Source organism: Pseudonocardia wallangbongensis, from assembly GCF_054486945.1.
The window spans coordinates 229051-402022 of the sequence record NZ_JBRERS010000007.1 but is presented as its reverse complement, the minus strand read 5'-3'; the positions used below and the strand labels follow the sequence as shown (position 1 = coordinate 402022).

Annotated in this window: 139 protein-coding genes and 1 tRNA gene (1 of these 140 cut by a window edge); 70 read left to right on the top strand and 70 right to left on the bottom strand. The window is 73.4% G+C overall.

The features are described 5' to 3' along the window. Positions 1 to 592: 592 nt before the first annotated feature. The 3 genes from ACU436_RS26400 to ACU436_RS26390 form a co-directional block, all read right to left on the bottom strand. Positions 593 to 793: a hypothetical protein gene (locus ACU436_RS26400; protein ID WP_459029629.1), complete on the bottom strand. Its 201-nt coding sequence runs from the start codon at positions 791 to 793 to the stop codon at positions 593 to 595. A gap of 118 nt (positions 794 to 911) precedes the next feature. Continuing rightward, positions 912 to 2129, bottom strand: a complete 1218-nt coding sequence (locus tag ACU436_RS26395) for an acetyl-CoA C-acetyltransferase (protein WP_459029628.1) — start codon at positions 2127 to 2129, stop codon at positions 912 to 914. A 44-nt stretch (positions 2130 to 2173) separates the two neighbouring features. Then, the gene (locus ACU436_RS26390; RefSeq protein WP_459029627.1) at positions 2174 to 2626 is read right to left on the bottom strand and encodes a MaoC family dehydratase; all 453 of its coding nucleotides are present in this window, start codon (positions 2624 to 2626) and stop codon (positions 2174 to 2176) included. A 180-nt stretch (positions 2627 to 2806) separates the two neighbouring features. On the opposite strand from ACU436_RS26390, the gene ACU436_RS26385 reads away from it, so the two are divergent. After that, entirely contained in the window at positions 2807 to 4138 is a 1332-nt protein-coding gene (locus ACU436_RS26385; RefSeq protein WP_459029626.1) for an MFS transporter, read from the top strand. Here the strand turns inward: ACU436_RS26385 and ACU436_RS26380 are convergent. Further along, entirely contained in the window at positions 4087 to 4512 is a 426-nt protein-coding gene (locus ACU436_RS26380) for a hypothetical protein (RefSeq protein WP_459029625.1), read from the bottom strand. The two genes, ACU436_RS26385 and ACU436_RS26380, sit on opposite strands and share 52 nt — an antisense overlap. Further along, complete coding sequence (locus ACU436_RS26375) at positions 4509 to 5450, bottom strand: ferritin family protein (RefSeq protein ID WP_459029624.1); 942 nt, start codon at positions 5448 to 5450, stop codon at positions 4509 to 4511. The genes ACU436_RS26380 and ACU436_RS26375 overlap by 4 nt, the downstream gene beginning before the upstream one ends. 119 nt (positions 5451 to 5569) lie before the next feature. Between ACU436_RS26375 and surE the strand changes: the two genes are divergently transcribed. Further along, on the top strand, positions 5570 to 6367 hold the full coding sequence (gene surE, locus ACU436_RS26370) for a 5'/3'-nucleotidase SurE (RefSeq protein WP_459029623.1): 798 nt from the start codon (positions 5570 to 5572) through the stop codon (positions 6365 to 6367). A 137-nt stretch (positions 6368 to 6504) separates the two neighbouring features. Here surE and ACU436_RS26365 read toward each other — a convergent pair whose 3' ends face one another. Genes ACU436_RS26365 through ACU436_RS26345 form a run of 5 tightly spaced genes read right to left on the bottom strand, consistent with a single transcriptional unit; the run spans position 6505 to position 13133 of the window. Further along, a complete protein-coding gene (locus ACU436_RS26365; RefSeq protein WP_459029622.1) occupies positions 6505 to 6894 on the bottom strand; it encodes a hypothetical protein in 390 nt (129 codons plus the stop codon). 32 nt (positions 6895 to 6926) lie between these two features. Next, a complete protein-coding gene (locus ACU436_RS26360) occupies positions 6927 to 8375 on the bottom strand; it encodes a fused MFS/spermidine synthase (protein WP_459029621.1) in 1449 nt (482 codons plus the stop codon). A 49-nt stretch (positions 8376 to 8424) separates the two neighbouring features. After that, positions 8425 to 9573: an acyl-CoA dehydrogenase family protein gene (locus tag ACU436_RS26355; RefSeq protein WP_459029620.1), complete on the bottom strand. Its 1149-nt coding sequence runs from the start codon at positions 9571 to 9573 to the stop codon at positions 8425 to 8427. After that, positions 9573 to 11552 carry an acetyl/propionyl/methylcrotonyl-CoA carboxylase subunit alpha gene (locus ACU436_RS26350; RefSeq protein ID WP_459029619.1) on the bottom strand — a complete coding sequence of 660 codons (1980 nt, stop codon included), beginning with the start codon at positions 11550 to 11552 and terminating at the stop codon, positions 9573 to 9575. The genes ACU436_RS26355 and ACU436_RS26350 overlap by 1 nt, the downstream gene beginning before the upstream one ends. 36 nt (positions 11553 to 11588) lie before the next feature. After that, a complete protein-coding gene (locus tag ACU436_RS26345) occupies positions 11589 to 13133 on the bottom strand; it encodes a carboxyl transferase domain-containing protein (protein WP_459029618.1) in 1545 nt (514 codons plus the stop codon). A gap of 130 nt (positions 13134 to 13263) precedes the next feature. Here ACU436_RS26345 and ACU436_RS26340 point away from each other — a divergent pair, with 130 nt between their 5' ends. Then, positions 13264 to 13791 carry a three-helix bundle dimerization domain-containing protein gene (locus ACU436_RS26340; protein ID WP_459029617.1) on the top strand — a complete coding sequence of 176 codons (528 nt, stop codon included), beginning with the start codon at positions 13264 to 13266 and terminating at the stop codon, positions 13789 to 13791. A gap of 30 nt (positions 13792 to 13821) precedes the next feature. Here ACU436_RS26340 and ACU436_RS26335 read toward each other — a convergent pair whose 3' ends face one another. Continuing rightward, on the bottom strand, positions 13822 to 14253 hold the full coding sequence (locus ACU436_RS26335) for a hypothetical protein (RefSeq protein ID WP_459029616.1): 432 nt from the start codon (positions 14251 to 14253) through the stop codon (positions 13822 to 13824). Between the two features lie 87 nt (positions 14254 to 14340). Here ACU436_RS26335 and ACU436_RS26330 point away from each other — a divergent pair, with 87 nt between their 5' ends. Both ACU436_RS26330 and ACU436_RS26325 read left to right on the top strand, forming a co-directional pair. Further along, positions 14341 to 15591, top strand: a complete 1251-nt coding sequence (locus ACU436_RS26330; RefSeq protein ID WP_459029615.1) for an MFS transporter — start codon at positions 14341 to 14343, stop codon at positions 15589 to 15591. A gap of 48 nt (positions 15592 to 15639) precedes the next feature. After that, a complete protein-coding gene (locus ACU436_RS26325) occupies positions 15640 to 16314 on the top strand; it encodes a response regulator transcription factor (RefSeq protein WP_459029614.1) in 675 nt (224 codons plus the stop codon). Here the strand turns inward: ACU436_RS26325 and ACU436_RS26320 are convergent. Further along, on the bottom strand, positions 16290 to 18224 hold the full coding sequence (locus ACU436_RS26320) for a sensor histidine kinase (protein WP_459029613.1): 1935 nt from the start codon (positions 18222 to 18224) through the stop codon (positions 16290 to 16292). The two genes, ACU436_RS26325 and ACU436_RS26320, sit on opposite strands and share 25 nt — an antisense overlap. 85 nt (positions 18225 to 18309) lie before the next feature. On the opposite strand from ACU436_RS26320, the gene ACU436_RS26315 reads away from it, so the two are divergent. From ACU436_RS26315 to ACU436_RS26290, 6 genes are all read left to right on the top strand, one after another. After that, complete coding sequence (locus tag ACU436_RS26315) at positions 18310 to 18885, top strand: SACE_7040 family transcriptional regulator (RefSeq protein WP_459029612.1); 576 nt, start codon at positions 18310 to 18312, stop codon at positions 18883 to 18885. A 277-nt stretch (positions 18886 to 19162) separates the two neighbouring features. Then, on the top strand, positions 19163 to 20380 hold the full coding sequence (locus ACU436_RS26310; protein WP_459029611.1) for an NRAMP family divalent metal transporter: 1218 nt from the start codon (positions 19163 to 19165) through the stop codon (positions 20378 to 20380). Then, entirely contained in the window at positions 20377 to 21147 is a 771-nt protein-coding gene (locus tag ACU436_RS26305) for a LamB/YcsF family protein (protein WP_459029610.1), read from the top strand. Before ACU436_RS26310 ends, ACU436_RS26305 begins: the two co-directional genes overlap by 4 nt. Next, positions 21144 to 21749, top strand: coding sequence for a 5-oxoprolinase subunit B family protein (locus tag ACU436_RS26300; RefSeq protein ID WP_459029609.1), 606 nt, complete (start codon positions 21144 to 21146; stop codon positions 21747 to 21749). The genes ACU436_RS26305 and ACU436_RS26300 overlap by 4 nt, the downstream gene beginning before the upstream one ends. Next, the gene (locus ACU436_RS26295; RefSeq protein ID WP_459029608.1) at positions 21746 to 22624 is read left to right on the top strand and encodes a 5-oxoprolinase subunit C family protein; all 879 of its coding nucleotides are present in this window, start codon (positions 21746 to 21748) and stop codon (positions 22622 to 22624) included. The genes ACU436_RS26300 and ACU436_RS26295 overlap by 4 nt, the downstream gene beginning before the upstream one ends. Then, positions 22621 to 23403, top strand: a complete 783-nt coding sequence (locus ACU436_RS26290) for a putative hydro-lyase (RefSeq protein WP_459029607.1) — start codon at positions 22621 to 22623, stop codon at positions 23401 to 23403. Before ACU436_RS26295 ends, ACU436_RS26290 begins: the two co-directional genes overlap by 4 nt. 104 nt (positions 23404 to 23507) lie before the next feature. Here ACU436_RS26290 and ACU436_RS26285 read toward each other — a convergent pair whose 3' ends face one another. From ACU436_RS26285 to ACU436_RS26265, 5 genes are all read right to left on the bottom strand, one after another. Continuing rightward, positions 23508 to 24398, bottom strand: coding sequence for a DMT family transporter (locus ACU436_RS26285; RefSeq protein WP_459029606.1), 891 nt, complete (start codon positions 24396 to 24398; stop codon positions 23508 to 23510). Positions 24399 to 24490: 92 nt separating this feature from the next. Further along, positions 24491 to 26056: an adenylate/guanylate cyclase domain-containing protein gene (locus ACU436_RS26280; protein WP_459029605.1), complete on the bottom strand. Its 1566-nt coding sequence runs from the start codon at positions 26054 to 26056 to the stop codon at positions 24491 to 24493. 59 nt (positions 26057 to 26115) lie between these two features. Then, positions 26116 to 26940: a MaoC/PaaZ C-terminal domain-containing protein gene (locus ACU436_RS26275; protein ID WP_459029604.1), complete on the bottom strand. Its 825-nt coding sequence runs from the start codon at positions 26938 to 26940 to the stop codon at positions 26116 to 26118. Continuing rightward, positions 26940 to 28265: a 3-oxoacyl-ACP reductase gene (locus ACU436_RS26270; RefSeq protein ID WP_459029603.1), complete on the bottom strand. Its 1326-nt coding sequence runs from the start codon at positions 28263 to 28265 to the stop codon at positions 26940 to 26942. Before ACU436_RS26270 ends, ACU436_RS26275 begins: the two co-directional genes overlap by 1 nt. Beyond that, entirely contained in the window at positions 28262 to 29551 is a 1290-nt protein-coding gene (locus ACU436_RS26265; protein ID WP_459029602.1) for an acetyl-CoA C-acetyltransferase, read from the bottom strand. The genes ACU436_RS26270 and ACU436_RS26265 overlap by 4 nt, the downstream gene beginning before the upstream one ends. Positions 29552 to 29607: 56 nt before the next feature. Between ACU436_RS26265 and ACU436_RS26260 the strand changes: the two genes are divergently transcribed. Continuing rightward, positions 29608 to 30237, top strand: a complete 630-nt coding sequence (locus ACU436_RS26260; RefSeq protein ID WP_459029601.1) for a TetR family transcriptional regulator — start codon at positions 29608 to 29610, stop codon at positions 30235 to 30237. Next, positions 30234 to 32177, top strand: a complete 1944-nt coding sequence (locus ACU436_RS26255) for an acyl-CoA dehydrogenase family protein (RefSeq protein WP_459029600.1) — start codon at positions 30234 to 30236, stop codon at positions 32175 to 32177. The genes ACU436_RS26260 and ACU436_RS26255 overlap by 4 nt, the downstream gene beginning before the upstream one ends. Before the next feature lie 199 nt (positions 32178 to 32376). Here ACU436_RS26255 and ACU436_RS26250 read toward each other — a convergent pair whose 3' ends face one another. Then, a complete protein-coding gene (locus ACU436_RS26250) occupies positions 32377 to 33981 on the bottom strand; it encodes an acyl-CoA synthetase (protein ID WP_459029599.1) in 1605 nt (534 codons plus the stop codon). Positions 33982 to 34053: 72 nt separating this feature from the next. On the opposite strand from ACU436_RS26250, the gene ACU436_RS26245 reads away from it, so the two are divergent. Then, positions 34054 to 35292: an amidase gene (locus ACU436_RS26245; protein WP_459029598.1), complete on the top strand. Its 1239-nt coding sequence runs from the start codon at positions 34054 to 34056 to the stop codon at positions 35290 to 35292. Here the strand turns inward: ACU436_RS26245 and ACU436_RS26240 are convergent. Beyond that, positions 35278 to 36174 (bottom strand): MOSC domain-containing protein, encoded by an 897-nt coding sequence (locus ACU436_RS26240; protein WP_459029597.1) that lies wholly within the window; start codon positions 36172 to 36174, stop codon positions 35278 to 35280. The two genes, ACU436_RS26245 and ACU436_RS26240, sit on opposite strands and share 15 nt — an antisense overlap. A 21-nt stretch (positions 36175 to 36195) precedes the next feature. After that, the gene (gene map / locus ACU436_RS26235) at positions 36196 to 36978 is read right to left on the bottom strand and encodes a type I methionyl aminopeptidase (protein ID WP_459029596.1); all 783 of its coding nucleotides are present in this window, start codon (positions 36976 to 36978) and stop codon (positions 36196 to 36198) included. A 33-nt stretch (positions 36979 to 37011) separates the two neighbouring features. Here map and ACU436_RS26230 point away from each other — a divergent pair, with 33 nt between their 5' ends. Both ACU436_RS26230 and ACU436_RS26225 read left to right on the top strand, forming a co-directional pair. Beyond that, complete coding sequence (locus ACU436_RS26230) at positions 37012 to 37266, top strand: helix-turn-helix domain-containing protein (RefSeq protein WP_459029595.1); 255 nt, start codon at positions 37012 to 37014, stop codon at positions 37264 to 37266. A 46-nt stretch (positions 37267 to 37312) separates the two neighbouring features. Continuing rightward, positions 37313 to 38305 (top strand): zinc-binding dehydrogenase, encoded by a 993-nt coding sequence (locus ACU436_RS26225; RefSeq protein ID WP_459029594.1) that lies wholly within the window; start codon positions 37313 to 37315, stop codon positions 38303 to 38305. Positions 38306 to 38408: 103 nt separating this feature from the next. Here ACU436_RS26225 and ACU436_RS26220 read toward each other — a convergent pair whose 3' ends face one another. After that, a complete protein-coding gene (locus tag ACU436_RS26220; RefSeq protein ID WP_459029593.1) occupies positions 38409 to 39572 on the bottom strand; it encodes a pyridoxal phosphate-dependent aminotransferase in 1164 nt (387 codons plus the stop codon). Positions 39573 to 39615: 43 nt separating this feature from the next. On the opposite strand from ACU436_RS26220, the gene ACU436_RS26215 reads away from it, so the two are divergent. Beyond that, positions 39616 to 40038 (top strand): pyridoxamine 5'-phosphate oxidase family protein, encoded by a 423-nt coding sequence (locus ACU436_RS26215; protein WP_459029592.1) that lies wholly within the window; start codon positions 39616 to 39618, stop codon positions 40036 to 40038. A 3-nt stretch (positions 40039 to 40041) separates the two neighbouring features. Here ACU436_RS26215 and ACU436_RS26210 read toward each other — a convergent pair whose 3' ends face one another. Then, a complete protein-coding gene (locus ACU436_RS26210; RefSeq protein WP_459029591.1) occupies positions 40042 to 41034 on the bottom strand; it encodes an alanine racemase in 993 nt (330 codons plus the stop codon). Positions 41035 to 41261: 227 nt separating this feature from the next. Between ACU436_RS26210 and ACU436_RS26205 the strand changes: the two genes are divergently transcribed. Continuing rightward, positions 41262 to 42515, top strand: coding sequence for a multidrug effflux MFS transporter (locus ACU436_RS26205; protein WP_459029590.1), 1254 nt, complete (start codon positions 41262 to 41264; stop codon positions 42513 to 42515). Between the two features lie 16 nt (positions 42516 to 42531). On the opposite strand, the gene yczE is transcribed toward ACU436_RS26205, so the two are convergent. Beyond that, entirely contained in the window at positions 42532 to 43155 is a 624-nt protein-coding gene (yczE, locus tag ACU436_RS26200; protein ID WP_459029589.1) for a membrane protein YczE, read from the bottom strand. A 99-nt stretch (positions 43156 to 43254) separates the two neighbouring features. Here yczE and ACU436_RS26195 point away from each other — a divergent pair, with 99 nt between their 5' ends. Continuing rightward, positions 43255 to 45156 (top strand): TPM domain-containing protein, encoded by a 1902-nt coding sequence (locus ACU436_RS26195; protein WP_459029588.1) that lies wholly within the window; start codon positions 43255 to 43257, stop codon positions 45154 to 45156. 6 nt (positions 45157 to 45162) lie between these two features. Here ACU436_RS26195 and ACU436_RS26190 read toward each other — a convergent pair whose 3' ends face one another. Then, entirely contained in the window at positions 45163 to 73464 is a 28302-nt protein-coding gene (locus ACU436_RS26190) for a rhomboid family intramembrane serine protease (protein ID WP_459029587.1), read from the bottom strand. A 152-nt stretch (positions 73465 to 73616) separates the two neighbouring features. Next, positions 73617 to 73943, bottom strand: coding sequence for a hypothetical protein (locus tag ACU436_RS26185; RefSeq protein ID WP_459029586.1), 327 nt, complete (start codon positions 73941 to 73943; stop codon positions 73617 to 73619). 4 nt (positions 73944 to 73947) lie between these two features. On the opposite strand from ACU436_RS26185, the gene ACU436_RS26180 reads away from it, so the two are divergent. Continuing rightward, complete coding sequence (locus tag ACU436_RS26180) at positions 73948 to 74715, top strand: hypothetical protein (protein ID WP_459029585.1); 768 nt, start codon at positions 73948 to 73950, stop codon at positions 74713 to 74715. 1 nt (position 74716) lies between these two features. Here ACU436_RS26180 and ACU436_RS26175 read toward each other — a convergent pair whose 3' ends face one another. After that, the gene (locus ACU436_RS26175; protein ID WP_459029584.1) at positions 74717 to 77008 is read right to left on the bottom strand and encodes a beta-xylosidase/alpha-l-arabinosidase; all 2292 of its coding nucleotides are present in this window, start codon (positions 77006 to 77008) and stop codon (positions 74717 to 74719) included. Positions 77009 to 77141: 133 nt separating this feature from the next. Here ACU436_RS26175 and ACU436_RS26170 point away from each other — a divergent pair, with 133 nt between their 5' ends. The 3 genes from ACU436_RS26170 to ACU436_RS26160 all read left to right on the top strand — a co-directional run bounded on the left by ACU436_RS26170 (position 77142) and on the right by ACU436_RS26160 (position 80192). Next, positions 77142 to 78152 carry a LacI family DNA-binding transcriptional regulator gene (locus ACU436_RS26170; RefSeq protein ID WP_459029583.1) on the top strand — a complete coding sequence of 337 codons (1011 nt, stop codon included), beginning with the start codon at positions 77142 to 77144 and terminating at the stop codon, positions 78150 to 78152. A gap of 43 nt (positions 78153 to 78195) precedes the next feature. After that, positions 78196 to 79452 carry an MFS transporter gene (locus ACU436_RS26165; protein WP_459029582.1) on the top strand — a complete coding sequence of 419 codons (1257 nt, stop codon included), beginning with the start codon at positions 78196 to 78198 and terminating at the stop codon, positions 79450 to 79452. A gap of 86 nt (positions 79453 to 79538) precedes the next feature. Then, on the top strand, positions 79539 to 80192 hold the full coding sequence (locus tag ACU436_RS26160) for a response regulator (protein ID WP_459029581.1): 654 nt from the start codon (positions 79539 to 79541) through the stop codon (positions 80190 to 80192). On the opposite strand, the gene ACU436_RS26155 is transcribed toward ACU436_RS26160, so the two are convergent. Together ACU436_RS26155 and ACU436_RS26150 are read right to left on the bottom strand one after the other, a co-directional pair. Continuing rightward, positions 80170 to 81915 (bottom strand): sensor histidine kinase, encoded by a 1746-nt coding sequence (locus ACU436_RS26155; protein WP_459029580.1) that lies wholly within the window; start codon positions 81913 to 81915, stop codon positions 80170 to 80172. The two genes, ACU436_RS26160 and ACU436_RS26155, sit on opposite strands and share 23 nt — an antisense overlap. 30 nt (positions 81916 to 81945) lie before the next feature. Beyond that, positions 81946 to 82302 carry a response regulator gene (locus ACU436_RS26150; RefSeq protein ID WP_459029579.1) on the bottom strand — a complete coding sequence of 119 codons (357 nt, stop codon included), beginning with the start codon at positions 82300 to 82302 and terminating at the stop codon, positions 81946 to 81948. A gap of 162 nt (positions 82303 to 82464) precedes the next feature. Here ACU436_RS26150 and ACU436_RS26145 point away from each other — a divergent pair, with 162 nt between their 5' ends. The 3 genes from ACU436_RS26145 (at position 82465) to ACU436_RS26135 (ending at position 83503) form a co-directional block, all read left to right on the top strand. Further along, entirely contained in the window at positions 82465 to 82767 is a 303-nt protein-coding gene (locus ACU436_RS26145) for a hypothetical protein (protein WP_459029578.1), read from the top strand. A gap of 248 nt (positions 82768 to 83015) precedes the next feature. Further along, positions 83016 to 83270 (top strand): hypothetical protein, encoded by a 255-nt coding sequence (locus ACU436_RS26140; RefSeq protein ID WP_459029577.1) that lies wholly within the window; start codon positions 83016 to 83018, stop codon positions 83268 to 83270. Then, complete coding sequence (locus ACU436_RS26135; RefSeq protein WP_459029576.1) at positions 83267 to 83503, top strand: hypothetical protein; 237 nt, start codon at positions 83267 to 83269, stop codon at positions 83501 to 83503. The genes ACU436_RS26140 and ACU436_RS26135 overlap by 4 nt, the downstream gene beginning before the upstream one ends. Positions 83504 to 83511: 8 nt before the next feature. Here the strand turns inward: ACU436_RS26135 and ACU436_RS26130 are convergent, their stop codons facing one another. From ACU436_RS26130 to ACU436_RS26120, 3 genes are read right to left on the bottom strand one after another with little or no spacing between them, the layout of a single operon-like run. Beyond that, entirely contained in the window at positions 83512 to 84510 is a 999-nt protein-coding gene (locus ACU436_RS26130) for a Gfo/Idh/MocA family protein (protein WP_459029575.1), read from the bottom strand. Between the two features lie 60 nt (positions 84511 to 84570). Then, positions 84571 to 85509, bottom strand: a complete 939-nt coding sequence (locus ACU436_RS26125; protein ID WP_459029574.1) for a LysR family transcriptional regulator — start codon at positions 85507 to 85509, stop codon at positions 84571 to 84573. Between the two features lie 4 nt (positions 85510 to 85513). Continuing rightward, positions 85514 to 86359 (bottom strand): nitroreductase/quinone reductase family protein, encoded by an 846-nt coding sequence (locus ACU436_RS26120; protein WP_459029573.1) that lies wholly within the window; start codon positions 86357 to 86359, stop codon positions 85514 to 85516. Between the two features lie 179 nt (positions 86360 to 86538). Between ACU436_RS26120 and ACU436_RS26115 the strand changes: the two genes are divergently transcribed. Beyond that, the gene (locus ACU436_RS26115) at positions 86539 to 86919 is read left to right on the top strand and encodes a VOC family protein (RefSeq protein WP_459029572.1); all 381 of its coding nucleotides are present in this window, start codon (positions 86539 to 86541) and stop codon (positions 86917 to 86919) included. On the opposite strand, the gene ACU436_RS26110 is transcribed toward ACU436_RS26115, so the two are convergent. Continuing rightward, the gene (locus tag ACU436_RS26110; protein WP_459029571.1) at positions 86898 to 88064 is read right to left on the bottom strand and encodes an MFS transporter; all 1167 of its coding nucleotides are present in this window, start codon (positions 88062 to 88064) and stop codon (positions 86898 to 86900) included. The genes ACU436_RS26115 and ACU436_RS26110 overlap by 22 nt on opposite strands. A gap of 73 nt (positions 88065 to 88137) precedes the next feature. Next, the gene (locus ACU436_RS26105; RefSeq protein WP_459029570.1) at positions 88138 to 88734 is read right to left on the bottom strand and encodes a TetR/AcrR family transcriptional regulator; all 597 of its coding nucleotides are present in this window, start codon (positions 88732 to 88734) and stop codon (positions 88138 to 88140) included. Between the two features lie 133 nt (positions 88735 to 88867). Here ACU436_RS26105 and ACU436_RS26100 point away from each other — a divergent pair, with 133 nt between their 5' ends. Then, complete coding sequence (locus ACU436_RS26100; RefSeq protein ID WP_459029569.1) at positions 88868 to 91345, top strand: ATP-binding protein; 2478 nt, start codon at positions 88868 to 88870, stop codon at positions 91343 to 91345. Here the strand turns inward: ACU436_RS26100 and ACU436_RS26095 are convergent. Together ACU436_RS26095 and ACU436_RS26090 are read right to left on the bottom strand one after the other, a co-directional pair. Next, positions 91327 to 91824 (bottom strand): hypothetical protein, encoded by a 498-nt coding sequence (locus ACU436_RS26095; RefSeq protein ID WP_459029568.1) that lies wholly within the window; start codon positions 91822 to 91824, stop codon positions 91327 to 91329. The two genes, ACU436_RS26100 and ACU436_RS26095, sit on opposite strands and share 19 nt — an antisense overlap. A 60-nt stretch (positions 91825 to 91884) precedes the next feature. Further along, positions 91885 to 97719: a hypothetical protein gene (locus tag ACU436_RS26090; RefSeq protein ID WP_459029567.1), complete on the bottom strand. Its 5835-nt coding sequence runs from the start codon at positions 97717 to 97719 to the stop codon at positions 91885 to 91887. Between ACU436_RS26090 and ACU436_RS26085 the strand changes: the two genes are divergently transcribed. The 4 genes from ACU436_RS26085 (at position 97709) to ACU436_RS26070 (ending at position 104372) form a co-directional block, all read left to right on the top strand. Then, positions 97709 to 98053: a hypothetical protein gene (locus ACU436_RS26085; RefSeq protein WP_459029566.1), complete on the top strand. Its 345-nt coding sequence runs from the start codon at positions 97709 to 97711 to the stop codon at positions 98051 to 98053. The genes ACU436_RS26090 and ACU436_RS26085 overlap by 11 nt on opposite strands. 33 nt (positions 98054 to 98086) lie before the next feature. Further along, the gene (locus ACU436_RS26080) at positions 98087 to 100264 is read left to right on the top strand and encodes a hypothetical protein (protein WP_459029565.1); all 2178 of its coding nucleotides are present in this window, start codon (positions 98087 to 98089) and stop codon (positions 100262 to 100264) included. Then, entirely contained in the window at positions 100222 to 102441 is a 2220-nt protein-coding gene (locus ACU436_RS26075; RefSeq protein WP_459029564.1) for a hypothetical protein, read from the top strand. Before ACU436_RS26080 ends, ACU436_RS26075 begins: the two co-directional genes overlap by 43 nt. A 449-nt stretch (positions 102442 to 102890) precedes the next feature. Next, positions 102891 to 104372 (top strand): carboxylesterase/lipase family protein, encoded by a 1482-nt coding sequence (locus ACU436_RS26070; protein ID WP_459029563.1) that lies wholly within the window; start codon positions 102891 to 102893, stop codon positions 104370 to 104372. 5 nt (positions 104373 to 104377) lie between these two features. Here the strand turns inward: ACU436_RS26070 and ppdK are convergent, their stop codons facing one another. The 5 genes from ppdK to ACU436_RS26045 form a co-directional block, all read right to left on the bottom strand. After that, positions 104378 to 107065, bottom strand: coding sequence for a pyruvate, phosphate dikinase (gene ppdK / locus ACU436_RS26065; RefSeq protein WP_459029562.1), 2688 nt, complete (start codon positions 107063 to 107065; stop codon positions 104378 to 104380). A gap of 334 nt (positions 107066 to 107399) precedes the next feature. Then, positions 107400 to 107630, bottom strand: a complete 231-nt coding sequence (locus ACU436_RS26060; protein WP_459029561.1) for a hypothetical protein — start codon at positions 107628 to 107630, stop codon at positions 107400 to 107402. Positions 107631 to 108561: 931 nt separating this feature from the next. Continuing rightward, entirely contained in the window at positions 108562 to 108945 is a 384-nt protein-coding gene (locus ACU436_RS26055; protein WP_459029560.1) for an MmcQ/YjbR family DNA-binding protein, read from the bottom strand. A gap of 48 nt (positions 108946 to 108993) precedes the next feature. After that, positions 108994 to 109284, bottom strand: a complete 291-nt coding sequence (locus tag ACU436_RS26050) for a hypothetical protein (RefSeq protein ID WP_459029559.1) — start codon at positions 109282 to 109284, stop codon at positions 108994 to 108996. A 122-nt stretch (positions 109285 to 109406) separates the two neighbouring features. Continuing rightward, the gene (locus ACU436_RS26045) at positions 109407 to 109838 is read right to left on the bottom strand and encodes a DUF6194 family protein (protein ID WP_459029558.1); all 432 of its coding nucleotides are present in this window, start codon (positions 109836 to 109838) and stop codon (positions 109407 to 109409) included. Between the two features lie 142 nt (positions 109839 to 109980). Here ACU436_RS26045 and ACU436_RS26040 point away from each other — a divergent pair, with 142 nt between their 5' ends. Together ACU436_RS26040 and ACU436_RS26035 are read left to right on the top strand one after the other, a co-directional pair. Then, the gene (locus tag ACU436_RS26040) at positions 109981 to 110190 is read left to right on the top strand and encodes a hypothetical protein (RefSeq protein WP_459029557.1); all 210 of its coding nucleotides are present in this window, start codon (positions 109981 to 109983) and stop codon (positions 110188 to 110190) included. Between the two features lie 199 nt (positions 110191 to 110389). Continuing rightward, positions 110390 to 110611, top strand: coding sequence for a twitching motility protein PilT (locus tag ACU436_RS26035; protein ID WP_459029646.1), 222 nt, complete (start codon positions 110390 to 110392; stop codon positions 110609 to 110611). 125 nt (positions 110612 to 110736) lie between these two features. On the opposite strand, the gene ACU436_RS26030 is transcribed toward ACU436_RS26035, so the two are convergent. After that, positions 110737 to 110813, bottom strand: a tRNA-Thr gene (locus ACU436_RS26030). A 117-nt stretch (positions 110814 to 110930) separates the two neighbouring features. Between ACU436_RS26030 and ACU436_RS26025 the strand changes: the two genes are divergently transcribed. Continuing rightward, positions 110931 to 111626 carry a class I SAM-dependent methyltransferase gene (locus tag ACU436_RS26025; RefSeq protein WP_459029556.1) on the top strand — a complete coding sequence of 232 codons (696 nt, stop codon included), beginning with the start codon at positions 110931 to 110933 and terminating at the stop codon, positions 111624 to 111626. A 125-nt stretch (positions 111627 to 111751) separates the two neighbouring features. On the opposite strand, the gene ACU436_RS26020 is transcribed toward ACU436_RS26025, so the two are convergent. The 6 genes from ACU436_RS26020 to ACU436_RS25995 form a co-directional block, all read right to left on the bottom strand. Next, positions 111752 to 111949 carry a hypothetical protein gene (locus tag ACU436_RS26020; RefSeq protein ID WP_459029555.1) on the bottom strand — a complete coding sequence of 66 codons (198 nt, stop codon included), beginning with the start codon at positions 111947 to 111949 and terminating at the stop codon, positions 111752 to 111754. A 95-nt stretch (positions 111950 to 112044) separates the two neighbouring features. Beyond that, a complete protein-coding gene (locus ACU436_RS26015; RefSeq protein ID WP_459029554.1) occupies positions 112045 to 114807 on the bottom strand; it encodes an ATP-binding protein in 2763 nt (920 codons plus the stop codon). Positions 114808 to 114839: 32 nt separating this feature from the next. Continuing rightward, positions 114840 to 115991, bottom strand: a complete 1152-nt coding sequence (locus ACU436_RS26010) for a DNA polymerase III subunit delta' (RefSeq protein ID WP_459029553.1) — start codon at positions 115989 to 115991, stop codon at positions 114840 to 114842. A 73-nt stretch (positions 115992 to 116064) separates the two neighbouring features. Next, positions 116065 to 118038 carry a bifunctional MFS transporter/dTMP kinase gene (locus ACU436_RS26005; RefSeq protein WP_459029552.1) on the bottom strand — a complete coding sequence of 658 codons (1974 nt, stop codon included), beginning with the start codon at positions 118036 to 118038 and terminating at the stop codon, positions 116065 to 116067. Positions 118039 to 118206: 168 nt separating this feature from the next. Further along, the gene (locus ACU436_RS26000) at positions 118207 to 118491 is read right to left on the bottom strand and encodes a hypothetical protein (RefSeq protein WP_459029551.1); all 285 of its coding nucleotides are present in this window, start codon (positions 118489 to 118491) and stop codon (positions 118207 to 118209) included. 425 nt (positions 118492 to 118916) lie between these two features. Further along, positions 118917 to 121280, bottom strand: a complete 2364-nt coding sequence (locus ACU436_RS25995; RefSeq protein ID WP_459029550.1) for a transglycosylase domain-containing protein — start codon at positions 121278 to 121280, stop codon at positions 118917 to 118919. A gap of 150 nt (positions 121281 to 121430) precedes the next feature. Between ACU436_RS25995 and ACU436_RS25990 the strand changes: the two genes are divergently transcribed. Further along, entirely contained in the window at positions 121431 to 121793 is a 363-nt protein-coding gene (locus ACU436_RS25990; RefSeq protein WP_459029549.1) for a WhiB family transcriptional regulator, read from the top strand. Positions 121794 to 121818: 25 nt separating this feature from the next. Here the strand turns inward: ACU436_RS25990 and ACU436_RS25985 are convergent, their stop codons facing one another. Both ACU436_RS25985 and ACU436_RS25980 read right to left on the bottom strand, forming a co-directional pair. Further along, positions 121819 to 122931 (bottom strand): ArsA family ATPase, encoded by a 1113-nt coding sequence (locus ACU436_RS25985; protein WP_459029645.1) that lies wholly within the window; start codon positions 122929 to 122931, stop codon positions 121819 to 121821. Positions 122932 to 123043: 112 nt separating this feature from the next. After that, entirely contained in the window at positions 123044 to 124048 is a 1005-nt protein-coding gene (locus ACU436_RS25980) for an ArsA-related P-loop ATPase (RefSeq protein ID WP_459029548.1), read from the bottom strand. A 72-nt stretch (positions 124049 to 124120) separates the two neighbouring features. Here ACU436_RS25980 and ACU436_RS25975 point away from each other — a divergent pair, with 72 nt between their 5' ends. From ACU436_RS25975 to ACU436_RS25960, 4 genes are all read left to right on the top strand, one after another. Next, positions 124121 to 124300 (top strand): DUF4177 domain-containing protein, encoded by a 180-nt coding sequence (locus ACU436_RS25975; RefSeq protein ID WP_459029547.1) that lies wholly within the window; start codon positions 124121 to 124123, stop codon positions 124298 to 124300. Between the two features lie 4 nt (positions 124301 to 124304). Next, positions 124305 to 124769: a RidA family protein gene (locus ACU436_RS25970; protein WP_459029546.1), complete on the top strand. Its 465-nt coding sequence runs from the start codon at positions 124305 to 124307 to the stop codon at positions 124767 to 124769. A 73-nt stretch (positions 124770 to 124842) separates the two neighbouring features. Then, entirely contained in the window at positions 124843 to 125412 is a 570-nt protein-coding gene (locus tag ACU436_RS25965; protein ID WP_459029545.1) for a hypothetical protein, read from the top strand. A 32-nt stretch (positions 125413 to 125444) separates the two neighbouring features. Then, positions 125445 to 127484, top strand: coding sequence for a hypothetical protein (locus ACU436_RS25960; protein ID WP_459029544.1), 2040 nt, complete (start codon positions 125445 to 125447; stop codon positions 127482 to 127484). 17 nt (positions 127485 to 127501) lie between these two features. Here ACU436_RS25960 and ACU436_RS25955 read toward each other — a convergent pair whose 3' ends face one another. Then, a complete protein-coding gene (locus ACU436_RS25955) occupies positions 127502 to 128392 on the bottom strand; it encodes a Gfo/Idh/MocA family protein (protein ID WP_459029543.1) in 891 nt (296 codons plus the stop codon). Positions 128393 to 128430: 38 nt separating this feature from the next. Between ACU436_RS25955 and ACU436_RS25950 the strand changes: the two genes are divergently transcribed. Next, complete coding sequence (locus tag ACU436_RS25950) at positions 128431 to 129309, top strand: NUDIX hydrolase (protein ID WP_459029542.1); 879 nt, start codon at positions 128431 to 128433, stop codon at positions 129307 to 129309. Beyond that, entirely contained in the window at positions 129306 to 130091 is a 786-nt protein-coding gene (locus ACU436_RS25945; protein ID WP_459029541.1) for an MBL fold metallo-hydrolase, read from the top strand. Before ACU436_RS25950 ends, ACU436_RS25945 begins: the two co-directional genes overlap by 4 nt. Before the next feature lie 61 nt (positions 130092 to 130152). Here ACU436_RS25945 and ACU436_RS25940 read toward each other — a convergent pair whose 3' ends face one another. From ACU436_RS25940 to ACU436_RS25930, 3 genes are all read right to left on the bottom strand, one after another. Further along, a complete protein-coding gene (locus ACU436_RS25940) occupies positions 130153 to 131385 on the bottom strand; it encodes an MFS transporter (protein WP_459029540.1) in 1233 nt (410 codons plus the stop codon). A gap of 106 nt (positions 131386 to 131491) precedes the next feature. Beyond that, entirely contained in the window at positions 131492 to 132166 is a 675-nt protein-coding gene (locus ACU436_RS25935) for a Crp/Fnr family transcriptional regulator (RefSeq protein ID WP_459029539.1), read from the bottom strand. Positions 132167 to 132314: 148 nt separating this feature from the next. Then, positions 132315 to 132566: a hypothetical protein gene (locus ACU436_RS25930; RefSeq protein WP_345605726.1), complete on the bottom strand. Its 252-nt coding sequence runs from the start codon at positions 132564 to 132566 to the stop codon at positions 132315 to 132317. A gap of 279 nt (positions 132567 to 132845) precedes the next feature. Here ACU436_RS25930 and nth point away from each other — a divergent pair, with 279 nt between their 5' ends. The 4 genes from nth (at position 132846) to ACU436_RS25910 (ending at position 136274) form a co-directional block, all read left to right on the top strand. After that, entirely contained in the window at positions 132846 to 133577 is a 732-nt protein-coding gene (gene nth / locus ACU436_RS25925) for an endonuclease III (protein ID WP_459029644.1), read from the top strand. Beyond that, complete coding sequence (locus tag ACU436_RS25920) at positions 133574 to 134215, top strand: TlpA family protein disulfide reductase (protein WP_459029538.1); 642 nt, start codon at positions 133574 to 133576, stop codon at positions 134213 to 134215. Before nth ends, ACU436_RS25920 begins: the two co-directional genes overlap by 4 nt. 150 nt (positions 134216 to 134365) lie before the next feature. After that, complete coding sequence (locus ACU436_RS25915) at positions 134366 to 135061, top strand: NUDIX hydrolase (protein ID WP_459029537.1); 696 nt, start codon at positions 134366 to 134368, stop codon at positions 135059 to 135061. A 16-nt stretch (positions 135062 to 135077) separates the two neighbouring features. Beyond that, positions 135078 to 136274: a MarP family serine protease gene (locus ACU436_RS25910; RefSeq protein ID WP_459029536.1), complete on the top strand. Its 1197-nt coding sequence runs from the start codon at positions 135078 to 135080 to the stop codon at positions 136272 to 136274. Positions 136275 to 136652: 378 nt separating this feature from the next. Here the strand turns inward: ACU436_RS25910 and ACU436_RS25905 are convergent, their stop codons facing one another. Beyond that, positions 136653 to 137933 (bottom strand): adenylosuccinate synthase, encoded by a 1281-nt coding sequence (locus ACU436_RS25905; protein WP_459029535.1) that lies wholly within the window; start codon positions 137931 to 137933, stop codon positions 136653 to 136655. A 181-nt stretch (positions 137934 to 138114) separates the two neighbouring features. Between ACU436_RS25905 and ACU436_RS25900 the strand changes: the two genes are divergently transcribed. The 6 genes from ACU436_RS25900 (at position 138115) to urtE (ending at position 143519) form a co-directional block, all read left to right on the top strand. After that, positions 138115 to 138726 (top strand): hypothetical protein, encoded by a 612-nt coding sequence (locus ACU436_RS25900; protein ID WP_459029534.1) that lies wholly within the window; start codon positions 138115 to 138117, stop codon positions 138724 to 138726. Positions 138727 to 138838: 112 nt separating this feature from the next. Next, complete coding sequence (urtA, locus tag ACU436_RS25895; protein ID WP_459029533.1) at positions 138839 to 140098, top strand: urea ABC transporter substrate-binding protein; 1260 nt, start codon at positions 138839 to 138841, stop codon at positions 140096 to 140098. Position 140099: 1 nt separating this feature from the next. Next, on the top strand, positions 140100 to 140984 hold the full coding sequence (gene urtB / locus ACU436_RS25890; protein WP_459029532.1) for an urea ABC transporter permease subunit UrtB: 885 nt from the start codon (positions 140100 to 140102) through the stop codon (positions 140982 to 140984). Continuing rightward, entirely contained in the window at positions 140981 to 142054 is a 1074-nt protein-coding gene (gene urtC / locus ACU436_RS25885; RefSeq protein WP_459029531.1) for an urea ABC transporter permease subunit UrtC, read from the top strand. Before urtB ends, urtC begins: the two co-directional genes overlap by 4 nt. Continuing rightward, positions 142054 to 142827, top strand: coding sequence for an urea ABC transporter ATP-binding protein UrtD (gene urtD, locus ACU436_RS25880; RefSeq protein WP_459029530.1), 774 nt, complete (start codon positions 142054 to 142056; stop codon positions 142825 to 142827). The genes urtC and urtD overlap by 1 nt, the downstream gene beginning before the upstream one ends. Further along, the gene (urtE, locus tag ACU436_RS25875) at positions 142827 to 143519 is read left to right on the top strand and encodes an urea ABC transporter ATP-binding subunit UrtE (RefSeq protein WP_459029529.1); all 693 of its coding nucleotides are present in this window, start codon (positions 142827 to 142829) and stop codon (positions 143517 to 143519) included. The genes urtD and urtE overlap by 1 nt, the downstream gene beginning before the upstream one ends. 6 nt (positions 143520 to 143525) lie before the next feature. Here the strand turns inward: urtE and ACU436_RS25870 are convergent, their stop codons facing one another. The 3 genes from ACU436_RS25870 to ACU436_RS25860 are packed head-to-tail and all read right to left on the bottom strand — an operon-like array spanning position 143526 to position 144928. After that, positions 143526 to 143957, bottom strand: a complete 432-nt coding sequence (locus tag ACU436_RS25870) for a PIN domain-containing protein (protein WP_459029528.1) — start codon at positions 143955 to 143957, stop codon at positions 143526 to 143528. After that, positions 143954 to 144163, bottom strand: a complete 210-nt coding sequence (locus ACU436_RS25865) for a type II toxin-antitoxin system VapB family antitoxin (RefSeq protein WP_459029527.1) — start codon at positions 144161 to 144163, stop codon at positions 143954 to 143956. Before ACU436_RS25865 ends, ACU436_RS25870 begins: the two co-directional genes overlap by 4 nt. 54 nt (positions 144164 to 144217) lie before the next feature. Continuing rightward, positions 144218 to 144928 carry a hypothetical protein gene (locus ACU436_RS25860; protein WP_459029526.1) on the bottom strand — a complete coding sequence of 237 codons (711 nt, stop codon included), beginning with the start codon at positions 144926 to 144928 and terminating at the stop codon, positions 144218 to 144220. Positions 144929 to 145057: 129 nt separating this feature from the next. On the opposite strand from ACU436_RS25860, the gene ACU436_RS25855 reads away from it, so the two are divergent. From ACU436_RS25855 to ACU436_RS25820, 8 genes are all read left to right on the top strand, one after another. Then, positions 145058 to 145360, top strand: a complete 303-nt coding sequence (locus tag ACU436_RS25855; protein WP_459029525.1) for an urease subunit gamma — start codon at positions 145058 to 145060, stop codon at positions 145358 to 145360. After that, on the top strand, positions 145360 to 145686 hold the full coding sequence (locus ACU436_RS25850) for an urease subunit beta (protein ID WP_459029524.1): 327 nt from the start codon (positions 145360 to 145362) through the stop codon (positions 145684 to 145686). The genes ACU436_RS25855 and ACU436_RS25850 overlap by 1 nt, the downstream gene beginning before the upstream one ends. Then, positions 145683 to 147398 (top strand): urease subunit alpha, encoded by a 1716-nt coding sequence (locus tag ACU436_RS25845; protein WP_459029523.1) that lies wholly within the window; start codon positions 145683 to 145685, stop codon positions 147396 to 147398. The genes ACU436_RS25850 and ACU436_RS25845 overlap by 4 nt, the downstream gene beginning before the upstream one ends. Next, positions 147398 to 148063 (top strand): urease accessory protein UreF, encoded by a 666-nt coding sequence (locus ACU436_RS25840; protein ID WP_459029522.1) that lies wholly within the window; start codon positions 147398 to 147400, stop codon positions 148061 to 148063. Before ACU436_RS25845 ends, ACU436_RS25840 begins: the two co-directional genes overlap by 1 nt. Then, positions 148053 to 148754 carry an urease accessory protein UreG gene (gene ureG, locus ACU436_RS25835; protein WP_459029521.1) on the top strand — a complete coding sequence of 234 codons (702 nt, stop codon included), beginning with the start codon at positions 148053 to 148055 and terminating at the stop codon, positions 148752 to 148754. Before ACU436_RS25840 ends, ureG begins: the two co-directional genes overlap by 11 nt. Beyond that, positions 148754 to 149512 carry an urease accessory protein UreD gene (locus ACU436_RS25830; protein WP_459029520.1) on the top strand — a complete coding sequence of 253 codons (759 nt, stop codon included), beginning with the start codon at positions 148754 to 148756 and terminating at the stop codon, positions 149510 to 149512. Before ureG ends, ACU436_RS25830 begins: the two co-directional genes overlap by 1 nt. A 4-nt stretch (positions 149513 to 149516) precedes the next feature. Continuing rightward, on the top strand, positions 149517 to 150239 hold the full coding sequence (locus ACU436_RS25825) for a GntR family transcriptional regulator (protein ID WP_459029519.1): 723 nt from the start codon (positions 149517 to 149519) through the stop codon (positions 150237 to 150239). Between the two features lie 155 nt (positions 150240 to 150394). Beyond that, entirely contained in the window at positions 150395 to 151849 is a 1455-nt protein-coding gene (locus ACU436_RS25820; protein ID WP_459029518.1) for an NCS1 family nucleobase:cation symporter-1, read from the top strand. Here the strand turns inward: ACU436_RS25820 and ACU436_RS25815 are convergent. The 4 genes from ACU436_RS25815 to fbaA form a co-directional block, all read right to left on the bottom strand. Further along, positions 151828 to 152490: a lysophospholipid acyltransferase family protein gene (locus ACU436_RS25815; protein ID WP_459029517.1), complete on the bottom strand. Its 663-nt coding sequence runs from the start codon at positions 152488 to 152490 to the stop codon at positions 151828 to 151830. The genes ACU436_RS25820 and ACU436_RS25815 overlap by 22 nt on opposite strands. Positions 152491 to 152599: 109 nt before the next feature. After that, on the bottom strand, positions 152600 to 153688 hold the full coding sequence (locus ACU436_RS25810; RefSeq protein ID WP_459029516.1) for an FUSC family protein: 1089 nt from the start codon (positions 153686 to 153688) through the stop codon (positions 152600 to 152602). A 15-nt stretch (positions 153689 to 153703) separates the two neighbouring features. After that, positions 153704 to 154117 (bottom strand): DUF3151 domain-containing protein, encoded by a 414-nt coding sequence (locus tag ACU436_RS25805; RefSeq protein ID WP_459029515.1) that lies wholly within the window; start codon positions 154115 to 154117, stop codon positions 153704 to 153706. After that, positions 154114 to 155145, bottom strand: a complete 1032-nt coding sequence (fbaA, locus tag ACU436_RS25800) for a class II fructose-bisphosphate aldolase (protein ID WP_459029514.1) — start codon at positions 155143 to 155145, stop codon at positions 154114 to 154116. Before fbaA ends, ACU436_RS25805 begins: the two co-directional genes overlap by 4 nt. Positions 155146 to 155249: 104 nt before the next feature. Between fbaA and ACU436_RS25795 the strand changes: the two genes are divergently transcribed. The 4 genes from ACU436_RS25795 to ACU436_RS25780 are packed head-to-tail and all read left to right on the top strand — an operon-like array spanning position 155250 to position 157486. Next, positions 155250 to 155828: a SigE family RNA polymerase sigma factor gene (locus tag ACU436_RS25795; RefSeq protein ID WP_459029513.1), complete on the top strand. Its 579-nt coding sequence runs from the start codon at positions 155250 to 155252 to the stop codon at positions 155826 to 155828. 23 nt (positions 155829 to 155851) lie between these two features. Continuing rightward, a complete protein-coding gene (locus ACU436_RS25790; RefSeq protein WP_459029512.1) occupies positions 155852 to 156079 on the top strand; it encodes a hypothetical protein in 228 nt (75 codons plus the stop codon). Between the two features lie 18 nt (positions 156080 to 156097). Beyond that, on the top strand, positions 156098 to 156739 hold the full coding sequence (locus tag ACU436_RS25785) for a DedA family protein (protein ID WP_459029511.1): 642 nt from the start codon (positions 156098 to 156100) through the stop codon (positions 156737 to 156739). 51 nt (positions 156740 to 156790) lie between these two features. Then, positions 156791 to 157486 (top strand): DedA family protein, encoded by a 696-nt coding sequence (locus tag ACU436_RS25780; protein ID WP_459029510.1) that lies wholly within the window; start codon positions 156791 to 156793, stop codon positions 157484 to 157486. Positions 157487 to 157505: 19 nt separating this feature from the next. On the opposite strand, the gene ACU436_RS25775 is transcribed toward ACU436_RS25780, so the two are convergent. Further along, positions 157506 to 158570, bottom strand: coding sequence for a glycoside hydrolase family 76 protein (locus ACU436_RS25775; protein WP_459029509.1), 1065 nt, complete (start codon positions 158568 to 158570; stop codon positions 157506 to 157508). 78 nt (positions 158571 to 158648) lie between these two features. Between ACU436_RS25775 and ACU436_RS25770 the strand changes: the two genes are divergently transcribed. Both ACU436_RS25770 and ACU436_RS25765 read left to right on the top strand, forming a co-directional pair. Next, positions 158649 to 159620 (top strand): GlxA family transcriptional regulator, encoded by a 972-nt coding sequence (locus ACU436_RS25770; RefSeq protein WP_459029508.1) that lies wholly within the window; start codon positions 158649 to 158651, stop codon positions 159618 to 159620. Positions 159621 to 159633: 13 nt separating this feature from the next. Beyond that, positions 159634 to 160272, top strand: coding sequence for a DJ-1/PfpI family protein (locus ACU436_RS25765; protein ID WP_459029507.1), 639 nt, complete (start codon positions 159634 to 159636; stop codon positions 160270 to 160272). Between the two features lie 761 nt (positions 160273 to 161033). Here the strand turns inward: ACU436_RS25765 and ACU436_RS25760 are convergent. After that, the gene (locus tag ACU436_RS25760; RefSeq protein ID WP_459029506.1) at positions 161034 to 161462 is read right to left on the bottom strand and encodes an NUDIX domain-containing protein; all 429 of its coding nucleotides are present in this window, start codon (positions 161460 to 161462) and stop codon (positions 161034 to 161036) included. Next, positions 161462 to 162154, bottom strand: a complete 693-nt coding sequence (locus ACU436_RS25755; RefSeq protein ID WP_459029505.1) for an HAD family hydrolase — start codon at positions 162152 to 162154, stop codon at positions 161462 to 161464. Before ACU436_RS25755 ends, ACU436_RS25760 begins: the two co-directional genes overlap by 1 nt. Before the next feature lie 72 nt (positions 162155 to 162226). Here ACU436_RS25755 and ACU436_RS25750 point away from each other — a divergent pair, with 72 nt between their 5' ends. Beyond that, entirely contained in the window at positions 162227 to 162634 is a 408-nt protein-coding gene (locus ACU436_RS25750; protein WP_459029504.1) for a DUF4262 domain-containing protein, read from the top strand. 15 nt (positions 162635 to 162649) lie between these two features. On the opposite strand, the gene ACU436_RS25745 is transcribed toward ACU436_RS25750, so the two are convergent. Then, complete coding sequence (locus tag ACU436_RS25745; RefSeq protein WP_459029503.1) at positions 162650 to 163318, bottom strand: TrmH family RNA methyltransferase; 669 nt, start codon at positions 163316 to 163318, stop codon at positions 162650 to 162652. A 36-nt stretch (positions 163319 to 163354) separates the two neighbouring features. Further along, positions 163355 to 164164 carry an NAD(P)H-binding protein gene (locus ACU436_RS25740; protein ID WP_459029502.1) on the bottom strand — a complete coding sequence of 270 codons (810 nt, stop codon included), beginning with the start codon at positions 164162 to 164164 and terminating at the stop codon, positions 163355 to 163357. A 559-nt stretch (positions 164165 to 164723) separates the two neighbouring features. Here ACU436_RS25740 and ACU436_RS25735 point away from each other — a divergent pair. The 3 genes from ACU436_RS25735 to ACU436_RS25725 all read left to right on the top strand — a co-directional run bounded on the left by ACU436_RS25735 (position 164724) and on the right by ACU436_RS25725 (position 168298). Then, entirely contained in the window at positions 164724 to 166073 is a 1350-nt protein-coding gene (locus tag ACU436_RS25735; RefSeq protein ID WP_459029501.1) for a ferredoxin reductase family protein, read from the top strand. 47 nt (positions 166074 to 166120) lie between these two features. Further along, positions 166121 to 167152 (top strand): DUF4142 domain-containing protein, encoded by a 1032-nt coding sequence (locus tag ACU436_RS25730; RefSeq protein WP_459029500.1) that lies wholly within the window; start codon positions 166121 to 166123, stop codon positions 167150 to 167152. Between the two features lie 147 nt (positions 167153 to 167299). Next, entirely contained in the window at positions 167300 to 168298 is a 999-nt protein-coding gene (locus ACU436_RS25725; protein WP_459029499.1) for a hypothetical protein, read from the top strand. Between the two features lie 10 nt (positions 168299 to 168308). Here the strand turns inward: ACU436_RS25725 and pyrE are convergent, their stop codons facing one another. The 4 genes from pyrE to clpB all read right to left on the bottom strand — a co-directional run. Then, complete coding sequence (pyrE, locus tag ACU436_RS25720; RefSeq protein WP_459029498.1) at positions 168309 to 168878, bottom strand: orotate phosphoribosyltransferase; 570 nt, start codon at positions 168876 to 168878, stop codon at positions 168309 to 168311. After that, positions 168875 to 169645 carry an SDR family NAD(P)-dependent oxidoreductase gene (locus ACU436_RS25715; protein ID WP_459029497.1) on the bottom strand — a complete coding sequence of 257 codons (771 nt, stop codon included), beginning with the start codon at positions 169643 to 169645 and terminating at the stop codon, positions 168875 to 168877. The genes pyrE and ACU436_RS25715 overlap by 4 nt, the downstream gene beginning before the upstream one ends. Before the next feature lie 22 nt (positions 169646 to 169667). Next, complete coding sequence (locus tag ACU436_RS25710; RefSeq protein ID WP_459029496.1) at positions 169668 to 170324, bottom strand: type III secretion system chaperone family protein; 657 nt, start codon at positions 170322 to 170324, stop codon at positions 169668 to 169670. Positions 170325 to 170427: 103 nt separating this feature from the next. After that, on the bottom strand, positions 170428 to 172972 hold the 3' portion of the coding sequence (clpB, locus tag ACU436_RS25705; RefSeq protein ID WP_459029495.1) for an ATP-dependent chaperone ClpB. It continues 71 nt past the right edge of the window; 2545 of the gene's 2616 nt are visible here — the last part of the coding sequence; its start codon lies off the right edge, out of view; the stop codon is at positions 170428 to 170430.

Sequence of the window (172972 nt, the reverse complement as noted above, 5' to 3'; positions counted from 1 at the left end):
CCCTCGCCGCCGGCGTCCAGTGGTTGATCACCGGGGAGATATCTGGCCGCCAGCGGGGAGAACGCTGGCCGTCACCGGGGCGGTAAATGGCCGCCTACGGGGAGTTTGGACTGGCCGCTGTCACTCACCTGGGCGAGCGGGTCGGGTGGGCGGAACGACCGAACCCGTGGTCGCGTGGACGGCCGTCCCCGACACGGGGGCCCGCCCTCCCTCGACGAGACCGTCACTGCCGAGTGCCCACGCCACTGTCCGGTGGTCCCGATCCTCGATCGCAGGATGACCACACGCAGTCGACATGCACCCAACGAGAGCGCTCCTACGCAGGTCCGGGAGGCACGACGCGCATCTCGCAGAGCGCCCACGGACTCGGTGGTTCCGGGCTCGGCCCCGATCGGTACCGCAGCGCGCAACGCGCCACCGGCCCACGCGACCACCCGAGGCGAACCCACGACAGCGGCCCGGGGCCCGCCGCGGTGCATCTCCGACCGGCCAACTCGAGGGCACCCGAGAACCGCGCCAACCCCACCCACTCGCGGCCCCTACACGGCAACCGGGCCGTGCCCCGACCCGGTGAAGGATCGTGGACACCCCACTAGCCCGCGAGGGCGCGCCACCCCAGCGATGTGATCCGGGCCGGGCCGGGCGACCGGTCCGGGTCCGGCGGGTTGATCAGTCCGGCCGCGACCAGCCGACCCCCGGCCGCCGAGTCGGCGCAGGCGAGCCCGTCGATGAGGAGCTCGGGCTGCCAACCACCGCCGAGACGGCAACGGCCCGCGGCGACCGCGCGTAGCACGGCCCGATCCCGCCCGCTCAACGTCGCAGTTACCGCGCCCGCCATCTCCTCGACCCCTCTCGCGACGATCTCCTACGAGAGCTGTCGTACCCGGCGAGAGAGGTGTTTCACATCACGCTCAGGCCGCCACCCGTTCGAAGATCGCGGCGAGCCCCTGGCCGCCCCCGATGCACATGGTCTCGAGGCCGTAGCGGGAACCGCGCCGCTCCATCTCCCGCGTGAGCGTGGCGAGGATCCGGCCGCCGGTGGCACCGACGGGGTGGCCGAGCGAGATCCCGGAACCGTTGACGTTGACCCGCTCGAAGTCCTCCGGCACGAGCTTCCACTCGCGCGTGCAGGCGAGCACCTGCGCCGCGAAGGCCTCGTTGAGCTCGATCAGGTCCATGTCGGCGAGCGTCAGCCCCGCGGTGTCGAGGGCCTTCGCCACGGCCGGCACCGGCCCGATGCCCATCGTGGCGGGCGGCACGCCGCCGAGACCCCACGAGACGAGCCTGGCCAGCGGCCGCAGCCCCAGCTCGGCGGCCTTCTCCGGGCTGGTGACGACGCAGATGGCGGCGCCGTCGTTCTGGCCGCTGGCGTTGCCCGCCGTGACCGTGGCGTCCGCGTCGTCGCGGCCAAGCACGGGGCGCAGCCCGGCGAGCTTCTCGACCGTCGAGTCGGGGCGGATGTGCTCGTCGGCGTCGACGACCGTGTCGCCCTTCCGGCCCTTCACGGTGACCGGGACGATCTCGTCGGCGAAGCGGCCCTCGTCGCGGGCGGCAGCGGCACGCCGGTGCGAGCGCACGGCGAACTCGTCCTGCTCCTCGCGCGGGATCGAGTACTCCCGGCGCAGGTTCTCGGCCGTCTCCAGCATCCCGCCGGGCACCGGGAAGTTGATCCCGCCCGCCGTGACGCGACCGCGGGCGAGCGCGTCGTGCAGCATCACCCCGGGCCCGCCCTTGACTCCCCAGCGCATCCCGGTGGAGTAGAACGGCGCGCTCGACATCGACTCGGCACCGCCGGCGAGCACCAGCTCCGACACCCCGGACTGCACCTGCATCGCCGCGTACAGCACCGCCTGCAGGCCCGAGCCGCAGCGCCGGTCGATCTGCAGACCGTTCACGGTCACGGGCAGCCCGGCGTCCAGCGCGGCGACGCGGCCGATGGCCGGCGCGTCCATCGTGGGGTAGCAGTGGCCGAGCACGACGTCGTCGACCGCGTCCGGCGGCAGGGCGGTGCGCTCCACCAGTGCGCGGATCACCGTGGCGGCGAGCTCGTGTGCCGGCACGTCCCGCAGCCCACCGCCGAACCCGCCCACCGGCGTCCGCAACGGTTCGCAGATCACCGCTTCTCGCATCGAGCCCTCCTCAGAGTTGCTGCGTTGTCAGACGTGCAGCGTTGTCAGACGTACTGCCGGGTCAGCCACTCGGCGACGAGCGCGGGTCGCTCCGACCCCTCGATCTCGACCGTCACCTTCGTGGTCATCTGGACTCCGCCCGACACGTCGGTGACCTCGACCAGTTCGACGGCGGCCCGCACCTTGCTGCCGACCGGCACGGGCGAGGTGAACCGCACCCGGTTCAGCCCGTAGTTGACGCCCATCTTCGTGCCCTCGACGCGGTAGGCCTGCTTCACGAGGTGCGGCAGCAGCGAGAGCGTGAGGAAGCCGTGGGCGATGGTGCCGCCGAACGGTCCCGCCTTGGCCCGCTCCTCGTCGACGTGGATCCACTGGTGGTCGAGGGTCGCGTCGGCGAACGTGTCGATCTGCGACTGGTCGACCGTGACCCAGTCGCTCACTCCGAGCTGGGAGCCCGCCGCCGCGCGCAGCTCGTCGACCCCGCTGAAGACGCGCATCCACCCGCTCCGATCGTCTGCGAACCTGCGGGCCCAGCCTGCCACACGGAACCGGCGGAACCGGTGCGTGAGATGCAGCACGGGGAGGCCGCCCCTTGACACGCTCGGCTCCCGCCGCCGATTCTGGGATCTCGTTCTAGAGCCTGGCTCGGTCCGAACGCTGCGACGAGGAGGTCGCGAATGAGCCCCCGGTACGTGCGCCTGCTCGACGAGTACCCGACCGGCGGGCGGCGGCTACGGATACTGGCGATGGCCGTGCTGGCAAGCCTGATCTGCTCCTACGAGGCCCAGATCGCGCCCGTGGTCCCGCTGCTGCTCGAGGACCTGGACATGACCCTCGCGACGTACGGGGCGATCTCGGCGGTCGCGGCGCTCGCCGGGGCGGTGGCCGGGATCGTCGGCGGGCGGCTCACCGACAAGGTCGGGCGGGTCCGGCTCCTGATCCCGCTCATGATGCTCACCGGGCTCTGCTGCTTCGCGATGGCGCTGATCACCTCGCCCGGCCAGCTGCTCGTCGCCCGGGTCGTGCTGTCGTTCATCGACGGGGTCGCGATCGCCAGCACCGCCCCGCTCGTGCGCGACTTCTCCCCGCGGATGGGCCGCGCCCAGGCGTTCGGGTTCTGGACCTGGGGGCCGGTGGGGGCCAACTTCCTCGCCGCCGCGATCGCCGGGCTCACGCTGCCGCTGTTCGACGACGCCTGGCAGTCCCAGTTCGTGATCATGGGGTGCATCTCGCTCGTGCTGTCGATCGTGATCGCGGCCAACATCGCCGAGCTGTCGCCGCGGCTGCGGGCCAAGATCGTGCAGACCGAGCGCACAGCGCTCACCGTCGTCGACGCCGAGCGGCCCGCGCTCGCCCGCACCCTGCTCGCGCACCGCACGACGTGGGCCCACGTCGTCGGGATCGCGTTCTGGCTCGTGCTCTACCTGACGCTCACCCTCTACGGGCAGACGATGCTGGTGCAGACGTTCGACATGAGCACGGCCCAGGCGTCGGCGGTCATGACGGTGTTCTGGATCCTCGACCTCGCGGCCCTCGTGCTGGCCGGGCGGCTGTCGGACCGGCTGCAGCTGCGCCGCCCGTTCGCGCTCGGCGGCACGCTCGTGGGGCTCGTGGTCCTGGTGTTCTTCGTGTCCCTGCTGGGCCGCCCGTCCGTCTCGCTACCGGTCCTGATGGTCACCGGAATGGTGCTCGGCGGCGTGCTCGGCGCCGCCTACTCGCCGTGGATGGCGAACTTCTCCGAGGACGCGGAGGACATCGACCCGCGCCTCCAGGGCACGGCGTGGGGCCTCTTCTCGTTCCTGGTCAAGGGCATGGCCGTGGTGGTGCTCCTGGTCGCGCCGCACGTGGTGGCCGCCGCCGGCTGGCAGGCCTGGATGGCCGGAACGGCCGGCTGCATGGCGCTGTTCGGCGTGGCGATCTGCTTCTTCGGCGGGCCGTGGCGGCGTGGATCCTCGCCCTACCCCGCCCGGACCCGGCCGATCGCGGCGAGCGACTCCACCACGAAGTAGACGATCCGGAAGAACCCCAGCACGTCGCCGCGTTCCAACCGGATCCGCCGGTACATCACCAGCCGCCCGGCGTCCGCGCCGCCCACGAGCTCCTGCCAGACCGCGAGCGGGGCGCTGAGCACGTACGTGGCGGCGTGCGCCGCGTCCGCCCCGGCGGCCGCCGCCCGCGTGCACCTGCCCCGTTCCCACTCCAGCAGCAGGCACCCGGGCAGGTCGGGGGCCACGAGCGCCCACGTCCCGTCGTGCCGGGCCCGCGCGTCGTCGATCCACTCCCAGTACGAGGGCAGCTTGCCCGCGCGCACCTCGTCGGACGGGCCGCGGTCGACGGCCTCGCGCGCCGCATCCGCCCACTCCGGCGAGAACAGCGCCGTCATCCGCCCGCCACCTCGGGTTCGATCTGCTGGATCCGCTCCCGCAGGTCGGGTGGCAGGTCGATGCCGACGTCCGACAGCTTCATCGACAGCTGCCTGATCATCAGCCGCCGTACCTCCTCCGGGCTCCAGCCGAGCGCCTCGAGTGCCAGCCGCCGGCTGACGGCGCCGTTCATGGCGAGGATCGTGCGCAGCGTCTCGTGGATCTCGCGCAGCAGCGGCGGGTCGGCGCGTACCGCGTCGCGCAGGAACCGCATCCCGGCCTGGACGTGGCGGGCCTCGTCCCGGCAGGTGGCGGTGAACCCGGCGTAGTAGGCCGGCAGGAGGCCGCGCTCCCGGCAGTAGGTGAGCGTGATCTTCATGACCGACAGCGCGAGCACGCCTTCGATCCACAGGAAGTACGTGGTGCCGTAGCGCACCCGCGCGGCGGGGTCCTCCGGGTCGCGGCGCAGCTCGTCGGCCTGGTAGGCGAGGAGGCCGAACGGGCCCACGAACGTCTCCGAGACGTGCGGGAACGACGCGTCGAGCACCTCCTGCACCGTCTCGCCGGGCAGCCCGACGACCTCTCGGTAGAAGCGGTCGAAGAAGATGGTGTGCCGGGCCTCGTCCTCGATCTGGCTCGACATGTAGATCTTCGACTCTTCGCTGCCGCCGAGCATGAACACCGGCAGCTCCACCTCTACCTGCCGCTCACCGTGGTGGAAGCCGGAGGAGATGGCGACGAACGCGGTGCGCTCCTCCTGCGACATCCGGGTGTTCCAGTCCTGGACGTCCCGGCCGAAGTCGAGCTCGTAGACGTCCCAGCGCTGCCGCAGGTAGCGCCGGTACAGGTCGAGGTAGCCGGGGAGCTTCTTGAGGTCGGCGTGCACGTAGTCGAGCACGTCGTCGATGTCCACGTCGACGATCTCGGCGAGACTGGATGTCGCGACGGCGTCCGTCATCAGCACCTCCCAGTGGGTGTGACGTGGATCCTAGAACGGGATTCAGGGAACGAGAACCGTGCGCGTGAGCGTCATCGCGCAGCCGTCCGGCGGCCACCTGCCTCGCCTACGGTGGATGAGTGGCCTCCTCCCGACGTCTCCGCGCCCTGATCACCAACGACGACGGCATCGACTCACCCGGCCTGCGGGCATTGGCCACCGGGGCACGGGACGCCGGGTTCGATGTGGTGGTCGCGGCCCCGCACGTCGACGCGAGCGGGGTGGGCGGTTCGGTGCTGGCCGTCCGGGACGGGCGGCGCGTGCGGGTGCACCGCCGGGAGCTGCAAGACCTGCCGGGCATCCCGGCGTTCGCCGTCGAGGGCCACCCCGCCTTCATCGTCCACTCGGCGGGCCGGGGCTGGCTGGACCCGGAGCCGGACGTGGTGCTCTCCGGCATCAACATCGGCGCCAACCTCGGGCACGCGGTGCTGCACTCCGGCACGATCGGGGCCGCGCTCGCGGCGGGACTGCACGGGTGGCGAGGCCTCGCCGTCTCCCTCGGCACCCCGCTCATCGAGCCCGAGCAGCCGCACTGGGAGTCCGCGCTGAAGCTCCTGCCCGACGTGCTCGACGTGCTGCTCGGCGCACCGGACGCCACCGTGCTCTCGCTCAACGTGCCGGACCTGCCCGTCGCCGAGCTCGGCGAGCTGCGCGAGGCGCGGCTCGCGCACTGGGGCACGGTCCGGGTGCGCGTCGACCACGTCAGCGACGAGGACGGCGGCCTGCTGCACACCCACGAGGCCGAGCTGGCCGCGGAGCCCGAGCCGGACACCGACACGGCCCTGCTCGCCGCCGGACACCCGACCCTGACGGAGCTGCAGTCCGTGACCGACCGCCCCGGCCTGCTCGCCGAAGGCGCGCAGAGACGGGCCGGCTAGCGAGTCCGCGGTGGGCACCAGGGGCACTTCGCACATCCTGCATGGGCTTCGCATAGGGCGGGCCTTGTGCGAAGTCGGTGCTGGGTGTGCGAAGTCGGCCGGCTTCTCACATCGTGGGAGCCGCCGCGGAACGCGCGCTAGTGCTCGTCGCCGCCCGTCAGCGCGTGTTCCAGGCGGTCGGCCGTCTCGACCACCAGCCGGAACGGGCGGTCGAAGCCGTCGAGCGCGGTGTCGCCGAACGGGATCGAGTGCCGGAACAGCACCACGCCGTCGACGGCGACCGCCCCGCCCGCCACGCACTCGCCCGCGAGCTCCAGCATCCGGGCGAGGTCCAGGTCGGCCACGCGCCCGATCGGCGACGTGATCTGCGCCCACGGGTGGTCGTCCTCCCCGGTGACCAGCCGCACCGCCACCAGCTGCGTGCGGTCACCCTTCGTGGGCAAGCGGAACCACAGCTCGCCGTCGGCCTGCCGCATGATCTCGTAGCGCACCCGTACGAACGCCACGAGGTCGTCCCACTCAGCCACCCCGCCACCTCCTCGCGCGAACAGTAGCGAGGTCAACTGATCAGCTGGTCGACCGGTGCCCGGTCGTCGGTGAGCACGGCGGCGTCCCCCGCGAACCGGAGGGCGGCGCCGGCGTCGAGCACCGACGCCGGCTCGCCGCGCACGGCGGCGCGCTCGGCCAGCGTGGCGGCGTCGATCGGGCGGTCCGAGGCCACGACGACCGCGTTGCCCCCGCCGCCGGGAGCAAGCTGCTCGGGCCGCGCCAGCAGCGCGACGTAGGGGAACTTGTGGGCGACCGTGGCCACCTCGGCCGCGAGCAGCCGCCAGGGATCGCGGTCGATCACGTTGAGCACGTAGACGCCGTCGTGGCGCAGCACGCGGTGGACGTCGGCGACGAACTCGGCGGTGGCCAGGTGCCACGGCACCGAGCGGGAGCCGAACGCGTCCCCGACCACGACGTCCGCCGACGCGTCCGGCAACGCGGCGAGCAGGTTGCGCGCGTCCCCGATGCGGACGTCGACGCCGGGGAGCGCGGCCACGCCCAGCTCGCGGCGGCCGAGCTCGACGACACCCTCGTCCACCTCCAGGACGGTGGAGGCCGAGCCGGGACGGGTGGCGCCGAGCCAGCGGGGCATCGTGAACCCGCCGCCGCCGATGTGGACGGCGTCGAGGGGGACGCCCGGGGCGAACGCCGTGTCGATCGCGTCGGCGAAGCGCCGGGTGTAGGCGAACCGCAGGTACGCGGGATCGGCCAGGTTCACCGCGGAGTGGTCCAGATCGTCGAGCACCAGCACGCGGACGCCCGGGTCGGCCGGGTCGGCGCGGACGCTCGCGCAGTAGTAGACGGTGTCGACGTCGCACCGGCCGGGCACCGCCACCACGGCCGTGGCCAGCACGGCGGCCGCGACCGCCGTGCCCGCGACCGCCCTGCGCGCGGGGACGACGGCCGTGAGCACGGCGAGCAGCAGGCACGCGGCGGCCGTGACCAGCAGGATCATCGCCACCGGCAGCAACGCCACGAGCACGAACCCGGTGAGGAACACCCCGGCGAGCGACCCGACGGTGCCCGCGGCCGACAGCCCGCCGATCACCGCGCCGGAGCCCTCGACCTGCGCGATCCGGGCGCGGGTGACCGCGGGCGTCACCATCGCGAGCGCGGTGACCGACACCAGCGTGGACACCGCCACGAGCACGACCGCGGCCAGCGGGCCGGGGCCGAGCGCCGGGCCGAGCACGCGGACCATGGGCCGGACCGCGAGCACCCCGAGCCCGCCCACCGCGAGCGCACCCGCGGCCACCCGGCGCGGCGGGAGCACGTCGGCCCACCGCCCACCGAGCGACGCCCCCGCGGCGATCCCGGCCAGCGCCACACCGATCACGGCCGACGTCGACTCGAGCGTCAGCCCCACGTACGGCGCCACCAGCCGCGTCGCCAGCGTCTCGACGACCAGGATCGCGGCACCACTCACGAGTACGACGATCCGGGCGAACAGGGCGTTCACCCCACCATCCTCGCTCCCGGCGGCCCTGTGATCGACCCCGGGGGGTCTGCTACAGGCCGAGATGCCGGGCGATCAGCATGCGCTGGACCTCGCTCGTGCCCTCGCCGATCTCGAGGATCTTGGCGTCGCGGTAGAACCGGCCCACCGGGTACTCGTTCATGAAGCCGTAGCCGCCGAAGACCTGGGTGGCGTCGCGGGCGTTGTCCATCGCCGCGTTCGACGCCACGAGCTTGGCGATCGCCGCCTCCTTCTTGAAGGGCTCGCCGCGCAGCATCTTCGCCGCGGCCGCGTAGTAGGCGAGGCGCGCCGTGTGGGCGCGGGCCTCCATGTCGGCGATCTTGAACTGGATGGCCTGGTAGCTGCCGATCGGCGAGCCGAACGCCTCGCGCTCGCGGGCGTAGCGCACGGACTCGTCGACGCAGCCCTGGGCGAGCCCGACCGACAGCGCCGCGATCGCGACCCGGCCCTCGTCGAGGATCGACAGGAACTGGGCGTAGCCGCGGCCGCGGCCGCCCAGGAGGTTCTCCGCCGGCACCCGGCAGTCGTCGAAGAACAGCTCGCGGGTGTCGGAGGCGGACCAGCCGACCTTCGAGTACTTCTGCGACGCCCGGAACCCGGGCGTGTCGGCGGGCACGACGATCGCCGAGATCTCCTTGCGCCCGTCCTCCCCGACCCCGGTGATCGCGGTGACGGTGACCAGAGAGGTTATGTCGGTGCCGGCGTTGGTGATGAACGCCTTGGAGCCGTTGATCACCCATTGGTCGCCGTCGAGCCGGGCGGTGGTGCGCGTGGCGCCCGCGTCGGAACCGCCGCCGGGCTCGGTGAGGCCGAACGCGCCCAGCTTCGTGCCCGCCGCGAGCTCCGGCAGCCACCGCCGCTTCTGCTCGGCCGTGCCGAAGCGGTGGAGCGGCATGGCACCGAGCGAGACACCCGCCTCGAGCGTGATCGCCACCGACGAGTCGACGCGCGCGAGCTCCTCCAGGGCGAGGCAGAGCGCGAAGTAGTCGCCGCCCATCCCGCCGTGCTCCTCGCCGATCGGCAGGCCGAACAGGCCCATCGCGCCCATCCGCGCCACCAGCTGGTACGGGAACTCGCCGCGTTCGTAGAGCTCGCCGATGACGGGGGCGACCTCCTTGCGGGCGAAGTCCTCGACGGTGGCGCGCAGCGCCTCGTGCTCCTCGCTCAGCTCGAGGTCCATCAGTCCACCTCCGGTTCCACGACCAGCAGTACGACGTCCTTGGCGACGGTGTCGCCCGGCCGGGCACGCAGCTCGCGGACCACCCCGGCGACGGGGGAGGTGAGCACGTGCTCCATCTTCATCGCCTCCACGACGACCAGCCGCGCGCCGGCCTCGACCGGCTGCCCGTCCGCGACCTCGACGGCGGTGACGGTGCCGGGCATCGGCGAGAGCACCGGCCCGCCCGCTCCGGCCTCGGCGGACGCTGCCGCGTCGAGCGGGGCCTGCTCGCGGATGCCCCACGCCCGCCCGTCCCGGCCGAGCCACAGGGTCTCGCGGTCGAGTGCGCAGGCGTACCGGCGGGTGATCCCGTCGAGCGTCACGACCAGCGCACCCGCGTCCCGCCACGCCGCGCACGACCCGGGCTCGCCGTCGCCGACCGCCACCTCGGCCGCCGCGGCCCGCCCCCGGATGCGCACCGCGACCGGGTCGTGTCCCGCGACCGACATCCGCCACGTCGTCCACGCCGGCTCGCCGACCCGCCATCCGCCCGGCACGTCGAACGGGTCCGCCACCGGCCCCACCGGCTCGAGGTCCAGCAAGGCGTGCGCGGCGGCCGCGACGAGCACGTCGGCGGGCAGGTCGGCGGCCGACCAGCCGTCGATCCTGCGCCCGACGAGACCGGTGTCCAGGCGGCCTGCCCGTACGTCCGGGTCGGCGAGCAGGGCGCGCAGGAACCCGATGTTGGTGTCGAGCCCGAGCAGCACGGTGTCGCGCAGCGCGGCGTCGAGCCGGCGCAGCGCCTCGGCGCGGTCGTCGCCGTGCGCGATCACCTTGGCGAGCATCGGGTCGTAGTCGCTGCCCACCACGCTGCCCGCCGCGATCCCGGAGTCGACGCGGATCCCCTCGCCGGACGGCTCGCGCAGGGCGAGGACCCGCCCGCCCGTGGGCAGGAACCCGGAGGCGGGGTCCTCGGCGTAGATCCGCGCTTCCACCGCGTGCCCGACCGGCCGGATGCGCACGGGCCAGGGCCGCGCCTCGCCGGCCGCGATGCGCAGCTGCGCCTCGACGAGGTCGAGGCCGTAGACCTCCTCGGTGACCGGGTGCTCGACCTGCAGCCGGGTGTTCATCTCCATGAAGTAGAAGCGGTCCGGGTCGTCCGAGCCGACTATGAACTCCACCGTGCCCGCGCCGGTGTAGCCCACCGCGCGCGCCGCCTCGACCGCGGCGGCGCCCATCGCCTCCCGCTGCTCGCCGGTGAGCAGCGCCGACGGCGCCTCCTCCACGATCTTCTGGTGCCGCCGCTGCAGGCTGCACTCGCGCTCGCCGAGGTGCACCGCGTCGCCGTGCGCGTCGGCGAGCACCTGGATCTCGATGTGCCGGGGCGTCGCCACCAGGCGCTCGACGAGCAGCGTGTCGTCGCCGAACGACCCCCGCGCTTCTCGTCGCGCCGACACGATCGCCTCGCGCAGGTCGTCGGGCCGGTGCACCTCGCGCATGCCCTTGCCGCCACCGCCGGCGCTCGGCTTGAGCAGAACCGGGTAGCCGATCTCCTCGACGGCGGCCGCGAGCTCGTCGTCGGTGAGCCCGGCCCCGTCCGACCCGGGGACGACCGGCACGCCGGCCTTGGCCACGGTGGCCTTCGCCGCGATCTTGTCGCCCATCGCCTCGATCGCCGACGCGGGCGGCCCGACGAAGACGATCCCGGCGTCGACGCAGGCCGCGGCGAACGCCGTGTTCTCCGAGAGGAACCCGTAGCCGGGGTGGATCGCCTGTGCCCCGGTCGCGGCAGCGGCGTCCAGCACGGCGGGGATGGAGAGGTAGCTCCGCGCTGCCGGCGCGGGCCCGATCCGAACGGCGATGTCGGCGAGCCCGACGTGCGGCGCGGACGAGTCGGCGTCGGAGTAGACGGCGACGGACCGGATGCCCATACGCCGCAGCGTTCGCAGCACGCGAACGGCGATCTCACCGCGGTTGGCGACGAGCACGGTGTCGAACACGCGCGTCTCCTCCTTCGTCGGGGTTGACCGGGTTCCCTACATGCGGAAGACGCCGAAGCCGGGCGCTTCCAGCGGCGCGTTCGCCGCCGTACTCAAGGCGAGGCCCAGCACCGTCCTCGTGTCCTTCGGGTCGATCACGCCGTCGTCCCAGAGCCGGGCCGTGGAGTAGTACGGGTTGCCCTGGTGCTCGTACTGGGCGCGGACGGCGTCGGCGTCCACCCCGGAGCCGACGGTCGCGAGCACCGTGGCCGCCTGCTCCCCACCCATCACGGAGATCCGCGCGTTCGGCCACATGAACAGGAACCGCGGCGAGTAGGCGCGCCCGCACATCGAGTAGTTCCCGGCGCCGAACGACCCGCCGATGATCACGGTGAGCTTCGGGACGCGGGTGGTGGCCACCGCGGTGACCATCTTCGCGCCGTGCTTGGCGATCCCACCGGCCTCGTACTCGCGCCCGACCATGAAGCCGGAGATGTTCTGCAGGAACACCAGCGGCACGCCGCGCTGGTCGCACAGCTCGATGAAGTGCGCACCCTTCTGCGCCGACTCGGAGAACAGGATGCCGTTGTTCGCGACGATCCCGACCGGGTGGCCGTGGATGCGCGCGAAGCCGGTGACGAGCGTGGTGCCGTACTCGGCCTTGAACTCGTGCAGCCGCGATCCGTCGACGATCCGGGCGATCACCTCGCGCACGTCGTAGGGCGTGCGCGAGTCGGTGGGCACGACCTCGTACAGCTCGTCGGGGTCGGCGAGCGGCTCCTCGGCCGGGGAGACGTCCCACGGCCGGGGCGCGCGCGGGCCGAGCGTGCCGACGATCGAGCGCACGATCGACAGGGCGTGCGCGTCGTCGTCGGCGAGGTGGTCGGTGACCCCGGAGACACGGGCGTGCAGGTCGCCCCCGCCCAGCTCCTCCGCCGTGACGACCTCGCCGGTGGCCGCCTTCACCAGCGGCGGGCCGCCGAGGAAGATCGTGCCCTGGTTGCGCACGATCACGGCCTCGTCGCTCATCGCCGGCACGTAGGCGCCGCCCGCCGTGCACGAGCCGAGCACCGCCGCGATCTGCGGGATGCCGCGCGCGGACATCTGCGCCTGGTTGTAGAAGATGCGGCCGAAGTGCTCGCGGTCGGGGAACACGGAGTCCTGCTCCGGGAGGTAGGCGCCGCCGGAGTCCACCAGGTAGATGCACGGCAGCCGGTTGTGCAGGGCCACCTCCTGCGCGCGCAGGTGCTTCTTGACCGTCATCGGGTAGTAGGTGCCGCCCTTGACCGTGGCGTCGTTGGCGACGACCACGACCTCCCGCCCCGCCACCCGGCCGACACCGGTGATCAGGCCTGCCCCCGGGGCCTCGTCGCCGTACATGCCGTTCGCGGCGAGCGGGGACAGCTCGAGGAACGGGCTCGACGGGTCCACCAGCGCATCGACCCGGTCGCGGGGCAGCAGCTTGCCGCGCTCCACGTGCCGCGTGCGCGCACGCTCCGAGCCGCCGAGCGCGGCCGTGGCGAGGCGGGCCTTCAGGTCGGCCACGAGATCGGGGTGGGACGCGGCACCTCGCGGCGTGGTGCCGGACGTGGCGACGGGCATCGGACCTCCTCCGTCGGAGCCCTCGCGATGTTAACGGTCATTAACCTAGATCGCCAGCGCGCCGGCCCGAGCGGGGCGATAGCCTCCGATCGGTTGATCACCGACCCGCACCGACCGGAGGATCCCGCCCGTGACCCCGCCGACCGGATCCGCTCCCGAGCGATCGAACTCCTCGTCCCGCTGGGCGCAGCCCGTCCCGCGCCGGACCGACGAGAACCTCAAGCACGTCCACCGCAAGATCGACCGGAACCTGAAGTCCGGCGCGCCCCTCGTCGACAACGGCCCGCTGCTCGATCCGGAGTCCCGGCAGCCGCGGCTCCCGGGTGCGCCCAGCCTGCTGGCCGGGCTGGGCCGGCTCACCGCATCCGGCCCGGCAGCGAAGGCCCCCGCAGCGCCACGCGACGGCGACGAGGACGAGGACGACTTCCTGGCCAGGGCGAACGCCGAGCGCCTCGCGAAGCAGTGGGAGGACGTCACCGCGCGGCTCCTGCGCGACCTCGCGCCGAACGGCGGCGCCGACGCGGACCGGGTGCTGCACCACATCGCCGAGCAGCGCGAGGGGCTCGACTCGGCGACGGTCCGCGACTACCTGCCGGTCCTCGTCGACAAGGCCGTCCGGCGCCTCCTGGACCCGGAGGAGACGGGCAGCCGGGGCTGACCGGCGCAGGCACCACGGGGCCGTTGGACGTCAGACCGTGCTGTCCGCCGGGGCGGCGACGGCGAGCCGCGCGCTGATCTCCTCGAGGAACTTCCCGGTCGCCGTGGCGATGATGCCCAGGCAGCGCAGGAAATGCGCGTGAGCATCGGCCGGGTCGCTCACGAGCAGCTCGACCGACGCGCTCACGTTGTCCTGCGCCGGGTTGAGGTACACCTTCGCGACCTTGGTGGCCCGCGACGCGGTGGACGCCGCGAGCGCCGCCTCTTCGACCTCGGTCTCGTTCGAGAGCGGGAAGAAGTTCGGAAACAGCAGGTGGAAGTAGTGCTCGTCCGGCGTCTCCATGATGAAGTGGTGCCGGCCCTCGTACCGGAAGTGGATGTCGCCCTCGTCGTCCACCTTCGGCCGAAAGCCCTGCTCAGCGAGGAACTCGACGTGCAGATCCCGAATCTCGTCCCAGCCCACGTTAACCTCTCGTTCACCCGATCGGCTTAGTCCCGGATGATCATAGGATCGGTTGCCGAGATGACCTCCCGCTGGTAGGCCATGCAGATGACCGCCACCGATGGCCGCTGGTACGGGTCGATGTCGCCACCTGAGCGACGGACGTTCTGGTCCTGCTTCGGCGGCTGGGCGACCGACGCGATGGACGTCCAGATCTACAGCCTCCTGATCCCGGTGCTGCTCTCGGTCGGGATGCTGGCCTCCAACGCACAGGCCGGGCTGATCGGCACCGTCACGCTGATGTGCTCCGCGGTCGGCGGCTGGGCGGCGGGCGTGCTGGCCGACCGGTACGGCCGGGCGCTGATGCTGCAGGTCGCGGTGGCCTGGTTCTCGGTGTTCACGCTCCTCTGCGGGTTCGCCCAGGACTTCACGCAACTGCTGATCTTCCGCGGGCTGATGGGGTTCGGGTTCGGCGGCGAGTGGGCGGTCGGGGCGATCCTCATCGGCGAGACCGTCCGGGCGCAGTACCGGGGGCGGGCGGTCGGAACGGTGCAGAGCGGCTGGGCCGTCGGCTGGGGCGTCGCCGTCGGGCTGTTCGTGCTGACGCAGTCGCTGTTCCCTCCCGAGACGGCGTGGCGCGTGCTGTTCGTGCTCGGTGTGCTGCCGGCGCTGGGCGTGTTCTGGATCCGGCGCCACGTGCCGGAGCCCGACCTGTTCGTCCGGCAGGCCGACCGGCGGGCCGGGCGCCCGTCCTTCCTCGGGATCTTCCGCCCAGACCTGCTGCGGACCACGGTGGTGTGCGCGCTGCTGTGCACCGGCGCGCAAGGCGGCTACTACTCGCTCACGACGTTCCTCCCGCAGTTCCTGCACAGCGCCCGCGGTCTGAACGTCCTCGGCATCGGCGGCACCCTGCTGCTGGTGATCGTCGGTGCGTTCGCCGGGTACCTGTTCGGCGCGTGGCTCACCGACCGCATGGGCCGCCGGCCTGCCCTCGTCGTGTGCGCCGTGGCCGCGTTCGTGATCGTCCTGCCGTTCACGCTCCTGGACCTGCCCACCCCGGTGTTCACGGCCCTCGCGCTGCCACTCGGCTTCGTGTCCGCGGCGTACTTCAGCGGGCTCGGCGCGTTGCTCACCGAGCAGTACCCCACCGAGCTGCGCGGGTCCGGCCAGGGCTTCTGCTACAACTTCGGCCGCGGCATCGGCGCACTCTTCCCGTTGCTCGTCGGGCTGCTGGCCGACGCGATCTCGATCGGCGTGGCGATCGCCGTGTTCGCCGGGATCGCCTACCTGGTGATGGTGTTCTGCGCGCTCCTGCTGCCGGAGACCCGCGGCGCCGAGCTCACCGGTACCGCCGCCTGAACCGACGACCCCACCCGGGCGATACGGGCGGCCCGATAACGTCTGCCTGTGCGCGTACTGCTGGTCGAGGACGAGGTACCACTCGCGGAGATGGTGCGGCGCGGGCTCGCAGCCGAGGGGCACTCGGTGGAGGTCGTGCACGACGGCGTGTCGGGGCTCGCGGCGGCGAGCACCGGCCAGCACGACGTCGTGGTCCTCGACATCATGCTGCCCGGCCTGTCCGGGTACCGGATCCTGCAGCGGCTGCGCGCCGCCGAGGTGTGGACGCCGGTGCTCATGCTCACCGCCAAGGACGGCGAGTACGACGAGGCCGACGCGTTCGACCTCGGCGCCGACGACTACCTCGTCAAACCGTTCTCGTTCGTCGTGCTCCTCGCCCGGCTGCGGGCCTTGCTGCGGCGGGCCGGCGACGCCCGGCCCACGGTGCTCACCGTCGGCGACCTGAAGCTCGACCCGGCCCGGCACCGGGTGCACCGCGGGGACGTCGAGATCACGCTCACCCCGCGCGAGTTCGGTGTGCTCGAGCACCTGATGCGGCACGGGGGCGAGGTCGTCACCAAGACCGACATCCTGCGTGCCGTGTGGGACGCCCACTACGAGGGCGAGGTCAACGTCGTCGAGGTGTACGTCGGCTACCTGCGCCGCAAGATCGACGCCCCGTTCGGCACCAGCAGCATCGAGACGTTGCGCGGCGTCGGCTACCGCATGGCGGAGCCGGGCTGAGGCCGTGGCGCGGGGATCCGGCCGGGCCGGGACGCCGGCTTCGGCTCGTCATCCGGCGCCGCTCCCCGCGCGGGCCCGGTGCCGTTGGTCCGCTCACGGGCCCGCCCGTCCTGCGGGACCACCGGGATGCCACCCGGGGCCGTGACCGGGTCGCGCCGGGCGTCCTCGTCGCGCACCGGGCGCTGCGTGGCGTCGAGCGGGCGCGTGGGGTGCGGCCGCGGCGTCGGGCGTGGGGCCTGCCCCTCCCTCCAGGCGGCCTCGCCGGTCCAGGCGGCGTCACCCGTCCACGTGGGGTCCGGGGCCGGCATGGGGTCGGCGAACCACGCGTTGGCCGAAGCGGTCCGCTTCGTCGGAGGCGGGGGCAGCGGCGGGGGCGGGGGCGAGGGCGGGGGCGGCACCGGAGCGGACGGCGGAACCGGGGCCGCCACGGCGGGCGTCTTCGGCGCTGCAGTCTCGACGGGAGACGCCTCGTCGGGCTGCACCTCCGGGGCGGCGGCGGCCGGGATCCGGACCCGGAACAGCGCGCCGCCTGCCGGGCCGTCGGCGACCTCGACGGCGCCCCCGTGCGCGGCAACCACCTCCGCGACGATCGCCAGCCCCAGCCCGGAGCCGCCGTCGGCGCGCGCACGGGCGTCGTCCAGGCGGACGAACCGTTCGAAGACCCGGGCCCGGTCGGCATGGGGCACGCCCGGCCCGTCGTCGGAGACCTCGAGAACGGCCGTGTCCCCGTCGCGCGCCACGGTGACGAGAACGCGGGAACGGGCATGCCTGCGGGCGTTGTCGACCAGGTTGCGCACGACCCGCGCCAGCTGGCCGCGATCGCCGACGACCCGCACGGGAACCGCCCGCACCTCGGCGATCACCGTCCCGTCGGCCGGGCGGCCCCGTTCGAGCTCGGCGACCTCGTCGAGGTCCACCTCCTCGCGCCGCGGCTGCAACCCGCGCTCGTCGGCCCTCGCGAGCAGGATCAGCCCCTCGACCAGCCTGTTCAGCCGGGCGGTCTCACCTCGCAGGGCGGTGACCGTGCTGCGGTCGACGGTGCCGTTCTGCATGAGCTCGAGGCCGGTGGCGATCGTGGCGAGCGGGCTGCGCAGCTCATGGCTGGCGTCGGCAACGAACCGCCGCTGCACACCTTGGGCGTCCTGCAGCCTCGCGAGCATGCCGTTCATGGTCTCGGCGAGCCGGCCCACCTCGTCCCGGGCGGCGGGAACCGGCACCCGCTGCTCGAGGTCCTTCTCCGTCATCGCCGCCACCTGCCCGCGCATCGCCTCGACGGGGCGCAGCGCACGGCCGGAGAACAGGTAGGTGGTGACCCCGGCGACCACGATGAGCAGCGGCACCCCCCAGACCAGGAAGGACAGCAGGGTGTTGGTGGCGGCCTCGACGACGGTGAGCGGCGCCGCGTACAGCAGGATCACGTCCCGGCCGGCCGACTCCGTGGCGGTGGCCACGAGCACCGTGTCCACGACGCTGCCGTCGACCTTGCGCACGGGCACGTTCGACTGGACGACGGTCTCGCCGTCGCCCGGCCGGATGTCCGAGATCAGGACGTCCCGGCCGACCGCGTCGGTGCCGGCCTCGATGGTCCACGTCGGCTGGTCGTCGTCGTCACCGTCTCCGCCGTAGGCGACCCGCACCTGAGCGAGGTCGGACTGGCGGATGAGGGCGTCGATGGCCTCGCGGGCGTTCTCGTTGGCCTCGCTCCGCCAGTTGCCCTCGAGCCGGGCGGCGATCACCTGGGTCTGGGCCTTGGCGTCCGCCTGCACCTGCTGGCGCAGCGACTGCTGCACGAGCAGCACCAACGCGACACCGGCGACCACCAGCGCGAGCGCGACCACGACGGCCGCGGACAGTGCGGACACCGCCCGCACGCCCATGCGTGCGCGCAGCCATCCCAGCGGCCGTGGCATCCGTACAGCGTAACGAGCCCCGCTGTGGCCCGGCTGAGATCGCCGACCCTGTTAGCGGGCGTTAACCCGTGGTTAGCTACCGCGCATGGCCACGCCCGCCGCGACGCCCGCCGGCACCCGGCGGGAGCAGATCCTCGCGGTGGCCGCACAGCTCTTCGCCCGGCACGGGTTCCACGGCGTCAGCATCGCCGACCTGGGCGCCGCGGTCGGCGTCAGCGGGCCCGCCCTCTACCGGCACTTCCCGGGCAAGGAGGCGCTGCTCGCGGAGCTCCTCGTCGGGATCAGCGAGCACCTGCTGGCGGGCGGGCAGGAGCGGGCCGCACAGACGTCGGACCCGCACGAGCTGCTCGCCGCGCTCGTCGAGTTCCAGGCCGACTTCGCCCAGCGTGAACCCGAGCTGATCGTCGTGCAGGACCGCGACCTCGCGAACCTGCCCCGCCCCGACCGGAGGAAGGTGCGCCGGCTGCAGCGCACCTACGTCGAGGTCTGGGTGGACGCGCTGCGGCGGGCACACCCGAACCTGCCGGTGGACGCCGCCCGCACCGCGGCGCACGGGACGTTCGGCCTGCTCAACTCCACCCCCCACGCCGGTCGCACGCCGGAGGCCGCGGCGATGCTGCGGCGGATGGCGATGGCCGCCCTGCGCGACCTCGGCCACTAGAAAGGCGGGCCGTCGACCGAGGAGGGGGGATCGGTCGACGGCCCTGACCGCGCACCGGGCCCGGGTGGGCACACCCGTACCGCGTGTTCAGCGCGGTCGCGGACAGTGTCCGCCCGCTCCCGGTGCGATGTACAGGTGCGGTTGGCCGAGGTCCGCGGCACATGGCCGTTACAAGAAGTTGTCCTTGAAGTATTGCAGTATCGTTGAACGATCCTTACGCTCCCTTGCAACCAGCGGCGGTGTGCCGCGGGTCACCCATCTCTGGAGGGAGCGGGCGATGAGCGATACAAAGGCAGTAGCCGCCATGAGCTCGGGGACGCGCCGCAGCGCGGTGCTCGGCGCGATGTTCCTGATGGCCACGAGCGCCATCGGCCCCGGCTTCATCACCCAGACCGCGACCTTCACGGCGCAGCTCGGCGCGGCGTTCGCGTTCGCGATCCTGGCGTCGATCCTGGTGGACATCGCGGTCCAGCTGAACGTGTGGCGGGTGATCGGCGTTTCCGGTCAGCGCGGGCACGATCTCGGCAACAAGATCGCGCCGGGCATCGGGTACGTCCTGGCGGCGCTCGTCGTCATCGGCGGGCTGGTGTTCAACATCGGCAACGTCGGCGGCACCGGGCTCGGCACGGACGCCATGCTCGGGGTCGATCCCCGCATCGGTGGGGCGATCTCCGCGGTGATCGCCATCGCCATCTTCCTCAGCAAGAAGGCCGGCGTCGCGCTGGACCGGATCGTCGTCGTGCTGGGCGGGCTGATGATCCTCATGACGACCTACGTCGCGATCGTCTCGCAGCCGCCGGTCGGCGAGGCCCTGCGCAGCTTCGTGCTCCCCGACACCGTGAACTTCCTGGTGATCACGACCCTCATCGGGGGCACCGTCGGCGGGTACATCACCTACGCGGGCGCGCACCGGCTGCTCGACTCCGGCATGACCGGCCCCGAGCACGCCACCGAGATCGCCAAGACCTCGGTCATCGGCATCCTCGTCACCGCCGTCATGCGCGTGGTGCTCTTCCTCGCGGTGCTCGGCGTCGTCGCCGGCGGCGTGGCGTTGGCCAAGGACGACCCGGGCGGCAGCGCGTTCCAGGCGGCTGCGGGTGAGGTCGGCCTCCGGCTCTTCGGCATCATCCTGTGGGCCGCGGCCCTCACCTCCGTCATCGGCGCCGCCTACACCTCGGTGTCGTTCCTGACCCGCCCCACGACCACCGACCGCACCCGCAACCTGCTCACGGTCGGCTTCATCGCCCTCTCCGCCGTGATCTTCCTTGTGATCGGCACCGCACCGGCCACACTGCTGGTGTTCGCGGGCGCGTTCAACGGGCTGATCCTGCCGATCGGCTTCACGGTCGTGCTCTGGGTGGCGTGGCGGCGCCGGGACCTCCTGGGCGGCTACAAGTACCCGGCCTGGCTGCTCGGCATCGGCGTCCTCGCCTGGTTGCTCACCCTCTACATGGGCTACGCGGCACTGTCCGGACTCGGCAAGCTGTTCGCATGAGCACGCTGGATCTGAACTCGGACGTCGGAGAGTCGTTCGGCCGATGGGAGCTCGGTGACGACGCGTCGATGCTGGCGCTCGTCACCTCCGCCAACGTCGCCTGCGGCTTCCACGCGGGCGACCCGACGACCCTCCGTCGGACCTGCGCCCTGGCCGCGGAACGCGGGGTCGCGGTCGGGGCGCAGGTCGGGTACCGCGACCTGGCCGGGTTCGGGAGGCGGTTCATCGACGTCGCCCCGGACGAGCTGGCCGACGACGTGGTGTACCAGATCGGGGCGCTCGACGGGATCTGCCGGGCGGCCGGCACGCGCGTGAAGTACGTGAAGCCGCACGGGGCGCTCTACAACACGATCGTGCACCACGAGGCGCAGGCGGCCGCGGTGGTGGCCGCGGTGCGCGCCTACGACCCGCGGCTCCCGGTGCTCGGGCTGCCCGGCTCGGTGTTCCTCGCCGCCGCGGAGGACGCGGGCCTCCGCGCGGTGCGCGAGTTCTTCGTCGACCGCGGTTACACGCCGCAGGCCACGCTGGTGCCCCGCTCCCAGCCGGGTGCCCTGCTGCACGATCCCCAGGAGGTGACCGCCCGCCTGCTGCGGATGGTCACCGACGGCAAGGTCACCGCGGTCGACGGCACCGATGTGCACGTGGACGCCGAGTCGGCGTGCGTGCACGGGGACTCCCCGGGCGCGGTCGCGATGGCCGAGGCGGTACGCGCCGGGCTGGAGGCTGCGGGCGTCGCACCGCGTCCGTTCGTGGAGGGGTCGGGGTGAGGTTGCTCCCGTGCGGGGACAGCGGGCTGCTCGTCGAGGTCGACGGGCTGCCCGAGGTCCTCGCCCTCGCCGACGCCGTGCGTGCGGCGCCGCCGGCCGGCGTTCTGGACGTCGTGTCGGCGGCCCGCACGGTGCTGCTCAGCGTCGAGCCGGGCACCGACCTCACCGAGGTGCGGCGTGCGGTGCTGGACCTCGACATCGAGCCCGGTGCGGCGCCGCCGGAAGGGGAGCGCGTGGAGATCGGCGTCGTCTACGACGGACCCGACCTCGACGAGGTCGGCGAGCTCACCGGGCTCGGCACCGACGGCGTGGTGGAAGCACACACCGGCACGCCGTGGCGGGCCGCCTTCGGCGGGTTCGCCCCCGGGTTCGCGTACCTGGTGGGCGGCGACCCACGGCTCGAGGTGGCCCGGCGCCGCGAGTCGCGCACCTCGGTACCGGCCGGGGCGGTCGGGCTGGCCGGTGAGTTCAGCGGTGTCTACCCCCGTTCGTCGCCCGGTGGCTGGCAGTTGATCGGCCACACCGAGGCGGAGCTGTGGAACATCGACCGCGGTGCGCTAGTAACGCCAGGGTGCACGGTCGTGTTCAAGGCGGTCGGATGACCCGCAAGCTGGAGGTTGCCGCCACCGGCGCGCTGGCGCTGGTGGAGGACCTCGGCCGACCCGGCCTCGCCGCCACCGGGGTCGGTCGCTCGGGTGCGGCGGACCGCAGGGCGTTGCAGCTGGCCAACCGGCTCGTCGCGAACCCCGAGGGCGCGGCCGGCATCGAGGTCGTGTTCGGCGGGCTCGCCGTGCGGGCCCACGGCCTGCTCACGGTGGCGCTGTCCGGGGCCCCCGCACCCGCCGACGTCGACGGCACGCCGGTCGGGCACCACTCCCTGGTCGTGCTGCGGCCCGGCCAGGTGCTGCGGCTCGGCGTGCCGCCCACCGGACTGCGCACGTACCTCGCGGTGCGGGGCGGCATCGCGGTGGAGCCGGTGCTCGGGTCACGCAGCACCGACATCCTCTCCGGGCTCGGGCCGGAGAAGCTCACGCCGGGGACGATGCTGCCGATCGGTACCGAGCCCGACGAGTTGCCACTGATCGACGTCGCGCCGGTGGGCGTGCCCCCGGGCGACGAGGTGGTGCTCAGGGCCGTCCCCGGTCCCCGCGCCGAGTTCTTCACCGACGTCCGCGGGCTGGCCCGCACCGCCTGGACGGCCTCCAGCCGCAGCGACCGGGTGGGTATGCGCCTCGACGGCGACCCCCTGGAACGCGCCGGCTCGGGCGAGCTACCCAGCGAGGGCATCATCCGCGGCTCGGTGCAGGTGCCGCCCGGCGGCGAGCCGGTGCTGTTCCTCTCCGACCACCCCGTGACCGGCGGCTACCCGGTTGCCGCCGTCGTCCTGGACGCCGACGTCGACCGGGCCGCCCAGGTGCGCCCCGGCCAGCGCGTGCGGTTCGTCCTCGTCCCGCCTCCGTGGGAGGAGAACCCATGAGTCGCTCCGAGATCCCCTCCGCCGCACGCGCCAAGTTCCGCGCCGGCCTGGTCACGCCCACCGCCGGCTGGTGCGACGGCTACACCCAGGCCAACCTGATCGCGGTGCCGCAGGAGATCGCGTGGGACTTCCTGCTGTTCGCCCAGCGCAACCCGCAGCCCTGTCCCGTGCTGGACGTCCTGGAGGTGGGGTCGGTCTCGGGCCCGCTGCTGGCCGGCGACATCCGCACCGACATCCCCCGCTACCGCGTCTACGTCGACGGCGAGCTGGTCGAGGAACCCACCGACGTCCTCGACCGGTGGCGCGATGACCTCGTCGGCTTCCTCATCGGCTGCAGCTTCACGTTCGAGCGCGCGCTCGGCGCGGCCGGCGTGCCGGTGCGGCACGTCGAGCAGGGCGTCAACGTGCCGATGTACCGGACGTCGGTGCGCTGCCGGCCGGCCGGATCCATCGGCGGGCCGCTGGTCGTGTCGATGCGGCCGGTGCCGCGGGCGCTCGTCGAGACGGCCGTGCGGGTCACCGCGGCGTACCCCGCGGTGCACGGCGCGCCCGTGCACGTCGGCGATCCGCGCGAGCTCGGCATCCGTGACATCGGCGCCCCCGACTACGGCGACCCGGTGGTCTTCGAGCCCGGCGACGTGCCCGTGTTCTGGGGCTGCGGGGTCACGCCGCAGGCCGCGGTCGTCGAGTCCAAGCCGCCGCTCGCGATCTCGCACGCCCCCGGGTACATGCTGATCACGGATGTCGAGGACGAGGACTACCGCATCCGCCTCGGGTGACGGGAGCTGACCTGGTCGGGGTGGAAGTCCACGAGCCACATGGTCGCGATGGTCGACGCCGACGGGCTGGCGACCGACATCGCGGAGTTCTTCGCGAAGCTCCGCTAACGCCGCCGGGACAGCCCGACGCCGACGAGGCAGACCGCGCCGCCGACGATCGCGAGGAGCGGGGGCGCCTCGCCGAGGAGGGCGGCGGACATGAGGATCGTGATCGGCGGCACCAGGTAGGTGCTCACGCCGAGCCGCCCGGCGTCCATCCGCGCGAGCGCATAGGCCCACGTGCTGAACGCGAGAGCGGTGGGCACGGCGCCGAGGTAGACGAGGCCGGCCGTGGCCGCGCCCGGTGCGGCGGCCAGGTCCGTGACCAGGCCCGGCGCGAACGGGAGCGCGGCGGCCGCGCCGATCGTGCAGGCCAGCCACGTGACCTGCAGCCCGGGCAGCCTGCGCAGCGCGAGCTTCTGCGAGAGCACGCCGATCGCGTACGTGACCGCCGCGACGAGGCTGAGCGCCACCCCGAGCAGGTCGGACCCCGACGCGTTCGAGGTGGCCGCGCCGACCAGGACCGCCCCGCCGAACGCGACGAGCGCACCGATCACCAGCCACCGCGGGAAGCCCTCGCCGAGCAGCAGCCCGGCGAACAGCGCGATGAGGATCGGCCCGACGTTCACCAGCATCGCGGTGGTGCCGGCGTCGATGCGCTGCTCGGCCGCGTTGAGGGCGAGGTTGTAGATCCCGAACCACGCGACCCCGCAGAGGACGACCAGCGCCCACTCCCGGCGCGTCGGCCACACCCAGCGCCGCGTGACCAGCAGGCCCGCGCCGAGCGCGAGCGACCCGACCAGCAACCGGCCGAGGGTCAGCGGACCGGGCTCGTAGTGCACCGCGACGGCGCGGATCCCCACGAACGCCGATGCCCACGCGAGCACCGTGAACCCGACGGCCACCGGCGCGCCCCAGCGGCGGCGGGAGGCGAGGGCGACGGCACGGGAGCTCACGAGGCCGACGCTAGTTCCGCGTCCCGCCCCCGACACGCGGTTTTCGGCCGTAGAGCCGGAAGGTCCCCGAAGCGATCTTCATCCGGGCCTGGTCACCTCGGCGCCGTCGACGGAGCGGCGGCCGTGGCCGACCCGTCGCGCTCCGGGCGGGCGTGCTCCTCCGGGACGGCGAGGCGGGTGGCAGCGGTGCGGCCGCGGAGCACGGTGGCGTCGCCGATCTCCCACCGCGCGGCCTCCTGGCCGGCGGCCATCGCCACGGCGTCGGCAGCGGCCAGCACCCGGCCGGGAACGGTCTTGGCCAGCTCGGTGAGCCGCGCGGCCTCGTTCACCGGGTCCCCGATCACGGTGTACTCGTAGCGCCGCACGTCGCCGACGTTGCCCGCCACGGCGTCGCCCGCCGAGATCCCGATGCCGGCGGTGACGTCGGACAGCTCCCCGGCGAGGCGGGTCGCCAGCACGCGGCCGGCCGCCAGCGCGCACCCGGCCGGGTCGGTCCCGTCCACCGGCGCCCCGAAGACCGCGAGCGCGGCGTCGCCCTCGAACTTGTTGATCCAGCCGTCGTGCTCCTCGACCACCTCGACGACGACCGCGAAGAAGCGGTTGAGCAGGGCGACGACCTCCTCGGGAGGCCGCTCGGCGGTGAGGGAGGTCGACCCGACCAGGTCCACGAACAGCACACCGACGGACCGGACCTCACCACCGAGGCGGACCTCGCCCGCGGCAGCCGCCGCCCGGGCCACGTCGCGGCCGACGTGCCGGCCGAACAGGTCGTGGATCCGCTCCCGCTCACGCAGGCCGGCGACCATCGTGTTGAAGCCGGCCTGGAGCTGCCCGAGCTCCGTGCCGTCGTAGACGGTGACGGTCGTCTCGAGCTCGCCGTGCTGCACCTTCCGCATCCCGAGCCGCGCCGCGTTCACCGGATCGGCGAGGGCCCGGGCCGCCCCGACCGTCACGAGCAGGCCCGCACCCAGCGCGATCCCACCGAGCGCGAGCATGATCACCGCGAGCCGGGTGGCCGGTATGTCGCCGTGCGCGAGCGCCGAGACGGCCATCGCCATCAACCCCACCACCGGTACAGCGGTGCCGAGCGCCCAGAACAGCAGCGACCGCACGACGATCCCGGGCGTTCCGCGCCGCGGCTGCGGCGGCTGCGCGGCCAGCACCTCGGCCGCCGTGCCTCGCAGGATCCGCTCGCTGAGCAGGTACGCCAGCGCGCACGTCGTGATGCCGCCGAGCACGATCGTCTCGCCCACCGACGCGGCGAGCCGCAGCGAGTACGGCAGGTTGAGCAGCAAGAACACGGCGGCGGCGAGCGCCCACAGCACCCCCTGCACGGTGACGAGCCGCAGCGGCCCGTACAGCACCATGCGCCGCTCCCGGCGCTGCTCGGCGTCCGTCTCACCGGGGCGCAGCCGGAACCGGCCTCGACCCCACAGCAACCCGATGGGCACCGCCAGAACCATGTAGACGCCGAACGCGACGACGTTCAGCGTGCGGACCCGGCCCGGGTCGACGAGGGGACCCTCCGGCAGCACCCACGCCGCCAGCGCGAACACCACGATCGCGCCGCCGAGGTTCGCGAACACGACGACGACGGCGAGTGCGGTCCGGGCGGGCCAGTCGATGACCCACCGCCGACCCCGCCCGCTGCGCGCCATGAACAACGAGTCTAGGAGCGCCCTCCTAGCCGATCGGAGGAACCGCCTGCCCGGACGGATCAGGGGGCCGGCGTGATGCGACCCGTCAGGTGCGGGCCCTTGCGGCCTCGGACCTCCACCCGCCACCCGTCGCCGTCCGCGACGGTGCGGAGCTCCACGGTCGAGGGGAGCAGCAGCGGCCTGCCGAACACCGCGTCGTAGGTGAGCGCGTTCGGGAGCCGGCCCTGGAGCGCGGCGACGGCGCGGGCCGCCGTCCACATCCCGTGGGCGATCGCGCGCGGGAACCCGAACGCCTTCGCCGTCCACGGGTGCAGGTGGATGGGGTTCACGTCCCCGCTCACCCGCGCGTACCGCCGGCCGGTGCCGGCGTCGACGCGCCAGGTCGCGACGGGGGCGGCGTCCTCGATCCCGGGCGGCTCCGCCGGTTCGGGTGCGCCCTCCGGTGCGGTGGCGCCGCGGGCGAGGTAGGTGCTGCGGCCCTCCCACACCACCTCACCCGCGGCGTCGGCCTCGGCGACGAGGTCGACCTGAGCCCCCTTCGGGTGCGCCCGCAGCCCGTCGGCGTGCACGCGCAGCGCGAGCGGCTCGGCCGCGTCGACGGCCCGGTGCACGGTGATCGCGTTGCGGACGTGGACGAGGCCGGGCAGCGGGAGCGGGAACGACCGCCGCGCCATCAGCTCCACCTGCAGGCCGAATGCCAGCACGTGCGGGTACGTCGGCGGCAGCGCGTCGCCGACGGGGAAGCCGCACGCACGGGCGTACTCCGCGAGGTGGTTGCGGTCGACGGAGACGTCCCTGCTCAGGGCGGTGTCGGGCAGCTCGTGCCCACGCGGGCCGATAGCGCCGATCGCGGCCTTGACGTACAGGGTGCCGAGGCCTGCCATCAGGCCCCCAGCATGTTCTGGCCGTCGACGCGCACCACCTGGCCGGTGACGCCGGCCGACGCGGCCTGGCCGAGCCAGCCCACCGCTTCGGCGACGTCGACGGGCAGCCCGCCCTGCCGGAGGCTGTTGACCCGCCGGCCGGCCTCCCGGGTGCCGAGCGGCATCCTCGCCGTCATCGCGGTCTCGATGAAACCCGGCGCGATCGCGTTGATCGTGGCACCCCGGCCGGCGAAGCGCGGGGCGAGCGCGCGAACCATGCCGATCACGCCCGCCTTGCTCGCCGCGTAGTTCGTCTGCCCGCGGTTGCCGGCGATCCCGCTCATCGAGGAGATGCAGACGATCCGCGCGCTGTCGCCGAGCAGGTCGCCACCGGCCAGCAGCGCCTCGTTGATCGCCAGCTGCGAGCGCAGGTTCACCGCGAGGACGGCGTTCCAGCGGTCGGCGTCCATGTTGGCGAGCAGCTTGTCGCGGGTGATGCCGGCGTTGTGCACCACCACGTCGACGCGACCGTGCCGCTCCCGCAGGTGTGCGAGCAGCCGTTCGGGCGCGTCGGGCGCGGTGATGTCGAGCTGGAGCGCGGTGCCGCCGGTGCGGTTGGCGACCCGGGCGAGCGCATCGCCCGCCGCCGGGACGTCGACGGCCACGATCGTGGCGCCGTCGCGGTGGAGGGTGTCGGCGACGGCCTCGCCGATGCCGCGTGCCGCGCCCGTGACCACGGCGACCCGACCGGCGAGCGGCCGCGCCGGGTCGCCCGGCTCGGCCGGCCCGACCGGCGCGGCGATCCGCACGACCTGCCCGGACACGAACGCCGACCGGGCGGACAGGAAGAACCGCAGTGACGAGGCGAGCGCACCGGCACCGGCGTCGGGCGCCACGGCGAGCAGGTTGGCCGTGGCCCCGGCCCGCACCTCCTTGCCCGCCGAGCGGACCAGCCCCTCGAACGCCTGCGCCACGGCCGCGGCCTCCACGTCCTCGGCCGGCGCGACCGGACCGAGGAGCAGCAGCCGCCCGGACGGGGCGAGCCGTCGCACCGCCGGCGTCAGGATCTGCTGGGCGGCGGCGAGGTCGTCGAGGGTGCGGGCGCCGGTTGCGTCGAGGACGGCCGCGGCGACCTTCCCGTCCTCGCCCACCTCGGCCACACCGGCGTCGGCGAGCACCGCGCGGACGCCGTCGGCCGCCCCGCCCCCGCCGACGGCCGCGACGAGCGCGGGCCCGTCGAGCAGCGGCTGACCCGGTGCGTAGCGGCGCAGCAGCGGGATCCGCGGCACCCCCAGCCGCTGGACGAGCCGGTACTGCGAGAGGTCCCGCAGCGTGTCGTTCGTCATCGGGCCGCCTCCAGGATCGCGACGACGCCCTGGCCGCCTGCCGCGCAGATGCTGATCAGGCCGCGCGCCGGGGCGCCCTTCTCGTGCAGGAGCTTGGCGAGGGTCCCGACGATCCGCCCGCCCGTGGCCGCGAAGGGGTGGCCGGTGGCGAGCGAGGAGCCCGCGACGTTCAGCTTCGACTTCTCGATCGACCCCAGCGGGGCGTCCAGGCCGAGCCGCTCCTTCGCGAACGCCGGGTCCTCCCACATCGTGAGGGTGGCGAGCACGGTGGACGCGAACGCCTCGTGGATCTCGTAGAAGTCGAAGTCCTGCAGCGTGAGGCCGTTGCGCTCCAGCAGCCGCGGCACCGCGTACACCGGCGCCGTGAGCAACCCGTCGTGGCCGTGCACGAAGTCCACGGCCGCGGTCTCGGCGTCGACCACGTGCGCGAGGACCGGCAGCCGGTGCTCGGCGGCCCACTCGTCGGTGCCGAGCAGCACGGCGGAGGCCCCGTCGGTGAGCGGGGTGGAGTTCCCCGCCGTCATCGTCGCCCCCTCGCCCTTGCCGAACACCGGCTTCAGCTTCGCGAGCTTCTCCACCGAGGTGTCGGCGCGGAGGTTCTGGTCGCGGGTGAGCCCGAGGAACGGGGTGACCAGGTCGTCGAAGAATCCGCGGTCGTACGCGGCTGCGAGGTTGCGGTGGCTCGCGACGGTGAGCTCGTCCTGCTCCGCGCGCTCCACGTGCCACTCGACCGCGGTCCGGGCCGCGTGCTCGCCCATGGACAGCCCGGTGCGCGGCTCGGCGTTGCGCGGGATCTCGGGCACGACCTGGTCCGGCCGGAGCCCGCGGAGCGCGGCGATGCGCGCCCCGAGGGTCTTCGCGCCGTTCAGCGCCATCAGTACGCGGCGCAGGTCGTCGTTGAGGGCGACGGGCGCATCGCTCGCGGTGTCGACCCCCGCCGCGATCCCGCTGTCCACCTGGCCGAGTGCGATCTTGTTGGCGACGAGGACCACGGTCTCCAGGCCGGTGCCGCAGGCCTGCTGGACGTCGTAGGCGGGCGTGTACGCCGAGAGCGTGCTGCCGAGCACCGCCTCCCGGGTGAGGTCGCGGTCTCGGCTGTGCTTGAGCACCGCACCCCCGGCCACCTCGCCGAGGCGCTGCCCGGCGAGGCCGAAGCGGGCGGCGAGGCCGTCGAGGGTGGCGGTGAGCATGTCGAGGTTCGACGCACGGGCGTACGCGCCGTTCGCGCGCGCGAACGGGATGCGGTTGCCGCCGATGACGGCGGCCTTCCTCCGGGTCTCCGGCATTTCGGTCTCCTACCCACGAGTAGCCGGTACCCAAAGTACCCGGTACCGTGAGTTCCGTGCAGCGGGTACGGGATCGGCGCGCCAGCCGGTGGGACGCCCACCGGCGCACGCGGCGCGCCGAGCTCACCGACGCCGCGATCGCCGCGATCCGCGAGCACGGCGCCGGCGCCGGGATGGACGACGTCGCCGCGGCCGCACGCACGAGCAAGACCGCCGTCTACCGGCACTTCGCCGACCGCACCCAGCTCTACGTCGCGGTCTGCGAGCGGGTGGCGGACGTACTGCTCGGGCAGGTGCGCTCGGCGATGGACGGCGCCGCGGGCCCACGCACGAAGACCGCCGCCGCCATCGCCGTGTACCTGCGGCTGATCGAGCACGACCCGCAGGTGTACCGGTTCGTGGTGCACCGCCCGCTGGCCGACGCCGACCTCGTCGCCGATCTCGTCTCGCTGATCGGTGACCAGGTGGCGGACGTGATCGCCGAGCAGCTGACCGCGGTGGGCGCCGATCCGGCCCCCGCCGTGCCGTGGGGCCACGGCGTGGTCGGGATGGTCCGTTCGGCGGCGGACAACTGGATCGCCCGCCCGGCGGGAATGAGCAGGGAACAGCTGGCCGATCACCTCACCGCCCTCGCCTGGGTGGGCCTTTCCGGGATGGTCGCCCGCACCGAGGAGGAGACGCCATGACGGTCGACCGGCACGCGCTGCAGCGCGTCCTCGACGGGAGGTGGGTACAGGTCCGCGACGAGATCCGCGCCCAGATGGACGAGCTCGCGTTCAACCCGGACCCGGACCTCTCCACCGAGGAGTACCGAGCGCTCACCACCGAGAACCTGCACCTGCTCGCGGGCACGGGACGGAGCCGGCAGGGCTTCGATCCCGCCTACGGGGGCGGCGGCGACGTCGGCGGCGTGGTCACCGCGTTCGCGATGCTCGGATACGGCGACCTGTCGCTACTGGTCAAGGCCGGCGTGCAGTGGGGCCTGTTCGGCGGCGCCGTGCAGGTGCTCGGCACTTCACGTCACCATGACAGGTACCTGGAGCAGATCATGGACGGTGAGCTGCTCGGCTGCTTCGCGATGACCGAGACCGGCCACGGCTCCGACGTGCAGCACCTGCGCACCACCGCGACCTTCGACCCGGCCACGGGCGAGTTCGTGATCCACACGCCGGACCCGGGCGCACGCAAGGACTACATCGGCAACGCCGCCCGGGACGGGCGCATGGCCGTGGTCTTCGCGCAGCTGGTCACGGGCGGCCAGTCGTACGGCGTGCACGCGCTGCTGGTCCCGATCCGGGACGAGGGCGGCGCGGCGCTGCCGGGCGTCACCATCGGCGACTGCGGCCGGAAAGCAGGTCTCAACGGCGTCGACAACGGGCGGCTGACGTTCGACCACGTGCGCGTGCCGCGCGAGGCGCTGCTCAACCGGTTCGGCGACGTCGCCGACGACGGCACCTACACCAGCTCGATCGCGAACGAGACGCGCCGCTTCTTCACGATGCTGGGCACGCTCGTCCGCGGCCGGATCAGCGTGGCGGGCGGCGCCGTCACCGCCACGCAGAAGGCACTGGCGCTCGCGATCCGATACGGCGCCACCCGCCGGCAGTTCGCCGACCCGGCCACCGGCGAGGAGGTCGTCGTCCTCGACTACCTCGTGCACCAGCGCAAGCTGCTGCCCGCGCTCGCCACGACGTACGCGCTGCACTTCGCGCAGAGCGACCTGGTGTCGGACATGCACGACCTGCAGACCCCGGGCGCCGACGGCGACGAGCGGCGCCAGCGCGAGCTGGAGACGCGGGCCGCCGGGATCAAGGCCGTCGGCACCTGGCACGCCACCGCGACGATCCAGACCTGCCGGGAGGCATGCGGCGGAGCGGGCTACCTCGCCGCGAACCTGCTGCCGACGCTCAAGGCCGACACGGACGTGTTCACCACGTTCGAGGGCGACAACACGGTGCTGCTGCAGCTGGTCGCGAAGACGCTGCTGTCCGACTACGCCCGGCACCTCGGCCGGCTCGACCTGGCCGGCAAGGCCCGCTTCGCCGCCGACCTGGTGGGCGGCATGGTCGCCGAGCGCACCGGCGTGCGGGCGCTGGTGCGCCGCGGCGACGTCCGGGACCGCGACTACCAGCGGTGGCTGCTCGTCGAGCGCGAGCAGCACCTGCTGGCGAACGCGGCGCAGCGCATGCGCAAGGCCCTCGCGCCGGGCGCCGACCAGTTCGGGATCTTCAACGGCGCGCAGGACCACCTGCTCGTCGCGGCCCGCGCCCACGTCGACCGCATCGTGTTCGACGCCTTCGCCGCCGCCGTCGACGCGACCACCGACGCCGGTGTGCGCGCGCTGCTCGCGGACGTGCTCCGGCTCTACGCGCTGTCGGTGATCGAGGGCGACCGCGCGTTCTTCATCGAGCACTCCTACCTGACCCCGGGCCGGGCCAAGGCCGTCACCCAGGCGGTCAACGGGCTCTGCGGGCGGCTGCGGCCGCACGCCCGCACCCTCGTCGACGGCTTCGGGATCCCGGAGCCGTGGCTGGCGTGCCCGCTGCTGGACGGAGAGGCCGAGGCCGGAGCACCCGCGCAGGTGCTCCCCGAGGACGAGCCGACCGGCCTAGCGTCGGTGGGCTGAGGCCCGCTCGGCGCGCGCCTGCTGCACGTCGGGGATGTGGGTGTCGATCCACTCCAGCAGCCCGGCGAGGTGCGGTGGAGTCCGCGCTGCGGTAGCGAGACGAGTGGCGCCGTGGCGCCGTGGGGCCGCGTTATGGAGCCATAACGCGATCTGTAGGCCGTGAGAACAGCATTGTGGCTCCATAGTGCTGATGGGGCTGTTAGGGGTTCTCGGCCAGCGCCGCGTGCTGCGCCCGCAGCTCGCGCTTGAGGATCTTTCCGCTCGGGTTCTTGGGCAGCGCGTCGGCGAACACCACGTACTTCGGGCACTTGTATCCGGCCAGGTGCTGCCGGGCGTGCGCCAGGACGGTGTCCGCCGTCAGGCCCACATCCGGCTTCGGGACGACGACCGCGGTGACCGCCTCGATCCAGCGCGGGTGCCCGATCCCGAACACGGCGACCTCGGCGACCCCGTCGAGAAGGTAGATCGCCTCCTCGACCTCGCGGCTGGCCACGTTCTCCCCGCCAGTCTTGATCATGTCCTTCTTGCGGTCGACCACCGAGAGGTAGCCGTCCTCGTCCATGATCCCGAGGTCGCCGGAGTGGAACCAGCCGCCGCGGAACGCCTCGGCGGTCTTCTCCTCGTCGGCGTAGTAGCCCAGCGCGGCGTGCGGGCTGCGGTGCACGATCTCGCCGATCCCGCCGGGCGGCACCGGCTCGCCCAGCTCGTCGACCAGCATCGTCTCCACGTTGACGGCGGCCCGGCCCGCGGAACCGGCCTTCGGCAACTGCTCGTGCGGGCGCAGGATCGTGGCGAGCGGGGCCATCTCGGTCTGGCCGTAGAAGTTCCAGAACCGGACCTCGGGCAGCCTGCGCTGCAGCTCCTTGAGCACCTCCACGGGCATCGCGGACGCGCCGTAGTAGCCCTTGCGCAGGCTCGAAAGGTCCCGCGTGTCGAAGTCGGGGTGGCGCAGCAGGGAGATCCACACGGTGGGCGGGCAGAACAGCTTCGTGGCCCGCTCGGCCTCGATCGTGGCGAGCAACGCCGCCGGGTCCGGCCCGGGCAGGATCACGCTGGTGGCGCCCAGGTAGACGTCCACGGAGAAGAAGCAGTCCAGCTGGGCGCAGTGGTACATCGGCAGCGAGTGCACCTCGACGTCGTCGGTGCCCATCCCGCCGTCGATCGTGCACGAGACGTACTGGGCGATGAGCGACCGGCTCGACAGCATCACGCCCTTCGGCCGCGACTCGGTGCCCGAGGTGTACATCAGGCGGAGCGGGTCGTCGTCGGCGACGGCCACCTCCGGGTCGTGCTCCGGCCCGGCGGCCCACCAGGCCGCGACGTCCTCCCAGCCCCCGGCCGCCCCGCCGATGCGGCCCCGCACGCCGTCGGTCAGGCCCGCCTCCGCGAGCGCCGCCGCCGCGGTCTCGGTGAGGACGTCCTGCGCCACGATCCCGGTGGCCCCGGAGTGGCCGAGGATGAAGGCGATCTCCGACGGGCCGAGCATGAAGTTCACCGGCACCAGCACCACGCCCAGCTTCGCCGTGGCGAAGGCGATCACCGCGTACTCCCAGCAGTTGCGCGACAGCAGCGCCAGCCGGTCGCCCTTCGCCACCCCGCGGGCGGCGAGCGCGTTGGCGACCCGGTTGGCCGCGGCGTCGAACTCCGCGTACGTGAAGCGCCGCTCGCCGGACACGACCGCGACCTTGTCCGGGTACCGCAACGCGGTGCGCCGCAGCAGGTCACCGACCCCGTGCTGGCGGGCGCGGGCGATGGCGGCGGCGGTGTCGGCCGTGAAGGCGGCGTCCGGCGTGTCGGGGGGCATGTCCGGATTTTGCCGGACCCGGCCCCGACCACGCACCTGTCCGATCGCCGGCGCACGTTCTACGGTCGGGACGTGCCCACCATCGTCGAACGGATCGCGCACGCCGACACCGACCTGCACGCCTTCGTCGACGAGCCCGGCCGCGCCGAGCGGGTCGCCGCCGACGTCGCCGAGATCGCCCGCCGCTGGCCGGACCCCGAGCACCGGCCCCCGCTCCACGGAGTCCCGCTCGGCGTGAAGGACGTGTACCGCGTCGACGGGTTGCCCACCCGGGCCGGCTCCACGCTGCCCGTGGAGGTCCTCGCCGGGCCCGAGGCCACCGCGGTCACCCGGCTGCGCGCGGCCGGAGCAGTGGTGGCCGGCAAGACCGTCACCACCGAGTTCGCCTACTTCGCTCCCGGGCCGACCCGCAACCCGCACCACCCCGAGCACACGCCGGGCGGGTCGAGCAGCGGGTCGGCGGCCGCCGTGGCCGCCGGGCTGGTGCCGCTCGCGCTGGGCACGCAGACCGTCGGCTCCGTCATCCGGCCGGCGGCCTACTGCGGGTGCATCGGCTTCAAGCTGTCCTACGGCCGCGTGCCCTGCGACGGCGTGATCCCGAACGCGCCGACGTTCGACACCGTCGGGTTGTTCGCCGCCGACCTGTCCCACGCCAGGGCCGCTGCCGCGGCCCTCGTGTACGGGTGGGCGGCCGCCCCGGCCCGGGATCGCCCGGTGCTCGGGGTGCCCGCGGGCCCCTACCTCGACCAGACCGACGTCGGCGCGTGCGGCGAGTTCGCCACCCAGATCACCGCGTTGCGTGCGGCCGGGTACGAGGTGCGCGAGGTCGCGGCGCTCGACGACATCGCCCAGGTCAACCAGCAGCACACCGTGGTCAGCGTCGTCGAGATCGCGCGCACGCACGAGACCTGGTTCGACCGCTACGCCGACCGCTACCGCCCGCAGACCGCCGCCGCCATCCGCGAGGGCCGCGCGACCGACGCCGCCACCTACGCCGCGGCGCTCGACGGGGTGCACGCCTTCCGGCGCACCATGCCGCACCGCATGGTCGACGCGGGCGTCGACGTCTGGATCTGCCCGTCGGCCACCGGTCCCGCCCCCCACGGGCTGGACACCACCGGCAACCCCACGATGAGCGTGCCGTGGACCCAGTCCGGCCTGCCTGCGCTGTCGCTGCCCGCGGGCACGGTGGCGCGCGAACCGGGCGGCCCCGCGCTCCCGGTGGGCCTGCAGTGCGTCGGCCGCCCCGGCGCCGACGAACGGCTGCTGGAATGGGCGGACGGCATCGCGGAGGCGCTACGGGGGCGGTAGGGGGCGCTGGCCGCGGAGCTCGTACGCCTCGCCCACCGCCAGCTCACCGGAGCCCGTGACGTCCGCGTAGACGCCTGCGCACGCCCACGTCCCCAGCCCGTGGATCATCACGCGGTTGTGCTTGGCGATGGCGCGGAGGGTGTCGGAGTCGCGGGGCAGGTCGCCCTGCGGAAGCGTGGTCATGACGCAACGCATCGTCGGGATCGACGCCGCGACGGTGGCGCCACCCTCGAACGCGATCAGCCGGCCGGCCCACGCGTTCTCCACGAAACCCTCGTCCTCCCCGTCGAGCACGACGTTGGGGCGGTAGCGCCGCTCGTCGAACGTGGCGTCGGGCGCGAGTTCACGCAACCGGTCCAGCGTGGCCGTGGTGAGCAGGTGCAGCACCGCGAGGTCGAAGAACGACGGGTGGGGCGCCATCGCGGCGAGGTCGAACCGGCTCACCCGCTCCCCGGTGTCCTCGTCGCGCACCCGGGTGGCCGCGATGACCGCCTCCGGGGCGAGCCCGTCGATCTCCGGCCACACCTCCTCGAACCCGGCTCCGTCCGGTGGGGTGGCGATCAGCCGGACGTCACGGCCGACAGCGGCGCTGAGCGCGGCGTCGATGTCCGGATCGCCGCTGTGGTGCACCGAGCCGTCGGGGAACGTGATCTCGACGGACGGCGCCTCGGCGCGGCCCGCCTCGTCGACACATCGGGCCGAGAACCCGAGCAGCCCGCCCCAGAGACGCGGCACCTTCGCGCTCGCCACGGTGCCGGTCTCGACGTCCACGAGGGCGTAGGCGCGGTCGCCGACCACCCCGCGCTCGTCTATCCGGCAACGCCCGAGCGGCTCGCCGAGCATCGATTTGACCGGGTAGCGGTACAGCGCCGTAACAGCCACCACTGATTTCTAGCGGGGCCGTCAAGACGTGGGGCGGCCCGCGGTGAGGACGCGGGGGCCGCCCTCCGTGATCGCGATCGTGTGCTCGGCGTGGGTGGCGCGGCTGCCGTCGGCCGTCCGGATCGTCCAGCCGTCGCGGTCGTGGCGGTAGGTGTCGGCGCCCCCCGCCTGGAGCATCGGCTCGAGCGCGATCACCAGCCCGGGCCGCAGCGGCAGGCCGCGCCCCGGACGGCCCTCGTTGGCGACGCTCGGCGACTCGTGCATGGAGCGCCCCACGCCGTGCCCACCGTGGTCGGCCAGCAGCCCGTACCCGCCGGAGCGGGCGACCGTGCCGATGGCGTGCGCGATGTCGCCCAGCCGCGCACCGGCGACCGCGGCCGCGATGCCCGCGGCGAGCGCGCGCTCGGCGGTCTCGATCAAGGCGGTGTCCCGCGGATCCCCGGTGCCACCGACGACCGTGCTGAACGCGGCGTCGGCGCACCAGCCGTCGAGGTGCACGGCGAGGTCGACGCTCAGGACGTCGCCCTGGCGCAGCCGCTCCCGCCCGGGGATGCCGTGCACGACGGCGTCGTTGGTGCTCGCGCAGATCACGCCCGAGTAGGGGACCGGCGCCCACGACGGGTGGTAACCCAGGAAGCTGGGGCGGGCCCCGGCGTCCGCGATCAGGTCGGCGGCGAGCGCGTCCAGCTCGCCCGTGGTGACGCCGGGCGCGACGTGGGCGCGCACGGCCGCCAGCACGTCGGCCACGATCTTGCCCGCGGCTTCGCACGCGTCCACCTCGGACGCGGTCTTCAGCTCGATCATTAGGATAACTATACCGGTATTACTATCGGATCCATGGTGCGCGTCCCGCTGACCCCCGCCGACCGCGAGCGCGGCCGGCGACTCGGCCTGCTCCTGCGGGACGCCCGCGGCGACCGCAGCCTGGTCGACGTGGCCGCGGCGGCCGGGATCTCGGCGGAGACCCTGCGCAAGATCGAGACGGGCCGGATCCCCACGCCGGCGTTCTTCACGGTCGCCGCGCTCGCCGAGACGCTCGGACTGTCCCTCGACGCCGTCGCCACCACCACCACGCCCTTGACCTCAACCTGACTTCAGATCCGATGCTGGGTCCCACACGAGGCGGAGGGGACGAGGCGTGCAACAGGTCGTGGTGGAGCGGTTCGGCGGGCCCGAGGTCCTGGTCCCGCACGAGGTACCGGACCCGGTCGCCGGGCCGGGCGAGGTGGTCGTCGCGGTGCGCGCGGCGGACGTCCTGTGGCTCGAGACGATGGTGCGGCGCGGTGACGGAAGGCCGTACTGGCCCATGACACCGCCGTACGTTCCGGGCAACGCGGTCGCCGGGCACGTGCTGAACGTCGGGGCGGGCGTCGATCCGGGCTGGACCGGGCGGGCCGTCGCCACCGAGACCGGTGGCACCGGCGGCTACGCCGAGCGCGTGGTCGTGCCGGCGGCCGGCCTCACCCCGGTTCCCGACGGCCACGCGCTCGAGGACGCGGCGGCGCTGCTGCACGACGCCGTCACGGCGCTCTCGCTGTTCGAGACCACCCGGATCACCGGCGATGACACCGTGCTGGTGGTCGGCGCGAGCGGCGGGCTCGGCATCGTGTCCATGCAGCTTGCGAAGGCCGCCGGTGCCCGGTTGGTCGCGGTGGCCCGGGACGAGCGGAAGCTCGCCCTGATCCGCACGCTCGGCCCGGACGCCGTGATCGACCCGGAGGCGGCCGGCTGGATGGACCGGGCGCGCTCCGCGCTCGGCGGCGCGGGCGCCACGGTCGTGCTCGACAACGTCGGAGGGGCCGTCGGCGAAGCGGCCTTCGGGCTCGTCGCACCGGGCGGACGATTCTCGGCGCACGGCACCCCGAGCGGCCGGTTCGCCCGGATCGACCCGGCCGAGGCGGGGCGCAGGGGCGTCACCCTCACCGGCATCGGCGAGGTGCAGCTCACCCCCGAGAAGCGCCTCCGCCTCACGGCGCGAGCGCTCGCCGACGCCGCCGCCGGCCGGATCAGCCCGCTGATCGGCCAGACCTACCGGCTCGCGAAGGCCGCCGACGCGCACGCGGGCATCGAAGCGCGCACGGTGCTCGGCAAGACGCTGCTGCTAGTGCCGCCCGCGCAAGAGCCGCGATAGGGGCACCGCACACACCGGGTCAGAACGGCACACACGCCGGGCGCTCTGTGCCGTCCCCATCCGATGTGTGCGGTGGTGCCAGTGGCGCGCCGAGCGGCCGCCGTCAGGTCGCGGCGGCTCGTAGTGCCACCAGGCGGGACGCCGCCTCGGCCAGCACCTCGTCGCGCTTGCAGAAGGCGAAGCGGACGAGCGATCGGCCCAGCTCCGGGTCGGCGCAGAACACCGACACCGGCACCGCGGCCACCCCGACCTTCTCCGGCAGGCTCCAGCAGAACCCGGCGCCGTCGGCGGATCCCAGCGGGGTGACGTCGGTGACCACGAAGTAGGTGCCCGCCGTGTCGAACACGGTGAAGCCCGCCTCGCGCAGCCCGGCGGAGAGCAGGTCGCGCTTGCGCAGCAGGTCGCCGGCCAGCTGGGCGTAGAAGGAGTCCGGCAGCCCGAGGGCGGTCGCGATCGCGGGCTGGAACGGGGCGCCGCTGACGTAGGTGAGGAACTGCTTCGCCGCGCGCACCGCCGACACGAGCTCGCCGGGCCCGCTCACCCAGCCGACCTTCCAGCCCGTCACCGAGAAGGTCTTGCCGACCGAGGAGATCGTGAGCGTGCGCTCGGCCATCCCGGGCAGGGTGGCCATCGGCACGTGCGGCCGACCGTCGTAGATCATGTGCTCGTACACCTCGTCGGTGACGACCACGGCGTCGTGCTCGGCGGCCAGCTCGCCGATCAGCGTGAGCTGCTCGCGGTCGAGCACCGTGCCGGTCGGGTTGTGCGGGGTGTTGACCAGCACGACGCGGGTCCGCGCGGAGAACGCGGCACGCAGCTCGTCGGGGTCGAAGGCGAACGAGGTGCCGCTCGGCCGCAGCGGCACCGGGCGGATCACCGCGCCCGCGAGCGCGATCGTGGCCGCGTAGGAGTCGTAGTACGGCTGGAACGTCACGACCTCGTCGCCCGCCTCGCACAGCGCCAGCACGGCGGAGGCGATCGCCTCGGTGGCCCCGGTGGTGACGAGCACGGCGTCCGGGTCGACGTCGAGACCGTAGAAGCGACGCTGGTGCTCGGCAACGGCGGTGCGCAGCTCGGGCACCCCGATCCCGGGCGGGTACTGGTTGATCCCGGCCTTGATGTTCGCAGCGGCGTCCTCGAGCAGGGAGGCGGGGCCGTCGGTGTCCGGGAAGCCCTGGCCGAGGTTGATCGCGCCGGTCCGCAGTGCGAGCGCCGACATCTCGGCGAAGATCGTGGAGGTGTGGGCGCGCATGCGTTCTACGAGCATGGGTGCACCGTACGTTGTCGGACACCGCTCCTACCCTGCGCGCATGCCGATGCCGGAGCGCGAACGCCAGGAGTTCCTCGCCGAGCCGCACGTCGCGGCGCTGTCCGTCGTCGCGGGGCCGGACCGCGCCCCGCTCGTCGTGCCGATCTGGTACCAGTACGAGCCGGGCGGCGACGTCTGGTTCCACACGTCGGTCGGGTCGCGCAAGGCGAAGCTGATCGACGCCGCCGGGCGCGTGTCGCTGATGGTCGACGAGGCCGGGGCCCGGGTCCGCTACGTGTCGGTGGAAGGCCCGGTCGTGCGCACGGAGCCCGGCACCCACGAGATCGTGCGGGCCATGACGGAGCGGTACCTGCCGCCCGAGCGGGTGGACACGTACCTCGAGTTCGCCATGGCCGAGCACGGTGAGCAGGTCGTCTACCACGTCCGGCCGCAGCGCTGGCTCTCCGCCGACCTGACGGGCTGACCCTCACCAGCCCCGCATGTCCACCTGCCACGTCTCCAGCACGGTCGCGCCGTCCACCAGGTGCATCAGCTCGTGCAGGGCGACGGTCGGGTCGACGTGGGCGGGGAGCACGCGCACCCGCTCGCCCACGCGCACCGGGGTCTCGGGGGCGAAGGTCGTGTGCTCGTCGGAGCAGAACCACACCTGGGCGCCCTCGATCGTCGGGATGCCGTGGTCGAGGGACTGTGACTTCAGCCCGACGTCCACCACCGCGTGGTCGGCCGACACCGAGATCACGGTGCCCAGCACCGACAGCGCCTGGCCGAACGGGTGGCCGATCTTGCCGTACGCGGTGTCCATCAGCGCGTACGAGCCGGCCTGGATCTCGGTGGCCCACGTGTTGTCGAGGTAGGTGCCGGTGCCGCCGGCGCTGATGATCTCGCCGCCGACGTCCCCTGCGGCGCGCACGAGGAGCTCCATCGCGTCGCGGGTCATGCGGGCGCGGTCGGCCGGGTCGGGCACGAGCATGAGGTGCCCCTCGTAACCCATCACACCGCGGACGCCCAGGCCGGCGGCTCGCGCCGCATCGGCCAGCTCACCGGCATTCTCGGGAGGGCAACCGCACCGGGGCAGCCCCACGTTCACGTCGACGAGCACCTCGCGGACCCCGCCCGCGACGGCCGCGGCGACGGTCTCCGCGGAGTCGACCGCGACCGTCACCCGCGCCCCGTCCGCGACCAGCGCGCCGAGACGGCGGGTGTCCAGCACCTCGTTGGCGAGCAGCAGGTCCGTGCCCAGGCCCGCGGCCGCCATCACCTCGCACTCGCGCACGGTGGCGCACGTGAACCCGGCGTGCCCGAGGGCCGCCTGCCGCCGCGCGAGCGCCGTGGTCTTGTGCGCCTTCACGTGCGGGCGCAGCCGCGGGCCGGGGAGGGCCTCGCTCATGGTCGCCAGGTTGGCATCGAGGACGTCGCGCTCGACGAGCAGGGCGGGCGTGGTGAGGTCGGTGATCAGCACGGGGCCAGTGTTCTCGACCGGAGGTCCGGTGCGTGAATCGGCGGATCCAGGTTCTCGCTGGGTGTGCCGGCGGGCCGGCCTCGTACCGGGCGTACTCGGCCGGTGCGCCCAGCGGGAAGCTGGGCCGTCGAGTTGCGTGGTGGACCTCCGGTCCAGGACACCAGTGTCCTGCCCCACAGAAGCCGGCGGGCCGGAATGCCGCGGCGACGTTCCTTCTTCATCGATCAGTGACGCTGACTCCCGCCCGTGCCCCACAGGTCGTACCGGGCACCCCGGGGAACCGCCTCCGGCTCGTTCTGACGCTCGGCGCGTTCACCGCGCTGGGCCCGTTCACCATCGACATGTACCTCCCGGCGCTCCCGACGATCACCGGTGAGCTGCTCACCACCTCCGCCTCCGTGCAGCTGACGCTCACCGGCACCCTGCTCGGACTCGGACTCGGCCAGCTCGTGATCGGTCCGCTCTCCGACCGGTTCGGGCGCAGGCGCCCGCTGCTCGCGGGCGTCGCCCTGCACGTGATCGCCTCGCTGCTGTGCATCGTGGCGCCCAACGTCGAGGTGCTCGGCGCGCTGCGCCTGCTGCAGGGCCTCGGGGCGGCGGCCGGCACGGTGACCGCGATGGCGATCGTGCGGGACCTCTACACCGGGCGCGCCGCGGCCACGCTGCTGTCGCGGCTGATCCTCGTGATGGGCGCGGCCCCGGTGCTCGCCCCGTCCCTCGGGGCGTGGCTGCTCGCGTTCACCTCGTGGCGCGGCGTCTTCGCGGTGCTCGCGCTCTTCGGCCTGCTGCTCCTTCCCGTGGCCGCCCGCGTGCTGCCCGAGACCCTGCCCCCGCACCGCCGCGTCACGTCCGGGGTGGTGGGCACGCTGCGCACCTACCGCGGGCTGCTGCAGGACCGCACGTTCGTCGGGCTCGTGCTCGTCGCCGGCCTGGCGATGTCGGCCGTGATGAGCTACGTCTCGGGTGCGTCGTTCGTGTTCCAGGAGCAGTTCGGGCTGAACCAGCAGCAGTTCGGCCTCGCGTTCTCCAGCGGCGCGATCTGGCTGATCCTCGCCAGCCAGCTCAACCCCGTGCTCCTGCGCCGCTTCGAGCCGCAGCAGCTGCTCCTCGGTGCGGTCGCCATCGCCGCGACGGCGAGCCTGCTGCTCGTCACCGTCGCATCGTCGGGCATCGGCGGCCTGTTCGGCGTGCTCGTCCCGCTCTGGATGGTGCTGCTCTCCGTCGGCTTCGGGCTGCCGAACGCCCCGGCCGTCGCGCTGTCACGGCACGGCGAGACGGCGGGCACGGCGGCCGCCCTGCTCGGAGCGACCCAGTTCGGCGTCGGTGCCCTCGTCTCGCCGCTCGTCGGCGTGCTGGGCAACGACGCGGCGGCCATGAGCGCGACGATCGCGAGCGGGCTCGTGCTGTCGCTGACCGTGCTCGTGCTGGTCGTGCGGCCGTGGCGGCTGGTGGACGCCGAGCGGGAGCCGATCGCGGCCTGAGGTCGTTGCAGCCGGGCTATGAGCGGGTGCGCACCGCCACCAGCGGCAGGAAGGCCTGGGTGAGCGGGCCGATCGCCAGCGCGTAGAGCACGGTGCCGACGCCGACCGTGCCGCCGAGCAGCCATCCGCACGCCAGCACGACCACCTCGATGCAGGTGCGCACCAGGCGCACGGACCGCCCGGTGCGCGCCGCCAGCCCGGTCATCAGGCCGTCGCGCGGGCCGGGGCCGAGCCGCGCCCCGACGTAGGCGGCGGTCGCCACGCCGTTCAGCACGACCCCGGCGACCAGCAGCGCGATCCGGGCGGCGAGCGCGTCCGGGGCGGGCAGGAGCGCGAGCGCGGTGTCGACGATCGCCGCGATCACGAGGACGTTGGCCACGGTGCCGATGCCGGGTCGCTGGCGCAGCGGGATCCACAGCAGCAGCACGATGGCGCCGGTGATCCCGGTGACCATCCCGAAGCTGAGCGGGGTCTGCTTGGTGATCCCCTCGTGCAGCACGTCCCACGGGTTCAACCCGAGGCCGCTGCGAATCTGCATCGCCATGCTCACCGCGTACAGCACGAGCCCGCAGAAGAGCTGGGGCAGCCTGCGGCCCGGGTTGCGGGTGACGGGGAGCGGGCGGAGGTCGACGACTGCCACTTTCCCATCGTGGGCGATGGGGGCGCCGTTGCCGATGGCCAATCGGGCGCCGGTGGACCGGCGCGCGATGATGGCGTCCTCTCGATCGCGGAGGTCGCCGTGCGCAGGTTGTTCGTGCTGGTCGGGGTGCTGGCGATGCTCGTGCTGAGCGCCGGAGGTGCTGCGGCGGACCCGCCGATGCGCCTCGACGACCGCGTCACCGACCGGGCGGGGGTCCTCGCGCCGGACGACGTCGCTGCGATCCAGGAGGCGATCGAGCAGCTCCGGGCCGAGAACAACGTCGACCTGTTCGTCGTGTTCGTCGAGTCGTTCGACGGGGCGGACGGCGAGGAGTGGGCCCACGAGAGCGCCCGGCTCTCCCAGCTCGGCGATGAGGACGCGCTGCTCGCCGTCGCCGTGGTCGATCGCGCCTACGGCCTCTCGGTGGCCGCCGGATTCCCGGTCGACGAGTCGCGGCTGGATCAGATCCGCACCGAGGACGTCGAGCCGCGGCTCTCCGCGGAGGCCTGGGCCGGCGCGGCGGTCGCACTGGCCGACGGGCTGCGTTCCGGTGGCGGTGGCGGGTTCGGGATCGGGCTGGCCGTGGTCGGGGGCGTCGCCGTGGTCGGTGCGGGCGCCTACGCCCTGCACCGCAGGCGGCGGCGCGCCGCCGACGCGGCTCCGGCACCCGATCTGCCGCCCGACGAGTTCTCCGACGTCTCGACGGCCGACCTCGCCTACCGGGCCAGCGCCGCTCTGATCGAGGTCGACGACGCCGTGCGCACGTCCGAGCAGGAGCTCGCGGCCGCGCGGACCCATTTCGGGGAGGACGCCGTGTCCGGCTTCGCCGCCGCGCTGGAACAGTCGCGCGCCGACATGCTGCAGGCGTTCACGCTGCGCCAGCGCCTCGACGACGGCGAGCCGGAGGACGAGCGCACGGCGCGTTCGCTGCACGCCGAGATCGTCCGGATCGCCACCGCGGCGGACGACCGGCTCGACGAGCAGGTGGAGGCGTTCGACGCCCTCCGGGGCCTGGAGGCCCGTGCGCCGGGGTACGTCGCCGACCTGAGGACCCGCCTCGATGGCGTCCGCGCCCGGCTGCCGCAGGTCGAGGCGGCGTGGACGGCGCTGCGGTCCCGCTACGCCGCGACCGCGCTGGAACCGGTGGACGGTGATCTCGACCAGGCGCGGGAGCTGCTCACCGCCGCCGACGCCGAGCTCGCGGAGGCGCAGGAGGGCCTGGGCGGTGACCCGGCGGCCGCCGTCGTCTCCGGTCGGGCGGCGGAGGACGCGATCACGCAGGCCGAGGCCCTGCTCGACGGCATCGGGCGCCGGGAGTCCGAGCTGGCCGCCGCCGCCGAGCAGGTGCCGGCCGCCCGGGCGGAGGTGGAGCTGGACCTCGCCGAGGCGCGGGCCCTGCCCGGAGCGGAGATCGCCCCGGTGGTCGCGCGGGCGGCGGCCGCGCTCACCGCCGCCGACGAGGCGGCCGGTGGGACGCTCCCGGACCCGATCGCGGCGCTGCGACTGCTCGGCGAGGCCGGCACCGCTCTCGACCAGGGGATCGCCGACGCCCGCGAGGCCGCGGAACGGGAACGGAAGGCGGTCGCCGCGCTGGCGCAGGCCGTGATCACCGCGCGCTCGGGCGTCGCCGCGGCGGAGGACTTCGTCGGCACCCGGCGCGGGGCGGTCGGGGCCCAGGCGCGCACCCGGCTCGCCGAGGCCCACCGCCACCTCGAACAGGCCGGTGGGCCGGACCCGGTGGCCGCGCTCCGCGAGGCGCAGCACGCCGACGCGCTCGCCCAGGACGCGCTGCGCCTGGCCCGGCGGGACGTGTCGCAGTGGTCGCGGCCCGGCATGACCAGCAGCGCGGGCGCCGACCTCGCCGGCATGATCCTCGGCGGGATCCTGTCCGGTGCCGCCGGCGGCTACCGCGGCCACCGGGGCGGCGGGGGCGGCTTCTCACCGGGCAGCTTCGGCGGCTCGGCCAGCCGCGCCCGCCGGGGCGGCGGCGGCCGCTTCTGACGCCGATCACCTGCCGCCCCGGCCGGGCCGGCGCACCGGGCCCGACCGGACGGGCGGGGTGGAGCCCTGGTCCTCGACGGACCCGGCGTCCCCGGGCGGACCCGGACGCCGGATCGCGGCCACCACGGCCTTCACACCGAGCAGGACCAGCGACAGCACGGCGAGTCCCAGGACCGTCGCCGCAGCGATCTGCCAGCCCCAGATGACGCTCAGCATCGCGAGGGCACCTGCCAACGACATCTCGTTCAGCCGCGATCCGCTCTCGCGTTCGTCGCGGTCGCCCGCACGGCGGACCGCGTGCTTGCGACCGACCTCCTGCAGGGTCTCGTCCTCGCGAACCGCTCCGCGCAGCACCGCCCGCGGAACGCCGACGACCTCCGCCAGCCGTCGATAGGTCAGCGTGCCCCCGCCGACGACGGCGCTGATCTGACGACCGAGCTCCGCGACGTCCAGCACGTCGACCCGCACCGGCGTGCCGTCGGGCAGCGACATCAGCTGCGGCCGCAGCTGGCGACCCCCGATCCCCCGGTTGGTGAGCCGGTCCAGCATCCGCAGGTTCCCGGCCACGTCGGAACCGCCCAGCTGCAGCTCGTGTACGTGATCCGGGTCCATCAGCTCCTGCACCCGGCGGATCAGCCGCTCGGCGTGCTCCGCGTTCACCGGGCCGACCACCCTCCTGATCCTGTTGCCGAGCTCGCGGACGTACTTCCGGGTCACGTTGGGATCGCGCGCGACCGGGTTCCTCGCCTTGTGGAGCCGGCCCGCGTCGCCGAGCCGGAGCAGGTTCGCCGCCTTGCGCCGGAACTCGACCAGCGGCATCCCCTTCTCGTGCCAGATCCAGACCGTGGCGGCCGTCGCGGGCGGGGAGCGCGCTCCGCCGGCGCCCGTCATCGGCCGTGGCCCGCGGGGCACCACCCATCCGAACCACTCGGCGGCGAGCGCAGCGGCATCCGCATCGTGCCGGGGACCGGTGTGCTCGGGGTGCTCGCCAAGGTGGAACCCCACCTCGTGGACGAGCAGCCGCTGCCACCAGGCCTGCACGCCCGCCGGGTCCACCGCGTACCGCGCCGCGATCCGCTCCGCGACCGCCCGGGTGATCACCACCGCGCCGCGCTCGGCCCAGCCGAACGCGATCACCCCCGGCACCGGGAACTCCTCGTCCCGGACCAGCACCTCCACTCCCGGCGGGGCCCGCGGCATCGCCGTCGCCCATTCCGCCGACGGCGTCAGCGCATCCCGGGAACCCCGCAACGCCTCGACGACCCGCTCCCGGTCGCGCCCGGTCAGCGGACGCACGGCCACGGCGCCGCCGGAGCCGTGCCGGCCGGCACCGGGTTCCGCGCCCGTCCACTCCCGGAGCACCGTGTCGTGCAGCTCCGGCGGGGCCCCGGCCAGCAGGTTCTCGATGGCGACGCTCTTGATCCGGTGCGCGGCTCCGTCGCCGTGCGGGGTGAGCCGGTCCAGGGCCGGGTGCCACCGCACCTGGCGCGCGGCCAGGTCGACCAGCTCGGTTCCGGAGAGCTCGAGGCCGGCCCGCGCCGCAGCGTCGGCGAGCCGCTCGACCTCCGACTCGATGGCCTGCGCGACCCGGTTGCCGGGGATCCGCTTGCCCCAGTGGCGCTCCTCGGCCTGCCTGATCGCTCGCCGAACCCGCCGGCGCTCCGTCCAGCTCGACCCGCTGGCGTCGACGATCCGGTCGAGCTCGGCCCGCGCGCGGACCGACGGCGTCGGCGCGGGGTGCCCCAACCGGTCGATCAGCACCGCGATCGCCGATCCGACGACGAGCCCACCGACGTGCGCGGCGGTGCCGACGTTCGGGCCGTGTGCCAGCACGACCTGCACGGCGGGGAGCGCCCGCCACACCCAGCGAGCGACGCGGCCGTCCATCGCGGCGGGCCGGCGCAGCCAGAACACCGCCGCGAGCACCCCGAACACCGCACCGGACGCGCCGACCGCCGGCACGGTGGCCGGGAGGAACCACAGCGCGGCCAGCCCGCCCCCGAGCAGTGCCGCGACGTAGATCGCGAGCATCCGGACCCGGCCCACCGCCCGCTCCAGCACCGGCCCGGCGAGCAGCAACACCACCATGTTCGAGAGCAGGTGGGCCAGGCCGTCGTGCAGGAACGCCGAGGTGAGCACCCGCCACCACTGCCCGGCCTCGACCTGGGCGGCCACGAACGGCAGGTGCTCTGCCATCCACGCGTACAGCCGGGCGTTGCCCAGCTCGGCCTGCGCCACCACGGCGGACACCGCCACGTTGATCGCGACGATCGTCGACGTGACCCACGGCCACGGGCGCGGGATCCTCGGCGCACCGGTGTGGTGGCGGCGGAGGGCCTGCTGGTCGAGGCCGGCCCAGTTCCGGTAGTCGGATCGGTAACCACGACCACGGGCGAGCAGCCGGTCGGCCGCCCGGACCATGCGGGCGCGGTTGTAGCGCTGCAGCGCCACCAGCGCCAGGTTCGCCACCACGCCGAGCGCGTTGACCACGAAACCGGGCCCGAACTGCCCGGCGATCGCACCCTCGATCACGTGCCGGACCGAGTACAGCGCCCCGAACGTGTGCAGGAGCTCGTTGATCACGCTGCCCCGCAGCGCGTACGCCGTCACCGCCTCCAGCGGGTCCCGGGTCAGATCCAGCCGGTAGTTGCTGCCCTCGCCGTACCGGCTCAGCCGCCCGGCCGTGGCCATCACGAGCTTGCGCACCAGCGGGATCCCGGCCCGCTCGTGGCGACGCACCGACGCGGCCGGGTCGCGCGGGACGAGGTAGCGCAGGAGCGCGCGGCGCAGCCACCCGGCGCCGGCGTGCCGGCGCAAGTCGTGGAGGGTCGGCGCCGCGCCCGCCCGCCGGGCCCGCCCCAGCCGGTCGAGGAGGTCGGCGGCAACGGCCTCGCGCGACCGCCCGTCCGCGGAGCGGGTGTGGCCGCGGACGCGGAACCGGGTCTCGTAGGCGATCAGGTCGGTGAACCAGCCCGCGTCCAGCCGCCCGGACTCGACCAGCCGCTGCACCTCGTCCACGACGTGCCGGAACACCACGATCGCCCCGCGCGGGGCGTGCTCCGGGTGCACCCACCCGAACGCGATCAACGTCCCGGCCGGATCCCGCACACCGGCCCGCCGCAACGCCTCCACGGTGGCGTCGTCCGCGTCCCACACCCGGATCTCGGGTGCGCCGGGAGGACCGCGCGGCAACGCGGGGTAGGCCCACCTCGACAGGGGCCGCATCCGCGCCGCGAGCCGGGGCAGCACGCGCAACACCCGGCGTACCACCGGCGCGGACAGATCGCCCACGGCCAGCGGCCCGCCCCGGCCGTGCGGCGGCGCCCACGGCTTCTCGCCCTGGACCCTCAGCATCTCCCAGGTGATGGTTCCGGCGCGGTGCACCGCGTCGATCCGCGCCAGCGTCGCCCGTACCGCGCGCCGCGACAGCCCGGCCCCGTGCAGCCGGTCCCCGAGCCGCCGCCGGTGGACGGCGTCCAGCTCGGCCAGCACCTGCGCGTCGATCGGCGCCCCGGCCCGGGCGATCTCGGAGGTGAACGGCTGGCTGGTCTTGTCGCCGCTGTCGACCCCCGCGAGAACGACCTGCAGGGCGCTCGTGAACGCGCCCAACAGGGGACGTCCGGGGAACGCCTCACCGTTGTCGATCAGCCGCAGCGCCCCGCGCCGGCCCGTCCGGTAGTTGCCACCCGACCGGTCCAGGTTCGCGATCACGTAGTCCAGCACGCCGGCCCGCAGGCGGTCACGCGTCGCGGCGGCCTCGGTCGCGCCGTCGGGGACCTCGTGCACCCACAGCTGCACCGAGCCCCGGCCCCACGGACCGTGCCAGGCGAACGTGGGCGCGACGAGCCCACCCCAGCCCAGCTCGTCGGCCACGAGGTAGGTGGCGATCTCCCGGACCGGCTCCGCCGCGCTCCACCGCCGCCACCAGCGCGCCGGCTTGTAGATCCCCACCAGCCGGTCGCCGAGGAACACCTGGTACCGGCCACCGTGGACCGTCTTGGAGTCGAACCACACGACCCGCAGCGGGCCGTCGGGCGCACCCCGGATCGCCGCCGGCAGCGTCCGCGCCGCCCGCAACCGGCGGATCCCCTCGCGCGCCCCCAGCAGCACCGCCGCCGCGGCGACGACCCAACCGCTCCCCGCCGGCAGCACCGCCCAGCCGAGGCCGACGACGACCGCGGCCACCCGCACCACACCCGCGGCCGCCCCGAACCGGACGACCGCGCCGGACCGCGACGAGTCGGGCACCCCGGTGGCGGAGGCCGGCCCCGGCGCGTACCGGCCCGGGTCCGCCCCGGCGAGCTCCCTGGCGCGGCGCAGCTCCGCGGCCAGCCCGTCGCCGTACTCGCGGAACGGGACCCCGTCGATCAACGCCTCGCCGTGCACCCGGGCCCGCTCGTACTTCAGCAGCAGGCGTTCCAACCAGTCGGCCGGCAGCAGCCCCGCCGCGGCGTACGCCTCGAACTCGTGGACCATCCGGCTGGTCACGAACACCGTGGGCCGGCGCAGGCCGAAGTGGCGCAGCTCGTTGCGGCGGCGGACCGTGTACGCGCCGACCTTCGCCTCGATCCCCGCCGCCCGGGCCCCCGCACCCTCGCGGGCCATCGCGGCGACCACGCTGCCGGTCGTCACCACCCTGATCCGGACGTCCGGGCGGCGCGGGACCCGCCGCTGGAGATCCCGCGCCCGCCGTGCCGCCAGGAGCGCCCTCCAGAACGTGGTCTCCTCGCCGTCGGCGAACGGTTCGACCTCCAGCGGGCCCTGAGGAGCGGGCCGGGCGGGCCCTCCGCCGAGGCCGATGGACCCGTCGACCTCCGCCAGCACGTCGTAGACGAGGACGGCGTGCATCCGGAGCGCCGCGGTGGCCCGGTGGACGACCCGCCAGTTCTCCTGGACGGTGTTGCCGTCGTTGTAGTGCCCGCTCCACGCGCTCAGCTCCTCGACCACGAGCTGGTCGCCGTCCGCCCGGAGCACGGCCGTGAAGGCGACCTGCACATCGCGACCGCCCGCGGCGAAGGCGTGGCTGAGCTCCACGACGTCCTCGGCCCGGCCGCTCGGGCCGGGGAGGAGCGCGGGGATGAGCCACAGCTCGCCGTCACGGGTGAGCACGCCCTTGACGAGCCGCCGGGACCGCGCCAGCTCGGCGACGGCGGCGCTGCCCAGCCGGGCTCGGGTGATGCCGTGCGACCGCGCCAGCGCCAGCTCGGCCGGGTAGTTCTCCGGCATCTGGTTCGGCCTCGGGGTGGCCAGGCCGATCAGCCGGTCGGTCACAGACGCCGGACCCGGCTCGGCGCTGCGATGGCCCGACCGGCCGGTGACGCGCGCGAACAACCGGGTGAGCACCCCCCGCCGCCGCCCCGGCCCCGCCCGGCCGGCGACCTCCGCGGGAGCCGTCGCGGCCCCCGCCGCCTGCACCTGCCCGGCGTACGCCGACGCGAGGGCCCGCCAGGACGACCAGTCGGCGAACAGCTCGGCGATCCGGCCGGGCACGCCCTGCTCACCGGTGGACGGGCGCAGGCCGTTCGCGACCGCGGCGACGACCACGGCCGCGACCCGCGCCTGTTGCGGGCCGAACCCGGCCCAGCCGCCGAACAGCGCCTCCACCAGGGCCGCCACCGCGTCGGCCGGGTCGGCGGCCACCACGTGCAGCGTCGTCCCGTCGAGCTGCCAGCCCGTCCCGCCCGGGTCGGTGCGGCGGTGGAACACCACGGTGGGCCGGGCCGGCCACGTCGGGTGCCACCCCTGGCCGTCCAGCAGCGCCGCGGTGTCGAGCAGCCAGCTGTGCAGGACGAGCCCCAGCTCGCCGTCACCGGGCAGCCGCAACCGGGTCGAGCGCAGCCACGCGGCCCACGCGTTGCGCGCGGCCGGGCCGAGCTCCGGTTCGGCCACCCACCGCTGCGCGCGGGCGGCCCGCAGCGCGCCGGCGAACCCGTCCGCGTGCGCGTCGTGGCGGGGGCCGCCGTGCTCCCCGCGGTGCACCCCGCCGGGCAGGTGGAAGTCCCGCTCGTGCTCGAGCAGCCCGAACCACCACGCGGCGTCCAGGCGCCCGGCGGCCAGGTGGCCCGCGAGCTCGTCGAGCATCCGCCGCGTGATCACCACGACGCCCCGCTCGCCCCACCCGAACGCGATCACCCCGGGCACCGGCAGCTCGCCGTCGAGAACCAGCACCCGCACGCCGGGCGGGCCGCGCGGCATCCGGTGCGGCATCGCCTCCAGCGGGGTCAGGGAGTGTCCGACCGCCCGCAGCACGGCGACGACGCGCTCGCGTGCCGCGCCGTCCAGCGGCTGCTCGGCCACCGCACCGCCGCCGAGCGACCGGGATCCGGAGCCGAGGCCGTGGGCCGACGGGAAGGCCCGCAGGACGGCGACGGTGAGGTCGTCGCGGCCCCCGGCCTGCTGGGCGGCGTCGGCGAGCCGGGCGGCGCCCGCGGCGGGGTCGGCGTGGACCCCGACCGCCAGGGCGAGGTCGTCGGGTTCGTCGAAGTAGCGCCACAGGCCGTCGGTGGTCAGCACGAGCACGCCCGGCACATCCGGTGCGAACCGGGTGACGGTGGGGGCGGTGCGGTAGTCGCTGCCCGCCCAGCGGGTCATGATCCCGGCCTCGGTGATCGGCCCGCCCCGGGAGTCGTCGGTGGTCAGCTGCTCGCCGCGGAGCGTGCGGTCGACGGGTAGGAAGTAGGCGCGGGCGGTGCCGACGTGGGCGATCGTGATCGTGCCGTCGGCGGCGTGGTACGCGGCCACGTACGCCACGGCGCCGTGCCCGGTGGCCGGCGTGTAGTGCATGCCGAGGGCCGACGAGCCGGCCTGATGGGCGTCGTCCAGTGCCTTGGCGGGCGTGCGGGAGCCGCGGTCGGTGCGGGTGAGCTCGGCCCGGAACGCGGTCGCGAACCTGTTGGCGGCCAGCCGCGAGTCGGGGTAGCTGAACACGCCGTCGACCACGGCGGCGACCCGGTCCCCGTTCGGCAGGGTCACCAGCAGGGCCGCGTCCTGGTTGGTGCGGTTGCCCTGGCCGCGACGGGTCACGGCGGCCATGCCGCGGTCGGCGGTGGCGTCGTCGCCGTAGGGTCGTTCGAGCCAGTCCTGGTGCGGGACGACCGGTCCCCCGCTCGAGGCCGGCGCGGGCTCCACCGAGAACAGGTCCTGGTGGCGGCCGCGCAGCTTCTTCGCCGCAACGCGTGCGGTCTCCATGACCGACCACCCGCCCGCGGTGCGGTACAGCCCGGTCTCCCACGCGTAGTCGCGGTCGATCTTGTAGCGCTCCAGCGACAGCCGGGCCTCGGCCAGCGCCTCGTCGCGCTCGGGGCCGGGGTGCAGGTGGTTGAGCCGCTTGCGGGCGGCGTCGAGCTCGCGGGCGATCTCCCGCAACCAGAACGCGGCGGTCGGCGGGAGCGGGTCGGCGCCGGGGGCGTGCATGCGGGCCGCGTCCGCACCGGTGAGCGTCCGGTCGATCTGGTGGGGGTAGGAGCCGATCGCGTCGAGGTCGGTCTTCGCCTGCCCACGGGCTTCGGCCAGCGGGCCGTACGCCCGGACCTGCGTCAGGCGCGCGATGTCCAGCAGCGCTCCCGCCTCGGCCGGCAACCCGGCGACGTTCCGCTGGTCGGCGAGGAACTCGGCCGCACGCAGGGCCCGGTGGTACAGCCGGTCGGCCCGGTCGGTGTCCCGCACGAGTGCGCCCAGCTCGCGGCGGTGCGCACCGGGGAGCACCGCGTGCCGCCAGCGGGCCGCCACCAGGTCCCGCACGGCGGCGGCGAACCGGACCGGGGCGGCGGGGTGGTCGGGGGGCAGCGGCCAGTCGAGCCGGCCTGCCGAGTGCCGCAGCAGGTACCCCAGGCTCCTCGACCTGCGCCACCGGATGCCCGCGTCGTCGACCCAGCCGTCACGCCAGTGCCGGAACGCCAGGTCACCGGCCCTCAGGATCTCCCGCAGCGCCGTGTAGGCGTCCTCCTCCGCCGGGGAGACATACGGGTCGACGCCTGCGGGCATGCCGCGCTGACGGCGCGTGAGGGGCTGCAGCTCGGCACCGCCGGGCAGGGCCAGCGGGTCGGCGCGCACGGCGTGCCGCAGCCGGGGCGCGGCGGCCCGCCACAGCGCGGTCAGCTCCTCGTCGGCGCGGTAGCCCGTCGTCTCGTCACCGTGCAGCGCGCCCAACGTGACGAGCACGGCCAGCGTCTCCTCCCAGCCGGTGCCGCCGAACTGGGCGGCGAGCTGGGCGGCGGTGCCGGGCCGGCGCCGGCCGGCGATCACCAGCAACCGGTCCAGCAGGGAAGCGGGCACGGCGTTCGGCGTGGTCTCGGTGGCGTGGGCGATCGCGTCGTTCCAGCGCTGCCGGTTCCACGTCCGATGGGTGTCGCTCAGGTCCACCTCGACGCGCAGCAACGCCGCGGAGCGCAACAGCTGCATGCTCTCGGCCAGCTCCCAGAGCTCCCACACCCGCTGCCCGCCCGCTCCGGCCCGGCGGGCGGCCAGCGCCTGCTGTTCCGTGGAGGCGGCGTCGCTGACGCTGCGGTGGCGCTGCTCGGCCAGCTGCGCCACCGCTTCCAGCGCCTCGTGACGGGGCTTGCTCATGCCGTTCAGCTCGAACTCCAGCGCCCGCAGCTCCGCCCGCGCCCGCTTCGCGTCGGGGTGCCGCGACCGGTGGTTGTCGAGGTAGTGCTGGCGGATCTCCTCCAGGAGGGCTCGCCGCGGGCCGGCCAGGTACTTCGCCCGCAGCCGGTTGCGCTCCTCGAGCTCCTGCGCCAGCCGCTTCGCCCAGACCCGGTGCTCGGCCGGTTCCGGCCCGAGACCGGCCTGCGCCCACAACGCCTCGGCGAGCTCCCGCTGGAACGTGAGGACCTCGGCGGCGGCCGGCGGCAGCGTCGCCGCCACCCGGTCGAGCGCGGCGGGATCGGCGGCGAGGATCGGCACGATCAGCGCGACCGTGTCGACGTGGTGGATCCGGCGCTGCCCCGCCGCCGCCCGCTCGCGGGCGAGGGCCGCGTTGATCGCCGGCGTGTCGGGCAGGGCCTCCCACTCGTCCAGCGGCTCGTGGATGTCGGCGGACATCCGGAGCCACAACCGGGCGGCCAGGCGCCGTGCCAGCTCGTCGTCCAGCGGGCCGGTCAGCCCGACCCGGCCGAGCAGGGTGTTCAGCTCCACGCGATGGGCCGCGATCCGCCGGTGCAGCCGGTTGCGCGACCAGATCAGGCGGGACGGGGACCGGAGCTGCCGCGACCCGCGGTAGCCGTAGTACCCGGCCCGGTGTTCGTCGGGATCCCGGACGAGCTTCCCGATCAGCCACACCGTCACGGCCGCCACCACGAACCGGACCAGCACCGCCGTGAGCGAGTCGTTGGCGTCCACCCACGCCCGGCTCACCCAGGCCAGGCCGATCACGACCGAGGAGAGCCCGGCCAGCACCGGGTCGACCGCCTTGCGCAACAGCAGCCGGGTGTCGACCGGCGAGAAGTTCTTGTAGTCCAGCCACGCGAGCAACGCCTTGCGCTGGCGGTCCGCGGTCCGCTGCGACGCGTCCGCGGCGCTCGCCTTCAGCTGGAGCTTCTTCGCCTTGCGCTTCGCGATCGGCGCCATGATCCGGCCGACCAGCCCGTTGACGTACTCCGCGATCACGGTCGGCGAGGCGTAGACGAGCGTGGCCACCGCCAGCGTGTTGATCAGCTCGCGCAGCGCGCCCGGGCTCAGGCCGCCGGCGAACCCGCTGATCACGAGGTACACCGCGGCGGACAGCGTCCCGGTGATGACCGACTTGATCGTGCGGGTCCGGTTCAGGTCCTTCTTCTGCACGATCGCGGCGGCGATCCCACCCGCGATGGCCACCGCACCGAGCACCAGCCAGGCCGGGACGTGGACCGGGACGAACACCCGCGTCAGGCCGACCGCCGCGGTGAAGAGGTACGCCAGCACCGCCGACCGGCGGGCGTCGCGCCGCGGATGGGTCTGCATGCCGGAGCCCTGGTTGGCGTACTGCCGGCGCAGGACGTACCGGTAGACCAACCCGGCCGACACCAGCGGGCTCAGCAGCGCCTTGATCCCGCGCAGGCCGGGCTGGTGGGCGAACACCGGCCACAGCACCGACCACGCGAGCTGCACCATGCCCCACGCCGCCGGTCCGGCCGCGCCGACCGCCAGCCCGCCGACCAGCCACAGCCCGATCCGCGGGCCGTGGGCGCGCAGCCCGCGCATCAGCGCCTGCCCGGGCGGGCCCCGGGTCTGGCGCGGCGTCCACACCGCGCGGGCCGCCGCCACCAGCGCGGCCGCGGCGACGACCAGGCCGATGGGGCCGGTGACCGCGGCCGCACCGACGATCCCGAGCTGCCCGCCGGCAAAGACCCCGATCCCCGCTCCGACGCCGAACCCGGCCAGCCGGCCCAGCCGCCGCCGGTTCCGCTCGGCCGCCGGAACGTCCAGCTCCAGGTGGGCCACGAGGCGGCTCCGCAACCCGGCGAGGCCGCGGCCCCGCGCGGCCCGGTCGAGCCGCCCACCGGCCCGCGCCGACGGCACCCCGGCGTCCGTCGCGATCTGCACCGCGGTGTCCCGGGCGCCGCGCAGCGCCCGCCCGGCGACCGCGTCCGCGGTGCGGGCGACCGTCAGGTTCGGGAACGCCGCGGCGAACGCGTGCTCGACCACCGTGACGGCCTGGCCGAGCAGGAGTCCGGTGGCGGGCACCCCCGCGGGCGGCTGCACCGCGGCGGCGTCGAGCCGCAGGGCGCGCGCCACCAGCCGCCGCGCCGCCCGCTCGCCGAGCCCCAGCGCTCGCGCGACCCGCTGCACCAGCTGCGCCTCGGAGAGCCGTGCACCCACCGGCATCGTCGAGTTGACGCGCGCCAGCCACGCGACCCAGCCGAGCTGCTCGGCGGTGACCGCCCGCTCGGCCACCCGCTGCTCGCGGTGCAGCGAGCGCGCGGTCCGGCCGGTCAGCGCCCGCAGCCGGGCGACGCCCCGGATCTGCTCGCGGAGCACCCGCGCCGCCCGCCACCGGTCCAGCGCCCCGCCCCAGGCCGCACGGGCGTCCTTCCAGCGGTCCAGCCCCCACCGCCGCACGTTGCCCGCGACGTCACGGACGTCCTGCACCCGATCCAGCACCCGGTGCCAGATCCGGTCGGCCGCGTCGGACAGGGTCGGGGGATCGGCGGGGAGGGACCTGATCTCGTGCCGGGACAGGCCCGTGCCGCGGCGCACCGTGCCGGCCCGCACACCCGCGTCGAGGGCGACCACCGCCGCCGTCGCGCGATCCGTCTCGAACGACGTCCGCGCCTCGGTCGCCCGCTGCGCCGCCTCGCCCAGCGGCTCCGTGGCCACGTCGAGCGCCGTGGAGCGCTGGGCCACCTGGTGCCGGACCTCGACCAGCAGCTCGGCGGCCGAGAGGCCGGCCGCGGTCAGCTCCGACGGCAGGGGAGCATCGCCGGCCAGCGCCGGATCGGCCAGCCGCGCCCGCACCCGCTGCGGGTGCACGCCCAGCGCGCCGCCCAGCTCGTCGGCGATCTCGTCGTCGGTCCGGCCGAGCTCGCGCAGCCGCTCGGCGAGCGCCGGCACCCAGCCCAGCCGCTCGCCGAGGCCCCGCTCGTGCTGGTGAACGTCGTCCAGCACGGTGGCCAGGAGCTGCTCGGCATCGTCCCGCCTGCGACGCAGCTCCGCGACGTCCTCGCGGAGCCGATCGGCGGCGGCGCGCCGGCCCGGCCACCACAGCACCCCGGCGGCCAGCACGCCCGTGTCGGCCACGCCGTATCGGGCGGCCGCCAGGCTCGCCACGAACCCACCCACGAAGAGCACGACCGTCCACGCCAGGCGTGGTGTGGAGAAGAAGCGCTTCCACCACGGCGGGCCGCGGGACCGGGGTTCGGGGCCGGACCTGCGCGGCCCGGCCGCCTGCATCTCGGACGTGCCACCGGATCCGGCCGGTGGGGTGGACGCCCCGTCCGGCCCGCTCGCGGTCGGGCTCGATCCGCCACCGACCACCGGCCCGCCACCGGACGCGGTCGGCCCCGACCCTCCAGCATCGTCCCCGCCACCGGAGCCGCCGACGATCTCGCCGACCTGCTCCGGCGTCAGCCCGGTGACGGCCGCGATCCGGTCGATCGGCAGCCCGTCCCCGGCCGCCGTGCGCACCGCCGCCTCCAGCGCGGTCCGCCGCTCCGCCTGCCGGTCGGCGAGTGCCCGGTCCGCGTTCTGCACGTCCGTGATCGCGGGTTCCAGCCGAGCCTCCAGCGCGGCCAGTGCGGCGGCGAGCCGGTCCTTCCGTTCCTCGAACGTCCCGGTCGGCTCGCCGAGGCCGGCCGCGGCGGCGGGCAAGGTCGGGTCGTCCGCGAACAGCCGGACCTCCGCCGGGTCGACCCGCAGCGCCCGTGCCACCGCGGCCACCCGGCCGGGCGTGGCGTCGAGGCCCGCGAACAGCCACCGCACCCCGTGCCGCTGGAGGGCGGCCAGCTCCGCGTCCGCCGCGGCCGCCCCGGCCCGGGCCCCGGCCAGCCCGTCCCGGGCCGCACCGACCGGGCCGTCCAGCCCGGACACGACCAGGCGCAGCGCCTGCTCCGCGGCCCACCGCTGGTCCGCGGGGGCGAGCGCCCGACCGGCGCGCTCCGTCCCGGCCGCACCGGGCCTGCCCGCACCGGCCTGCTCACCCGGCCGGCTCCGGGCGGCGGCCTCGTCGAAGCGCGCCAGCAGCTCCCGCAACCTGTGCTCCTGCAGCGCGACCGCGCCCGCCGCGCGCGCCGCCGTCCCGGCCGGCAGCGTCGCCACGAGGGCGTCGAGCCGGTCGAGGAACGTGCGGTCGCGCTCCACCGACCGGTGGTGATCCGGGTCGAGGTGCCGGCGGGTCAGCACGACCCGCTGCAGCAGCGCGACCAGGTGCCGTACCTCGGTGGCGGTCCAGGCAGCCGCACCCCACTCGCCGGGGAGCGCGGCGGCCACGTCGGCGGCGTCCCGGGCGACCCGCTGCAGCGTGCGGATCGCACCGGGGAGGTCACCGGCCGCGACCTGGCGCCGCGCCTCGTCGACCGGGTCCCGGGTCAGGCTCAGCTCCCGTTCGGCCGGGGTGTGGGCGGCCTGGGCGGGGGCCGGGCCGGGCTGCGCCGCCGGGAGCGTGGGCACGCGGGGGCGGACCCGCTCGACCAGCTCCCGGTACTCGCGCTGCGCCGTACCGAAGCGCTCCTGTGCCGCGCACAGGTCCGAACACACGGGTCCGAGTTCGACGAGCCGCGCCGGCGTGCCGTCGAGGAGACCACCGTGCTGGGCGAACGCCCGCCGCACGTAGGCCAGCCGCTCGCCGGCATCCTGGACCGCGCGGGCCGCCTGGTCGATCGGGGCCGCCGCCCGGGTGCCGACGACCTGGTCGACGACGTTCTCCGGCCGCAGCTTGCCCTTGACCGTCAGCACGAGCTCCCTCGTGCGCCGGGCCTCCGCGCGCTCCTGCGCCTTGCGGATCACGCGGTTCGCCAGCCGCAGCCGCCAGCCGGCCAGCTCGCCGGAGCTGTGGTTCCGCAGGTACCGCAGCAGGCGACGGCCGGCGAACGCGGCGAGCTGCGGATCCTGCAGCGACAGCGACTCGCGCCAGGTGCCGGGCTGGCCGTTGCGGCCGAACCGGCCACCACCCTGCTCGACGGCCCGGCGGGTGCCGAACATGTTGATGATCTCGACGTGCCCGCCGCCCCGGGCGATCAGCAGGTCGCGGGCCGCGGCGCTCGCCCCCGGGAAGTCCCGGTGCCCGCCGAGGGCGATGTCGGTGCCGCGCCCGAACCGAGCGGTGGCCACGGTGACCGCGAACGGCTTGCCCGCCTCGGCCTTCGCGATCGTCTCGTACAGCTGGTGCGGGGTCAGCGCGCTGACCACCCGCGGCTCGACCGGGTGCGGGCCGGTGGCCAGCACCTCCCTCAGCATGGCGGCGAAGGCCCGCGTGTCGAGGATGTCGCGCATCAGGACGAGGACCGGGCGCCCGTCGCCGCGCCGGTGGGCCTCGAGGATCTCCTCCGCCACGCTGCGGTTCAGCGCCCCGGCGTCGGCGAAGACCCGCCGCGGCAGCTCCGCGAGCCGGCGCGGGTCGTTGGTGGCCAGCTCGAGGACCTCGAGGCCGTAGACCTTGGCGAGGACCGCCTCCGCGCTCTTCGCGGTGCCGGTGACACCCCGGTAGGACAGCTGCGAGTTCAGGTAGTCGAGGAGCGTCTTCTCCGACAGGGTGCGCAGGGCCGGCTTGATCGTCATGCCTTCGAACGCCTCGACCCGCCCGTGGCGGAACCAGCGGACGCCCGGCATCGCTTCGCCGTTCTCCTGGTCGACGGGCACGGCGTTGTCGTCCTGGACGAAGTACTCCCGCTCGAACCGATGGTGCCACCCGGTGGTGAGGGCGTCGGCGATCTCGGCGATGTGCCGCCTGGTGAGCTCGCCGCCCAGACCGACGCGCTCGGCGAACGCCTTCGCCTGCTCCGCGCTGATCCGCACCCGGCCGCCGACGGTGCTGTACTCGCCCTCCTGGAAGGCGCGGGCCAGGTCGGCGATCGCGTACATCTCGGCGGCGTTGCCCACCGAACCCTCGGCCTGCTCACCGAGGCGGTACGCGGTGCGGCCCCAGTCGATGGCCAGCATGTCGACCTCGTCCATCAACACGTGGCGAGGTCCGAAGCGCAGGTTCGTGTCGTGCAGGCCGCGCTGCCAATCGGAGACGATCTCCCGCGCGGAGCCGTAGACGATCTCCGCCCGGTAGATCTCGCGCAGGTTCGCGGGCGCCTCCGGCGTCCCCAGGAACCCGTCCGGCTCGTTCCGCCCGACGCCGGCCACGGTGTTGCGGCCGGGCTCGCGGTACTTCACGTCGATCCCGAGCAGCTCCGCCACCCGCGCGGCCTGCTCGGCGCCTTCCTTCGCGAGCGTGCTGTTGTGGGTCATCACGACGACCGGCTCACCCTCGAGCGCCCGCTTCACCGCCCAGAGCCGGGCCACCAGGGTCTTGCCCTCGCCCGTGAGCATCTGCACGACCACACCGCGCGGCAGGTGCCTGCGCAGCAGGACGTCGAGCCGGCCCGCGACGGGCATCCGGTCCAGGGCCAGCAACGCCGCGATCTGGACGTCGTAGGGCTCCTGGCGCTCGCCGCTGTGCTCCTCGGTCGCGCGCGCGTTCGCCTCGCAGACGAGCGCACACCGCTGGACCTCGGTCAGCTGGTCCGCGCCGACCTCGTTGGTGCGCAGCTTCCGGACCAGGTCCTCGAAGCCCCGCGAGCCCCGCCACTCCGCGATGAGTCGCTCGACGCCTTCGACCGTCCCCAGGTACGGCCGCAGCGTCTCCTCGACCTGCGGCGCGTGTTCGCGGAACGCACGCAGTTCCTTGCCGACCTGGTGCGCCCGGTTCCGGGCGGCACGCAGCGCGTGCTCGACGGCGACCTTCTCGCCGTCCGCGGCAGCACGCAGCCTGCGCTCCAGGAACCCGGCCTTGGCATCCGCCAGCGCCGCGTCCTCCAGCGCCTGGTGCCAGAGCCTCGCGAGGGTGCCGCGGGGATCCAGGGATCTCGCGCCCTTGCGCCGTGCCACCTCCGGCGCCGCCGGACGGTGCTCGACCTGGACGAGCCTCTCGCCCCCGTCCTCGTACTCCCTGACCCCGTAGTCCTGGTGCTCCCCCTTCGCCTCCTGGAGCTGCCGCCGCAACGCGATCTGCGTGCGCAGCTCGTCCACCGGCATGCGCTTGCGGAACAGGCCGGTGCGGATCCCGCGTGCCACGGCCTCGATCGGGCGACCGACCCTGCCCTGCATCGCCCGGGCGAGCTTCCTCGCCGAGATGGGCTTGGACCGTCCGGCCGGCGGGGGCACGCCCGACGCCGTCCCGGTGACCGGGTTCGGATCGAGGCCGAGCCCGGACGTGCTCACATCGCCGGCGCCGCCGTCGGCGCCCGAACCCTCGGCGGGGCCGTCGCCGTCGCCCTGCTTCGCGCCACCGCTGCCGCCCTTGCCCCCGGTCTGGTGCTGGCGGCCGCCGCCGGCGCCGGGTCCGGGCGGGAGCGTCTCGTGGCCCTGGCTGCCCGGGATCGGCGGGGTCGCCGGGTTCTCCGGGGCACCCGGTGCGTCGGGGGTCGCCCGGTCGCCCGAACCGGCACCGGTGCCGTCGCTCGAGACCCCGTCCCCGCCCACCGCGCGCGGCACGCCGCCGTCGGCCGATGCGGGCGGCGCCTCGATCCCGTCGCCTGCGCGGAGCGCGCCCGCCGCGAGCTGCTGGGCGAGCTCCGGGTTCGACCCGGCTCGCAGCGCCGCCCGGACGTCGCCCCGGCCGAGGCCGAACTGGGCAGCCAGCTTCCCGACGCGCAGGGCCTGGATGGCGCCCGTGCCGGGGAGCCCGATCTCGAGGGACAGCGCGGTGTTGCCGGCGACCCGGACCGCCCATTCCGCGGTGGCGATGTCGATCCCGAACACCGCGACCAGATCCTGGGCCGACGGCACGTCGTACGCGCCGCGCACGATCTCCCCGATGTGCGTCACCAGCGCGGGGTTCTCGGCGACGCGCAGCATCGCGCGGGCGTCGGCCGGGGCGATGCCGAAGTCGCGGACGAGCGCCTCGGCCGTCGGGCGGGGTCCGCCCTCCGCCAGCCGGCCGAGCTGGTTCACCAGCGCGATGTTGCGCGCGGCCCGCAGCGCGACCCGGGCGTTGCCGCGGCCGACCCCGAACTCGCTCGCCAGGACCGTCTTGGTGAGCGCCCGGTACTCGCCCTTCCCGATCGCCTCCATCCGCTCCGGCAGACCGCGGACGCCGGTGAGGCGGAGCATCGCGTCCGCGTCGGCCCGGGTCACCCCGAACTCGCGGACCAGCGTCTCGACCGCCGTCGCCCGGTCCTTCTGCACCAGCTGCCGGACCCGCTCGACCACCGGGATCTGCCGGCCCTCGACCTCGGCGTACCGGTTCGACATCCGCACCGCGAGCCGTGCATCGGAGCGCGAGATGCCGAACGTGGTGGCCATCTCGTCGACCGACAGCGGCCGGACCGATCCGTCCGCGATCTTGCCGGCCAGCTCCGCGAGCCCGCGCATGCCCGACACCTTCAGGGCGCCCTTGGCGAGCCCCTTGCCCACCCCGTAGGTGCCGGCGAGCGACGTGGCCGACTCGCGCATCGCGGCCTGACCGTTGACGTGGTCGACCAGGCGCGTCCCGTTCATGGCCCGCAGCGCGTCCCGCGCCTGCCGCGGGGTGACGCCCAGCTGCTCGACGAGCTCCGACGCCGAGCGCGACGGCCCGGTGCGCTGGTTCCGCATCCACGAGACCAGCTGGAGGTTCGCCGCGTCGTGCCGTTCCTGGAGCCTCGCGCGCGCCTGCTTCCGGCTGATGCCCTCGACCTTGGCCAGCTGCCGGGCCGACAACGGCCGGCCGCTGCCCGGGAGGCCACCCTCACCCGCGATGCCACCGCGGCCCGGCGGGATGGACGACGCGTCACCCAGCGCCCGGCCCAGCGGCCCGGCCCCCACCACCCGCTCCGCGCCCGGCGTCGTGAGGGTCGCCGGTTCGACGCCCTTCCGGGCCCGGGGCAGGCCGATGGCCTGGACACCCGACCACTTGCCGACCCCGCCGAGCAGGACCGGCACCCCGAGCATCATGCCGCTCTGGATCGACCCGTGGACGGCCATGCTCTTCTGGGCCGGCGTCATGGAGCCCCAGTTGGCCACCGTCGAGTACACGTTCTGGCCGACCGTGTAGCCGAAGGAGCCGAACGCGAGCGCGTTCGCGCCGTAGGCCACCCGGGCGCCGGCCGTCGCCGTGGTCATCCCGAGCATCCCGCGCCAGGTCGTGCTCGACGCCGCCTGCGCGCCGTGCCAGGCCGTCTGCCAGCCGGGGGCCGCGGTGATGCCCCGCTGCCACGCCGTGGCGCCGACGCCCCGGACACCGAGGCTGCCGCCTATTCGGGCGGTGGCCTGGGCCGCGCCGCTCGCGGCGGCCTTGATCCCGACGCCCACCCCGACGACGGTCAGCAGGTTGCCGGCGAGGCCGATGTAGTCGGCCACCGCGGCCGGGTTGTCGAAGCCGTTGGACTGGCCGTGCTCGCTGCGGTTGATGATGTTGCCGACCGCGTCGACGGTGGTGTAGGCCACCCCCGCGGTGATCAAGGCGGTACCGCCGACCGCGGCCGCGACCCCCAGCGGCGACGCCGCGCCGAGGGTGGCGAGGGTGGCCACGCCGCCGCCGACCCACAGCAGCACCCCGCCGACCACCATCGCCCCGCCGACGACGTAGCCGCCGAACTTGTCCCACCAGCTGGCGGGGGTGTGGCCGGTCGTCTCGACGATGTGGCACCTGGTGCAGCCGTCGGGTCGCTCGGAGTCCGTGCCGGGGAGGTAGCCGTTCTCGTCGAGGCCGGAGAGGTCGTTCAGGTTGTCGGGCGCGATCAGGACGCCGTCCTCGGCCAGGACCTCGTTGTTGTCGCGGAAGTCCTGCAGGTCGCCGAAATGCGCGCCCTTCATGTCGATGTAGCGGTATGTGCCGTCGTCCTGCTTGACCCGGAAGAGGGTGACGGTGGTCCAGCCGCCCTCCTCGTCGTCGGTCTTCGGCTGGTAGTACGGCATCGAGATCCGCTCGACCGGCTCGCCGTCGGCGGACAGCTCCTCGATCCGGCTCTTCACGTCGCCGACGAACTCCTCGGGGACCCAGCGCTTCAGCTCGGCGTCCGTCGGGTCGATCTCCGTCGGAAGCATCTCTGCTTCCTTCATCTGCGGCGTGAGGCCGTACATGGCCAGCTTCGCCCGGCCGTCGAGCGTGTCGAGGCCCAGGTCCTTGTTCTCGGCGAAGACCTTCTTCAGCGGTCCGTCGTAGTTGCGCCAGCCGGCCATCAGCGGCGCGGCCGTGTGGATGTAGCGGAAGTCGGGGAGCATCGTCGAGGGCAGGGCCCGGCCGCCGAGCAGGCTCTGGTCGGGCCCGATCGGGTCGCCCGGCTCGTAGTTCTTCGGCGCCTCGAACCTGCGGTCCCGGACATAGGTGTAGCGCAGCTCGGTGAGCGAGCTCAGCGTGCCGAACGTCCCCGCGAGCGTCCGCTGCCGTTTCTGCTGCGAGACGGACAGCTGCTGGTAGAGGCCGTTGATCCGGTTGTGCCGGCCGAGGGCGTCGCGCAGGTCGCCCGCCCAGCCGGGGTTGCCCGACGCGTCGGCGTAGGCGAGGTCGGTCTCGCGCAGCGTCTGCTCCGCGCCGTCGATCTTCGCCAGGTACGGGCGCTGGGCGACCGTGAGGGCGTCCTGCTCGACACCGATCGCCTCGTACTCCTGGTTGAGCCAGATCGCCTCGCCGGTGTTCGGCCCGCCCCGCCCCTCGATGACCCCGGCGGCGTAGTTGAACTTCGCGATGCGCTCGTTGAGGGCCATCGTGCGCGGACCCAGATCCGTGTGCATGGCGTAGTTGGCGTCCGAGAGGGCCTTCTGCTGGTTGGCGACGATCTCGATGACGTCGTTCTGCTGGTCGATCGTCGGCGCCTTGGACGGGTCGTACGCGTCGCCGAGGAAGTGCTCGACGAGCTGCCGGTCGTTGCCGGCCTCGGCGTTGGCGGCCGTGAAGTCGTCGATCGTCCAGGCCGCGCCGCGCATCAGCTGCAGCCGCGACGACGCCGGCGCCCACTTCGCGAGCAGCCCGGGCGCCTTGCCGTCGATCGCGTCGCGCAGCGGCGCGATGTCCGCCCACTCCCCGGCATCGATGTGGTTGTCGTCGGCGAGCGCGTTCTCGGTCTTCGTGGCGAGATCGTCGATCTGCGGCTGCAGCTCCTCGTACTTCGGCTGCAGCTCCTCGATGGTGACGGTGTCCTCGAACCACGACATCTGGGCGCCGTCGCTCTGGGTCTGCGACAGCGGCAGGTCGCGGTTGTAGGCGTCCAGCACGTCCTGGTTGCCGGACTCCCTGAGCTGCTTGATCTCCGACGCGGTCAGCGGGCGCCGCTCGTCGGCGTCCCGACCCAGCAGCGACTTCCCGTCCGGGCCCTTCAGCTCGGACAGCTGCTCCGCCATGTCCTCGGACATCTGCATCGTCGGGTCGAGCACCGCTGCCATGGCCGCGTTCGACTCCGGCGGCGCGTCGAACTCCGGCGCACCTTCGCCCAGGCACGCGTTCGCGCCACCCGAGCAGTACCGGCCGGTGTGCGAGCCGTCCGCGTCGGGGTAGAGCAGGCCGGTGCGGACCGGTACCCAGTTGTCCTTGCCCTGCTCGACCACGATCGCGTTCTGGGAGTGGCCCTCGAAGCTCCGGCCGCCGCAGTAGCCGTTGGCACCCGAGGCGCCGCAGATCGCGCCGCCGCCCTGACCGGCCCCCTTGCCCTCGGCGTTCGCGAGCGAGCGGTTGTACTGGGTGAACCCGCACTTCCCGCCGGATCCGGCCTCGCAGCTCTGGAAGTCGCCCCACGGCGTGTAGCGGGTGACCGTGCCGCCGTTGCTGTCGTCGAACAGCGTGACGCTGCCGAAGCCGTTCGGGAACCGCCCGGTGCCGGTGGGGAGCTGCTCGGTGATCTGGCAGTTCTTGCAGCTGGTGACCGGGTTGTACGGCCGCGGGTCCATCTCGTAGCTGCTGGCGACGCCCGGCATCGTCCGGACGCAGTCGCCCTGGCACCACAGCGACCCGCCCTTGCCGTTCTTGCCCGGCGTGGTCGCGTTGATGCCCTTGCTCAGGTCGCCGCCGGTGATCTCGATCCTGAAGAGGTTCGTGCCCTCCTGCTCCGAGAAGCGCGGGTTGTTCGCCGGGTTGTAGTTGGGGTCGACGAACTGGATGTAACCGGTGGCGCCCTTGATCGAGTAGATCCCCGGTGTGAGGTCGCGCCCGCGCCCGATGATGTCGGTGACCCCGCCGGGCAGGTTGTCCGCGTGCACCACGTCGCCCTGGGCGTTGGTGAACTCCCCGCCGCCGTGGAACTTGATCCGGGCCGGGGCCCCGGACCCGTCCTGGGCCTGGACCTGCCCCCAGTTGCCGTCGACCACCAGGTGCTCGCCCGTCGGCGACCACCACTCGCACCCGCCGTTGCACGTGCTGGCGAACGGAGAGCCCTTCGTGTTGGCGAACCGGACGTTGTTGAGCGCCGACTCCGCCTGCGCCTTCCGCGTGAAGACGATCTTGTCGCCGGTGCGGCCGTCGATCGCCCGACCCCGGCCGCGCACCCACGCCTCGGCGTTGCCCTCGGCATCCTGGGCGATCCCGACGCCCTCGGTGCCCCGCACCTCGTGCTCGGAGCCCGGCTTGCCCTCGACCGGCATCCCGGCGTAGTAGTCGCCGTTCGGGTTGCCCTGGCCGTGGTCGTTGCCGCCGGTCATCCCCCCGTAGGTGAACTGGCACGGCAACGTGGGGCACGTGTGCGTCTCGATCTGGTCGGTTCCCGCCGGCTTGATCTCGACGACGACCTCGCCGTCCGGCCCCTCGGTGACGCGGACCGCCGAGTGGTCCTCGTCGACGTCCTCGATGTCGATCGGCTGACCGTTCTCGTCCACGAAGACGCCCAGACCGCTGGTGTCGATCTTCGCGGCCTGGAAGTCGAGCCCGGCACCGCCGACGTCGCACCCACCGTCCCCGGTGCAGCCGGCGTCGGCCACCCCGTTCGGGCCGGCGATCGCCACCGCCCACGCGCCGCATCCGCCGTTGCCCGAGCCGGAGCACGTCGCCCACTTGTCGGCCGTGTACTTGCCGTAGGGCGTGTTCAGCTCGTCGTGGGCCGCCGCGTGCGCCGTGAAGGACGCCGAGCAGTTGGCGGCGCCCGAGCAGCTCGCCCCGGCGCTCGCGAAGCCCTCCTCCGCCTGCGCGTACGCCATCACGGCGACCCCGCCGCCGCCCATGCCGCCGCCACCGGAACCGTGTGCGTACGCCGACGCCCACGAGCCGGACGGGTGCGAGGCGTACGCCGACGCCGTGGCCTCGTAGTAGTGGCTGCAGTGCGTTCCGGCGCTGCCCGTGCACGAGGCCGAGGCCTGCGCGGAGTCCCCGCCGCCCGATGCGGAGGCGGTCGTCATGACCATGCCGCCGCCCATGCCGCCCGATCCGTAACCGGTCGCGGTCGCGAACGCGCCGGGCGCGGACGCCGAGGTGTGCACCCGGTAGGAGTAGGAGCAGTTCGTGCCCGCGCTGCCCGTGCAGGACGCCCCGGCCTGGGCCGCGCCGTCGCCGCCGGCCGCCATCGCGGTGGTCATGGCCATGCCGCCGCCGGTGGTCCCGGAGCCGTAGCCGGTGGCGGTGCCGAACGCGCCGGGCGCCGAGGCCGAGCTGTGCGCCCGGTAGGAGTACGAGCAGCCCGAGCCGGCGCTGCCCTGGCAACCGGCCGCCGCCATCGCCCGGTCGGGAGCGGTCTGCGCCGCGGCGCTGGTGCCGCACCACCCGGATCCACCGGCTCCGCCCGCACCGCAGTCGGCGTGGGCCGTGGCCTCGTTCCCACCGGTCGAGCTCGACGCGGAGCTCACCGACGCGAAGCTGTGCCTGCAGGTCGAACCCTCGGTGCCCTGGCAGGCCGCCGTCGCCATGGCTCCGGCCTCGCTCGCCCCGACCTGGCTGGAGCCCGAGCACTGGCCGTTCGCCCCCGCGACGCACGCGGTGTGGGAGGTCGCGGTGTTCCGCGCGCCCGGCGCCGTGCTGCGCGCAGCCCCGTCGGTGCTGGTGCGGCAACCCGTCCCGGCACACATCGACGTGGCCTCGGTGAGGCCCGCCGCGACGGTCCCGCCGCTCGCGGCGTAGCAGCCACCGGCCGCGTTGCACGTCGCCGCGGCCCGGCCGTGGAGGCCGGGGCCGGCCGTCGTCGTCGTGGAGGAGGCCCGCGTCGCACAGCCGGCGGCGCTCCCGTCGTCGCAGGCCGCGGTCACGGTGGCGCTGGTGGTGGTGAACCGGGCGGCCGGGTCTTCCGCGGTGCTCACCGTGACGGTGGACCCGGCGGAGATCTGGGCCTGGCAGGCGGTGGTGCCGGCGCAGGCGGTGTTGCCGGTGGCCGTGCTCCGGGTCTGCCGGCCGGCGGCGCCCGATGCGGCGTCGACCTTCGCGGACAGCCGGCCCGTGCACCCGGCCTCGGGGCAGGCCAGCTGCGAGGTGGCCTGGCCGGTGCCGGTGTACCCGGGCACCGGCTCGTCCTTGCCCTGCACCTGGCCCGCGTTGCGGACTAGCTGGGCGGCGGACTCGCTGCTCACCACGCACCCGCTCGCCGCGGCGGTGCAGGTGGCGTCGGTGCGCGCCGCCCCGGCGAGCCCGGAGGTGGCACCGGTGGTCGAGGCCGTGCAGCCCGCTCCGGCGCACTGCGCGGTGGCGGACGACTGGGCCAGCGTGGCCGGAGCATCCGGCACCGGCTTCGCGGCCAGCCCGGCGGCCTCTGCGGCTGCCTTGCGCGCCTCGGTCGCGGCCTTCGCGGCGTCGGCGGCGGTCTTCTTCTGTGCGGCGGTCGCGCCCGGTCGGGCGGCCACCCGTGCAGCCTCCGCCGCGCGCTGCTCGGCCGTCCTGGCCTGCTGCTGCGCCTGCTCGGCTGCGCTGTTCCGCTGCTCCGCGACGATGTCGGCCACGACCTGGCCGGACCCCGCGGTCGAACTGGTCTGCGCCTGGCAACCGGAGCGGCTGCTGGCACAGGTAGCGCTGGTGCTCGAGCCGCCCTCCGGTGGGCCGCGCGCCCCGTTCCCGTCGTTCACCGCGACCGGCCCGTCACTGCCCGCGGCCGAGGTCCGAGCCGTGCCCGCGCACACCGCGCCCGCGGCGCAGTCCACCGTCGCCGATGCCATCGACCAGCTCGACGCGCCCGGCACGGTCGGCCCGCCGGAGTTCGCCGACGAACCCGGCGCCGCCGGAGCCGGCACGGTGGCCGGCTGGTCCTGCCCACCGTCCTGCGCCGGCGCATCCCCCGTTGTCTCGGAGGACACCGTGGCGTTCGCGGTGGACCGCTGCGCCACCAGCGGCGCGATGACGTTCGCGTCCGGCCCGGTGGAGGAACCGGAGTTGGCGACCGCCTGGCACACCCCGCCGGACACGCCCTCGCACGAGCCCGTGCTGCGCGAGCCCCGCGCCTCCGCCGAGACGGACGGGTCGACCGCGCTCGCCGCACTGGTCACGTTCCCCGTGCACGCCTGGCGACCCTCGCAGGTCATCGCCGCACCCGCGGCCGATGCCGCCGAGGGGCCGGCGGGCATCCGGGCCGCGTTCACCGACTGCTGCCCGGGCCCGGCGAGCGCCGACGCGGCACCCGGGCCGGACGATGCGCTCGACACCGACCGCACCTCGCACCCACCGGTCGCCCCCGTGCACGAGGCCGTGCCCTGCGAGGTCCGCGGCGTCCCGTTCGCGACCGCGCCGTCCCAGGCGGTGGTGCTGGTGCGCACCGAGCCCGAGCACCCGGCCCCCGCCTCGCAGACGAGGTTCGCGCTCGAGGACGACGTCGAGGACGGCCCGGCCACCGGCTGCCCGGCCACCGGCAGGCCCGTCTTCGGATCGACCACGACGTAGTCCGGGGCGCTCGACGCCGCGGAGGACGTCTCGCCCGAGCAACCGCCGCCGGTCACCGTGCACTCGCTCGTGGCCGAGGTGCCGCGGGCGCGCGGGCTCACACCCGTGTCCCGCGCGCTGGTCGCGCTGGAGGCGGTACCGCCGCAGGCGGTCGCGGCGCCGGAGCACCGCACCGACGCGTCGGCGGTCGACACGCTGACCGGGCCGGACACCGCGGCCACCCCGGTCTTCGCGCCGTCCGGGGCCGGATCCCGGTCAGCGACCGTCGTGCCGGCCGACGTGGTGCAGCCCCCGCCGGCGCCGTGCGCGGAGCACGACGAGGTGCCGGTGCTGTCCCGCACCCCCTGCACATCACCCGACGCACCACCCGAGGTCGTGCTCGACCCCGACGCCGCACAGGCGGCGGCCGCGCACTCGATCGCGCTGCCGGCCGAGCTCACGGCTTCCAGCACCCGCGTCCCGACGGCCTTGCCGGTGCGGGCCAGCAGGTCCCCGGGCTGCTCGGCAGTGCGGTCGGACACCTGCGAGTCGGACTGCGTGCCGCAGCCCCCGGCGGTCGCCTCGCACCGCGAGGAGGCCTTGGTGGTGCGCACCGGCGCCGCCGCACCCGCGCTGGCGGGAGCCCCAGTGGCGGCGCCGGTGGTCGTGCTGGACGCCTTCCCGCCGCACGGTGCGGCGTCGCAGTCCACGTTCGCGCCCGCCGAGCTCGACGCGCTCGCGTCCCCGTCGGTCAGCGCCGCCGGGCGGATCGTGCCGTCGGCGGCCAGGTGCGCGTCCCGCTCGTCGGCGCGGCTGTCCACATCGGTGCCGGCGTAGGCCTCGCAACCGCTGCCCGCGGACTCACACGACGCGGTACCGCTGCTCGTGCGATTCGCCGCGGTGACTCCGCGCCCGTTGCCCGCGGTGCTCGCCGTACCGGCGCCGGTGCAGCCGGCGCCGCAGTCGACCTCGACCACCGCGTCACTGCCACCCCCGCTACCGGCCTCCTCGCGGCCGGCGTCCGACTCGCTGCGGGTCGAGCAGCCGCCGCCGGAGACCGTGCAGTCCGCCTTGCCGTCGGTGGCCGACCCCGGCCCACCCGCGGCGGCCTTGCCCGCGTTGCTGTCGTGCCCGGCGTCGGTGCTGCTGCTGGCCGTGCCGTTGCACCCGGCGCCGCAGTCCACCTCGGCGTCCGCCACCACCGCGTCGGTGGAGTCCTCGTCGCCCAGGTCCACCCGGCTGGAGGTGGCGCACCCACCGGCGCCCGCGCAGTGCGCGCTGCTGCTGCCCTGCCGGCGCGTCTGGCCGGTCTCCGCGTCCGCGGCGTCCTCGCTCAGCGCGGCCAACCGCGTGGCGGGCCCGTCCCTGCCCGACCCGGAGCTGCTGCTGCCACACGTCCCGCCGTCGGACTCGCACTCGGCCGACGCACCCTCCCGATCGGCCCGACTGGACTGATCACACCCACTGCCATCACATCTCGCGGAGGCCTTCGTCACCCCACCATCGCGACCACGACTGGACGCACTACTCCCACAACCCGAACCGTCACACGACGCCTCGGCCTTCGAACCCCCAGCCTCAGAGGACGCACCACACCCCGACGACACCCCCGACAGACACAACGACCGCTCCGAGTCCCGCTCCCCATCCGCAGACTCCGACGCCGACCCACACCCCGTGAACGCCCCATCCGAACCACACCCCGCGGCCGAACCCTCACCATCCAGATCGTCCTCCGACACCGTCTCCACGTGCCGGTCGGTCACATCCATCAACTCGTCGGTAGCCTCGTAGACCTCATCACGCTGCTCCTCGAACGCCTTCACGTTCTTCCTGTGCGCGGCCGCGGTCACCGCACCGGAGGAGACCCTCTTCTCCTCCGCCGCCAGCTTCTTCTCGCTCTTGTCGAGCTTCTCGTGCCCGTCGACAACCTCATCGACCAACCCGGCCCGGTCCTGCGACAGCTCCGCCCGATCCGCCTCGTACCGCGTCTCGAGCTTCTTGTGCGCGCTCACCTGCCTGTCGTACTCGGCCTTGGTGGCCTTACCCGACGCAACATCCTTCTTCGCCTGCGCCAGCTTCTTCTCACTCTTGTCGACGCTGATCCGGCCCTCGAGCACCTTCTCCGTCTGCTCCGACGAATCCTCGGCGTCGTCCGACTCGTCCCCATCCTCGTCGTCGTCCTCGTCGCCATCCCCGCCACGCGGCGGCCCACGAGACCGCGCATCCGAGAACTCCCGCGACGACAACGCCGAGACCTCATCCGAACTCAGCCCGGAACAACCACCGTCACCGCACAACCGCTCACGATCCCCGCGGTCCAGCCCGCCCAGCTTCACCGACTTGCCACCCTTACCGGCAGAGAGCAGCTTGGCGAGCGCCTTCTCATCCTTGGCCGCCGACTTCTTCTTGTCCCGGCCGACCGCCTTGCGGACCTCACCCCTGACCCGCTCGACGTCCTCCTTCGAGACGTCCCCGTGCTCGCCGGCCACCCGGGCGGCATCCCGGACCAGACCCTTCACGGACTTGCCGACATCCCCGTCAACCTTGCCGTCCGACACATCCCGCACGATCTCGCCGGCCCGCTCGACCAGCCGCCGGACGTCCCCGGACCGGCCCTTCTCCTTCTCGCCGGAGTCCTCGTCCCGCTCCCGCGACCCGACGGCCTCGGCGATGTCACGGGCCAGCTTCGCCCACGACTTCACACGCTCACCCGAGTCGGACCCCGTCTTCTCGCCCGACCGCTTCCCGGACGCCCGCTCGGCGGTCTTCTTCTTGGCGGAGCCGTCCTCCTGGTCGGCGGACCCGACCGCATCGGCCGGCCGCTCTGACCGCTTCCCGCCGACCCGCTCGGGCAGCTTGTCGACCGCTTCCCGCAGCTCGCCGCCTTCGTCGCCCTTCTTGCGGGAGCGCTTGCCGTCGTCGTCGCGATCCGCGGCGCGTGCCTGCTTCCCGTCGGCAGGCGTGGCCCGCCGGTCGTCGTCCCCGTCCTCGCCGGCATCCCCCGCCGCGTCCCGGGCATGCTCCGCGCGCTCCCGAACCTCACCCAACGCGTCACGCACCCGCTCCCGAACGGCATCACGCACCCGCTCACCGTCCTCGCGAGCCGAGTCCTTCGCGTCGCCATCCTTCGCGTCGCCGTCCTCGCGAGCCGAGTACTTCGCGTCCTTCGCGTCGCCATCCTTGGAGCCACGCTCGCCGGCCTTGTCGCCGTCCTTCGCGTCGGAGTCGCCGCTCGCGGAGTCACTCCCCCCGGACTCACGCTCGCGCTCCTCGCGCCCCGCCCGCTCGTGATCGTCCGCCTCGTCCCGCTCGCGACCCTTCTCCCGCCCGTCAGCACCCTCGTCGCTCTCCCGGGCCTGACGCTCCCGCGCCTTCTTCTCCCGGTCGTCCGAGTCCTCGGAGTCCTCGCGGTCCTTCTTCTCGGACTCCTTCTCCGCCTTCTTCTCGGACTTCTCGTCGTCCTTGTCGGACTTCTCGTCCTTCTTCTCAGACTTCTTCTCGTCCGACTTCTTCTCTTCCTTGCCCGACTTCTCATCCTTCTCGTCGGACTTGTCTTCCTTCTTCTCAGACTTGTCCTTCTTCTCGGACTTCTTGTCCTTCTTCTTTTCCTTCTTCTCCGACTTCTTCTCCTTCTTGTCCGAGCCGCCGTCGTCCCCGCCCGAGTCCCCGTCGCCCGAGTCCCCGCCGCCGTCGCCGCTCTGCCTGCTGCTTGCACCCCCCTTCATCAGGCTCTGCTGAACGGCCGCCGCCGGCACCACAACCGCCGCCGACGCAGGCGTCGCGAGGAACGCCGCCCCGACCCACAGCACCACCACGGCTCCGGCGAGCGTGCACGCCCACCGCACCGCGCCCCACAGCCACTCGGCAGGCGAAAGCCGGAGCCGCACGGCGTCGACGTCCGTACGCAGGGCGAGGCCGACGGCCTCACCCTCACGCACAGACATCCGAACCATGACGGGCTCCAATGAATCGCCGCTACCAGCGGAAAGGGATGGATGCAACCAGAAGGGCCCGCGGCCACCGGTACCCGTCGCGCCTGAGGCGAGCGACTTGCCGGGGCGGCTCGAGCCACACCACGCCCGCGCGGCCCGTCAGTTGCGAGACGTCAGCAACCAACCGGTACCCGGCGCGAACAGTGATCAGGTTGCAGCCCTCTCGCGTCCAGTGCGCGCATCTCCGATGGCTCCCGCATGGCACTCAGATGACATTTGGGTGTCGTGAGCGCCGCCACCCGCCGGGCGGCGAGGCACCCCTCGCCGCCCGATGTCCGCGATCTGGGCCGTTCGTGGCGAACTCCCCGGCGCCAGACGTCGACGATCGCCGCCGTCGCCCGGATGTCCGCGGTCGGGTCGCCGGCCACGAGCACGAGATCGGCACGGAGGCCCGGTGATATCCGTCCACGGTCGTCGAGACCGAAATGCCGGGCCGGCACACTCGTGGCCGCCGCGAGCGTTTCCGCATTCCCGAGACCCGCCCGTCGCGCCGTCGTCGACGACGATCTTCAGGTAGTCGACGCCCTGCGCGAGGCGGGCCTCGACGAACGCCCGCGCCTCGCCCGGGTCGCTGATCGACTCGAACCGGTCGTCGCCGAACGCCGCTCGCGCCGATTCGCCGGCGGCGTCGAGCAGCTGGCTCGGGTGCCCACCCGGGGGCGTGGCCAGCATGCCGGCGGACCGGATGTCGGCCACGTCGTCGTGTTCGGCCGCGAGCCGCCGCTGCCGGACCAGGTTCGACGGCAGGCTGAACATGTCCAGCTCCGTGGTCACGCCGAAGGCGAGTGCCTGCGCGAGGCTGCCGTCGACGGCGTGGGTGTGGGCGTCGATCAGCCCGGGCAGCAGCGTCTTCCCGGCGCCGTCCACGACGGTGTCGGCGGGACGGCCGTCCGCCCTTCGCATAGCCTCCGAGACCTCCTAGCGTCCAGGGCCATGCCACCCCGCGACCCCTCTGAGCCGCTCTTCACCGTCCACGTCACGAAGCCCGGCGAGTCGGGAGCGGTGGAGATCATCTTTCGATCCGAGGCCGACGCACGCGCCTACGCGATGGACCGCTCCCGGGACTTCCGCATCACGTCGGCATCGGTCACCCGGTTCGCCCTCGCCGAGCTGGGCACCCGCCATCCCGTCGTCTGGTTCCGGGACGGTGAGGAGCAACCCCACCGGTTCCACGGTCCTGAACGGCAGTTCTATCCCGCAGGAGGTGCGTGACTCAGCGCGTAACCGCTACCTGCACGATTCGCCGGTCGGCCGTGGAGACCTCGTGCACGGGGCCCGTCAGCTCCACCTCCGCCTCGAGCACCGGGTCGGCGCAGCTGCGCCCGACGAACAGGTGCACGGCGCCCGGCTCGACCACCCGCACCATGCGCCGGTCGGAGAAGGCCAGGCGGTGGGTGGGCACGTCGAGCTCGACGTCGGCGCTCTGCCCGGGTTCGAGGTGCACGCGCGCGTACCCGAGCAGCTGCACCACCGGACGGGTCACGGAGGCGACGGGGTCGGTCGCGTAGAGCTGGACGACGTCGGCACCGGACCGGTCGCCGGTGTTCGTGACGCGGCAGGTCGCCAGGATCGCTCCGTCGGTGGGCACCTGGGCCGCCGCGAGCCGCAGGTCGGTGTGGGCGAACGTCGTGTAGGACAGCCCGTGGCCGAACGGGCGGACGGGGGCGGTGTCGAGGTTGCTCACCGAGCTCGCCCCGCCAAGCGGCGGGTGCAGGTAGCTGTAGGGCTGGGCCCCGACGGAGCGCGGCATGCTCACCGGCAGCCGGCCGGACGGGTTGACCCGTCCGGACAGCACGCCGGCCACGGCGGCGGCGCCCTCCTGCCCCGGGAAGAACGCCTGCACGACGGCGGCGCACCGCTCCAGCGCCCAGTCGAGGGCGTACGGGCGGCCGGTGAGCAGCACGAGCACCACGGGGGTGCCGGTCTCCAGCAGTGCCTCGACGAGCCCGCGCTGCACGCCGGGCAGGTCGAGCGAGTCGGCGTCGCAGCCCTCACCGGAGGTGCCGCGGCCGAAGAGACCGGCCCGGTCGCCGACGACCGCGACGCACAGCTCGGCGGCCCGCGCCGCCGCGACCGCCTCGGTGAAGCCACCCGTGTCGTCGGTGTCGACGCCCGCGCCACGGGCGTGCGTGATGACGGCGGCGGGCAGTTCGGCCCGCACCGCGTCCAGCACGCTCGCGATCTCCAGACCCGGCTCGACGCCGTCGTGCAGCGCGAGCACGTGGTTGAGGAAGCTGTAGCAGCCGAACAGCGCCGCGGTGTCGTCGGCGTTCGGGCCCACGACGGCCACCCGGGCCGGCGCCGCGAGCGGCAGGGTGCCGTCGTTGGACAGCAGCACCACCGACTCCTCGGCCAGCCTGGCCGCCAGCGCGCGGTGCGCGGGCGGGTCGAGGTCGATGGCGCCCACCTCGGCGTAGTCGTCCGGCTGCCGGTCGAGCAGGCCCAGCCGCGCCTTCTGGCGCAGGACCCGCTCGACCGCGCGGTCGACGACGGCCTCCGGCAGCGCGCCGGAGCGCACCTGCTGCGCCAGCGGCCCGAGGAAGGCGTTGCCGGTGGGCAGTTCCACGTCGATGCCCGCGGCAAGGGCCTGCGCGGCGGCGTCGCCGAGATCGCCGGCGACCCGGTGCAGCGTGTGCAGGAACGCGACCGAGAAGTAGTCGGCCACCACCGTGCCGCCGAACCCCCACCGGTCCCGCAGCACGCCCGTGAGCAGGGCGGCGTCGGCGGCCACCGGCAGCCCGTCGATCTCGGCGTAGGAGTTCATGACCGAGTCGACACCGCCGTCGAGCACGGCCATCTCGAACGGCGGCAGCAGCACGTCGGCCACCTCCCGCGGCCCGGCGTGCACGGGGGCGAGGTTGCGCCCGGCCCGCGAGGCCGAGTAGCCGACGAAGTGCTTGAGCGTGGCGATGACGCCGCTCGACTGCACGCCGCGCACGTAGGCGGTGCCGATCGTGCCGACGACGTAGGGGTCCTCGGAGATGCACTCCTCCACACGGCCCCAGCGGGCGTCGCGCACGACGTCCAGCACGGGGGCCAGCCCCTGGTGCACCCCGAGGCTCCGCATGGACTCCCCGATTGCCGCACCCATCTCCTCGACGAGGGCGGGGTCGAAGCTCGCGCCCCAGGACAAGGGCGCCGGGAACGTCGTCGCCTTCCAGGCGGCGAGGCCGGTGAGGCACTCCTCGTGCACGAGCGCGGGGATCCCGAGGCGGGTGTGCTCGACCAGCATGCGCTGCTTGGCCGCCAGGGCCCGCGCACCGGCCACCGGCTCGACGGGCGCCGTGCCGAACGGGCGGGTGAGCTGCCCGAGCCCGTGCGCGGCGAACGCCTCGAAGCCGGCGTCGTCGGCCTGCATCGCGTCCTGCATCGGTGCGACGTCGCCGCCCGCACCGGAGCCCCCACGCCCCTCCCACAGCCCGACCAGCTGGGCGAGCTTCTCCTCCAGGGTCATGCGCGCGATGAGCTCGGCGACCCGGGAGGAGGCCTCGGTTCTGATGGACACGTTCCCTCCGAGACCGAAAGTTTCCGACATTTGCGATTCGCGGCGATGACGGTAGGTTCGGCCTTGCGGCCCGTCAAGCCGCACACGGCGGGAGCACGAACGTCGAAAGTTTCTGCGGGAGGACCTTGATGCCATGACCAGCCGTCGCGTGACGATCGCCGAGATCGCCGCCTCCGCCGGCGTGTCGGTGCCCACCGTGTCGAAGGTCCTCAACGGCCGGGCCGACGTCGCGGACGGCACCCGCCGGCGCGTGCAGCAGATCATGGCCGACCGCGGCTACCAGCGCCGCGCGTCCGGCACCCAGCGGCCGGTGGGCCTGATCGACATGGCGGTGCCCGGTCTCGACTCCCCGTGGGCCGTGGACGTGTTGCGCGGCGCGGAGGCCGAGGCCCGCAAGGTCGGCAGCCAGATCGTCATCACCTCCACCGGGCGGTCTCCCGCCGGCGACCGGCAGTGGCTCGACCGGCTGGCCACCCGGCGCTCCGACGGCCTCGTGCTGGTGGTCAGCGAGGCGGCTCCGGAGGCGGTCGAGCAGCTCGCGGCGCTGCGCACGCCGGTCGTGCTGCTCGACCCGGTCGGCGGCAGCGACCCGTCGTTCGCCACGGTCGGCGCCACGAACTGGGCGGGCGGCCTCTCCGCCGTCGAGCACCTGCTCGCGCTCGGCCACCGCCGGATCGCCGCGCTCTCCGGCCGCCCGCAGCTGGCGTGCAGCCAGGAACGCGTGGAGGGCTACCGGGCCGGGCTGGGCCGGGCCGGGATCCCCGTGGACGAGCGGCTCGTCCATTTCAGCGAGTTCTGCACGAGCGGGGGCAAGGAAGGCGCCCGCGCCGTCCTCGACGTGCCCGAGCCACCGACCGCGATCTTCGCGGGATCCGACATGCAGGCCTTCGGGGTCTACCAGGAGGCAGCGGCACGGGGGCTGCGCATCCCGGAGGACCTCAGCATCGTGGGGTTCGACGACATCGCGTTCAGCGAGCTGGCGACGCCGCCGCTCACGACGGTGCGCCAGCCGCTTGCCCGGATGGCGGCCGAAGCGGTGCGGCTGCTGCTCGACGCGGGGAACGGCATCCCGGGCCCGCCACCGCGTGTGGAGCTCGCCACCCATCTGGTCGTGCGCGGGAGCACAGGGCCGGCGGCCCGATAACGGCGTATAGTTGCCTATTGGCAAGCAACTATATGGAGACCGGATGACACTGATCGGCGAGCGGGCGCTCGCCCCCCTCGACGCGCTACGCCGCCAGACCTTCGCTTCCCTCTCCACCCCCAACTACCGGCTGTTCATCGGCGGCCAGGCCGTCTCGCTGGCGGGCACGTGGATGCAGACGATCGCCCAGTCCTGGCTGGTCCTGCAGCTCACCGGTTCGGCCACCGCGGTGGGGCTCGTCGTCGCCCTGCAGACGCTGCCGGTCCTGCTGTTCGGCCCGTACGCGGGCGTGGTCGTCGACCGCATCGGCAAGCGCCGGTTGTTGATCGGCCTGCTCGTCGTCATGAGCACGCAGGCGGCGATCCTCGGTGTCCTCACCGCCACCGGCGCCGTGCAGCTGTGGCACGTCTACGTGCTCGCCTTCGTGCTGGGCACGGTGAGCAGCTTCGAGAACCCGGCGCGCCAGACCTTCGTGCTCGAGCTGGTCGGGCCGGACAACCTGCGCAACGCCGTCAGCCTCAACTCCGTGCTGGCCAACGTGTCCCGCGCCGTCGGGCCGGCCATCGCGGGCATCGTGATCGCCACCGGCGGCATGGCCGTCTGCTTCCTGCTCAACGCGGCCAGCTTCGTCGCGGTCATCAGCTCCTTGTTGCGGCTCGACCTGACCGCCCTCACCCCGACCACGCCCACCCCCCGCGCGCCCGGCCAGCTGCGGGAGGGTTTCGACTACGTCCGCCGCACCCCCGCACTCGCCGTGCCCCTGCTGACGATGGCACTGATCGGGTGCCTGGCCTTCGAGTTCCAGGTGGTGCTCCCGATCTTCGCCAGCGAGACGTTCGCGGGCGACGCCAGGACCTACGGGTTCCTGACGGCGGCCATGGGCGTGGGCGCGGTGATCGGCGGACTGTGCATGGCCGCGTGGGGCCGCACCGGGCTGTGGTCCCTCGCCACGGCGGCCGGCGCGTTCGGCCTCGCGATGCTGGCCACCGCGCTCGCGCCCAGCCTGGCATTCGCGCTGCTCGGGATGGCCCTCGTCGGCGCCGCGAGCGTCGCCTTCCAGTCCACGGGCAACAGCACGCTGCAGCTGACCTCGGCACCGCACATGCGCGGCCGGGTCATGGCGCTCTGGGCCGTCGCGTTCCTCGGTTCGACGCCCATCGGCGGCCCGATCGCGGGCTTCGTCAGCCAGCATTTCGGTGGCCGGGCCGGCCTTGCGCTCGGCGCGGCCGCCTGCCTGGTGGCCGCCGCGCTGACCGCCCTCGTCGCGCGACGGGAGCAGGATGAACCGGCTACGGCATAACCGGACGGAGCAGCGAGGTGTCGCCAAATGGACATGAGCACGCCCTCAGTGTGGGCAGTGCCGCTCCGGACACCGATAATCGCGTCATGACCGCGGTGCGGGTTGTCGTCGCCGATGACGACGTCCTGCTCCGGGAGGGACTGGCGAGCCTGCTCGATCGGAGCGGGTTCGAGGTCGTGGGACAGGCCGGGGACGCCGCCCAACTCCTGGAGCTGGTGCATGACGCCGAGCCGGAACTGGCGATCGTCGACATCCGGATGCCGCCGGCCCACACGACCGAGGGGCTGGACGCGGCGAAGCAGATCCGGCGGGACCGGCCGGACATGGGGATCCTGGTCCTGTCGGCGCACGCCGAGGTCGACCACGCCATGGAGCTGCTGGCCAGCGGGCGGGGGATCGGCTACCTGCTCAAGAGCCGGGTCAGCGACGTCACCGAGTTCATCGAGACGCTCGAGCGGATCGCCAGGGGCGGTTCGGTCGTCGACCCCGCTCTCGTACAGGAGCTGGTCACCGCCCGCAAGCGCAACGACCCGCTGGCCGTTGTCAGCGAGCGGGAGCGCGACGTGCTCTCCCTCATGGCCGAGGGGAAGTCCAACGCCGGGATCGCCCGGCGGCTGTGGATCACCGAGGGCACCGTCGAGAAGCACGTGCGCAGCATCCTGACGAAGCTGGGTCTGCCCGACACCGACGACGACCACCGCCGGGTGCTCGCGGTGCTCACCTACCTCGAGAAGCGGTGATCGGGTCCTGCCCGTCCACGGCCGGCAGGGTGACCACCAGGCTCGTCCCGCCGTCCCTCGGGCTCTGGACCTCGATCGTCCCGCCCAGCGCCTCCACCCGGTCGCGCAGGCCGACCAGGCCGGACCCGCCCTGGGGCTCGGCCCCGCCCACGCCGTCGTCGCGCACGGACAGCCGAAGGTCGCCGTCCCGCTCGGAAACGGCCACGGCGACGTGCGAGGCCCTCGCGTGCTTCGCCGCGTTGGTCAACGCCTCGGACACCACGTAGTACGCCGCCACCTCGACCGGCTCCGGGAACCGGGCGTCGGTGGCGACCTCGAGCTCGACCGGCACCGGAGCCCGCCGCGCCAGCGTGCGGAGGGCCGGCTGCAGCCCGCCCTCGGACAGCATCGCCGGGTGGATCCCCCTCGCGGTCTCGCGCAGCTCGTCCAGCACGTCGGCGAGAGCGTCGGCGATCCGGGCGATCCCGTCCCGCACCTGCGGCAGCCCGTCGGGCACGCCCGCCTGCGCGAGGCGCAGCTCGAGGCCGAGCGAGACGATCCGCTGCTGGGCGCCGTCGTGCAGGTCCCGCTCGATGCGCCGCCGGGCCTCGTCGGAGGCCGCGACGATCCGGGCCCGCGACGCGGCCAGCTTGGCCTGGTTCTCCGCGTTCCCGATCGCCATCGCGACGAGGTCGGTGAAGCGGGCCATCCGGTGCTCGGTGTCGTCGGGCAGTGAGATCCCGCTCGACCATGCGGTCACCGCACCCCAGAGCCGTCCCTCCACCGTCACCGGGCAGGTGACCACCGAGCGCACGCGCATCCGGCGCAGGCTCGCCGCGACGGGGCCGTCGTCCTGCTGCCACCGGTCGGCGTCGAAATGCGCGGAACGCCCGGTCCGCCACACCTCGGACACCGTGTACATGTCGTCACCCGCCACGTGCGTGCCGGGCGGCCATTGCTCGATGTTGTCGCCGATCCCGACGAGCAGGACGGCGCCGCCGTCGGGCTCGAAGCGGCTCACCACGGCCTCGTCCACCCCGAGCAGGCCGCGGACCTCCAGGGCAACCGCCCGGGAGACCTCCGTGGAGGACGCCCCGGTGGCGACGAGGGTGGCCACCCGCTGCAGCGCGCCCTGCTCCGCCAGCAGCCGGAGGATCTCCGCCCGGCTCTCCGTGTTCGCGATCGCGGTGCCGACGAGCTCCGTGAACTGGACGAGGTGGTGCTCGGCACCGACCGGCGGCGGCCCGCTGCGCGACCCGGCCACGAGCACCCCCCAGAAACGCCCGTCGACCGTGACGGGGGTGGCGACGAGCCCGCGGACGCCCGAGCCCTCCAGAACCTGGGCCTCGTGGGGGACCCGGGAGAGGTCGTCCACCCGGTGGGGCTCGCCCAGCTCGAAGAACATCCGCAGCTCCGGGTACCTGTCGAGCACCGCGCCGATCGGTGCGTCGTCCCAGCCGCTCGCGGCCACCATCGTCGGGACGTCCGCCCGGATGAGGCACGCCACGTCGGCCCCGAGCACCGCGGCGACCTCGTCGGCGGCGGCGGCGAACACCTCCTGGGCCGGCGCTCCGCGCGCGACGACCGTGGCCACGCGCCGCAGCGCCGCCTGCTCCTGTGACAGCCGCGCCGACTCGTGCTCGTCGAGCCGCGCGCGGACCGCCCACCACGCGACGGCCAGCACTGCGCCTGCGAGCACCCCGCCGGGCAAGCGGCGCAGTGCGGGCGCAACCCAGGCCCGCACCGGAAAGACGCTATCGGGTCGGAGCGACGATCAGCAGTCCGTGACGCTCACCAGGTCGCAGACGGCGCGCGCGGAGAGGAGGTTCTTCGGCAGGAAGCCGGCGGCCGGGCTCGCCGCGATCAGATCGGCGAAGTCGTCCTGATCGCGAGTGGAGATCAGGACGACGCGGGCCTCGAGGTCCGGGAAGTCCTCGACGAGGCGGCGGGTGACCTCGAAGCCGCTCTCGGCGCCGAGGCTGATGTCGACGAGTACGACGTCCGGGTGCAGGTCCTCCACCAGTTGGAGGGCCTCCTTCTGCGAGGTGGCCGTGGCCACGACGTCGAGGCCGTCGCGCGTGAGGCGATCCCGGGCGACCGCGAGGAATCGCTCGTTGTCGTCCACGATCATGCACCGCCCCACGCGATCAGGATCGCAGCGGCGTCAGCGGTGCACATTGAAGGTAGCCGGAAGGTGAGGCTCACGGTGAGCGCGGCGTTCCAGCCAGCCGGTACCGGAGATGGCCGCGAGCCCTGACGACAGGCCGGTCACCGGCGCGCCATCCTGTGAGCCGTGGACACCGCGGCAGTGATAGGCAGCGCGATGACCGACTACTTCCTGGCCAACGGCACGAACAAGGCGCCCGCCACCCTGGCGCCCGCCCACATCGCGTCCTGGCTGGACACCAGGGGCTACCGCATCGTCCGCCTCCCCGTCACGGGGCCGGTCGATCCGGGCGACCCGGATCTCGTCGCCCGGATCGCCGCCCTGATCGACTGGGGGTCGCCGGAGCAGGAGGACGACCGGCGTGCGGTCGTACGCCAGGTGCTCTCGTCCCTTGCAGGCCCCGCCACCGACGTCCGCCGGGCGGCGTGATGGCCACCCGCCGCCCGACGGACCGGCCGCTCCGCAGCGTCCCCTGCGGCGGGGCGGACCCGTCGCATCCCGATCCCGATCGGAGTTCCGATGCCCGCACCCGCAGCGCACGGCCGGGTCGCACGGCCGAGGGGTGCCACGCTCTCCCCCGACGCGGCTCCCCCCACCCCGATCCCGCGCCGGGCCGCATCCGCAGGCGGAAGCTGCTGCAGTCCCTGCTCGGTGGGGCTGCTGCCAAGGGCAGCCGGGTGACCCAATTGCGCCGGCCGGGCGACGATCGCCCGCAGGAGCCGGTCCGCGCGATCGTCGAACTGCCGGAGTCGATCCGGCCGGCCGGGTACGCCGAGCACGCCCCGTACAAGCTGACGTGGGCGGGTGGGGTCCACCTGCTCGGCGGCGGGATCCTGGTGGTCCCGGGCCGGACGCTGGACACCCCCGAGGAGGCACGGGCGCTGGCGGCGGCGATCCTGGCCGCCGCGTCCCACATGGAGACCGCCCGTTGATCGCGATACTGATCCTGCTGGCCTACGTCGTGGTCGGAGCGATCCTCCTGATCCTGCTCGCCGGGTTCGAAGGGCCCGCCGTCACCGCAGCGCTCCGGCGCGACCTGCGCGCGTTGCACGCCCGCGGTCCGCTCGCCGTGGCCGCGTGCGGTCCGGTCTGGGTGGCCGGCGCCGTCGTCGCATGGCCCGTGGTCGCCGCATGCGAGGCCATCAACTGGCGCGACCGGGCCTGACGCCGGGCTCAGCCGTCGAGCTCGGCCGGACCTTCCTGTGGCCGCATGCCGAGCTGATCGGCCACCGCACCGAGCACGTCCTGCACGGCGATCGTGTCGGCCGGCGGCATCACCGCGCTCTCCGTCCGCCCGGCCAGTACGCCGTCGGTGACCTCGCGCAGCTCGTGCACGTACCCGCCGCCGGTGTGCGGGCGGGTGATCTCCTCGGGATCGCGGCCCGCGCGGTGGAGCACGATCGTGTCCGGGTGGTGGAACCGCGGCAGGACGTCGATCCAGCCGCCGGTGCCGAACACCCGCATCTGCCCCGGCGTGGCACAGCGCAACGACGTGAAGAGCGACGCCGTACGCCCGTCGGCCCACCCGAGCAGCACGGCCTCCTCGACGTCCACACCCGACGGCGCGAGGACGCCGTGCGCGACCACCGTGTCCGGGGTGCCGAGCACCATCTGCGCGAACGACACCGGGTAGACCGTCAGGTCGAACAGGGCACCGCCGCCGATCGCGGGGTTGTAGAACCGGTCGAGGGGATCGGTGGGGGCGTTCACGCCGAGCTCGCCCTGCACGCCGCGGACCTCGCCGATCGCACCGTCCGCGATCAGCTCGCGCAGCCGGACGACGGCGGGCTGGAAGCGGGTCCACATCGCCTCCATCACGAACACCCCGGCATCGCGGGCCGCCGTCGCGATCTCCCTGGTGGCGGCGGGCGTGACGGTGAAGGACTTCTCGACCAGCAGGGCCTTGCCCGCCTTGATCGCCGCGAGCGCCACCGCGCGGTGCTGGGGGTGCGGGGTGGCGATGTAGAGCGCATCCACGTCGGCGTCGTCGAGGATCGCGCGGTACGAGCCGTGTGCGCGCACGATCCCGTTCGCGTCGGCGAACGCCCGGGCCCGTTCGGCCGACCGCGACGCCACCGCCACCACCTCGGCATCGGGCATGTGCGCGAAGTCCCGCACGACCTTCGCCGCGATGCGGCCCGGACCCACCACTCCCCAGCGGACGCTCGTCATGCCACCCATCCTCACGCACCGCTCTCCACACCCTGTGGACAACCCCGTGGAAGAAGCGAACTACTGTTCGAGCGCCCCCGCGAGCGACCGTTCGAAATCGGCGGACAGGTCCGTGCCCTCCATCGCGGTCCACACGGCGTCCACGAGGATCGACGGCGGCTCGCGCGGCAACGCGACCAGCCCGACCGGCGGGTGCGGGTTGGGCTCCGCGAGCGGGCGCACGCAGCTGCCCACCGGCACGCCGAACGCGTGCACCCAGGCGTGGGACACGATGCTCGAGAGGCCCCGCTTGGCGATGTGCGCGTACAGCGCGCCGACGTTGTCGGTCTCCATCACCGGTGCCAGCCGGGCCCCGACCGTCGCCATCGTCGCGTCGAGGATCCGCCGGTTGCGCATGTCCGGGGTGAGGGCGCACAGCGGCAGCTCCGCCGCCGCGGCCCACTCCACCACCCGCTCGCGGGCGAGCAGGCTGTCGGCCGGCATCAGCAGCAGGAAGCGCTCCGAGTACAGCTGCACCACGCGCAGCGAGGCCGCCGACTCGTCGTCGAGGTAGGTGATGCCCACGTCGAGCTCGAAGTCGGCGAGCCGCCGCGCGATCTCCCGGGACGAGAGGGCCTCGATCCGCACCCGCGCCCGCGGGTGGGCGGCCTCGAACCGCGCCGTGATGAGCGGTGTCGCGGGCACCGCCGTGGGGATGGCGCCGATCCGCAGCGTGGCGGACAGGCCGCTCCGCATCCGGTCCACGTCCGTGCGCAGGCCGTCGCGCTCGGCGAGGATCCGGTGCGCCCAGCCGACGACGCGCTGGCCCTCGGGGGTGAACCCGCCGAAGCGCTGCCCGCGCAGCACGATCGGGACGTCCAGCTCGTGCTCGAGCCTGCGGATCGCCGCCGACAGGGCCGGCTGGCTCACGTGGCACGCCCGCGCGGCCCGGCCGAAGTGGCGTTCCCTGGCCAGCGCGACGAGGTACTCGAGCTGGCGGATCAGCACGTCCCCCGTCACCGGCTCAGCCTAGAACCACCGCGTCCAGCGCCGGGACGAGCTGCTCCTCCTCGTACGAGAGGTGCTGTTCGAGCTCCCCGGTGAGCCGGTCGACCTCGCGCCGCAGCCGCACCGGGTCCGCGGCCCCGTCGACGGCGGCCCGCAGCTGCGCGACGAGCGCGGCGATCCGCTCGTGTTCGACCCGCAGGCGGTCGAGGGTGGGCTCCAGGTCTGGCCGCCGCGCCGCGAGCAGCGGGAAGAGCGCGCCGTCCTCGCCGAGGTGGTGGTTGTGCAGGCCCGCGCAGAGGGTCAGGCAGTTCATGCGCAGCTGCACGCCCACACTCGTGCCGGTCGCAGCCACCTCGGCGCGGATCAGGGCGAGCTCGCGCCGGAACGCGTCGTGGACCCGGGTGAGCGTGGCACCCGAGACCGCCGATCCCCGGGCGTACCGGGGCGGACCGGGCAGCGGCCGCAGCGCGACCACGGGAAGGACGCGCCCGGACCGCTCCTCGTACGCGGCCCAGCCCGGATCGGTAGCCACAGCACGGGCGAAGGCGCGGTCCCGGTCGGCGTCCTCCAGTACTACGGCGCGCGCGTCGGCGATGAAGACGCCGTCCTCGACCGTGACGCGTGGTTGGGCCACGAGGTTGTGGAACCAGGCCGGATGGTGCGGCGACCCGCCCGCCGAACCGATGACGAGGAACTGCTCGCCGCCGTCGGGCAGGTAGCCGAGCGGCACGGTGTGCGGCGCGCCGGACCGCGCCCCGATGGTGGTCAGCAGGAGCAGGCGGGTGCCTTCGAACGGTCCACCGACCTGGCCGCCGTTGGCGCGGAACTCGTCGATGACCTGTTGCTGGAGTGCGAGGGGCATGCGGGTTGATCGATCCTTTCTCACGAAGTCCGATGGGTGTGGGAGTTCGTGAGAAGCGGCGGGCTCCGCGCCCGCAGGGGCGTCACGCCCCGGCCGGGTGCCCCGTCCGTGAATGGCCCATGGCCGACCCGGCAGTCACCCGGACGAAGCTACCGGCGCGACCGGGAAGGATCAACCGCATGCACCGCAGCCGTGTCTACGCCGTCATCATCGACACCCCGCCCGAGGAGGCGGCCCGGGCCGGGGAGTTCTGGTCCGCCGCCTTCGGCGTGCCCGCTCGCCCGCTCCCGGACCACCCGCAGTTCACCTCGCTGCGGGGCGCGGTCCCCGGTCTGGTCACCGCGGTCCAGGCCGTCGACGACGCGCCGGGCATCCACCTCGACATCGAGTCCGACGACCCCGACGCCGAGACCGCCCGCCTGCTCGCGCTCGGAGCGGAGCAGGTCGGGCGGTGGCTGGAGTGCCGGATCCTGCGCGTGCCCGGAGGTCACGTCGTGTGCGTGCTGCCCGTCGAGAGCGATCCCGAACTCTTCGACGCTCACGCCACGACCTGGCACTGACGCACCTCCGGAGCGGCCCTGCGGGCGAGATCGGGCAGCAGCGTGAGGATCCCGAGCACCGCGAGTCCCGCCCCGAGCCACAGCGGCGCGCGCAGGCCGAACCCGTCGATCGAGAGCCCGCCGACGGCCGAGCTGACGATGATCCCGCCGGTGATGAACGAGCCGTGGATCGTGTTGACGAGCGGCCCGATGTTCCCGGCCCGCTGCACCCGGACGCCCATCGCCGGGTTCATCGTGACGCCGACGAGCCCGATCCCGAGCATGCACGCCACCGCCGCCGCGCCGACGTGGGCGAACAGGGCGAACCCGGTGAGGAAGACCAGGTTCAGCCCGAGCCCGCAGAGCAGCACGGCGAGCGCGTGCCGGTCGGCGAGGCGCCCGACGATCGTGTTGCCCACGACCGTGGCGCCGCCGTAGGCCACGAGCAGGAGCGGGACGGCACCCGCGTCGAACCCGCTGACCGCCGTGAGGATCGGGTTGAGGAAGCTGAACGCGGAGAACGTCGCGCCGATCACGAGCAGGCTGGTGGACAGCACCAGCCACAGTCGCGGGCGCCGGAACACCCCCAGCTCCTGGCGCAGCGGGCCGGCCGCGATGCGCTCGAGCGCGGGCACCCCGCCGAGCGTGCAGAGGGCCGCCACCACGGTCAGCGCCGAGATCGCCCAGAACGCGGCGCGCCACCCGTGGGCGCCACCGACGAACGTGGCGAGCGGCAGCCCGAGCAGCGTGCCGAGCATGAGGCCGTTCATGACCACCGACAGCGCCCGGCCCCGCACCTCCGGGCGCACCAGTACGACGCAGATGGACACGGCGGCGCCGAAGAACGCCTGGGACGCGGTGCCCGCGACCAGCCGGGCGAGCAGCATCACCGGGTAGTTCGGCGCGATGGCCGCCAGGACGTTGCCCACGAGGAAGAGCGCGAAGAGCAGCAGCAGCGCGATCCTCGGGAGCAGCCGCATCACGAGGACCGTCAGTACCGGGCCGCCGACGGCCATCGCCACGGCGAACGCGGTGATCAGGTAGCCGACCTGGGGGATCGAGACGTCCAGCCCGGACGCGATCTGCGGCATGAGCCCGGCCACCACGAACTCGCTCGTGACCAAGGCGAAGATGCCGAGGGCGAGCACGTACACGGCACGTTGCACTGCGGTCCTCCAGTTTTGTACTGATCTATCCATAACTTGGGCACGCCTCCGCCCCACCACGAACGGGTTCGGGTCAGCCGATCAGCGCGTCCAGCGCGGTGTCGGCGATGGACCGCAGGGCGGCCCGGTCCGCGCCGCCCTGCCCGGCCACGCGCATGCCCCCGATCACCGCGTTCAGGTAGCGCGCCAACGCGCCCGGATCCCGTGCCGACGTGATCTGGCCGGCCCGCTGACCGGCGTCGATGACGACGCGCAGCGCGGCGGCCCGCCACTCGACGTCGCGGTCGAGGATCTCGGCGGCCGCGGGGTCCCGCCCGGCGAGCTCGACCGTGGTGTTGACGGTGAGGCAGCCGATGCTGCGACCGTCCCGCCGCGTCGCCATCTCACCGTCGATCACGGCGGCGAACAACGCCCGCAGCCGCTCGGCGGGCGACCGCTCCACGTCCTCGAGGATGCCCAGCTGGTTCGCGTTCATCATCTCCACGTAGTGCAGCAGCGCCCGGCGGAACAGCTCGTGCTTGCTCGTGAACGTGTTGTAGATGCTGCTGCGGCCCAGGCCGGTGGCGGCGCAGAGGTCCTCCGTGGTGGTGGCCTCGTAGCCGTTGGCCCAGAACGTGCGCATCGCGGCGTCGACGGCACGGTCCTCGTCGAAGGTCCGGGGGCGGGGCACCGGGGTACCGTAACACGTTCTGGAACGGTCGGTTCAAAACCGCGGCGAGCGGCATGGATCACCGACCTGCACGCAGAGATATGGTGGACGACACATCACGGTCTGGAGGCTCGGCCGGGAGTTTGGGGTTGGGGTGGCAACGAGCTCTTCTCCCCCGCCGGACGGCGGTGGTGGCGCGGGAGCACTGCTGCAGGCCTGGCGGGCGCAGGCGCTGCTGACCCAGGAGCAGCTCGCCGAGCGGGCGGGGCTGAGCGTGCGCACGGTCCGCCGCCTGGAGACGGGCGCCGCAACCCGGCCCCACGGCGTCACGCTCCGCCGGCTGGTCGAGGCGTTGAACCTGGGGCCCGCCCAGGTGGAGGAGCTTGCCGCAGCAGCACATGCACAACCGGCGGAGCCGAACCGACCACGTTCGCCGGCTCCGGCATCCGGCGAGCCGGCGGAGCAGGCCCGGATGGCCGTGCTGCGGCAACTGCCGGCAGCGCCCCCGTTGTTCACCGGCCGTTCGCCGGAGCTGACCGCACTGGAACGGGCTCATGACATGAGCACGGTGGTGATCGCGACGATCGACGGGATGGCCGGGATCGGGAAGACCGCCCTGGCGCTGCACGCTGCCCATCGGTTGTCGGGCGAGTACCCGGACGGGCAGCTCTTCCTGAACCTGCACGGCTACACGCCGGGCGTCGATCCGGTACAGCCGGCGGAGGCCCTGGACCGGCTGTTGCGGGCGCTGGGAGTGCCGGGGGAGCAGATCCCGGCGCACACGGAGGACCGGGCCGCGCTGTACCGCAGCCGGTTGGCCGATCGGAAGATGTTGGTCCTGCTGGACAACGCGGCCGGCGAGGCACAGGTGCGCCCGCTACTGCCAGGCACCCCCGGATCGCTGGCCATGGTGACCAGCAGAAGCCGGCTGATCGAGCTGGATCACACGCTGACGGTCTCGCTGGATGTGCTGTCGCATCCGGATGCGGTTGCGCTGTTCGCACGATCCGCGGGGGTCGACGCCGACGCGGGGGTCGACGATGTCGTCGAGCTGTGTGGGCGGCTGCCACTGGCCCTGCGGATCGCGGCCGCTCGGCTGCGGTCGCGTCCGGCGTGGGCGGTGGGGCACCTGCTGGAGGGGCTGCGTGATCGGCAGGAACGGCTCGGCGAGCTGGAGCTGGGGGAGCGCAGCGTCACCGCGGCACTGGACATGTCGTATCGGCAGCTCAGCCCCGAGCTGCAGCGCGCGTACCGCGTGTGCGGCCCGCTCCCGGAATCCAGCTTCGACCTCTACGTGGCTGCGGCGCTGATCGACGCCACGGTGGGCCGCGCCGCGCAGCTGCTCGACGACCTGATCGACGTGAGCCTGTTGCAGGAGCTGGTGCCCGGCAGGTACGCATTCCACGACCTGGTCCGCTCCCACGCCTCGGCGGCGGCGGAACGCGAGGAACCGGATCGGGCGGCCGCGTTCGGCCGGATGTTCGCCTACTACAGCCACACCGCGTCGGTGGCGATGGACGTGCTGTACCCCTACGAGCGGGAACGACGCCCGCCGACGCCCGCGACCGCCACCCCCACACCCGACTTCCGCGATCCGGGTGCAGCCGCCGCGTGGCTCGACCTCGAGCTGCCCAACCTGCTCACCGCCGCCCGGTATGCCGCCGAGTTCTGCCCGCGCAACCACACCGTGCACCTGTCGACGACGCTGGATCGACATCTGCGCACGCGGGACCGCTACGCCGAGGCGGAGCTGCTGCACGAGCGAGCGCTGACCGTCGCTCGCCGCACGAGCGACGCGACCGGCGAGGCGGACGTGCTCACCAGCCTGGGCCACGTCAACCGCCGGCAGGGCCGGACCATCCTGGCCACCGATCACTACCGAGGTGCGCTGGGGATCGCACGCTCCGTCGGCAACCACCGGGCCGAGGTGGACGCGCTGCTCGGCCTCGGTTTCCTCCTGAGCCTGCAGGACAGCCACGACGCCGCCATCGAGCACGTCGGTCGGGCGCTCGAGATCGGTCGGCGGATCGCGCACCGAAGCGGAGTGGGGGATGCCCTCTACCGCCTCGGCTGGCTGCATCTGACGCAACCTGCCACGGCCGACAGATCCGACCCCGGCACCAGGTACGAGCGGGCGGCCCGCTTCTTCGGGCAGGCGCACTCGCTCGCCCGCGAGATCGGCAACTCCCTCGGCGAACTCCACGGCCTGCTCGGTCAGGCATGGGTCCACCGGGTGCTGGGCCGCCACGGGCCGGCCGAGGACACCTACCTGGAGGGCCTCCGCCTGGCCGAACGGCTGAGCAACGACAACGGCGTGTTCGAGGCCTTGGACGGGATGGGACGCCTCGACACCGCCGCAGGGCGGGTCGAGCAGGCACTGGCCCGCCACGGCAGGGCCCTCGAGCTCGCCACCGACCTCGGACAACCCATCGACCAGGCCCGTTCCCACGACGGCCTCGCCCGCGCCCACCACGCCCTCGGCCGGCGGGAGGAGGCACGCCGCCACTGGCGGTCCGCGCTGGACATCCTCTCGCGCCTCGGCACGGACATCACCGTGGACGAGGAGTTCAGCACCGCCGAGATCCGGGCCCGGCTCGCGGAGTGCGACGCGCCTCAGGACCACACGAAGTAGGCGTCCCGAACGGGATCGGTGATACCTTCCGCCCGCCGTGAGGCCAGCATGGCTTTGCGTTCCAGAACTCCGTCTGCGACGTTCGCGAACCACTCCGTGACGGACCCCCAGCGCTTCCGCACGTCACCGGCCTCGGTGAGCACCCATAGTGGTGGATCAGGACGTTCCAGGTCCGCGCCGTCCACCACCACGTATGAGGAGCCGGCGGCGTCGACGACGGCGAGGATGTTGCGGGGGTCCCGCATGCTGTGCTCGTCGGCCTCGTCGAAACAGTCCAATGCGTCCTGTTTCACTGCGGCGTCGACGTGGACGCCGAACGTCGATCCGGAGAACCACACGGTGGGCTTCCGACCGAGGAGTCGCAGAACCTCCCTCAAGGAGGCGGGCACTGCGGACACACCCTGCGTCATCGCCATGTGGTCGATCTCCTCGTCCGACGCGCCCTGCACGACCTCCGCGCGGAACCCCTCGGCCACCACGGTCGCGAAGATCTCTCGCACCCGGCCCACCGCGTCCGTCGCGCCCCGTTCCATCAGAGATCAATCCTCCCACAACGTTTCGCCGTCCGGGTTCCTCGCCCTGATGGCCACCTTACCGCGGAATGCCTGCCGAAAGGCGTTCAGCAAGGGTTGACACGACCCGCAGATCTGATCGTCCGGAGTCTTTTCACGACGACCCCTCGGGTAGTCGATGACGAGGTCCACCGTGATGTCGATGCCATCGAGATCGACGCCAAGCCGCGCCGCGGCGTCCTCGATGACCGCCTTGGCGTCCTCGGGATAGCCATCCCCGATGACGTCCTCGGGATAGCCGTTCCTGGTTTTTGGAGCTCGCTCGATCGCGTCCACGATTGCATTCTCGACGGCCTGCCTACTGCGCCCCGAAGCGACTTTCAGTATCTCCCGGGCCAGCTCCTCGAAAGCCTTCGGCTCAGAGTCGAACTTGCGGGGCGCGCCGTCGAACTCACGGGTCTTGAAGATGAGGTGCCCGTTCGCCGGCAGCACACTCAGATCTTCGCCACCGGTGCCCTTCAACAGGCGCTCCTCACCGCTCGTGACGGCGATCCTTCGGTCGAACGGCCGACCGTTCACCACACCACTGGCGCGGCCGGTGGTGATGGTGCGGTTCGGCCACTTGTTCCTGATCGATCGGTTTGCACCCTCGGTGTACGGCGCCGCCCGAATCGCGTCGTTCTCCGCCACCAGCTGGTCGAACATCGAATCGGCGCGATGTCCCCCGGTGTCGCCCGCGCCGTCGACGCGTTGGCGGCCCGCCACGCTCTCCGGCAGGGTCGAAACGGACGGCGCCACTACCGCGGGTTGGTCACCTCGCGACCCCGACGGGCCGATCTGCTGCGCCCCGAATCCCTCGGACCGCGCCTTGCCGTGTCCGTACCGGCCGACAATCGTTCCCGGGCGCCGACCCACGGCCTCGAGGCCTCGGGAGGCTGCCGCCGACACGGCACGCACACCGAGCCCGACGACCCGGAACGCCGCGGGCAGGCCGGAGCGCTGTGCGAGCACCGAGCTACGCGGCAAGAACGTCTCCGGGGTGAACCCCGTGGCCGCCCTCGTCGCTGCGGCACTCGCCGAGCGGTCGGCGAATCCCTTTGCCCCACCCAGTGCGATCGCCGGAATAGCCGCGTCGTTCAGGAACGTGCCGAGGGGATCCTCGACGTACGCCGACAGTAGCATTCCATTGTTGGCCCGGTCGACCGTGTTTGCCACGGGAACGACCATTCCGCCGCCGACCAGCGGATGGTTGCGCGCGTAGTAGTCGGCCCAGCGTTCCCCCGGCCGGCGTGGCGAGGCGACCTCGCCGGTCGTGATCTCGCGGATGCTGTTCGTCGCGTCGACGATTCCGCCCGCTGCGATTCCTGGCGCGCCGAGCACCGCTGAGCCCAGCCCGACGAGTGTGCGCCCGGTGTTTCGCCAGCTGTTGTCGGTACCGAAACCGAACGCGCGGTCGTAGCTGCGTACCGCCGCAGCCGTCATCTGCTGAGAGCCGTCGAAGGCGAAGTCGAAGAACCCGAGAACACTCTTCGGGTCGACGTCCTCGGCGAAAGCATCCAGCTTGTCCCGTTCCCGGGCCGGTAGGCTCGCGGCCAGCTCGGGGTAGCTGCCGTTGACGACGTTGGCGCGGCTGAAGAAGTCCTCGATCCGCCCGGGCCGCTGGGGGTCGCCGGCCGGGCCGGCGACGAGCGCTATCGCATCCTGCATCGCCTGAGGGGTGGCAGCGTAGCCGGCGACGACGCGTGCCGGCGTGCGACCGCTGAACCCTGCGGCACCGGCGAGCTCCCGGTCGTTCATCGGAATCCACGTGGCGGCGAGGTTGCTCAGCTCGTCGTCGGTGAGATCGCGCCCGCCCGGGCCGACGAGCGGCGTGTTCGGATCGTCGCGGAGTCCCGTGAAGTAGTCCCAGCCGGCAGCGGCCCGCAGACCGAGTGCCAGGTCGTACGACCCGGTCGAGGGCAGCCTCATGTCGTGAAGCCGGTTGCGGGGGGTGCGCGGAGCCTCGATCGAGGCGTCGTAGCCCGCCGCCACCCCGTCGGCGAAGCCGAGCACCGTCTGGGCGTCCGCGTAGTCCTGGTCGGTGCTCAGCTGCGGCTTGAGCTCGCGCAGTGCGTTGTCGAGCCCCCGCAACGCATCGAGGTTGCGGTCCGCACCCGTGATCGCGGAAGCGTAATCATCCTGTCCGGCGGCGGCCGCAGCCGCGGCGTCGTATGCGCGCAAACCGTCCAGCGCCGCGGCAATCTCGTCACGGATCGGCTGCTCCTGCGCGGCGAGTGCGTCGTAGCCCGCATCGATGGCCTCGGCCTCGGCCTCGATCGCATCGAAGTCGGTGCGCTTGCCATCCAGGTAATCCTGGTAGGCCTGCGCGTTCGTCTGGGCCCGCGCATCGAGTGCGTCTCGCTGTGGTTGGACCTGCTCGAGCTTCTGCTGCGCTCGTGCCGCGTCGTCCTGGCGCTTGAGAAGGTTGTTCCGTGCGGTCTCGATCTGGCCGTTCGACGGGTCGACGTCGGGGTCGTAGGTGTACTCGGGGTTCAAGGTCGCGACCAGCTCGGGCTGTTCAGCCAGCTGCCGCTCGATGCTCTCGATCGTCTGGGGACGGGTGCCGTTGACCGCGAGAACGGTGTCGAGGGCGGCATCGGTGCCCAGCGCACGGTCCATGGTGTGCGCGGGGAGCTTGTCGACCTCGCCGGCGAGGTCGTGGACCTCCGCGAGGCTCAGGCCGTCGGCCATCGCTGCGCGGATCTTGTCGGCCACCGGACCGAGGCGGTCGTTGCCGGTCTCGGCCATCCACCTCAGGTGGCTCTGGTCGCGGGTGTAGGCGAACACGGCGGTGCCGCGGTCGCGCAGCAGGCCCGATCCGGTTTCCGGGTCACCGGGCGCCGTCATGCCGAGGGCCTCGGTGACCTCCGGGGTGGGGTCGATCCACCGAAGGCGACGGTCGAGCGGGTCGGAACCGGCACAGGCCTCGGTGGCCGAGCAGGACTGGCCGCGGTTGTAGTAGGTGCCGTCGGCGTCGCGGACGGCGTAGAGCAGCGAGGCGCCGCGCTTGCCGGGCTTGTCGAGGGTCTCGATCCAGCCGCCGTTGACCTCGGTGCCCCTGGCGTGGCCCGCGCCGCTGACGAACATGGCGGCACCGCCGCCGCTGCCGTCGGCGTTGCGCATGTACTGGACGAACTCCGCCGCGCCGGTCTTGCCGTGCTCCACGGTGGCGACCTGGATGTCCTGCCCGCCGTTGTAGGCCGGACCGGTGCCGGTGCATGACGAGCCACCCGTGCTGACGCGGCAGGTGTTGACGCCGCCGACGCCAGGTTCTGTGGGGAGGTAGGAGACGCCCTGCTCGCAGTTCCAGCAGGCCAGCCCGCCGCCCTCGGCCGAGGTGAACGTGCCGGTGCCGTTGATCGTGACGGAGCCGTTGTAGCCGGTGGCGTCGCGAGTGGCGATCGCGATGCGGCCGTCGCCGTGGGTGAGGATGTCCCCCTCGGCGGAGGTGAAGTTGCCCTTGTCGAAGGAGATCAGGGCCTGGCCGGCACCGTTGCCCGACAGCTTGACCCAGGTTCCGGAGGTGGTGAGCTCGTCGAAGCGGGGACCGGCGGGAGCGGTGGCAGCGATCGCAGGCGGAAGGTCGACCACCGGCCCGCGGAAGTCGGTGACCTGGCCCTTGATGGTGCCCTCGAACGGCAGCCGAGGCCGGTCGATGATACGGAGCGTATTGGGCGCGTCCTGGTTGTAGGACAGCCGGACACCGGTGCGGCCGTCGGTGACCGACCCGGCGGATCCCCAGGTGGTGGCCTGGGTGTTGCCGGCCGCGTCCTGGCCGAGACGGGCGCCCGTCTCCCCGGTGGCGGCGTGGCGCTGCGACGAGCCGGGCGACACCGGGACGGACACCTCGAACTGGCTGCCCTTCGGCGCGCTGGGGTTGTAGCCGGCACGGGGGCCGCTGCCGCCCGCGGAGCAGACCTGGGTGGTCGGGCAGGTGCGCTTCTGCTCCTGCCCGTGGTCCTCGACCCGGACCTCGACACCGACGGCGTCGGGACGGGTGGCGCCCGGCTTGAGGTCACCGTCGTAGTCGCGAACGGGAACGTGCTCGTACACCGTCTTGCCCTCGGCGACCACGACCTCCTCGCCCATCGGGGGGATCGGGTTGCCGTTCTTGTCGGTGCCGGGCTGCGCGGTCGGGTCCTCCTGCACCCCGTAGGGCGCGACGGTGGGGGTGAAGTCGGTGGAGCCGTCCTGGACGAACCGGGAGCAGTCGCCGAAGCAGTAGCTCTCGCCGCCGCCGGCCATGCCGGGGACGGCGATCGCCGTGACCCCGCAACCGCCGTTGCTGCCCGAGCACGCACCCATTCGGTGCGCCGACTGGATACCACCCCACTCGGTCTCGGTGGGCGGCAAGAAGGCCTCGGCGGAGTCGTGCGCCTCGGCGTAGAAGCTGGAGCTGCAGTTGGGAGCACCGACGCAGGTGGCGGTGGCCTGGGCGGTGTTGCCCTGGGCCGAGGCCGATGCGGTGACCACGACCGCGCCCCCACCGACGGTGCCGGAGTCGGAGCCGTGGGCGTGCGCGGTGGCATAGGAGCCGGTAGCGGCGTCACTCGCAGCCGCGGACTTGGTGGCCTCGTACCGGTAGCTGCAGGTGGTGCCCTCGGTCGCCTGGCAGGACGCCGCGGACTGCGCCCACTCCGGGCCGCTCTGAGCGAGCGCGGAGGTGATGACCTGGCCGCCACCGACGGCTCCGTCCTGGTACCCGACGGCATCGGCGGCGGCATCGGCGGCACCGGCATGGCTCTCGGCGCGGTAGCCGAACGCGCAGGCCGATCCGGGAGTGGCGGCGCAGGCGGCAGCGGCCAGCGCGTAGTCCTGCGCGGCGGCGACCCGGCTGGTCCCCGCGCACTCACCGTCGGTGCTCGCAGTGCAGGCCGAGTGCGCGGTGGCGGTGTTGGTACCGCCGACGGCAGGCGCAGTGGCGTCGCCGCTGGTACGGGTCGTGCAGCCCGTGCCGGTGCACCCTGCCATGACGTCGGCGAGATCTGGTGCGATCGTGCCGCCGGTTCCTGCCCGGCAGGCGCCGGTGGTGACGCAGTAGGCGTCAGCGGTGGCGGTCACGGTGGACGACCCGGTGGCCCGGGTGTTCGAGCCTGCCCGGGTCGCGCATCCGTCGGCAGAGCCGTTCTCACAGGTGGCCGCGGCGAAGGCGGAGGACGTGGCGAACTGCTGGTCGTCGGGAGCGTTCAGCGGGCTCGTGGTCAGGGTGGTGCCCGCCTGGATCTGCGCGATGCACGGGCCGTCGCAGCGGGTGTCACCGGCGGCGGTGCTGCGTGTGCGGGCACCACCGGCAGCGGCTGTCACCTCTGCACCGCCGCGCAGGGTGGCCCTGCAGTTCTCGTCAGCGCACTGCGCGGTCGAGGTGGTCTCCGCAGTCGCTGCCCGGCCGGGGATCGGTGTGCCGTCCGCGGCGGTACCGGCGTTCCCGGCCTGGGTCACCGTCGCGTTGCTGGCGACGGAACATCCGGAGGAACCTCCGACGCACATGCCGTCCGTGTGGGACGTCCCGGGGGTACCAGAGGTGTCGGCTGTCGTGGCGGCGGTGCAACCCGGTCCGCTGCACACCGCTTCGGCGCCTGACTGCGCATAGGTCGCGGGCGCCTGCGTCACCGGCTTCGCCGCGACGAGGGCGGCCTGCGTGGCGGTGCGCCGTGCCTCGGTGGCTGCCGCTGCGAGGTCTGCCGCAGTCTTGATCAGGTTTGCGGTCGCGCCCGGCAGGGCGGCGATCTTCCCGGCCTGGGCGGCGAGCTGCTCGGCCTCGAGGGCCCGCTGCTCAGCCTGTGCGGCTGCATTGTTCTGTTGTTCGGCGACGATGTCGGCCACGACCTGGCCGGACGCCGCGGTGGAGTTGGTCTGCGCCCGGCAGCCGGACTGGCCGCTGGTGCAGGTGGCGCTGGTGGTGGACGATCCACCCTCCGGTGGGCCACGGGCCCCGTTCGCTCCATTCACGGTGGCCGGGCCGTCGCTGCCGGCGGCCGAGGTGCGTGCCGTGCCGGAGCAGGCGATCCCGCCGGTGCAGGACAGCGTCGCGGACGCCATCGTCCAGCTGGACGCGCCGGGCACAGTTGTGCCGCCGGAGTTCGCGCTCGACCCGGGCGCGGTCGGGGCCGGCAAGGTCGCGGGCTGGTCCTGGCCCGGGCCGCCATCCTGCGGCTGATCCGCAGGCGCCTGCTCCCCGGTGGTGCCCGATGTGACCGTCGCGTTCGCCGTCGACCGCTCCGCCACCAGCGGCGCGATCACGTTCGCGTCCGAACCCGACGAGGCAGCCGAGTTGGTCACCGCCTGGCACACCCCACCCGACACGCCCTCGCAGGAACCCGTGGAGTGCGAGCCGCGTGCATCCGGGGAGACCACCGGGTCCGTCGCCGTCGCCGCGCTGGCCACCGACCCGGTGCAGGCGATCTCGCCGGCGCAGGTCATCGCCGCACCCGCCGCCGAGGCCGCGGACGGGCCGGCCGGCAGCCGGGCCGCGTTCACCTGCTGCGGGCCACCGGCCAACGCCAGCGCCGCACCGGGGCCGCTGGACGCGGACGAGACCGAACGCACCTCGCAGCCGCCGGTCGCGCCCGCGCAGGACGCGGTGCCCTCGGACGTGCGCGGAGTGCCGTTCGCGACCGCGCCGTCCCACGCCGTCGTGCTCGTGCGCACCGAACCGGAGCACGTCGTGCCCGCCGGGCACACCACGCTCGCGCTCGACGACGAGGTCGAGGACGGCCCGGCCATCGGCTGGCCCGCCACCGGCAGCCCGGTCACCGGGTCGGTCACCACGAAGTCCGGGGCACTGGACGCCGCGGAGCTCGTCCCACCGGAGCAACCGCCACCGGTCACGGTGCACCCCGCCGTGGCGGACGTACCGCGCGCGTGCGGGGTCACCCCGGTGTCCTGCGCGCTCGTCGACGACGCCGACGTCCCACCGCATTCGCCGATCCCGCCACTGCACTCCACGGAGGCGCTCGCGTTCGACACGCTCACCGGGCCGGACACGGTCGCGACCGCGGGGTCCGAGGCGGGCTCGCGGTCGGCGACCGTCGTGTCGGTCCCGCCCGAACAGGTTCCACCGGCCCCGTGCACGGTGCACGACGATCCGGCGGTGCTGCTGCGCACGCCGGCGACGTCCCCGGAAGCGGCGCCGGAGGTCGTGCTCCACCCGCGGCCGGTGCAGGTCGCCGCGGCGCACGTGGCCCGCGCGGAGGCCGCGCTGTTGGCAGCCAGCTCCCGCACCGCGATGGTCGATGCCTTGCGCGTGGCCCCGGCCGCGTCGTCCACGCGCGAGGAGGAGCTGCTCACGCAGCCGCCGTCCGTCGCGGCGCAGGTCGACGCCGCGCTCGTCTCCCGGACCGGCGCCGTGCCACCCGCGACCGCCGGGGCCCCCGTCACCTTCCCGTCCGTCTTCGCGCCGGCCTCGCCCGAGCAACCCCGGGTGCCGCCGCAGTCCACGCTCGCGGCCGCCGTGCTGAACGCCGACTTCTCGCCATCGGTCACGCCGGCGTCGTCGACGCGCGTCTCGCTGGCGCCCTCGCACTCCCCGCCGCGGGCCACGCAGCTGGCCGCTCCGTCGCTCGCGCGCTCCGCGCCCGCCGACCCGCTCGTGACCGCGGTGCCCTTGCCGTCGCAACCGGCCTCGCAGTCGACCTCGACCGCCGCCTTCGCGTCCGCGTCGCCGGCCACGCTGCGGGCGGAGCACCCACCGCCGGAGACGGTGCACCCGGCCTTGCTACTGGTGGCCGCGACCGTCTTCGTCGGCGCGCTGTGGTCGCCGGTGGTGCTGGCCGCCCCGGAGCACCCCGCGTCGCAGTCGACCTCCGCATCGGCGACGACCGTCTCGTCGACGTCGACGGAGCTCGACGTGCGGCAGCTGCCCTCGCAGACGGCCGCGCCGCCGCCCTCGACCCGACCGCTGTCGTCGTCGACCGTGGTGGCCTTCCGCACATCGGGCTCGTCGGCGCCGGAGCCCCTGCTGCGGCTGTCGCACGACCCGCCCCCGGTGTCACAGGACGCCTCGGACCCATGTCGGTCCGCGCGGGTACTCAGCCCGCAGTCCCCGGTGCACCGCGCCGACGCACTCGTCGCTCCACCGTCCGCGCCGCGACTGGACGCACTACTCCCACAACCCGAGTCATCACACGACGCCTCGGACTTCGAACCACCCGACTCCGACGACGCCCCACACCCCGACGACACCCCCGACAGGCACAACCGGCGCTCGGAGTCCTTCTCCCCGTCCGCCGACTCGCTCGCCGACCCGCACCCGGTGAACGCACCGTCCGAGTCACAACCCGCGGCCGAACCCTCACCATCCAGGTCGTCCTCGGACACCGTCGACACGTGCCGGTCGGTGGCGTCCATCAACTCGTCGGTGGCCTCGTAGACGTCGTCGCGCCGCTCCTCGTAGTCCGCGACGTTCTCCTCGTGCGTGTCCTCGTCGACCGCACCGGACGCGACCTGCGCCTCCTCGGCCGCGAGCTCCTTCTCGCGCTCGCTCAACTCGCGGTGGCCGTCCACGACCTCGTCGACCAGCTCGACGTCGTCCTCCGACGCATCGGCCCGGTGCTCCGCCGCCCGCTTCTCCAGCTCCGCGTGCTCCTTGGCCTTCTCGTCGTAGTCGGCCTGGGACGCCTTGCCTGCGGAGACCTTCTCCTTCTCCTGCTCCAGCTCGTCCTTGCTCTTGTCGACCTCGATCCGGTCCTCGAGCACCTGCTCGGTCCGCTCCGCCGAGTCGTCATCGTCGGCGTCCTCATCGTCGTCATCGTCGTCGGACTTCCGAGCGGAGTCCTCGTCCGGTGGATCGCTCGCGCTGAGCAACGAGGCCTGCTGCTGCCCCGTCCCCGAGCCTTCGCACCCCTCGCCCTCGCACAGCCGCTCGTCGTGATCGGACCCATCCCGCGTCCCGCTGAACTGCTCGGCCGCGCCGCTGTCCGGGTCGAGGGCGAGATCGAGCTCCTCAGCCGCGGAGTCGACGATGCGCTCGACGTCGTCCTCGGACACATCGGCGTCGGACACGTCGCCCTCATCGCCCGCCGACCGGAGCGCGTCGCGTACGAGGTTCCGAGCCCCCTGACTCGTGTCCTCGCGATCGCGATCTTCCTCGGAGTCGGTCGAGCCGCGCGCCCGATCGTCGCCGTCGAGCGCCGCCCGCACCGCCTTCCCGGCCAGGTCCCGATCGTCGCGATCGTCATCCCGCTCGTCGGCGTCGCCGGTCGACCGCAGGGCATCGAGGGACTCCCCGTCCTCGGCCCGCTGGTCGTCCTGGTCGTCGTTCGAAGCCATCGCGAGCCGGCTCACACCGTCCTCGTCGCTCGCATCGTCCTCGACGCTCCCGTCGGCGTCCCGCTCGGCGGCGTCGTCCGGACGGTCCGCGCGCTCCGCCTGAGCGTGCCGGGAGCGGTCGTCGGCGTCGTCGCCATCCTGGTCACGCTCCGTCGTCGCGGACTCGTCGTCGTCGGCCTTCTCCGGCGTGCTCGAGCCGCCTGCCGCCGCGGTCCCATCGTCCCGAGCCGCACCGTCGCGATCGTCCGCGTCGCGTGCCTCGGCACTCTGCTCGTCGTCGGGCTCGCGTTCTGCGGCCGCGTCCTCGTCCGCCTTCTCACCGCTGGCCCCGGCATCGCCGGCGTCCTCCGCGTCGGCCGGGCTGCTGCCCTCCGACGGCTCGCGGCTCCGGTCGCGATCGCCGGACTCGGAGTCGTCGCTCCGACCGTCGCTCCGATCGCGGTCGGCGTCGGCGCGCTCGTCCTCCTCGTGGTCGGCGCGTTCCGCGCTCTCCTCGGAGTCCTCGTGCTGGCGCTGCGCCTTCTTCTCGGCCTTCTCTTCCTTCTCGACGTCATGGTCCCGGTCGTCACGGGAGTCCTCGTCCTTGGCCGAGTCCTTCTTGTCGGAGTCGTCCTTGTCGGACTTCTTCTTCTCGTCGGAGTCCTTCTTCTCGGACTTCTTCTCCGACTTCTTCTCGTCGGAGGAGGATTCTTTCTTGTCGGACTTCTTCTCGGAGTCGTCATCCGACTCGTCGTCGCCGTCATCGTCGGAGGAGTCCGAGTTGCCCGAGTCGGAATCGGAGTCCCCGTCGTCGCCACCACCACTTGCGGGCCTGATGACACCCCCCTTCATCAGGCCCTGCTGCGCGGCCACCACCGGAACGGTGACCGCAGCCGCCGCCGGTGCGGCAGCGAGGAACGCCGTCCCCAACCACAGCACCACGACGGCGCCGGCCAGCCCCAGCGTCCACCGCAGCACTCCCAGGACCCGGTCCCGCAGCGACAGCCGCAACCGAACAGAGGCACCAGCGCACGCGGGGAGGCGCGAGGCCTCACCGTCGTGAGCGGATCGGTGCCACATGTCGGACCAACTTCCTGGGAGAGGAGCATCAACAGCCGGGATCCGGCGTCATCGTGCGGGGAATGGACATCCACCGTGCGAACGACATCGCACATGTGGGAACCGCGCGCCACAAACCGGCGCTGCTCCGTCGCGACCGAGTCGAGCAACGGAAGGTCGATCTTTGCTCTCCGGGCTCACGTTGCGACCGAGTCAGCAACGCGCGCCGAGTGGAGCTGAGAGCGAAGCTATACCAGGAGAAGGAGCGGGAGAAGGCAGGATCTGGACAGGCACCGCCGGATTTCAGACATCCGGGGTCGCCGTCATCCTTGGTCTGGTCGACGCCCAGATCGGGTTGTCGCGAGGCGCGGGCCACGTGGGCCGGCCCGCCGTGAACCCGGGGCACGTCGAGATCGGTGCGAGCTGCACGCTGCTGCTGTCGCAGCGACAACGGAGCACTGCTCGACGGGACGAATACGGCCCGATGAACCGCACGAGCGTCGGGAGATTCACCGGGAAACGACCGGAACCGCGGGCAATCGACACGGTTCGGCCTCCACGTTCGCTTCTCGCTCGACGCTGCGATCAGCCCACGCTCTCCTGCCCGGGCGGTGGGCACATCGGCTCCGGAGCGTCATCGGGCCTACTCCAGTGGAGGTACGGAACGACCACGATGTGACGATGACGCCATGAGCATCGATCCCGAGGCCCGTACCGTCGCGGGGACCGTCCGCGGAACCCGGCAAGGCACCATCGCTGCCTTTCGCGGTATCCCCTACGCCCAGCCCCCCGTCGGCGCGCTGCGGTTCCGGGAGCCGGTTGCGGCTCTGCCCTGGGACGGGATCCGCGACGCGGCCACGTTCGGCCCGCCGGTCCCGCAGCAGTCGTCGCCCCCCGACGCATCCGACGACTGGCTGACCGTCAACGTCTGGACCCCCGACCCCGGAGCCGCCGGTCTCCCGGTGATGGTGTGGATCCACGGCGGGGCGTACCTGCACGGCAGCTCGGCCAACCCGCACCACGACGGCGCGATGCCGGCCGCGGGTGGCGTGGTCGTCGTCAGCCTGAACTACCGCATGGGTGTGGAGGGCTTCGCGCACCTCGCCGGCGCGCCGGACAACCGCGGGATCCTCGACCAGATCCTCGCCCTGCGGTGGGTGCAGGAGAACGTCGCCGCGTTCGGGGGCGACCCCGGCAACGTCACGGTGTTCGGCCAGTCCGCGGGTGCGGGCTCGATCGCCGCGCTGCTCGCCATGCCGGCGGCGGCTGGTCTCTTCCGCCGGGCGATCGCGCAGAGCGTGCCGGGCACGTTCTTCACCAGAGGACTCGCAGCGGATGTCTCGGCGGCGATCGCCTCGAGCGTCGGTGCCGAGGCCACCGCCGCCGGTCTCGCCCGCATCCCGTCGTCCGAGCTGGTGCGGGTGACCCAGGCCATCGTCCGCTCACTGCCGCGGCGGGTCCGGACATGGGGGCCGATGGCGACGACGCCCACGCCGTTCTCCCCCGTGGTCGACGGCGACACCCTGCCCCGGGCGCCCTGGCCCGCCCTCGCCGACGGTGCCGGTCGCGGCGTCGACCTGCTCGTCGGGCACACGCGCGACGAGTACCGGACGATGGCGGCCCGGCGCGGTGGCGAGATCACCGACGCTCAGGCGACCGCCACGCTCGACAAGCTGGTGCCGGGCGGCAGTGCCGCCTACCGCGCCGCATACCCCGAGGCCGGCCCCGCCCTGCTGCACGAGCTGGCCAACGCGGACTGGCTGATGCGGATGCCCAGTCTCCAGCTCGCCGACGCCCAGCAGGCGGGCGGCGGGCGGGCGTGGACGTACGAGCTCCGGTGGGGCCCCGGGCCGGACGGCGCCTCGCACAGCCTGGACGTCCGGCTCCTCTTCGGCTCGATCGACGTCGACGCCCTCCGCGCCGCGTACGGTGCCGGCGTCGCCGACGAGGCGGTGCACCTGTCGGGGGTCATGCGCGCCGACTGGCTCCGCTTCGCGGCCACCGGCGACCCCGGCTGGCCGGGCTATGCGCCGGCGGACCGCTCCACCCGCGTGTACGACGCCGAGCCGTCGGTGCAGCCCTACCCGGAGGAGGGTTCCCGCCGGATCTGGCAGGACCACCCCTTCGACACGCAGGACCTCCTGACGACGAGCGGTTCTCTCCTCGGATAGCTGCCTCAGAGCCCGGTATCGGCCGCGAGCGCGGCACGGCCTGCCTCGAGCCGGGCCACCGGGACCCGGTAGGGCGAGCAGGACACGTAGTCGAGTCCGGCGTCGTGGAAGAAGTGCACCGACTCGGGGTCCCCGCCGTGCTCCCCGCAGACGCCCAGCTTGATCGTCGGTCGGGTCTCCCGGCCGGCCGCGACGGCCGTGCGGATCAGGGCGCCGACGCCGTCACGGTCGAGCGACTCGAACGGCGACACCGTGAACACGCCCTTCTCCAGGTACGTCGCGAAGATCGACGCCTCGACGTCGTCGCGGGAGAAGCCCCAGGTGGTCTGGGTGAGGTCGTTGGTGCCGAACGAGAAGAACTCGGCGGCCTCGGCGACCCGCCGTGCCGTCAGCGCGGCGCGGGGCAGCTCGATCATCGTGCCGATCGGGATCTCCAGCTGCGCGCCCGACCTCTCGGCGATGTCGGCGATGATCTGGTCGATCTCGTCGCGGATCAGGTGCAGCTCCATGACCGAGCCCACCAGGGGCACCATGATCTCGACGACCGGCGCGCCGCCCGCGTTGCGCCGCTCCGCGGTCGCCTCCGCGATCGCCCGCACCTGCATCGCGTACAGGCCCGGGACCAGCAGCCCGAGGCGCACGCCGCGCAGACCCAGCATCGGGTTGGACTCCCGGAGCCGCTCCACCGCGACGAGCAGCCGCTCGGCCTCCGGGTCCGCCTTGCCACGCGCCTCGGCCACCGCGACCTTGACGGCCAGCTCGGTGCGGTCGGGCAGGAACTCGTGCAGCGGCGGGTCGAGCAGCCGGATCGTGACGGGCAGGCGGTCCATCTCGGTGAGCAGCGCGATGAAGTCGGCGCGCTGCAGCGGCAGCAGCTCCGCGAGCGCCGCCTCCCGCTCGGCGGAATCCTCGGCGAGCACCAGCCGTTCGATCAGCACGCGCCGCTCGCCGAGGAACATGTGCTCGGTGCGGCACAGCCCGATGCCCTCGGCGCCCATGTCCCTGGCGCGGGTGGCGTCGTCCGCGGTGTCGGCGTTGGCACGCACGCCGAGTTGACGAGTGCGGTCGGCGTGGCGGAGCAGCCGGTCGACGGCACGCACGAGCTCGGCCGTGTCCGGTTCGGCCTCGGCGAGCGCCGCGTCGAGGCCACGCTCCAGGTAGTTCACGACCGGTGACGCGACGACGGGCAGCCGGCCGGCGAACACCTCGCCGGTCGAGCCGTCGATCGAGACGACGTCGCCCTCGGTCAGCGTGGTGCCGTCGACCCGCACGGTGCGGGCTTCGACGTCGATGTCGAGCTCCTCGGCGCCGCACACGCAGGTGCGGCCCATGCCGCGGGCGACGACCGCGGCGTGCGAGGTCTTGCCCCCACGGCTGGTCAGCACGCCGACGGCCGCCACCATGCCGGCCAGGTCGTCCGGGGTGGTCTCGCGCCGGCACAGCAGCACGTCCTCGCCGCGCCCGGCCCACTCGACGGCCGTGGCCGAGTCGAACACCAGCTTCCCGGAGGCCGCACCCGGTGAGGCCGCCATGCCGCGGGTGAGCAGCTCACGTTGGGCGTCGACGTCGAACTGCGGGAAGAGCAGCTGGCCGAGCTGCTCCCCGGTGACGCGGTGCAGCGCCTCGTCCTCGGTGATCAGGCGCTCGTCGATCAGCTGGGTGGCGATGCGGAACGCCGCGGCCGCCGTCCGCTTGCCGACGCGGGTCTGCAGGATCCACAGCTTGCCGCGCTCGACCGTGAACTCGATGTCGCACAGATCGCGGTAGTGCGTCTCCAGCCGCCGCATGACCTGGGTGAGCTCGGCGTGCGACGCCGGGTCGAGCCGGGCGAAGTCCTCGAGCGTGAGCGTGTTGCGGATGCCGGCGACGACGTCCTCGCCCTGCGCGTTGCCCAGGTAGTCGCCGTAGGCGCCCTGCTTGCCGGTGGCCGGGTCCCGAGTGAAGCAGACACCGGTGCCGGACGTCTCGCCCAGGTTCCCGAACACCATCGCGCAGATGTTCACCGCGGTGCCGAGGTCGTGCGGGATGCGCTCGCGCCTGCGGTAGATCCGGGCCCGCTCGGTGTTCCACGAGTCGAAGACCGCCCGCATCGCCATGTCCAGCTGCTCCCGCGGGTCCTGGGGGAACTCCCGCCCGGAGTGCGCGGCCACGACCTGCTTGAACGACTCGACGAGCCCGGCGAGCTCCTCCGCGGGCAGCTCGACGTCGGTGCGCGCGCCCGTGCGCCTCTTCGCCGCCTCCAGCTCGTCCTCGAACAGGGCACCCGGCATGCCCAGCACCGTCCGGCCGAACATCTGGATGAGCCGGCGGTAGGAGTCCCACGCGAACCGCTCGTCGCCCGCTGCGTCGGCGAGCCCCTTGACCGAGTAGTCGTTCAGGCCCACGTTCAGGACGGTCTCCATCATCCCCGGCATGGAGAACTTCGCGCCGGAGCGCACCGAGACCAGCAACGGGTCCTGCACGTCGCCGAGGCGGCGGCCCAGCTGGTCCTCCAGCCTGCGCAGCGCCATCGTGACCTGCACCCGCAGCGACTGCGGCTCCTCGCCCTGCGCGAGGTAGTACCGGCAGGCCTCGGTGGTGATCGTGAACCCCGGCGGGACGGGCAGGCCGAGCTTCGTCATCTCGGCGAGGTTCGCGCCCTTTCCGCCGAGCAGGTCGACCTGCTCGCGGCTCCCGTCCGCGAAGTCGAACACGAGCTGCGCACGCTGACCGACCGGGGAACCGACTGCTGGACGTGGACGTACCACCGAAGCCTCCCGCACACATGACCTGGACAAACCGATGACGCTACGGGCGGCGGTCCGGTCCTGTCCCCGTGTGCGGGACCCGTATCGATCCCGGAACCGTGGGAGTGGCGACCACCACCTCTACCCGAGGGGAGGCCGGCCTGAGATCCGCTGACCGGACGACCTGCTCGTAGGAGTGGTGTACGAGATCGAGCAGATCGTCGTCGGGGACGTCAACGTCCAGGCCGATCGTGTCCCACAGCCTCTTGTTGTCGTGGTGGCCAGCGCGTCCGCCGAGTCGCTACAGCTCGTCGTCCCAGTCGTCGTCGGTGTCGACCGGCGGGAACACCTGCTGGTCCCCGACGCTGATGTCCAGCGGCACCTGATCGTCGATCAGCCGGGAGTCGGGGATCCCGTCGATGTCGACACGGACGTGGAAACGTCCCTCGTCGTCCCACCACGCCGACACCACGCCACCGCCGGTTTCGATCGTGGGAATCCGGCCCATCGCGCTCAACCCCGCCTCGCTCACCGCTGGCCCTCCTCGCTCCGCCCGTCACCGGTTCGACGAGGATCGGAACGCGCATGCCTCGCGGCGTCATGCGAGGTGGGTGAACCGTGGCCGTGGAGCCGGGGCCCTAGATGATCGATTCCTTGAAGGTGGTGTGTCGATCGGCCAGGAGCGCGCCCGGCACACGCGGCCTCACCGCCTGCAACCACTGAACACCAACTTGACCGAATCGGGGTCGGGTCGTTCCACCCGGTCCGCGCCCGGGGAGGTGCCCGGGGAGGTGGTGGTCGTCGCGTTCCACGGTCCGCACCTCCGCGCATGATCATGTCGACACCACGGGTCCCGGACCCTTGATCGGAAACGCATGGCGTCGACATGACCACAAGACGCTCTCGTGGGCGCGCCGTTCCCGGCCGGTGGCGGACTGCATCGCCCGCCTCGCCCGGGCCTCCCGTGCGTTTCCCCCGGTTCGGCCGCCCCCTTCGCGCGGGCAGCGTGGTCGGGTGGGCGCAGCTACCGGACCCCGTGGTCACCGTGACAGCCGTCCCCGACACGCTGGCACGCCCGTCTTCGACGACACCGACCCCTGCTGGGTGCCACTCATCCTGCGGTGGTGCCGTTGCACCCCGCCCAGCGTGGGTATCGGATACTCACCTTGTGATCGACTCGCCTTGCGGGGGCCATGATCAGCAGGGTGTGGCGGGGCGTTGTGGGGGTCATGGGGACGGGACCACAGCAGGTTGCGTCCCACCCGACCGCAGCACCGGCCGACGACACCCTCATGATCGCCAGAAGTGGTGTCAGGGCGTCAGAAATGTCGCCCTGACACCAGTACTGGCGATCAACGCCTGAGGAGACAGAGCAGCCAGACTGTTGCTCCCGGACCGGCGCGACGACGGGCCCGTCACGGCAACCTCACCGCCTACGACCACTGAACACCAACTTCACGGAATCAATCGTCTAGGCGATCGGCCGGGCTGTGGCCCGACCGGAGGGTTGCGCGTGTGCGTGCGGGCAGCCCGGCGACGACCTGCTCGTAGGAGTGGTGCACGAGATCGAGGAGATCGTCGTCGGGGACGTCACCGTCCAGGCTGATCGTGTTCCACAGCCTCTTGTTGACGTGGTAGCCGGGGACGACCGACCGGTACTGCTCCCGGAGCTGGCGAGCCCGTTCCGGGTCGCACTTCAGCGTGACGTCCGGTGGCGAGCCGTGCTGCTGGAAGATGGCGAAGACCTTGCCGGCCACCTTGTACACCGGCACGCCTTCGGCGAACGGCTCGTCGACCGTGGCGTGCGGCATCCCGCCGAGAACCGCCGCGAGGTCGTCCGGCGTCATGTTCCCGCTCCTCCTGGTGTCTCCCGCCGGTCGTCGACCGTAGCCGCCTCAGCCCGTCGCCGGCGCCGGTTCCACGGGCGCAGCCGGTCGGGTGGTCTCCGCCGGCCTGGTCGGGCGCGGAGGCGTGGGCGGTGCCGGCGTCGCGTTCGGTGTGGTGGTGACGATGTAGTCGGCCATGCGGACGCCCGCGACGTCGCCCGGGCTCACGACGCCCGTGGCGGGCCCGACGCGCGTCCCGTCGGGGGACTGCACGGCGGAGGCCGTGTAGGCGGTGCCGCCGGCGAGCACGCCGACGACGACGGCACCGGAGACGGCCAGGGCACGAGCAGGACGCGGCACGCGCGGGACTCCTTGGGAGAGCGGCGGCCGGCTCAGGGGGAGCTGTCACGTCGCCGCACAGGGCTGGGGGCAACTCACGTCTCGGCCGGGGACCGCGCGCCGTTACAGGCCCTCGATCGCCTTCACGCCCGCTGTCCGCGCCGCTTCTCGGCGTTGTCGTGCTTGCGTGCAGCGAACGCATGGGCGTCGTCGAGGAGCTCGTGGACCTCGGGCCACGTCGTGTCCGGGTTGAGCACGCAGACCCAGTGATAGCCGGCGTACACCGGGTGCGGCATCACGACGTCGAGAGCTGTGGTGTCGTGCACGGCCTCGGCGTCGAACAGCCCCGCGAAACGGGCCTTCGGCAGGCCGATGTTGAGCCGGAACACCCCGGGCCGCCCGAGGTCGGACGCGGTGTCGTTGACATCGGAGCTGACGACGGTGGCCCAGCCCTGCCGTGGCCGCTGCTCGTAGTCGCCGTCGGGGTCGTAGATGGCGAACAGGTCACCGTTGGCCTCGATGAGGCGAGAGGCGGGATAGGCGGCCACGACCGCTCGAACTTGATCGAGATCCATGGACCCAGCCGAGCACAGTTCCATGATCGCTTGCCCGACGCAAGTGACCCGAATCACTCTGAGCGAAGGTGCTCCATCAGACCACCGACGCTGATCCGCGTCTTCGACGCCGAGCCTTACGGCTGCTAGGTACGCTGACTGCGTGAGTGCTGAGCGCGATGAGCTGAAGCAACTCGTCGAGCAACTGCCCGACGAACGGGTGCCGGCCGTCCTCGCCGAAGTTCGGCGCCAGATCGAGCTCCGGCCCGCCGGCCAATGGCCCCCGGCCTGGTTCGGATCGTTCGAGAGTGGGCGGTCGGATCTCGGCCGCAATCACGGCGATCTACTCGCCGACGGCTTCGGATGCTCCTGAGTGATCGTCTGCGACACCGGTCCACTCGTGGCCGCAGCGGACCGGAGCGACACGGACAACCGTCCCTGCACCGACCTGTTCACGAGCCTGCACCTGGCTGGCCGCCCGATCCTCGTACCGGCTCCTGTAGTGGCCGAGGTCGGATACCTACTCGGCCGGGCCGGCGGAGCGAAGGTCGAGAGCGCGTTTCCTTCGCTCGATCGCCCTGCAGACGATCAGCATCGTCGACCTCGAGATCCCCGACTACGAACGCATGGCCGAACTGGTCGACACGTACGCAGACTTTCCGCTAGGCACGACCGATGCCGCCGTCGTCGCCATCGCCGAACGACTCCGCGTTTCCGAGGTGGCAACGCTTGACCACCGGCACTTCCACGCCGTCCGCCCCCGTCACATCCCGGCGTTCACACTGCTGCCCTGACGCCGTCCGCAGTCGCCCGCCACCCACAACGGGTCGTCGCAATGCTCTCCGAGGACGCGCCATGCGACCTCGGGCAACCCAATGGCGTCACCCGAGCAGCTCCCGACCTACGGGCGAGGAGCAAGTGGAGCCGCCTTGGGGAGTCGAACCCCAGACCTACGCATTACGAGTGCGTCGCTCTAACCGACTGAGCTAAGGCGGCGGGTGGTGCGTGGCCCCAGTGTAGCGAGCGGGCCGGGACGCCCTGTCGCCCGGCCCGGAACGCCGCTGACCGGCGGATACAGTGGCCGGGCCCGCCCCGACCGCTGGAGGCCGTCCGTTGGAGCAGATCGACCTGCCGTACGTCCGCACGCTCTACCGGGAGCACGCGGGTGATCTCGCCGCGGTGGGGAAGCAGCAGCGCGAGTACGCGGAGTCGATGGGCGCGCGGATGACCCCCCAGCTCGACGACCTCGAAGCGGAGATCACCTACCTGCTGTTGCGGGCCACGCGGCCTGCCGTCGTGGTGGAGCTGGGGACGTTCCACGGGTGGTCGACCTCCTGGATCCTCAGCGCGCTGCGCGACAACGGGTCGGGCCGGCTGCACAGCTTCGACCGCATCGACAACGTCGTGCGCAACGTGCCGGCGGACCTCGCGGACGGGCGCTGGACGTTCGTGCAGGGCGACATCCAGGAGACCCTCGACCGGGTGCCGGTCGACACCGGCTACCTGTTCGTCGACGCCGCGCACAGCAGCCGGTTCGCCCGCTGGTACCTCGAGCACCTGTTCCCGCGGGTGCCGGCCGGGATCCCGGTGAGCGTGCACGACGTCTACCACTTCCGCACCACGCTCCCGCTGCACGAGGGGAAGGTCGTCGTGCGCTGGCTGGACGAGCGGGGCGCGCCGTTCTTCACCCCCTCCCGCGCGAAGGCCCGGGACGTCTACGCGACGCTCACCGGGCTGCGCGAGGAGCTGGGGTTGGCGCCGGTCCGCGGTCCCGGCGACAACCCCATGATCTTCTTCGAGATGCCTTAGCGTCGCGAGACGAACCGCCCCGGCGGCGTTGACCAAGGGCGGACGGTCGCTGCTGGAGATCGATTGGCGACCATTTCCCCTCGATCGCCGAACACCGCCATGCGGTGGGGCCGCCTGCTCGAACGCTACGCGGGCGCCCTCCCTGCCGGCTGAGCCCCGCGCGGCCGGAAGAGCTGGAACCAGCCGTGGCGCGCGCGCCGGTTGCGGCCGGCCGATCCCCCGCGCCGCGCGATGCGGGCGAGCCGGTAGGCGTCCGCCTCGGCGCGCAGGGTGCGGCGGCGGTCGGCGGCGAGGTCACCGGCGGTGTGGAGCTGGTTCAGCATGCGGAGAACGATCGTCCGCCAGGACCTGCGGGACATCCGTACGGACCACGGAACCATCACGGACTCCTCGGTCCGTGCGGTCCGTGCGTGTGCCCTCAGACGACCGCGGCGCCCATTGCGACCAGCGCCGACACGCCCCGCTGCCGTTCCGGGCCGCCTGCGAGGAGCAGGCTGCGGGCCCACTGGTAGCGGCAGCCGGCCGCCTCCAGCGCATCCGCGGAGGCGAGGATGCCGCCGCGGTCGCCTGCGGCGAGCGCAGCGGCCCGCTGCACGAGGGCGGCCGTGACGGCGTTCTCCGCGGTGGTGGCCCGGACCGATGCGATGCGCTCCGCCGCATCCGGTTCCCCCGCGAGCACACCGGCCTCCGCCCACGCCGCGGCGTACCACGGACGCCAGATGCTCTGGTACCAGGCCCGCAGCTCGCGCGGATGGATCTCCAGCCGTTGCACGGCCTCCCCCGCCCGGCCCAGGTGCAGCAGCATGAGCGCCTCGAAGAACGCGCTGGAGTGCTGGTCGTGCGTCTGGCGCACGTACGGCACCAGCGCGGTGAAGATCCGCATCCACTCGTCGTGGGCCGCCGTGTCGCCGCGCATGCCGTGGACCGTGGCCATCGCCCGCGCGGCCCGCCGCAGCGTGGGGACGCGCGGGCTCCCGGCGCGCTCCCAGCCCTCGCGGAACCGGTCGCCCGCGGCGAGGAGGCGCTGCCAGTCGCCCTCCAGCGCGCACACCTGGATCAGCCGGGCCACCGCGACGTGCTCGTCCTCGCGGTGCAGCGGGAGGTCGGGCATCCGCTCCGCGAGCCGACGCGCCTCGGCGAGATCGCCCGCCGCGATCGCCGACTCGACGGCCATCACGTGCGCATCGGACAGCTCGAAGCCCACGCACGGGTCGAGCACCTGCGGGATGAGCAGCTCGATGCGGTGCAGCGCGCTCGCCAGTGCGGCCCGGGCCTCACCACGGGAGAGCTGAATGGTGGTGAGCCGGTCCAGCGCGGTGCTCTCGGCCATCGGATCGCCGGACCGGCGCGCGGCGTCCAGGGCGGCGTCGACGACCTCTGCGCTCGCCTCCTCGGTCTCCGGCACCGCGAACGCCTCGGCTGCCGCGATGCGCGCCAGCGTGACTGGGTCCTCGCCGGCGAGGCGCCAGGCCTCGTCGAGCAGTGCGCGGGGCGCCAGCTCGTCCGGCCCGGCCGCGATGGTGCCGGACGCCCGGTTCCACAGCTCGGCCGCCCGTGCGAGCTCCCGGGCGGCACCCGAGGCGTCACCCGCGCGCAGGCACAGGTCGGCCGCGTCCTGGTGGAGCCGGATCGCGTCGTCGCCGCCCAGCCGGTTGGCCGCCACGCCCGCCGCGAGGTGCAGGGACTCCGCCGCGCGCCGGTCGTCGGGCGCCAGCTCGGCGGCCTGCTCGAAGCGCCACTGCGCCTCGGTGGCGATGCCGCGGCGGTGGCACAGCGTGGCGAGCAGCACCTTGCCCTCGTACGCGTCCTTGGAACCGGACTCGACGGCCCAGCCGAGGCCGGCCCGCAACTCGTCGGCGAGCCGGTCGAACCGGGCCCGCCAGCGGGGCGTGTCGACCGCCTCGTCGGCGAGCAGCCCGGCCGCCGCGTGCCAGGCCCAGCTCAGGTGCCGGGAACGGCACTCCGCGAGCTCGCCCGCCTCGTCCAACAGCTCGACGCCGTACTGGCGAACGGTCTCCAGCGCCCGGTAGCGCGTGCCGTCGGACGCCGCGACGGGCACGAGGAGGCTGTGGTCGGCGAGCGAGGCCAGATGGGCGGCGACCTCGCGCACGCCCGTCCCCGCCACCTCGGCCGCGCTCTCGGCCCGGAACGGCCGGGCGAACACCGCCACCCGGCGCAGCACCTCCCCGGCCTGCGGATCGAGCAGCGCGTAGCTCCAGTCGAGCGTGGAGCGCAGCGACCGGTGCCGGCTGTCGACGCGGCGAGCGCCGGTGAGCAGCTGCAGCCGGTCGGCCAGCCCGGCCTCCAGCCCGTCGACGCCCAGCGCGGACAGCCGGGCGGCCGCCAGCTCGATCGCTAGCGGCACGCCGTCGAGCCCGCGGCACACGCGGGCGATCCGGGGCCGTTCGTCCTCGCCGAGCGTGACGCCGGCGGCCGCGGCGCGCTCCTCGAACAGCGCCACCGCGTCACCGTCCGAGCCGTCGCCCACGGAGAGGCCGTCGACCGGGAAGACCCGTTCGAACGGCAGCAGCAGCCGGGCCCGGCTCGTGGCCAGCACGGTGACGCCGGGGCCGTGGGCGAGCAGCCGCTCCACGAGATCGGCGACGCCGTCGAGGAGGTGCTCGCAGTTGTCCAGCAGGAACAACGCGTGCCGGCCTGCCGCCCACTCGAGCACCGTCTGCTGCCGCGTGCGGCCCTGCTGCTCGCCGAGGCCGAGCGCGGCCGCGATCGTGGGCGCGATCATCGTGGCGTCGGTGACCGGCACGAGGTCGACGTACCAGACGCCGTCGGCGAACCGGTCGCTGACGTCGGCAGCGACGGCGAGCGCGAGGCGCGTCTTCCCCACCCCGCCCGGACCGACGGCGCTGACCAGCCGCTGCCCGTCGAGCGCGGCCGCCAGCTCCGCGCGTTCCCGGGACCGGCCGACGAACGACGTGAGCGCGGCTGGGAGGGCGGCGGGCGCGGGCCGCGGCGGGACGGCCGCGAGCTCGCCGGCGATCGCGGTGAGGGCCCTGCGGTCCTCGGCGCCCAGCTTGCGCAGCAGCGAGGACACGTGGCTCTCGACGGTGCGGATCGAGATGAACAGCCGCGCGGCGATCTCCGCGTTGCTCAGGTGCTCGCCGACGGCCGCCAGCACCTCGGACTCGCGCGCCGAGATGACCGTGCCTGCCGGGTGTCCCACACGAAGAGATTCTGCCGGACTGCGCCGACAACTCATCCCCTTTGCAGCACCGTCATCATCGCCTCGACCGCGATCTCCGGCTTGACGTTCTGGTCGAGCGCGGTGCGGCAGGCCAGCACGGCCTCCAGCCTGCGCAGCACCGACTCGGCGGACCAGTCGGTGGCCGCCCGCCGCACGTCGGTGTCGCGGTCGGGATGGGTGAGCGGCACCTGCGCGCCGGAACCCACCACCAGCGCGTCGCGGAGGAACCCGGCCAGGTCGACGAGGGCCCGGTCGAGCGCGTCGCGCTGGGTGCGCGTGTTGCGCGACTTCTGCTGGCGCTCCAGGTCCCGCTCGGCGGCCTTGGCCCCGCGCGCGGCCGCGGCGGCGCCCTTGCCGGTGCCGCCCGCGCCCATCGCGACGGCGAGCTCCTCGCGCTCCGCGGCGTCGCGGCTCTCGCTCAGCTCGGTGGCCTCGGCCTTGGCGTCCCGCACCAGGTCGCCGGCGTAGGAGAACGCGTCACCGAGGTTGCGCACGCGCAGGGGCAGGCCCAGCACGAGCTCCCGGTGGGACCGCGCCGCCGGGTCACGGGCCAGCCGCCGCGCGCGCCCGACGTGCCCCCCGGCCACCGACGCCGCCCAGCTCGCAGTCTCCTGGTCGATCCCGTCGCGGCGGACCAGCACGTCGGCGATGGCCGGTGCCGACGGAGTGCGCAGCGGGACCGGGCGGCACCGCGACCGGATGGTGACGGCGACGTCCTCGGGGTGGTCGGACGGCGCGCAGAGCAGGAAGATCGTCTGGTCCGGCGGCTCCTCGATCGACTTGAGAAGCGCGTTGGCAGCGTTCTCGGTGAGCCGGTCGGCGTCGGTGATGATCAGGATCTGGTAGCGGCCCGTGGCCGGCCGGCGCGCCGCGGACTGCACCAGCTGGCGCATCGACCGCACCGAGATCGACAGCCCTTCCGGCACCACCTCGCGCACGTCGGAATGGGTGCCCGCCAGGACGGTGTGGCAGGCCACGCACTCCCCGCACCCGTGCCGCGGGCACTGCAACGCGGCCGCGAACGCACGCGCCGCCACCGACCGGCCGGACCCCGGCGGGCCGGTGAAGAGCCACGCGTGGGTCATCGCCGACGGGTCGGACGCGGCGGCGGACAGCTCGGCGACGGCGGCCGGCTGCCCGACCACCTCGTCCCAGACGCTCAACGCACGGCCTCGCTGACGCTCGGCCGACGCTTCGCGCGGGCTCTGTGCCGATGATTCGCTCGCTGACGCTCTCTCATCGCGTGACCGCCGCATCGACGTCCCGGGTGGGCGGGGCCGGGAGCACCGGCTGCAGGCCGGCGAAGATCCGCTCGGCGACCTCGTCGGCCGGGCCGTCCGGGTCGACCACCACGTAGCGGTGCGGCTCCGCCGCCGCCATGCGCGTGAGCAGCCGTTGCACGCGCACGTGCTCCTCACCCGCGACGCCGCCGACCTGCGGCGGCGCCGCGACCGGTGCCCGGTCGAGCAACACCGAGACGTCCGGCCGCAGCCGGCCGGTGGCCCAGGCCGCGAGGCTCTCCAGCTCGGCGGGGTCCAGTTCCGGCTGACCGGCCGACGACGCGCGGTCGGCCGCCACCCCGAACTGCGCCAGCCTGCTCACCAGGAATCGGTCGACGACCACCACAGCTCCCTTGGCCAGCGCGGGCCGGATCACCCGCTCCACCTGGTCGGCCTGCACCGCCGCGGCCGCGAGGGCCTGCGCCCGCGGGCCGGAGAGCGCCGCCTCCCGCGTGGCGGCCGTCCAGCGCTCCCGGTCCCGCTCCCCGTCGTCGGGCTCCACGACGAGGTAGCCGGCCGACCGCAGCCGGCGCGCCAGCCGGGCCGCCTGCTCGGTGGTCTCCTCGGCCGGAGCGCCCTCGACGGCGATCAGCACCCCGGCTCCGTGGCGCGGCTCGCCCCGGCGCAGCGCGGCCAGCAGGTCGGGCAGGATCGGCTCGGTGCGCCGGTCGTCCATCTGCCGGTAGGCGAGCATGCCGACGACCGCGGCCACGAGCCCGCCGGCCAGCATCACCACGCGCGTGCCGTCGACCAGGACCGGATAGCCGAACACGTGGATCCACCGCGCGCTCACGAAGCCGACGATAACCGGCACCAGCGCCATCGAGCCGAGCAGCGTGAGCCGCACGATCGACTGCACGAACGCGACGATCCGGCCGCGGATCTCGTCGGCGACCTGCGAACCGATGATCGTGAGGCCGGTGAGGAAGGCGATGCCGGCGAACCCGCCGACGAGCATCACGGCCGCGATCGCCACGAACAGGTGCGGCGCGATCGACACCAGCACCAGCGCCAGCCCGGCCGCGACGATCGCGGCGCCGAACAGCCGGTTGTGCGGGATGCGGCGCGCCATCCTCGGCGCCGCCCCCATGCCGAGCGCCAGCCCGACGAACACCGACGCGAACAGCACGCCGTACGCGGCGTTGCCGCCGCCGAGGCTGGAGGCGTACAGGGTGGCCGAGCCCACCACGGTGCCACCCGCGGCGAAGGCGCCGACGATCCCGATCACAAGCCCGCGGATCAGCGGGGTGCGCACCACGAACGACGCACCGTCTCGCAGCATCCCGACCAGGCTCGGGCCCGCTGCCCTGCGCTCCGTGGCGCGCCCGGAGATCTCCGGGATGCGGAACCAGACCGTGAGCGCGATGACGAGGTACGCGACCCCGCTCATGACGAGGGCGAGGAACACGGTGGACAGCGCGGAACCGCTGCCACCGACGACCCCGCCGACCCGGGTGATCACCGCGAACAGGCTGGCCGCCGTGATCACCGCGACGCCGTAGGTCATCACGAGGTTGAGCTGGTTGGCCGTCTCCACCTGGTCGGGCCTGCGCAGCAGGTTGGGCACCGACGCGTCCTTGGCCGGGATCCAGAACAGCGCGCAGATCTCTATCAGGAACGTGGCGATGAACAACCACCACAACGACCCGACGATCGGGATGGACACGAACAGGACGAACCGCAGCAGGTCGCACACCACCATCACGCGGCGGCGGTCGAACTTGTCGGCCAGCGCCCCGGCGAGCGGCCCGAGCACGAGGGCCGGGAACAGCTTCGTGGCCACCACCCCGCCGAGCGCGAAGCTCTGCGCCGTGTAACCGCTGGTGAGCTGGGTGGCGAGCGCGGAGAGCGCGAGCAGGCTCATCCAGTCGCAGACCCCCGCGACGGACGTGACCAGCCACAACCTGCGGAACGCCGGGATGGCGAGCACGCTGCGGACGCGATGCGCGGTGGGGGCGGACAGCTGTGGTGTCCCCCCGGCCGGACGGGGCGGAGCGGACTCGGTGGCGATCGCTCCTCACCTCCTCCGAGCGCGGGCCGCTGTCCTCGGCCAGGGTAGCCGGGGACACCCGAGGGGGTTCCCGGTGCTCGCGGGCCGCTACCAGGGGTGGTCGAGGATCGCCGAGACCATCTGGATCAGGATCACGACGAACACCAGCAGGAAGAACAGGTTGAACAGCCGCGAGCCGAACCGCCCGCGCGTCAGCCGGGACAGCCCGAGGATCCCCGGCTCGTCGACGATCCGGGGCCGCGGCGGCGGGTCGGGCGGCCGCCCGGGTGCCCGTGGCCTGGGGATCGGCGGCTCAGGCCTGTGTTCCGCGGGCGAGCCGTCGCCGGGCCCGTCCCGCGCGGACGACGAACCATCATCCGAACAGGCGGTCACGCGGGCGGATGGTAGGCGCGCAGGACGCCACGATCGAGGATGCCGGACGTCCCGGCGCGGCACTCACCCTGGTGGGTGACAGCTCGCCGCGCACCGTCACCTCGCTCCGGCTAAGCCTCCTAGGGTCATGGTGACGTCGCGGTCGTCGCCGATGTCGCGGTCGTCGCCGAGATGGCGGTCGCACACCAACTTGTGCGCCGGCACAGCAACTGCAGTTGGTGTGCGAGCGCCGAAGTTGGTGTGCGAGCGGGTTCTGCCGCGGGGTGGCGCCCGGCTGGGCCCGTTGCGCGGGCGTGCCGTCCCCGGCTCGCCGCACCCGGCCCCGCATGCAGTCGGCCGAGTCGCCGTCGACCCCGATCCGTTCCCCGGCGTTCCGCAGCTGTCGGCACGCCCGAGTACATCGCCCGAGATCCACGGGACACGGCTCAGTCGCCGTCCCCTCCGTCGTCGTCATCGTCGTCGTCATCGTCGCCCGGGGCGTCGGGAGCCGGTGGGGCCTCGCCGCTCGAGATGCTGAGCTCGACGGGCTCGCCGGGCAGCGCCGACCCGTTCGGGTCCTGGCCGACGACCGTGCCGCGGTCGGCTGCGTTGTCGACCTCGCGCACCGACACCTTCCAGCCGGCGTCCTCCAGCTCCTCGCGGGCCTCGTTCTCCGGGTCACCGATGACGTCCGGGATCCGGGACTCCTCGCCGCCCTCGAGGAAGCGTTCCTCCACCGTCGGTAGCGGGAGCGGCGGCAACTGATCGACCAGCGGTTTCATGGCGCCGAACCAGGTCTCGGCCGGCGTCTTGCCGCCGAAGATGTTGCCGCTGCGGCACGGGAACGGCGACCCGGCGCCGTCGCAGAGCGGGCGGGGCGCGCGCGAGTTGTCGAACGTGATCACCGCGCCGGACAGCTGCGGGACGAACCCGACGAACGCGGCCGACTTGTGCTGCTGGGTGGTGCCGGTCTTGCCGGCCATCGGCCGGTTCCAGCCCACCTGGCTGGCGGCACCGGACGCCGTGCCACCGGGCAGGTCGTCCTTGCTGAGCGCGTTGAACATCGCGTTGGCCAGCCCGGGCTCGACGACCTGCTCGCAGGGCGCCTCGGTGACCGGAACCGGCTTACCGGCGTTGTCGGTGATCGACTCGATGGGGCTCGGCGGGCACCACTTGCCCGCGCTCGCCAGCGTGGCGCCGACGTTCGCCAGTTCGAGCACGCTCGTGGGGCTGACGCCGAGGGTGAACGAAGCGAGGTTCTGGGCCTTGGTGACCTCGGCGATCGAGCGGTCGGTGGGCCGCCCCGTGGCCGGGTCGACGAACGGGGTGGTGGCGAGCGAACGCATGCCGAGCCGCACCGCCATGTCGACGACGGGCGGGATGCCGGTGAACTCCTCCAGCTTGATGAACGCCGTGTTGGGCGACGTCGCCAGCGCGTCGGTGAGCGACATGCGGTCGGGCGTGTTCTCGCTCGCGTTGCGGACCGGGAGCGGGCGCCCCGCGCCGTCGACGTAGATCGGCGAGGCGTACCCGCTCGGCGGCACGGTGAGCTGGTAGTTGATGCCCATGCCCTTCTCGAGGGCCGTGGCGGAGGTGAAGATCTTGTAGGTCGATCCCGCACCCAGGTTGACCGGCTCGTACGGCAGGCCGTAGCTCGTCTCCTTCTCCTCGGCGTCGAGGCCGAAGACGCGACTGGATCCCATGGCCAGGACACGGTGCTTGTCGCTGCCCGGCTGCACCAGCGACATCACGTTGGCGACGTTCGGCTGCTGCGGCGGGACCTCCGCGTCCAGCGAGGCCTTCATGTGGTCGAGCACGTTGCGGTCGAGGGTGCTCTTGATCGTGTAGCCACCCCGGTTGAGCTGATCGAGGGAGAAGCCGGCCTCGGTGAGGTACTCGACCACGTACTTGCAGAAGAAGCCGGCGTCGCCCGCGCCGATGCAGCCGTTGGGCTGGGTGTTGAGCGGGTTGGCCACGCCGAGCGGGGTGGCGAGCGCGGCCTCGGCCTGCGCGTCGTCGATCATCTGCTGGTCGCGCATCTGGTGGATTACCAGGTTGCGCCGTTCCAGTGACGCCTGCGGGTTGGTGACGGGGTCGAACGCCGACGTGCTGTTGACCATCCCGGCGAGCAGGGCGGCCTGCGGCACGGTGAGCTTGTCGGGCGTGGTGTTGAAGTAGGTGCGCGCCGCCGCCGCGATGCCCGCCGCCCCGTTGCCGAACGAGACGATGTTGAGGTAGCGGGTGAGGATCTCGTCCTTGGAGAGCCGCTGCTCCATCTGGAGGGCGATCTGCGCCTCCTTGAGCTTGCGCGCAGGCGTCTGCTCGGTGGCCTTCAGCCGCTCCGTCTCGGTCTCCGCCGCCACGTACAGCATGTAGTTCTTGACGTACTGCTGCGTGAGCGTCGACGCGCCCTGCACGACCTCGCCGGAGGCCGAGTTGGCCGCGAGCGCGCGCAGCGTGCCCTGCCAGTCGACGCCCTTGTGCTGGTAGAACCGCCGGTCCTCGATCGCGACTATGGCCGCCTTCATGGCGGGCGAGACCTGGTCGGCCGTGACGGAGTGCCGATTCTGGCCCTGCTCGAAGAACCGTGCGATCGGCACGCCCGACGAGTCGGTGACGGTGGTGCTCTGCGGCAGCGGGCCGTCGACGAGGTCGGCGGAAACCGTGTTGACGCTGTCGCCCGTGTCGCTCGCGACCAGCCCGAGGCCGGCGGTGAGGGGGAAAGCCATCCCGGCGACCACCACACCCGCGAGGAGCCCGAGCCCGAGCAGCAGGCCGATCGGCCGAGCGAGATGGCTGGGGAAGCTCACGGGGCGCCAGGGTACGCGGACGGCCGAACGGAGTAGGGGAGATCACCCGACCGCGATTGAGTAGTTTTGCTCGGTTTCCGCTGGAACCCCGGGCTCCGAGAATCCGTCTGTGCTGGTCATGACAAGCACTCGATCCGGGGAGGAGCGACCATGACGGGCCGGTGGAACTGGCGGGCGGCTGCGCGGTGCCGGACGGCCGACGCCGAGGGCCTCTTCGTCACAGGGGCGCGGCAGCGGGAGGCGAAGCTGTTCTGCCGGGCCTGCCCGGTGCGCACGGAATGCCTCGCCCACGCCCTCGACCAGCGCATCGAGTTCGGCGTCTGGGGTGGCATGACGGAGCGGGAGCGGCGAGCGCTCCTGCGCGCCCGGCCGGACGTCTCCTCGTGGGCCGACCTGCTGCACGACGCCCGCACGGCCCACTACGAGTCGGTGGCGGAGGAGACGGCCGAGCAGCTGGCGAAGGCGGCCGAGCACGAGGAACGGCGGCAGCGGCACCTGGACGAGTCGGCATGACCGCCGCCGGCCCTCCGGCCGCCCCCTAACGCGCCGAGCGCAGGGGCTCCGCCGCGGAGTCCGCGGCGCCCGCGAGCCGGGCGCCGACCTCCCGCAGGCCGTCCAGGTCGGCGATGTCGCCCGCGACCACCGGGACGCGGGTGACCGCCACCCCCGGGTGGGCGCCCGTGAAGCGGGAGAGCAGGCGTTCCTCGCGGTCGGCGAGGTCCACGCGGTCGGCGTGCAGCCGCAGCACCGCGGCGGCCAGCGGCGCCGAGCGCAGCTCGTCGGCCACCCCGCGGGCCTTCGTGGCGGAGAGGTCGGCCAGCACCGGGTGGGTGCGGTTGAGGACCAGGCCGGCGAGCGGCATGTCGTCGGTGGCGAGGCGGTCGACGAAGTACGCGGCCTCGCGCAACGCGTCCGGCTCGGGCGCGGCCACCACGACGAACGCCGTACCGGGCGAGCGAAGCAACGCGTAGGTGGCCGTGGCCCGCTCCCGGAACCCGCCGAACATCGTGTCGAAGGCCTGCACGAACGCCGACGCGTCGGCCAGCATCTGGCCGCCGAGGATCGTCGAGACCCCCTTCGCGAACAGCGAGAAGCCCGCACCCACGAGCTTGCGCAGGCCCCGGCCGCCCGCCCGCGCGGGCGCCGACAGCAGCCGGATCATCCGGCCGTCGAGGAAGGTGGACATGCGCTGCGGCGCATCGAGGAAGTCGAGTGCGGAGCGCGACGGCGGCGTGTCGACCACGATGAGGTCCCACTCGCCGGTGGCCGCGAGCTGCCCCAGCTTCTCCATCGCCATGTACTCCTGCGTGCCGGAGAACGACGAGGAGATGGTCTGGTAGAAGGGGTTCGCGATGATCGCCTCGGCGCGGTCCGGCTCGGCGTGGGCGTGGACCATCTCGTCGAAGGTCCGGCGCATGTCCAGCATCATCGCGTGCAGGTCACCGCGGGCGTCGGCCACGCGGCCCGGCTCGTTGCCCAGTGCCTCCAGCCCGAGTGCCTGCGCCAGGCGGCGCGCCGGGTCGATCGTGAGCACCACGGTGCGGCGGCCGCGTTCCGCCGCCCGGATCGCGAGCGCGGCCGACGTGGTGGTCTTGCCGACGCCGCCCGAGCCGCAGCACACGATGATCCGGGTGTCGGGATCGTCGAGCATCGCGTCGACGTCGAGCGCGGGAGCCGGGCGCGGGCTCACGAGTCCTCCTCGCTGACGCTCGTCGGCCGCGTTCGCGGGGCTGCTGTGCCGATCGGTTCGCTCGCAAGCTCGCTCACGATCCGACACCCTGTTCGGCCAGCGCCTCGGCGAGCTCGTACAGCGAGCCGAGGTCGACACCCCCAACGAGGTCCGGCAGCTCGAGCCGGGGCAGCGCGGTGGCCTCCTCCAGCCGGGCCAGCGCGGCCGCCTCGCCGTGCACCCGCACGGCGTGCTCCACGGTCTCGCCCACGAGGCCGTCGATCACGTCGGCGGGCAGGTCGACGCCCGCGGACGCGAGACCGGCGCGGATGCGACCGGAGTCGACCCGGCCACCGGCCGCCGCGGCCACCGACCGGTCGGGAAGCCACTGCTGGCGGACCCGGTTCACGATCACGGCCCCCACCGGGAAGCCGGCCACGGTGAGCTCGTCGACGGTCTCGAGGGTCTCGGTGACCGGCAGGTCCTCAAGCAGCGTGACCAGGTGCACCGCGGTGAGCGGGGAGTGCAGCACCTTCACCACGCCCTCGGCCTGGCTGTGGATGGGGCCGGTGCGCGCCAGGTCGGCCATCGCCTTGGTGACGTCGAGGAAGCTCACCACCCGGCCGGTGGGCGGTGCGTCGAGCACCACGGCGTCGTACACGGGGTGCCCGTCGGCGTCCCGCCGGTTGACGCACTCCTTGGCCTTGCCGGTGAGCAGCACGTCACGCAGCCCCGGGGCGAGGGTGGTGGCGAACTCGACGGCGCCCATCCTGCGCAGTGTGCGCCCCGCCATGCCGAGCCGGTAGAACAGCTCGAAGTACTCCAGCAGCGCCGCTTCGGCGTCCACCGCGAGCGCCCTGACCTCGCCGCCCCCGGGGGCGATCGCGATCCGGCGCTCCTCGTACGGCAGCGGGGCCGTGTCGAACAGCTGCGCGATGCCCTGCCGGCCCTCGACCTCCACCAGCAGGGTGCGCCGGCCCCCGGAGGCAAGCGCCAGCGCCAGCGCGGCGGCCACGGTGGTCTTGCCCGTGCCGCCCTTGCCGGAGACGACGTGCAGCCGGGCCTCCGACAGCGATGCTGGCCAACCGGGTGAACTCACCGTTCCAGGTTACGGAGGCCGGACGTGACCGGCCGCCCCAGCGGGGTGAGGCGCTGGCTACAGTGACCTGTCATGACCTCCCCCGGTACGTCGGACGTCAGGTGGGAATACCTCACCGCTCCAGTGCTCATCCACAACACCCAGGCCATCCTCAACAACTTCGGGCGCGACGGCTGGGAGCTCGTCACCGTCACCACCGGCGCCAATCCCGAACAGCTCGTGGCGTGGTTCAAGCGCCCGGCCAAGGGCTGACGCGGTGGCGACCCCGAGCGAGCGCCTCGCCGAGCTGGGCATCACGCTCCCGGCCGTCCCCGCCCCGGCAGGCTCCTACATCCCCGCCCGCCGCTCCGGCTCGCTGGTGTTCACCGCGGGCCAGGTGCCGTTCGTCGACGGCAAGCCGGCCGGCCTGGGCAAGGTCGGCGCCGAGATCGACGTCGAGGAGGCCTCCCGGCTCGCGGGCATCTGCGCGCTGAACGCGCTCGCCGCCGTCGACGCGCTGGTCGGCATCGACGCGGTCGCGGGAGTCGTCAAGGTCGTCGGGTTCGTCGCGTCGGCGCCCGGTTTCACCGAACAGCCGAAGGTGGTCAACGGCGCGTCCAACCTGCTCGGCGAGATCTTCGGCGACGCCGGCAGGCACGCGCGGTCCGCCGTCGGGGTGGCCGAGCTGCCGCTGGGCGTCCCGGTCGAGGTCGAGCTGGTCGTGGAGCTGGCCGCGTCGTGAGCGAGCTTGCGAGCGAACCGATGGACACAGCAGCACCGCGAACGCGGCCGGCGAGCGCCAGCGGGGAGGACTCGTGAGCGATTCCTACGCCGCGTGCCACGAGCTGCTCCTGCGGCTCGCCGGCCGGCTCCCCGACGGGCTGCTGTGGCGGATGCGCGACTGGCTCGCCGACGACGGGCGGGAGGTGCTGGGCTCCACCCTTCCCCGCGAGCTGCTGCGCCACCGCGTGGGCATCACCGACGCCGAACGCGACCTCCTCGAGACGGCCGTCGGATCGGCCCACCCGCTGCTCGACGCGGTGCTGCCCGCCGCCACGCCGCCGCCCACCCGCGCCGCGTTCCAGCCCGGCGACGGCGCCGTCGACACGCCTGCCCTCTCCGTGCTCGCGGTCGTCCGCGGCCACCCCGGGTGCGTCGAGCTACGCCAGTCGTGGCGCGACTCGCAACGGATCGTGCTGGTGCTCGGCGCCGAACGGCCGTGGCAGCTCGCCGGGACACTCCAGCGGGTGATGCGCGCCCACGGCGACCGCACACCGTGCGTGGAGGTGCTCCCACCGCACGGGGAGCGCTCCGACTACCACCAGGCGGCCATCATCGGATCCAGGCCGCTGTGGCGATCCGCCACAGCGCTGGTCGGCGCGTGAGGGGAGCGACCGACACGAGGGGAGGAGGCCAGGTGGAGGACCCGACGTCGGACACGACGCACGACCTGCTGCTGGCACTGGCCGGTCGGGTCGACGACGACCTGTTGCGCTGGGCCCGTGAGCTGGTCGCCCTCGGCGAGGACGCCCGCGCCGTCGAGATGCTCACCGCGAGCCTGGTCGCCGCGCGGGCGGTGCTGCCGCCGCCGGTTCGTTCCGCCCTCGTCGCGGCGGCCCAGGCCGCCCGCACCGACCTCGGGCCCGCCGCAGCGCTCCCGCCGCCCCACGCCTCCGGCCCAACCGAGCACCGGTTCGCCCCTCCCGGCGGCAACGACCCGGTCGCAGGCGCCCTGCTCGAGTTCCCCGCCCGCCCGCTCACCGGCTGCACCGTGCTGCTCGCCCGCCGCCTCACACCGGCGGGCACGGCGCCGGGGCCGCTCCCGCATCCCGTCGTTCTGGTCCGGGTGCACGACCGCACCCGCCGGGCCGAGGTGCTCGCCTACCAGCTCGCCGCCGCCCTCGAGCGGGCCGGGGCGCCCGCGTCGGTCGAGGTGCTGCCGGCCGAGGGCCCGGTTCCCGCGTACCACATCGCGGCGCTCGACGCCGCCGTGCAACTGCGGGAGGACGTCGTCGACGACCGGCCGTGGCGCCCGGCCCCCCAGGTCGAGCGGCCCGTCCCGCCGCCACAGCTCGCGCCGCCCGTGGAACGGCACGCGCTCGCCCCGCCCGTCGACCGTCCGCGCCGGTTCGCCCCCGATCCCCACCCCCTCGCACCCGAACCGCCGTCCCCGGCGCCACGGCCCGCCGGCGAGGCAGCCGAACCGTACGACGACGACCGCGCGACCGCGGAGGAGTCGGCCGCCACCACCGCGCGGCTGGAGCCCGCAGGCGCGCCGGAGCCCGAGGGGCCCGAGTCCGTCACCGCACGCCTGGCCCCCGAACCGGGACACCGGCACGACGACGAGTACGAGGACGAGGACGACGAGCAGGGCGTCGACGCCGAACTCGAGGACGACTACGAGGACGGTTACGAGGACGACGGCCGCTACGACGACGAGGACCTCGACGACCGGGTGGATGACGACCGGGTGGATGACGACGGGGTGGACGAGGACGACGAGGAGGAGGACGCCCCGGCGGCAGCCGCCGAGGAGTCGTTCCCGGAACCGCCGTCGCCGCACCCGCTCGCGGCGCCCCGGCCGCTCGCGGTGCACGACGAGTCCCGCCCGGCGCGACCGATCCCCCTTCCGTCGGCGCCACAGCCGCCTCCGCCCACGCCGCTGTCGGGGCGCTCCAACCGGCCCCACCCCACCGTCACACCGATCTCGCGGGCCACCCCGAACCCGATCCCGCTGGTCAGGCGCACCGGGCCCAACCCGATCCCGCGCCCGCAGCCGGTCACCGACGGGCGCCCGTCCCTGCGGCGGGTCGGCGACGAGCAGCACGAGGTCGAACCACCCGTCGACGAACGCTCCCAGGAGCCCCAGGAGCCGCGGCGCGACACGCCGGCCTTCGAGTCGCTGAGCGATCCGCTGAACGGGCCGCTGCACCGGCCGCTGCTCGCACCGCTACTGGACCCCACTCGTCCGGAGGACGACCCCCTCGGCCCCGGCGACCGGCGCCCCGCCGCCGACCGTCGGCCCGAACCGGCCCCTCCCCAGGACGACGAGTGGTCGCAGGAGTGGCTCTCCGGCACCTGGGCGATGGCGCCCTCGGCATTCGACGAGCAGCCGGAGCCGGAGCCCGTCGAGGACGTCGAGCCCGGTCGCCCCGCGCCGCGGCCGGTGCCCCGGCACCGCTTCCCCGACGACCCGGCTCAGAACGGCTCCGCCACCTCCCGTGAGGAGGCGGAGGACACCGGCGACGAGCCGCCCGAACGAGACGACGAGGACCGCGAGGAGTTCGGGCTGCGCCCCGATTCGATCGCCCGGCTGAGCGACGCCGACCGCCGGCTGCTGGCCCGCCTGCAGGCCGAGCTCCTCGAGGGCCGCCGGCAGCGGATCGGCCGCCGCATCACCAACGGGGCCCCCACCAACGGCAGCCACCGCGGCTCGCCCCCCGACTACGCCGGCTGACGCGCAGCGCGGACGGGTCAGTCCACCGCCGCGCGGACGGCGGCCACCAGCTCCTGCAGGCGCAGGCCGCGCGTGACGTCGAGCGCGGGCGGCGGGCCGGAGCCGTCGACGGCGGCCACGAGCTCGTCGAGCAGCGCGGCGTAGCAGGTGGGCGCGTCGGCGCCGCGGCCGGCGAGCCGGTGGCGTCCGGCGCCGCCGAACACCGTGAACTCGATCTCCGACGGGTCGACGGGCACGCGCATCGACAACGTCACGGTGCTCTGCGCCCCGCCGGAGTGCAGGAGCCCGAAACGCCAGATGTCGGGCTCGTCGTACCGCGCCCACGGCACCTCGACGACCGGCCCGACGGCGGCGTCGAGGAGGTCGATCACGTGGGGACCGAGGTCCGACAGCGCACCCCCCTCGGCGCGCCACGACGACGTGCAGTACGGCCCGCCCAGCAGCGAGCCCGAGATCCAGCTCGCCGACGCGACGGTGTCCGGTCCGGCCGGCTCCGGCGGCATCTCGGCGAGCCAGTCCTGCACTGCGGGCGCGTGCCGCATGGTCAGCACCATCGTCGAGTACACCCCGGTGCGCTCGACCGCGCCGGCGACCGCGCGGGCCTCCCCGACCGTGCCCGCGAGCGGCTTCTCGCAGATCAGGTGCTTGCCCGCGGCCGCGGCGAAGGGCGCTATCCGGCCCTGCACCCGCGGCGGCACGGCGAAGGCGACCGCGTCCACGGCGTCGAACAGCACCTCGATGTCGTCGTAGCACCGGACGCCGTACTCGTCGGCGAGCTCGGCCGCGACCTCCGGCCTGCGCGTCCAGACGGCCGCGAGCTCGGTGCCGGGATGGGCCGCGAGGCCCGGTCCGTGCACCGAACGGGCCCACGGGCCGCCACCGACCAGACCCACCCGCAGCCGATCCATGGCGCACATCCTCCCGCGACGCCAACTAGCCTCCGCTCATGCCCTCCGCACCGGTGGTCCCGCGTCCGGCCGCGACCGTACTGCTGGTGCGGGACCATCCACGCCCGCGGCACGGACGCAGCCCGCTGCAGGTCTTCCTCCAGCGACGGGTCACGGGGATGCCGTTCGCGGGCGGGATGACCGTGTTCCCCGGCGGCGGGGTCGACGCCACCGACCGCGCGGACCCCGCCCGCTGGGCCGGTCCGGAGCCGCGCTGGTGGGCCGAACGGTTCGGGGTCGACGTCGACCTCGCCGGTGCCCTCGTGCACGCCGCGGTCCGCGAGACCTTCGAGGAGTGCGGCGTACTCCTCGCCGGGCCGGGCACACCGGCCGACCTGCAGCAGCACCGGTCCGACGTCGTCGCCCACCGCCTGTCGTTCAGCGAGATGCTGGCCGCCACCGGCCTGGTGCTGCGCGCCGACCTGCTGCAGCCCTGGGCGCGTTGGATCACGCCGCAGGGCTCGCCCCGGCGCTACGACACCGCGTTCTTCGTCGCGCTGGTACCGGACGGGCAGGAGGCGGACGCGCACACCACCGAGGCCGTCGAGGCCCTCTGGTGGCATCCCGACGAGGCACTCGAACGCTGGGAGGAAGACGAGATGGGGTTGATGGCACCGACGGCGCGCACCCTGCAGGAGATCGCCGGGCTCGGCGAGAGCGCCGCCGTGCTCGCCGCCGCGGCGGAGCGGACGATCCGACCGATCGTGCCCACGGTGCGCAGGGACGGCGGCCGGCTCGTCGCCGTGCTGCCCGACGACACCGAGGTCCCCGCGGCCGGCTTCCCGGGCCGGCCCGCAATGAGCGAGCTTGCGAGCGAATCACCGGCACAGCGGCCTGGGCGAATGCCCGCGACGAGCGCCAGCGAGGAGCTTGCATGAGCCTCGCGTACGGCGTGCTGCGGCCGGTGACCCCGCTGGCGTCGGTGCTGCTCGCCGAGAACCCCTCCCCGATGACGCTCGACGGCACGAACACGTGGGTGCTGCGGGCGCCGGGCGAGGAGGCGTGTGTGGTGGTCGACCCCGGTGAGGAGGACGAGGAGCACCTGCAGCGGGTGGCCGCGCAGGGCCCGGTCGAGCTGGTGCTGCTCACCCACCGCCACCACGACCACGCCGGCGGTGCCCGTCGGTTCGCCGAGCTCACGGGCGCGCCGGTGCGGGCCCTCGACCGCACGCTCGTGCTCGGGTCGGAGGCGCTCGGCGACGGTGACGTCGTGGCGGCCGCGGGCGTCGAGCTGCGGGTGGTCGCCACGCCCGGCCACACGTCGGACTCGCTGTCGTTCCTGCTCGCCGGTCCGGGCGCCGCCCCGGCCGTGCTCACCGGCGACACCATCCTCGGCCGCGGTACCACGGTGATCGCCCACCCGGACGGCGCGCTCGGGCCCTACCTCGACTCGCTGCGCCGGCTGATCGAGCTCGCTCCCGCCACCGCGGTGCTACCCGGCCACGGCCCCGAACTCCCCGACGCGCACACCGTCGCCACCGCGTACCTCGCCCACCGGGAGGAGCGGCTGGAGCAGGTGCGGGAGGCGCTGGCCCGGCTCGGCCCGGACACCACCCCTCGCCAGGTCGTGGAGGTGGTCTACGCGGACGTCGACCGGGTGCTCTGGCCCGCGGCCGAGCTCTCGGTGCGGGCCCAGCTGGACCACCTCCGCAAGGCCTGACCCCGTTGCAGGAAAGCCACTTTTCATGCAGCGAGATGGCATGAAAGTGGCTCTGCTGCAATCACGGGACCGGCGCCGGCGCCTGCTGCGGCAGGAGGGTCGCCCGGCGCAGCCACAGCACCGCCGCCAGCGCCACACCCGCCACGCCACCGGACACGAAGGACGCGGGCGGGCCGAACGTCTCCACGACGATCCCGGCGCTGGACTGGCCGGTGGCGATGCCGAGGGTGGCGGCCGTGATCACCCATCCGAACGCCTCGGCGGCCGTGCCGGGCGGGGCCGCGATGTCGACCGCGAGGGAGTGCCCGGTGACCTGTGGGGTGATCAGCGCCCCGGACAGGATCATCGTGATCACGAGCACCGCCATCGAGCCGGTGGGCCCGACGAACGCCATCGCGGCGACGAGCACGGCGAAGCCGCCGAGGAGCGCCGGCATCCGCAGGTGCATCGGGCGCGGCCAGGGGCGCATCCCGTAGAGCACGCCGGCGAGCACGGAGGAGATCGACCACGCCGACAGGAGCACGCCACCGAGGGTGGGTGATCCGGCTGCCGCGGTGACCGCGGGCACGCCGACCTCCACCGACCCGATGACCAGCCCGAACCCGAGGGCCGCCACGGCCACCGTGCGCATCCCGGGTTGGGCGAGCGCGCCCAGCAGGGAGACGCCCGCGTGAGCGGGTGCGCGGCCGACTCCGCGGGCCGGGCGGCTCACCGCGAACCCGCCGGCCCCGAGCGCCATCGCGGTGCCGGCGACGACGAGGCCGAGGCCCGGCCACGGTGCCGCCACGAGGAACGCGGCGATCGCCGGCCCGAGGATGAAGAAGACCTCCAGGCTGATGGCCTCGTACGTCAGGGCGGCCGACCGGGTGGGCCCCGCGGGGACGAGCCGGGTCCACAGCGACCGGGACGCGCCCTCCAGCGCCGGCCGGACGATCCCCGCGACGGTCGCCAACGCGACCAGCACGGGCAGCGGCTGCCCGGCCTCGACGGCCGCCACCAGGGCGGCGACGGCCAGGACGAACGCCGCGACGATCAGGAGCAGCGGCCGGCTCGGGCCCAGCCGGTCGATCACCCTGCCCTGGGCGACGGAGCCCGCGGCGACGCCGATCATCTGCCCCGCGGACACCAGCCCGGCGGCGGCGAACGAACCGGTCTCGCGCTGGACGTACAGCAGCGTCGCCAGGGGCAGCATCGCGATCGGGAACCGGCCGACGGCGGAGGCGAGGACCGGAACCGCCGCACCGGGCGCGGTGAGGGCGGCCCGGTAGTCGGCGAGCGACGCTGAGGACGACATGGGCCCAGGGTCGCACAATCTGGTACGGCCGTACCAATACTTTCGCCCGGCATGACCCGAACGGCACCGCCGAAGCGGTGCCGTTCACAAGGTGAGGTTGCGGTCGTTACCGGGCGCGGCGCGCGAGCCGCTCGGGCTCGAGGATCAGCACGCTCTTGCCCTCCAGGCGCAGCCAGCCGCGGTGCGCGAAGTCGGCGAGGGCCTTGTTGACGGTCTCCCGGCTCGCCCCGACGAGCTGGGCGATCTCCTCCTGCGTGAGGTCGTGCGTGACGCGCAGCAGCCCGGACTCCTGCGAGCCGAACTGGCGCGCGAGCTGCAGCAGCGCCTTCGCGACGCGCCCCGGGACGTCGGTGAAGATGAGGTCGGCGAGCGCGTTGTTGGTGCGCCGCAGCCGCCGGGCGATGACGCGCAGCAACTGCTCCGCGATCTCCGGTCGCTTGCCGATCCACTCCCGCAGGGCCGCCCGGTCCATGGTGAAGGCCCGGACCTCGGTGACCGTGGTGGCCGACGACGTGCGCGGCCCCGGGTCGAAGATGGACAGCTCGCCGAACATGTCCGAGGGACCGGCCACCATCAGCAGGTTCTCCCGGCCGTCCGGGGACTTGCGCCCGATCTTGACCTTGCCGCTGGCCACGATGTAGAGCCGGTCGCCCGGCTCGCCCTCGGCGAAGATCACGTGCCCGCGCGGGAAGTCCGCGGGCTCGAGCGCCTGGGCCAGCGCTTCGGCCGCGTGGGGCTCAACACCCTGGAAAATCCCTGCGCGGATCAGTACGTCGTCCACTGGTTCGCTCCTCGTCCCAGGCCGCTGCCCCGCGGCCGGATCACCGGCCGGTCAGTCTAGGGGTTGCGCGCACCCTGTGTGACGCCGTAGCCGTCGAATTCCCTGCCCGACCGGGCGAGTTTCACCCGGTCTCGCGCCCGTGGACCCGTCAAGCCGCTTTGTCGCGCCGGGCCGACTTGCGACCACGGGAGCCACGGTTGCGCAGACGGAAGAGCTCGAGCGCTCGGCTCGACCCTTGCCGGAAGAGGGCGCGGACCTCGTCCGGCCGAGGCCGTTCGAGGAGCTCTTCGACCTCTTCAGGGCGCACGGTGGTTTCCCGCAGCCGGGACTCCACGCGCTCCATGCCGAGGGCGAAGAACATCACCAGCAGCGGTACGAGTACGGACAACCAGGCAGTCATGTCGAGGTCGATCGTCTCGCATCGAGCGCGGCGACTCGCGCCGGGGGTCGACGAGTTCCCATCCCGTTACGGTTTCGTGACGCGAGCCGCCACCCTCCGTGACCGTCCCGACGCCGGCATCACGGGATGTCGGATGCCTTCCGTAGGCTCGTCCCCGTGACCATCGCCTCCCGGAGCACGCCCGCAGCGCCCCCCGCGACGGCACGCAGCGCGGCCCGGCTCGCCAAGCGGGTCGCCGCGGGGGAGCCCGCCCTCGGCCGGTCCCGGCGGGTGGGCCGCATGCTGCGCATGCTGGCCGCCACCCACCCCGACGCCCACTGCGAGCTCGACTTCACCACGCCGCTCGAGCTCGCGGTGGCCACCATCCTGTCCGCGCAGTCCACCGACAAGCTGGTCAACTCCGTCACACCGGCGCTGTTCCGGCGCTACCCCACGGCGCTCGACTACGCACAGGCCGACCGCGCCGAGCTCGAGGAGATGATCCACAGCACCGGCTTCTTCCGGAACAAGGCCAACTCGCTCATGGGGATGGGCCGCACCGTCGTCGAGAAGCACGACGGTGCGCTGCCGCGCACGCTGGAGGAGCTGGTGGCGCTGCCGGGGATCGGCCGCAAGACCGCCAACGTCATCCTCGGCAACGCCTTCGGCACCCCCGGCATCACCGTCGACACCCACTTCGGCCGCCTGGTGCGGCGCTGGGGATGGACGAGCGAGGAGGACCCGGTCAAGGTCGAGCACGCGATCGGCGCGCTCGTGCCCAAGCGGGACTGGACGATGGTGTCCCACTACGTGATCTTCCACGGGCGCCGGGTCTGCCACGCCCGCAAGCCCGCGTGCGGCGCGTGCTCGCTCTCCGCCGACTGCCCCGCCTACGGCGCTGGCCCCACCGACCCGGGGCAGGCCGCCGCACTTGTCAAGGGCCCGTCGCGCACCCACCTGCTCGCCATGGTCGGCATCCCCGACGACGAGGCGCCCCCCGCATCCGGCGGTGAGGACGCCGACGCCCCGTGAGCCGCGAGCTCCGGGTGCGCCGTTCGGAGGTCGTCGCCACGCTGCTGGTCGCGCTGCTCGCGGCCGTCGCGGTGTTCACGTTGTGGCCGCGCGATCGCGCACCGGATGCGCCGGCGGCCCGCGGGACGGTGGAGCAGGCGCAGGTCTCCGATGCCGACCTCGCCGCGGCGCGAGCGAACGCGGGGTCCATCCCGTGCCCCACCCCCACCGGCGGTGCCCCGGCGGGTCCGCTCGCCGGGGTGGCGGCCCCGTGCCTGGGCGCCCCCGGCTCCGTCGACGTCGGAGCGGCGCTCGCGGGCGGTCCGGCGCTGGTCAACGTCTGGGCGTCCTGGTGCGCGCCCTGCCGGGAGGAGCTGCCGGCCATCGCCGAGTACGCGGCCCGTCCGGGAGCGGTCCCGGTGCTCACCGTCGACACCCGCGACGACCCGCGTGCCGCGCTGTCGCTGCTCGCCGAGCTCGGGGTGCGGCTGCCGGCGGTCATCGACGCGGACGGCGCCCTGCGCGCCGCGCTCCAGGTGCCCCCCGCACTGCCCGCGTCGTACGTCGTGCGCAGTGACGGCACGGTCGCCCGGGTCGACCCGCCCACCCCGTTCCGCACCGCCGACGAGGTCGCCGCCGCGGTGGAGCGGCTCTCGTGAGCGAGCTTGCGAGCGAACCGATCGGCACAGCAGCCCCGCGAACGCGGCCGACGAGCGTCAGCGAGGAGGACTCGTGAGCGAGCTTGCGAGCGAACCGATCGGCACAGCAGCCCCGCGAACGCGGCCGACGAGCGTCAGCGAGGAGGTCTCGTGAGCGAATTGCTGCAACCCGAGCAGGCTCCGCGGTGGCTGCGGCCGCTGCTGTCCGGTGTCCGCGGGGTCGACGCCACCGAGCTGGTCCGACACCGGATGTCGCCGCCGGACAGTGGGCGCCGCGCGTCCGTGCTGGTGCTCTTCGGCGAGGATGCCCGCCGCGGCCCGGACGTGCTGCTCGTCGAGCGCGCCAGCACGCTGCGCGAGCACGCCGGACAGGTCGCCTTCCCCGGCGGTGGTGCCGAGGCCGGCGACCACGACGCGGTGGCCACGGCCTTGCGCGAGGCGGAGGAGGAAGCCGGGGTCGAGCCCGACGGGGTGGTGCCGCTCGCGCTGCTCCCCGACCTGTTCGTACCGCCGTCCGGGTTCATCGTCACGCCCGTGCTCGCACACTGGACGCGGCCGGTGGCGGTGCACGCGGTCGACCCGCGGGAAACGGCCAGCGTGGTGCGGGTGCCCCTTTCCGACCTCGCGGATCCGGCTCGCCGGATTCGCGTCCGTCACTCGTCCGGGTTCCTCGGCCCCGCTTTCGTCACGGCGGGGTTGCTCGTGTGGGGTTTCACGGGGGGCCTATTGTCCGCGCTGTTGGATAGGGGCGGATGGGCGCGTCCGTGGGACACCACTCGGGTGATGGACCTGGACGCAGCGTGGTCGGCGGCCCGTGCCGGTCGGCAGGAGGTCGCAGGATCGTGAGGGTGGGGGCGGCGACGTGAGCTGGGTTGATCTCGTCGTCGTCCTACTAGCTCTGATCGCCGCCGTCTCGGGGTGGCGCCACGGCATGGCCGTGGCGCTGCTGTCGTTCGTCGGCGTGCTCACCGGCGCGGTGCTCGGCGTCCGGCTGGCGCCGCTGCTCGCGGCGGGCGTCGAGGCGCCCACCACGCGCGTGATCGTCAGCATCGTCGTGGTGGTGATGCTGGTGGCGCTCGGCGAGACCACCGGCGTGTTCTTCGGCAGGCGGATCCGCGACCGCATCACCGGGCAGCGTTCGCTGCAGGTCGACTCCACGCTGGGCTCGGTGCTGCAGGCGATCACGGTCGTGGTGGCGGCCTGGCTCGTCGCCCTCCCGCTCGCCTCGGCCAGCTTTCCCGGCCTCGCCGCCGGCGTGCGCGGCTCCGAGGTCCTGCGCGCCGTCGACAACGTGATGCCCGAGGCGGCCAAGGCGCTCCCCGAGGAGCTGCGCCAGCTGCTCAACAACTCGGGCTTCCCGGACGTCCTGAGCCCGTTCGCGGAGACCCCGATCACCGAGGTCGGCGTGCCCGACGCCGCGCTCGCGCAGAGCCCGATCGTCGCCGACGTGGCGAGCAGCGTGCTCAAGGTCCGCGGCCGGGCGCCGTCGTGTGCTCGGCAGCTCGAGGGCACCGGGTTCGTGATCGCGCCGGAGCTCGTGCTGACCAACGCCCACGTCGTCGCGGGTACGGCCGAGACCGGCGTGGAGGTCGTCGGCAGGCGCGGCCGGGTGCGGGAGCTCGACGCCGAGGTGGTGCTCTACGACCCCGCGGTGGACGTCGCCGTGCTCCGCGTGCCCGACCTCGACGCCGACCCCCTCGACTTCGATGCCCAGGCCGCCGTCGCGGGTGACGACGCGATCATCGTCGGCTACCCGCTCGACGGCCCGTACACGGCCACTGCCGCGAAGGTCCGGTCGATGATCAGGCTCAAGGGCCCGGACATCTACGACGACGGCGAGGTCACCCGCGAGGTGTACACGGTGCGCGCGGTGGTCCGCTCCGGCAACTCCGGCGGCCCGATGATCGCACCGGACGGCCGCGTGATCGGCGTCGTGTTCGGGGCCGCGCTCGACGACCAGGAGACCGGCTTCGTCCTCACCGTCGATCAGGTGTCCGGTGCGGTGCAGGCGGCCAACAGCCTGCGCCGCGAGGTCGACACGGGCAACTGCGCCGCCTGACCGGGGGCCCGCACACCAACTCCGTCGCTCACACACCAACTGCAGTTGGTGTGTCGACGCGCAAGTTGGTGTGTGAGCTGAGCGGACCCGTCACCCGGCTCGCACGGGTACTCACGCACCGCCGATCGGTGCAACGTCTGGAGGTGTTCGGCCGATTCACCCCCCGTGACCCGCGCCGGATCTCGATCAGATGCCGCTCTGGGGTCGGCCACACCGCTGCTGGCGGGGGCGGTCGCCGCGGCGTCGGGCGTGATGTTGCTCGGCTGGCCGCACCGGCCACCACTGCCCGGGCAGGCGGGAGTGGTGGCCGCTGCGGTGCTGGCCGCGGTGGCGGTCCTGTTGCTGTTCGCCCCGGCCCTGCAGCCGCGGCGAGGGGCGTCAGAACTCGCGGGTGATCGTCTGCTCGCGGCCGGGGCCCACGCCGATCGCGCTCACCGCAGCGCCGGTCAGCTCCTCGATCCGCTGAACATAGGCCTGCGCGTTTGCCGGCAGGTCGTCGAACGTCCGGCAGTCCGAGAGGTCCTCGAACCAGCCGGGGAGCTCCTCGTAGACCGGCAGGGCGTGGTGGACGTCGGTCTGGGTCATCGGCATGTCGTCGACCCGGCGCCCGTCGACCTCGTAGGCGACGCAGATCGGCACCGTCTCGAGCCCGGAGAGCACGTCGAGCTTGGTGAGGAAGAAGTCGGTGATGCCGTTGACGCGGACGGCGTACCGGCCGATGACCGCGTCGAACCAGCCGCAGCGGCGCGCCCGGCCGGTGGTGACCCCGACCTCGCCGCCCGCCTTGCGCAGGTGCTCGCCCATCGCGTCGAGCAGCTCGGTGGGGAACGGGCCGGAGCCGACGCGGGTGGTGTAGGCCTTGAGGATCCCGATCACCCTGGTGATCTTGTTGGGCCCGATGCCGGAACCGACGGCGGCGCCGCCGGCCGTCGGGTTCGAGCTGGTGACGAAGGGGTACGTGCCGTGGTCGACGTCGAGCAGGGTGCCCTGCGATCCCTCGAGTAGCACGGTCTCGCCTGCCTCGAGGGCCTTGTTGAGCAGCAGGCGCGTGTCGGCGATCCGGTCGGCGAACTTGCGCGCGTGCGCGAGGACGGTGTCCACGACCTGGTCGACCTGGAGCGCGCGCCGGTTGTAGACCTTCACCAGCACCTGGTTCTTGTAGTCGAGGGCCGCCTCGACCTTCTGGTGCAGGATCTTCTCGTCGAGCACGTCCGCCACGCGCACGCCGACGCGGGCCACCTTGTCCTGGTAGGCGGGGCCGATCCCGCGTCCCGTGGTACCGATCTTGGCCTTGCCGAGGAACCGCTCGGTGACCTTGTCGATCGCCACGTGGTACGGCATGATCAAGTGCGCATCCGCGCTGATCAGAAGGTCGCTCGTGTCCACGCCTCGCGCCTCGAGTCCCGAGAGCTCGTCGAGCAGCACACCGGGGTCCACGACCACGCCGTTGCCGATCACGTTCTTGACGCCTGGCGTGAGGATCCCGGACGGGATGAGGTGCAGGGCGAAGTCCTGGCCGTTCGGCAGCACCACGGTGTGGCCGGCGTTGTTGCCGCCCTGGTAACGAACCACCCACTGGACCTGACCACCCAGGAGGTCGGTGGCCTTGCCCTTGCCCTCGTCGCCCCATTGGGCGCCGATCAGCACGATCGCCGGCATGTGAAACTCCAGTCCTGGCCGCGCCTCGTCCGCGGCGGGGGAGGGTAACCGATCAGTGAGCCCGATCGATTCGGAAGTGGTGCTGCTGACCTGCTCCGACGAGGGGCAGGGCCGGCGGCTCCCCGTGCACGGTAGTCGCCCGGGTGGTCCCCTCGCTGCACTGGCGGCGGTAGCCCACTCGGTGTCACTGCCCGCTCGCCCCGGGCGCACGGACGTCGACCCCGTTCTGAGGGAGCACGCCCCGCGGCGCCTGGTCGTCGCGGGGACCGACGCCGATCTCGCCGCCGTGCTCCTGCGGCTCCTGCGCACCGAACGGCTCGACGTCGAGGTCGCCTACCTGCCGGCGCGGCGCTCGCCCGCCACCGCGGCGTGGGGCGTGCCCACCGGGGCCGCGGCTGCGACGCTGGCCGTGGCCGGGAAGGCCTCGTCCGTGCCGCTCGTGCGCGACGACACGGGCGGCGTGCTCGTGGGCCGCGGCGAGATCCGCGACGTCCGCGGCGAGTGCTACTGCGACGAGACGCTCGTGCTGCGCGGCCACGCCCGCAGGCTCGTCGTCACCGCCGGCCCGCAGGGGATCGCCGTGCGAGCGGGCTGGAGCGGCCGCGCACCGGACGGGCGGATGCGCCCGGTGCCCGTCCGCGCACCCCGGGGCGCCGGTTCGGCGCTGGGCCGGGCCGTCCAGGTGGGCTGCGAGCCGGCGGTCGTCGTGGCCGACGGGGTGCCCCATCCGCGTCCGGTCCCGCGGAGGACCTGGTACCGGCACACGGAGGGCTGGCTGCTCGTCCGCCCCTGAACGGCACGGTCGGTGAGGGCCAGGACACATCGTGTTCACCTGATCAGATCACGGGCGAAACATCGCGTTCCTACGTTCGGCCGAGGCCCGTCGTCCTCGGAAAGGTTCGCCCGTGACCACCTCTCGATCTCGCCGAGCCATCGGGGCCGCCGCCCTGCTGGCGACCGGCCTGATGCTGTCCGCCTGCGGAGCCCGCGTCGATGCCGCCGGACCCGCGGGTGCGGCAGCACCGCCGTCCTGCGTCGACACGTCGGGCAGCGAGATCAAGATCGGGTTCCTGAACTCGCGCTCCGGAACGATGGCGATCAGCGAGAACACCGTCTTCGACTCGCTCTCGCTCGCCGCGGAGCAGATCAACGCGGTGGGCGGGGTGCTGGGCAAGCGGCTGTCGGTCGTGGCGGAGGACGGCGCGTCCGAGCCCACGATCTTCGCCGAGAAGGCGCAGAAGCTGATCCGCAGCGACTGCACGGCCGCGGTGTTCGGCGGCTGGACCTCATCGTCGCGCAAGGCGATGCTGCCGGTGTTCGAGAGCAACGACTCGCTGCTGTTCTACCCGGTGCAGTACGAGGGCCTGGAGTCGTCGCCGAACATCTTCTACACGGGCGCCACCACCAACCAGCAGATCGTCCCGGCGCTGGACTACCTGAAGGAACAGGGCGTCACGAGCCTGTTCCTCGTGGGCAGCGACTACGTCTTCCCGCAGACCGCCAACAAGATCATCAAGGCGTACGCGGCGGCGAACGGCATCGAGGTCAAGGGCGAGGAGTACGCCCCGCTCGGCCACACCGACTTCGCCACGATCGTCGCCAAGGTCCGGGACGCGGGTGCGGGCGCGGTGTTCAACACCCTCAACGGCGACTCGAACGTCGCGTTCTTCAAGGAGTACCGCAACCTCGGCCTGACGCCGGACGCGATGCCGGTGATCAGCGTGTCCATCGCCGAGGAGGAGGTCGGTGGCATCGGCGTGGACAACATCGTGGGCCAGCCGGTGGCCTGGAACTACTACCAGACCATCGACACGCCCGCGAACCAGCGGTTCGTCGAGGCCTTCAAGGCGGAGTACGGGGCGAACCGCGTGACGTCCGACCCGATGGAGGCGGCGTACACGTCGCTGTGGCTGTGGAAGGGCATGGTCGAGAAGGCCGGCTCGTTCGACGTCGCGGCGGTGCAGGCGGCGGCGGGCGGCGTCAGCTATGACGCCCCCGAGGGCACGGTCACGGTGAACGGCGAGAACCACCACATCGCCAAGACGGCCCTCATCGGCAAGGTCGGCGCGGACGGCCTCATCCACACCGAGTGGTCGTCGGGCGAGCCGATCGAACCCGACCCGTACCTGAAGACGTACCCGTGGGCCGGCGGGCTGGCGGACTGACGTGGACGTCCTCGTCACGCAGGTCTTCAACGGCCTGTCCGGCGGCTCGATCCTGCTGCTCGCGGCGCTCGGTCTCGCGCTCACGTTCGGCCAGATGGGCGTGATCAACATGGCGCACGGCGAGTTCATCATGGCCGGCGCCTACACCGCCTACGTCACGCAGAACGTCCTGGGCGCGGCCGGGCTGTCACTCCTGGTGTCGCTGCCGATCGCGTTCGCGGTGGGCGGCGTGCTCGGGGTGGTGCTCGAGGCCGCGCTGCTGCGCCGGATGTACCACCGGCCGCTGGACACCCTGCTCGTCACCTGGGGTGTCTCGCTGGTGTTGCAGCAGCTCGCCCGGGACGTCTTCGGCACCGCCGGTGTCGACGTGCCGGCGCCGGACTGGCTCTCCGGGCCGGTCGAGGTGCTCGGGTTCTCGTTCCCGCGCACCCGGCTGTTCATCCTGCTGCTCGCGGTCGCGGCGTTCCTCGCGCTCGCCGCGGCGCTGCGCTGGACCGCGCTCGGGCGGCGGATCCGCGCCACCGTGCAGAACCGGCCGCTCGCGGAGACCTCCGGGATCTCCACCCGCGCCACCGACCGGATCACCTTCTTCATCGGGTCCGGGCTGGCCGGCGTCGCGGGGGTGGCGCTCGCGCTGATGGGCTCGATCTCGCCCAACCTCGGCACGTCCTACATCGTCGACGCGTTCCTCGTGGTGGTCGTCGGCGGGATCGGCCAGATCAGGGGCGCGGTGATCGCCGCGTTCCTGCTCGGCGTGGCGCAGAGCTGGATCGAGTACTCCACCACCGCGTCGATCGCGAAGGTGCTGGTGTTCGCGTTGATCGTCGCGTTCCTGCAGGTCCGGCCGCAGGGGATCTTCACGGTGCGCACGAGGAGCCTCGCATGAACCGACGCTGGGCCGTGCCCGCCGCGTTCGCCGCCGCCGCGGTGCTGCTGTTCGCGGTGGCCCCGCTCGCGCTCTCGCCCTTCCGGCTCGACCAGCTCGGCCGCTTCCTCTGCTTCGCGATCGTCGCGGTCGGGATCGGGCTGGCGTGGGGCCGGGGCGGGATGCTGACGCTCGGCCAGGGCGTGTTCTTCGGGATGGGCGCCTACCTGATGGCGATGCACCTGAAGCTCGCCGACGCGGGCCCGGGCGGCACGCCCGACTTCATGGCGCTGATCTCGTCGGACGACGTGCCGTGGTGGTGGGAGCCGTTCCGCTCCGAGATCGTCACGCTGCTCGCGATCCTGCTGCTGCCCGCGGCCGTCGCCGCGGTCCTCGGGCTCGCGACGTTCCGGCGCAGGGTGCGCGGGGCGTACTTCGCGATCCTGTCCCAGGCCCTCGCCGCGGCGTTCGCGATCCTGCTGATCGGCAACCCGACGGGCACCGGCGGCTCCACCGGCCTGTCCGGCTTCCGCGGCTTCTTCGGGTTCGCGCTCTCCGACCCGGCCAACCGCCTCGTGCTGTTCTTCACGGCCGCGGGCGTCCTGCTGCTGGTGCTCGCGCTGGCCCGCCAGCTCATGGTGAGCCGCTACGGCGAGCTGCTCGTGGCCTGCCGCGACGCCGAGGAGCGGGTGCGGTTCCTCGGCTACGACCCGGCGAACGTCAAGACCGTCGCGTTCGTGGTGGCGGCCTTCATGGCCGGGATCGCCGGGGCGCTGTTCGTGCCGATCGTCGGCATCGTCTCGCCCAACGACGTCGGCATCGTGCCGTCGATCGGGATGCTGATCGGGGTCGCCATCGGCGGGCGCACCACGCTGTTCGGGCCGGCGCTCGGCGCGATCGCGGTGGCGTGGGCGGGCAGCGCGCTGTCGGAGCAGTTCCCGTCGGGCTGGACCTACGCGCAGGGCCTGCTGTTCATGCTCGTGATCGCCTTCCTGCCCGGCGGCCTGGCGTCGCTGGCCTGGCGGCGGACGAGGGCGAGCGCACCCGCACCGTCCGCGCAACCCGTTCCAGCTCCCTCGGGAGGGAACTGATGCAGCAGGATTATCTCGAGATCTCGGGGCTCACCGTCAGCTTCGACGGGTTCGTGGCCGTCGACGGCGTCGACCTCTCCGTGCTGCCCGGCGACCTGCGGTTCCTCATCGGGCCCAACGGCGCCGGCAAGACCACCCTCATCGACGCCGTGTCCGGGCTCGCGCCCGCCACCGGCTCGGTCCGGTACGGCGGGCACGAGCTCACCGGCCGCAAGGTGCACCGGATCGCCCGGCTCGGCGTGGGGCGGACGTTCCAGACCGCCACGGTGTTCGAAGAGCTGACGGTGCTCCAGAACCTCGACATCGCCGCCGGCCACCGCCGCCGCCCGCTCACGCTCGTGCGGCGCAGGCCGGGCATCCCCGAGGAGGTCGAACGCACCATGGAGACGGTCGGGCTCACCGAGCTGGTGGACGCGCCGGCGGGCGTGCTCGCCCACGGCCAGAAGCAGTGGCTCGAGATCGGCATGCTGCTCGTGCAGGACGCCCGGCTGCTCATGCTCGACGAGCCGGTGGCCGGCATGAGCGCGGAGGAGAAGGACGAGACGGGGCGGCTCCTGCAGCGCATCGGCGCCGACCGCACGGTCGTGGTGGTGGAGCACGACATGGACTTCATGCGTTCCTTCGCGGGCTCCGTCACCGTGCTGCACGCCGGGAAGGTGCTCGCCGAGGGCAGCGTCGGCGAGGTGCAGGCCGATCCCCGTGTGCAGGAGGTCTACCTCGGGCCGGGCCACCACTCGCGGGCCGAGGTCGAGACCGTGCTCGGGGAGGTCTGATGCTCACCTTGGAAGGCGTCGAGGTCGGCTACGGCCGGACCTCGGTGATCCACGGCGTCTCGATCGAAGTCCCCACGGACGGTGTGGTGGCCGTGATGGGCCACAACGGCGCCGGCAAGACCACGCTGCTGCGAGCCGCGGTCGGGCTGCTGCCCACCCGGGCGGGCCGGGTCCTGCTGGACGGCGAGGACGTCACGGGCACTCAGCCGCACCAGCGGGTGCGCCGCGGCCTCGCATACGTGCCGCAGGGCCAGCAGTCGTTCGGGCAGCTCACAACCCTGGAGAACCTGCAGGTCGTGGCCGACACGAAACCGGGCGGCGCCGGCCTGATCGACGAGGCCCTCGACCTGTTCCCCGCGCTGAAAGAGCTCCTCGGCCGGCGCGCCGGGTTGCTGTCGGGCGGCCAGCGCCAGCAGCTCGCCATCGCCCGCGCCCTGATCACGCAGCCGCGGATGCTCGTCCTCGACGAGCCGACCGAGGGCATCCAGCCGTCCGTCGTGGCCGAGATCGAGGCGGCCGTCCGCGCGCTCACCCGCCGCGGCGGGCTGTCGGTGCTGCTCGTCGAGCAGCACGTCGGCTTCGCCCTGGACGCCGCGGGCCATTACTACGTGCTCGCCTCGGGCCGGGTGACGGCGGAGGGCCGCGGAGGCGCGGGCTCGGTCACCGACGTTCGGTCGGCGATGGCGATCTGACGGGGATCAATCAACGCTCCCTCGCGGTACGACCCACACCTGTGGTTGGCCGGTCGTCGCCGCGATGTGCTCGAAGTCCGCGTCGTAGTGCAGCAGCACCGCGCCGTGGAACTCGGCAACGGCGGCCGTGAGCAGGTCGATGACCCCGGCTGCACGATGGTGACCGCGGGCCGCCATCCGGACCTGGACGTCCCGGGCACGCTCGGCGATCACTTCGGTGATCGGCAGGAGCACGTACTGCTCGCGCCGGCGCTGGGCGATCGTTCGCACGTCAGTTTCGTTCCGGCCGGAGTACCCGGCCTCCAGGTCCACCGTGACGCACGTGGCTGCGGCGCGATCGGCGAGGAGCCCGGCGATCACCTGACGAACCGAGGGGTGGCGGACGTGCGCGAGCGCGGACGTGTCGACGAGGTAGAGCCGTCCCGGTATCGCCGTCACCTGCGCGCCTGGCGCATGACCTCAGGGTCTCCGATGTCCGGACCCGTGCCCAGCGCATAGGGGTCGTCGAGCAGGGCTTCGATCCGCCGCCTGCGCTCGACGACGAACCTCAGCGCCGCGTTCACGGTGTCCTTCTTCGTGGTGGTACCGAGCTCCTTGGCCGCAAGATCGACGGCGTCGTCGTCGAGGTCGATCATCGTCTTCATATAGATAAGAGTATTGCTGGAGCAGTGCATGTAGCAATACTCGGCTCGATCGCCCTACCCGACGACCGACCTGATGAGGTCGCGCACCGGGCCGGCGTCGATCCCGCGGTTCTCCAGCTCCTGGACGATGGCGTCGGCGACCGCGGCCGCACCCTGCGCCGCGACCTCGGGACCCGCCTGCGCGATCTCGCTCTCGACGTTCTGCCGCAGCACCGAGCCGCCGTACCAGAGGCCCAGCACGAGTGCGGCGACCGGCAGCAGCAGCGACGCGGCGAGGCCGAGCCCCGCGAGCGCCTTCGGCCGGGCGATCACGAGGGCGATCACGGCGAGCACGAAGACCACGAGGGCGCCGAACAGCACCCCGACCAGGCTCATCGCCTGGCCCCCGACGCCGCCGAGCGCGTCACCGGAGGTGACGCGGACCGACGAGAGCATCTGGTAGGTCAGGTAGTAGATCAGCGCGGCCGCGGCGAGTGCCAGGAGCACCACCAGGCCGGAGAAGATCTGCCCCCTCCTGCGCGGGCGGTCGGAGTCGTAGTCGTCGTAGTCGTCGACCGGGGGCCGGGACCTGCGCGTCGGGTTCCGGGGAACCTCCGCCCGCACCGTGGGGATCGGTGTGGTGGCGAGGAACGCCGTCCGGTCCTGGTACGCCGGGGGCGGGACGGGCGGGCGATGGCCGGCAGGGTGGGGAGCCGTCGGGTGGGGAGCAGACGGTCGTGGAGCCGCATCGAAGCGTGGCGGGCCCCACTGGGCTGGCTCGCTCATCAAGGCACCATCTCACGATCAGGTGAGGCCCGCCCGATGCGGTCGCATGCGCTGCGTCACCCACCGAGGTGCGAGCGGCGAAACATGATCGAAGCATCCGAGTAACAAACCGCGGTGAGGATGGCGGGCATGCACCTGAGCCCCCAGGAGCGCGACAAGCTGCTCGTCCACGTCGCGGCCGACGTCGCCCGGTCCCGCAAGGAACGGGGTCTGCGGATGAACCACCCCGAGGCCGTTGCGCTGATCACCGATCACGTGCTGGAAGGCGCGCGCGACGGGCGCACCGTCGGGGAGCTCATGTCGAGCGGACGAGAAGTGCTCTCGAGGGACGACGTGCTCGACGGCGTGGGCGAGATGCTCGACTCGGTGCAGGTCGAGGCCACCTTCCCGGACGGCACGAAGCTCGTCACCGTCCACAGCCCGATCGTCTGATGGTCCCCGGCGAGGTGCTCCCCGGCGACGAGCCGGTGGACCTGAACCCGGGCCGCGAGCGCACGGCGCTCGTGGTCACCAACACCGCCGACCGGCCGGTGCAGGTCGGCTCGCACTACCACTTCGCCGCCGTGAACCCCGGTCTCGAGTTCGACCGCGCCGCGGCGTGGGGCCGGCACCTCGACATCCCCGCCGGCACGTCCGTGCGGTTCGAGCCGGGCGTCGAGCGGGAGGTCGTGCTCGTGCCGCTGGCCGGCGCGCGGCGGGTGCCCGGCCTGCGGCCCGAGTACTCCGGCGCCCTCGACGAGCGGGACCCGGCGTCATGACCTCGATCGAGCGCGGCCGCTACGTCGACCTCTTCGGCCCGACCGCGGGCGACCGCATCCGGCTGGCCGACACCAACCTTCTCGTCGAGGTGACGGAGGACCGCAGCCGCGGGCCCGCGTCCGGCGACGAGGTGCTGTTCGGCGGCGGCAAGGTGATCCGCGAGTCGATGGGCCAGTCCACCCGCACGAGCGCAGGCGGCGCCCCGGACCTCGTGATCACCGGCGCCGTCGTCCTCGACCACTGGGGGGTGGTCAAGGCCGACGTCGGCGTCCGCGACGGGCGGATCGTCGGCATCGGCAAGGCCGGCAACCCCGACACGATGGACGGTGTCGACGACGCGCTGGTCATCGGCCCGTCCACCGAGGTGGTCTCCGGGAACGGGAAGATCCTCACCGCCGGCGGGATCGACTGCCACGTCCACTTCATCACCCCCGGGCTGGTCGACACCGCGCTCGCCGCCGGGCTCACGACCCTCGCCGGCGGCGGCACCGGCCCGGCCGAGGGCACCAAGGCGACCACCGTCACGCCCGGGCCGCGCGCGATCGGCCGGATGCTGCAGGCGATGGACCACCTCCCGATCAACGTGCTGCTCATGGGGAAGGGCAACACCACCAGCGCCGACGCACTGTGGGAACAGCTGCGGGCCGGCGCGGGCGGGTTCAAGCTGCACGAGGACTGGGGCACCACGCCCGCCGCGATCGACGCCTGCCTGCGGGTCGCCGACGCGTCCGGAGTGCAGGTGGCGATCCACACCGACACGCTCAACGAGGCCGGCTTCCTCGCCTCGACCCTCGCCGCGATCGCGGGTCGCTCGATCAACGCCTTCCACACCGAGGGCGCCGGGGGTGGGCACGCGCCGGACATCATCGAGGTGGTCGCCCGGGCCAACGTGCTGCCGTCGTCGACGAACCCGACGCGGCCGCACACCGTAAACACGATCGACGAGCACCTCGACATGCTCATGGTCTGCCACCACCTCAACCCCGCGGTGCCCGAGGACCTCGCCTTCGCCGAGAGCCGCATCCGGCCCAGCACGATCGCGGCCGAGGACCACCTCCACGACATGGGCGCGATCTCGATGATGAGCTCGGACTCCCAGGCCATGGGCCGCATCGGCGAGGTGATCATCCGGACCTGGCAGACCGCGCACGTCATGAAGGCCACCCGCGGCGCGTTGCCCGGCGACGGCCGGGCCGACAACCTGCGCGCCCGGCGCTACGTCGCGAAGTACACGATCAACCCGGCGCTGGCGCACGGCATGGCCGACGAGATCGGCTCGGTCGAGGTGGGCAAGCTCGCCGACCTCGTCCTGTGGGAGCCGAAGTTCTTCGGCGTGCGCCCGGAGCTGGTGCTCAAGGGCGGGTTCATCGCGTGGGCGCAGATGGGCGACGCGAACGCCTCGATCCCCACCCCGCAACCGGTGCTGCCGCGCCCGATGTTCGGGGCCGCACCCCTGGTGGCCGCGGAGACCAGCCGGAACTTCGTCGCCGCCGCCGCGCTCGACGCCGGGCTCGACCACCTGCGCCTGTCCAAGCCCGCGCTCGCGGTGGCCGACACCCGCTCCGTGTCCAAGGCGGACATGATCGCCAACGACGCCACCCCGGACGTGCGGGTCGACCCGGACTCGTTCGCCGTACGCATCGACGGCGAGCTGGTCGAGCCCGCCCCGGTGTCCGAGCTTCCGATGGCACAGCGCTACTTCCTCTTCTGATGCCCTCGCTCGCCGCCCTCACCCTCGCCGACGCCCGGTTCCCCGGGGGCGGGCACGTGCACTCCGGTGGGCTCGAGGAAGCCGTGGCGCGCGGGCTGGTCACGGGCGTCGCCGACCTCGCGCCGTTCCTGCACGGGCGGCTGCGCACGGCGGGGCTGGTCGCCGCCGCGTTCGCCGCGGCCGCCGTCGCCACCGAAGCGCCGTTCGCCGTGCTGGACGCGGAGCTGGACGCCCGCACGCCTGCCGCCGCCCAGCGCGACGCGTCCCGGGCCCAGGGCCGGGCGGCCCTGCGCGCCGCCCGGGCCGCGTGGCCGTCGCCCGTGTTGGACGTTCTCGTGGCCGCGAACCCCCGCCCGCACCACCCGCTGCTGGTCGGCGCCGTGATCGGGATCGACGGCGGCAGCCCGGCCGAGGCCGCGCAGTGCGCGGCCTACCTCGCCGTGAGCGGGCCGGCGTCGGCCGCCGTGCGGCTGCTCGGGCTGGACCCGTTCGCCGTCAACGCCACGGTCGTCGCGCTGCGACCGGTGCTCGACGCGGTCGTCGCCGAGGCCGCACCGCCGCGCCCGCCCGAGCTGCTGCCCGCACCCGGCGCACCCGGCCTCGACCTCATGGCCCAGGCCCACGTCCACCACCACCGGGAGCAGGTGCGTCTCTTTGTCAGCTAGCCACGGGCACGGTCATCTGATCAGCTTCGACCCCACGGAATCCGAGCCCGACCAGCACATCCCGGTCGCGCCGCGCGGTCGCGCCGTGCGGATCGGCATCGGCGGGCCCGTCGGCAGCGGCAAGACCGCGCTGGTGGCGGCGCTGGCCCGCACGCTGGGCGAGCGGCTGCGCCTCGCGGTCGTGACCAACGACATCTACACCACCGAGGACGCCGACTTCCTGCGCCGGAACGCGGTGCTCGCGCCCGAGCGGGTCGAGGCCGTGCAGACCGGCTGCTGCCCGCACACCGCGATCCGGGACGACATCACCGCCAACCTCGACGCCATCGAGCTGCTCGAGGAGCGGTTCGGCGACCTCGACCTGGTGCTCGTCGAGAGCGGCGGCGACAACCTCACCGCGGTGTTCAGCCGAGGGCTGGTGGACCGCCAGATCTTCGTGGTGGACGTGGCGGGTGGCGACAAGGTGCCGCGCAAGGGCGGGCCCGGCGTCACCACCGCCGACCTGCTCGTGATCAACAAGATCGACCTCGCCCCACTCGTCGGGGCGGACCTGGACGTCATGACGTCGGACGCGCACCGGATGCGCGGCGACCTGCCCGTGCTCGCGCAGTCGCTGGTGGCCGACCCGGCCGCCACGGACGTCGCCGGGTGGGTGGTCGCGCAGGTCGGGGCCGTCCGCGCGGCGGCCTAGTGCGGGCGCGGGCGCGGATCGTCGTCGAGCGGGGGCCCGACGGGCGCTGCGTGGTGCGGGAGCTGCGCGCGCAGCCGCCGCTGGCGCTGCTGCCCCAGCGGGGAGCCGCGGCCGCGTGCTCGCCGGCCGCCACCGTCCACATGGTCGGCTCGGCCACGAGCCCGCTCGGCGGCGACGACGTGGGGCTCGACGTCGAGGTCGGGCCGGGCGCCGACCTCGTGCTCACCGGGGTGGCCGCCACGCTGGCGCTGCCCGGGCCGGCCGGCCGGCCCAGCCGGCTCGTGGTCCGGCTCGGGGTGGCCGACGGGGCCCGGCTGCAGTTCCTCCCCGAGCCGACGGTGGTCACGCGGCGGGCCGACCACCACGGCGAGCTGCACGTCGAGCTCGGCGCGGGGTCGCGGCTGCGATACCGGGAGGTGCTCGTGGCGGGCCGCAGCGGGGAGCCGTCCGGGCGGTTCCACGGGCTCGTCCGCGTGCAGGACGGGACGCGGCCGCTCCTCGTCCAGGAGCAGGAGCTGGGCGATGCCGGCCTGCAGGCGTCGGCCGCCCACCTGGCGGGGCACCGGGTGCTGGGCACCGAGGTGCTCGTCTGGGGCGCGGACCCGACCGGCGCCGTCGCCGGTGACTGCTGGTCGCTCAGCCCGCTGCCGGGCCGGGGCTGCCTCGCCACGGCCGTCGGTGGTGACGCCGTGTCCGCGCAGCGCGCGCTGGCCGACGCCGTGGCCGCCCACCCGGGGTGGTCGGCGGCCGTACGGTGACGTCGTGACCGGATACGGGCAACGTCCCCGGCGCAAGCTGCCCGAGGAGGCCTCCGCGTTCGTCGCGGCGTTGACCCGTTCCCGGCGCGCCGGCGTCCCGGAGGCGGTGCTGGGCGAGCTGCGCCGGGTGATCCTCGCGGGCGACGCCCCTCCCGGCCTCGCGATCCCCAGCGACGAGGTGGCCGCGCTGTTCGAGGTCAGCGTGATCCCGGTGCGCGAGGCGCTGAAGACGCTGGTCGGCGAGGGCCTGGTGGAGCACCGCAGGCGCGGCGGCTACACCGTGGCGTGCCTGACCCCGGCCGAGCTCGACGAGCTGTACGTGGTGCGCGGCGTCCTGGAGCAGGCCGCGCTGGCCGCCGCCGTCGCACAGGCGGAAGGCGAGGACCACGCACGGGCGCGGGACGCCCACGACGCGCTCGCCGCGGCGGTGGAGGACGGCGACGGGCGGCGCTACAACCGGGAGAGCCGCCGGTTCCACCTCGCGCTGGTGGCGCCGGCCGGGATGCACCGGCTGCAGGCGATGCTGGAGTCGGCGTGGAACCTCACCGAGCCTTACCAGCCGATGGCGCAGGTGCCGCTCGCCGAGCGCCGCGCCCTGCACGCCGAGCACGCACGGATGCTGGCGGCGTTCGTGGCACGCGACGCCGCGGCCCTGCGGGAGCAGGCCACGCGCCACCACGAGCACCTGCGCACGACGATCTCCACACACGCCCCGGATCCGCCGTAGCCGAACGGTTCAAGGGCCGGCCGCCAATTATAAGTTGAGATTTGTTTCCTCCGGCGCAATTCGGCGTGAATCATCGGGCGAGGCCGACTGACGCGCCGGGGCGTCGCTTACCGTCCCGAGCGGGTCGTATCCGGACCACTGCCGCGGGAGGCGTGATGACCGATTCCCTCACCAACTCCGATGCGGGAGTCCGTCATCCCTACGACGACCGGCTCACCAACGAGGACCTCGCGCCGCTCCCCGAACAGCGCTGGGGCAGCTACAACTTCTTCGCGTTCTGGATGTCCGACGTGCACAGCGTCGGCGGGTACGTCACGGCGGGCAGCCTGTTCGCCCTCGGGCTCGCCGCATGGCAGGTGCTGGTCGCGCTGCTGATCGGGATCACGATCGTCTACGCGCTGTGCAACCTGGTGGCGCGGCCGAGCCAGGCCACCGGCACCCCGTACCCCGTGATCTCCCGGGTCGCGTTCGGCGTGCTCGGCGCCAACATCCCGGCGATCATCCGCGGGCTCATCGCCGTGGCCTGGTACGGGATCCAGACCTACCTGGCGTCGGCGTCGCTCGTGGTGGTCGCGTTGAAGCTGTGGCCAGGGCTCGCGCCCTACGCGGACGTCGATGCGTACGGGCTCGCCGGGCTCTCGGCGCTCGGCTGGGCCGCGTTCCTCGCGATGTGGGTGGCGCAGGCGGCGGTGTTCTGGAACGGCATGGAAGCCATCCGCAAGTTCATCGACTTCTGCGGTCCCGCCGTCTACGTGGTGATGTTCCTGCTCGCCGGCTATCTCGTGGCGGCGGCGGGCTGGGGCGAGATCGACCTGAACCTGGTGGAGGTCAGCATCACCGGGTGGGCGTCGGTTCCCGTGATGCTCACCGCGATCGCGCTCGTGGTGTCCTACTTCTCGGGGCCGATGCTCAACTACGGCGACTTCGCCCGCTACGGCCGCTCGTTCGCCGTGGTCAAGCGGGGGAACTTCCTCGGGCTGCCGATCAACTTCCTCGCGTTCGCGCTGCTCGTGGTGATCACCACGGCCGCGACGCTCCCGGTGTTCGGCGAGCTGATCACCGACCCGGTCGAGACCGTCGCGCGGCTCGACAACACCTACGCCGTGGTACTCGGTGCGCTGACCTTCATGATCGCGACGGTGGGCATCAACATCGTCGCGAACTTCGTCTCGCCCGCCTTCGACTTCTCGAACGTCGCGCCCCAGCGGATCAGCTGGCGCACCGGCGGGATGATCGCGGCCGTCGGCTCGGTCCTGATCACGCCGTGGAACCTCTACTCCAGCCCGGACGTCATCCACTACACGCTCGACACCCTCGGCGCCTTCATCGGCCCGCTGTACGGCGTGCTCATCGCCGACTACTACCTGGTGAAGAAGCGCCGGGTCGCGGTCGACGACCTCTACACGCTGCGCGCCGACGGGGCCTACCACTACCGGAGCGGCTACAACCCCGTGGCGATCGCCGCCACCGCGGTGGGCGCCACCGTAGCCATGCTCGTCGTGTTGCTGGGATCCTCCGACGCAGCCGCGTTCAGCTGGTTCATCGGCGCCGGGCTCGCCTTCGCCGTGCACATGGCGGGCTCCCGGAGTCAGGCCGCGGGGCGCTCGTGATACTTGTCGACGTACTCCTGGTGGGACAGCCGCACGATCGCGTCCATCACCTCGTCGGTGACGGCCCGGCGGATCGCGTTCGAACCCTCGAGCCCCTCGTACCGGCTGAAGTCGAGCGGCTGCCCGAACCGCACCACCACCCGGTACGGCCGGGGGAACCGCTTGCCCACCGGCTGCACCATCTCCGTACCGATCAGGCCGACCGGCACGACCGGCGCGCCGGTGGAGAGCGCGAGGCTGGCCACGCCGGTGTGCCCGCGGTGCAGCCGCCCGTCGAGGGACCGCGTGCCCTCGGGGTAGATCGCGAACGCACCCCCGGCGTCGAGGACCCCGCGCGCCGCGTGCAGGGCGGCCAGCCCCGCCTTCGCGTTCGCGCGGTCGACCGGTACGTACCCCAGCGCCGAGAGGAACGACGCCAGCGCGCGGCCCTTCAGCCCCTTGCCGACGAAGTACTCCGACTTCGCGAGGTACGACACGGGACGACCGGCCGTCAGCGCGATCACCGCCGTGTCGACCGCAGCCCGGTGGTTGGCTGCGAGGATCACCGCACCGTGCCGCGGCACCGACTCCGCACCGTGCACCACCGGGCGGTAGATGAGCCTGGCGAGCGGGGCGAGCAACCAGCGCACGAGCAGATGCACGGGCGGGGAACGTCGATCGGGACCGTCGGGTTCCCGATCATGAAGCTTCCGAGGTAGGACCACCCGGACGGCGGCACCCGGACGACGTTGCAGCAATACCCGGCGGCACTCAGTCCCCGTTGCGCATCGCGTCGAGGGCCTCCGGCCGGGACATCCCGGTGGCCTGGAGGAGGTCCAGGGCGATCGAGCGCGCCTGCGCGACGATCACGACCTCGGACGGGCCGGGGGAGAACGTGCGGACGAGCGCCCGCGCGTGGTCGACGACCTCGATCACCGGCTCGCGGGCCAGCTCCCGGTCACCGTCCCGGCCCAGCTGGGCGGTCAACACCCGGACGGCGGTGACCAGCTCGCTCAGCAGGTCGGCGAGCTCCGGGGCGGACGGCTCGCCGTCGCTGAGCGCGGTGTACGTGCGGCGCACCAGCACCCGGGCGTTGCGCATGGCGTAGTCGGCGCGCTTCGCCAGCTCCCCGTAGCGAGCGAGCTGCCGGCGGTGGCGGCGCAACAGCGGCGAGACCCGGGTGACCTCGTGGCCGCCGCGCAGTGCCGCACGCAGCTCGTCGATCAGCGGCTGACTGGCCCGGGCCCGCGCCAGAGCGGCGGACGCGGCCTCGGCGTCATGCTTCCGCAGCGCCGCGGCCGTGTCGGCGAGCACCGCGGCGAGCTCGTCCAGCAGCGCGCGCGACTCGCGCCGGACCGGGCCCACCGGGTCCGCAGGCAGCACGGCGGCCACGGCGAGGGCCACCGCGCCGCCGACCAGGGCGTCGATGCAGCGGTCGAAACCGCCTGCGTCACCCGGCGGGAGGAGGGTGGCCACCAGCACCGCCGACGCCCCGGCCTGCCCCACGAGCAACGTGGCCCCGTCGGTGAACACCGCGGTGGCCATCGCGAGCGCCACGACGAGCACGATCTGCCACGGCCCGCTGCCGATCACCGAGATCAGCGCGTCCCCGACGAGCACGCCGAGGCTGACGCCGAAGACCAGCTCCGCGGTCCGGCGCAGCCGGCTCCCCAGGGAGATGCCGAGACTGATCACGGCGGCGATCGGCGCGAAGAACGGGCGGGCGTGGCCGATCAGCTCGGTGGCGACGAACCACGCGACGCCGGCGGCGACGGCGCACTGCCCGATCGGCAGAGCGGACAGCTGCAGCCTGCGGCCACCGGCCGCGAGCCGGGTGCGCAGCCGGGACGCCGCGGACACTACTGACCCACTCGGTCAGCCGAGGCCGAGCGCCGCGGCCGCCTCGGGGTCGGACTCGGAGAGGAACACGCGGCAGCGCTCCGCCTCGTCCTCCTCACCGATCGTCGCGGCGGCCTTGTGCAGAGCGCCGAGCGCCCGCAGGAAGCCCCGGTTGGGCTCGTGCGACCACGGCACCGGGCCGAAGCCCTTCCACCCCGATCGGCGCAGCTGGTCGAGCCCGCGGTGGTAGCCCGTGCGGGCGTAGGCGTACGCGGCGATCGTCTCCCCGCCGTCGAGCGCGCCTTCCGCGAGCACCGCCCACGCGAGGCTCGACGTCGGGTGGGCGGCGGCCACCCGGGTCGCCTCGGTGCCCCGGTCGAGCTCGGCGGCGGCCGGGTCGACGGGCAGCAGCGTCGGGTCCGGCCCGAGCAGGTTCCCTTGCAAGCTCATCGGATGCTCGTGCCCGTCGACTTGAGGTTCTCGCACGCGAACGCCACCCGCTCGGCCATGGCGGCCTCGGCGGCCTTCATGTACGAGCGCGGGTCGTAGACCTTCTTGTTGCCCACCTCGCCGTCGATCTTCAGCACGCCGTCGTAGTTGCTGAACATGTGGGCCGCGATCGGGCGCGTGAAGGCGTACTGGGTGTCGGTGTCGATGTTCATCTTGACGACCCCGTAACCCAGCGCCTCGTGGATCTCCTCGAGCAGCGAGCCGGACCCGCCGTGGAAGACCAGGTCGAGCGGCTTCGACCCCTCCGCGAGCCCCAGCTTGGCGGTGGCGACCTCCTGGCCCGTCCTCAGGATCTCCGGGCGGAGCTTGACGTTGCCCGGCTTGTAGACGCCGTGCACGTTGCCGAAGGTGGCCGCGAGCAGGTAGCGGCCCTTCTCCCCGCCGCCGAGCGCCTCGACCGTGGCCTCGTAGTCACCGGGCGCGGTGTAGAGCTTCTCGTTGATGTCGTTGGCGACCCCGTCCTCCTCGCCGCCGACGACCCCGATCTCGACCTCGAGGATGATCTTCGCCTTGACGGCACCGTCGAGGAGCTCGGCCGCGATCCGCAGGTTCTCGTGCAGCTCGGTGGCCGAGCCGTCCCACATGTGGGACTGGAAGAGCGGGTTGTCACCCCGGTCGACCCGCTCCTGGCTGATCGCGATCAGCGGCCGCACGTAGGAGTCGAGCTTGTCCTTGGGGCAGTGGTCGGTGTGCAGCGCGACGTTGACCGGGTACTTCTTCGCGACCACGTGCGCGAACTCGGCGAGTGCCACGGCGCCCGTGACCATGTCCTTCACCTTGCCGCCGGAGGCGAACTCCGCCCCGCCGGTGGAGAACTGCACGATCCCGTCGCTCTCCGCCTCGGCGAAGCCGCGCAACGCGGCGTTCAGGGTCTCCGAGCTCGTGACGTTGATGGCCGGGTAGGCGAACTCACCACTCTTCGCCTTGTCCAGCATCTCGTTGTAGATCTCGGGGGTGGCGATCGGCACGACTGACCCTCCTCGACGTTCGCGGCTTTCGCGCTGCAGTATCCCGCACGGCCCGCCCGACGTGCCTGTCGGCGGCGGTGGCCGGGGGCACTAGGCTTGGCAGGGTGCTGGGGGATGGCGGGGGAAACGCCGTCGAGGCCACGCTCTCGCGACTGCGACGCCTCGACGCGCGGCCCCAGCCTGCCCACACGCCCGGCGCGCCCCTCACGATCTCCGACCTGTACCGCGACCACCGCATGCGGATGGTGCGCCTGGCCATCCTGCTCGTCGACGACCCGAGCACGGCGGAGGACGTCGTGCAGGAGGCGTTCGCCGGGCTGCACCGGCACTGGTCGGGGCTGCGCGACGAGGCCGCGGCCGTCGGGTACCTGCGCACCGCGGTCGTCAACGGCTCGCGCTCGGTGCTGCGGCGTCGGCGCACCGCGCGCGACTACGTGCCCCCGCACCAGGTCAACGCCCGATCGGCCGAGTCGCTCGCGCTGCTGTCCGCCGAGCACCAGGCCGTGGTCGACGCGCTCTCCACGCTGCCACCCCGGCAGCGCGAGGTACTGGTGCTGCGCTACTACGGCGGCCTGTCGGAGGCCGAGATCGCCGAGGCCACCGGCATCAGCCGGGGCACGGTCAAGTCCACGGCCAGCCGGGCGATCGACGCCGTCGCCCGGGTCATGGGTTCGCGTACCTGAGGTTCGTACGGCAACATGGGCCCGTGACCGCGACCGACGAGTCCGAGCGACGGCTCGCCGAAGCGCTGCAGGCGAGGGCCACCGGCGCCGGCGGCCGGGGCACCACGCGCCCGGGACGCCGCGTTCCCGGGCGTTCCGGCACGAGCACCGCCACCGCCCTCATGCTCGCCCTGCTCGGGGGGGCCGCGCTGGGCACAGCGCTCGCCCTGCTGTCCCTGCTGGCCCCGGGCGTGCTGCCGCCGCTGGGCTGACCGGTACCGTCTGTTCCCGTGACGCTCGCACTCGGCCCGGAGTGGCTTCAGCCCGACACGATCATCTCGTGGCTCGGGCCGTGGGCGCTCATCGGACTAGCCCTGATCATCTTCGCCGAGTGCGGCTTGCTGCTCGGCTTCTTCCTGCCCGGTGACTCGCTGCTGTTCACCGCCGGGCTCTTCGTCGCGCAGGGCTCGATCGCCGCCCCGCTGTGGCTGGTGTGCGCGATCCTGGTGGCCGCGGCCCTCCTCGGCAACGCCGTCGGTTACTGGGTGGGGTACAAGGCGGGTCCGGCGATCTTCGACAAGCCGGAGTCGCGCCTGTTCAGGCCCGAGCACGTCGCGAAGACGCAGGGCTTCTTCGACAAGTACGGCAACCGCGCCATCGTGCTCGCCCGGTTCGTGCCGATCGTGCGCACGTTCATCACGGTCATGGCCGGCGTCGGCCGGATGGAAGCGCGGCGCTACTTCACGTACTCGTTGATCGGCGGCGTCGTGTGGGCCGCGGGCGTCACCGTTCTCGGGTTCTGGCTCGGCCAGTTCGCGTTCGTGCGCGAGAACATCGAGCTGATGCTGATCCTCATCGTCGCGATCTCGCTGCTCCCGATCGTCATCGAGGTGCTGCGCGCGCGGCGCAAGCCACGGAGGCATGCGGCGTAACGCCCCGCAACCCACCCGCGAGCCTCTGGGGAGCGCCTACCCTGGAGTCCCGTGACCGACGTCGCCGCTGCGCAGCTCGCCCTCGCCGGGCCGCTCGACCAGGCGGGGCCGATCACGGTGTGGGCGGTCGTCCTCGTATTCGTCTTCTTCGAGTGCTCGTTCATCATCGGCATGTTCCTGCCCGGCGACTCCCTCCTGCTGGCCGCCGGTGTGGTGCTCGCCCACGGTGCGCACGAGACCAGTGCGTGGACCCTCGGGTTCGTCGCCGCGGCCGTCGCCGTCGGCGGCAACCAGGTGGGCTACCTCGTGGGGCGGTACGCGGGCACCCGCATGCTCGCCCGCCGCGAGGGCCGCATCCTCAACCGAGCCAACCTCGACCGGGCCGCCGCGTTCTTCGAGCGCTGGGGCTTCTGGGCGATCGTGGTGGCCCGCTGGCTGCCGTGGGTCCGCACGCTCGCGCCGATGATCGCCGGCGCGGCCCGGATGGACAACCGGCGCTACATCGTGGCCAACGCCGTCGGCGCGCTCCTGTGGGTGCCCACACTGATCATGCTCGGCTACTACGGCCCCGGCCTGCTGAGCAGCCTTCCGTGGCTGAAGGAAGCGGCCACGATCCTCGCCGTCGGCTTCTTCGTGGTCGGCAGCGGCTACGGCCTCTTCCGCTACCTGCAGGACGTACGGAAGCCGGTCGACGAGGCCGCGGAGCATCCCGAGGACGGGACGGACGACCTGCGCGACGCGGCGTGACCTTCCCGGCTCGGGGAGCTCAGGCCTCCTGCAGCCGGGCCGCGGCCTCGAGCAGCATCCAGCCGGACAGCTGCACCGACAGGTCCGCCTCCGGCGTTCCGGCCCGCGGCTCCGGCGCCGGGTCGCGCCACTCGGCCGAGAAGACCGGCCCGCCGCCGATCTCGGCGCGTCCCTTCCAGATGGCCTCGGCGTTGGCGAACACCAGCTCGCGCGTGGCGTCGGCCAGCTCGGGGACGCGCAGGGCGGCATCGGCGAGGTAGCGGGCCGTGATGCCAGCGAACAGACCGCCGTCGCCCCCGCCCGACCCCGGCAGCACGCCGTCCGGCCCGGCGAGCCGCTGCCGCACCGCGTCGACGAGGGCGAGCGCGCGGTCGGTCCAGCGCTGGTGACCGTCGCGGGCGGCGAGCTCCACCAAGGCCCCCAGGTAGACGCCCTGGTTGTAGGTGTACACGTACGGCTCGACGGCGCGCACGGTGCCGTCGGGCGCGACCCGCACGCCGTCGCGGACCAGCCCCGAGTCGGAATCCACGAGCGTCTCGGCGATCCAGTCGGTGATGGCCGCGGCGAACGCGGACTGCCCGTCGCGCGCCAGCAGGATGGCGGCCGGACAGTTGGCCGGGGCCGCCTTGAAGTCGTCGTCGCGGCGCCACCAGATCCCGCCGCCACCGCCCTCGGTCCAGCCGTCGTGCAGCCGGCTCGTGATCCTGGGTAACGCCGCCGGCCCGGCCCGCCCGACCAGGGTGCCCCCGCGCTGCAGGGCGAGGCCGAGCCAGGCGATGTCGTCGTAGTAGCGATTGAGCCACGACAACCCGTTGCGCAACCGCACGGTGCGGGCGAACGCCGCGATGGTCCTGGCCCGCATCCGGTCCGGGGCGCGCAGCTGCGCGTCGATCAGGCAGTCGAGCAGGTGCGCCTGCCACCAGTAGTGCCACGGCACGAGCGGCGCCGGGCCCCGGCGGGGCCAGCGGACCCGGCCGATCCGGGTGCCCGGCAGCACACCGCCGACGCGGCGCACGTGCCGGCGGACGACAGCGCGCTCAGCGATGCCCGCCCGCTCCCTCCAGTCGACGTCCGCGGCAGCCATCTGGCCAGTCTGCCCGATGGCCGAAAGCGAGGGACTCGTGTCGTTGACGCCACAACGGCACCGGGCGACGCTGATCTCGTGCCCGCCCACGAGGTCCTGATCCCGCTCTACGAGGGCGTGCAGCCGCTCGACGTGGCAGGACCGCACGAGGTGCTGGCCGGCACCGCGCGGTTGCTCGAGCGCAGCGGGGAGGGTCGCGGCTACCGCGTCTCGCTTGTGGCCGAGCGGCCGGGCCCCGTCCGCGGGCACAGCGGCATGCGGCTGGTGGCCGACGGCCCGCTGCCCGAGTCGGGACCGATCGGCACCCTGCTCGTGCCGGGAGGCGACGCCGCCGTGGAGATGTCGAGCGCCGACCCGTTCGTCGACTGGCTGCGCCGCGCCGCCGAGCGAGCCGAGCGGGTGGTGTCGGTGTGCACCGGATCGTTCGCCCTCGCCGCCGCCGGCCTGCTCGACGGGCTGTGCGCCACCACCCACTGGTACTACGCCGCCGGCCTCGCCCGCGCCCACCCGGCCGTCGACGTCCGGCCCGATGCGATCTACCTGCGGCAGGGCCGGATCTGGACCTCGGCGGGCGTCACCGCCGGCATCGACCTCGCGCTCGCCCTGGTGGAAGCCGATCACGGGCCGGAGGTCGCCCAGCAGATCGCCCGCCACCTCGTGGTGTTCCTGCGCAGGCCGGGCGGGCAGAGCCAGTTCGCCGGCCCCGTCTGGGCGCCACCCGCGCGTCGCCCCGGCGTCCGGGAGGCCCAGGACCTCATCCACGGCGACCCGACCGCGGACCTGCGCGTCTCCGTGCTGGCCTCGCGGGTGGGGATGAGCGAGCGGCACTTCAGCCGCGAGTTCGCCCGCGCGCTGGGCTGCCCGCCCGGCGACTACATCGAGCGGGTGCGCGTCGACGCCGCCCGCCGCCTGCTGGAGACCGAACCGGTGCTCGTCACGGTGGCCGCCACCCGCGCCGGTTTCGGTTCCGCCGAGACCATGCGCCGCGCCTTCCTGCGCCGCCTCGGCGTCCCGCCCGACCACTACCGCCGCCGCTTCGCGGTGCGTTAGAAAGGAGCCGACCGTGCAGGTCGCCATCGCCCTGTTCCCCCGCGTCACCGCGCTGGACGCCATCGGGCCCTACGAGGTGCTGCAGCGCATCCCCGAGCTGGACGTCGTGTTCACCGGCGAGCGGCGCGGGGAGATCCGCACCGACAACGGTTTCCTCGGCCTCACGGTCGACGCCGACCTCGCCGAGGTGCCCAGCCCGGACGTCGTGGTCGTGCCCGGCGGGGTCGGCACCCGCGACCTGCTCGCCGGCGGCCCGTACCTCGACTGGTTGCGCGCCGTGCACCCCGGCACCCGTTACACGACGTCGGTCTGCAGCGGCTCCCTCGCCCTCGGGGCCGCCGGCCTGCTCGACGGCCTGACGGCCACGACGCACTGGAGCATCTACGAGTACCTGCGCCAGTTCGGCGCCGAGCCCGTCCAGCAGCGGGTGGTGGAGCACCTGGACCGGCGGATCATCACGGCAGCTGGCGTCTCATCGGGGATCGACATGGCCATCCGGCTCGTCGAACTGCTCGTCGACGACGTGGCGGCGAAGGCCGCCCAGGTGTTCATCGAGTACGACCCGCAGCCGCCGTTCGACGCCGGACATCCGAGCAAGGTGGACGCGGCCGTGATGGAGCGAATCGGGGAGTACGCGAAGACGCGGTCCTAGCTTGCTGAGGCCGGAGTTCGTGATGGTGCCCGGCGCAGAGTTGCTGGTGGTGTGGGGTCCGCGCCGGCTGCCTTCGGGAGTTGGCGCCAGACACCCACCCACGCCCTCGCGTCGCGTTGGTGGGCGCCGTCGGGGGTCGCGTTCCGGGTGTCGGGCCAGAGGTGACGGCCCGGTGCTGTCGGCGCGATGTCCAACCCGGTTCGAGCCTGCTCGGGCAGTGGGGTGCGTTTCGGAACGCAAGAACGATCATCGTCTCGGCCTGACCGGGGATTCGTTGGCAGTGGGCGCGCCGTGCCCGGCTCGTAGCGTGAGGCTCCACCCCCCTGGACCTGGTCCGGGGTGCGATCCCGCCGGTAAGCCTCATCCCTGCACCTTTCCGAGACGGCCTGCGTGGAACGACCCGAAAATGGGGCTTGATCAGCGGAACCCGGACCTGGCGTGCATAGGTGAGCGTGATGGCCATGGCTGCGGAGACAGCTGTGGGCAACCGATACTCGCGATCTTCCCCGCCAAGATCCGAGGTATCGGGCGTTCATGGTCGTGGAGACAGCCATGGACACCCGAAACTTCGGATCATGCCGGCGCATCGACGGGCATGAGCTGGTACGCGTTGATCGACCAGGAGCTCTACCTGCCGCGCAGCTGGGCCGACGACCCGACACCAACACAGCGCCCGAACCAGCCACTACCGCCGCCGACCAGCTACATGATCACGATCTACCGTGCAGTACTAGGCCGCCGACTGCCGGTGGGGCGCGCAACTACGTGCCGCGCACCCACTCGCGGAACAGGTCGACGGTCGCCGGCAGCTGGGAGTGCAGCGGCGCCGGCAGCGCGTCGAGTGGGAACCAGCCCAGCTCGTCGAACTTGTGCGGCTCCCCGATCGCCACGGCGGCCGGGTCCACGCGCACGGCGTTGACGACGGCCACCCAGTGGGAGCCGCCCCGGAGGACGTTGCGGACGCCGATCGTCTCGACGTCCAGCGCGTCGGCCGTGTACTCCTCGCGCACCTCCCGCCGCACGGCGTCGGCGAACGACTCGCCGTGTTCGAGGGCTCCGGCGCCGGTGTCCCAGGTACCGGGCTCGTCCCGGGCACCGCGGCCGCGCCGGGCGAGCAGCACGCGGCCGTGTCGGTCGTGACAGATGAAGACGACCGACACAGCCGGGTCCACCCTCGGGTCGACCGGCATCAGAAGTGCTCCGTCAGCTCGCGGAAGTGCTTCAGGTGCAGCACCCCGTGGTCGGCGGGGTCGAGCTCGTCCTCCTCCAGCACCCACGTGTGCGGGTTCGGGATGAACACGGCGTTCAGGCCCGCCGCTCGCGCCGGGAGGATGTCCGAGCGCGGCGAGTTGCCGATCATCCAGGTCGCCGCAGGCGCGAGGCCGCGCTCGGCGACGAGCGACCGGTAGGTGCCGGTGTGCTTCTCCGCGACGATGTGGATGCTCGCGAAGTGGTGCGCGAGGTTCGAGGCGTCGATCTTGCGCTGCTGCTCGGCCGGCTGGCCCTTCGTGAGCAGCAGCAGGTCGTGCCGGCCACCGAGCTCGGCGAGGGTCTCCGCGACCCCGGGCACCAGCTCCACGTCGTCGAGCACGAGCGCCGCCGCCAGCTCCTCGATCTCGCGCGCCTCGGCGGGGGTGGCCGGGCGCTCGCTCAGCCGCTCGAAGCAGTCGCGCAGGCTGCGCAGGAAGCTCGCGCTGCCGTAGCCGTGCACGACGACGTTGGCGCGCTCCACCTCGTCCAGCACGGCGCGGGTTGCGGCGCGGTCCAGCGTGGGGTGGGCGAGCCAGTCGAGGTACGCGTCGACCACCCGCTCGAAGAGGACGTTGTTCTCCCAGAGGGTGTCGTCGGCGTCGAACAGGAGCGTCTGGCGGACGGTCGGCACCGCCGGAGCCTACAAACCCCCTCGCGGGCGAGCCTCATGGATTTCGTCGGCGTTCGAATGTATGTTCGAGACATGGAGCCCATCGCATCCGCCCACCGGGCCGACCAGTACGACGCCTGGCAGCGCGACACGATCCGTCGCCACGGCTGGGCGCTGCAGCCGATGCCCGGCGACGAGGACGGCCCGCCGTACGTCTACACGGTCGGCCTGTCCGGCTTCGACCACCCCGAGCTGATCCTCTTCGCCACGGCTCCGGCCGTCGCCGCCAGGGTGCTCAACGACCTGGGCGAGCTGGTCCGCCTCGGCCGCGGGCTCGCCGCGAGCGAGCGCGTCCGGCTGCGCAGCGGCGACGTCCACCTGCTGACGTTCCCCGAGTCGGCCGACTGGCTGTTCGCCGCCAACGACCTCTACCGCGCAGCGGGCGATCCGCCGGTCCGCGCGCTGCTGGTGGTGCCGGCCGACGAGCTGGCGCCGGTCTGATCGCCGGGCGCCGCGTCACCAGGCGGCGTCCAGGTCGGCGTGCTGACGGATCCAGGTGTGCATGGCGATACCCGCGGCCACGCCGGCGTTGATCGAGCGGGTCGACCCGAACTGGGCGATCGACACGGTCAGCGCGGCGGCGGCACGGGCCTCGCCGGTCACGCCGGGGCCCTCCTGGCCGAAGAGCAGCAGGCAGTCGCGGGGCAGCCGCGCGGTCTCGATCCGCTCCGCCCCGGGGGTGTTGTCCACGGCCACCACGGCGAGGCCGTGGGCGGCGGCGAACCCCACGAGGGCCACCACGTCGTCGTGGTGGTGCACCCGCAGGTAGCGGTCGGTCACCATCGCGCCGCGCCGGTTCCACCGCTTCCGCCCGACGATGTGCACGCCCGCCGCGGCGAACGCGTTCGCCGTGCGCACCACCGTGCCGATGTTGTGGTCGTGGCCGAAGTTCTCGATCGCCACGTGGAACGGGTGGGCGCGGCGCGCGAGGTCGGCCGCCACCGAGTCGCGTCGCCAGTACCGGTAGGCGTCCACCACGTTGCGTGCGTCGCCGTGCTCGAGCAGGTCCGGGTCGAACCGTTCGTCGCGCGGCCACGCCGGCCGTCCACCCGGCCACGGCCCCACACCCACCTGGCCAGGAACCGCCCACTCGCTCGGCCCCACGGCGTCGCCCTGCTCACCCACGCCGCGATGATGCCCGGCCGCGGCCGACGGTCCCCCTCAGGGGAGGAAGGCGGCGGCGTTCGCCCGCGCCCACTGCGCGAAGGTGGTGGCAGGCGCGCCGCAGACCCGCTGCACCGTGGGCTGCACCTCGGCCGGCCAGTCCACGGCGCCCTTCAGGATCGTGTCGACGTACCACGCCGCGGTGTCGCCCATGGTCGGCTCCAGCTCCGCCACGGCGACCTCCCGGGTCACGGTCTCGAACCGCACCGGCCTGCCGCGCGCGGCCCCGATCCGGTCGGCGAGGTCGACGCGGGTGAGGACCTCGGGTCCGGTCAGCGACAGCGACCGGCCCGCGTAGCCGTCGGACGTCAGGACCGTGGCGGCGACCCGCGCGATGTCGTCCATCGCGATCGGGGTGCTGCGGCCCTCCGGGTACGGCTCGCGGACGGCGTCGCCCGCGATGATCTGCGGGGCCCAGCTCAGGGTGTTCTCCATGAAGTCCCCTGGCGAAAGGTGCGTCCACGCCAGGCCGCTCACCTCCACCGCGGTCGCGACGCCGCCCCACCAGCTCTCGTGCTCGCCGGACAGGTCGACGATGCGCTTCACCCCGGCCGACCGGGCCGACCGGAGCACCTCCTCGACCGTCTCGGGGGTCGGCGCGAGGTACATCACCTCGACCCCGTCGAACGCCGCGGGCAGGGTCGCGGGCCTGCGCAGGTAGCCGACGGCGACCTCCACACCGTCCGGCAGCGCGGCCTTGGCCGGGTTCGTGGTGAGCGCCCGGACCGCACCGGCTCCGCGGGCGAGCAGGTGGTCGACGACCTTCCGGCCGATGTTCCCCGTGGCGCCCGTTACCAGGATCGTCATTCGTCCCCATTCTCAGTACAGTGTACGCAGAATGATAACAGCACCGACACCATCTTGATCAGTCGGTGCGGTCCGCGGAATTGCTGACGTGGTCTCGGTCGGAGGCGTCGCCAGCAGCGAGAACGGCAGCGGCCGACACCGCGACCAGGAACGGGGATGATCGACCGGATCGGCGAGCCATGCACCCCTGGTCGTGACCCGGCCGTGATTTCCGGGTCCGCGTCATGCTTCCGGCCTGGGAACGCGCCGAACGGTCGCGGCGGCGATTCGTCTCAGGCCGATCACGGCTCGCCCGGTCGGCGACCCGTCCGTCGCGTCGCCCGACCCGCTCGCGCACGGTGACGTCCACTTGCGGTACGTCGCCGTCGGCAAGCGGCAGGATGCGTCCGAACCGCAAAGAACAACGACCGCCGCCTGAAGGCGTTACGCCGCGTTCGGTCCAATGATTACGGCGTACGGCGCAATCCACCACCATTCGTCGCGCCGGTGAACGCTTCCGACCCACTGCCCTCTCAGCTTCGCAACCACAATGGGACGGCACCTCATACGGTCACCGGCCATGGATCAACGGCTACTGCGCGCAACCTGGTTGGGCGGACTCGGGGTGATCATATGTGCCCCGACGTTCGCCTACCTCGCGCTGACGTCGGACGCCTACCTCGGGCTGCCGACCTCCGGTGGCCTCTGGCACCGACTCTCCGCCATCACCGGGCTGCTGGCGCTGTCGGCGCTCGTCTGCGCCGCCGTGCTGCCGTCCCGGCTGCGCTCGCTCAACCGCGCGTTCGGCATCGAGTCGGTGATCGACCTGCACCGTTTCTTCGGCGTCGTCACCTCGGCGCTGGTCTTCGCCCACCTCGCCTGCGTGGTGGCCGCCAAGCCGGCGAGCATCAACCTGCTCAACCTCGGCACCGCCCCGGGGCGGGCGAAGGCGGCCACGGTCGCCACGCTCGCCCTCGTCGCGCTGGCCGTCCTGACCGTGCTGCGCAACCGGGCCCAGCTGTCCTACGAGCTGTGGAAGTGGTCGCACGTCACGCTCGCGGCCACCGCGCTCGTCGCCGCGGCCCTGCACGTCTGGCTGCTCAACCAGCTCATCCGCGACGTCGTGATCGGCACGTTGTTCGTGCTCTTCGCCCTGCTGCTCGTGGCGGTGCTCGGTCACCGCTGGGTGTGGCGGCCGATGTACGACCCGTCGACGGAGTTCGTCGTCCGCGACATCCGGCGCGAGAACCCCACCGTGAGCACGCTCGCGCTCGCGCCGTGCAGCCGCGACGGCCGACCGGCGACCGCCTGGGCGTTCGAGCCCGGGCAGTTCGCCTGGATCCGCCTCGACCGCTCCGTGATGGCCGAGGAGCACCCGTTCACGATCGCGTCCAGCGCCCACTCCGACAACACCGAGTTCACGATCCGCCACACCGGCGACTTCACCCGCGCACTGCGCCGCCTCCCCCTCGGCGCCACCGTGTGGGTGGACGGCCCGCACGGTGCCTTCACCAACGACGTCGAGACCTCAGCAGGCTTCGTCATGATCGCCGGCGGCGTCGGCATCACCCCGATGATGAGCATGCTGCGCACCGCCGCCCACCGGCGCGACCCCCGCCCGTACCGCCTCGTCGTGGTCGCGAGCGCCCCGCAGGACCTGCTGTTCCGCACCGAGCTCGCCCAGCTGCGGCGGCTGATCGACTTCGAGGTCACCGAGGTGCTGCGCCGACCGGTCGAGGGCTGGTCGGGACACACCGGGGACATCGGCGTCGAACTGCTCTCCGCCGTGCTCGGCGGCGCCCACCACACCACGGACGTGGACTACTTCATCTGCGGCCCGCCCGCCCTCGTCACCGATGCCCTGGGCGCCCTCGACGTCCTCGGCGCCCCCTTGGACCGGATCCACACCGAACAGTTCGACCTCGCTTGAGCGGTCGCTCCCCCCGCTCCCCCTCGCTCCCCCAGAGGAAGGCACCAATGCTCCGCCGGATCCCCCGATTGCTCCGCGGCGCCGTGATCGTCGCCGTGCTCGTCGCCGTATCGGCCTCGGTCTACCAGTCCTGGGCCACCGGAGCCCCCGGCATGATCGGCTGGCAACAGACCCAGTGGGGCCCGCTCGGGCCCGCCGACCGCGATCTGATCACCAAGGTCCGGATGGCCAACCTCTGGGAAGGACCAACCTCGCAGCAGGCCGAGCAGATGGCCGTCGGCGCCGACGTGCGTGAGGTCGGCCGCAAGCTCGCCGCCGAGCACGCCCAGCTCGACGAGGAGACGCGCAAGATCGCCAGTCAGCTCGGTGTCCCGCTGCCGAACGGGCCCAGCTCCCAGCAGCTGGGCTGGATGGCCGAGATCTCGTCGAAGACCGGGTCGGACTACGACCGCACGTACATCCAGCGGGTGCGCGAGGCCCACGCCCAGGTCCTCCCGGTGCTCTCGGAGGTACGCGCCTCCACCCAGAACGACCTGGTGCGCCAGTTCGCCGTCACCGGCACCCAGTTCGTCACCCGGCATTGCGAGTACCTGGAGTCCACCGGCCTCGTCGACTACGGCGCGCTGCCCCACCACGGCCCCGGCCTGTTCGGCGGCGGCACCCAGATGAGCGACCTGCTCGTGCCGTTCCTCGTCTTCATCGCCGCGCTGCTCGCCGCGGTCGCCCTCGTCTGGGGCCTGCGCAACCGCGCGGCGCCCAGCCGCCGCGAACGCATCACCGTGCCCCAGGCTCCGATGGCCCCGTCCGCAGCGCGCCTTCCCGAGCTCGCCGCCGTGGCCGCGATCCCGGCGCCGCGCGCCGTGGGCATCGAGGACACCGGACCGATCCCCGTGATCGGTAGCGACGTCCCCCTGGCCACGGTCACGGACAGCGGCGCGTACCGCCTGTCCCCAGACGACGACCTGGACTTCGGCGACGACCGCGCCGTCACCGACTCGGGCTCCCACCGAGCCGTCTCCACGTCCGGTTCCCACCGGATGCCGCGCTCCCGACGAGCACGGCACTCGATGCGGCGATAGCTCCCCGCTCATCCCGCCGCTGCACCGGCGGCCCGCCCGCCGGTGTGCAAGTCCCCGACCCCGAACGGAGGACCCGTGTCCCCGACCAGCACAGCCAGGCATCCCGCAACCCTACGCAAGATCACCCTATGCGCCGCCGCCCTCGTGGTGACGCTCCTACCCACGGCGTGCAGCGCCGCCTACGCCGACGACGGCCACTCCGGCCACGGCGGAGTCGTCGAGGTCGGCTACGCCGGCGCCGCCGAACCGGACGCGGACGGCGGCGACCAGAACGCCGACCAGAACGCCGACCAGGGCGACGAGCAGAACGCCGGCCAGGGCGACGAGCAGAACGCCGACGCCGGTGGCGAGGACGCGGCCGCCGGGGACGACGCCGCCCAGCAGGGCGACGACGCCGCCCAGCAGGGCGCGAACGACGGCCGGAACAACCAGAACGAGCAGGACGGCAAGAACGGCCAAGGCCAGAACGGCCAGGGCAACGGCCAGGGCAACAACAACGGCCAGGGCAACAACGGGAACGGCCAGGGCAACAACAACGGGAACGGGAACGGCAACGGGAACGGGAACGGGAACGGGAACGGGAACGAGGACAACAACGGCCTCGACGTCCTCGGCCGGGACTGCTCGAACAGCAACCTGGAACCGCACGACGGGTTCGAGGAGGCGCCGCGCTGCGTCGACACCGCGTTCGGCGAGGTCGCCTCGGAGGACAAGAGCCCGTCGCTGCTCATCACCGAGTCCCCCCAGACCGCGCGTGCCGGCGAGGACTTCACGATGTCGGTGAGCACCCGCAACCTCGTGCGCGACCGCTTCCTGGGTGCCGCGGCAGGTGGCTACTACCTGGAGAGCTCGTTCCTCAACGGGGACGGCATCCAGCGCGGCCACTTCCACACGGCCTGCCGCATGCTCGAGAGCACGAGCGAGGCGCCCGACGCGGCGCCGGAGCCGGAGTTCTTCCTCGCCACGCAGGACAACGGGGGCGGCGCCGGCGCGGACACCGTCAACATCACGGTGGAGGGCGGCATGCCGGAGGCCGGCACCGCCCAGTGCGCCGTGTGGGCCGGTGACGGGTCGCACCGCATCCCGATGATGCAGCGGGCGAACCAGACCCCGGCCTTCGACGCGGTTCGGATCACGATCGAGTGATGCGGCAGTTCTAGGCCAGGCCGATGTCGGCCAGGCCGAGCAGCGCGCGGTAGCGCACGCCCTCGGCCTCGATCGCCTCGCGGGCGCCGGTGTCGCGATCCACCACGGTCACGACGCCGGCGACCTCGGCCCCGGCATCCCGCACCGCGCGGACGGCGGTGAGCACCGACGCGCCGGTCGTCGACGTGTCCTCCACGACGAGCACCCGGCGACCGGCGACGTCCGGTCCCTCGATCAGCCGCTGCATCCCGTGCTCCTTCGCGGACTTGCGCACGACGAAGGCGTCGACCGGTGACGTGCCGGGCTCGACGGCCCGCTCCGCGGCGGCGGCGTGCAGCACGGCGTCGGCCACCGGGTCGGCGCCCAGGGTGAGACCGCCGACGGCGGAGTACTCCCAGTCGGCGGTGAGCACCCGCAGCAGCCGGCCGACGAGCGGCGCGGCCCGGTGCTCGAGCGTGACCCGGCGCAGGTCGACGTAGTAGTCGGCCTCCACGCCGGAGGACAGCGTGACCCGCTCGTGCACGACGCCCAGCTCACGCACCAGCGTTGCGAGCTCCTCGCGCTCGGTGTCCGGGTTCATCGCCCACGCCGTTCGGCGGCAGCGACGAGCCGCCGCAGCACGGGGCGGGGCAACAGATCCATCAACGCGGCCATCGCCTTGTACTGCGGGCTCGGCACGGACACCACCTTCCCCCTCGCCAGGTCGGCGAGGCACTCCTCCACGACGCGCTCCGCGTCCAACCACATCAGCCCACGGCGCGCGCCGACATCCATTCCGGCGCGCTCGTGGAACTCGGTGCGCACGAAACCGGGGCACAGCACGAGCGCCCGCACGCCGGTGCCGGCGAGGTTCGCCGCCATGCCCTCGGTGAAGACGGTGACCCACGCCTTCTCGGCCGTGTACGTCGAACGGCTGCCGGTGACGAAGCCGAGCATGCTCGCCACGTTCACCACGGCTCCGCGCCCCCGCTGGACCATTCCCGGCAGGACGGCCCTCGTCAGCTGCAGCACCGCGGTGACGTTGAGGTCGTGCTGGGCCTGCAGTGCGACCGGACCGGCCTCGAGGAAGGGCTGCCGCAGCGTGGCGCCCGCGTTGTTGACGAGCAGGTCGACCGGCGCATCCGAATCGGTCAACCGGTCGCCCACGCGGTCCCGGCCCTCGGCCGTGGTGAGGTCGGCCACCAACACCTGCGCGAACACCCCGAGCTCGCGGTAGCGGGCGGCGGCCGCCCCGAGCCGGTCGCCGTCGCGGGCGACGAGCACGAGGTCCCGACCGTCCCGGGCGAGCCGCGCGGCGAAGGCGGCACCGATCCCCGCCGTCGCCCCCGTGATCAACGCAGTGGGCACGTGACGACCCTACTTGCGGGTCTCACGACTCCTTGCGCAGGCGGACCCCCAGCCCCTGCTCGAGCGCCGTGGCGAACTCGGCGAGGTCGGCGAGCAGGTCCTGCACGCGGTCGGCGCTCGAGGCCAGCGGCGCCGTGGCCAGCACCCAGGACTCCTCGCCCCAGAGCAGCTCGACGTCGTCGCCGAGCGAGTCGGCCGCGGTGGCGAGCCGGGGCGTGAGCAGCGGGCGCACCACCGCGGCGTCCGAGACGAACGCATACCGCTCACCGACCGGTTGGAGCAGGTCGAGCCCGGCGTCGTCGGGCAGCGGCGCCGACGGGAGGCGCAGCTCCACGGCCGCCGGCAGCGGCTCCTGGAGCTGCACCGCCACCAGGATGGAGGTCAGGCGCCCCGCCTGCTCGTGGTCGAACACGTACGCCATCCGCGGCCCGTCCGGGGTGGGCACGTCACCGCTGATCAGGTTGCGTGCCACACCCGGGCCGCCCTGGTGGATGGTGCCGTAGCGCCAGCGGCTGGGGAGCACCGGATCGGTGTCGAGGAACTCCCAGCCGCGCATCGCGGCCCATCGCTTCCGGTCCTTCGCCCCGGAGCCGCGACGGCTGTCGGCCAGCAGGAAGGCGGCACCGATCAACAGCGCGATCACGGCGATGACGAACCACACCGTCGACGAGAGTCCCACGGTGGAGCAGCGTAGCGGCGCCAGGCCCGCACGAGGGGGAACGCCACGGACCTCCGGCGATCCTTGGTGGATCTTCCGTCGCGCACCCGGTCCGGCCGATTCGCTAGCGCATGCCGGCCGGAAGCCCCCTCCCGACGATCAACGCACCGGTGCCGCCCTCGGCCACCGGGTCGAGGTCGACCCGCACCGTGTCACCCTCGCGGATCTCGCCGGCCAGCAGCTCCCTGGCGAGCTGGTCGCCGATGGCGGACTGCACGAGGCGGCGCAGCGGACGCGCGCCGTAGACCGGGTCGAACCCGTTCATGGCGAGCCACTCGCGCCCGGCGTCGGTGACCTCGAGCGTGAGCCGCCGCCGGCCGAGCCTGCGGCGCAGCACGTCGAGCTGGATGTCGACGATCGACGTGAGCTCCTCGGTGGACAGCGCGTGGAACACCACGACGTCGTCGAGCCGGTTGAGGAACTCCGGCTTGAAGTGCTGCCGCACGATCGTCAGCACCGCGTCCTTGCGCCCGCGGTCGTCGAGCGCCGGGTCGGCGATCGCCTGCGAGCCCAGGTTCGAGGTGAGCACGAGGATCGTGTTGCGGAAGTCGACCGTGCGGCCCTGCCCGTCGGTGAGCCGGCCGTCGTCGAGGACCTGCAGCAGCGTGTCGAAGACGTCCGGGTGGGCCTTCTCGACCTCGTCGAACAGCACCACCGTGTACGGGCGGCGCCGCACCGACTCGGTGAGCTGCCCGCCCTGGTCGTAGCCGACGTACCCGGGCGGGGCGCCGACGAGCCGGGCCACCGAGTGCTTCTCGGAGTACTCGCTCATGTCGATGCGGACCATCGCCCGCTCGTCGTCGAACAGGAACTCGGCGAGGGCCTTGGCCAGCTCGGTCTTGCCGACGCCGGTGGGGCCGAGGAACAGGAACGAGCCGGTGGGCCGGTTCTCGTCGGCGATGCCGGCGCGGGCCCTGCGCACGGCGTCGGACACGGCACGCACGGCCTCGGCCTGGCCGACGACCCGCTCGCCCAGCTCCTCCTCCATGCGCAGCAGCTTTGCCGTCTCGCCTTCGAGCAGGCGCCCCGCCGGGATGCCGGTCCATGCGGACACGACGTCGGCGACGTCGTCCGGGCCGACCTCCTCCTTCAGCATCAGGTCGGCCTCCGGCGCGGTGACGGCGGTGGCCTCGGCGAGCTGCTTCTCCAGCAGCGGGATGCGGCCGTAGCGCAGCTCGGCGGCCCTGCCCAGGTCGCCGTCGCGCTCGGCGCGCTCCGACTCCCCGCGCAGCCCCTCCAGCTGCTCCTTCAGCTCGCGGACGCTCTCGATCGCGCCCTTCTCGTTCTGCCACCGCGCGGTGAGGGCCGACAGCTCCTCGCGCCGCTCGGCGAGCTCGCCGCGCAGCGTGGCGAGGCGGTCGCGGGAGGCGGGGTCGTCCTCCTTCTCCAGCGCCATCTCCTCGATCTCCAGCCGGCGCACGGCGCGCTCGACGGTGTCGATCTCGACGGGACGCGAGTCGATCTCCATGCGGAGCCGGGACGCGGCCTCGTCGACGAGGTCGATCGCCTTGTCCGGGAGGAACCTCGCAGTAATGTAGCGGTCGGACAGCGTGGCGGCGGCCACGAGCGCGGCATCGGTGATCCGGACGCCGTGGTGCACCTCGTAACGCTCCTTGAGCCCGCGCAGGATGCCGACGGTGTCCTCCACCGACGGCTCGCCGACCAGCACCTGCTGGAACCGGCGCTCGAGCGCGGGGTCCTTCTCGATGCGCTGGCGGTACTCGTCGAGAGTGGTGGCGCCGACCATCCGCAGCTCGCCGCGGGCGAGCATGGGCTTGATCATGTTGCCGGCGTCCATCGCGCCCTCACCGGTGGCCCCGGCACCGACGATCGTGTGCAGCTCGTCGATGAACGTGATGACCTGGCCCGCGCTGTCGGTGATCTCCTTGAGCACGGCCTTCAGCCGCTCCTCGAACTCGCCGCGGTACTTCGCGCCGGCGACCATCGAGCCCAGGTCGAGCGACACCACCCGCTTGCCGCGCAGCGACTCCGGGACGTCACCGGCCACGATCCGCTGGGCGAGGCCCTCGACGATGGCGGTCTTGCCGACGCCCGGCTCGCCGATCAGCACCGGGTTGTTCTTGGTGCGCCGCGAGAGCACCTGCACGACCCGGCGGATCTCCGTGTCGCGCCCGATCACCGGATCCAGCTCGCCGCCCCGGGCCCGCTCGGTGAGGTCGACGCCGTACTTCTCCAGCGCCTGGTAGGTGCCCTCCGGGTCGGGGCTCGTGACCCGGCTCGACCCGCGGACCCTCGCGAAGGCCTCGCGCAGCGCGTCGGGGGTGGCGCCGTGGCGGCGAAGCAGGTCGGCCACCTGGCCCGGGGCGGACGCCAGCCCGACGAGCAGGTGCTCGGTGGAGACGTACTCGTCGCCCATCTCCGTGGCGAGCTGCTGGGCGGCGTTGATGGCGGCGAGAGCCTCGCGCGACAGCTGCGGAGCGCTCACCGTGGAGCCGGACGCCGACGGCAGCCGGTTGCCGAGCTGGGTGGCCTCACTGCGCACCGCCGCGGCGTCGGCGCCCACAGCGGCGAGCAGCGGCGCGGCGATGCCGTCGGCCTGGGCCAGCAGCGCGCCGAGCAGGTGCGTGGGCCCGACGTCCGGGTTGCCG

Coding starts and splice junctions, on each gene's coding strand:
- ACU436_RS26170 (WP_459029583.1), top strand. CDS start 77,142: ATGACCAGCCGTCGCGTGACGATCGCCGAGATCGCCGCCTCCGCCGGC.
- nth (WP_459029644.1), top strand. CDS start 132,846: ATGCTGCGCATGCTGGCCGCCACCCACCCCGACGCCCACTGCGAGCTC.
- ACU436_RS25905 (WP_459029535.1), bottom strand. CDS start 137,933: ATGCCGGCGATCGTGCTGATCGGCGCCCAATGGGGCGACGAGGGCAAG.
- ACU436_RS25740 (WP_459029502.1), bottom strand. CDS start 164,164: ATGACGATCCTGGTAACGGGCGCCACGGGGAACATCGGCCGGAAGGTC.
- ACU436_RS25760 (WP_459029506.1), bottom strand. CDS start 161,462: ATGCCGGTCGACCCGAGGGTGGACCCGGCTGTGTCGGTCGTCTTCATC.
- ACU436_RS26045 (WP_459029558.1), bottom strand. CDS start 109,838: ATGGATCTCGATCAAGTTCGAGCGGTCGTGGCCGCCTATCCCGCCTCT.
- ACU436_RS26375 (WP_459029624.1), bottom strand. CDS start 5,450: ATGACGGACGCCGTCGCGACATCCAGTCTCGCCGAGATCGTCGACGTG.
- ACU436_RS26250 (WP_459029599.1), bottom strand. CDS start 33,981: ATGCCCCCCGACACGCCGGACGCCGCCTTCACGGCCGACACCGCCGCC.
- ACU436_RS25985 (WP_459029645.1), bottom strand. CDS start 122,931: ATGCTCGACGATCCCGACACCCGGATCATCGTGTGCTGCGGCTCGGGC.
- ACU436_RS26290 (WP_459029607.1), top strand. CDS start 22,621: ATGAGTCGCTCCGAGATCCCCTCCGCCGCACGCGCCAAGTTCCGCGCC.
- ACU436_RS26085 (WP_459029566.1), top strand. CDS start 97,709: ATGTCGGCCACGACCTGGCCGGACGCCGCGGTGGAGTTGGTCTGCGCC.
- ACU436_RS25735 (WP_459029501.1), top strand. CDS start 164,724: ATGGATCAACGGCTACTGCGCGCAACCTGGTTGGGCGGACTCGGGGTG.
- ACU436_RS25845 (WP_459029523.1), top strand. CDS start 145,683: ATGACCTCGATCGAGCGCGGCCGCTACGTCGACCTCTTCGGCCCGACC.
- urtC (WP_459029531.1), top strand. CDS start 140,981: ATGAACCGACGCTGGGCCGTGCCCGCCGCGTTCGCCGCCGCCGCGGTG.
- ACU436_RS25850 (WP_459029524.1), top strand. CDS start 145,360: ATGGTCCCCGGCGAGGTGCTCCCCGGCGACGAGCCGGTGGACCTGAAC.
- ACU436_RS26150 (WP_459029579.1), bottom strand. CDS start 82,302: ATGATCGTGGACGACAACGAGCGATTCCTCGCGGTCGCCCGGGATCGC.
- ACU436_RS26320 (WP_459029613.1), bottom strand. CDS start 18,224: ATGCCACGGCCGCTGGGATGGCTGCGCGCACGCATGGGCGTGCGGGCG.
- ACU436_RS25930 (WP_345605726.1), bottom strand. CDS start 132,566: ATGACTGCCTGGTTGTCCGTACTCGTACCGCTGCTGGTGATGTTCTTC.
- ACU436_RS26390 (WP_459029627.1), bottom strand. CDS start 2,626: ATGCGCGTCTTCAGCGGGGTCGACGAGCTGCGCGCGGCGGCGGGCTCC.
- ACU436_RS26115 (WP_459029572.1), top strand. CDS start 86,539: ATGCACCGCAGCCGTGTCTACGCCGTCATCATCGACACCCCGCCCGAG.
- ACU436_RS26280 (WP_459029605.1), bottom strand. CDS start 26,056: ATGGCGCGCAGCGGGCGGGGTCGGCGGTGGGTCATCGACTGGCCCGCC.
- ACU436_RS26270 (WP_459029603.1), bottom strand. CDS start 28,265: ATGACGAACGACACGCTGCGGGACCTCTCGCAGTACCGGCTCGTCCAG.
- ACU436_RS26120 (WP_459029573.1), bottom strand. CDS start 86,359: ATGCCCCTCGCACTCCAGCAACAGGTCATCGACGAGTTCCGCGCCAAC.
- ACU436_RS26190 (WP_459029587.1), bottom strand. CDS start 73,464: ATGGTTCGGATGTCTGTGCGTGAGGGTGAGGCCGTCGGCCTCGCCCTG.
- ACU436_RS26315 (WP_459029612.1), top strand. CDS start 18,310: ATGGCCACGCCCGCCGCGACGCCCGCCGGCACCCGGCGGGAGCAGATC.
- ACU436_RS26310 (WP_459029611.1), top strand. CDS start 19,163: ATGAGCGATACAAAGGCAGTAGCCGCCATGAGCTCGGGGACGCGCCGC.
- ACU436_RS26130 (WP_459029575.1), bottom strand. CDS start 84,510: ATGACGAGCGTCCGCTGGGGAGTGGTGGGTCCGGGCCGCATCGCGGCG.
- ACU436_RS26330 (WP_459029615.1), top strand. CDS start 14,341: ATGACCGCCACCGATGGCCGCTGGTACGGGTCGATGTCGCCACCTGAG.
- ACU436_RS25950 (WP_459029542.1), top strand. CDS start 128,431: ATGCCCTCCGCACCGGTGGTCCCGCGTCCGGCCGCGACCGTACTGCTG.
- ACU436_RS25820 (WP_459029518.1), top strand. CDS start 150,395: ATGACCGATTCCCTCACCAACTCCGATGCGGGAGTCCGTCATCCCTAC.
- ACU436_RS25730 (WP_459029500.1), top strand. CDS start 166,121: ATGCTCCGCCGGATCCCCCGATTGCTCCGCGGCGCCGTGATCGTCGCC.
- urtE (WP_459029529.1), top strand. CDS start 142,827: ATGCTCACCTTGGAAGGCGTCGAGGTCGGCTACGGCCGGACCTCGGTG.
- ACU436_RS25855 (WP_459029525.1), top strand. CDS start 145,058: ATGCACCTGAGCCCCCAGGAGCGCGACAAGCTGCTCGTCCACGTCGCG.
- ACU436_RS26265 (WP_459029602.1), bottom strand. CDS start 29,551: ATGCCGGAGACCCGGAGGAAGGCCGCCGTCATCGGCGGCAACCGCATC.
- ACU436_RS26055 (WP_459029560.1), bottom strand. CDS start 108,945: ATGACGCCGGACGACCTCGCGGCGGTTCTCGGCGGGATGCCGCACGCC.
- ACU436_RS25945 (WP_459029541.1), top strand. CDS start 129,306: ATGAGCCTCGCGTACGGCGTGCTGCGGCCGGTGACCCCGCTGGCGTCG.
- ACU436_RS26165 (WP_459029582.1), top strand. CDS start 78,196: ATGACACTGATCGGCGAGCGGGCGCTCGCCCCCCTCGACGCGCTACGC.
- ACU436_RS25940 (WP_459029540.1), bottom strand. CDS start 131,385: ATGTCGTCCTCAGCGTCGCTCGCCGACTACCGGGCCGCCCTCACCGCG.
- ACU436_RS25955 (WP_459029543.1), bottom strand. CDS start 128,392: ATGGATCGGCTGCGGGTGGGTCTGGTCGGTGGCGGCCCGTGGGCCCGT.
- ACU436_RS26275 (WP_459029604.1), bottom strand. CDS start 26,940: ATGGCAGGCCTCGGCACCCTGTACGTCAAGGCCGCGATCGGCGCTATC.
- ACU436_RS26255 (WP_459029600.1), top strand. CDS start 30,234: ATGACGGTCGACCGGCACGCGCTGCAGCGCGTCCTCGACGGGAGGTGG.
- ACU436_RS26020 (WP_459029555.1), bottom strand. CDS start 111,949: ATGCTGAACCAGCTCCACACCGCCGGTGACCTCGCCGCCGACCGCCGC.
- ACU436_RS26295 (WP_459029608.1), top strand. CDS start 21,746: ATGACCCGCAAGCTGGAGGTTGCCGCCACCGGCGCGCTGGCGCTGGTG.
- ACU436_RS26220 (WP_459029593.1), bottom strand. CDS start 39,572: ATGCTCGTAGAACGCATGCGCGCCCACACCTCCACGATCTTCGCCGAG.
- ACU436_RS26355 (WP_459029620.1), bottom strand. CDS start 9,573: ATGGACCTCGAGCTGAGCGAGGAGCACGAGGCGCTGCGCGCCACCGTC.
- ACU436_RS25840 (WP_459029522.1), top strand. CDS start 147,398: ATGCCCTCGCTCGCCGCCCTCACCCTCGCCGACGCCCGGTTCCCCGGG.
- map (WP_459029596.1), bottom strand. CDS start 36,978: ATGATCGAGCTGAAGACCGCGTCCGAGGTGGACGCGTGCGAAGCCGCG.
- ACU436_RS26395 (WP_459029628.1), bottom strand. CDS start 2,129: ATGCGAGAAGCGGTGATCTGCGAACCGTTGCGGACGCCGGTGGGCGGG.
- ACU436_RS26385 (WP_459029626.1), top strand. CDS start 2,807: ATGAGCCCCCGGTACGTGCGCCTGCTCGACGAGTACCCGACCGGCGGG.
- ACU436_RS25860 (WP_459029526.1), bottom strand. CDS start 144,928: ATGAGCGAGCCAGCCCAGTGGGGCCCGCCACGCTTCGATGCGGCTCCA.
- ACU436_RS25805 (WP_459029515.1), bottom strand. CDS start 154,117: ATGAGCTTGCAAGGGAACCTGCTCGGGCCGGACCCGACGCTGCTGCCC.
- ACU436_RS26305 (WP_459029610.1), top strand. CDS start 20,377: ATGAGCACGCTGGATCTGAACTCGGACGTCGGAGAGTCGTTCGGCCGA.
- pyrE (WP_459029498.1), bottom strand. CDS start 168,878: ATGAACCCGGACACCGAGCGCGAGGAGCTCGCAACGCTGGTGCGTGAG.
- ACU436_RS25865 (WP_459029527.1), bottom strand. CDS start 144,163: ATGAAGACGATGATCGACCTCGACGACGACGCCGTCGATCTTGCGGCC.
- ACU436_RS25750 (WP_459029504.1), top strand. CDS start 162,227: ATGGAGCCCATCGCATCCGCCCACCGGGCCGACCAGTACGACGCCTGG.
- ACU436_RS25975 (WP_459029547.1), top strand. CDS start 124,121: ATGACCTCCCCCGGTACGTCGGACGTCAGGTGGGAATACCTCACCGCT.
- ACU436_RS26380 (WP_459029625.1), bottom strand. CDS start 4,512: ATGACGGCGCTGTTCTCGCCGGAGTGGGCGGATGCGGCGCGCGAGGCC.
- urtD (WP_459029530.1), top strand. CDS start 142,054: ATGCAGCAGGATTATCTCGAGATCTCGGGGCTCACCGTCAGCTTCGAC.
- ACU436_RS26160 (WP_459029581.1), top strand. CDS start 79,539: ATGACCGCGGTGCGGGTTGTCGTCGCCGATGACGACGTCCTGCTCCGG.
- ACU436_RS25775 (WP_459029509.1), bottom strand. CDS start 158,570: ATGGCTGCCGCGGACGTCGACTGGAGGGAGCGGGCGGGCATCGCTGAG.
- ACU436_RS25990 (WP_459029549.1), top strand. CDS start 121,431: ATGACGGGCCGGTGGAACTGGCGGGCGGCTGCGCGGTGCCGGACGGCC.
- ACU436_RS26215 (WP_459029592.1), top strand. CDS start 39,616: ATGCCGATGCCGGAGCGCGAACGCCAGGAGTTCCTCGCCGAGCCGCAC.
- ACU436_RS26345 (WP_459029618.1), bottom strand. CDS start 13,133: ATGCCCGTCGCCACGTCCGGCACCACGCCGCGAGGTGCCGCGTCCCAC.
- ACU436_RS26070 (WP_459029563.1), top strand. CDS start 102,891: ATGAGCATCGATCCCGAGGCCCGTACCGTCGCGGGGACCGTCCGCGGA.
- ACU436_RS26230 (WP_459029595.1), top strand. CDS start 37,012: ATGGTGCGCGTCCCGCTGACCCCCGCCGACCGCGAGCGCGGCCGGCGA.